Annotated in this window: 213 protein-coding genes, 2 pseudogenes and 1 riboswitch (1 of these 216 cut by a window edge); of the genes and pseudogenes, 104 read left to right on the forward strand and 111 right to left on the reverse strand. The window is 51.4% G+C overall.

What is annotated here, in order from left to right:
* Positions 1–471: 471 nt before the first annotated feature.
* From trpS to rpe, 3 genes are read right to left on the reverse strand one after another with little or no spacing between them, the layout of a single operon-like run.
* The gene (gene trpS / locus ACFOE0_RS11780) at positions 472–1,473 is read right to left on the reverse strand and encodes a tryptophan--tRNA ligase (RefSeq protein WP_248937022.1); all 1,002 of its coding nucleotides are present in this window, start codon (positions 1,471–1,473) and stop codon (positions 472–474) included.
* A 5-nt stretch (positions 1,474–1,478) separates the two neighbouring features.
* Positions 1,479–2,174, reverse strand: a complete 696-nt coding sequence (locus ACFOE0_RS11785; protein WP_248937021.1) for a phosphoglycolate phosphatase — start codon at positions 2,172–2,174, stop codon at positions 1,479–1,481.
* Positions 2,171–2,848: a ribulose-phosphate 3-epimerase gene (gene rpe, locus ACFOE0_RS11790; protein ID WP_248937020.1), complete on the reverse strand. Its 678-nt coding sequence runs from the start codon at positions 2,846–2,848 to the stop codon at positions 2,171–2,173. The genes ACFOE0_RS11785 and rpe overlap by 4 nt, the downstream gene beginning before the upstream one ends.
* Before the next feature lie 223 nt (positions 2,849–3,071).
* Between rpe and ACFOE0_RS11795 the strand changes: the two genes are divergently transcribed.
* Positions 3,072–3,413, forward strand: coding sequence for a hypothetical protein (locus tag ACFOE0_RS11795; protein ID WP_248937019.1), 342 nt, complete (start codon positions 3,072–3,074; stop codon positions 3,411–3,413).
* On the forward strand, positions 3,414–3,605 hold the full coding sequence (locus tag ACFOE0_RS11800) for a DUF2970 domain-containing protein (RefSeq protein ID WP_248937018.1): 192 nt from the start codon (positions 3,414–3,416) through the stop codon (positions 3,603–3,605). It abuts the gene before it with no gap.
* 21 nt (positions 3,606–3,626) lie between these two features.
* Here ACFOE0_RS11800 and ACFOE0_RS11805 read toward each other — a convergent pair whose 3' ends face one another.
* The 9 genes from ACFOE0_RS11805 to ACFOE0_RS11845 form a co-directional block, all read right to left on the reverse strand.
* Positions 3,627–4,469, reverse strand: coding sequence for a Dam family site-specific DNA-(adenine-N6)-methyltransferase (locus ACFOE0_RS11805; RefSeq protein WP_248937017.1), 843 nt, complete (start codon positions 4,467–4,469; stop codon positions 3,627–3,629).
* A 70-nt stretch (positions 4,470–4,539) separates the two neighbouring features.
* Entirely contained in the window at positions 4,540–5,970 is a 1,431-nt protein-coding gene (locus ACFOE0_RS11810; protein ID WP_248937016.1) for an AAA family ATPase, read from the reverse strand.
* A 12-nt stretch (positions 5,971–5,982) separates the two neighbouring features.
* A complete protein-coding gene (aroB, locus tag ACFOE0_RS11815) occupies positions 5,983–7,062 on the reverse strand; it encodes a 3-dehydroquinate synthase (protein ID WP_248937015.1) in 1,080 nt (359 codons plus the stop codon).
* Between the two features lie 9 nt (positions 7,063–7,071).
* The gene (gene aroK, locus ACFOE0_RS11820) at positions 7,072–7,587 is read right to left on the reverse strand and encodes a shikimate kinase AroK (RefSeq protein WP_115136347.1); all 516 of its coding nucleotides are present in this window, start codon (positions 7,585–7,587) and stop codon (positions 7,072–7,074) included.
* 240 nt (positions 7,588–7,827) lie between these two features.
* A complete protein-coding gene (locus tag ACFOE0_RS11825; RefSeq protein ID WP_248937014.1) occupies positions 7,828–9,867 on the reverse strand; it encodes a type IV pilus secretin PilQ in 2,040 nt (679 codons plus the stop codon).
* 22 nt (positions 9,868–9,889) lie between these two features.
* Positions 9,890–10,405: a pilus assembly protein PilP gene (locus tag ACFOE0_RS11830; protein WP_248937013.1), complete on the reverse strand. Its 516-nt coding sequence runs from the start codon at positions 10,403–10,405 to the stop codon at positions 9,890–9,892.
* Positions 10,405–11,025, reverse strand: coding sequence for a type IV pilus inner membrane component PilO (pilO, locus tag ACFOE0_RS11835; protein ID WP_248937012.1), 621 nt, complete (start codon positions 11,023–11,025; stop codon positions 10,405–10,407). Before pilO ends, ACFOE0_RS11830 begins: the two co-directional genes overlap by 1 nt.
* Entirely contained in the window at positions 11,022–11,609 is a 588-nt protein-coding gene (locus tag ACFOE0_RS11840; protein ID WP_248937011.1) for a PilN domain-containing protein, read from the reverse strand. Before ACFOE0_RS11840 ends, pilO begins: the two co-directional genes overlap by 4 nt.
* Positions 11,597–12,676 carry a pilus assembly protein PilM gene (locus ACFOE0_RS11845; RefSeq protein ID WP_248937010.1) on the reverse strand — a complete coding sequence of 360 codons (1,080 nt, stop codon included), beginning with the start codon at positions 12,674–12,676 and terminating at the stop codon, positions 11,597–11,599. The genes ACFOE0_RS11840 and ACFOE0_RS11845 overlap by 13 nt, the downstream gene beginning before the upstream one ends.
* A gap of 297 nt (positions 12,677–12,973) precedes the next feature.
* Here ACFOE0_RS11845 and ACFOE0_RS11850 point away from each other — a divergent pair, with 297 nt between their 5' ends.
* The 8 genes from ACFOE0_RS11850 (at position 12,974) to ACFOE0_RS11885 (ending at position 22,979) form a co-directional block, all read left to right on the forward strand.
* The gene (locus tag ACFOE0_RS11850; protein ID WP_248937009.1) at positions 12,974–15,541 is read left to right on the forward strand and encodes a penicillin-binding protein 1A; all 2,568 of its coding nucleotides are present in this window, start codon (positions 12,974–12,976) and stop codon (positions 15,539–15,541) included.
* 80 nt (positions 15,542–15,621) lie between these two features.
* A complete protein-coding gene (locus tag ACFOE0_RS11855) occupies positions 15,622–16,551 on the forward strand; it encodes a calcium/sodium antiporter (RefSeq protein WP_248937040.1) in 930 nt (309 codons plus the stop codon).
* 426 nt (positions 16,552–16,977) lie between these two features.
* Positions 16,978–17,643 carry a tetratricopeptide repeat protein gene (locus ACFOE0_RS11860; RefSeq protein ID WP_248937008.1) on the forward strand — a complete coding sequence of 222 codons (666 nt, stop codon included), beginning with the start codon at positions 16,978–16,980 and terminating at the stop codon, positions 17,641–17,643.
* Between the two features lie 78 nt (positions 17,644–17,721).
* Positions 17,722–18,801, forward strand: a complete 1,080-nt coding sequence (locus ACFOE0_RS11865; protein WP_248937007.1) for a sensor histidine kinase — start codon at positions 17,722–17,724, stop codon at positions 18,799–18,801.
* Complete coding sequence (locus tag ACFOE0_RS11870) at positions 18,798–19,388, forward strand: response regulator transcription factor (RefSeq protein ID WP_248937006.1); 591 nt, start codon at positions 18,798–18,800, stop codon at positions 19,386–19,388. Before ACFOE0_RS11865 ends, ACFOE0_RS11870 begins: the two co-directional genes overlap by 4 nt.
* A gap of 77 nt (positions 19,389–19,465) precedes the next feature.
* Complete coding sequence (gene recG / locus ACFOE0_RS11875) at positions 19,466–21,541, forward strand: ATP-dependent DNA helicase RecG (protein WP_248937005.1); 2,076 nt, start codon at positions 19,466–19,468, stop codon at positions 21,539–21,541.
* Positions 21,542–21,655: 114 nt separating this feature from the next.
* Positions 21,656–22,528 carry a DUF3014 domain-containing protein gene (locus ACFOE0_RS11880; protein ID WP_248937004.1) on the forward strand — a complete coding sequence of 291 codons (873 nt, stop codon included), beginning with the start codon at positions 21,656–21,658 and terminating at the stop codon, positions 22,526–22,528.
* 136 nt (positions 22,529–22,664) lie between these two features.
* Positions 22,665–22,979, forward strand: a complete 315-nt coding sequence (locus ACFOE0_RS11885; RefSeq protein ID WP_248937003.1) for a rhodanese-like domain-containing protein — start codon at positions 22,665–22,667, stop codon at positions 22,977–22,979.
* Between the two features lie 136 nt (positions 22,980–23,115).
* Here the strand turns inward: ACFOE0_RS11885 and ACFOE0_RS11890 are convergent, their stop codons facing one another.
* The 5 genes from ACFOE0_RS11890 to ACFOE0_RS11910 form a co-directional block, all read right to left on the reverse strand.
* Positions 23,116–23,319, reverse strand: coding sequence for a hypothetical protein (locus ACFOE0_RS11890; RefSeq protein WP_248937002.1), 204 nt, complete (start codon positions 23,317–23,319; stop codon positions 23,116–23,118).
* Positions 23,320–23,437: 118 nt separating this feature from the next.
* Positions 23,438–23,881, reverse strand: coding sequence for a YiiD C-terminal domain-containing protein (locus tag ACFOE0_RS11895; protein WP_248937001.1), 444 nt, complete (start codon positions 23,879–23,881; stop codon positions 23,438–23,440).
* A 15-nt stretch (positions 23,882–23,896) separates the two neighbouring features.
* Positions 23,897–24,334 carry a D-aminoacyl-tRNA deacylase gene (gene dtd / locus ACFOE0_RS11900; RefSeq protein ID WP_248937000.1) on the reverse strand — a complete coding sequence of 146 codons (438 nt, stop codon included), beginning with the start codon at positions 24,332–24,334 and terminating at the stop codon, positions 23,897–23,899.
* A 56-nt stretch (positions 24,335–24,390) separates the two neighbouring features.
* Complete coding sequence (locus ACFOE0_RS11905; RefSeq protein WP_248936999.1) at positions 24,391–25,308, reverse strand: alpha/beta fold hydrolase; 918 nt, start codon at positions 25,306–25,308, stop codon at positions 24,391–24,393.
* Complete coding sequence (locus tag ACFOE0_RS11910; protein WP_115136363.1) at positions 25,298–26,182, reverse strand: virulence factor BrkB family protein; 885 nt, start codon at positions 26,180–26,182, stop codon at positions 25,298–25,300. Before ACFOE0_RS11910 ends, ACFOE0_RS11905 begins: the two co-directional genes overlap by 11 nt.
* A gap of 89 nt (positions 26,183–26,271) precedes the next feature.
* Here ACFOE0_RS11910 and ACFOE0_RS11915 point away from each other — a divergent pair, with 89 nt between their 5' ends.
* The 3 genes from ACFOE0_RS11915 to ACFOE0_RS11925 all read left to right on the forward strand — a co-directional run bounded on the left by ACFOE0_RS11915 (position 26,272) and on the right by ACFOE0_RS11925 (position 28,576).
* A complete protein-coding gene (locus ACFOE0_RS11915) occupies positions 26,272–26,496 on the forward strand; it encodes a hypothetical protein (protein WP_115136364.1) in 225 nt (74 codons plus the stop codon).
* Between the two features lie 4 nt (positions 26,497–26,500).
* Complete coding sequence (locus ACFOE0_RS11920) at positions 26,501–27,151, forward strand: DUF2959 domain-containing protein (protein ID WP_248936998.1); 651 nt, start codon at positions 26,501–26,503, stop codon at positions 27,149–27,151.
* 207 nt (positions 27,152–27,358) lie between these two features.
* A complete protein-coding gene (locus tag ACFOE0_RS11925) occupies positions 27,359–28,576 on the forward strand; it encodes a 4Fe-4S binding protein (RefSeq protein ID WP_248936997.1) in 1,218 nt (405 codons plus the stop codon).
* 104 nt (positions 28,577–28,680) lie between these two features.
* Here ACFOE0_RS11925 and typA read toward each other — a convergent pair whose 3' ends face one another.
* Positions 28,681–30,492 carry a translational GTPase TypA gene (typA, locus tag ACFOE0_RS11930; RefSeq protein WP_248936996.1) on the reverse strand — a complete coding sequence of 604 codons (1,812 nt, stop codon included), beginning with the start codon at positions 30,490–30,492 and terminating at the stop codon, positions 28,681–28,683.
* 561 nt (positions 30,493–31,053) lie between these two features.
* Here typA and glnA point away from each other — a divergent pair.
* Positions 31,054–32,463 (forward strand): glutamate--ammonia ligase, encoded by a 1,410-nt coding sequence (gene glnA / locus ACFOE0_RS11935; protein WP_248936995.1) that lies wholly within the window; start codon positions 31,054–31,056, stop codon positions 32,461–32,463.
* A 72-nt stretch (positions 32,464–32,535) separates the two neighbouring features.
* On the opposite strand, the gene ACFOE0_RS11940 is transcribed toward glnA, so the two are convergent.
* Complete coding sequence (locus ACFOE0_RS11940) at positions 32,536–33,342, reverse strand: hypothetical protein (protein WP_248936994.1); 807 nt, start codon at positions 33,340–33,342, stop codon at positions 32,536–32,538.
* 452 nt (positions 33,343–33,794) lie between these two features.
* On the opposite strand from ACFOE0_RS11940, the gene ACFOE0_RS11945 reads away from it, so the two are divergent.
* The gene (locus ACFOE0_RS11945) at positions 33,795–34,085 is read left to right on the forward strand and encodes a hypothetical protein (protein WP_248936993.1); all 291 of its coding nucleotides are present in this window, start codon (positions 33,795–33,797) and stop codon (positions 34,083–34,085) included.
* Positions 34,086–34,367: 282 nt separating this feature from the next.
* Positions 34,368–36,482, forward strand: coding sequence for a 5-histidylcysteine sulfoxide synthase (gene ovoA / locus ACFOE0_RS11950; RefSeq protein ID WP_248936992.1), 2,115 nt, complete (start codon positions 34,368–34,370; stop codon positions 36,480–36,482).
* Positions 36,483–36,562: 80 nt separating this feature from the next.
* On the opposite strand, the gene ACFOE0_RS11955 is transcribed toward ovoA, so the two are convergent.
* Positions 36,563–38,113 (reverse strand): AbgT family transporter, encoded by a 1,551-nt coding sequence (locus ACFOE0_RS11955; protein ID WP_248936991.1) that lies wholly within the window; start codon positions 38,111–38,113, stop codon positions 36,563–36,565.
* A gap of 272 nt (positions 38,114–38,385) precedes the next feature.
* Between ACFOE0_RS11955 and ACFOE0_RS11960 the strand changes: the two genes are divergently transcribed.
* The 3 genes from ACFOE0_RS11960 (at position 38,386) to glnG (ending at position 41,706) form a co-directional block, all read left to right on the forward strand.
* The gene (locus ACFOE0_RS11960; RefSeq protein WP_248936990.1) at positions 38,386–38,910 is read left to right on the forward strand and encodes a DUF4124 domain-containing protein; all 525 of its coding nucleotides are present in this window, start codon (positions 38,386–38,388) and stop codon (positions 38,908–38,910) included.
* A gap of 298 nt (positions 38,911–39,208) precedes the next feature.
* On the forward strand, positions 39,209–40,297 hold the full coding sequence (gene glnL / locus ACFOE0_RS11965) for a nitrogen regulation protein NR(II) (protein ID WP_380712161.1): 1,089 nt from the start codon (positions 39,209–39,211) through the stop codon (positions 40,295–40,297).
* The gene (gene glnG, locus ACFOE0_RS11970) at positions 40,294–41,706 is read left to right on the forward strand and encodes a nitrogen regulation protein NR(I) (RefSeq protein ID WP_248936988.1); all 1,413 of its coding nucleotides are present in this window, start codon (positions 40,294–40,296) and stop codon (positions 41,704–41,706) included. Before glnL ends, glnG begins: the two co-directional genes overlap by 4 nt.
* A 52-nt stretch (positions 41,707–41,758) precedes the next feature.
* Here glnG and fieF read toward each other — a convergent pair whose 3' ends face one another.
* Together fieF and ACFOE0_RS11980 are read right to left on the reverse strand one after the other, a co-directional pair.
* Positions 41,759–42,628, reverse strand: a complete 870-nt coding sequence (fieF, locus tag ACFOE0_RS11975; protein ID WP_248936987.1) for a cation efflux pump FieF — start codon at positions 42,626–42,628, stop codon at positions 41,759–41,761.
* 55 nt (positions 42,629–42,683) lie between these two features.
* Entirely contained in the window at positions 42,684–43,160 is a 477-nt protein-coding gene (locus ACFOE0_RS11980; RefSeq protein WP_248936986.1) for a Spy/CpxP family protein refolding chaperone, read from the reverse strand.
* Between the two features lie 179 nt (positions 43,161–43,339).
* Between ACFOE0_RS11980 and ACFOE0_RS11985 the strand changes: the two genes are divergently transcribed.
* Entirely contained in the window at positions 43,340–44,026 is a 687-nt protein-coding gene (locus tag ACFOE0_RS11985) for a response regulator (RefSeq protein WP_115136379.1), read from the forward strand.
* A 10-nt stretch (positions 44,027–44,036) separates the two neighbouring features.
* Positions 44,037–45,404, forward strand: a complete 1,368-nt coding sequence (locus tag ACFOE0_RS11990) for an ATP-binding protein (protein WP_248936985.1) — start codon at positions 44,037–44,039, stop codon at positions 45,402–45,404.
* On the opposite strand, the gene ACFOE0_RS11995 is transcribed toward ACFOE0_RS11990, so the two are convergent.
* Entirely contained in the window at positions 45,401–46,030 is a 630-nt protein-coding gene (locus tag ACFOE0_RS11995; RefSeq protein WP_248936984.1) for a TetR/AcrR family transcriptional regulator, read from the reverse strand. The genes ACFOE0_RS11990 and ACFOE0_RS11995 overlap by 4 nt on opposite strands.
* 105 nt (positions 46,031–46,135) lie before the next feature.
* On the opposite strand from ACFOE0_RS11995, the gene ACFOE0_RS12000 reads away from it, so the two are divergent.
* The gene (locus tag ACFOE0_RS12000; RefSeq protein WP_248936983.1) at positions 46,136–46,984 is read left to right on the forward strand and encodes a LysR family transcriptional regulator; all 849 of its coding nucleotides are present in this window, start codon (positions 46,136–46,138) and stop codon (positions 46,982–46,984) included.
* An 84-nt stretch (positions 46,985–47,068) separates the two neighbouring features.
* Here the strand turns inward: ACFOE0_RS12000 and ACFOE0_RS12005 are convergent, their stop codons facing one another.
* The 3 genes from ACFOE0_RS12005 to ACFOE0_RS12015 all read right to left on the reverse strand — a co-directional run bounded on the left by ACFOE0_RS12005 (position 47,069) and on the right by ACFOE0_RS12015 (position 50,468).
* Positions 47,069–47,422, reverse strand: coding sequence for a cytochrome c3 family protein (locus tag ACFOE0_RS12005; protein WP_115136383.1), 354 nt, complete (start codon positions 47,420–47,422; stop codon positions 47,069–47,071).
* Between the two features lie 4 nt (positions 47,423–47,426).
* Entirely contained in the window at positions 47,427–48,932 is a 1,506-nt protein-coding gene (locus tag ACFOE0_RS12010) for a flavocytochrome c (protein WP_248936982.1), read from the reverse strand.
* 555 nt (positions 48,933–49,487) lie between these two features.
* Entirely contained in the window at positions 49,488–50,468 is a 981-nt protein-coding gene (locus tag ACFOE0_RS12015; protein WP_248936981.1) for an MDR family oxidoreductase, read from the reverse strand.
* Positions 50,469–50,686: 218 nt separating this feature from the next.
* On the opposite strand from ACFOE0_RS12015, the gene trmL reads away from it, so the two are divergent.
* Entirely contained in the window at positions 50,687–51,151 is a 465-nt protein-coding gene (gene trmL, locus ACFOE0_RS12020) for a tRNA (uridine(34)/cytosine(34)/5-carboxymethylaminomethyluridine(34)-2'-O)-methyltransferase TrmL (protein ID WP_248936980.1), read from the forward strand.
* Here trmL and ACFOE0_RS12025 read toward each other — a convergent pair.
* The 7 genes from ACFOE0_RS12025 to ACFOE0_RS12055 form a co-directional block, all read right to left on the reverse strand.
* Positions 51,146–51,598, reverse strand: a complete 453-nt coding sequence (locus ACFOE0_RS12025) for a hypothetical protein (RefSeq protein WP_248936979.1) — start codon at positions 51,596–51,598, stop codon at positions 51,146–51,148. The two genes, trmL and ACFOE0_RS12025, sit on opposite strands and share 6 nt — an antisense overlap.
* A gap of 28 nt (positions 51,599–51,626) precedes the next feature.
* On the reverse strand, positions 51,627–52,199 hold the full coding sequence (locus ACFOE0_RS12030; protein ID WP_248936978.1) for a hypothetical protein: 573 nt from the start codon (positions 52,197–52,199) through the stop codon (positions 51,627–51,629).
* 457 nt (positions 52,200–52,656) lie between these two features.
* Complete coding sequence (locus ACFOE0_RS12035) at positions 52,657–54,081, reverse strand: M16 family metallopeptidase (protein WP_380712048.1); 1,425 nt, start codon at positions 54,079–54,081, stop codon at positions 52,657–52,659.
* Positions 54,082–54,083: 2 nt separating this feature from the next.
* The gene (locus ACFOE0_RS12040; RefSeq protein ID WP_248936976.1) at positions 54,084–55,409 is read right to left on the reverse strand and encodes a M16 family metallopeptidase; all 1,326 of its coding nucleotides are present in this window, start codon (positions 55,407–55,409) and stop codon (positions 54,084–54,086) included.
* 182 nt (positions 55,410–55,591) lie between these two features.
* Positions 55,592–56,251, reverse strand: coding sequence for a class I SAM-dependent methyltransferase (locus ACFOE0_RS12045; protein WP_248937039.1), 660 nt, complete (start codon positions 56,249–56,251; stop codon positions 55,592–55,594).
* Positions 56,252–56,272: 21 nt separating this feature from the next.
* On the reverse strand, positions 56,273–56,596 hold the full coding sequence (locus ACFOE0_RS12050) for a hypothetical protein (RefSeq protein WP_380712050.1): 324 nt from the start codon (positions 56,594–56,596) through the stop codon (positions 56,273–56,275).
* On the reverse strand, positions 56,547–58,187 hold the full coding sequence (locus ACFOE0_RS12055) for an EAL domain-containing protein (protein WP_248936974.1): 1,641 nt from the start codon (positions 58,185–58,187) through the stop codon (positions 56,547–56,549). Before ACFOE0_RS12055 ends, ACFOE0_RS12050 begins: the two co-directional genes overlap by 50 nt.
* 358 nt (positions 58,188–58,545) lie before the next feature.
* Here ACFOE0_RS12055 and ACFOE0_RS12060 point away from each other — a divergent pair, with 358 nt between their 5' ends.
* Entirely contained in the window at positions 58,546–60,651 is a 2,106-nt protein-coding gene (locus tag ACFOE0_RS12060) for a putative bifunctional diguanylate cyclase/phosphodiesterase (protein ID WP_248936973.1), read from the forward strand.
* Between the two features lie 5 nt (positions 60,652–60,656).
* Here the strand turns inward: ACFOE0_RS12060 and ACFOE0_RS12065 are convergent, their stop codons facing one another.
* Complete coding sequence (locus tag ACFOE0_RS12065) at positions 60,657–61,271, reverse strand: tRNA-uridine aminocarboxypropyltransferase (protein ID WP_248936972.1); 615 nt, start codon at positions 61,269–61,271, stop codon at positions 60,657–60,659.
* A gap of 169 nt (positions 61,272–61,440) precedes the next feature.
* On the opposite strand from ACFOE0_RS12065, the gene ACFOE0_RS12070 reads away from it, so the two are divergent.
* Positions 61,441–62,253 carry a putative porin gene (locus ACFOE0_RS12070; protein ID WP_248936971.1) on the forward strand — a complete coding sequence of 271 codons (813 nt, stop codon included), beginning with the start codon at positions 61,441–61,443 and terminating at the stop codon, positions 62,251–62,253.
* A 59-nt stretch (positions 62,254–62,312) separates the two neighbouring features.
* Here ACFOE0_RS12070 and ACFOE0_RS12075 read toward each other — a convergent pair whose 3' ends face one another.
* Complete coding sequence (locus ACFOE0_RS12075) at positions 62,313–63,515, reverse strand: multidrug effflux MFS transporter (protein ID WP_248936970.1); 1,203 nt, start codon at positions 63,513–63,515, stop codon at positions 62,313–62,315.
* A 108-nt stretch (positions 63,516–63,623) separates the two neighbouring features.
* Here ACFOE0_RS12075 and ACFOE0_RS12080 point away from each other — a divergent pair, with 108 nt between their 5' ends.
* Complete coding sequence (locus ACFOE0_RS12080) at positions 63,624–64,616, forward strand: LysR substrate-binding domain-containing protein (protein ID WP_115136394.1); 993 nt, start codon at positions 63,624–63,626, stop codon at positions 64,614–64,616.
* Here ACFOE0_RS12080 and ACFOE0_RS12085 read toward each other — a convergent pair.
* On the reverse strand, positions 64,588–65,556 hold the full coding sequence (locus ACFOE0_RS12085; RefSeq protein ID WP_248936969.1) for a LysR family transcriptional regulator: 969 nt from the start codon (positions 65,554–65,556) through the stop codon (positions 64,588–64,590). The genes ACFOE0_RS12080 and ACFOE0_RS12085 overlap by 29 nt on opposite strands.
* 334 nt (positions 65,557–65,890) lie before the next feature.
* Between ACFOE0_RS12085 and ACFOE0_RS12090 the strand changes: the two genes are divergently transcribed.
* From ACFOE0_RS12090 to ACFOE0_RS12110, 5 genes are all read left to right on the forward strand, one after another.
* On the forward strand, positions 65,891–66,379 hold the full coding sequence (locus ACFOE0_RS12090) for a DUF2726 domain-containing protein (protein WP_248936968.1): 489 nt from the start codon (positions 65,891–65,893) through the stop codon (positions 66,377–66,379).
* A gap of 23 nt (positions 66,380–66,402) precedes the next feature.
* Complete coding sequence (locus ACFOE0_RS12095) at positions 66,403–66,861, forward strand: cytochrome c3 family protein (protein ID WP_248936967.1); 459 nt, start codon at positions 66,403–66,405, stop codon at positions 66,859–66,861.
* A 3-nt stretch (positions 66,862–66,864) separates the two neighbouring features.
* The gene (locus ACFOE0_RS12100; RefSeq protein WP_283106503.1) at positions 66,865–67,542 is read left to right on the forward strand and encodes a 4Fe-4S dicluster domain-containing protein; all 678 of its coding nucleotides are present in this window, start codon (positions 66,865–66,867) and stop codon (positions 67,540–67,542) included.
* On the forward strand, positions 67,539–68,480 hold the full coding sequence (gene nrfD / locus ACFOE0_RS12105) for a cytochrome c nitrite reductase subunit NrfD (RefSeq protein ID WP_115136399.1): 942 nt from the start codon (positions 67,539–67,541) through the stop codon (positions 68,478–68,480). Before ACFOE0_RS12100 ends, nrfD begins: the two co-directional genes overlap by 4 nt.
* Before the next feature lie 163 nt (positions 68,481–68,643).
* Positions 68,644–68,952, forward strand: a complete 309-nt coding sequence (locus ACFOE0_RS12110; protein WP_248936966.1) for a hypothetical protein — start codon at positions 68,644–68,646, stop codon at positions 68,950–68,952.
* 68 nt (positions 68,953–69,020) lie between these two features.
* Here the strand turns inward: ACFOE0_RS12110 and ACFOE0_RS12115 are convergent, their stop codons facing one another.
* Complete coding sequence (locus ACFOE0_RS12115) at positions 69,021–70,424, reverse strand: DUF4145 domain-containing protein (protein WP_248936965.1); 1,404 nt, start codon at positions 70,422–70,424, stop codon at positions 69,021–69,023.
* 11 nt (positions 70,425–70,435) lie between these two features.
* Entirely contained in the window at positions 70,436–71,146 is a 711-nt protein-coding gene (locus ACFOE0_RS12120; RefSeq protein ID WP_248936964.1) for a hypothetical protein, read from the reverse strand.
* 237 nt (positions 71,147–71,383) lie between these two features.
* Here ACFOE0_RS12120 and ACFOE0_RS12125 point away from each other — a divergent pair, with 237 nt between their 5' ends.
* Together ACFOE0_RS12125 and ACFOE0_RS12130 are read left to right on the forward strand one after the other, a co-directional pair.
* Positions 71,384–71,917 carry a DUF2780 domain-containing protein gene (locus tag ACFOE0_RS12125; protein WP_248936963.1) on the forward strand — a complete coding sequence of 178 codons (534 nt, stop codon included), beginning with the start codon at positions 71,384–71,386 and terminating at the stop codon, positions 71,915–71,917.
* A 179-nt stretch (positions 71,918–72,096) separates the two neighbouring features.
* Positions 72,097–72,546, forward strand: a complete 450-nt coding sequence (locus ACFOE0_RS12130) for a tellurite resistance TerB family protein (RefSeq protein WP_248936962.1) — start codon at positions 72,097–72,099, stop codon at positions 72,544–72,546.
* Between the two features lie 54 nt (positions 72,547–72,600).
* Here the strand turns inward: ACFOE0_RS12130 and ACFOE0_RS12135 are convergent, their stop codons facing one another.
* Together ACFOE0_RS12135 and yjeH are read right to left on the reverse strand one after the other, a co-directional pair.
* The gene (locus ACFOE0_RS12135) at positions 72,601–73,428 is read right to left on the reverse strand and encodes an HDOD domain-containing protein (protein ID WP_248936961.1); all 828 of its coding nucleotides are present in this window, start codon (positions 73,426–73,428) and stop codon (positions 72,601–72,603) included.
* A gap of 91 nt (positions 73,429–73,519) precedes the next feature.
* Complete coding sequence (gene yjeH, locus ACFOE0_RS12140) at positions 73,520–74,764, reverse strand: L-methionine/branched-chain amino acid transporter (protein ID WP_248936960.1); 1,245 nt, start codon at positions 74,762–74,764, stop codon at positions 73,520–73,522.
* Between the two features lie 300 nt (positions 74,765–75,064).
* On the opposite strand from yjeH, the gene ACFOE0_RS12145 reads away from it, so the two are divergent.
* From ACFOE0_RS12145 to ACFOE0_RS12160, 4 genes are all read left to right on the forward strand, one after another.
* Positions 75,065–75,475, forward strand: coding sequence for an ExbD/TolR family protein (locus tag ACFOE0_RS12145; RefSeq protein WP_115136407.1), 411 nt, complete (start codon positions 75,065–75,067; stop codon positions 75,473–75,475).
* A 63-nt stretch (positions 75,476–75,538) separates the two neighbouring features.
* A complete protein-coding gene (locus tag ACFOE0_RS12150) occupies positions 75,539–75,970 on the forward strand; it encodes an Lrp/AsnC family transcriptional regulator (protein WP_115136408.1) in 432 nt (143 codons plus the stop codon).
* A 1-nt stretch (position 75,971) separates the two neighbouring features.
* A complete protein-coding gene (locus ACFOE0_RS12155) occupies positions 75,972–76,475 on the forward strand; it encodes an SMI1/KNR4 family protein (protein ID WP_248936959.1) in 504 nt (167 codons plus the stop codon).
* 183 nt (positions 76,476–76,658) lie between these two features.
* Positions 76,659–77,069 (forward strand): ExbD/TolR family protein, encoded by a 411-nt coding sequence (locus ACFOE0_RS12160; protein WP_248936958.1) that lies wholly within the window; start codon positions 76,659–76,661, stop codon positions 77,067–77,069.
* Positions 77,070–77,148: 79 nt separating this feature from the next.
* Here the strand turns inward: ACFOE0_RS12160 and ACFOE0_RS12165 are convergent, their stop codons facing one another.
* The 4 genes from ACFOE0_RS12165 to ACFOE0_RS12180 all read right to left on the reverse strand — a co-directional run bounded on the left by ACFOE0_RS12165 (position 77,149) and on the right by ACFOE0_RS12180 (position 80,375).
* Positions 77,149–77,772, reverse strand: a complete 624-nt coding sequence (locus ACFOE0_RS12165; RefSeq protein WP_248936957.1) for a helix-turn-helix transcriptional regulator — start codon at positions 77,770–77,772, stop codon at positions 77,149–77,151.
* 33 nt (positions 77,773–77,805) lie between these two features.
* Complete coding sequence (locus tag ACFOE0_RS12170; protein WP_248936956.1) at positions 77,806–78,744, reverse strand: ornithine cyclodeaminase family protein; 939 nt, start codon at positions 78,742–78,744, stop codon at positions 77,806–77,808.
* Positions 78,741–79,706, reverse strand: coding sequence for a threonine/serine dehydratase (locus tag ACFOE0_RS12175; protein WP_248936955.1), 966 nt, complete (start codon positions 79,704–79,706; stop codon positions 78,741–78,743). The genes ACFOE0_RS12170 and ACFOE0_RS12175 overlap by 4 nt, the downstream gene beginning before the upstream one ends.
* 273 nt (positions 79,707–79,979) lie before the next feature.
* Positions 79,980–80,375 carry a MerR family transcriptional regulator gene (locus ACFOE0_RS12180; RefSeq protein WP_248936954.1) on the reverse strand — a complete coding sequence of 132 codons (396 nt, stop codon included), beginning with the start codon at positions 80,373–80,375 and terminating at the stop codon, positions 79,980–79,982.
* A 78-nt stretch (positions 80,376–80,453) separates the two neighbouring features.
* Between ACFOE0_RS12180 and ACFOE0_RS12185 the strand changes: the two genes are divergently transcribed.
* The gene (locus ACFOE0_RS12185) at positions 80,454–82,562 is read left to right on the forward strand and encodes a TonB-dependent receptor plug domain-containing protein (protein WP_248936953.1); all 2,109 of its coding nucleotides are present in this window, start codon (positions 80,454–80,456) and stop codon (positions 82,560–82,562) included.
* A gap of 83 nt (positions 82,563–82,645) precedes the next feature.
* Here ACFOE0_RS12185 and ACFOE0_RS12190 read toward each other — a convergent pair whose 3' ends face one another.
* Entirely contained in the window at positions 82,646–83,080 is a 435-nt protein-coding gene (locus ACFOE0_RS12190; protein WP_248936952.1) for a carboxymuconolactone decarboxylase family protein, read from the reverse strand.
* Between the two features lie 138 nt (positions 83,081–83,218).
* Between ACFOE0_RS12190 and ACFOE0_RS12195 the strand changes: the two genes are divergently transcribed.
* Positions 83,219–84,118, forward strand: a complete 900-nt coding sequence (locus ACFOE0_RS12195; RefSeq protein ID WP_248936951.1) for a LysR family transcriptional regulator — start codon at positions 83,219–83,221, stop codon at positions 84,116–84,118.
* Between the two features lie 11 nt (positions 84,119–84,129).
* Here ACFOE0_RS12195 and ACFOE0_RS12200 read toward each other — a convergent pair whose 3' ends face one another.
* The 3 genes from ACFOE0_RS12200 to ACFOE0_RS12210 all read right to left on the reverse strand — a co-directional run bounded on the left by ACFOE0_RS12200 (position 84,130) and on the right by ACFOE0_RS12210 (position 86,757).
* Positions 84,130–85,416 (reverse strand): RNA polymerase sigma factor, encoded by a 1,287-nt coding sequence (locus tag ACFOE0_RS12200; RefSeq protein ID WP_248936950.1) that lies wholly within the window; start codon positions 85,414–85,416, stop codon positions 84,130–84,132.
* Positions 85,417–85,419: 3 nt separating this feature from the next.
* Positions 85,420–85,767, reverse strand: a complete 348-nt coding sequence (locus tag ACFOE0_RS12205; protein ID WP_115136418.1) for a YciI family protein — start codon at positions 85,765–85,767, stop codon at positions 85,420–85,422.
* Positions 85,768–86,112: 345 nt separating this feature from the next.
* The gene (locus tag ACFOE0_RS12210) at positions 86,113–86,757 is read right to left on the reverse strand and encodes a helix-turn-helix domain-containing protein (RefSeq protein WP_248936949.1); all 645 of its coding nucleotides are present in this window, start codon (positions 86,755–86,757) and stop codon (positions 86,113–86,115) included.
* A 255-nt stretch (positions 86,758–87,012) separates the two neighbouring features.
* Here ACFOE0_RS12210 and ACFOE0_RS12215 point away from each other — a divergent pair, with 255 nt between their 5' ends.
* Positions 87,013–87,513 carry a hypothetical protein gene (locus ACFOE0_RS12215; RefSeq protein ID WP_248936948.1) on the forward strand — a complete coding sequence of 167 codons (501 nt, stop codon included), beginning with the start codon at positions 87,013–87,015 and terminating at the stop codon, positions 87,511–87,513.
* A gap of 374 nt (positions 87,514–87,887) precedes the next feature.
* Here ACFOE0_RS12215 and ACFOE0_RS12220 read toward each other — a convergent pair whose 3' ends face one another.
* Entirely contained in the window at positions 87,888–88,619 is a 732-nt protein-coding gene (locus ACFOE0_RS12220) for a hypothetical protein (RefSeq protein WP_248936947.1), read from the reverse strand.
* Positions 88,620–89,077: 458 nt separating this feature from the next.
* Here ACFOE0_RS12220 and ACFOE0_RS12225 point away from each other — a divergent pair, with 458 nt between their 5' ends.
* A complete protein-coding gene (locus ACFOE0_RS12225) occupies positions 89,078–91,285 on the forward strand; it encodes an AAA family ATPase (RefSeq protein ID WP_248936946.1) in 2,208 nt (735 codons plus the stop codon).
* Between the two features lie 456 nt (positions 91,286–91,741).
* Here ACFOE0_RS12225 and ACFOE0_RS12230 read toward each other — a convergent pair whose 3' ends face one another.
* The 19 genes from ACFOE0_RS12230 to thiC all read right to left on the reverse strand — a co-directional run bounded on the left by ACFOE0_RS12230 (position 91,742) and on the right by thiC (position 113,863).
* Complete coding sequence (locus ACFOE0_RS12230; RefSeq protein ID WP_248936945.1) at positions 91,742–92,323, reverse strand: YjgB family protein; 582 nt, start codon at positions 92,321–92,323, stop codon at positions 91,742–91,744.
* Between the two features lie 198 nt (positions 92,324–92,521).
* On the reverse strand, positions 92,522–92,881 hold the full coding sequence (locus tag ACFOE0_RS12235; protein ID WP_248936944.1) for a DsrE/DsrF/TusD sulfur relay family protein: 360 nt from the start codon (positions 92,879–92,881) through the stop codon (positions 92,522–92,524).
* 135 nt (positions 92,882–93,016) lie between these two features.
* On the reverse strand, positions 93,017–93,379 hold the full coding sequence (locus ACFOE0_RS12240) for a hypothetical protein (protein ID WP_248936943.1): 363 nt from the start codon (positions 93,377–93,379) through the stop codon (positions 93,017–93,019).
* 320 nt (positions 93,380–93,699) lie between these two features.
* Positions 93,700–94,722, reverse strand: a complete 1,023-nt coding sequence (locus ACFOE0_RS12245; protein WP_248936942.1) for a hypothetical protein — start codon at positions 94,720–94,722, stop codon at positions 93,700–93,702.
* 481 nt (positions 94,723–95,203) lie between these two features.
* On the reverse strand, positions 95,204–95,665 hold the full coding sequence (locus ACFOE0_RS12250) for a hypothetical protein (RefSeq protein WP_248936941.1): 462 nt from the start codon (positions 95,663–95,665) through the stop codon (positions 95,204–95,206).
* 40 nt (positions 95,666–95,705) lie between these two features.
* Positions 95,706–96,386: a TorD/DmsD family molecular chaperone gene (locus ACFOE0_RS12255; protein ID WP_248936940.1), complete on the reverse strand. Its 681-nt coding sequence runs from the start codon at positions 96,384–96,386 to the stop codon at positions 95,706–95,708.
* 305 nt (positions 96,387–96,691) lie between these two features.
* Positions 96,692–97,441: a 4Fe-4S dicluster domain-containing protein gene (locus tag ACFOE0_RS12260; RefSeq protein WP_248936939.1), complete on the reverse strand. Its 750-nt coding sequence runs from the start codon at positions 97,439–97,441 to the stop codon at positions 96,692–96,694.
* A 3-nt stretch (positions 97,442–97,444) separates the two neighbouring features.
* Positions 97,445–100,000 (reverse strand): DMSO/selenate family reductase complex A subunit, encoded by a 2,556-nt coding sequence (locus ACFOE0_RS12265; RefSeq protein ID WP_248936938.1) that lies wholly within the window; start codon positions 99,998–100,000, stop codon positions 97,445–97,447.
* Between the two features lie 672 nt (positions 100,001–100,672).
* The gene (locus ACFOE0_RS12270; RefSeq protein ID WP_248936937.1) at positions 100,673–101,347 is read right to left on the reverse strand and encodes a TorD/DmsD family molecular chaperone; all 675 of its coding nucleotides are present in this window, start codon (positions 101,345–101,347) and stop codon (positions 100,673–100,675) included.
* 161 nt (positions 101,348–101,508) lie between these two features.
* Positions 101,509–102,177, reverse strand: a complete 669-nt coding sequence (locus tag ACFOE0_RS12275; RefSeq protein WP_115136434.1) for a 4Fe-4S dicluster domain-containing protein — start codon at positions 102,175–102,177, stop codon at positions 101,509–101,511.
* A 14-nt stretch (positions 102,178–102,191) separates the two neighbouring features.
* Positions 102,192–104,705: a DMSO/selenate family reductase complex A subunit gene (locus ACFOE0_RS12280; RefSeq protein ID WP_248936936.1), complete on the reverse strand. Its 2,514-nt coding sequence runs from the start codon at positions 104,703–104,705 to the stop codon at positions 102,192–102,194.
* 11 nt (positions 104,706–104,716) lie between these two features.
* A complete protein-coding gene (locus ACFOE0_RS12285) occupies positions 104,717–106,726 on the reverse strand; it encodes an MtrB/PioB family decaheme-associated outer membrane protein (RefSeq protein ID WP_248936935.1) in 2,010 nt (669 codons plus the stop codon).
* A 15-nt stretch (positions 106,727–106,741) separates the two neighbouring features.
* Positions 106,742–107,650 (reverse strand): DmsE family decaheme c-type cytochrome, encoded by a 909-nt coding sequence (locus tag ACFOE0_RS12290; RefSeq protein ID WP_283106520.1) that lies wholly within the window; start codon positions 107,648–107,650, stop codon positions 106,742–106,744.
* Positions 107,651–108,222: 572 nt separating this feature from the next.
* Entirely contained in the window at positions 108,223–109,359 is a 1,137-nt protein-coding gene (gene thiH / locus ACFOE0_RS12295) for a 2-iminoacetate synthase ThiH (RefSeq protein WP_248936933.1), read from the reverse strand.
* Positions 109,356–110,141: a thiazole synthase gene (locus tag ACFOE0_RS12300; protein WP_248936932.1), complete on the reverse strand. Its 786-nt coding sequence runs from the start codon at positions 110,139–110,141 to the stop codon at positions 109,356–109,358. Before ACFOE0_RS12300 ends, thiH begins: the two co-directional genes overlap by 4 nt.
* A gap of 2 nt (positions 110,142–110,143) precedes the next feature.
* On the reverse strand, positions 110,144–110,344 hold the full coding sequence (thiS, locus tag ACFOE0_RS12305; RefSeq protein WP_248936931.1) for a sulfur carrier protein ThiS: 201 nt from the start codon (positions 110,342–110,344) through the stop codon (positions 110,144–110,146).
* Positions 110,325–111,191, reverse strand: coding sequence for a HesA/MoeB/ThiF family protein (locus ACFOE0_RS12310; RefSeq protein WP_248936930.1), 867 nt, complete (start codon positions 111,189–111,191; stop codon positions 110,325–110,327). The genes thiS and ACFOE0_RS12310 overlap by 20 nt, the downstream gene beginning before the upstream one ends.
* A complete protein-coding gene (gene thiE / locus ACFOE0_RS12315) occupies positions 111,184–111,876 on the reverse strand; it encodes a thiamine phosphate synthase (RefSeq protein ID WP_248936929.1) in 693 nt (230 codons plus the stop codon). The genes ACFOE0_RS12310 and thiE overlap by 8 nt, the downstream gene beginning before the upstream one ends.
* Position 111,877: 1 nt before the next feature.
* Positions 111,878–113,863 carry a phosphomethylpyrimidine synthase ThiC gene (gene thiC, locus ACFOE0_RS12320; RefSeq protein WP_248936928.1) on the reverse strand — a complete coding sequence of 662 codons (1,986 nt, stop codon included), beginning with the start codon at positions 113,861–113,863 and terminating at the stop codon, positions 111,878–111,880.
* A gap of 163 nt (positions 113,864–114,026) precedes the next feature.
* Positions 114,027–114,148, reverse strand: a riboswitch (TPP riboswitch).
* A gap of 247 nt (positions 114,149–114,395) precedes the next feature.
* Between thiC and ACFOE0_RS12325 the strand changes: the two genes are divergently transcribed.
* A complete protein-coding gene (locus ACFOE0_RS12325) occupies positions 114,396–116,384 on the forward strand; it encodes a hypothetical protein (protein ID WP_248936927.1) in 1,989 nt (662 codons plus the stop codon).
* Between the two features lie 103 nt (positions 116,385–116,487).
* On the opposite strand, the gene ACFOE0_RS12330 is transcribed toward ACFOE0_RS12325, so the two are convergent.
* Together ACFOE0_RS12330 and ACFOE0_RS12335 are read right to left on the reverse strand one after the other, a co-directional pair.
* Positions 116,488–117,219: a LysR family transcriptional regulator substrate-binding protein gene (locus tag ACFOE0_RS12330; protein WP_248936926.1), complete on the reverse strand. Its 732-nt coding sequence runs from the start codon at positions 117,217–117,219 to the stop codon at positions 116,488–116,490.
* Positions 117,220–117,267: 48 nt separating this feature from the next.
* A pseudogene (locus ACFOE0_RS12335) lies at positions 117,268–117,447 on the reverse strand (helix-turn-helix domain-containing protein); the annotation flags it as partial.
* 542 nt (positions 117,448–117,989) lie between these two features.
* Between ACFOE0_RS12335 and menD the strand changes: the two are divergent.
* The 3 genes from menD to menE are packed head-to-tail and all read left to right on the forward strand — an operon-like array spanning position 117,990 to position 123,117.
* Complete coding sequence (gene menD / locus ACFOE0_RS12340; protein ID WP_248936925.1) at positions 117,990–119,702, forward strand: 2-succinyl-5-enolpyruvyl-6-hydroxy-3-cyclohexene-1-carboxylic-acid synthase; 1,713 nt, start codon at positions 117,990–117,992, stop codon at positions 119,700–119,702.
* On the forward strand, positions 119,699–121,642 hold the full coding sequence (gene menC, locus ACFOE0_RS12345; RefSeq protein ID WP_248936924.1) for an o-succinylbenzoate synthase: 1,944 nt from the start codon (positions 119,699–119,701) through the stop codon (positions 121,640–121,642). Before menD ends, menC begins: the two co-directional genes overlap by 4 nt.
* Positions 121,642–123,117, forward strand: a complete 1,476-nt coding sequence (gene menE, locus ACFOE0_RS12350) for an o-succinylbenzoate--CoA ligase (protein ID WP_248936923.1) — start codon at positions 121,642–121,644, stop codon at positions 123,115–123,117. Before menC ends, menE begins: the two co-directional genes overlap by 1 nt.
* A 104-nt stretch (positions 123,118–123,221) precedes the next feature.
* Here the strand turns inward: menE and rpoH are convergent, their stop codons facing one another.
* The 4 genes from rpoH to ftsY all read right to left on the reverse strand — a co-directional run bounded on the left by rpoH (position 123,222) and on the right by ftsY (position 128,189).
* A complete protein-coding gene (gene rpoH, locus ACFOE0_RS12355; RefSeq protein ID WP_248936922.1) occupies positions 123,222–124,091 on the reverse strand; it encodes an RNA polymerase sigma factor RpoH in 870 nt (289 codons plus the stop codon).
* A 229-nt stretch (positions 124,092–124,320) separates the two neighbouring features.
* Positions 124,321–125,283 (reverse strand): permease-like cell division protein FtsX, encoded by a 963-nt coding sequence (gene ftsX, locus ACFOE0_RS12360; RefSeq protein ID WP_248936921.1) that lies wholly within the window; start codon positions 125,281–125,283, stop codon positions 124,321–124,323.
* A gap of 10 nt (positions 125,284–125,293) precedes the next feature.
* Positions 125,294–125,980: a cell division ATP-binding protein FtsE gene (gene ftsE, locus ACFOE0_RS12365; protein ID WP_115136444.1), complete on the reverse strand. Its 687-nt coding sequence runs from the start codon at positions 125,978–125,980 to the stop codon at positions 125,294–125,296.
* Between the two features lie 7 nt (positions 125,981–125,987).
* Complete coding sequence (ftsY, locus tag ACFOE0_RS12370; RefSeq protein WP_248936920.1) at positions 125,988–128,189, reverse strand: signal recognition particle-docking protein FtsY; 2,202 nt, start codon at positions 128,187–128,189, stop codon at positions 125,988–125,990.
* Positions 128,190–128,442: 253 nt separating this feature from the next.
* Between ftsY and rsmD the strand changes: the two genes are divergently transcribed.
* Positions 128,443–129,066, forward strand: a complete 624-nt coding sequence (gene rsmD / locus ACFOE0_RS12375) for a 16S rRNA (guanine(966)-N(2))-methyltransferase RsmD (protein ID WP_248936919.1) — start codon at positions 128,443–128,445, stop codon at positions 129,064–129,066.
* 9 nt (positions 129,067–129,075) lie between these two features.
* Positions 129,076–129,363 carry a DUF1145 domain-containing protein gene (locus ACFOE0_RS12380; RefSeq protein WP_248936918.1) on the forward strand — a complete coding sequence of 96 codons (288 nt, stop codon included), beginning with the start codon at positions 129,076–129,078 and terminating at the stop codon, positions 129,361–129,363.
* Between the two features lie 208 nt (positions 129,364–129,571).
* Here ACFOE0_RS12380 and ACFOE0_RS12385 read toward each other — a convergent pair whose 3' ends face one another.
* Positions 129,572–130,135: a NapC/NirT family cytochrome c gene (locus ACFOE0_RS12385; RefSeq protein WP_115136447.1), complete on the reverse strand. Its 564-nt coding sequence runs from the start codon at positions 130,133–130,135 to the stop codon at positions 129,572–129,574.
* 426 nt (positions 130,136–130,561) lie between these two features.
* On the opposite strand from ACFOE0_RS12385, the gene ACFOE0_RS12390 reads away from it, so the two are divergent.
* From ACFOE0_RS12390 to ACFOE0_RS12420, 7 genes are all read left to right on the forward strand, one after another.
* Positions 130,562–130,981, forward strand: a complete 420-nt coding sequence (locus ACFOE0_RS12390; protein WP_248936917.1) for a DUF2057 family protein — start codon at positions 130,562–130,564, stop codon at positions 130,979–130,981.
* Positions 130,982–131,571: 590 nt separating this feature from the next.
* Positions 131,572–131,997: a DUF2057 family protein gene (locus tag ACFOE0_RS12395; protein WP_248936916.1), complete on the forward strand. Its 426-nt coding sequence runs from the start codon at positions 131,572–131,574 to the stop codon at positions 131,995–131,997.
* Positions 131,998–132,072: 75 nt separating this feature from the next.
* Positions 132,073–132,474 (forward strand): hypothetical protein, encoded by a 402-nt coding sequence (locus ACFOE0_RS12400; protein ID WP_248936915.1) that lies wholly within the window; start codon positions 132,073–132,075, stop codon positions 132,472–132,474.
* 165 nt (positions 132,475–132,639) lie between these two features.
* Positions 132,640–133,056, forward strand: coding sequence for a heavy metal-binding domain-containing protein (locus ACFOE0_RS12405; protein ID WP_248936914.1), 417 nt, complete (start codon positions 132,640–132,642; stop codon positions 133,054–133,056).
* 26 nt (positions 133,057–133,082) lie between these two features.
* Positions 133,083–134,723, forward strand: coding sequence for an efflux RND transporter periplasmic adaptor subunit (locus ACFOE0_RS12410; RefSeq protein WP_248936913.1), 1,641 nt, complete (start codon positions 133,083–133,085; stop codon positions 134,721–134,723).
* Between the two features lie 15 nt (positions 134,724–134,738).
* A complete protein-coding gene (locus tag ACFOE0_RS12415) occupies positions 134,739–137,876 on the forward strand; it encodes an efflux RND transporter permease subunit (RefSeq protein WP_248936912.1) in 3,138 nt (1,045 codons plus the stop codon).
* A gap of 272 nt (positions 137,877–138,148) precedes the next feature.
* A complete protein-coding gene (locus ACFOE0_RS12420; RefSeq protein ID WP_248936911.1) occupies positions 138,149–139,144 on the forward strand; it encodes a ribonuclease T2 family protein in 996 nt (331 codons plus the stop codon).
* Here ACFOE0_RS12420 and ACFOE0_RS12425 read toward each other — a convergent pair.
* Positions 139,141–139,917, reverse strand: a complete 777-nt coding sequence (locus tag ACFOE0_RS12425; protein WP_248936910.1) for a VOC family protein — start codon at positions 139,915–139,917, stop codon at positions 139,141–139,143. The two genes, ACFOE0_RS12420 and ACFOE0_RS12425, sit on opposite strands and share 4 nt — an antisense overlap.
* Before the next feature lie 198 nt (positions 139,918–140,115).
* Between ACFOE0_RS12425 and ACFOE0_RS12430 the strand changes: the two genes are divergently transcribed.
* On the forward strand, positions 140,116–140,538 hold the full coding sequence (locus tag ACFOE0_RS12430; RefSeq protein ID WP_248936909.1) for a globin family protein: 423 nt from the start codon (positions 140,116–140,118) through the stop codon (positions 140,536–140,538).
* Between the two features lie 42 nt (positions 140,539–140,580).
* Here ACFOE0_RS12430 and adiA read toward each other — a convergent pair whose 3' ends face one another.
* The gene (gene adiA, locus ACFOE0_RS12435) at positions 140,581–142,872 is read right to left on the reverse strand and encodes an arginine decarboxylase (protein ID WP_248936908.1); all 2,292 of its coding nucleotides are present in this window, start codon (positions 142,870–142,872) and stop codon (positions 140,581–140,583) included.
* 726 nt (positions 142,873–143,598) lie between these two features.
* Here adiA and potE point away from each other — a divergent pair.
* Positions 143,599–144,918 carry a putrescine-ornithine antiporter gene (potE, locus tag ACFOE0_RS12440; protein WP_248936907.1) on the forward strand — a complete coding sequence of 440 codons (1,320 nt, stop codon included), beginning with the start codon at positions 143,599–143,601 and terminating at the stop codon, positions 144,916–144,918.
* 55 nt (positions 144,919–144,973) lie between these two features.
* Here the strand turns inward: potE and mtr are convergent, their stop codons facing one another.
* Complete coding sequence (mtr, locus tag ACFOE0_RS12445) at positions 144,974–146,221, reverse strand: tryptophan permease (RefSeq protein WP_248936906.1); 1,248 nt, start codon at positions 146,219–146,221, stop codon at positions 144,974–144,976.
* A 94-nt stretch (positions 146,222–146,315) separates the two neighbouring features.
* Positions 146,316–148,733, reverse strand: a complete 2,418-nt coding sequence (gene plsB, locus ACFOE0_RS12450; RefSeq protein ID WP_248936905.1) for a glycerol-3-phosphate 1-O-acyltransferase PlsB — start codon at positions 148,731–148,733, stop codon at positions 146,316–146,318.
* A 157-nt stretch (positions 148,734–148,890) separates the two neighbouring features.
* Between plsB and lexA the strand changes: the two genes are divergently transcribed.
* From lexA to ACFOE0_RS12480, 6 genes and pseudogenes are all read left to right on the forward strand, one after another.
* Positions 148,891–149,511 (forward strand): transcriptional repressor LexA, encoded by a 621-nt coding sequence (gene lexA / locus ACFOE0_RS12455; RefSeq protein WP_115136461.1) that lies wholly within the window; start codon positions 148,891–148,893, stop codon positions 149,509–149,511.
* The gene (locus tag ACFOE0_RS12460; protein WP_248936904.1) at positions 149,508–150,005 is read left to right on the forward strand and encodes a cell division inhibitor SulA; all 498 of its coding nucleotides are present in this window, start codon (positions 149,508–149,510) and stop codon (positions 150,003–150,005) included. Before lexA ends, ACFOE0_RS12460 begins: the two co-directional genes overlap by 4 nt.
* 376 nt (positions 150,006–150,381) lie before the next feature.
* Positions 150,382–151,488 (forward strand): annotated as a pseudogene (coxB, locus tag ACFOE0_RS12465) (cytochrome c oxidase subunit II); the annotation flags it as partial.
* 27 nt (positions 151,489–151,515) lie between these two features.
* Positions 151,516–153,126: a cytochrome c oxidase subunit I gene (ctaD, locus tag ACFOE0_RS12470; protein WP_248936903.1), complete on the forward strand. Its 1,611-nt coding sequence runs from the start codon at positions 151,516–151,518 to the stop codon at positions 153,124–153,126.
* Between the two features lie 2 nt (positions 153,127–153,128).
* Positions 153,129–153,776, forward strand: a complete 648-nt coding sequence (locus ACFOE0_RS12475; protein ID WP_248936902.1) for a cytochrome c oxidase assembly protein — start codon at positions 153,129–153,131, stop codon at positions 153,774–153,776.
* Entirely contained in the window at positions 153,773–154,648 is an 876-nt protein-coding gene (locus tag ACFOE0_RS12480) for a cytochrome c oxidase subunit 3 (protein WP_248936901.1), read from the forward strand. Before ACFOE0_RS12475 ends, ACFOE0_RS12480 begins: the two co-directional genes overlap by 4 nt.
* Before the next feature lie 2 nt (positions 154,649–154,650).
* Here the strand turns inward: ACFOE0_RS12480 and ACFOE0_RS12485 are convergent, their stop codons facing one another.
* Complete coding sequence (locus ACFOE0_RS12485; protein ID WP_248936900.1) at positions 154,651–154,869, reverse strand: DUF2909 family protein; 219 nt, start codon at positions 154,867–154,869, stop codon at positions 154,651–154,653.
* Positions 154,870–154,893: 24 nt separating this feature from the next.
* On the opposite strand from ACFOE0_RS12485, the gene ACFOE0_RS12490 reads away from it, so the two are divergent.
* The 12 genes from ACFOE0_RS12490 to ACFOE0_RS12545 all read left to right on the forward strand — a co-directional run bounded on the left by ACFOE0_RS12490 (position 154,894) and on the right by ACFOE0_RS12545 (position 166,759).
* Entirely contained in the window at positions 154,894–155,607 is a 714-nt protein-coding gene (locus tag ACFOE0_RS12490; RefSeq protein ID WP_248936899.1) for an SURF1 family protein, read from the forward strand.
* A 37-nt stretch (positions 155,608–155,644) separates the two neighbouring features.
* Entirely contained in the window at positions 155,645–156,181 is a 537-nt protein-coding gene (locus ACFOE0_RS12495) for a hypothetical protein (RefSeq protein ID WP_248936898.1), read from the forward strand.
* Positions 156,181–157,164, forward strand: coding sequence for a COX15/CtaA family protein (locus ACFOE0_RS12500; protein WP_248936897.1), 984 nt, complete (start codon positions 156,181–156,183; stop codon positions 157,162–157,164). Before ACFOE0_RS12495 ends, ACFOE0_RS12500 begins: the two co-directional genes overlap by 1 nt.
* A gap of 13 nt (positions 157,165–157,177) precedes the next feature.
* Positions 157,178–158,101 carry a heme o synthase gene (gene cyoE, locus ACFOE0_RS12505; RefSeq protein WP_248936896.1) on the forward strand — a complete coding sequence of 308 codons (924 nt, stop codon included), beginning with the start codon at positions 157,178–157,180 and terminating at the stop codon, positions 158,099–158,101.
* Between the two features lie 2 nt (positions 158,102–158,103).
* A complete protein-coding gene (locus tag ACFOE0_RS12510; protein ID WP_248936895.1) occupies positions 158,104–158,730 on the forward strand; it encodes an SCO family protein in 627 nt (208 codons plus the stop codon).
* A 213-nt stretch (positions 158,731–158,943) separates the two neighbouring features.
* Positions 158,944–159,225, forward strand: coding sequence for an STAS domain-containing protein (locus tag ACFOE0_RS12515; protein WP_248936894.1), 282 nt, complete (start codon positions 158,944–158,946; stop codon positions 159,223–159,225).
* Positions 159,226–159,239: 14 nt separating this feature from the next.
* The gene (locus ACFOE0_RS12520) at positions 159,240–159,602 is read left to right on the forward strand and encodes a response regulator (RefSeq protein WP_248936893.1); all 363 of its coding nucleotides are present in this window, start codon (positions 159,240–159,242) and stop codon (positions 159,600–159,602) included.
* A 27-nt stretch (positions 159,603–159,629) separates the two neighbouring features.
* Positions 159,630–161,648 carry a chemotaxis protein CheA gene (locus tag ACFOE0_RS12525; protein ID WP_248936892.1) on the forward strand — a complete coding sequence of 673 codons (2,019 nt, stop codon included), beginning with the start codon at positions 159,630–159,632 and terminating at the stop codon, positions 161,646–161,648.
* A gap of 11 nt (positions 161,649–161,659) precedes the next feature.
* Entirely contained in the window at positions 161,660–162,214 is a 555-nt protein-coding gene (locus tag ACFOE0_RS12530; protein WP_248936891.1) for a chemotaxis protein CheW, read from the forward strand.
* A 23-nt stretch (positions 162,215–162,237) separates the two neighbouring features.
* Complete coding sequence (locus ACFOE0_RS12535; RefSeq protein WP_248936890.1) at positions 162,238–164,871, forward strand: methyl-accepting chemotaxis protein; 2,634 nt, start codon at positions 162,238–162,240, stop codon at positions 164,869–164,871.
* Positions 164,872–164,912: 41 nt separating this feature from the next.
* Positions 164,913–165,698: a CheR family methyltransferase gene (locus tag ACFOE0_RS12540; RefSeq protein ID WP_248936889.1), complete on the forward strand. Its 786-nt coding sequence runs from the start codon at positions 164,913–164,915 to the stop codon at positions 165,696–165,698.
* 35 nt (positions 165,699–165,733) lie between these two features.
* On the forward strand, positions 165,734–166,759 hold the full coding sequence (locus tag ACFOE0_RS12545) for a protein-glutamate methylesterase/protein-glutamine glutaminase (protein WP_248936888.1): 1,026 nt from the start codon (positions 165,734–165,736) through the stop codon (positions 166,757–166,759).
* 3 nt (positions 166,760–166,762) lie between these two features.
* Here ACFOE0_RS12545 and ACFOE0_RS12550 read toward each other — a convergent pair whose 3' ends face one another.
* Positions 166,763–167,815, reverse strand: coding sequence for a polysaccharide deacetylase family protein (locus ACFOE0_RS12550; protein WP_248936887.1), 1,053 nt, complete (start codon positions 167,813–167,815; stop codon positions 166,763–166,765).
* 36 nt (positions 167,816–167,851) lie between these two features.
* Between ACFOE0_RS12550 and ACFOE0_RS12555 the strand changes: the two genes are divergently transcribed.
* Entirely contained in the window at positions 167,852–169,189 is a 1,338-nt protein-coding gene (locus ACFOE0_RS12555; protein WP_380712164.1) for an MATE family efflux transporter, read from the forward strand.
* Positions 169,190–169,242: 53 nt separating this feature from the next.
* Here the strand turns inward: ACFOE0_RS12555 and nfuA are convergent, their stop codons facing one another.
* Positions 169,243–169,821, reverse strand: coding sequence for a Fe-S biogenesis protein NfuA (nfuA, locus tag ACFOE0_RS12560; protein ID WP_248936885.1), 579 nt, complete (start codon positions 169,819–169,821; stop codon positions 169,243–169,245).
* A 218-nt stretch (positions 169,822–170,039) separates the two neighbouring features.
* Here nfuA and ACFOE0_RS12565 point away from each other — a divergent pair, with 218 nt between their 5' ends.
* Complete coding sequence (locus ACFOE0_RS12565; protein ID WP_248936884.1) at positions 170,040–172,565, forward strand: M14 family zinc carboxypeptidase; 2,526 nt, start codon at positions 170,040–170,042, stop codon at positions 172,563–172,565.
* Between the two features lies 1 nt (position 172,566).
* On the opposite strand, the gene ACFOE0_RS12570 is transcribed toward ACFOE0_RS12565, so the two are convergent.
* On the reverse strand, positions 172,567–173,298 hold the full coding sequence (locus ACFOE0_RS12570; RefSeq protein WP_346347866.1) for a ComF family protein: 732 nt from the start codon (positions 173,296–173,298) through the stop codon (positions 172,567–172,569).
* Positions 173,299–173,324: 26 nt separating this feature from the next.
* Between ACFOE0_RS12570 and bioH the strand changes: the two genes are divergently transcribed.
* A complete protein-coding gene (gene bioH, locus ACFOE0_RS12575) occupies positions 173,325–174,095 on the forward strand; it encodes a pimeloyl-ACP methyl ester esterase BioH (protein WP_248936882.1) in 771 nt (256 codons plus the stop codon).
* A gap of 65 nt (positions 174,096–174,160) precedes the next feature.
* Positions 174,161–174,667: a hypothetical protein gene (locus ACFOE0_RS12580; protein WP_248936881.1), complete on the forward strand. Its 507-nt coding sequence runs from the start codon at positions 174,161–174,163 to the stop codon at positions 174,665–174,667.
* 129 nt (positions 174,668–174,796) lie between these two features.
* Here ACFOE0_RS12580 and ACFOE0_RS12585 read toward each other — a convergent pair whose 3' ends face one another.
* Positions 174,797–177,142, reverse strand: coding sequence for a Tex family protein (locus ACFOE0_RS12585; protein ID WP_248937037.1), 2,346 nt, complete (start codon positions 177,140–177,142; stop codon positions 174,797–174,799).
* Between the two features lie 102 nt (positions 177,143–177,244).
* Entirely contained in the window at positions 177,245–177,736 is a 492-nt protein-coding gene (greB, locus tag ACFOE0_RS12590) for a transcription elongation factor GreB (RefSeq protein WP_115136486.1), read from the reverse strand.
* Positions 177,737–177,927: 191 nt separating this feature from the next.
* Here greB and ACFOE0_RS12595 point away from each other — a divergent pair, with 191 nt between their 5' ends.
* On the forward strand, positions 177,928–179,202 hold the full coding sequence (locus ACFOE0_RS12595) for a Xaa-Pro dipeptidase (RefSeq protein WP_380712084.1): 1,275 nt from the start codon (positions 177,928–177,930) through the stop codon (positions 179,200–179,202).
* A 65-nt stretch (positions 179,203–179,267) separates the two neighbouring features.
* Here the strand turns inward: ACFOE0_RS12595 and ACFOE0_RS12600 are convergent, their stop codons facing one another.
* Positions 179,268–181,070 (reverse strand): aryl-sulfate sulfotransferase, encoded by a 1,803-nt coding sequence (locus ACFOE0_RS12600; protein ID WP_248936880.1) that lies wholly within the window; start codon positions 181,068–181,070, stop codon positions 179,268–179,270.
* A 323-nt stretch (positions 181,071–181,393) separates the two neighbouring features.
* On the opposite strand from ACFOE0_RS12600, the gene ACFOE0_RS12605 reads away from it, so the two are divergent.
* From ACFOE0_RS12605 to envZ, 4 genes are all read left to right on the forward strand, one after another.
* Positions 181,394–182,410, forward strand: coding sequence for an HlyD family secretion protein (locus ACFOE0_RS12605; RefSeq protein ID WP_248936879.1), 1,017 nt, complete (start codon positions 181,394–181,396; stop codon positions 182,408–182,410).
* A complete protein-coding gene (locus tag ACFOE0_RS12610; RefSeq protein WP_248936878.1) occupies positions 182,407–183,930 on the forward strand; it encodes an MDR family MFS transporter in 1,524 nt (507 codons plus the stop codon). The genes ACFOE0_RS12605 and ACFOE0_RS12610 overlap by 4 nt, the downstream gene beginning before the upstream one ends.
* Positions 183,931–184,184: 254 nt before the next feature.
* Positions 184,185–184,910, forward strand: coding sequence for an osmolarity response regulator transcription factor OmpR (ompR, locus tag ACFOE0_RS12615; RefSeq protein WP_248936877.1), 726 nt, complete (start codon positions 184,185–184,187; stop codon positions 184,908–184,910).
* Positions 184,907–186,235 (forward strand): two-component system sensor histidine kinase EnvZ, encoded by a 1,329-nt coding sequence (envZ, locus tag ACFOE0_RS12620; protein WP_248936876.1) that lies wholly within the window; start codon positions 184,907–184,909, stop codon positions 186,233–186,235. Before ompR ends, envZ begins: the two co-directional genes overlap by 4 nt.
* Before the next feature lie 56 nt (positions 186,236–186,291).
* Here the strand turns inward: envZ and ACFOE0_RS12625 are convergent, their stop codons facing one another.
* Together ACFOE0_RS12625 and ACFOE0_RS12630 are read right to left on the reverse strand one after the other, a co-directional pair.
* Complete coding sequence (locus ACFOE0_RS12625; protein ID WP_248936875.1) at positions 186,292–186,765, reverse strand: peroxiredoxin; 474 nt, start codon at positions 186,763–186,765, stop codon at positions 186,292–186,294.
* A 133-nt stretch (positions 186,766–186,898) separates the two neighbouring features.
* Entirely contained in the window at positions 186,899–187,657 is a 759-nt protein-coding gene (locus ACFOE0_RS12630) for a class I SAM-dependent methyltransferase (protein WP_380712167.1), read from the reverse strand.
* A 154-nt stretch (positions 187,658–187,811) separates the two neighbouring features.
* Between ACFOE0_RS12630 and ACFOE0_RS12635 the strand changes: the two genes are divergently transcribed.
* Positions 187,812–188,654 (forward strand): 23S rRNA (adenine(2030)-N(6))-methyltransferase RlmJ, encoded by an 843-nt coding sequence (locus ACFOE0_RS12635; RefSeq protein ID WP_248936874.1) that lies wholly within the window; start codon positions 187,812–187,814, stop codon positions 188,652–188,654.
* 566 nt (positions 188,655–189,220) lie between these two features.
* Here the strand turns inward: ACFOE0_RS12635 and ACFOE0_RS12640 are convergent.
* Entirely contained in the window at positions 189,221–189,886 is a 666-nt protein-coding gene (locus tag ACFOE0_RS12640) for a lytic transglycosylase domain-containing protein (RefSeq protein WP_248936873.1), read from the reverse strand.
* A gap of 554 nt (positions 189,887–190,440) precedes the next feature.
* Here ACFOE0_RS12640 and ACFOE0_RS12645 point away from each other — a divergent pair.
* From ACFOE0_RS12645 to ACFOE0_RS12655, 3 genes are all read left to right on the forward strand, one after another.
* A complete protein-coding gene (locus tag ACFOE0_RS12645) occupies positions 190,441–192,054 on the forward strand; it encodes an AbgT family transporter (protein WP_248936872.1) in 1,614 nt (537 codons plus the stop codon).
* A gap of 138 nt (positions 192,055–192,192) precedes the next feature.
* Positions 192,193–192,750 carry a phosphodiesterase gene (gene yfcE, locus ACFOE0_RS12650; protein ID WP_248936871.1) on the forward strand — a complete coding sequence of 186 codons (558 nt, stop codon included), beginning with the start codon at positions 192,193–192,195 and terminating at the stop codon, positions 192,748–192,750.
* Positions 192,751–192,861: 111 nt separating this feature from the next.
* Entirely contained in the window at positions 192,862–193,485 is a 624-nt protein-coding gene (locus tag ACFOE0_RS12655; protein ID WP_248936870.1) for a MarC family protein, read from the forward strand.
* A gap of 155 nt (positions 193,486–193,640) precedes the next feature.
* On the opposite strand, the gene ACFOE0_RS12660 is transcribed toward ACFOE0_RS12655, so the two are convergent.
* The 6 genes from ACFOE0_RS12660 to ACFOE0_RS12685 form a co-directional block, all read right to left on the reverse strand.
* The gene (locus ACFOE0_RS12660; RefSeq protein ID WP_248936869.1) at positions 193,641–194,084 is read right to left on the reverse strand and encodes an immunity 22 family protein; all 444 of its coding nucleotides are present in this window, start codon (positions 194,082–194,084) and stop codon (positions 193,641–193,643) included.
* Positions 194,085–194,099: 15 nt separating this feature from the next.
* Entirely contained in the window at positions 194,100–194,555 is a 456-nt protein-coding gene (locus ACFOE0_RS12665; protein WP_380712092.1) for a hypothetical protein, read from the reverse strand.
* Between the two features lie 91 nt (positions 194,556–194,646).
* Positions 194,647–194,925, reverse strand: coding sequence for a hypothetical protein (locus tag ACFOE0_RS12670; RefSeq protein ID WP_248936867.1), 279 nt, complete (start codon positions 194,923–194,925; stop codon positions 194,647–194,649).
* A 76-nt stretch (positions 194,926–195,001) separates the two neighbouring features.
* Positions 195,002–195,304 carry a hypothetical protein gene (locus tag ACFOE0_RS12675; protein ID WP_162807139.1) on the reverse strand — a complete coding sequence of 101 codons (303 nt, stop codon included), beginning with the start codon at positions 195,302–195,304 and terminating at the stop codon, positions 195,002–195,004.
* Between the two features lie 521 nt (positions 195,305–195,825).
* Complete coding sequence (locus tag ACFOE0_RS12680) at positions 195,826–198,960, reverse strand: efflux RND transporter permease subunit (protein ID WP_248936866.1); 3,135 nt, start codon at positions 198,958–198,960, stop codon at positions 195,826–195,828.
* Between the two features lie 14 nt (positions 198,961–198,974).
* Positions 198,975–200,126, reverse strand: a complete 1,152-nt coding sequence (locus ACFOE0_RS12685; protein ID WP_248936865.1) for an efflux RND transporter periplasmic adaptor subunit — start codon at positions 200,124–200,126, stop codon at positions 198,975–198,977.
* 434 nt (positions 200,127–200,560) lie between these two features.
* Between ACFOE0_RS12685 and ACFOE0_RS12690 the strand changes: the two genes are divergently transcribed.
* The gene (locus tag ACFOE0_RS12690) at positions 200,561–201,301 is read left to right on the forward strand and encodes a TorF family putative porin (protein WP_248936864.1); all 741 of its coding nucleotides are present in this window, start codon (positions 200,561–200,563) and stop codon (positions 201,299–201,301) included.
* 107 nt (positions 201,302–201,408) lie between these two features.
* Here the strand turns inward: ACFOE0_RS12690 and ACFOE0_RS12695 are convergent, their stop codons facing one another.
* Positions 201,409–202,089: a DNA-3-methyladenine glycosylase I gene (locus ACFOE0_RS12695; protein ID WP_248936863.1), complete on the reverse strand. Its 681-nt coding sequence runs from the start codon at positions 202,087–202,089 to the stop codon at positions 201,409–201,411.
* A 156-nt stretch (positions 202,090–202,245) separates the two neighbouring features.
* Here ACFOE0_RS12695 and ACFOE0_RS12700 point away from each other — a divergent pair, with 156 nt between their 5' ends.
* The gene (locus ACFOE0_RS12700; RefSeq protein ID WP_248936862.1) at positions 202,246–203,163 is read left to right on the forward strand and encodes a LysR family transcriptional regulator; all 918 of its coding nucleotides are present in this window, start codon (positions 202,246–202,248) and stop codon (positions 203,161–203,163) included.
* A gap of 35 nt (positions 203,164–203,198) precedes the next feature.
* Positions 203,199–203,846 (forward strand): glutathione S-transferase family protein, encoded by a 648-nt coding sequence (locus ACFOE0_RS12705; protein WP_248936861.1) that lies wholly within the window; start codon positions 203,199–203,201, stop codon positions 203,844–203,846.
* Here ACFOE0_RS12705 and ACFOE0_RS12710 read toward each other — a convergent pair.
* The 3 genes from ACFOE0_RS12710 to prlC form a co-directional block, all read right to left on the reverse strand.
* A complete protein-coding gene (locus ACFOE0_RS12710; RefSeq protein ID WP_248936860.1) occupies positions 203,843–204,391 on the reverse strand; it encodes a thioesterase family protein in 549 nt (182 codons plus the stop codon). The two genes, ACFOE0_RS12705 and ACFOE0_RS12710, sit on opposite strands and share 4 nt — an antisense overlap.
* A gap of 104 nt (positions 204,392–204,495) precedes the next feature.
* Complete coding sequence (locus ACFOE0_RS12715) at positions 204,496–206,049, reverse strand: FG-GAP repeat domain-containing protein (protein ID WP_248936859.1); 1,554 nt, start codon at positions 206,047–206,049, stop codon at positions 204,496–204,498.
* Positions 206,050–206,201: 152 nt separating this feature from the next.
* Positions 206,202–208,241, reverse strand: a complete 2,040-nt coding sequence (gene prlC, locus ACFOE0_RS12720) for an oligopeptidase A (RefSeq protein ID WP_248936858.1) — start codon at positions 208,239–208,241, stop codon at positions 206,202–206,204.
* A gap of 147 nt (positions 208,242–208,388) precedes the next feature.
* Between prlC and ACFOE0_RS12725 the strand changes: the two genes are divergently transcribed.
* The 4 genes from ACFOE0_RS12725 to gorA all read left to right on the forward strand — a co-directional run bounded on the left by ACFOE0_RS12725 (position 208,389) and on the right by gorA (position 211,614).
* Positions 208,389–208,868, forward strand: coding sequence for a hypothetical protein (locus tag ACFOE0_RS12725; protein WP_248936857.1), 480 nt, complete (start codon positions 208,389–208,391; stop codon positions 208,866–208,868).
* Positions 208,869–208,948: 80 nt separating this feature from the next.
* Entirely contained in the window at positions 208,949–209,674 is a 726-nt protein-coding gene (locus ACFOE0_RS12730; protein WP_248936856.1) for a hypothetical protein, read from the forward strand.
* On the forward strand, positions 209,674–210,126 hold the full coding sequence (locus tag ACFOE0_RS12735; RefSeq protein ID WP_248936855.1) for a hypothetical protein: 453 nt from the start codon (positions 209,674–209,676) through the stop codon (positions 210,124–210,126). The genes ACFOE0_RS12730 and ACFOE0_RS12735 overlap by 1 nt, the downstream gene beginning before the upstream one ends.
* Positions 210,127–210,258: 132 nt before the next feature.
* Positions 210,259–211,614: a glutathione-disulfide reductase gene (gorA, locus tag ACFOE0_RS12740; RefSeq protein WP_248936854.1), complete on the forward strand. Its 1,356-nt coding sequence runs from the start codon at positions 210,259–210,261 to the stop codon at positions 211,612–211,614.
* Between the two features lie 107 nt (positions 211,615–211,721).
* Here gorA and ACFOE0_RS12745 read toward each other — a convergent pair whose 3' ends face one another.
* From ACFOE0_RS12745 to ACFOE0_RS12755, 3 genes are all read right to left on the reverse strand, one after another.
* The gene (locus ACFOE0_RS12745; RefSeq protein ID WP_248936853.1) at positions 211,722–212,990 is read right to left on the reverse strand and encodes a NupC/NupG family nucleoside CNT transporter; all 1,269 of its coding nucleotides are present in this window, start codon (positions 212,988–212,990) and stop codon (positions 211,722–211,724) included.
* Positions 212,991–213,126: 136 nt separating this feature from the next.
* Entirely contained in the window at positions 213,127–213,900 is a 774-nt protein-coding gene (locus ACFOE0_RS12750; protein WP_248936852.1) for a 5'-methylthioadenosine/S-adenosylhomocysteine nucleosidase, read from the reverse strand.
* 401 nt (positions 213,901–214,301) lie between these two features.
* A complete protein-coding gene (locus ACFOE0_RS12755; protein WP_248936851.1) occupies positions 214,302–214,904 on the reverse strand; it encodes a hypothetical protein in 603 nt (200 codons plus the stop codon).
* A gap of 341 nt (positions 214,905–215,245) precedes the next feature.
* Between ACFOE0_RS12755 and ACFOE0_RS12760 the strand changes: the two genes are divergently transcribed.
* Together ACFOE0_RS12760 and ACFOE0_RS12765 are read left to right on the forward strand one after the other, a co-directional pair.
* Positions 215,246–215,434 carry a hypothetical protein gene (locus ACFOE0_RS12760; protein WP_248936850.1) on the forward strand — a complete coding sequence of 63 codons (189 nt, stop codon included), beginning with the start codon at positions 215,246–215,248 and terminating at the stop codon, positions 215,432–215,434.
* 145 nt (positions 215,435–215,579) lie between these two features.
* Complete coding sequence (locus ACFOE0_RS12765; protein WP_248936849.1) at positions 215,580–215,870, forward strand: hypothetical protein; 291 nt, start codon at positions 215,580–215,582, stop codon at positions 215,868–215,870.
* A 28-nt stretch (positions 215,871–215,898) separates the two neighbouring features.
* Here the strand turns inward: ACFOE0_RS12765 and ACFOE0_RS12770 are convergent, their stop codons facing one another.
* Entirely contained in the window at positions 215,899–217,014 is a 1,116-nt protein-coding gene (locus ACFOE0_RS12770) for a hypothetical protein (protein ID WP_248936848.1), read from the reverse strand.
* 398 nt (positions 217,015–217,412) lie between these two features.
* Here ACFOE0_RS12770 and ACFOE0_RS12775 point away from each other — a divergent pair, with 398 nt between their 5' ends.
* From ACFOE0_RS12775 to pstB, 4 genes are all read left to right on the forward strand, one after another.
* Positions 217,413–218,234 carry a phosphate ABC transporter substrate-binding protein gene (locus tag ACFOE0_RS12775; protein ID WP_240317028.1) on the forward strand — a complete coding sequence of 274 codons (822 nt, stop codon included), beginning with the start codon at positions 217,413–217,415 and terminating at the stop codon, positions 218,232–218,234.
* Positions 218,235–218,351: 117 nt separating this feature from the next.
* The gene (gene pstC / locus ACFOE0_RS12780) at positions 218,352–219,272 is read left to right on the forward strand and encodes a phosphate ABC transporter permease subunit PstC (protein WP_248936847.1); all 921 of its coding nucleotides are present in this window, start codon (positions 218,352–218,354) and stop codon (positions 219,270–219,272) included.
* 13 nt (positions 219,273–219,285) lie between these two features.
* Entirely contained in the window at positions 219,286–220,146 is an 861-nt protein-coding gene (gene pstA, locus ACFOE0_RS12785; protein ID WP_248936846.1) for a phosphate ABC transporter permease PstA, read from the forward strand.
* A 16-nt stretch (positions 220,147–220,162) separates the two neighbouring features.
* Positions 220,163–220,918 carry a phosphate ABC transporter ATP-binding protein PstB gene (gene pstB / locus ACFOE0_RS12790; protein ID WP_248937034.1) on the forward strand — a complete coding sequence of 252 codons (756 nt, stop codon included), beginning with the start codon at positions 220,163–220,165 and terminating at the stop codon, positions 220,916–220,918.
* An 82-nt stretch (positions 220,919–221,000) separates the two neighbouring features.
* Here the strand turns inward: pstB and ACFOE0_RS12795 are convergent, their stop codons facing one another.
* A complete protein-coding gene (locus ACFOE0_RS12795; RefSeq protein WP_248936845.1) occupies positions 221,001–221,444 on the reverse strand; it encodes a hypothetical protein in 444 nt (147 codons plus the stop codon).
* A gap of 230 nt (positions 221,445–221,674) precedes the next feature.
* On the opposite strand from ACFOE0_RS12795, the gene ACFOE0_RS12800 reads away from it, so the two are divergent.
* Positions 221,675–222,184: a type II secretion system protein gene (locus ACFOE0_RS12800; RefSeq protein WP_283106501.1), complete on the forward strand. Its 510-nt coding sequence runs from the start codon at positions 221,675–221,677 to the stop codon at positions 222,182–222,184.
* 28 nt (positions 222,185–222,212) lie between these two features.
* On the opposite strand, the gene ACFOE0_RS12805 is transcribed toward ACFOE0_RS12800, so the two are convergent.
* The 6 genes from ACFOE0_RS12805 to ACFOE0_RS12830 all read right to left on the reverse strand — a co-directional run bounded on the left by ACFOE0_RS12805 (position 222,213) and on the right by ACFOE0_RS12830 (position 227,063).
* A complete protein-coding gene (locus ACFOE0_RS12805) occupies positions 222,213–223,382 on the reverse strand; it encodes an HD-GYP domain-containing protein (RefSeq protein ID WP_248936844.1) in 1,170 nt (389 codons plus the stop codon).
* A gap of 190 nt (positions 223,383–223,572) precedes the next feature.
* Positions 223,573–223,779, reverse strand: a complete 207-nt coding sequence (locus ACFOE0_RS12810; protein WP_248936843.1) for a hypothetical protein — start codon at positions 223,777–223,779, stop codon at positions 223,573–223,575.
* A 1-nt stretch (position 223,780) separates the two neighbouring features.
* Positions 223,781–224,533, reverse strand: a complete 753-nt coding sequence (locus ACFOE0_RS12815) for a DNA-binding protein (protein ID WP_248936842.1) — start codon at positions 224,531–224,533, stop codon at positions 223,781–223,783.
* 7 nt (positions 224,534–224,540) lie between these two features.
* Positions 224,541–225,083 carry a core component of ECF transporter gene (locus ACFOE0_RS12820; RefSeq protein ID WP_248936841.1) on the reverse strand — a complete coding sequence of 181 codons (543 nt, stop codon included), beginning with the start codon at positions 225,081–225,083 and terminating at the stop codon, positions 224,541–224,543.
* Positions 225,080–225,733: an energy-coupling factor transporter transmembrane component T gene (locus ACFOE0_RS12825; protein WP_248936840.1), complete on the reverse strand. Its 654-nt coding sequence runs from the start codon at positions 225,731–225,733 to the stop codon at positions 225,080–225,082. Before ACFOE0_RS12825 ends, ACFOE0_RS12820 begins: the two co-directional genes overlap by 4 nt.
* The gene (locus tag ACFOE0_RS12830; protein WP_248936839.1) at positions 225,717–227,063 is read right to left on the reverse strand and encodes an ATP-binding cassette domain-containing protein; all 1,347 of its coding nucleotides are present in this window, start codon (positions 227,061–227,063) and stop codon (positions 225,717–225,719) included. Before ACFOE0_RS12830 ends, ACFOE0_RS12825 begins: the two co-directional genes overlap by 17 nt.
* 406 nt (positions 227,064–227,469) lie before the next feature.
* Here ACFOE0_RS12830 and ACFOE0_RS12835 point away from each other — a divergent pair, with 406 nt between their 5' ends.
* The 3 genes from ACFOE0_RS12835 (at position 227,470) to ACFOE0_RS12845 (ending at position 230,238) form a co-directional block, all read left to right on the forward strand.
* The gene (locus ACFOE0_RS12835; RefSeq protein ID WP_380712104.1) at positions 227,470–228,855 is read left to right on the forward strand and encodes an isochorismate synthase; all 1,386 of its coding nucleotides are present in this window, start codon (positions 227,470–227,472) and stop codon (positions 228,853–228,855) included.
* A gap of 260 nt (positions 228,856–229,115) precedes the next feature.
* Positions 229,116–229,775 carry a 7-cyano-7-deazaguanine/7-aminomethyl-7-deazaguanine transporter gene (locus ACFOE0_RS12840; RefSeq protein WP_248937032.1) on the forward strand — a complete coding sequence of 220 codons (660 nt, stop codon included), beginning with the start codon at positions 229,116–229,118 and terminating at the stop codon, positions 229,773–229,775.
* A 7-nt stretch (positions 229,776–229,782) separates the two neighbouring features.
* Entirely contained in the window at positions 229,783–230,238 is a 456-nt protein-coding gene (locus ACFOE0_RS12845; protein ID WP_248936838.1) for a GNAT family N-acetyltransferase, read from the forward strand.
* Between the two features lie 363 nt (positions 230,239–230,601).
* Here the strand turns inward: ACFOE0_RS12845 and ACFOE0_RS12850 are convergent, their stop codons facing one another.
* Positions 230,602–230,686: the end of a sensor histidine kinase gene (locus ACFOE0_RS12850; RefSeq protein WP_380712106.1), read on the reverse strand. The gene runs 2,072 nt beyond the window's last position; only the last 85 of its 2,157 coding nucleotides appear in the window; the start codon falls outside the window, past its right edge — the gene reads right to left on this strand; it ends in the stop codon at positions 230,602–230,604.

Consider the following 230,686-nt stretch of genomic DNA (forward strand, 5'->3'; position numbering starts at 1 on the left):
CCAGAGGCCGTTTTCAACACTGCTTTTCCATCTCTTCGGCCCTTGCCGACCTGACCTGCAATCAGCCCCGTTTGTCGCTGTGTGCCGTGTCAGTGAGGGCGCATTATAGGGAGCAAATTCGTTTGCGCAAGCGCTTTTTCGCAGAAAAATACACTTTTTAGCAAATACTTACTTACCCCCTAACTGGGCACATCATGCCCACCTGTTTTCCACCAAATTATCCACAATTGGTGTTTTTGGCTGCCGCTGTCCCATCGACAACCCAGCCAAGCCGTCACATCAAATTCGGTTTCAACAGGCCGGACGAATAAAGATAGCGTAGTTTTCGAACAGGTAAAGCTTACTATGGGGAATATCTGCCAAATGAAAACGACGTTTGCTGACAGACATCATTTAATCACTTGAGAGTTGGGATAAAATTCAGGCAAAAAAATACCAGCCTGGGCTGGTATTTTTTCATTCTAATTATGACTAGATGATCAGACCAATCTTCTCATATACATCTTTAACTGTTTTCTCAGCACGAGCCTGAGCCTTCTCCGCACCATCACGCATTACCTGATTAAGGAATGCCTGATCAGCACGATACTGGCGGTAACGCTCCTGCAATGGTTCCAGCATAGCAACTACAGCTTCGCCAGTTGCAACCTTAAGTGGACCGTACATAGCCTGATCTGCATATTCAGCTTCAATATCAGCAATAGTACGACCGGTAACACCAGACAGAATGCTCATCAGATTAGCGATACCAGGCTTGTTTTCGATGTCGTAGCGGATAACCGGAGGGTTATCACCATCAGTCATAGCCTTCTTAAACTTCTTCAGTACTGCTTTTGGATCTTCCAACAGACCAACTACATTGTTGCGGTTGTCATCGGACTTGGACATCTTCTTGGTTGGATCCTGCAGTGACATTACCCGCGCACCCTCTTTTGGAATAAAAGGCTCAGGGATAGTGAAAGTGTCACCATAGATGTTATTGAAGCGGGTCGCGATGTCCCGGGTCAGTTCCAGGTGTTGCTTCTGATCCTGACCAACCGGAATTTCGTTTGCCTGATACAGCAGGATATCCGCGGCCATCAACACAGGATAACCAAACAGGCCTACGTTAATGTTGTTGGCATGCTTCTGAGACTTATCTTTGAATTGAGTCATACGATTCAACTCGCCCATTTGCGCATAGCAGTTCAATGCCCAGCCCAGCTGAGTGTGCTGAGGTACATGGGACTGAATGAATACAGTGCTTTTTTGTGGGTCAACACCACAAGCCAGGTAAAGAGCCAGAGTATCCAGACAGGCTTCACGAAGTTTGACAGGATCCTGCCTGACAGTAATTGCGTGCAAATCTACAACACAATAGAGGCAGTCATGGCTGTCCTGCATGGCAACCCACTGACGCAGTGCACCCAGGTAGTTACCAATGGTCAATTCACCGGACGGCTGGGCGCCGCTAAGTACTATGGGTTTAGTCATCGCTGTTAATGCTCCAATACTGCCTGGCGAGATTCTAGTATCGCCAAAATTTCAGAAAAATCGTTACATACGGCATCAGGGCCGCAGAGCCCAATATCTTCACCGTAGTTATAGCCATAGGTCAAGCCAATAGAGGCAGCACCAGCTGCTTTAGCCGCCAAAATATCATTTCGGGAATCACCAACCATCAGAAGTTGGTTAGCAGTAATGCCAAATTCACTTATCACTTTCTGGAGCGGCAGGGGACTGGGCTTCATTTCCGCCAACGAGTCCCCTCCCAAAACCAGACTGAAATAGCTATCCAATCCAAAAGCCTGCAGCAAAGGAACAGTAAAGCGGTAGGGTTTATTGGTGACCAAAGCTATTGGATACCCTTGCGCTTTCAACACATCCAAAACCGCTACCACATCTGGATATAATCGACTGTGCTTTTCAAGGTGGTCTTGATAATGCTGCATAAACCCGGGCATCGCATTATCCAGGTATTCATCGGACACATCAGTGTCCATAGACCAACTCAGCGCACGTTTCATCAAGATGCGTGCACCATTGCCAACCCAGCTTCTCACTTGCTGTTCACTGCATAAAGGAAGGGTCAGTTCCTTCAGCGTTGCCTGGGTTGCCGCAGCCAGATCCGGCACACTGTCGATCAGAGTGCCATCAAGGTCGAAAGCTATCGCTTTGATATCAGAGGGGTTCATTTTGCGTCTACTTTGGCAAGCTCAGCCCGCATATCATCAATAACAGCTTTATAGTCAGGCTGGTTGAAGATAGCACTACCTGCCACAAACATATCTGCACCCGCAGCTGCGATTTCGCCAATGTTGTCAGTCTTGACGCCACCGTCCACTTCCAGACGGATGTCGAATCCGCTGGCATCAATGCGGGCTCGTACTTCACGCAGCTTATCCAGCGTAGAAGGGATAAATGATTGACCACCAAAGCCAGGGTTTACAGACATCAACAAGATCACGTCCAGCTTATCCATCACATAATCCAGATAATGCAATGGTGTTGCCGGGTTAAATACCAGGCCAGCTTTACAACCATGGCTTTTGATAAGCTGAAGTGTACGATCAAGATGCTCTGATGCTTCCGGATGGAAGGTAATAATAGAAGCACCGGCTTTTGCAAAGTCCGGAATAATTCGGTCCACCGGCTTTACCATCAGATGAACATCAATATCCGCAGTAATACCGTAATCCCTGAGCGCCTTACATACCATTGGGCCAATAGTCAGATTAGGCACATAGTGGTTATCCATTACATCAAAGTGGACAACATCAGCACCGGCATCCAGCACGGCTTGAACATCATCTCCCAAACGGGCGAAATCAGCAGACAAAATAGAGGGAGCAATCAGGTAAGGGCGCATTAAGATCTCACAAACTTATAGGTGGGTTATTATTCGGCCATTTTACTACCCGAACCACCGACATCTCCACCCCCCAAGGGAAATTCATAGCACTAACACGCTGTTTCCGAAGGCTGAACAAGACTCAATATCACGATGTTTAAAAAACAGGCAGCCGCTGATATACTCAAATATTAACTGTGCTTCATCATGATGTAGAAGTGATTCGATCAGGAAGGTCAAAATGGCGGAACTAGAGAATACAGGGCGTAAGCGTTTGCTTAAATCTGTGCTGGCAACAGCCACCCCGGCTTTGCTGTTTCTTGCCGTAAGTGTTTCTGACTCATCGGTTTCATCCGAGGAACTTCAGGCTTGTGTTTGCGACAGCAAAGCCAGCTACAGCAACAATCTTCCAGCAAGTCACCCAAAAAATCGTTGTGCAACCGAGCGTCAGGATGTCAGCTGGTTTGGTTGGCTTACCGGGAAAAATGGTACCAGCCAGTTCCACTTTGTTGACCTGTTTGAACTTCTGTACAAAAAGCACAACAAACCTGCGCCACCACAGCGTGGTCTGATGGACGAGTAAGTGCAAAGGTTCTGGCAGATTTTCTCAAGCACCCTGGCAGCCTTTTTTGGAGTTCAAAAAGAGGCAAACCGCCAACGGGACTTTCAGGATACCTCCCCGCTTCCCTATATTTTTATGGGGATTATTCTTGCCGCTGGATTAGTGCTTTTGCTGGTTCTGATAGTGCAACAAGTACTGCCACAGTCATCCTAACGCCCAGGCATTTCAGACGTCTCAGCTCAAAGCCTCGGTGTGGTAAGTCTCATCGTACAGAGCCATCAGCTCATCAACTTTAACCCGTCCACTACCTTTCTGGCTGATATTCCGCTGTACCTTGATGGTTTCGAAGCGGGCACCATGATAAAGCTCCCGGGTCAGGGGGATATCATGATTACTGATAAGTACCGGGATCCCTTTTTCCAGTGCTATATGACGGGAATAACGGGCCAGCAATGCCTGGTCGTCAAGAGAAAAACCGGCACCGACATAAGTTGTAAAGCTCGCAGTAGTAGATAAGGGCGCATATGGCGGATCGCAATAGATGACATCGCCACTGGACGCCATCTCAAAAGCCTGCTCGTAACTGATGCAAAGAAACTCCGCTTTTTGCGCTTTTTCGGCGAAAGCCAGAATCTCTTTCTCCGGGAAATAAGGCTTCTTGTATGATCCAAAGGGTACGTTGAATTCACCTTTACGGTTATAACGACAAAGGCCATTAAAACCATGGCGATTCAGGTACAGGAAATACACCGAGCGCTTAAATGGATCTCTGGAGGCGTTAAACTTCTTACGTACATCATAGTAGGCCTCTTTATCGTTCATCTTGTCGACAAACATGGCCTTAGCAGCCTTGATGTACTCTTCAGGGCGATGCTTCACTATATTGTACAGCTCAATCAGATCGCGGTTGATATCACACAGCAAATAGCTGTCGTAATTGGTGTTCAGGAATACAGATCCTGCGCCAACAAAAGGTTCGATCAGACGTTTGCCTTGCGGCAGGTGACGGTTCAGGGCATCAACCAATTTAAATTTACCGCCAGCCCACTTAAGGAAGGCCCTGTTTTTTATGCTCATTTAATCTGATCAACGCCCAAAACAAAAAGAGTTGAAGATTGTACTCTGTTTGCCATCAAAATTCACGGACTCAGGGCTGATAGACACTGTACCCCTTCATACCTGACCATTTTCGCACCCAGGGAGCTGCCAAACCGTATTGAGTCATTAACGCCTTAGCCTTTGCATCTGCTTCACTTCTGGTCTCAAACTCGCCAATGACCACCAAAAACCAATCCCCATCTTTCAGCACAATCAGTTCTGTCTCATTAGATAAGTTTTCCATGACATCCTGTAATGAGTCAGCCTGCTTTACGCTGACCAGCTGCACACCAAAACCTGCCTCTGGCATCTTATTACCAGCTGCTCCATCGGCCTCATCAGAAGTATCCGAAACAGGGGATACAGCGGCGGTAACCTCAGGGTCAGTTTTCGACGACGCCAGCTCCCTTTGGCTTGTTATCTCTTTAGCCTCAGATGGGGAGACCTCCTGCGCAGTCTGTGCCTGCTGCTTAGCTCCACCTTGCTGCTTGAACGTATTGCCGGTATCAGCCATTAAATCAGCAGACTCAGTGGGAAGCTTCGCATCCTGATTGCCTGACCCTGTTGTTGGCCCGGATTCTTCCTGAGACAAAAGCTCTCCCGGAGACTGCTTTTGTGAAACCAGCCGGGACCAAACATCTGAATGCCTGCCAGCAAGAGCATCAAGACTATTATTGCTCAGCGTAAAATATTGGGTCTCCATAGGCTCCTCCACCTCTAGCGGGGGCCTGGCCATCCACCAAATCACGCCTGCGGCTGACGCCATCAACATAAAAATTAATATCCAGAGCCAATATCGAACGCCAGATTGCTCTTCTGCAGGGCTGAGTGCCCGCTCCAACAAGGCAACAACCTCTTCGGGACTACCGGATTGCCGGGCCAATTTCTCAGCAATGATAGACACCGGCAAAAAAGCATATTCTCCGCTTCGGCTGAGCAGCAATTGAAACAGGACTTCCCGCTCGGTAATAGGTAATGAGCCTATCTGAACATTGAGCATCATACCTTGCTGCTCTGCGCTCATCTGACTGGCCAGCTCCCTTAGAAACTCTGGAGTAGCAGTAAAAGTCAAAGATATGGGTTTACCGCCACATTCCAACTGACTCAACACCAGGCACTCAGCCCATAGTGTCAAAGGCAGTAGATGAGCATCGTCAATAATAATATGGAGAGGTTGATTCAGATCTTTCTTCAGCCGAAACAGGGTCTCAGCCAGAGGGTGCTCATCATCAAAGATCGGTGATGATGTTAGCTGAATAAGGATTTTACGGCGTATTTCTGCACAATCAGCGTGTGCCGGACAGGTTACCAAGGCTGAGTTATAGCCCTCAAGCTCATCAGCCAACGCAGTAATGAGTGTAGTTTTCCCAGCCCCTGCAGTACCAACAACTACCTGAAGTTGCCTGGTATAACTGGCATTCAAATGAAGACGTTGTAACAGGGCTTCCTGAGATGGAAGCAAAGCAAACGCAGCCGACAAAGAGAACCTTCCCTATCCGTGGCGGCGTATCACCTCTTCCAGCAGGGCATCGTCATTGTGTTTGACGACCTCTGAGCTGCCAATATCAGTTGGCAACACCAGACGTAATTGCCCGGCCAGTACTTTTTTGTCACGCCGCATATGTTTGATAAAACTGTTAAAGTCCATGGAAGCCGGAGCTTTGACAGGCAAGTCAAATGCTGCGATTAAGGCTTTAATACGACAGAGTTTTGACTCTTCCAGCATATCCATGGCCACAGCAGTTTCTGCTGCAAGAACCATTCCAGCAGCAACCGCTTCGCCGTGCAGCCATTCGCCATAACCCATTTCAGCTTCAATAGCATGACCAAAGGTGTGACCGAGATTCAACAGTGCTCTGACACCACGCTCAGTTTCATCCTCAGCCACCACTTCAGCTTTAATCTCGCAACAGCGCTTAATGGTATAAACCAAAGCCTGGGCTTCCAGCGCCTTTAGCGCTTCAACATGTTGCTCAAGATAATCAAATAACTCAGCGTCCCAGATAATGCCGTACTTAATCACTTCAGCCATGCCGGCAGCAAATTCCCGGGGGGGTAAAGTGTTCAGGCAATCTGTATCTATCACCACTTGTTTAGGCTGATAGAAAGCGCCGATCATATTCTTACCAAGAGGATGATTCACCGCGGTTTTACCACCGACTGAGGAGTCCACCTGAGAAAGCAATGTCGTAGGTACCTGTATAAAGTCAACACCACGCTGGTAACAAGCAGCAGCAAAGCCGGTCATATCACCGATAACGCCACCGCCAAGGGCGATGAGTACGCAATCACGAGCCAGGTTATGCTCAAGAGCAACAGTATAAATTTTGTCCAGCCATTCGAGTGTTTTGAACTGCTCGCCATCAGGTAATTGAACAACCTGAGTACGGGCAATATCACTGATACAGGACAGAAGGGAATCTAGATAGAGGGGAGCGACCGTTTCATTGGTCACAATGAGAACATCTTTATTATGCAGGAGGCGGGACCAGGTCCCGCTCACTGTCATCAAATTCTGGCCGATAAAAATGGGATAACTGCGTTCACCTAAATCAACCTGAATTTGCTGCATTTTCCTGCCTTAGAAGCCGAGTTGCTCGATAATCTGATTTGCGACAACTTTTGCACTCTGATCGTCAGTCTTAACGATCAGGTCTGCAATTTCCTCATATAGAGGATTGCGAGCTTCAGCCAGATTTTCAAGTACTTCACGAGGATCATCCACCTGCAGCAGTGGACGACGCTTGTCACGCTGAGTGCGTGCAACTTGTTTGTCGATAGTGGTTTCAAGATAAACAACAATGCCTCTGGCAGAGAGGAAATTGCGGATATCTTTACTCTGCACGGAACCGCCACCGGTCGCCAGTACAATGCCCTGCATTTCAGTCAGGTCAGCGATGACCTGAGCTTCACGACGACGAAATCCTTCTTCGCCCTCGACATCGAATACCCAGCCGATATCAGCACCGGTACGGTGTTCAATTTCCTGATCTGAGTCGTGGAACTGTAGATGGAGCATCTGTGCCAGATGACGGCCAATGGTACTTTTACCAGCGCCCATAGGGCCAACCAAAAAGATATTACGTTTTTCAGCCATTTCTTATACGTCTGAATCTATGAAAATGTGCCTATGCCAGCTCAGGGAGCGAACCAGCCAATGATTTGTTACCTTGCTCTAAAGAGACTTGACCGTGGATTATCTCAGCTTAGCGCTGGAAAAGGCAAGCAAAGCTCAGGATTTATCCTTGGATTGGTGAGTTAGCTGACAGTTTTCAGCTGTTCACCGTGCAGTAGAAACCCGGCATGATAGCCGGGTTTCTCTCGTTCCGGGACAGGTTTAGATAGCTTCAGTAACAATTTTTGGCGTTACGAAAATAAGCAATTCCTGCCTTTCGTTCTGATCCGTGGAATTTCTGAACATTAGCCCAAGATACGGAATGTCACCCAGCAGGGGCACCTTGCTCACACGGCTAATCAGACTTTGTTGGTAGATGCCGCCCAACACAATGGTCTCCCCATTATCCACCAACACCTGGGTGCCAATACGCTGAGTATCAATTGCCACTGCTGGTCCGGTTGGTGTATCTACCGTAGTACCCTGCGAATCCTGAGTGATTTCCAGATCCAGAATCACCCGGTTATCCGGAGTAATCTGTGGAGTCACCCGCAACGACAATACCGCCTTTTTAAAGGTTACAGACGTCGCACCACTGGATGTGGACTGCACATAAGGGATCTCAACACCCTGTTCAATATAGGCTGATTTCTGGTTGGACGTGGTGATACGCGGGCTGGCAATAATCTCACCCTTGTTTTCCTGCTCAAGAGCACTCAGCTCCAAATCCAATACAGTACCATCAGACAACTTGGCCACGTGGAAAGCGATACTGCTTGGGTTGCTCACCGCGGCAGGCAGGTTAACGTTCAGCCTGTCATCAATGGATGGGATAACGCCACTGGCAATATCGCCTGCACCTTCCAGGGAGCCGGACGTGCCCTTGTTACCCTGCTGATCCGTAATGCCCCAGCGGATACCAATATCTTCAGATACGTCGTCTTTCACCGTCACCATGCGCGATTCAATTAACACCTGACGAATCGGTACATCCAATACTTCTACCAGGCGGCTGATACTTTGCAGACTATCAGCAGTATCCTTAACCAACAGGGTATTGGTACGCTCGTCCACGGCTACTGAACCTCTTGAGGAAAGCAGACTGGAGTCAGCACCTTTCAGCAGTTCGGCAATATCATTGGCCTTGGCATAATTAATCTGCAGGAATTCGGAATAGAGAGGAGCCAACTCCTTCACTTCCTGCTTGTTCTTCAATTGCTGGCTTTCACGAATGGCGATCTCCTCCGCAGGTGCCACCATCAGGATATTGCCTTCAATACGCTTATCCAGACCTTTGGTTTGCAGGATCAAGTCCAGCGCCTGGTCCCAGGGCACATCATCCAGTCTCAGGGTGATATCTCCTTCAACCGTGTCACTGGTCACCAAGTTGAAGTTGTTATAGTCAGCGATAATCTGCAAAACGGTGCGGACAGGGATGCTCTGGAAGTTTAACGACAGTGCTTTACCGTCATACTTTTTCTCTTCCTTGGCAGCCACCTTGGACTGCTTAACCTTGTCGATATCCAGAACAAACACACTGCCCTGCTGTTGGTGCTGGTACTCATAGGCACCGGAAACATCAACCAGAATACGGGTAGTCAGATCATCTCGGAAGGTTTCAAAACTGGTTACCGGAGTCGCGAAATCCTGCACATCCATCACGTACAGCAGATCATTTGGAATGGAGGTGTTAAAGAACTTAAGCTCCAGCTTGGCACCGATCTGCTCAACATCCACAGCGACTGAGGCGTTGTCCATTTTCACCATTAACTTGCCGCCGCCTTCGGTATTACGGCGAAAATCAATGTTATCTACACCATTGATAAAGGAGGTATCTTTGTCATTGCCTGCTGAAACGGCATCGTTAATCGTCAGGCGGTAGACTTTGCCATCGACACTCGCCTGATATGGCTTAATCTTCTCCAGGTTCACTGTGACCTGCAGATCTTCACCCAGTTGGTCAGTCACCAAGTTGGTAACGTCATACTTCTCAATCGGGATGTCGCGCTTTTGCAGCGCCGTAGTGGCATCAGAAAACTGGAGCAGAAGTTGATTGGAATCCAGCAAAACTTCCGGCTTCTCAATCTCCTCGCTGAACACAAATTCAAACTCAACCTGATGGTCAACCACAGAGTTATACTTAACGTCCACCAATTGATTGGCGGCCATAGCTCCGGGAAGTCCTCCAATCACCAGCAAGCAGCCCATCAGGCACTTGCCAGTCACGCTTTGAACCAATTTGTTCAAGGTAGAAAATTCCATGATACCCTCGTCCTTCCCAGGATTATTCGCCGCTCAGTTCCATATTGCTGGCTCTCTCTGTCCAGCAACCGGAACCATCCGGGACCAATTCAGTTATTGCAATATTTCTTTCTGTCACTGACGCAATCTGTCCATGATACAAGCCCAGGAAATCCCCACGGCCAAGACGGTAAACATTACCATCACTGCTTTGTACCAAGGCCCAAACTACGTCGCCTTCGGTCAATGTTCCACGCATTCTCAGGTTATCCAGCGCATAGGTTTCCAGTCGACTCTTACGACGCTGCAGATCTGGCTGCAGACAGTCTTTACTGGTGTCGATAACCTCTTCTGTCAGCTCTCGGGATGGCGGAACAAAAGGGCTGCGCAACAATTCACTCTGATAGCTGAAATGCTCAAACTTGGGCGTTTCCTTTAAAGGCGGAATATAAGCCACATGCTGAGCCTTGGTCGTAGTCACAAACAGCTCCAAATCACTGCGGTCACCACTACAGCCACTGACCATTAAAACCAAAAAAGCCGAGGCAAGATAACGCATTACTTACCTCCCTTCTTTTTCTTCTTAGGAGGCAATTCTGCCCCTTCTTTAAATCTGTAAGTTCTCGCCTGAATGTCCATCTTCAGCAAACCATCACCCAGTTTGGTAATGGTGAAATCATGCAAGCTGACGATGCGCGGCAATCTTGCGACGCCAGCCACCATATTGCCCAACTGGTGATAATCGCCAACAACCGACATATTGATTGGAAACTCCTGATAAAACTCCCGATCGATCTCAGTTTCCCAATTCAGGCTGTTCATTTTCAAACCGGCATCGGTCGCAACAAAGGTCAGATCATCCAACAGGCCCGGCATTTCATTCTGAGAAGGCAGCATTTTCAGCAGTTCAGCAAACTGCACTTCCATTTCAGCCAACTGTTCACGGTACAGTTTCAAATTAGCTGCGAGCTGATATTTGGTTTTAAAGTCGGTTCTGAGCTGTTGTTCGGTTTTCTCTTCACGGGACAATCTGTCCAACGCGTCAGACATAAAAAAGTAGTAACCGCCCAGTAGCACACAGAGCGCCAGAAATGCCGCAAACACAGATTTAACCTGAGTAGGCCAACCACCTATGTTTTCAAAGTCGATATCATTAAAATCGCTGAGATCTATCTTCATTTGCTGGTTCCCTCGTTTGATCCAGCAAGCTCTTTTAGCTGTTGCTCATTAATCACAGATATATTGAGATTAAACCGTTGCAGCTGTCTCATTGCTTCTGCCTGAGAGACAATAGACTGCATATTGGGTTCGCGCAGCCAGGGGGAGGTTTCCACCTTACGCATCATGTTGGCCACGTTATTATTGGACTCACTACGACCGTCAATCCACAGCATGCTGCCCTTTTTCTCAATACTGTTTAAATAGATTCCTGGCGGCACGATACGAACCACTTCATCCAGCACATGGGTAGGCAGGTTTCTGGCTTGCTGCAGATCCAGAATAATCTCAGTACGACGTTCGATATCTTTTTTGCGTTCGCGTATTTCACGGATCTCAGCGATCTGCTTTTCCAGCAAGCTGATCTCACTTTTCAGATATTGGTTACGGCCCCGCTGCTCATCTGTCATCAGGTCAATAACCGTCAAAGATAAATAAACCAGTAAACTGCTCACCAAAAACACCAGCACAAGAATGCCAATATATTCGCGCTGTTGTTTCTCCCTGGCTTCTTCACGCCAGGGAAGCAGGTTTATGTTCGCCATTGACCGTAACTCCTCAGCGCCAGGCCACAGGCCACCATATATTTACTGATATCCTGTGACAGATTGTTCATAACTACTTCATCAGCGTGCAAACAACCCTGGAATGGATTGGCAACCATGGTGAGGGTTCCCAGCTCATTGGTCAGCAAGTTGGCCATCCCTTCAAGCAGCGAAGTTCCACCACAAAGGACGATATAGTCAACCTTATCCTGATCACTTGAAGTGCAATAAATCTGCAGAGTTCGTTTGATTTGCTGAACCAGCTGAGTCTGGAATGGAGCCAGCACCTCAAACATATAATTGCGGGGCAAGTCGCCTGATACTTTGGCCTTTTCAGCCTGTTCATAAGACATGCCATAGAAAGAAAGTATCGATTGGGTAAACTGCTCACCACCAAAAGCCTGCTCCCTTACGAATACGGTTTCACCATTATCCACCACAGCAAATGTGGTGATGTTGGCACCGATATCAACCAGAGCAATAACCTTATTCTCAGCACCTTCCGGCAGCTGTCCATATATTAACTGGGCAGATCGTCCCAGCGCATAACCCTCAACATCGACCACTTTGGCTTCGAGGGTAATCGCATCCAAAGCATCGACTCTGGCATCAATAATTTCTGTGCGGCAGGCACTGAGCAAAACATCAACTTTGGAGGGGTCGGTACTGTTTACTCGCTGGGTTTCGAAATCGATGCTGACTTCGTCGAGGGAATAAGGAATAAGATTGTCTGCTTCAATCTCAATTTGAGCTTCCATCTCAGCTTCACTTAAAGAAGCATCCATATAGATCACTTTAGTGATAACGGCACTGCCGGAAACCGCAACAGAAGCGAACTTGACGCCTCGGGGTAACTGCTTGGAAATTTGACGCAAGCTTTCAACCACAGCATCAGAGTCCCTGATATCGTGATCATTGACTGCGCCCTTTTTTACCGGGACGCTGGCAAACCCCTCAATTTTATATCCATCTGCTGTCTGCCCGAGCAACATAGCCTTAACATCGTGCGAACCGATATCAATTCCGACCATTTGCGGAGCCTGACGCTTCCATAGCTTAGCGAACATAGTCCTTTGCCATATCTGTTATTTTTAGTTACCCAGCTTTGCTAGCGTAGCACATTTATCATAGGTTATAACCATTTGTCCCAAATGTTACCAGCTTTACTTAACGATGAAGGCTGCAAAATTATTCCTACACGGGCAAAAACAATCATCACCTTCTTATTTACCTTAATTTTGCCAGTAAGCCTCTACTTTATATAGATAAATCGTTAATAAGCTGCAACTTGGGCTATTTTGCTTCACCCATACACAGGTGGTCGATATAATTACTGGCTTTAAAATTCGCAACGGGATAATTCAGTGAAGTGGATAAAACGTGCCTTAATTGCTTTTTTTAGCCTGGCCATATTAGGTATCGGGGCAATTTTGGCTGCATATCTGTATGTAAAACCGGATTTGCCAGATGTCGCTACACTGAAGACAGTAAAACTGCAAACACCTCTGCGTGTTTTCAGTCAGGACGGTCTGTTAATTTCCCAATTTGGTGAAAAGCGCCGTATCCCGGTATCTCTTGATGAGGTACCCAAGCCGCTTATTCAGGCAATTCTTGCCACAGAAGACGCCAGATTCTACGAACACCATGGTATCGACCCCATAGGCATTATGCGGGCCGCCTTTGTTTTGGCGACAACAGGCCAGAAACGTCAGGGGGCAAGTACCATTACCATGCAGGTTGCCAGAAACTTCTTCCTTACCCGTGACAAAACCTATATCCGTAAGATCAAAGAGATCTTTATTGCTATCCATATAGAGCAGTTGCTGTCCAAGGATGAAATTCTTGAGCTGTACATCAACCGCATCTATCTCGGTCAGCGGGCGTATGGCTTTGGCGCCGCCGCTCAGGTGTATTACGGCAAGACCCTGAAAGAGCTGACGCTGGCACAGCAGGCTATGCTTGCCGGTTTGCCAAAAGCGCCCTCATCTATGAACCCTATCTCCTCTCCAACGCGTGGGGAAAACCGCCGTAATGTGGTATTGGGACGTATGCAGGAAGTGGGCTTTATCACCCAAGCTGAATATCAGGAAGCAGTAAATGCTCCTGTTACCGCCCGTTACCATGGCGCCGAAATCGACCTTTATGCACCTTATATCTCTGAGATGGTGCGTGACTATATGGTGCAGAAGTATGGTGAAGAGGAAGCCTATACCGGCGGTTACGATGTCTACACCACTATAGATTCAAAGCTGCAGCAAATGGCACAAAAAGCATTGAGAAACAATGTTTACGCCTATGATGAACGCCATGGCTACCGTGGCCCGGCTGCAGTGCTATGGACAGATAGCAAACCCGCTGATGAACAGATTCAGGCTGAACTTGGCAAAGTTGCTTCTATCAATGAGCTTGAACCTGCAGCGGTCGTTAACCTTGAAGAGCAAACGGCTCAGGTACTGATGGCAAATGGCGAGCTTCACACCCTGAATTGGGATGGACTCAAGTGGGCCCGCAGCTATATCAATGACAAAAAACAGGGGCCTTTGCCTAAAACCGCAGCGCAAATCCTGAAAGTGGGTGAGCGGGTCTGGGTTCGCAATAATGGCAAAGAGTGGCAGCTTGCTCAGGTTCCCGAGGTATCCAGTGCCGTGGTATCTCTGAACCCGGACGATGGTGCTATCCGCACCCTGGTGGGTGGCTTCAGTTTCACCCAAAGTCAGTACAACCGTGTCACTCAGGCCAAACGTCAGCTGGGCTCCAATATTAAGCCTTTTATCTATGCCGCTGCGCTGGAGAAAGACTACACATTGGCGACCCTGATCAACAACGCGCCAATCAACGAGCCGGATATCAGTCAGGGGATCGCCTGGAGACCAAAGAACTCACCAAACGTCTACGGTGGCCCAACTCGTCTGCGTATGGGATTGGCGCAATCCATCAACGTAATGTCAGTTCGCGCCATGCGTCATGTGGGGCTGGATAACACTATCCGTAAGCTGGTTGACTTTGGGTTTGACCCGGCTGATTTGCCCCGCAACGAATCCATCGCCCTGGGTTCAGCTTCTGTTACACCGATGCAGGTAGTTGCTGCTTTCGGTGTATTCGCCAATGGTGGCTACCTGGTTGAACCTTACTATATTGAGCGGATCCAGAATGCAGAGGGCGATGTGATTGAGAAAGCCAATCCGACACTGGCATGCAAACCGGTAGAGAAAACCGATGAAACGTCTATTTTGGCGGATGCAGCCAAAGACGCTGGAGAGACTGTGATTGCAGCGACTCACGAGACGGAACTTCAGCAGCTTGAGCAGGACTCTACGCCTCTGTCACCCTGTGAAGTGCCAGAGAATCGCCACGCCAGGCAAGTCGTTTCAGAGCAGGATGCCTTCCTGATAACCGATACTCTCAAGAGTGTTATCTGGGGTGGTGGTAACTGGAGCAAAGGCACAGGTTGGAATGGTACAGCCTGGCGCGCCGCGCGAGTGGTTAAACGCCATGATATCGCGGGTAAGACAGGTACTACCAACGAATCCCGCGATACCTGGTTCAGTGGCTTCTCACCGGATCTGGTCACCACTGTTTGGGTAGGCTTCGACGACCATGGCCGCGAACTTGGCCGTACCACCTGGCGTGAGAATGGTCCAAAAGACCAAATCTCAGGTGCAGAATCGGGCGCTAAAACTGCGGGCCCAGGCTGGAATGAGTTTATGCGTGATGCATTGGCCGGTACCCCGGAAAAACCCGGAATGCCACCAGAGGGCATCATCTCGGTGAGAATCGACAGGGATACAGGCAAACTGACCCATAAGACAGATTACACCACCAGATTTGAGTACTTCGTTGATGGTACTCAGCCCAAAGAGTACGCCACTGAGGCGCAGCCCAATAATGAGCTGTTTGACGATACCCCGGTATCAGACGACCTGTTTCAATAACAGATCTCCAAACAGCAGCCCCGACCAAGTGTCGGGGCTGCTGTCTTATACCCAATCCAATTGAGTGAACTCCAATCATGATGATGACAATACTTGCGATAGTCGGCGGATTTCTGATCCTGACGTTCGGTGCCGAAGCTCTGGTTCGCGGAGCCAGCGCAGTAGCCCTGCGCCTGGGCATCGCCCCTCTGGTTATCGGCCTTACCATAGTCGCTTTCGGTACCAGCGCCCCTGAGCTGGCGGTAAGCCTTAAGTCTGCACTGGCAGGCAATTCCGGCATTGCCCTTGGCAATGTCATTGGCTCCAACATTGCCAACATTGGCCTTATCCTGGCGCTGACTGCGCTTATCCGCCCAATCAAGGTTCAGTCACAAATGGTCAAGCGCGACATCCCTCTGATGATCGCAGCCAGCGTGCTGTTCTGGTTTATGCTGTTTGACGGTGAACTGGGCTTTGTTGATGGTCTGATTTTGGTGATTGCTCTTATCAGCTATCTGGTATTCAGCTATATCAGTTCCAAAAACAGCAATGAAGAGATCGACGTAGATACCACACCTCAAAACCCTCTGCTTTCTACTGTGCTCATTGTGGTGGGCATCTGCATGTTGGTTGGCGGTGGTATTCTGTTTGTTGACGGTGCGGTCGATTTGGCAAAAGCCTTCGGCGTCAGTGAAGTGGTTATCGGTCTGACAATTGTGGCTATCGGCACCAGTATGCCTGAGCTGGTCACCTCTGTGGTTGCTGCACTTAAAGGTGAAAGTGATATCGCTATCGGCAACGTAGTTGGCTCTAACCTGTTCAACATTCTCGCCATTTTGGGGATTACCAGCCTGATCCAACCCGTATCTTCAGCCGGGCTACAAAACTTCGACTTTGCGGTCATGTTGGCTCTGGCTGTAGTACTCCTGCCATTTGCCTGGACAGGCCTGCGCATCGGTCGCCGTGAGGGTGGTGTTTTGCTGGCGGCCTACCTCGCCTATATCAGCTACCTTGTTATCAACGCAGCTTAAGCTTAAGGAAGGTGCGAACAAGTCCTCGCGGCACTCTGGCTTATGAGCAGAAACGAGTTCGAGGTAATCAGATAAAGGAATGCTGGTTGCCTTTCAAAGCTGAATGCCAAAGAAATCGTGATTGCTCGAAAGCCCCGGAGGGCGAGGCTGACAGCCCTATCTGCTTTGTTGCAGCTCTCGATAAGGACTAGGGCCATTAACTTCAAACTGCGCCGCGCATCTAGAGGCTGTCAGCACTCGCAGAGCACGCACGGGACTTATTCGCACCTTCCTTAATATCAAACGGGCGCAGCTGCGCCCGTTTGCATTTCTATACCTGCGGCACAGGTGACATTTGTCATCTGCTATTCATGACCTTTGTCCCTGCTCTTTCTTTCAGGTAATTCAGATACTGTCCCTGTCAAATCAACCGGCAAGGAGAGTTCCATGAAATCACTGACATTTATCACAGCAATCAGCCTGTTCAGCCCACTGGGCTTCGCAACCACTATTGAGTCTGTTGATGCAGCAGCCAACCAGATGGATGTATCGGCGCTGGAGCAATTGAGCCAGCAAGCTTCGGGCTACACCAAAGCCTACGCTGATTATCGACTGGCCATCAGCGCCAACCTGAAAGCGGATTCAGACAAAGCCAACGCCGCATTGGAGCAAGCTGTAGAGATACTGAAACCTGCTGATGATGCTGAGTCCAAAGCTCTGTTAGCGGCGGTATACGGCATGCAAATCGGCATGAATCCACTCAAAGGCATGACCCTTGGCCCTAAAGCCGGCGCCACTTTGGATGATGCCTCAGACATCGAACCAGGCAACCCAAGAGTATTGCTGGTCAGAGCCATCAGCGCCTATAACACCCCGGCTATTTTTGGTGGCGGCCCTGGTAATGCCATTGAGTTCAGCAATCAGGCAATCGCGTCTTATCAACAGCCCTGCATCGACATCTGCTGGGGACATGCAGAGGCCTATACCTGGCGTGGTCTGGCCAAGCAGCAGCTGGGCGATCAACAGGGAGCACTCAATGATTGGCAGCAGGCGTTGGAAACCAACCCTGACTATGGCTGGGCAAAATTTCTGCTTAGTCAGGCTGCAAGATAGTAGTATTGATACTAAACGGGGGCGTAAGTCCCCATTATCACGTAAGAAATCCCCGAAACCTGGCAACCGGAATTGAAAATGACAAATTCAGATCCCCTGCTAAAACTCGAATACCGTCTTGGCTGGGTCTACCTGGTTAATCTGGTGTTCTACTTTATTCCCTTGTTCACCAATGATTATCCCTGGTGGCAGATTGCCATTGTGCTAATGGCAGTACCGCCTTTTCTCTGGTGCTATTTTCACGCCTATCGCACGGTTCAACATCAGGCCTGGAAGCCCATTGTCGGTATCATAACAATTGCCAGCCTGATGATGCCGCTGAACTCGGGCTCACTGTCCATGTATGTATTCGCCGGTTTCTTTATCGGCTTTTTCTACACACGCACCATCTGGTTTTTCTCTGTCCTCGGCATCTGCGTGTTAATGGCAGCGCTGGCGCAACTTAGCGGCTATCCGGTATTTTATTTTATGACATGGGGAGTTGGTCTGGTGACTGCTATCAGCCTGTTTGGTATGGCTGAGCAGAAACGTCAGCGAGCCCGCTTTGCCCTTAGGCAGAGCGAACAGGAGATATCCATGTTGGCGACTATGGTGGAACGGGAACGGATCGCCCGGGATCTTCACGATCTTATGGGTCACAACCTGTCTTCCATCGCGTTGAAAGCGGAACTCGCCCAACGCCTGCTTGATGCCGGCAAACAGGATGACTGCCGCCAACAGCTGGTCGAGCTGCAACAGATATCCAGAGAAAGCCTGACGCAAATCCGCCACACTGTGGCTGATTACAAGCACAAGGGACTGACCCACCACCTGACGGATTTGGCCCAAACGCTGAGAGACAAAGGATTACAGGTCATCATTGAGGGAGACCTGCCTCAATTGGCCCCCCAGGCCGAAAAAGAGCTGATTATGGTACTGACCGAGCTGACCAATAATATTTTGCGCCACAGTCAGGCCAGCAGTTGTACTTTCGAGTTCTCATTTGATGGCACCAATTGGCTGATCCAGGTGTCAGACAATGGGCACTGTGAGCAGATAGAGGAAGGCAACGGTCTGGCAGGTATTCGTGAGCGCCTCAGCTCACTTGGTGGCAAGCTAAACTATCAAGTTCAACAGGGATGTCAGTTTATGGTGCAGATACCGGGAGAGCCAGGATGAAGATATTGTTGGCAGAAGATCAAGCTATGGTCAGGGGGGCTCTGTGCGCCCTGCTGTCGTTGTCAGGGGAGTTTGAGATTGATCAGGCCGAAGATGGCAGCCAGGCCAAAGCTATGCTCGAAGCCAACGACTATCAACTGCTGCTGACAGATATCGAGATGCCTGGTCTGACAGGGATAGAGCTCGCGGAACAGCTGAAAGGCGGCGACATCAAGATTGTTGTCCTGACGACCTTTGGCCGCGCTGGCTATATTAAGCGCGCTTTGGAAGCCGGTGTGTCGGGCTTTCTGTTAAAAGACGCTCCTTCTGATGAGCTGGTCAAAGCGATCAATCAGGTGATGGCAGGACGTAAAGTGATCGACCCTGAGTTGGCATTGCTGGCTGTGGGAGAGCAGGATCCGCTATCCGATAAGGAGCGCAGGGCGCTCAGGCTTGCCGGGGAAGGCAAAACCACTGCGGAGATTGCCGCGACTCTGTTTATTGCTGAAGGCACCGCCCGTAACTATCTGTCTGAAGCTATCAGCAAGCTTAATGCGGTCAACCGTGTCGACGCTGCCCGCATAGCCCGTCACAAAGGTTGGTTATAAGCCAGGAATGCACCATTGCCTTGGCGCGCGTCTCTGATAGTATATGTATAAATTCACAGTAATTGAGTGCTAACGCCTTGCAGCGGCTGGATCTTATCCCTATCACAGAACTCAAAGGTGTCGCTGCCAAAATGGCCGAGCGATTGGCCAAACTCGGTATCACCTCTGTTCAGGATGTGCTGTTTCACCTGCCGATGCGCTACGAAGACCGCACTCGAATTTACCCCATCGCAGAGCTGATGCCGGGCACCTATGCCACGGTCGAAGCAGAAATTCTGTCCACTCAAATTATCAATGGCCGCAAGCGCATGCTCACCTGTAATGTGCGTGATAGCTCGGGCCCAATGACACTCAGGTTTTTCAATTTCTCTATGGCGCAACGCAATGGCATGCAAAACGGCATGACCATAAGAGCCTATGGTGAAATCCGGGCCGGTAAACACCAACTTGAGATTATCCACCCCGAATACAAATTGATTCAGGCGGGCGACGCACCTGTACTGAACGACACCCTGACCCCGGTTTACCCCACTACAGAAGGCATTAAGCAGGCTGGCTGGATAAAACTGACAGATCAGGCGCTGGCAATGCTGACCGTGGATAACCTTCAGGAACTATTGCCACCCGCACTGCAACCCGGTGGTATTTCCCTGGCCGATGCCGTCCGTCTGCTTCACAGGCCTCCAGTCAGCATTTCCCAGTTTGACCTTGAGCAGGGACAACACCCGGCTCAACAACGCCTGGTGCAAGAGGAGTTGCTGGCTCACAACCTGTCCATGCTTAAACTCAGACAGCGCAGCAACCAGGACAAAGCTGTGCCGCTGCGTGCGACCGGACAACTGCTAAACCCCTTCCTGGCAGAGCTGCCGTTTAAGCCGACCAATGCCCAGCAAAGGGTGGTGAAAGATATTACTGCTGACATAGAGAAACCTCACCCCATGATGCGTCTGGTGCAGGGAGATGTGGGTTCAGGTAAAACACTGGTCGCAGCCATGGCTGCCCTGCAGGCGATAGAAAGTGGCTATCAGGTCGCCATGATGGCACCCACTGAATTGCTGGCAGAACAGCACGCCGCCAATTTCAACAGCTGGTTTGAACCTCTGGGCATCAAGGTAGGTTGGCTTGCAGGTAAATTGAAAGGCAAGGCACGTGCCCAGGCTCTGGAAGAGATCGCCTCCGGCGAAGCTGCCATGGTAGTCGGCACACACGCAATTTTTCAGGAGCAGGTTAGCTTCAATAAACTGGCCCTGATCATTATCGATGAGCAGCACAGGTTCGGTGTTCATCAGCGCCTTGGCCTGAGGGAGAAAGGGGCCAGTCAGGGGTTCCAGCCTCATCAGCTGATCATGACGGCAACCCCCATCCCCAGAACCCTGGCAATGACAGCCTATGCTGACCTCGACACCTCAGTGATCGATGAGCTACCTCCAGGCCGTACACCTGTTACCACAGTGGCCATTTCAGACCTTCGCCGTCAGGAGGTGATCGAAAGAGTACGTCAGGCAGCTTTGAATGATAACCGTCAGGCCTACTGGGTATGCACCCTGATTGAAGAGTCCGAGGTGCTGGAATGCCAGGCCGCCGAGGATACCGCCGAAGAGCTGAAGCAGGCGCTGCCGGAACTCAAGGTTGGACTCGTCCACGGCCGTATGAAAGCCGCTGAAAAACAGTCTGTCATGGATGAATTTAAATCTGGAAAATTGAACCTTTTGGTCGCTACCACTGTCATTGAAGTAGGGGTTGATGTTCCCAATGCCAGTTTGATGATTATCGAAAACCCGGAACGTCTGGGTCTGGCGCAACTGCATCAGCTCAGAGGGCGGGTAGGTCGAGGCGCGGTAGCCAGTCACTGTGTACTATTATACAAACCACCTCTGTCTCAAACGGCCACCAAACGACTGGGAGTCTTGCGACAGAGTAATGATGGCTTTGTGATTGCCCAGCAGGATTTGGAGATCCGCGGTCCGGGTGAAGTACTGGGAACCAAGCAGACAGGAATCGCCGATATGAAGATCGCCGATTTGGTTCGGGATCAATCGCTGATTCCACATGTCCAGAAGCTGGCGCGGCATGTGATGGAGCAGGCTCCCGACAATGTCGACGCCATTATTTACCGCTGGCTGGGGGACAGAGAACAGTTTGTACAAGCCTGATCCGACTCATATTCAAGGGCAGCTATTTTTGGCACAATGAAACACCGCAGTTTGCGTGTTGTCAGTTTAATTTAGGTATTGGCGACCTGCCGGTACGACAGCTAAGGAAGTAACATGCAAGTCAATGAAGAAGACAGATTGGTGTCTCAGGAAAAGTCTTCTGGCACCAATGGTATTGCTATCGCCGCTATTATTCTTGTGCTAATCGCCTCAGGCGGCGCCTATTTCTATTTCAGCAAAGACTCTACTCCGGAACCTGAACTGCCGACGGAGCAGGTTATATTGCCTGAGCCATCTCCGGCAGAGCCGTTGCCGGTGACCGAACCTGTCGTTGAACCTGAGCCAGAGCCGGTTGTTGAAACGCCATCACAACCCACTGTGGTTCCAGAGCCTGAGATCGACCCGCTGCCAACCCTGAATGACAGTGATACTTATATTCAGGAAAAAACCGTGAAGCTTGCAGATGGCATGGATATCAGCCGACTGCTGGTCACCCAGGACATGGCGCGCCAGTTTGTAGTATTTGTGGACAACCTGGCTCAGGGTGAGCTGGCCCGTAAAGTCAGTCCATTGAAAGGGCCGACGCAAACATTCACTGTTACTGATATCACGGACAAAACCTATCTGAATCCGGATAGCTACCACAGGTATGATGTCTATGCAGATTTCCTGTCCAGCCTGAATGAAGAGCAACTGGCGACAACCTATGAGAAGCTCTTGCCACTGCTGGATGAAGCCTTCGCGGAACTGGGTTATCAGGACCTGTCATTCAACGAAAGAGTGGAAGAGGCGATCGACGAAATGCTGGCTGCACCAGTTATCGAAGACCCGATTGAACTGAGCACCATCAGCGTGAACTATCAGTTTGTTGATCCTGAGCTGGAGGCTCTGCCTGCGGCCCAAAAACTGATGATCCGCATGGGACCCGATAACAGTCGTAAGGTTAAAGCTGTGCTGAAAAAGCTGAAGCAGCAATTGGCTGAGTAACAGCCAGGAATTTGAGAAAAGGGGAGCGCAAGCTCCCCTTTTTCGTTGCCGACTTGCACGCCACAACCCATTAGAATAATCTAATGAATGATATTTACAGATCCACACAGGGATCTCCCACACGAAGGAGCGTACTATGCAAACCATGCCACCCGTTGAAGTCGAATTGGCCTCCAAGGTTCAATGCAGAGAATGGGTCAGTCAGAAATGTCAGATCCTGGATGTCAGGGGTGAAGCGGAATTCGCCTCAGACCATTACCCCGGGGCACTCAATATCCCCCTGGACAGGCTGGCAGACTGGGCCAGCCAACAGAACTGTGACGCACCTTTGGTGCTCTACTGTGGCAAAGGTATTCGCGCCCAAATGGGAATCAACCAACTTAAAGGTCTGGGCTTTACTCAGCTGGCCAATGGAGGCTCCCTGGCACAGCTAAAGGAAACTCTGGGCTGATAGCCCAAGAAAAAACGCCGCCCGGTTTTCCGGACGGCGTGTAGAGCCAAAGTTCAAAATTAATATAACACTAACTATGAACAGGGTTGATGATGGTTTTTACGGCTCTGAAACAGGTTTGGCTGCTGACCCAGTATCAACACCCCATGAGTGCTTCCAGTTCAATAGCAGCCTGTTTCATGCCTGCCCTGGCCAGTTCACCACCCACATAAAGCACTTTGGCATAACCGCATCCACTGCCGTTACGCCTGCCAATGCCGATACTCACGCCATTGTTAGCTCTTATTCCATCGATTGGCATCTCCAGTACAGGCAGCACTGAAGTGAGCCCAGGTTCCATCTGCAACAGAGTACAGAAACGGTTAAAGAAAGCTTTGGAATAGTCTTGGAATTCAGATATCTGCTATAGAGCAAACAATCCGCGAGAATGTTAACAGAAACATCTGCGCAACAACAAGCTAGCCGCAGGGAATACTGAAGAAGGTACCCTCAAATATCGCGCATTCACGACCATCGCTCCACAGTGTTACCCTCAGGGTCTGTTTGAGTTTGGTACCAAGCGCAAGACAGTCAGGCTCAATAGCTGAATAGGTTACACAGGCGACAGGCTCTTTGGTTACAGGAGCCAGATAGCGTATATCTGCTGAGCCAAGCACAATATCTCCCTGAACACCGGCAAGCTCCTGCGCCAACCAGACAGCTCCCCATCCTGTCAGAGTGCAGAGAGTATAGATACTGCCTGCAAACATGGTCTGGTGCAGATTAAGATTGGACGGCAAGGCTGCAGCTACCTTTAACTCCCCATCATCAGCCGACAGGGGAACAATTTCCATAAATCGGCTGACAGGAATGGTGTTGTGCCAGGTTTGCTGAAGTCGCTGAAGCAAAGGTTGAACATCCATATTCGTCACCCACTGTCAGACCTGAAGATTGAACGTCACGGGACCGTCGTTCAGCAGCTCGACCTTCATATCAGCAGCAAAACGTCCGGTTTCAGTGCGCATGCCCTGAGCACGGCAGTACTCAACAAATGCCAGGTAAAGCTCTTTGGCCTTATCCGGAGTACCGGCACCGGAAAAACTTGGGCGCAGCCCCCGGCTGGTATCCGCTGCCAGCGTAAACTGAGACACCACCAATAAGCTGCCACCGGCCTGGCTGACATTCAGGTTCATCTTGCCGTTTTCGTCACTGAACACCCTGTACTTCATCACCTTGTTAGCAAGCCTCTGCATTTTTTCAAGGTCATCCTGCTGCTCCACACCAAGCAGAACCAGCAAGCCCTTATCTATGGCTCCGGTAATTTCACTGTCCACGGTTACACTGGCGCGGGACACCCGCTGAATTAAGGCTATCACTCAAACTTCCTGAACAAAGAGAAAGGCAAATCATACTGATCTGTCAGGCTGCAAGTCTACTCTTGATAGAGGGTCGCCACTGCACGGTGCACAGCCCTGAACATGCGCGGGTCAGCCAAAGAGTGATGTGCTGCCGGTACGACTTCCAGACTGAGACAATCCGGCCCGGGCTCCAATGCCCGGCGCAACATGGTTGTTGGGCAAACCCAGTCATTTTCGCCCTGTAATATCCAACACGGCACCCTGAGTTCAGCCAACATCTGCTGCCATCGCTCGGCACCATCAAAATAATCATTCATGGCATAGTGCAACTGAATAGCCGCCATCGCCTGAGCTCTACCGGTAGACTCCCAGTGAACCCGGCTACCCGGCATCGCCAATTCAGACTCCCAGCCAACCCAGCGTTGCAATGCCGCATCCCGTATAGATTCATCGGCGCTTTGTAACTCTGCAGCAAAGTTGACAAGCAGCTCCCTTAACCTCGGCTGCAACCTGTTGGAAAATCTGTGGTAAGCATCGGGAAATAACAGTGCCGCACCTGACTCACCATAGAGCCAATTGACTCCGGCGGCCGATGGGATAAACAGCCCCCAGAAAAGGCCTTTTGTCACGCGCTCAGGGTAAAGCGCGGCATACAAGAGTCCGAGCGTCGCCCCAAATGAGCCACCGGCCAGATGCCAAGTGTCAAAGCCACAATGGTGCCTGACAGCTTCAATATCCTGTAATAGATGGGAAAAGTCATTATGGTCGATGGACGCCCAGGGCCTGGACAAACCTGCACCACGCTGGTCCATCATAATCACCTGCCACTTTTGTTCACCCCACAGGGCAAGATCTCCGGGCAGGCAACCGGTACCTGGGCCGCCATGCAAACATAAAACCGGCTTGCCCTCTGGGTGGCCATACCTGGCCAAATGCAATGAGTGGCCGTCACTGACAGATAACCACTCCTTGCTGAAAGGCTTATTCTGCATCCTGCTGAGACGGCTCCCTGCTCTGGCTCAATTGATGTTCAAATTCGGGTATTGCGGCTGTGATAACGGCTCCCAACAACACCACTATCCATGATAGATACACCCACACAAACAAAATCGGGATAGTTGCCAGAGCCCCATAGATGGCCTCATAACTTGGGAACTGAGTCAGGTAAAGGGCAAAGCCACGTTTGGTCAATTCAAACAAGAGAGCAGCAATAATAGCGCCCAGCAGGGCGTGCCAGAACCTGACCTGAATATTGGGCACTACGGTATAGAGCAACATAAACGCCGCAATGGAGAACAACAAAGGCAAACGCTCCACCACCAAAGACACCAGTCCTGACAGATTGGCGTCATGGAATATCTGCAGCGATACCACATACGAAGTCGCCACCAGGCTGGCCCCCATCAACACAGGCCCCAGGGTAAGCACCATCCAGTACATGGAGAAAGACACCACCATACGGCGCTTCTCCCTGACCCGCCAGATCTTGTTCAACGCCTGGTCGATGGCCGATATCAACATGATGGCGACTACCATCAAGGCCGCAATACCCACAGCGGTGCCCTTTGAAGCGTTGCCGACAAACTGGTTGATATATTGCTGAACCGTGTCGCCGGCCGCAGGCAGGAAGTTATTGTAGACAAAGCCCTCAATTTCACTGCGTATCCCTTTGAATACAGGAAAAGCAGACAGCATGGACATGGTAACGGCGACCATAGGGACCAGAGACAACAGAGTGACATAGGCCAGATGACCCGCTCTGATATTAATTTGGTCCTCGGCCAGACGCTTTTTCAGATGCAGAATAAACTGCCAGCAGGTCATGGCCACACCTTTGAGGTAATGGATATCTATCTTGTTTTTCACGACTTTGTCTTGATTCGTTAGCTTCAGGGGGGATATCTTCGTACCATACAACCCACAACAGCTTGTTTACAAGTGTGAGGACACTATCCATGTCACAACAAGGATCTGCCGGTAACGTCATTGCGGCAATCGCCAGCTTTTTTATCCCCGGTCTGGGACAGTTGGTTCAGGGAAGAATTCTACCAGCACTGCTATTCTGTGCATTCGCCTTTGGCGGTTACGCGCTGTGGTGGCTGATATTGCCTGCCATTATTGGCGGTATCGCCCACCTGTGGAGCATTATCGATGCCGCCCGTTATAAACCTCAGGACTGAAACAATGAAAAAACCAGTGTCAATGATGTTTTTGTCAGCAGCCCTGCTGCTTTCCGGGTGCCAGAGCGCCTACTACAGCGCCATGGAGAAAGTGGGTTACCACAAGCGTGACATCATGGTTGACCGCGTTGAAGCGGCCAAGGAATCCCAGGAGGAAGCCAAGGAGCAATTCAACTCGGCGTTGGAAGAGATGCAGGCTCTGCTTAACCATGATGGAGGCGATCTGCAGACCGCCTATGAGAAGGCCACGGATGAGTATGAATCTGCCCGGGCTGCCGCAGATGATGTCACCGACCGTATCAACAAAGTCGAAGACGTAGCTGAAGCACTGTTTGATGAGTGGCAGGACGAAATTGGCCAAATCAGCAAAGCCAGCCTGCGCCGTGCCAGCGAAGGGAAACTCAGGGATACCCGTCGCAACTATGAGCAGCTTGTCCGAACCATGCGCCGTTCAGAAGCACGCATGGAGCCAGTGCTGACCGCCATGAAGGACAATATGCTTTATCTGAAGCACAACCTGAATGCTCAGGCCATTGGCGCAATTAAAGGTGAGTTTGCCAGCCTGCAGACAGATATTTCAGGTCTGATTAAAGAGATGAATCGCTCTATCGACGAGTCCAATAAGTTTATCTCCACTTTGGACTCTGGCTCCTGACAAATCACAGCAGGGCCATCCAGGATGGCCCTGCTGCGGTTAAACTCAAATCTGTGCCGCAAAAATAAGCACTACCTCTACTTTGATCTAATTTCACGCAGAATTCCTTTCCAAAACAAGATCCTCACCACAAATCCCCCAATGGGAAAAAACCTTCAGCGGTTTTCAGCGTCACAATGGCATTATCCGCTTTTCATCTGTTCTGCCATGACACTGATAGAATCTTTCACCCTGATGCTGGCACTGGTTTATATCGCCAGTCAGTTGTTCTGGGGAGGCCATCAATACGGCGCTTTAGTCGCCACAGGCACCCTGGTTGCTGCCGTTGCGGTATCCATGAGTCCGATGCTTTTGCTTGGCCTGCTGCTGGCTTCCCTGAGCCTGATGGCACTCAAGTTTGCCAAGCCTGAACTCTTCGTCAGTGAAATTCGCATCAACCCCCTCAGATACTGGTTACAGCACCTGCTGTCACTCTCAATACTGCTGACTGCTATTCACTACACGGTTTACCATCTTCTGCTGGCGAACTATGGAGAGACCGGCGTCATGCTGAGGCCAAATGTGCTGGACGCATTCCTGCCGATTGCCGGTGGCATAGAACTCAGGGCTATCACTCAATTTGGTTACTTCGATACCCAGCACCCTGCCGCGGTGGTGATGCTGGCCGCAGTACTCCTGACCGGCCTGCTGTGCAAGCGCGCATTTTGCGGTTGGGCCTGTCCTCTGGGATTGGCCGGCGAGTATCTGTATAAACTCAGAACCCGTTTGCTCCCCGGCGAATACAACCCACCGGCATGGCTGGACTGGCCTTTGAGAATGATCAAATACCTGCTGCTGGCCTTTTTGCTGTACGTGGTTATCGGTATGCCGGCACAAATGCTGCCCCATTATCTGGGCGGGGAGTACCACAAAGTCGCTGATCTTAAGATGGCCACTTTCTTCACTTCTCCCGGCACAATTACCCTGATCTGTTTCGCCGTGATTCTGCTGTTGGCAGCCTGGCGCAAGCAGGCCTTCTGTCGTTATCTGTGCCCCTATGGTGCTGCGCTGGGTTTACTGAGCCTGGCCAGCCCATTGAAGATCCGCCGCAACCCGCAAGAGTGTGTCAAGATCGCCAAGGGCACTCCCTGCAGCAAGTGTACCCGTGCCTGCCCCGCAGGAATCAAAGTCGATGAGTTGACCACGGTACACAGTGATGAGTGCCAGGCATGTCTGCGCTGTGTGGCGGCCTGCCCTCGTAAAGAAGCGCTGGCGCTGGGCCTGCCCAACGGCAAAAGACTGTCCCACAGAGGCCTGGCCATTACCCTGTTGATCATACTCTTTGCCCTGCCCATGCTGGCATACCTGCTGGGTTACTGGGAGAGCCAGACTCCTGAAGCCATGCGTCTGTATCTGATGCAGCATCTGGACAAGATAGGTATCTGATTCCAAGCATTAAACATCGGAAAAAAAGACATAAAAAAACCCGCTGCATCAGCGGGTTTTTTATTGGCAGCTCAATCACTGCCAGACACTATCTTCCGGGAAGATTAAGCGCGGGAAGCACGCTTACGGTCGTTTTCAGTCAGGTGACGCTTACGAACACGAATGCTCTTAGGCGTTACTTCTACCAGTTCGTCATCATCGATGAATTCCAGAGCCTGCTCCAGAGTCATCAGAATTGGTGGAGTCAGTACCTGAGCTTCGTCGGTACCGGAAGCACGCATGTTGGTCAACTGCTTACCTTTCAGACAGTTTACAGTCAGGTCGTTTGAACGGCTGTGGATACCGATTACCTGGCCTTCGTATACTTCAGTCGCGTGACCAATCATCAGACGACCACGATCCTGCAGACCGTACAGTGCGAAGGTCAGTGCCTTACCGGTTGCGTTGGAGATCAGTACACCGTTGGTACGCTGACCAATGTCACCGCCCTTGAATGGACCGTAGTGGTCGAAGCTGTGATACATCAGACCGGTACCGGAAGTCGCAGTCATGAACTCAGTCTGGAAGCCGATCAAACCACGGCTTGGGATGATGAAGTCGATACGTACACGACCTTTACCATCCAGCTGCATGTCTTTCATGTCAGCTTTACGGGTACCCAGACGCTCAATCACACCACCCTGGTGCTCTTCTTCAACGTCAACAGTCAGAGTTTCGTATGGCTCGCACTTCTCGCCATCGATATCCTTGATGATTACTTCTGGACGGGATACTGCCAGCTCATAACCTTCACGACGCATGTTTTCGATCAGGATAGACAGGTGCAGTTCACCACGACCGGATACACGGAAACGATCAGGGCTTTCTGTTTCTTCAACGCGCAGTGCTACGTTGTGAACCAGTTCCTGCTCCAGACGCTCCAGAATATTACGTGAAGTCACGTACTTACCTTCTTTACCAGCGAACGGAGAAGTGTTCACCTGGAAGGTCATGGTCATGGTTGGCTCATCAACAGTCAGTGGAGGCAGAGCTTCTACAGCGCCAACAGCACAGATGGTGTCAGAGATCTTCAGCTCACCCAGACCAGTAATAGCCACGATGTCACCGGCTTGCGCCATATCAACTTCGTGACGATCCAGACCCATGTAGCCCAGTACCTGGCCAACTTTACCGTTACGGGTCTTGCCGTCAGCACCAACAACAGTCACCTGCTGGTTGGTCTTCACGCTACCACGCTTGATACGGCCAACACCGATAACACCCACGTAAGAGTTGTAGTCCAGCTGAGAGATCTGCATCTGGAAACCGCCATCAGCATCAGCATCTGGTGGAGATACCTGATCTACGATGGTCTGGAACAGTGGAGTCATATCTTCACTTTGCTCATCTGGATCCAGAGAAGCAAAACCGTTCAGTGCAGAAGCGTAAACGATTGGGAAGTCCAGCTGCTCATCGGTAGCACCCAGGTTGTCGAACAGATCGAATACCTGATCGATTACCCAGTCAGGACGTGCGCCTGGACGGTCGATTTTGTTGATAACAACGATAGGCTTCAGACCCTGAGCAAAGGCTTTCTGGGTTACGAAGCGAGTCTGTGGCATTGGACCGTCCTGGGCATCAACCAGCAGCAGTACAGAGTCAACCATAGACAGAACGCGCTCTACTTCACCACCGAAGTCAGCGTGTCCAGGAGTATCTACGATGTTGATACGGTAGTCGTTCCACTTGATGGCGGTGTTTTTGGCCAGAATCGTGATACCACGTTCTTTTTCCAGATCGTTGGAGTCCATCACCCGCTCAGTCGCTTCGCCACGGGTTGCCAGGGTACCTGACTGAGCCAGCAGCTTGTCAACCAGGGTAGTCTTACCATGGTCAACGTGCGCGATAATCGCGATGTTTCTTAATTTTTCCAGCACGGATAAACCTCTATACCATCATTAAATTGGAATTTGCCTGGGACACGCCCTATGCGCATCAGGACAAAAGAGCTTGCGGATGCCGCCACAATTGGGCCACAACCGTAAAAAGTGGGCTATTCTACTCCACCAGCGCATTGTCGCACAGGATTATTTTTTGCACATTTCAATTGTGCGTTTATTAACCGACTTTCATTCTTGTTGCCAGACACAAGGCTCCTGCCCAGAAAGACTGATTTAGAGCGAACAGATAATGCCGACTCAAACCCGCCTGGCTTGCACTGCTACCAGCCTGGCTTGAGGTAACCGCACCAGATTGGTTCAGCCCTGATTGGATGCACCACAAAGATCCACAACATGCACTATACTGGTGCAACATGGAGATTTATTGGTGCATCATAAATCACATAAAACTTTAATATCAATGAGTTATATTTTTGGCACAAGTCTGGCAATATGGTTGGCAAGATTGAGATAAGCCAGCATAGATAAGCTGGTGCCCTACACAGCATACTAATTTGATTTGAAGGTACCCTACCTTTATTCCAGCGGAGGCTTAGCATGTCATACGAAGCAGTTTTACAACAACTGGCTGAAAACGAAGTAAAATTTGTAGACCTACGTTTTACCGATACCAAAGGTAAAGAGCAGCACGTTTCTATTCCTACCCATCAGGTAGACGCTGACTTCTTTGAAGAAGGTAAAATGTTTGACGGCTCCTCCATTCAGGGTTGGAAAGGCATCAACGAATCAGACATGGTACTGATGCCAGACCCAAGCACTTTCCTGCTGGACCCATTTACTGAAGAAACCACTGCGCTGATCCGTTGTGACATCCTTGAGCCAGGTACTATGCAGGGCTACAACCGTGACCCTCGCTCTATCGCCAAGGCTGCAGAAGAGTTTATGCGCAGTACCGGCATTGCAGACACTGTACTGATCGGTCCTGAGCCAGAGTTCTTCCTGTTCGACGACGTACGTTTCGGTACCGATATGAGCGGTACTTTCGTGAAGATTGATGCCCGCGAAGCCGCATGGAACTCAGGCACCTCTTATGAAGATGGCAACACAGGTCACCGTCCTATGGTTAAAGGCGGTTACTTCCCGGTTGCTCCGGTTGATTCTTCTCAGGACCTGCGCTCTGCCATGTGTCTGGTACTGGAAGAGATGGGCCAGGTTGTTGAAGCTCATCACCACGAAGTAGCCACTGCCGGTCAGAACGAAATCGCGACTCGCTTTAACACTCTGACCAAGAAGGCTGATGAAATTCAGATCCTGAAGTATGTGGTGCATAACATGGCACACGCTTACGGTAAGACAGCTACCTTTATGCCTAAGCCAATCGTTGGCGACAACGGCAGCGGTATGCACGTTCACCAGTCTCTGGCCAAAGATGGCGTTAACCTGTTTGCCGGTGACAAGTACGGCGGCCTGTCTGAAACTGCTCTGTACTACATTGGCGGTATCATCAAGCACGCCCGTGCCCTGAACGCTTTCACCAACCCAAGCACCAACTCTTACAAGCGTCTGGTACCGCACTTCGAAGCACCTGTTATGCTGGCTTACTCTGCCCGTAACCGCAGCGCTTCAATCCGTATCCCGGTTGTACCAAGCGCCAAGGCTCGTCGTATCGAGACTCGCTTCCCAGACCCAACTGCCAACCCATACCTGGGCTTTGCGGCTCTGCTGATGGCTGGTCTGGACGGTATTCAGAACAAGATCCATCCGGGCGAAGCTATGGACAAGGATCTGTATGACCTGCCAGCAGAAGAAGCAGCTGAGATCCCAACTGTTGCTGAATCTCTGGAAGTGGCACTGGCTGCACTGGATGCAGACCGTGAGTTCCTGACCAAGGGTGGCGTATTCAGCGATGACTTCATCGATTCTTACATCGCCCTGAAGACTGCTGAAGCCGAGCGTGTGAGCCGTACTACTCACCCACTGGAATTCGAAATGTACTACAGCCTGTAATTCCCGGCTGCAGTGATACACAAAACCCCGCCCTGGCGGGGTTTTTCATTTGTATACTTGAGCCCACCAACCTCAACTGCCACGACGGGCTTTGGAATAAAGTTTATCCGGCGCCACTGAATCCCCATGCAGCTCAACGGATCTGTTCAGATCTGTCACCTGCACCTTAATGGGATCGCCCTTGCGTGAAAAAGTCAACTCCAGAGTACTTTTGGAACCAAAGTTCTCCAGCTGCAATCTGAGGTCATCCCGGTTAAATACCCGAATACCCGCCACATGAGTCAGCACATCGCCATACTCCAGCCCCAGAGATTTAAGCTCTGAGCTTTTAGCTCCGGCAAAGTAAAGCATATTGGGCAAGCCTGCGGCGTGCAGACCGGAAAGATACTCCTGCTCATTCAGGGTCTCTTTGGCTTCCTGCCAAAGTTCTCTTCTGGCTTCGCTCAACTGACGCCCCATGGCCCAACCTTCACTCAACGCCTGCTTTTGCAGAGCGACATCGGCCTGCTGAATCCGTGAGATAAAGGCATCCGGTGCCACTCTGGATACAGGTTCTTCAATTTGTACGTCAGAATGAGTCGGACTTTGCCTGACTTGCATACCAGCCGTATTTGTATCGGCCCTTTGCCTGCCCGGCAGTTGCCTGTAGGTTTCCATATGTCCGGCAATATCTCCGTTGAGCCCGGCTTTGACCATCTTCATCAAGAGCTCATTCTCAAGTTGCTGCATCGCCACTTCACTTCTCAGCCGCTTAAGCTCATCAGTATCCACAGCCATATCTACGGGCTGAGGAACAACCTCATCACTCCCCATCATCCAGGCCGCACCATAACCAATGGCCACTCCGGCCAGACCGCTGAGAATTACCTGTCGAACCATACTTCAAGCCCCTTTTCCCTGGCTTACTGGTTCATTCAAATTAGCAGCTTTCCCGGTATGACAAAAGCCAGAAAGCACGCAAGACTTTGTTTTTATTATTCATAATATTCTAACATTGCGATTTTGGAATGGTTTGGGCCCCTGGGCAGGATCCATTCGAAACAGAACCGGAATAACAGGTAGCAAGCCCCTCATCACAGGCGTTCCCGCAGATTACGGCAAGTTAAAGCCCTTCTTGCTTAATTAGCTTTAACCAATATTATCAATAACTTAAACACAATCAAGATACATTTTATTACATCTTTAGCAAACGCCTTTCCTGCCTGAATATCAACCGATTGGGCAAGCGAAATTTGCTGCGTAAAACAAAAAACACCTTGAACAGCAACATTCTGTTTACGTAGACTTTAAGTGTGACGCAGATCACGACTACAAACTAACAGGAGTTTTGTATGTACAAGAAATTACTTAATAAATCAGCATTAGCCAGCCTTGCCCTTCTGTCTTCAGGTGCTGTCATGGCCCAGGGCGCTGACACTGTGATTTGCAATGATTGTAATGCCGGCAAGATCGATCAGCTCATCAGCCAACAAGCAGACAAGCAGGTTTATGTTGTTGACTTCGTTAACGCCACAGCCAAGAAATTTGAAGATGGTAAGTCAGTAAAGCTGTCGGTTTCCGAGCTGAACTCACTGAACCACAAGTTTGATTACCGCAAAACGACTCTCCGCGCGGTAAATTAAGTCAGAATACGGAGAGAAAGCCGCCTTGCTCCCGCACTTTCTCTCCTGCTGCCTTACTTTTCTCTTCTGCATTTAACCTTTCTACCTTTTCCCCACTGGTAATCAAATCCCGTCCCTGCGATGTTTATCTGAGATTAGCCGTTAAAAAATCTCAGAAATTTTTAGGGTGCTAACGCGGTCAACTGCGTAGTACCTCCAAGTAACATCAAAGTGTCATCCAAATCCGACATACATTGACCAAGGTTTGCAATCGGACTTTTATCATCAGTAAAAGGAGCTGCCATGCTGGACTATTCCCCCCTCAACCACACACTTTGGCTTGATGGTCAGGACGAACAACAGACCAGAAGGGAACTGCAAGCGCGCTTTAACCATACCTGGCAGCAGTACGAGTCACTGTTTTCAGTGCTTAATTCAGACGAGGCTTTCTATCTGAAAGCTGAGCCCCTGAGACATCCGCTGATTTTCTACTTTGGCCACACAGCCACTTTCTTCGTCAATAAGCTCAAACTCGGCAAATATTTTGAACGAAGAATAAACCCCGAATTTGAGTCGATGTTTGCCATAGGTGTGGATGAGATGTCCTGGGATGATCTGGACGAAAACCACTACAAATGGCCCAGTGTCCAAGCTGTTAAAGAGTACAGAGATCAAGTTAAGTTTGAGATAAACCAATGGCTTGAATCCATGCCATTGAATCTGCCCATTACTCAGGACTCCCCTGTCTGGGTGATTCTTATGGGCATAGAGCATGAAAGGATCCACCTGGAAACCTCCTCGGTGATCATTCGTCAATTGCCACTTAAGTACCTCAAATCAAGCTCAGCCTGGCCCGCATGCAAAGACGCAGGAGAAGCTCCCGCAAATAAACTGCTCAGTGTCAGTGGGCGCACAGTACTACTGGGAAAAAATACAGAAGACAAAACCTATGGCTGGGATAATGAGTTTGGTCAACGCCAGATAAAGGTGCAGGACTTTAAGGCCTCACAATATCTGGTGTCCAACGGCGAATTTCTGCAGTTTGTTAACCAGGGAGGCTACCAAACGCCAAGATACTGGGACAGTGAAGGTCAGGCCTGGTTGGAATACACCCGGGCAGAGTTCCCCAGATTCTGGATACGAAAGCAAGACGGGATATGGCAACGGAACCTGACGGAAGAGATGCCTTTGCCCCTCAACTGGCCGGTTGAAGTCAACCAACTGGAGGCCAAGGCCTTCTGCAACTGGAAAGCAGAACAGCTGCAGGCGCCGGTACGCCTGCCCAGCGAAGCTGAGTGGCACCTGTTGCGTCAACAAATACCGGGTGAAGCATATGATTGGCAGGATCCCATCGCCAATATTGCCCTCAGTCACTTTGCCTCTTCCTGCCCGGTGAACCGGTTTGAACAACAGGGTTTTTACGACCTGGTCGGTAATGTCTGGCAATGGACAGAAACGGCTATTGATGGCTTTGAAGGTTTTGAAGTTCACCCTCTGTATGATGACTTCTCTACACCTACATTCGACGGTAAACACAATCTGATAAAGGGTGGCAGCTGGATCTCCACAGGGAATGAAGCTATCAGCTCCTGCCGTTACGCCTTCCGTCGACACTTTTACCAGCATGCAGGTTTCAGGTATGTGGAGTCTGCTCAAAGTCCCGATGCGGGCCTTTGCCTTAATCCCTATGAGACAGATGAGCTGGTGTCCCAGTATCTGGAATTCCATTACGGCAAAGAGTACTTTAATGTCCCCAACTTCTGTGTCGCAGGAGTTGCTACCGCGCTGGAGCAGATCCAACTTAAGCAATCCGCCAGAGCGCTGGATATAGGTTGCTCGGTGGGCAGGGCCAGCTTTGAACTGGCGCACCATTTTGACCATGTGGATGCTATAGATTTCTCGGCCCGGTTTATCTCCCAGGCCTATGACCTGGTTGAGCAAGGCGAGAAGCGTTACACCATACCCACAGAGGGAGAACTGGTGGAGTTCAAGTCCGTCAGTCTCAGACAGCTGGAATATGAAGATATCGCGGCCAAAATTGACTTTGTGCAGGGGGATGCCTGTAACCTTAAGCCCAGATTCACTGGTTATGACCTTGTGTATGCCGCTAACCTGATCGACAGGCTTAACGATCCCAGACGTTTTCTTGAAAGCATTACCGGGCGTATCAACAGCGGCGGCTATCTGGTTATTGCCTCACCATACACCTGGCTGGCCGACTATACCCCCAAAGATAAATGGCTGGGGGGCATCAAGGTGAATGGTGAGAACTTTACCACGCTGGAAGGACTGACTGAGGCGCTTATCGGCCAGTTTGAACTGGTTGCCGTGCGGGAAGTGCCCTTTGTCATCCGCGAAACCCGCCGCAAATACCAGCATACTCTGTCGGAAATGAGTATCTGGCGAAAACGCAGCTAACGGTTTATTGGCCGTAGAAACAAGAACACCCGCATTCGCGGGCGTTTCTTTTTCAGTGTAGCAGCCAATTTTCAGTTTGCTTACAAACCGTAGCTGTAACTTGCCTGCAGACCCAGTGGAATACCCAGCCCCCAGTATGCCAACAGGAACAGCGTCCAACCGATCAGGAAGGCAATGGAGTATGGCAACATCATGGCGATCAGGGTACCAATACCTGTGTTTTTCACATACTTCTGACAGTACACCACCACCAGCGGGAAGTAAGGCATCAGAGGGGTAATGATGTTGGAGCTGGAGTCACCTACACGGTAGGCCGCCTGAGTCAGATCCGGAGAGATATTCAGCTGCATCAGCATAGGTACAAAGATAGGACCCAGCAGTGCCCATTTGGCGGAACTTGAACCCACGAACAGGTTTACAAAAGCGGTCAGCAGGATAATTCCGACAATAGTAATGCCGGACGGCAGCGCCATCGCCTTCAATACTTCCGCACCTTCAATCGCCAGCAGTGCCCCCAGGTTCGATTTACCAAAGGCAGCAATAAACAGGGCACAGAAGAAAGCCATCACTATGTAGTAAGCCATGCTGCCCATAGACTTGCTCATGGCATCGATCATGTCTTTAGTGGCTTTAAAAGTACCTACAGTAAAGCCGTAAACCGCACCCGGGATCCAGAACAGCAGGAAAATCAAAGGCACGATGGACTGCATCAGTGGCGCTTTAAAATCAGTCAGGTCACCGTTGGCGGCACGCATTGGAGAATCTGCAGGAGCACTGGCCAGATACAGCAACACCAAACCGGCAATCATAACGCCAGAGGCCAGTAGGAAGCTGCGTTTCTCTTTGGCGGTCACTTCATCAAATGATGGCAAGGAGCTGGTATCACCATCCACCTGAGTATTCTGCAGGCGTGGCTCAATAATCTTGTCAGTGATATACCAACCCAAGAGCACGATAAACAAGCTGGATGCAGAGGTAAAGAACCAGTTATTCAGCGGGTTTACTGCGATTTCAGGGTCGATAATCTGTGCTGCACTTTGGGTAAAGCTCTGCAGCAATGGGTCCAGACCTGAGGGGACAAAGTTGGCACCAAAACCACCACTCACACCGGCAAAGGCTGCGGCAATACCCGCCAGAGGATGACGTCCCATGGCATAGAAGATCACGCCCGCCAGTGGGATAACCAGTACATATCCTGCATCGGTCGCCGTATGGCTGACAATAGCAATCAGAATGATGGAAGGAGTCAGCAGTTTGGCCGGCGTCACTTTCAACATCAGCTTCAAACCTGTGTTGATAAAGCCTGAGTGCTCGGCCACGCCCACACCTAACATGGCAACCAGTACCACGCCCAAAGGCGCAAAACCGGTAAAAGTGGTGACCATGGATGACAGGAAGTTGGCAAAAGCATCCCCTGTCATCAGGTTATGTACCACCAGAGCCTCACCTGTACGGGGATCTATGGTATCGAACTGGAACTGGGAAAAAACAGCCGACAATACCCAGATTATCAGCATGGCCCCCAGAAAAATAACCGCCGGATCGGGCAACTTATTGCCCACAGTCTCAATACTGTTCAATATTCGGGTTACAGCTCCCTTCGACTGTCCCGAATCCACTTGCTGCTGCATCACAGTCTCCTGCTATTTTGTTATATGTATACTCTTTCCGCCTGTGTCTGCCCCCTGTCGCCACAGGCAAAAAGTCTCAGAGTGTGCGGTAAGATAGAGGTAAATGAGTGCTGACTCAAGTCAGGCAGGCTTGCAATTTGAAGCCAATGTTCCAGCCCGCCCCCACTGTAGCGCAATTTTGCACTTAAACCGCAATTATCCTATTGCCGGGCGGTGATTTTTTCCACAAAAGCCATTAATCTTGAACAGTAAGGCAATCACTGGACTGACATATGAAATATCCACTCCTGATCCTCCTGCTGCTCAGCACTCATGTTGGCGCTGCGGTGTATAAGTGGGTTGATGAACACGGAAACGTTCACTATTCCGATACCCCGGTTGAAGGTGCTCAGCAGATTGAGCTGAAAGACAATACCCATAATACAGTGGTGTTGCCCAAGCCGATCCGCATCTCAGAACCGACAGAAGCTGAGGCTGTTCAATACCAACTGCAGATCAGTACTCCGGAGCCGGAAGCAACGGTGCGCAACAATAATGGTGACTTCAGCGTCAGCGCCATGATGACCCCTGAAGCGCCAAATGGCAGCCGCTTTCAACTGATGCTGGATGGTAAAGAGTGGGGAAGTCCCCGGGCTCGTCCGGTATTCCAGCTCAGAGGCATAGACAGAGGCGAACACACCATTGCGGTAAAAGCCCTTAACGCCCAGGGACAAACACTGACAGAAACTGAGCCCAGAGTCATCTTCCTGCACCGCGCAACCTATAAAGCCCCCAGACCTCAGCCAAGGTCCAACTGAGACCGGCATTTATCCCGTGCCTTCAGGGCGCGGAACTGTTCCTCCCCCAAATAAAAATCAACGGCCGCTGTCAAAGCGGCCGTTGATTTGCATTGAGTTGTACTATCCCGCGTAAAACCAGTTAAGTTCACGGGGTAAAACTCGAAGCCAGGGAAGGATACTGAATTAAGTCTTTATATTTCATTGCATTACATAATTCAGCAAGCGGTTCTTCAAAGACCGGATTACTTGCAGACTGCACCAATGTGGTGCACCATTGTGGTGCATGCAATCAATCAGTGGATAATGGATGACAAATATCTCTCCGACAATCTTGCTTAATCATATGGTTACCGCTGTTCTGGTGATAGATCAGCAACTGATGACCCATTATGCCAATACGGCCGCTGAACAGCTGTTTGGGCTCGGCACCCACCGGCTGACTCAGGCCCCTCTGATTGAGATGTGTGAACAATTGGGTGTCAGCACTGACAGACTCGAAGAAGCTGTCGTACAAGCTCAGGGACTTACCATCAATACCGCCAGCCTGATCAGCCTGGATGGGCGCCACCACACGGTCGATATCACCCTTATCCCACTTGAACAAAGCCCTCTGCCCGGAGTGCAGGGTCCCTTTGGGCTACTGGAACTCAGACAGGTTGACCAACAGCGCCGCATTCATCAGCAGCTGAGTCAGGATGCGCAACAGCAGGCAGCTCAGTTCCTGGTTCGTAACCTTGCCCATGAGATCAAGAATCCACTGGGTGGCCTGCGAGGTGCAGCCCAGCTGCTCTCCAGAGAGCTGCAGGAAGCGCATCTGAAAGAGTTCACCAGCATGATCATCGAGCAGGCTGACCGGCTGCGTACTCTGGTGGACAGGTTGCTGGGTCCACAAAAACCTACGCCTCATAGCTTGCAGAATATCCACCAGGTATCGGAGAAAGTACTGCAACTGGCGAGAGTCACCTGCCCTGACAATATCGAGCTGAAGCGGGACTATGATCCGTCAATCCCGGATATGCACATGGACGCCGACCAGCTGCAACAGGCTTTGCTCAACATAGTGCAAAACGCCATGCAGGCGCTGGCAGAGAAAGGTGGTGAGATCTGCATTCGCAGCCGTACCCAGCATCAGGTCACCATAGGCCCAATACGTCATCGACTGGTGCTGGAACTGTCGGTTATCGACAATGGTCCGGGTATTCCCCCCCACCTGATGGATACCCTGTTCTATCCCATGGTCACCGGCCGTGACACAGGCTCAGGCCTGGGTCTGTCCATTGCCCATAATATTGCCCGGCTGCACGGTGGTCGTATCGATTGCGAGTCCAACCCGGGCCATACCGAATTTACCTTGTTGCTGCCACTTGGCGGCCAGTCTTATGCCAAAACAGAGGAGAGCTTATGAGCGAGCAGGTTTGGATACTCGATGATGACAGCTCTATTCGCTGGGTACTGGAGCGGGCGCTGCAGGGCGCCAAAATAACCAGTGCCAGCTTTGCCGCGGCCGAGTCTCTGTGGCAGGCACTGGAGACATCAAAGCCCAGGGTGATTGTCTCGGATATCCGTATGCCGGGCACCGACGGTCTGACGTTGTTGGAACGGCTACAACTTCACTATCCTGAGATCCCTGTGATCATCATGACAGCCCACTCAGATCTCGACAGTGCAGTAAGCGCCTATCAGGCCGGGGCCTTTGAATATCTGCCCAAGCCCTTTGACATCGATGAAGCCATCGCACTGGTCGAACGCGCCCTCAGTCATGTCAAAGAACAGGTACAAAGCCAGCCTGTCGAACCTGAAGTGAAGACGCCTGAAATTATCGGTGAAGCTCCGGCTATGCAGGAGGTGTTTCGTGCCATTGGTCGCCTGTCCCGTTCCTCCATCAGCGTGCTGATTAATGGCCAGTCTGGTACAGGTAAAGAACTGGTCGCCGGGGCACTGCACAAGCACAGTCCACGTAAAGAGAAGCCCTTTATCGCCCTTAATATGGCAGCGATCCCAAAGGATCTGATTGAGTCAGAGCTGTTCGGCCATGAGAAAGGCGCCTTTACCGGCGCAGCGTCTGTGCGTCAGGGGCGCTTTGAGCAGGCCAATGGCGGCACCCTGTTTCTGGATGAGATTGGCGATATGCCATTGGATGTACAGACCCGACTGTTAAGGGTACTGGCCGATGGGCAGTTTTATCGTGTGGGTGGACACTCTCCCGTCCAGGTTGATGTCCGGATTATCGCGGCCACCCACCAGAACCTGGAGCAAAGAGTAGCTGATGGTCAATTCCGGGAAGATCTGTTTCATCGTCTCAATGTGATTCGGGTACACCTGCCTCCCCTGTCACAGCGTCGGGAAGATATTCCACAACTGGCCACCCACTTTCTGGCGTCTGCCGCCCGGGAGATGGGAGTCGAAGGTAAATCACTGGCGAAGGAAACCGCAGTCAAGCTGCAGCAGCTGGACTGGCCCGGCAACGTAAGGCAACTGGAGAACACCTGTCGCTGGCTGACAGTGATGGCGTCGGGACAGGAGATCCTGCCTCAGGATCTGCCACCTGAGCTGCTGGAAAACCCAGTAGTGGTTCACAGCAATCAGGCCACCACCACAGATTGGCAGTCAGCTCTGCGAACTTTGGTGGAGGAACGACTGCAGGCCGGTGACACTGAACTCTTGAATGAGCTGATGCCTACCTTTGAGCGCATCATGTTGGAAACTGCGCTGCAGCACACCCATGGACATAAACAGGACGCCGCCCGCTGCCTGGGTTGGGGCCGTAATACCCTCACCCGCAAACTGAAAGAACTGGCAATGGAATACGCCTGAGCCACAGCAGGATTTAGCCACGAAGCGTGTTCTTCGTGGCTTATTGTCGGGATTACACCGGGTCCTGATGCACCAGCACTTCCGCCTCACCCAGGGCGTTGCGGATACGCTTTTCCGTGGCATCAGCTATCTCGTGCGCTTCGTGCAGGGTCAATTGCCCATCCAGCTCCAGATGCAATTGTACAAACATGGTCTTGCCCGACTGGCGGGTACGCAGGTCATGGAAACCTTTCACTCTGGCATCCTGAATCACCAAAGCTGCTATCTCCTCACGGGTTTCGGCATCCAGCTCTCTGTCCAGCAATGATTGGGCACTGTCATAGGCCAACTCAGCAGCCTGATAACCGATATAAACGGCGATAAGCAGGGCGAACAGACCATCGGCCCACAACCAGCCAAAACTGGCCAGCACCAGTGCCAGCAGTACACCGGCATTGAGGAAAAGATCGGATTTGTAGTGCAGGGAGTCAGCGGCAACTACGGTACTGCCGGTCGCCTCCAGCGCCTTCTTTTGCAACATCACCAACGCCAGCGTCAGTGCAATCGCGATAATGGAAACCACAATCCCCACACTGGCATGCTCCAGCGGCTGGGGCTCTCCCAAACGCTCAATACCATGGATAAGCAGGAGTACGGCTGAACCCAGGATAAACACTGACTGCGCCAGAGAAGCGAGAGGCTCAGCCTTACCATGACCATATCTATGGTCTTTGTCAGCAGGGACAATAGCATAGCGAATGGCAATCAGGTTAACGATTGAGGCCAGCGCATCGGCAAAGGAATCGGTCAGAGAAGCCAGCATACTGGCCGAGTCTGAGTACAACCAGGCAAACAGCTTGATGGCGATCAGGGTCAGGGCTGTCGCCACAGAGGCGCGGCTGGCCAGCCTGACCCAATAATCGTATTGGGAAGTTTCAGTCATAACGTCAATAATGCACTGAGTCGGGAAGAGTTATTGACGCTATTTTAACTCAGAATCAATTGCCTTTGGCTCGACTGGCACACTTTTCCATACGTTTCTGCAGTTTTTGCTGCTGCTCAGATGTCAGCAAGTTGTAGATCTTGTTCTGGGTCTCCAGACGCATCAACATGCCTTGCTGGTGTTTTTCCTGCTTCTGGGCAATCAGCTCTTCGGCCTGGGCCTTGTCAAACTCAGCAGAGGTGATCAGGGTTTTCATCTGCTGGCGGAAAGCCTTACCTTCTTCAGAGTTGCGCTTGGCTCTGACTTCCTCTTTTTGAGCCTTTACCATAGCCTTGATCTGATCTTTCTGTTCAGAGGTCAGATCCAGTCCACGGAACATACCATGTCCCATCAGGTCGCAGCGCTTCATCTTATGACCGCCTTTTTGATGATGACCTTCACCACCATGATGACCGGCCATTGCCGGAGCAGACATTAAAGCAACGCCAGTGACTGTCGCCAGTACGATAGATTTCAGATTGAATGCTTTCATAAGTTCACCTCGGGTTTTTCAGGAGTTCGAAGCCAGTCTAAACACCCGAGAGTCAATGAGGGTTATAGGAAGGTAAATGAGTGTAAATCGATGTGACCTTTACCTTGACTTACAAAGTCTGACTTCCATTGACTGTAAAAATTGTATACTGCATCAAAGAGTAAGTGACGAGGAAACAAATGAACCGGATTCTGCTAATCGATGACGATTTTGGGCTGTCGGAACTTCTGGGACAATTGCTTGAGCTGGAAGGATTCAAACTCACCATAGCGCATGATGGCCAGGCTGGTCTGGACCTGGCGCTGAGCTGCGATTTTGATCTTATTCTACTGGATGTCATGCTGCCTAAACTCAACGGCTTTGAAGTACTCAAAGCGCTGCGTCTGCACAAGCAAACTCCCGTAATGATGCTCACCGCCAAGGGCGATGAGATCGACCGGGTAGTGGGACTTGAAATCGGGGCCGATGACTACCTGCCAAAACCCTTCAACGACAGAGAGTTGGTCGCACGGGTACGGGCCATTATCCGTCGCTCTGGCCTGAGCGTGCAGGAGTTGCAAAACCCTCACGGTCAGATGCTGGGTGACCTGCTGCTGGATCAGTCCCGTCAGGAAGCCTACTGCAACGACAAACTGCTGATGCTGACTGCCACCGAATTTGGCTTGCTCTACTCCCTGGCCAATAACGCCGGTGAGTTGATGACCAAAGAGGTACTCAGTGAAGAGGTACTGGGGAAAAAGTTAATGCCCTTTGACCGCTCTCTGGATATGCATCTGTCCAATCTGCGCAAAAAGTTACCTCCCCGTGACGATGGACGCCCCAGGGTGAAAACCATTCGTGGCAAAGGCTATATCTGGATCCCTTGAGTTAAGGTCAATGAAACTGTCTTTCACCCCCAACAAGATCTTTATCAAGCTGCTGCTGGGCTTCTGGCTGTGCAGCTCGATGATTATTGCCATAGTGGTGCTGCTGCCCATGTTGCAGCAAAACCATGACAGAGCCCCCCTGCCTGCCAAGCTGGAAAAATTGCTGGCGGGTGCGGCAGGTTGGTTGCAGCAGGAAGCGATTCGGCAACCCGGGGACTTTCTGCACCGCTGGAGTGGCAGGCGTCAGGGGGAAAGCCGTCCCATACGTTTTTATCTGATGAATGAGGATGGCCAGTTTATCAATGGTAAGCGCAGCTCACGTATGATGCGCCACTTCGTATTGATGGCCGAAGATGCCGGGCATCCCATCAGCCATCAGTTCAAAAAAGATCTGGTATTTGGCCCCTATCAATTTGAGATTCAGGGCAAGCAATACAGCCTTATCGGCAAGGTACCGGCACACCATCCTCGCCCCTGGTTCCTGTTTCTGGCCAATAATAAAATGGCCACTCTGATCCTGGCGATCGCGCTGTCCGGTATTATTTGTGCCCTGTTGGCATGGCATTTGGGCAAACCTTTAAGACAACTCAAATCCAGTGCTGAGTCTTTGGCTCAGGGGGATCTGGATTGCCGGGTCGATAAACGCACCGCCCGCCGTCAGGATGAGGTGGGGCAACTGGCTCAGGCCTTTAACGCCATGGCCGACGCCATCCAGACCACAATGAACAGTCAGCAAAGGCTAATCAGCGACGTCTCCCATGAACTGCGTACACCACTGACCCGATTGCAATTATCACTGGCCCTGGCCCGTAAAAAAGGGCTGGAGGGGACTGAAGTCGACAGAATTGGCTATGAGGCAGAACAGCTCGAACTGCTGATCAGTGAACTGCTTGAGCTGTCACGGGTAAAGACCAGCCAATCAGACAATATGAAGTACCTGGAGTTATCAGAAACCCTCAGTCAGGTGCTGGATGATGCCGAGTTTGAAGCCGAGCAGCAGCTTAAGTTGCTCTATATTGATATCCCTGAAAACCTGAGTCTGCAGCACGATCCCCGCAGCCTTTCCCGGGCAGTGGAGAACCTGCTGAGAAATGCGATTCGTTACGCCACGTCAAGAGTCAGCCTGACTGCCTTGCAGTCCGGAAATCAGCTTGAAATCGTGATTGAGGATGATGGTCCGGGGATCAAGGCTGAGGAATTGGAAGCGATATTCAGGCCTTTCTATCGACCCGACAGCGCCAGAGAGAGAGAAAGCGGAGGCTGGGGCCTGGGTCTGGCTATCACCCATGCCGCCATACAGGCTCACAAGGGCAGAGTCACTGCCGAAAATGTTTCACCACACGGGCTCAGAGTCAGGTTGCAACTGCCGATGACTTAGTCTGACAGCTGCAACAATGCACTTAACTCACTGTCTTCTGGAACTTTTCGGTCCGATTGCCCCAGCAGCTGGATAAGGGCGTAACAAAACTGTCGGTACACGGCCACATTGTTGTGCGCCAACCCGGCATCATCTGAATTGATCAGATTGCCGCGAATAAAGTCGGTCACCAGTTGGGTTCGGTCATAACCATCCAGTTCGCCAATGGCTCGGATCATCTCCCGGTTCCAGGCAACATAGTCCTGAAATTGCTGATTGAACATCTGCACAAATGGCGCAGACGCCTGTGCCAACAGCGCTTCATTTGGCATCACACGCACGATGGTAAACCATTGAAACTCAAGGTTAGCTTTTAGTTTTCTGCAGTGGTGGATCAGGAAGCAAAGTAAAGGGTCTGCAATTTCAGCCCGGTCGACTTCGCAGGCTTTAAGCCATTTGCCATAGGTATCGGCAGCCACAGCCACCACCAGATCTGCCTCTGATGGAAAATGATTATAGACAGTACCTCTGGATATCTGACTGGCAGCCACAAGGTGGGAGCGACATAAATCAAACACTTTATGTCCCTGTAGATATCGCTGAGCAACATCGATTAAATAACGTTCTCTTTGTTCCCAACTACTCATATGTGATCAAGCTCAAGTCGAATTAATTTTCGCTCAGGCTCTATCTCTTTCACTGTCCATGCATTTAGGCGATAATTATATCACGTCTAAATTCACTGTTAACTTATGGACAAGATCGCTCTTCTGAGATTTTTTAAAACTGTCACAGATTTAAAGAATATTGATAAGGCTGTAGAGTTATTATCAATATCGAAACATGATGTGGTCGACAGTTTAAAAAAACTGGAATCAAACCTGGGCCACAAGTTATTCGACAATTGTGAAAACAACGAACTGACTTTAACGGCGAAAGGCAATACCCTGCGCAACCTGGCAATCGCTTTGCTGGATTCAGCGCCGTTATCAGACACAGATCGCCGCACAACCATTCGTCTGGGCATGCCAACGGACTATGTCAGCCGTTACCTCGACTCGCTGCTGATGGAGTTTATCCGGGAGTTCACCCAGATAAACCTGAGTATAGATACAGACGTCAGTGGTAACCTGCTTAAGCGCCTGCATCAGGGTGCGTTTGATATGGTGATCGCGACTCACTGGCAAGAGCCTGCCGAGGCTTGCAAACTGTTTGACCGCCGCTTCCTCTGGGTTGCTTCGGCATCAGGCCGGGCACACTTGAACTCGTCGTTGCCCATTGCCCTGTATCCGGAAAACTGCCCTATTCGCGCTCAGGTATTTGCCAATCATAAGCTCGATAAGCCGCCGTTAAACATTGTACTGACAACACCGTCACCACAGGCTTTGTGTGAAGCCGTTGAGAATGATATCGCTGTCGCTCCAATCGCAGAGTTTCGTATCAGTGACAAAATGCAGGTGCTGCCAGCTGCAGAGTTCGGCTTGCCGGAACTGCCCCTGTTTAATGAGTCAATTTACCTGTCAGACAACAATGACTCGGAGCAGCTGCAGCAGTTGAAAAAGATCATCAAGGCCAGCACTGAAAATTTCGGTGGTAAGTAATTAAATAATAAGCCCTGCTAATGCAGGGCTTATTATTTGAAAGCAAGAAAAAGCCGCCATAAATGGCGGCCGTTGAGGCATTAATCAGCCTTTGAACTTTTCATATTTGAAGGTGTGACAGTCGAGACACAGAGGCTGATAGGTCTCAGGCTTCTGGTGTTCAGAGTGACACTCGATACAGGGTAACTCTTTACCATAGTGCAGGTTATTATGTGGATTCTGCCACTCTTCATCACCACCGCGCTTGGTGGCGTCAGCCAGGTCATCCACATCATGACACTGCAGACAGGATTGATCAGAAGGGAAAGATTTCAGGCCCTGATCGTGACAATCCTTACACTTGAATCCATCGTGCCAAGGTTTGATATCTTTGGCATATGCCCCTGTGCTGGCGCTGAGAACGATTGCCGCCAATGCGAAATATTTAACCAGTTTCATTTGCTTATCCTTTCATCACGTTACGGCCAGCGGTCATACCCATCACCATGCATTCAGGGATGGAACAGGAACCCAAACGGGACACACCATGGACACCTCCGGTCACTTCACCGGCAGCATACAAGCCCTTGATGTGCTCACCTGACATGCTGTCCAGCACCTCAGCATTCACGTTGACCTGTACGCCGCCCTGACAGTAGTGAGCTTTAGGCCACAGGCGCACAACCGTGTATGGCGCCTTGATGTACTTGTCTTTGGCCATATCCATGATCTTGCCGAACTGAGGATCTTTGCCCGCCTTCACATAACCGTTGTACTCGGTAATCTGCTCTTCCAGTGCCGTCAGCGGCACATTGAAACGCTCGGCAATCTGTTCCAGAGAGTCGAACTTCCAGCCCACGTTGTACTTGAGAACTTTCTTACAGTTAGGGTGCTGACTGGCGTGCTCATAGCTGGTGATCATGATTGGAGGCAGTGGATTGCCATCCTGGTCACGACATCCCAGTTCAGCGTCCGCGCGAGTCTTGCGGTCAGCAATCTCGTTCATAAAACGCTTGCCAGTGGCACAGTGAATGGCCACTGAGTGAGGGAAGTTATAGATGGAGTAGTTGGACACGTAACCGAAACCACCTTCATCAGGTGACGCCCATGGTCCGGATTGAATATGGGCCAGGTGCACGGGAACAGCACCCAGTTTGAACATGGCCAGCATGCCTTCACCGGTTGAACCTTCCACGTTGGTACAGCCCACTTCGTGGTTCAGGGTCGGGTCCTGAGCCATACGCAGCTTGATATTCTGAGCAAAGCCGCCGGTTGCCATAATGACGCCGCGATTAGCCTTAACATTGATCACCTTGCCGGAGTCTTCCCGACCGAAGTAATAGCCTTCACGGATCTTCACACCGACAACCTGGTTGTTGGCATTCAGGATAAAACCTTCAAACTTGGCACGGTTTTGAGTTACAGCGCCCTCTTTACGGGCCATTTTCAACAACGGCTGAGTGATACCCGCACCACAGCTCACACTGGTTTGATAGGTGCGGGCAACAGAGTGACCACCCAGTTGTTGCAGGTATGGATGATATTCGGCACCGGCTTCAATGGTCAGCTGCAGCGCTTCGGCAGCATTGGAAGCGACATGACGCAACAGAGCTTCATCAGCAATACCACGGCCAGCAGTCAATTGATCCTGAACCATGGTTTCAATGGAATCGTTAACTCCTTCTCTGGCCTGCATAGGAGTATTTGGTGCAGCGAACAGACCGCCGTTAATGGCAGAGTTACCGCCAAACATAGACAGTTTTTCAAAGATAACGACATCTTTGGCACCATTGCGCTTGGCTTCAATAGCCGCTGACAATCCAGCAAAACCAGAGCCGATAATCACCACATCGTAGCTTTTATCGAAAGCCACATCTTTGTCGCATACTGTGGCTGAAAACGCAGCGGGTGCAGTTCCCATGGTAATGGCGCCAATACCTGCCATTTTCAGAAAATTACGTCTTTCCATATCATACCTTCATCAATTGAAGCCTCTGGACAGCCATCATTCATACTGCATATTCAGCCTGATGAATTATTGCTGCCACCGATGCCATCTCAGGTTATTCACCTGAGCCCCATCCATTTATGCTGAAACAACTCAGCTTATATTTGTCGACACAGTTGAAGCAGGGGGTATGTCAGTCAGACTTTCAATATTCCCCGGGCAATGCACTATTTGATGACGAAGTGAATAGCGCCTGGCCACTGACAATATAGAGGTCGTTAATTATCAGGCTTCAATCTTGTGTCTGAAAAGATAGTAATCTTGGAATGGCTTCCAATCTGAGAATAAAGCGTAAATACAAGGTGATGAGATTTAATTATTCAAAAATATAAGAACAACATCATGAATCATTAAAACTTGTCTATCGGGCAGGAAAATGGAATGGATTCCAATTTGTCATAATTGGCAATAAAAAATAAAGAAGTGATTCATCAATTAGCGCGACATATATAAGCCCATGCTAACCATGAATATAAAAAAGCGGGCCATAGCCCGCTCTTTCAACATATTCCAGAATTACAGCTTAACCAGTACCCGCCCGGTTACCTGACCACGGATAATCTTGTTGGCGTACTCTTCCACCTGCTCAAGGCTGATGGCATTGCAGGCGTGGGCAAAGAAGCTTTCAGGCAGGATTTCAAGAATGCGCTCCCAGGCTGCCTGACGCTTGGCAAATGGGCAATAAACTGAATCGATACCCTGCAGGCGCACACCGCGCAGAATAAACGGCATCACAGTTGTTGGCAGAGCAAAGCCACCGGCCAGACCGCAAATCGCAGCAACAGAGTCATACTTCATTTGCGACAGCGCGGTTGCCAGGACCTTATTACCCACGGTATCGACCAAACCAGCCCACAGCTGTCTCTCCAATGGACGGGCATCACGATCCAGCTCACTGCGATCCAGCACACTTGAGGCTCCCAGCGCTTTAAGCAGCTCACTGTTCTCTTCCACACGACCAGAACTGGCAACCACTTCATATCCCAGCTTGGCCAATAGAGTCACGGCAACGCTGCCTACACCACCACTGGCACCGGTAACCAATACAGGGCCGGACTCTGGCTTAACGCCACCATCCACCAACGCCTGTACACACAGCATGGCCGTCAAACCTGCAGTACCAATCTGCATCGCTTTGGTTTCATCACAGTTGGCAGGCATAGGTACCAGCCAGTCAGCTTTGAAACGGGCCTTTTCAGCCATACCACCCCAGTGGCCTTCGCCTACGCCCCAACCGGTCAGAATCACTTTGTCGCCAGCCTGATATCTCTCGTCAGTAGACTCAATAACGGTGCCAGCGCAGTCAATACCAGGAACCATAGGGAATTGAGTCACTACCGGTGCCTTACCTGTTACCGCCAGACCATCTTTGTAGTTAATGGAAGAGCAGGCAACATCAACCAACACCTCACCTTGAGGCAGGTCGTCAATTGAAATCTCGGTCAGCTGGGCAATGGTTTTCTTGTCTTCTTGGTTGAGCAGGAGGGCTTTGACCATAATCTGAGTCTCTCGGGTTAGGTGCTGAGCGCACTGAAAGAAGTCTGATACTCGGCAATGGCTGCTTGAGTATTAGCGATAGCTACAATAAAACAAAGATACTACAGTCGGAATCAGTTCCAAGCTGTGACAGGCACATAATTTTACGGCCTGGAACCACCCGGCGCAGGGCTGGTGATATAATCTCCTCAACTTACAGCTGTTTAAACGTTCAGACTATGTTTCACATCGCATTATACGAACCAGAGATCGCCCCAAATACCGGCAACATTATGAGACTGTGCGCCAACAACGGTTGTCAGCTTCACCTGATTGAACCCATGGGCTTTGATCTTGAGGAGAAAAAACTGCGACGGGCCGGACTGGATTACCGGGATATGGCCAATGTCACCCGACACGCAAACTTCGAAGCCTTTCTGACCGCTATGATTGGCAAGCGCATTATGGCCTGTACCACCAAGGGCAGCAGACCCCATTCAGAACTGACTTATCAGGAAGGTGATGTCTTACTGTTTGGCCCTGAGTCCCGTGGGTTACCCATGAATATCATCAACAGTATTCCCGCTGATCAGAGATTGCGGATCCCTATGCTGCCTGACAGCCGCAGCCTGAATCTGTCCAATGCCGTGGCAATTATCAGCTATGAAGCGCTGCGCCAACTCAACTATCCGGGCGCGTTATAAGACGGGTTGTAACTCAATCCCCCGCAGGACCTGGTAATCGGCATAGTCATCATCCAGAAACTGTACCTGTTGCAACCAGCGCCACCCCGAATCCTGAGCATCAAAGACCAGTCTGACCATGGCTGGTCTTTCTGTTACCTGACCCTGCCCCAGCAAGGAAAAGCCCTTGCCCTGACGGTACAGACTGAACTCGCGAACGACAGGCTCTCCCACGCCATTATCCATAATCAGTCGGATATGTGAGCCAACATCACTGAACCACCAGGATTCACTCTTGTCCCCCGCGACAGTGACGGATAAAAACAGCTGCCTGTTATCCTCACTACATACCCCCTGCATTTGCACCTGTCCGGGCGCCTGGCCGGCATCAGCAGAAGAGCCCTGCCAGTGACCTGACAGGGCTTTACACATAGAAAACAGTGGGATTTTTTCTGCGGTGGCTGGCATAGCAACCACAACCAAAAGAAGAAGTGCCTTAGAAGAGTTCGATATCATCCTCTTGTTCCAGATGCTCATCCCGGTAAAGCGCCAGCGCTTCACTCAGGGGGGTTCCCTGGATAACAAGATCAAACATTTTCTTTTCACATTCAAGAGAGTAATTCATCTTTATCTCTTTCTGGATCGCCTTCCAGGACTGAGGCTTGATACGACGTACTTCGTCGCTCAGGATATCCTCAGCCAGTTCCAGACCAGTTACAACGTGCTCAAGGCGCTGAGACAAGCGATCGTAGAATTGGAAAGCAATCACCCCCTCGTTAATTTTTGACTCGAGCACATTACCATGCTGCATAATCTCCTCCGGTGTATCCGGAGAATCCCTCAGGTGTTTATTTACCTCACGCAGATGCCCTGCCATCTCAGTAAAGAGAAGCCCCAGGCCTGTGACATTGTGGTCTCCATCCGTTAATGTCAGCTCTATCTGCGCCATCGACAGCAGCAACAACTTCACTGTCTCGTGTATATGGATCCAATCCACTGTATGAGGGTCAGCACCTTCGATGTGCCCTGCAGTATCCAGGTTACCCTGTCCCAAATCCAAATCTGCCATTATCCGTTCCCTGTCTGCACTTAAATCCTGACTTCAATCAGAGTTCCATCAGGATCATCGGAATTCGATACACATTAAGTGTAGAACACTTGCGACAATGTCACGGGTAAGTGGAAAAAAACCTTGTAAAAAGTCGGAATAGGCAAAAATAAAGGGAGCCTGCGGCTCCCTTTATAATACCAATTTCATTTAATAGTTGATCTGTTTCAGCGGGAGTTCAATGCGCTTGAGACAAGGCGAGTCGGCGAAGTCATAGTGGTTCTATGTCAAGGCGACTCAACACAGTATCAAGTGCATTGAAACCCGCACTGTGTGAGCGTGTCAGGCATCCTGCTCCTGTGTTGCATTGCTCTTAAAGGGCGCCACCCTTAGTCAATCAATGCGCCTTGAATCAGAATCCCTGACACGCTCTGAATTGATCAGACTATTAATGAAGTTGGTATAACTGCCGTATCAGCTATCGGGCAAAGCCCGGCGCAGTCATCTCAACCTGCCGGACGTCACCATGTCTGGCCGCAACGGGAGCGATCTCCGCCGCATTGCCAATCAGGACAAACTGCAGATTCTCTCTGGGGAAGTGCTTCTCAATCAGTCGTTTGGCATCATCCAGAGTTAAGCCATTCACGCTGGCTTCAAAGTCATTGATAAAGCTTTCATCAAACCCATACAGATACATGTCTGCCATCAAGCCCGCCAGTTGACCACTGGTTTCATACCTGGGCGGAAACTGACCTTTTACATAGGCTTTGGCAGAATCCAGCGTGGCCTGATCTATACCTTGCTGCCAGAGTCTGTCGTATGTCTTCAATGCCAAATCTATGGTTTCTGCGGTCGTGCCAGTCTGAGTGAAAGTGCTGATAAAGAACAGCCCATCATCACGGTATGGCGTAAACCGGGACCCCGCACCATAGGTCAGGCCTGAATTGACCCTTAGCTCATCATTGAGCCAGGAGGTAAAACGTCCTCCCAGAATAGTATTGATAACCTGCAGACCGACAAAGTCAGGGTCATCACGGCTAATCCCTTTTCCACCAATCACAAATGTGGTTTCTATGGCATCCGGCTTGTCCACCAGCAGCACTTTGGCTTTGGTCGGTGCAGGCGCAGGATTCAGTTCCACCTGGGTTGCCATGGAAGTGGTATCCCAATCACCAAACAGCTGTTGCAGATAGGCTTTCATGGACGCCAGTTCAAAGTCCCCGGCAACCGTAATGGCGGTATTGGCCGGCTGATAAAAGTTCTGATGAAAAGCTTTCACCTGCTTATTGGAGATACCGGCCAGTGATTGACTGTCGCCAGACGTCGGGTTGCCATAGGGGTGCTCGCCAAAAAGCTGGGCAGCAAAATAGTTGCCAATTACAGCTCTGGGGCTCTCCTTTGCTCGGGTCAGCGAAGCCACTTCCCGCTGCAACAGTTTATCGAACTCGACAGAGTCAAAACTGGGCTCGAGCAATACGGCTTTGATCAGTGGCAACATCACCCTGGCGTCCCGGGCCATAAAGTCTGCACTGATGTAACTCCCCTCTTTGCCTGCATTGGCATTCAGGCTGGCGCCCAGGCTATCCACCAACAGCTCGGTATCCGCCTTTGACTTGAGACTGTTACCCAACAGCAGACTTTTAGCGGTCAGCGATGCCAAACCTGAGCTTGTGTCCTGAACACTGCCTGCACGTACCACGGCATTGACGGTAATCAAAGGGACTTCATGCTGTGGCATCAACATCAGTGTCAGGCCATTTTTCAACTGCAGCTGCTCATAGGCAGGCATCTGGAAGCCGGATTGGGATGGCTCTGGCTGAGTCTTTGCTGACTGAGTCGCGCTGCAGGCGGTTAAGGACAGCGCCAGGGCAACCGATGCCGACATTACGGCTTGTTTCATCATCCTCATTGATCTTGCTCCTCCTCAGCAGCCAGAACACCAACTGTACGGTTGGCACGGGTAAAGTAGCTTTGTGCCACTCGCTGAATATCCTCCGGTGTCACTTTGGCATAGGCATCCGGTGCGTTAAACAGCTTGTCATAACTACCAAAATACAGCTCATAGGTACCTATGGTATTGGCTTTGCCGTTAATGGTTTCCATGGTGCGGTAAAAGTCCATCAACCTCAGGTTCTTCACCTTATCCAGTTCGTCCTGGGTCACACCATCCTTTGCTACTGCTGCAACCTGAGCCAGCATCGCCTGTTCCAGCTTATCGGCACTCACTCCGGGCGCAGCAACACCGAGAAAATAAAACAGGTTGGGGTCAAACGTCTTGGGCATATAGGTATCTGCGCCAAGTGCCAACTGTTCGTTCACCAGTCCCTGATACAGACGTGAGCTTTTACCCTCGCCCAAAATGGCAGCCAATAGATCCAGCGCATAGTAATCAGGATCTGAAGTCGCTGGCACATGGTAAGCCAGCATCACATTTGGGGTACTGACAGACGCCTTTTTAACAAACACCCGACGCTCGCCCTTCTGCTCGGGCTCGACAGTCTTCACTTCTCTGGGGGGCTGCTGAGCAGGAATTGGGGCAAAATACTCGGTCGCCAGCTGTTTCACTTCATCCAGCTTCACATCACCGGCAATCACCACCACAGCGTTGTTGGGCGCGTAATAAGTCTTGTGATACTGCTGCAGATCTTCCAGCGTCCAGGCGGCGATATCGGACTCATGACCGATAACAGACCAGGAGTAAGGGTGAGCACGGAAAGCGGCACCTTTCACCTCTTCCTGTATCACTCGCCAGTTGGAATTTTCCAATCCGGTCAGGCGCTCCGAGGCCACTACACCACGTTCGCTTTCCACCATCTCTGCATTGATATCCAGATCGGCAATTCTGTCTGCCTCGAGATCAAAAATGGTTTCCAGGGCTCCCGCCGGGAACCAATTGGTATAAACAGTGATATTTTCCGTGGTGTAAGCGTTGTTGGCACCACCAGCGGCTTCCATGGTGCGGTCAAACATCTTGGGACCATACTTTTCGGACCCATTGAACATCATATGTTCGAAGAAATGAGAAATGCCGGTAATGCCGGGGACTTCGTTTCTGGAACCCACTTTCCAGAACAGGTACATATTGGCATTGGGAATAGAATCATCCTCCAACACCATAATTTTCATGCCATTATCCAGGGTAAAGCTGGCAATATCCTCAGCTGTGGTCGCCCTGGATTCCCCCATGCCGATGGCCGCAGCCAGAGACAGGCCAATCCATAAAGGTTTCATCGTCAGTCCTTGTGTATTTGCCATAAGGCATCAATTCCAATGCACCATAAAAAGCCAAGGCGCATTGTTAATCAAGGAGAAAATTTAACCGCTTACCGATTTTTTTGTAATCAATGGTGACAGTGAAGGTAGAGCGGACAGGGCCCCCCTAAGTGGCACCATCAGACAGCAAAGCCTGAGTATCAGGGTTTGTGCAGCAATACCACGTCAGCAGCAACCAGGTCACAGTGCCAACCCTGTCGCCTGGCGAGCCAATGGAATGTTTCGTCGGAATAGAAACAGATATGGGTAAGATCGTTTTTGTAATGCCAGCGACTGAAGGCATCGGCATCCAGTACCCGCTTGGTCATGACTGCCAGCGTGCCACCCGGCTTAAGCAAGGTATCCAGCTTGTCGATTATGGCTGCCGCATCAGCAATATGCTCTATCACCTCTGTCATGGTGATAAAGTCATACCTGCGTTCAAGCACTTGAGTATCCGGATGATAATAGAGATCGTAATTGGCCATCAGTGCGCCATCACCGGCGGCCAACTGGCTTAGCACCGCGCCCTCACCACAGCCAAAATCCAGCCCCTGTAGAGCGGACAGATCCGGACCATGACCTTGCTGCAAACTGCTTTTCAGTGGATCCCAGGTGCGCCGTAAGAATGTCTTGTAACCCTCATCAGCCACTGAATTGTCATGCTTGTCGTATTCAGCTTTTTCCGCTTCCGCGCTCAAATGCTGGCTCGGGGGCACACTCACCAAAGCGCACACATTACAGCGGAAATAGTGACGGCGCTTATCCTGACAAAAATGAGAGAGCTGTTTACTGTGGCACAGCGGACAGTAATAGGAGATAGAAGACACTGGGTTCACTGATTATTGATCTGACTTGTCCTCTATTTTACGGTCTTTCGCCGCGGCATCGCGAGCCTGTTGCAGATATTTCTGCTCCCGGGAAGCTCTGGCATCAGCCGCCTGTTGAGCCTTTTCTTTTTGAGCCTGTTCCCAGTCACCTGACTGCTGGCGCTTCAGTACTTTCTGTTCTCTGTCGCGGGTGTCAGCGGCCGCCTTACGCGCCTTTTCCAACTGCTGCGCTTCCCACTCAAGGGGACGCGCAGTCTCAGGTGACATTTTCAATTTTGGCTTACGGTCAGCGGCCCACCCTGGACTCACTGTCATCAGGCTCAAAATAACTATCATCAATCCCTTGCGCATCTCTTTCCCTCCCATGGATACCATCAAAAATCCGGCAGCTGCCGCCACTGCACCTTTGCTGCCAGAATGACACAAAGTCTTTCGCCGACAAAGGCCCGGAGAACAGATATCCCTGCTGGAAGCGTACGCCTTTCGCCAGCAGTGCATCGGATTGCTCCTGAGTCTCCACCCCTTCGGCGATAATCTCCAAATCCAGCGCCTGCCCCATCTGCAGGTACGCATCCAACACCTGACTACGGTTGCCGGGCAGCAGCAGAGTATCGACAAATAACTTATCTATTTTCATGACGTCGATATGCAGCTCCTGCAAATAGGAAGCGCCCCCATAACCTGTACCGGCATCATCCAGCTCAATGCAAATGCCGAGCTTACGTAACCTGTCGATGGATGCCTGCGCCCGTTTAAGCTGAGTTAAAGGCAGTCGTTCAGTAATCTCAAGCGCTATCTGGCTGCAGGGATAACCCTCTTTTGCCCAGCGCTCCATATCGTCTGCCAGCACATCCGTTTCCAGGTGCCTCGGCACCAGGTTCACGCTGCAGCGAAAGTTTCTAGCCTGTGACAGAATAGACGTTAAATCGCGCGGGATCTGCTGCAGCATGCTGCGGGTCACCTGGGTAATCAATTCGCTTTGTTCCAGCTCATTAATAAAGCGACCGGGCTGCTCAACAGTCCCATCATCCTTTACCCAACGGATCAGGGCTTCCGCCCCGACAATTTCCATGGTGGAAACATCAACAACCGGCTGATAAAACGCCACCAACTCCTGCTTGCGTACCGCCTGATAGAGGCGATATCCCATACTCAGACGCGCTTTGCCCACCAGGCGAATTAAGTAACCACAAAGCCAGAACAGCAATACATAGATAGGCAAAAACAGCAGTGCCAACTCCAGCGCCCTGTCATAGACCCGCTTCCCGGCAATCGCCGAGGTCAGGTGCACCGGATACCTGTCGCTCTCAGTCTTGACGTTTTCAATCGCCCGGCCTTTGTAATCTCCTATGGTCAGCACCGAGTCACCGTTATTCAGCTTCACTTCAACCCGGCGGCAATTGCGCTTGTCATCCTCAAAGAAGGTGAACTTCTCCGGCTTGATCATCCGTACTGAGCTGATCTTTTCATCACCCAGATATCCGACAAACAGGTTATATCGCTCTTCCCCTTCTCTCTGGTATTTTGCCATAGCAAGCAATACCCGCTCTTCGTTGTTTGCCAGCAGGGGCTTGATTTTAAGTCCAGCTTCGACATTGAACTCAACTGAGCCAAACATTGAGCAGTAATGCCAGGCTTCACCTTCGAGCCTGCGAACCAGAAACAAACCGCTGTTGAGATGATCATAGAAAAAATCTCTCAGCAAAATCTGTCCGTCCATATCACACTTCTGATACGGCAAATGGTCGAGCTCTTTCACGCTGCTGACAGCCTCATCCAGCCTGTGCTCTATGTACTGCATCGCAGATTTGGCATCTGCCCTTACTTCTTTAAGGATTTGGTAATAAGCGAATCCAAACAGAGACAGCAAAGACAGGGAAAATGCCAGAATCATGGCAAAGGTGGATTTAATACGGGCGACAGACAAGTGAAGTACCAGAGTAAAACAGAAACAACTGCGGGAGCGCCTTTATACAGCTGATAAACAAAAATCTCAAAGGTGCTGATTAAAAGCGCGATCAAGATAGGCGAACAACCAAAAACACAGAACAATAAGTACGTCTTCAATCTAAAAAACAGAGGTTTTAGCGACTCTTACCCAAAGCATGGTTCAGGAAGCAGTTAAAACCAGGGATAGATATCTTAACCTCTGAAAAAATAACAAAAAATTAGGAAGCAACATTGAGTCTGGCAGTAAAAGCGTTTACCTTTTACCCAGTTCTCAAGGAAGCTATCCAGAAATGCATCATCTTTGATGCAATAACATATTGATGGAAAAGTAATTAATGTCTCAATGGTCCCAACAACTGCACTCCCTTTGCGCCGAAAGTCTGGCCATTGAGCAACAGCTGGCGAGCATTCGCGCCGTTCCTGAGAAACAACCTTTTGCGCTGCTCGATGGCGACAGTTTTATCGGTGCCAATCAGGCTTGTCTGGATTTCTTCCAGCTAAGCTGGCATCAGCTGAGTCGTCACTCACTGTCCACTCTTTCCCCCGGACGTCAGCACTCAGGAGTGTCCAGTAAAGACGCCGCCCGGGATGCCATCTATCGGGCCATGGACGGTGATAAAGTGCATATGGAATGGCTGCTCCAGGATGGCGACAATGAAAAGCCCACCCGACTGACCTTATGGCCCTGCATTCTCAAGCAGCATCCTGTGATCCTGCTGGTTATCACCCCGATAGAGCGCAGGCGTCAACAAAGGGATCCCATTGAGCATGGTTTCAAACAGCTGCCGCCGGATGTCCTGTCCAGCGTGCTGGAGCACAGTGAGGAGGCCATTTATATCACAGGCGAAGACAACCGCATTCTGGCAGCCAATATGGCGATGTCCCGTACCTGTGGTTACAGCTGCGAGCAACTGATTGGCCAACAGCCAGGCTTCCTCAATGCCGACAGCTATACCTCAGATTCTGAACAGGAGTTTCAACAAGCCCTGGCTGCCAGGGGAAGTTGGCAGGGAGAGTTACAGAAAAAACGTGCCGATGGCTCGATTTACCCGGTTCAACTGTCAACCAGCCGGATAGACTCTCTGGATGGTCGTATTTACCTGATCACCCGCTTCAGCGATATCAGCGCCCGTAAACAGCAGCAACAAAGGCTGACTGAGCAGGCAATGTCCGATGCCCTGACCGGCCTGCCCAACCGCTATCAACTGACCAAGCTGCTGAACCAGGCGCTGGAAAGACACAGGCAGGACCCTTCCAAGTTTGGCGCCTTGATGTTTATGGATCTAAATGGTTTTAAGAACATTAATGACAGTTTCGGCCATGGCGTTGGCGATCGGGTACTGCAGCTTGTTGCTGCCCGTCTGGAGGCTCACTGTATTGGGGAGGCTGAGATAGCACGCCTTGGGGGCGATGAATTTACCCTGCTTTTGGAAGACTGCCGTGATCAGCAGCAGGTGGAAACGGTTGCCCGGGAAGTACTGGGGCTGTTTGATGTCCCCTTTGAGTTGGAAGGACAGAAATTCTTTCTCGGCACCAGTATAGGCATCGCCCTGTTTCCAGAGCACAGCGACCAGGCCGCGCAGCTGATCTCACTGGCCGATACCGCCATGTACAGTGCCAAGAAGCACAGATCCCATATTCAGTTTTACAGCGCTGATATGCAGCAGGAAGCGGAGCGTAAGATTAAGTTTATCAACAACCTGCGCCATGCCATGGGCCTGCGCCAGTTCTCCCTGGCTTATCAGGGAATTGTGGATCTGGACACGGGCCATGTTATCGCGGCAGAAGCCCTGTTGCGCTGGCAAAAAGATGAACACACTTTACTGGATGCCCGGGATTTTCTGCCTCAATTGGAAGAGACAGGCATGATAGTCAAGGTGGGACAATGGGTACTGGAGCAAGCTTGCCGACAGGCCGCCAAATGGCGAGAGACATCAGGCAAGCCGCTGAATATCTCAGTCAATATATCGCCACTGCAATTGGAACACCCTGATTTTGTGGACATGGTCAGTCATGCTTTGGCCAAGGCGAGTCTGCCCGCTGAATCACTGATTCTGGAGATCACCGAATCCACTCTGTTGCGACAGCCTTTGCAGGCCAAAGGCGTACTGGTTCAACTGAGGGAGATGGGCGTTCATATCGCCATTGACGACTTTGGCACTGGATTATCATCACTGAGTAGATTGGGCAGCTTGCCTATCGATAGCCTGAAAATCGATGCAGAGTTTGCCCAACAACTGGGTGATCCCCAGGGGCAGAAACTGTTTGCTGCCGTGGTACAACTCGCCCGGGCGTTGGACATCATCTATATCGCCGAAGGGGTCGAAAGCCATGAGCAACAAAGCCTGCTGCAGACAATGGGAGGAGGCTACGGACAGGGTTATCTGTTTGGCGAACCCATGGATGCCGGAGCATTCAGCAACCGCTTCCTTCACTCCTGATATTTTCAATCATGGTAACGTTGCCTGACCGCTTCAGGCATAGCAGCCAACTGACGCTCCACCATGGCATCAAAGGCCCGGAATAAAGGCTGAACTTCCAGCCCGGGCTCAAGTTCCGCCAGGGCATAGGCCGTCGCCTCCAAGGTCGATAAACTGTCAGGCCGTTTTGCCTTGCGAATACGGTAACGTCCCTGATAATTCTCACCCAGATGCACAGCCTGCAGCTCAGCTAACCAGGGGTTAAGCTTGTAGATCTTCAGCGCTTTACGCCAGGTACCATCAATCACCACCAGATTCACAGGGTTAACAGAACTAGCCTTACTGTCAGCCACAGCGGCGAGCTCAATGCTGGCATCGGCCGGGTACAGCACCAGAGTATTCTCCCTGTCCTGCAATAATCGATCTCTGACTGCACTGAAGTCCTGCTCTCTCTCCCCCACGACCAACTCGCAATCAGTCAAAACCCGGCTCAACAACCTGACACTGTTCTTGGCATGGGCTACTTCGCTGGGATGCTGCAAAACCACCACCCGGGTGTCACTCTGTATCGGCGATATGGCGTGGCACAGGCAGGCATTCAGTGGGTAATCACAGTGGGGACAATGGGGGCGTTTTAACATAGACAGAAGCATTACTCCAATAGCATAAAACAAGGCCATACATACCAAACAATAGCCTTTATTCCTATTCAGTTTTCCCTGGCGCAGGGCTAGCATGCGAGGTGTCTTCAGCGTGCTAATTTAGCTGAAACTCAGAAATCAATGGATTTAATCAGTGAAAGGACTCGATATGAAACAATCTTATCCGTTTATTGTCGGCTTTGCTCTCCTGACAGCAACTTCCCCCCTCCATGCACAGGATTTCCAACATCAGGCCAGCTTGGGTTACTCATATGTTGATTATAACGATGGCAGTGATGACTCCGGCAATATCAACTACAGCTACTTCTTCGATAAAGTCAGAACTGACTCACCCTATGCCCTCAATGCTTTTCTGGCGCAATCCTCTCGTGTCGATGCGTCCTTTGCAACTTCCGGCAGTGAATATAATTTCGCAGCCATTGGTGGCACTTGGGTCAGCGACACTAAATTGTTTGTCAGAGGCAACTACGGCGGAGATATAGATCATTTCTCAGACAATGGAACGCTCGCCCTTGCGATTGGTTACTACCTGAATGCCAACACCGAAATTGCACTAACGTATACACATGCAGAATTTAACCAAAACTACGATTCAGAAACTGACGCATGGGGTATTGAAGCGAGAAGCTGGTTTGAACTGCCAACTACCCTGGGAATCGACGCAGGAATAAAATACCAAAATGCAGATTCAAAAAGCCGCTTTGGCAGTGTTGAATATTCGACTGAAACCAACTCAGCATCGGCCTTCGCCGACTGGTACCTGACTAAATCTCTGTCTCTGGGACTCAACGCCACATACATAGACCCTGAACATGCAGGTTCAGATACCTTTTACGCAGCATCCCTTGATTATTGGCTGCCTTTAGGCAATACCTTCTCACTACAAACAGGCGCCTATACTGAATTAAATTCAGATGTAGATGCCTGGGGAATCAACGTGGCAGTGACCGCCAGGTTCTAAACCGCTGCTGAATAAACAAAAAGGCCTGCAAATGCAGGCCTTTCTTTTACTTGTGGGTTTTACTGGGCAACCGGCTCTCTGTGCCAACGGGCAAATCGCTCAAGTCGCATTACGGTCAGCAACAAGGCACTCAGCAGAGTCATCATACCGCCCACAGCGACCGGGGCAGGCAAACCGGTTTGCTGCAGCAGCGCAGTCAGCAAAGCAGCACCACTCATCTGGAAAAAGCCCAACATGGCCGCGGCAGTACCTGCTCGGTCGCCAAAAGGAGCCAGCGCCATGGACGTCGCCGGTCCCAGCAGCAAGGCAAAACCGATACACAACAGAATCATAGGCAACATATAAGCCATGGCGCCCGCCATTCCTGCCACTACGCCCAGTCGGTACAGTACCAACTCAGCCAATCCCGCCACCAGGATCAGGGCCAGCGCCAGAATCACTGTGGGTCGGTTGCCTAATCTGCGGATCACGATTGGCGCACCGAAACAGGCGGCGATATTAAATGCAGCATTAAGGGCAAACAGACCACTGAATGTCAGCTCATCAATACCCAATTCACCAATCAACCACATAGGTGAATAGGACACATAGCTGAGAATGGCCCCCATGCCTGCCATGCAAGTAATGGCATAAAACATAAAGTGACTGTTACTGAGTACCGGCTTATAGCGTCCCCAGCGATACAAAGGGGAGCTGGTGTCTGTGGACGCCGGGCGGGTTTCAGCAAACTTGAATGACACAATAAACAGCATCAGCAAACCGTATCCGGCCATAAACAGGAAGTTGGACCGCCAGCCAAACTGCAGCGCCAGCAAGCCACCCAGAGTAGGAGCCAGCGCAGGGATCACGCAAATCGCACCGTTCAGGTAGCTGTAAATACGGGCACTTTCGTTGGTGTTGTAGCAATCCCGTACCGCGCTGAAAACCACAATGGATGCACTGCAGGCGGCCAATCCCTGTAGTACCCGGGCCAGCTGCAGCAAAGAGAACTCGAGGGCAAACACAGCCAACAGACTGGATAAGATGTAGAAACACAAACCACCCAGCACCACAGGGCGACGGCCAAACTTATCCGCAATAGGCCCAATCACTATCTGGCCTATACCCATGGCCGCAAGAAACAGCACCAGAGTGGACTGCACATCACTGTCAGACACATTAAACTCCGCCGCCATTGCCGGCATGGAAGGCAGATAAATATCAATTGCCAGAGGGCTGAGCAGCACAATTGACATTAAAAGTGGTAACAATCCGGGTCTCATCGGGTTCTCGTAACGATTAGTTTATTGGAATAGGGGTATTTTAGTTGCGACAAGGTATGAACAGAAATGATATATATTCCTAAATAAAAATTCCTCAGAGGAATATCTGTGAAACTGGACAACCTTGCCAGAGTCGATCTCAACCTGTTGGTGGTACTTCAGGTTCTGTTGGAAGAGCAAAGCGTCACCCGGGCTGCCCGGCGTTTACACCTGACCCAATCCGCTCTGAGCAAAAATCTCACCCGCTTGCGTGAGATGCTTGGCGACCCCCTGTTTCAACGTACGGCCCGTGGACTTAAGCCTACGGCCCACGCGTTACAGATTGCCGAACGCCTGCCCGGTACGCTGGAAAAGCTATACGAACTGACTCAGCCCCCCGGATTTGTACCTGCCTCCAGCGAGCGCCAGTTCTCACTGGCCATGGTAGAAAGCACCTATGAGACATTGGTTCCTCAGTTTATTGGCCCTCTACTGAAGGCCGCGCCCAATATCCGCCTTAACAGCTATGTGTGGACCGAAAACTCCATGCAGGATCTGGTATTGGGACAACTGGACTTTGCCATTGCCGGACGGGATTTGCACCCACACTCCCGCTTTAAAGTGGAGAACCTGGCGGAAGGGATAGAGCACGAAACCCTGTTTACCGACAAACAGGTGTGTTTGGTCAGAGAGGGGCACCCGGCACTACAGGCACAGGCGGCCGGATACTGGGATCTGGATTATTATCTGAGCCAGTCCCATGTGCAGGTAAGGTGTGAAGGTAATGAGTGGTGGGCACTGGATTATCACCTGGCCAAGTCCAACCAGAGACGCCACCTGAGTGCTACTGTGCCGGATTTCTATGGCGCTGTGAGTATTTGTGCCCACAGCGATCTGGTATTTACCCTGCCCTCCAGCTTTGCCCGCCATGCCTGCAAGCTATACCCGCTGGTGCTGTTGCCCCTGCCCATAGACTTTATTCCATTAGCCTATGTGCTGCTGTGGCATAGCCGTAATAACAGTGACCCAGGCCATCAATGGCTGAAACAAACCATCCTGGCCAAGGTGGACCAGGTGGTGAACAGCGATTTGGTCAGTTCAGATTTGCCTGAATCAGACTGATAACTCTATCCACCAGCCAGTCCAGATTGGCATCGCGGATACCCTTTTGTCTCACCAGAAACAGGGTTGAACAGGGGAACTTATCCAGCAATCTGCGGGTTTCCCGGTGAGCCAACTGGCAGGAGTGCAGCGTAGGTATTTCTGAAAACTTGTCGTAAAGCGAACTGTAAGAGGTCAGTGCCAGCGCATCACTGTTAAGCAAATAATCAATCAGGGAAGCGACATTACGTATGGTTATCTCAGTATGCAGAGGGATCCCTTCCCCCAGACAGAACCGCTGGAATGCGCTGGCTCTCTCTTCAGGCTTACCAAACTCAGTGTAAACAAAGGGATATTCGGCAATGCGTTCAAAGCTGATATCTGAGTCCAGAATGCTGTGCCCTTCCCGGGACAACACATACAGGTTTTCCATCGACTTGATGGGAATCACGTCCAGCTTGTCGCTGTAGGCCTGCAACTGCTCCAGGGAATAGTGGCAGGATACCGCAAAGCTAAGGTTGCCGTTCAGTACCTCATTGATGGAGTTACCGTTCCAAAGCTCCAGGGAGATGCCTATGGGGTGTTCTTTGTCATGCACCAGATTGATCAGCGAACGCATCATGGTGCAGCTGATCGCGTCGGGAATGGCGATAGGGTAATCCTGCCTGGACTTGATGATATTGGGATCCAGTCGATTGAAAGCCTTGGCAGTATCAATAATATTACGGGCGATTGGGTAAAGCTGATCGGCAAACTCATTGGGATGCATACCATACCTTTGCCGAACAAACAGCTCATTACCAAAGGTATCTCTAAGCTGTTTTAAGCAACGACTAATTTTAGGCGCTGGAATTCTTAACGCTTTAGATGTCATGGTTGCCGACTTATTTTCATAAAGTAAAACTAAGATACTCAAACTGAGTAAATCAATTTTCTCAATATCAATTTCTTTACCGAGCATTTTTCTATTCCTTGAACCTCTCTCCCCTTTTCTGAATTTTAATCAACAATCCAACCAAAGCAACAGATATCGAAAAATATTGAGCACCACAACAACTTACTAATAAAGCCTTTATCACTATACACTTAGCGCAAGTATTCTCAGTTCTGCAATTCTGGTTTTAGACTTATATATTCCACAAATAACTCCATAGTATTCCGTAAATCTTGAGCCGCACATTGTCATAAATAACAATATATTGGGGATCATGATTTTGAGATAAAGAATACTGACAATATTTAATTTCTGATATTTATATTTACGAGTGACTCGTACCAGGATGGAGGAAATTATTATGAGCACATCAGTAATAGCCAGCTATGCATTTATGTATTTCGTACTTTTTTTGATTGTGCCATTTGTCACTATATCATTTGTATTAACCTGCATTAAGTTCTTTAAAAAGGACATGAGTATCAGTGATGGCCAAATCAATATTATAAATAAGCCTCAGTTCTGTAATAAGCAGGTACTGAACTACATCCACGACCTGAACGGTGTATCCAGCGGCAAATATGACGTGTTGTACGGCCTGAAGATGGACGATCTGGTGGAAGTACAGGATAACGATGACCTAAAGTCAGTGCTGCATAACTGTACCATTGATTATGTAGTCATCGACCATGACTCATCTGAAATTAAACTTGTGATTACCGATGAGCAGGATCTGGAAAGAAGCTCATTCCTGCAGAATGTATTTACCAAGTTCAATATTAATCACATTCAGATACGCAAGGACTCTCCCTGTGATTTAACTGCAATCCGCACAGCTTTAGCTGCCTGACCGACTCCGCAGAGGGACCAAAGATGTCTAGATTACCTTTGTTAGTCGCCTTGGTCAGCCTGCTTTCCTGGCTGCCGGTTCAGGCAAAAGAGTCCAGCTCTGCGGCAATGTCAGAGATCCACAAAAGCCCCTGCATGAAGTGCCACAAACGCAACGGCACCATGCAGGGAATACATGGGAACTCAGACCTCACTGTCAGTTGCGTAGATTGTCATGGTGAAAAGCAGGGACACCCAAGAAAAGCGTCAGATCTTGTGGTGTTCAATGCTGCCACCCCCGCCGAAACTCAGGTTAAGCCCTGTATTGAGTGCCACGACTCACAAGCTCTTGGAACCCTGGAGTGGACCCACAATGTGCACTCCAACAAGGTTAGTTGCAGTCAGTGTCACCAATTGCACCCGGCGGACGACCCCATGATGAGCGTAACCCAGGCAGACAGAGCCGCGATGTGTCAGCAGTGTCACCAAAGCAAACAGGATTGAGTCATGGACAAGAGCAAACGATTCTTTTTAAAAGGGGCGGGTGCATTACTGGCAGGAATGAGTGCCTATCAGGCAACCAGAGCCAGTGAACACAGTAGCCCGGCGTCTCAGCGTAAATATGCCCTGTTGCACGACGAGAACAGATGTATCGGCTGCGACGCCTGTACCCAGGCATGTCGTGAAGTAAACCAGGTACCGGAAGGGGTCAGCAGACTGGATATCGTCCGTACCGGCCCCCACGGAGAGTACCCCAACCAGACTTACCACTTTGAGCGCCAAAGCTGCCAGCACTGTGAAAACGCACCCTGCGTTAACGTGTGCCCAACCGGCGCCGCTTACAAAGATCCACAAACAGGCATTATCAAGGTTGATGAGTGGAAATGTGTAGGCTGCCTTTACTGCATCGCCGCCTGCCCATACAAGGTGCGCTTTATTCACCCCGTGACCAGGGCTGCAGACAAGTGTGACTTCTGTGAGCAAACCCGATTGTCAAAAGGGGAACTGCCCGCCTGCGTCACCTCTTGCCCAACCCAGGCACTGGTGTTTGGGGACCTGCTGGATACCCAGTCCGGTGTTTACCAACTGGTTCGTACCCAGCCGGTATCAAGAGATAAAGAGTCACTGGGAACCTCTCCCAAACTCTTCAAGATACGTGCAGCCAAAGGGGAGGTAATCCTATGAACCCGTTCCACTTTGACGGACTGGTGTGGCACTGGCCCATTGCTATCTACCTGTTCCTGGCCGGTATGTCAGCCGGGGCTATCTTCTTCGCCATCCTGCTCAGATACTTTTGTCTGGGGCAGGATGCCTGGAAATCCAACTTTGTCAGAGCCGCCTGTTTAATCGCACCTCTGGCTATCTGGGCAGGCCTGGGCATTCTGGTGATAGACCTGACCAAACCCTTCGACTTCTGGAAAATCCTGGTGTTCTACAACCCGCTGTCAGTCATGTCTCTCGGGGTGATGGTACTCATGGTGTTCCAGGTCTTTATGTTTGCCTGGTTGGCACTGCTGTTTGCCCGTCCACTGACAAGGTTAACGGCATCCCGCATGCCCTTTATCGGCAAATTTCTGGCCTGGCTTAAACCCCATGAAGCCAGCATTACAGGTCTGACGATGATTCTGTCACTGTCTCTGGGTGCCTATACCGGCTTCCTGTTGTCGGCACTGCCGGGCTATCCGCTGCTCAATAATCCTGTGTTGCCTGTACTCTTCCTCATGTCAGGTCTCTCTTCAGGTGCCGCAGGTGCATTGCTGCTGGGAGTATTGATGAAAGGACGTCCTGACAGCAAAGAGGTGAAGTTTATTCACAAGATAGAGATCCCGCTGATCCTGATTGAACTGCTGGTGATCTTTACCTTCTTCGCCGGTCTGGTACTCAGTGGTGGTGCCAAGCTTGAAGCGGCCGGCAACGCGCTGGGTCAGGGATTCTGGGGGTGGATATTCTGGGGTGGCATCATAGGTTTGGGTCTGTCACTGCCATTGGCGATGAACCTGTTTATGACCGCCTCGGCTCAACGTCGATTCAGCTATGTGGCGTTTACCGCCAGTATGAGCCTGCTGGGCGTATTGCTGCTGCGTAACTTCATTCTTTACACAGGCCAGATGACCATGCTGTAAAACTGCACCTGTTATTCCACAGCCGCTGCCGATTTATGGATAGCGGCTTTTTTCGTTTAAATGTTTCAGCCTGTACGTTTGGTTACAGAAATAAACTATTCTTCACTCGATCTGGGAAATCACCCGGTGCAAACTGACCCTGAATACAAGAAAGAGGTTAACTATGTACCGACTGCAAATGACTCAATTGACTGGTGTGCAACGACTGCTGGCCGTATTGGTTGCCGGAGCGGCACTGTTTGTAGCCATTATCGCCCTGCCTGTCCTGCTGGCGATTGGCGCAATTGCCCTGCTGGCACTGATGATTACCGGCCGACTGGCGATTTCAAGAATGAAACGCCGCTTTGAGCAACAGGAGCATACCGCGCAGTGGGAAACCTCCCAGGACTATGTCCGTACCGGCTTTATGGACAAAGACAGCTTTAAGCCCAAGCCTCACGTAGGTCAGACCTATGAGAATGGTCAGTACTGATCCCAACCGATAAGCCAACCGAATAAACGACAAAGGCCTGAGTCATCACTCAGGCCTTTGTTTTTGCATCAAGCCAACAGCTCTCTGGCTCTTTGCAACGCTTTAATCTCTGCTTTATCTGAGGTCAGTGGCAGCACCTTATCAATTTGCTGCTGCAGCGATGTCCGCAGCGGCGCAACAATTTCTGCCTCCTGCTCATTGGCTCTGTCTTTGGCCAGTGCCAACAAGGCTGCCGCTCCTACCACATCAATTCTACCCAGTACGCCATCCGCCAGAGCCGTACTCAGCTCAAGCATGGCCGGTACACTGTGGCCGTAGCGAATCACCTGGCGCAGATAGTCCTCAGCCCTGGACAGGTCACTGCCAAAGGCACTGTCATCATTCAACATGTGACGGGCGCGCTCCAGCATGGCATCAAGATGGCCGTGTTCAGCGGCCTCGGCAAACCAGTATTCGCTGGACTCCAAATCCTGCTGACAACCCTCGCCGTTGGCCAGCATCAATGCCAGATGGTACTGGGCATTGGCGAATCCTTCCCGGGCAGCCTTACAGATCCAGTAATGGGCTTTGGACAAATCACCACGCTGATACCAGAGCACCCCAAGGTTGGACATCGCCTCGTTGTTGCCTGTCTCTGCCGCTTGCTGCAACAAAGACTCCGCCCTGGCATCATCCTGGCCATGACAATCACTACCCACCAGATAGAAGTAACCCAGCAGTGCCTGAGCCGCTTCAACACCCTGCTCTGCCGCCTCAGCTATGGACTGCTCACCGGCGCAGGGATCCGGCGCCGAAGTATAACCATGAAGCAGCGCCACACCATGTTCAAACAGGGCTTCGGGCACAGTGTCTGCGGCCAGTGAGAACCAGTGGGCGGCCTTGGCAAAACTCTTGTCTGAGAACTTCAGCGGCACCACATCAGCGCTGTCGGCCAGCGCCTGTTCCTGCTCCAGCTCCATCAGGGCACGGGATTTAAGTGACATGCCAAGCAGATACTGGGCCCTGGGGTCATCCTCCATCACAGCGCGGTAGCAAAGCTCCCTGGCAGACAGAGTCGAAGTGGCATCGAACTCATACTCAGGAGCGGGCTTGCGATGCCATTTATAGTGCAGGTGTTCCAACAGTGACAGGCAATCCCGTATCCCTTTAGCGGCCAGGGTTTGCAGCTGTTCACGGGTCAGGTGGTACTTTTCCGGGTGGGCACCACGGTTACCATGGCCCCGCAGTTTGTGCAGGGCTCTGGCTGTGGGTACGTCGATCAGGCGGGACTGATTCAGTTGCTCGATTCTGTCGTAAAGATTGGGGCTGTCGAAACTGACCTTGTCCCCGGCCAACCGCTCTGCCAGCTTATGGGCAAAGGTACGTATATGCAGCAGCGCCTGGGTCGGTACATCGCCGACATAACCTTTGGCTTCTTCATAATCCGGGGCCAGCTCCGGCACCAAACTTCGGACAAAATCAGCATCCTTCATGTCCGCTCTCCTTACTCACCGGCGTGTTGCGCGCGGGTCACCATATACAAGCGGAACAAAGCGATATTCACAAACAGGCCGACAAAGGCCAGCAGGGTATCCATAATCAACTGAGGCACCAGACCAGCCTGCGCCACTACCGCACTCAGAGTGCCACCCACCAGCGACAGTGGGATATACATCATCAGCACCAGCATGGTTTTCATGGCAATCGGGCCACTGAAGGTAAAGCTGCTCTTAATCGCGCCCAGTGGTGTCAGCTTTTCAGTCACCACCATAAAGTTCACATAAGCCAGACGGGCGAACAGGTACACACTGATAGGCAAGCCGATAATCCATAAACCACCAAAAGCGGCCCCCAGCATCACAGGCGCAATAATCGCCATACCTGAGAACACCCCCGCCAGCAGCAGAGTCGGCACAAACTGCAGGCTGCCGAACAACACCTGGTTGTTGGTAGGTTCATGACCCTGAGAGCGCCAGTCCAGAAACGCGGTCAGCGCGGCGATCAGCCAGGAGAAGATCAGCAACAGAACCATCAGGGTAACCATATGCATACTGCTGAATTCCGGATTGTTTTGATCCAGCGCCAGCATTTGCTTCCCCAGCCATAACTGCAGACCCACCTGCAGCAGCAACAGCGGGCCGGTCAAAATGGCCAGCTGACGCAGATGATTACGGAAAAAGTACAGGGCTTCACTGAAAATGGCAGACAACGACATGGCCTTCCCAAAGAGTTAATAGAAAATCAAACAATAATGGCGCTAAGAATACCCAAATCCCCCCAAGTTTGGAAAGCCGATGTCTGGCTTATAAGGTAACAAGGGGTTTTAGTTTCGCAGCGAGATTAGCATCTGTAGCCTGAAGCGCGCCTTAAGATACAACCAGAAAACTATGCAACAGATTTGTAAATCAGGCTATTATGGTGCTCATTTTGAATCGAGACAGAGGCAGTCACTATGAAATCTCCCCTGACCTGCAGTATTTTGCTGCTCAGCGCACTTACCCTTCCTGCTCATGCAGGTTGGTTTGATGACCTGTTCGGTGGCGGTGAAGAACAAAAAACGGAGCAGACTCAACCCGCAACTCAAGCGCTGGCAGATAACCCACTGGTCAGCGAAGCCATGAGCCAGCTTGGCCTGAATCAGAAGCAGGCTGAAGGTGGTCTGGGGACTTTGCTGAATGTCGCCAAATCTTCCCTCGACAGCGGCCAGTTCTCAGAGCTGACCAAGGATATTCCAGGCGCAGATCTGCTGATGGCCGCTGCACCATTGCTGGAACAGAACGAAGGCATGTCTGGCTTGCTGTCCAAGGCTGGCGATCTGGGACAATCCCTGCAGGGCGGCGCTATGGTGTATGACGCCTTTGAAAAGCTGGGCATCTCCAAAGATCTGGCCATGCCTATGGTTAACCTGCTGAAGCAATATCTGCAGCAGAATTCAGGCAACGAAGCCGTTGACCTGCTGAGTCAGGGTCTGAACAGCTTCCTGTAACTCCAGGCTGATCAAACACCTTTCAAAGGGGCGCTTATCGCCCCTTTGTTGTTTCTGCGACAACCTTCTTCCAAATTAAACTGCTTTCATCTCAGGGGGCTGACCGATATCCATATGCTGTCACCGGCATTAAGATTTGCTAGGCTTTAAGAAAGCTTTCTCTGATATAAGTGGTGGATATGATTGCCAAGCTGAAACAGTTTCTGAACGCCCATATGCACGCAGAGACACCCGAGGAAAAGCAACGAAACCTGGATCTGGCCGCCGCCAGCATGCTGCTGGAAGTTGTCTATGCCGATGAGGTGTTATCTCCCGAAGAGGAGCAATTGCTGCCCAAAGTGATGCAGGAAACCCTGGGGCTGAGCCAGGAAGACAGCCGGGATCTGTTGATGACAGCCAAGACCCGACAGAAAGAAGCCACCTCTCTCTATGAGTTCACCAATGAGGTGAATGACGCCTTCACGCTGGATCAGAAGCAAAACCTGGTACTGGCGATGTGGCAACTTGCCTATGCTGATGGTCAGCTGTGCCAGTATGAAGACCAGATTATCCGCCGCATGTCAGATCTGCTCTATCTCAAACATTCCGAGTTAATACAGCTGAGAAACCGCGCCATGGAGATGCGCTAACCCCATAAACGAACGAAGCCGGCAATTGCCGGCTTCTTTGTGTCTGTGCCTGAATCAGGCCAGCATCTTGCCCATTTCATAGCCCTGGCCACGGATCTCCTCCAGGGTACCGGCAAGCTCAGACATCTGCAGTCGTAAACCAGCATCGGCAGCCTTCTGTGACATCCAGCAGGACTTATCTGTGTCACACACCTCGTCCCAACCGGCAATTAAGGCTTCGGATGTGTGCAGCAAGCCCGCGAGTGAAGAGTAAGGACGGGAACGCTTGGGCTCGTACTGGAATCGAATCCCATCCACCAGCTGCAACGGGAACTTCCAGTTCTCTGCCAACAGCGCCCCCAACTGCGCCGAATCGTATCCCAGAACTCTCTCTTCGGCCTGGGGCTTTTCCATTCCCCGGGCAATCTCATCTTTAATTTCCAGCACCTTGTCCGGTGCTACTACGGCAATCAGCATATCGCCAATACTGTGCAAAATCGCGCAGGTAAAGGCAGCATCCGGCTCGACACTATCGACGTTCTTGGCCATGGCCTGACAATGGACCGCCACCTCGAAGGTATGCCCCCAGAACTCGCCAATATCAAAGCCCTCGATCTCCGGCATGGCACCCACCACCGCAGAGGCGATAACCAGGGTCCTGAGCTTTTGCATCCCCAAACGGATAACCGCCTCATCCAGACTCGCCACCTCCCGGCTGCGGCCGAAGTAAGCCGAGTTGGCCATCCTCAAAACACGGGCGGTAACCAGTTGGTCTTGCGACACTTTCTCGGCAATTCCCTTAATAGTGGCGGACTCATCATTAACTGCATCCAAGAGCTCACTAATCGCTTTGGGGAGACGTGGCAAGTCATCAATTCTTTCAAGCAGTGCCGCAGATCCCATAATTCTTTCTCCTTTTTATCCTCTATAAAAAATATAGACGAGGAGATAACGACCTGCTGTTTTTAAGTCAGGGAAAACAGACGGGATCGGGTCAGATCGACGCGATATTGGTCTTGCTCCGCCCCCTCAGGTGCAGCGCCAGGGCTACGCCAATAGTGATCATCACGCCATACATCATGTCCCCGGCCAGACTCCAGGCCATCAGCAAACAAAAGCCCAGCGCCAACACCACAGGCGTCAAATATCCCCGGGGTAACAGCCTCACGGCGGCGATCATCGCCGACATATAGATGATCACAAACACACCATTAACCCACACCACCAAAAATTCGAGATCGATATGCCACCAATGCACAGCCGCAGTCACCAACGCAGACAGGGACAGCAATATTGCCATCGCCAGCGCGGGGACCTGATGTCGATTCCTGCGCTTGAGCACGGCAGGCAACACGCCCTGCTCACTGAAGCTGGCAATCAGCCTTGAGGTTCCGGCACAGTAAACATTGACGGTGGCCAGGCTGCTGGCCAACCCGAGTATGCAGATAATCCACTGACCAAAGCCTCCCAGCAGACTTTGCAAAATTCCCACCATCGCCAGGGATTCGTCATTGGGGTAGGCCAGAACCAGCCAGGTACAGGCCAGATACAGCCCCCCCACCAGCACAGTGCCACCTATCATGGCCAGCTTCATATCCTCTCTGGGGGATTTAAACTCTGCCGCCAGATGGGTCATGGCTTCCAACCCCAGGAAACTCCAGAAAGCGATCGCCAGCGCTGCCATCACACCACCGCCGCCAAAGTCGGCAAGCCCGGAAGGCGTCATTTGAGTTTGTGACTCCATGGCGCCGGACACCACCAACATAAACAGCACCACGGCCACCATCGCCAACGTCAGGGCCATCTGAAACCTTGCCGATAACTGCAACCCAGGCCAGTTAAGAGCGAACAAAAGCACAATAGCAGCCAGTTGAATGTATAAAGGGGAGTTGCCCTCAAAGGCATGCAGGGCATGGATAAACTCATACCCCATCAACAGGGCGGCGGGCATTCCAAGCGGGACAACCAGCAAAAAGATCAGCCCTATGGTGCGCCCTGCTGTTGCACCAAAAGCCTGCTCCACAAAATAGGCAGGCCCACCGGCGTGGGGGTAACGTCCTGCCAGCGCCGCAAACACAATGGCAACCGGAATGATCGCCAGTGTCAGCAGCAGCCAGGCTGTCAGCGCCTGTTCCCCCGCCGCGGCAGCGGTCAACTGGGGCAGAATAAACACCCCGGTACCCAGTAATGTTGTCGCCAACAGGCTGGCCCCCTGCCAGCGTCCAATCGTTGCGCTCATCTCTCCCCCACGCGTTACAAACTGGTAACAGTATACGGAGTTAGCCAAAGGCAAACTGCCGGAATTTCCCCCACTTTGACGGAAACAAAGCTATACAGGCGCTGCTTTGTCGGACTCGGCCAACCCGAATTTTCTGACGCAGTTCAAATTTCACGCAAAAGCCTGCTGAAACCAGCAAAAAAACTGTGGTGCGATTTTGCACAACAGACCTAGTATCCAGTTGGTTGCATTGCATTTTTATCCAACAACATAAAGCACCAAACAGGTGCACTAACAACCAGGGGCCACCTTGGAGGAAACATGAAACGTAAAAAACACGCCCACGAGCATGAAGAAGCAGAAATCGACATGACACCCATGCTCGATATTGTATTTATCATGCTGATCTTCTTTATCGTGACCACCTCCTTTGTTAAACCAACAGGGATTGAATACAACACCCCGGAGAACAACACGCCTACCAACTCCAAAAAGAGTGACAATATCCTGATCACTGTGGAGAACAGTGGCCTGATTAGAATCGGCGATCGCCTGGTGGATGTGGAAAGGGTTACACCCAACGTTCAACAAAGACTGGCTGAAGCGCCCGAAGCGGCAGTTCTTATTCAGGCAGAAAAAGAGGCCCGTCATGGCCTGGTGGTTAAGGTGATGGATCAGGTTAAAACGGCTGGTGTCGAAAAGATTTCGGTAACGGAGAAAGACAAAAAATAGCGTTCTGAAAAAACGCTCAAGCTCTGATTGCATCCCTGACAGAGCTGCCGCTAGGATAGCCGGATGGATAAATTCGATCAGGCAATTATCGCCGCTCTCAAGCAGGACGCCCGCCAAAGCATGTCGGCACTGGCGCAACAGGTTAACCTCAGCCGCAGCGCAGTGACCGACAGGCTAAAAAAGCTGGAACAATCCGGGGTGATTCGCGGCTATCAGGTGCTGCTGAGTGAATCTCAGAAAACCGGTGTCGCCGCCTACTTTGAAGTTCACCATCGCAGTCGCCGCTGCAAAGATCTGGTCACCCTGTTCAATCAATTCCCCGAAATCATTACCTGTCACGGTATCAGTGGCGAAATGGACTTTCTGGTGCACCTTAAAGCTGACTCAATGCAGCGCCTGCACGAGATCCGCGAACAGATTGATGCCCATGACGATGTCACCCGGATCCGCACTCATATCGTCATGAGTGAATGGATAAATGGTCGATGTGGCTGATATGAGCCCACTTAGCCAACTCATCCAGCCACCAACAAAGCCAACCGGGCTTGCTGAACGCTGGCAACACACAGAACTCAAGCTGACCACAGCCTTGCCTGCGGACTTTCGGCAGCTGATACAAACCTATGGTTCCGGCACGCTGGGAGACTTTCTGTGGATATGGAATCCGTTTACGCCAGAGTTTATTGAAGAGCAGCAAAGATTCCTGCAGGCAGAGGCATCGCTTCGACAAGCTTTGCCAGCGCAAGCTGCTTATTCACTGTTTCCGAACTCACCCGGCTTTCTCCCCTGCGCCAGTGATGACAACGGCAACTACTATGGCTGGCTCACAGAGGGTCAACCGGACACCTGGCCAACTATGACCTGTGAAGTGCGAGGTTCAGGCTTTCAGCTGCACAGACTCAGCTTCAGTGATTACCTTGTAGCCCTGTTCAAAGGTGATATTCCTGCCCTGGCCAGCGACTGGCCGAAGGCAGAACACAGAGTGTTCGAGCCCGGTTGATACTTTAAGACCAGCCACAGTTCCCACCTGCCTTTGCTTAAAATTTGACCTGAATCAACAAAGCCTTAAATAGACCTCAAAACGACCTGACTAACACCCTATCCCTGTGCCTAACATGGTGTTGGGTATTCTGCAGTTGCTCATTTGGTATCTAATCTAAAACCAAGACCATTGGAGAAAACCATGGCACGCAAAAAGTACGCTTCAGAAACCGAAGAAGCCAAAGTCGATATGACACCACTGCTGGATATCGTCTTTATCATGCTGATCTTCTTTATTGTCACCACCTCTTTCGTCAAACCCATGGGTGTTGAATACAGCGTCCCCGAGTCAAATACCCCAAACAACTCTCAAAAGAGTGACAATATCCTGATCTCCATAGAGAAAAGTGGGCTTATAAAAATTGGCGACCGTCTGGTGGACATTGAGCGGGTCACCGCCAACATCCAACAAATACGGGCAGAAGCACCGGAGGCATCAGTGCTGATACTGGCAGAGACTGAAGCCCGCCACGGTTTGGTGGTGAAGGTAATGGACTATGTGAAGATAGCAGGCGTTCAAAAAGTCTCAGTGGCTGAGAAGAAAAAGGGCTGAAGCCATACTCACAGGATCTCACAGCATACTCTGCTGTGAGGTTCCTCCCTGGACGCGCAAATGGCGTGCCCAGCTGACCTTAAAGTGTCTTATCCCGGCTTTGCCTCAGATAATTAAACACTGTCGTGCGGGCCAGCCCCAGCACTCCCGCAACATATCGAGTCATATTCTTGCCCTTGAACGCCCCGGTTTCATCAAGGCTGATCACCAGCTCCCGTTTCTGATCCCGGGTAAGGTTGTGCAGGGCGAGCTGACGCTCTGCCAGCCAGTTACTGATAAACTGATTGACCCGTTCCTGCCAATCATCCCTGAACAGCTTTTCAGGCTGGGCGTCATGGGTATGTTGCTTCAAAAACAGATCCAGAATATCCCGCGCATGTTGAAAACTCGACAAGTCAACATTGATGCACAACAAGGCCCGTGCAGAACCCGAATCGTCCCTCAACACCACACTGATAGAGCGGATTGATTTGCCGTCCGGGCTGACCTTTTCATAGGGGCCGAGCACAGTCTCGTCGGAACCAAAGCTGATACCGTCCAGCCCGGAGTCCACACCCGGCCTGCGGTGAGAAGCATTGCCTGCGATATAGAGAACCTGATTTTCATTCAAATCGTGTAATACCACCTCGGCATACCCGGGCATCAGCAAACTGACTGCATCGGCAATCCCCTGATAACGCTGTAACAGTGTGAAATGATCCATCTTTACCCTTTTACAGAGAGCCTTTCCAAAGCTCTACCCTAAATCCTGTCGCTTCAAATATTCCCGATAAACCAGAGACGCGACAATAATGTCCTGCACCGCGACACCGGTGAAGTCTGCAATGCTAATCCCATCATCGCCACATTCTCCACTGGCCAGGAACTCACCGAACTCCCTGACTTCCTCCGCCTGAGCCTTTGCCAGGTATTGAAACTCTCCATGCTCCAGCGACTGACTCATGCTGTCGGCAAGCAACAGCTTTGCTGACTGTACAACAGTTTCACTTAACTCACGCTTTCCCGGTGAGTCGGCTCCCACAGCATTAATATGCACATTGGGCTTTAACCAATCCAGCGCCACTATCGGTTCCTCACTGGGGGTCGCTGTCACGATCAGATCTGACTGTCGGCACAAAGCCTCAGCGGAGCAATGCCTGACGACCTGAATACCCTCAGCCGCCAGCTTGCTCGCCAGAGTTTCAACCCGGTCGGGACTGCGGGAATATATCTGCACCTGCGTTAAGCCGAGCGCACGACAATGATACAGCGCCTGATAATAGCCCTGAGTCCCGGCACCAATAACCCCAAGCACTTTGGCATCAGGCGCGACCTCCTTCGCCAACATGGCAGCGGCTGCCGCGGTTCTCAGTTCGGTCAGCAAGCCTCTGTCTTCCAGCAATGCCACCATTTGTCCGGTGGCGGCATCCATGATCATTATGCAGCCATAGCTGGATGGTAACCCACGCAAATGGTTGTCATAACAGCCGGAAGCCAGCTTGATAACAACCCACTCCCCAAGTTCCGCCCGGCCAAACTTAAGGTGCAGCTCCCCGGCGGGCAGTTTAAGGTAGCCAACTGGAGCTATGTCATAAAAGCCAAGGGAGAAGTCGATAAACCCTTGTTTGAGCGCTGCCATTAACGCCTGTGGTGCCGGTGTAGAAGCGGTTATGTCTGAGTAAGGTACAAGCCTCATTGTTTGCTGACCTCCTCAGCGGCAGCAAATGTCTCGTCGGTTATATTGCCGCCACACAACAACACCACCACGTTTTTACCCTTGAGCCTGGGCGCATCTTTAATCACGGCAGCCAACGACGCGGCCGCAGAGCCTTCGACATGCATGCCATGTTGCCGCCACACACTCATCATGGCCCTGGCAATTTCAATTTCCGATACGGTTTGACACTCATCGATAAGATTCTGGCACAGAGGCAAAGTGATGCTGTCACTGTCCAGTCCCCCGGCAGTGCCATCAGACAGTGTTGGCTGCTCATCAACCTCAATCACCTTTCCGGCTTTCATGCAGGTCAGCATCACAGGCGAGTTCTCCGCCCAAACCCCTGTCATCTCAACCTCTGGCTTAAGGTGTTTGATATTGGCAGCAATACCAGAGATCAAACCGCCGCCGCCGACACTGACGTAGATGCAATCCACCCCAGGTAATTGCTCTGCAATCTCGCAGCCCAGGGTGCCCTGGCCGCTAATCACATCAAGATCATTGTAAGGACTGATATAGACCATAGAGCCACTGTCAGACACAGATCGCGCCGTTTGCTCTGCCACTTCTGTTCCGCCTGCAACCCGGATAAGCCTGGCTCCCCTGGCCTCAATTTTCTCAGCCTTCACCTCACTGACACTGTCAGGTACATAGATGGTGACCGGCACCCCCATGGCCTTGGCGGCAGCGGCCGTCCCAATACCATGATTCCCCGAACTGGCCGTCACCACTTCAGCGTCTGGATCCCGCGCCACCAGCCTGGTGATAGCACTGGTCGCCCCGCGGATTTTAAAGCTCCCTGTGTTTTGCAGGTTCTCGCACTTGAAGTACAGGTTGCAGCCCAGCTGCTCAGATAAGAGTTTGCTATGCAGCAAAGGCGTTTGTACTACTCCGGACTCAAGGTAAAAGCCCTCGCTAATCAAGCTTTGAGTTCTGCTCACTATCTCTGTTATGTCATCAGTCAACACCATGCACCTCAACTTGAACTTAAATGTCAAAATGAACTTAAAAGTACAAATCAAACTATAGTGTATTTTTCAAACAATCCAGAGGATGGATCCGGACACATCTGAGCAATGCCGCATTAGCTAATGAAATAAAAAGAAAAGTTGTGGTGGATAGATTTTTTCGATTGATAGCCTGATGGCCTTTGTGTGGGTGGCAGCCCGGAAAGCTGCCAGCGGGGTATCAAATAACTTGAGTGACGATAAGTATCAGCAGCATTCAGCCTGCTTAAGGCGCTGCAGAATACTGCAGTCCTCAATTTTGTGGTGCTCGCAGGAGATCAATGCCGTAAGTGACGCCTCCAGTTTGGCCAGCTCCCTTTGGGTTTGCTGAATCTTTGCCAGCTGCTCAGCGATAATATCATCCACCACAGAGCAGCAACCCTGTGGCTGCTTTTGCACTTCCACCAGCTTGCGAATATCACTCAGGGCAATATTCAACGAGCGACATCTGCGGATAAAAATCAACGTATCCACATCCTGCTGAACATAGTAGCGATAACCATTGGCACTTCTTTTGGCCTCAGGCAACAAACCTTCCTGCTCGTAATAGCGAATCGTTTTTGTAGGGACCTGGGTAACTGCTGCCAGTTCGCTAATTTTCATCTTGACCTTCCAGTGGCTGTAAGCTTTAGCCTGCATCCTATCATTTACCCATTATTCAACACTATAGGTCACATCAAGATGGCTAAATTCTCTCCCGCAACCCTGCTGTTACTGTCTTTGGGCAGTGTTTCAGTTGCCGCCGACGCACTCGCCCATGACCACTCAAACAAGGCGCATGCAAGCTCAGAGCACCAGGCCCACACAGATAAAGATAAACATGGTCATGACGATGAGCACGGCCACAAGGATGAACATGGCCATGGCGATGAGCACGGCCATCAGGATGAACATGGACACGGCGACGAGCATGGGCATGACCATGACATGGAGCGCATTGTGGTGCACTCCACCCGCTTTGGCCGGATTGTTGATGACCAACCCATGAGGGTTGAAGCCATTGTGCGTGAGGAGATCGAAGAGAAGGCCGCCATGCGTCCCGGCAACATCTCCATGCTGCTGGCTGAAACCGGTGGCGTAAGAGTACAAACCACATCACCTGCTCTGGGCAGCGCCAATGTGCGCCTGCAGGGCTTATATGGTCGCTATACCCAGCTGCTGGCCGACGGTCTGCCGCTTTATGGTAACCAGGCTTCATCCCTTGGGCTGTTGCAGATCCCGCCAACCGATCTTGGCCAGGTGGAAGTGATTAAGGGTTCCGCCTCATCGCTCTATGGCGGTTCAGCACTGGGCGGCGTCATTAACCTGATCTCCCGTAAACCCGGAGATGAAGCTGCTGGTGAAGTGCTGCTCAACGCCACCACAGAGAACGGCCAGGATATTACGGCCTACGCTGAAACCCCGATTACTGACAACCTCAAAGGATCTGTCACTGCCGGTGCACACTATCAGAGCATGGAAGATCTGGACGCCGATGGCTGGGCCGATCTGCCTGAATATGAGCGCTATACACTGCGCCCGAGAATGTTCTACGAAGGTGATGCAGGCGACACCCTGTATGTGACCGCAGGCTTTATGACCGAGAACCGTCAGGGCGGTACACTGGAAGGCAATACCGTTGCTGACGGCAACCCCTTCGTACAAATTCAGGATTCAGAGCGGGTCGATGGCGGTCTGGTTTACACCCGCCCGATTGGAGAAACCCTGACTTTCAATACCCGCGCCTCTGCCATGGTGCAGGACCACTTCCACGCCTATGGCGTCGATCAGGACAACGACAAACACAGCAACTACCTGCTGGAAACCAGCCTGTCAGGTTACCTGGATAACCTGGACTGGGTGCTGGGTGCGGCCTACCAGTCAGAGCACTACGAGTCAGACAACTATTCAAGCTTTGACTACACCTATGAGGTGCCCGGTGCGTTTGCCGTCGTCGACTACCATGTCACTGATGACCTGATTGCCTCGGTCAGCAGCCGCTTTGACGATCACAGCGAATATGGCACACAGGTCAGCCCAAGACTGTCCATGCTCTATCGCGCCGATGAGTTCACGGTTCGTGGCTCCTGGGGTCAGGGCTACTATGCACCAACGCCATTTGTAGAAGAGATTGAAGCTGCCGGTCTGTCCCGACTGGAACCTCTGGGTGACCTGAAGGAAGAAACCGCAGAAACCGCGTCGCTGGACTTCACCTACCGTCTGGGTGATCTGGAAACCAACCTGACTCTGTTTGGCTCAGATATCCACAATGCCACCCAGCTGGAAGCATTCTCCTCCACCGACAATGGCCCACTGGATCGTGTACGTCTGGTTAATGCCCAGGGCGAAAGTCAGATCCGTGGCTCTGAAGTGCTGCTCAGATACTATCTTGGTGATGTGAAGCTGACCGCCAGCTACCTGTATCTGGATGCCACCGAGCAGGTGGACAGCACAGGTCAGCGTCAGCAAATGGCCCTCACCCCAGAGCATTCCGCCGGCTTTGTCGCCATGTGGGAACAGCACGGTAACTTCCGCGCCGGTTTTGAAGCTTATTACACAGGAACTCAACGCCTGAATGACAACCCATACATGGACAAATCCGAGCCATACTGGCACCTGGGTTTGATGGGTGAAATCACCACAGGCCGTTTCAGCTGGTTTATCAATCTGGAGAACCTGCTGAATATCAAACAAAGCGACACCCACCCGTTGCTGCTGCCTGAGAGAGCCCCTTCCGGTCAGTGGACTACGGATATGTGGTCCCGCAACGATGGCTTTATTGCCAACGCCGGAGTAAGAATCAAGTTCTAAGACCGAACCTGTATTTCAACCAGAAAAATGCCCCGCCAGTCGGGGCATTTTTATAGGCTTATCGCCGTTTATCGCCAGCGGAATTAATGCACCATCCTGGTAGACAGGGCGATACGATTCCAACCGTTAATCGTGACCGTCTGCATAATCACTTCAGCCACGCTCTGCTCGCCCAAATGCTGCAGTACAGCCTGGTAAACGGCGTCACTGACACCAGCAACAGAGATCAAGGTCACCTCATCCACCAAAGCCAGAACAGCCCGTTCGGTATCGGTAAACAAAGGTGACTCCTGCCACGCGGCCAAGGCGAACAGCCTTTGCGCATCTTCCCCATGCTTTAATGCTTCTTTGGTGTGCATTTCAATACAATAGGCACACTTGTTAATCACAGAAGCTCTCAGCTTTATCAGGTCCTTCATTGAGTCAGTCAGCTTGCAGGATGACAGATATTTCTCCAGTCCCATCATAGCGTTAATAGCCTCACCCTGAACTTCAGCAATATTGATACGTTTACTCATTTGCACTTTCCTCATCTTGAAAAAGTCCGACAGTCCGTCGGTTGATGAGGGCATTGTGAACCTCTCCAGATTAGGTGAGAATACCAGGCATAAGCGCAATACCTTTGCATAAAACGCAAAGATAAAAGAGAGGTTAACATGCTGGAGCTGATCCGTATTTTGCTGCAGGTACTCGCCAGTGGCAGCTTTTCCAAAGCCGGGGCGGTACTTAATATGGCACCCTCCTCTGTTGCCCGCAGCATAGACAACCTTGAAGCCCAACTGGGTGTCAGCCTGCTGCACCGCAGTACCCGGCATTTGGCACTCACCGAAGAGGGTGAGCACTTTGTTGAGCACGCCAAAGGCTTGATTGATGACGCTGACAACCTGGTCGCATCACTGAAAAGCAGCAATGCCGAGCCTTCCGGTACCCTGAGAATATCCGTATTTGAAAGCTTTGGCGCTCTGGTGATCAGCCCTATGCTGGCTGAGTTTCTCACGCGCTTCCCCAAGGCGGCGATCGAAATAGATCTGGATAATCGCATGGTAGATCTCAACCGGGAAAAGGTGGATCTGGCTATTCGCATCGGCAAGCCTGCCGACAGCAACCTTAAAGCCCGAAGATTGATGGCCAATGAAACCCTGCTGTGCGCCTCCCCCGGTTATCTGGATAAGTTTGGCCGCCCCGAAACGCCGGAAGATATCCAACACCACAACTGCCTGCTGCTGAGTCACGACAGGCAAAGGAACTACTGGCATTTTCGTAAGGGCAAACAACACCACAAGCTGGCGGTTACCGGTAACCTGGCTTCCAAAGGTGGCACGCCACTGATGGCCGCAGCCGAAACCGGCGCAGGTATACTGCTGCTGTCCAGCTGGATGACAGCCGAGCAGGTTAGATTGGGCAAGCTGGAGATCTGTTTGCCGGACTGGCAGGCATCCCAATATGAAGATGGCAGCGGCGAAATCTATGCAGTCTACAAGGGCGGTAAATATCCCAACCCACTGCTGCGGGCCTTTATCGATTTCCTGGTGGAGAAGATCCAGGGCCAGCTCTGATAACTTGTCACCTACAACAGGGAATCACGCCGGGCAGTAAGAAACGCCCGCTCGCTTTCTACCTGGGTCAGCGCCAGCGCCTGGTTATAGGCTTTAATTGCCTCCCCCCTCAGCGAGGGAGACCTGGTAACATCGCTGTGGTGTAGTCGCCTTAGCAAGTCAGCTCTGGCGGCATGAAAAGGCTGATAGCCAGCCAGTGAATGCGTCAGGGAAGCAAGGGCATCAAGACCGGCTTGCGGCCCCTCAACCCAGGAGATTGCCAGTGCCAGATTCAGCCTGATCACATCATTGGCCTGGCAGCTCAACAGTAATCGGTACAGAACACAGATCTGTTGCCAGTCAGTGGACTCAAAATCTGTCGCCTCACCATGTAACGCCGCTATCGCCGCCTGCAACTGAAATGGCCCCGGTTTCTTCAGCGCCAGTACCTGTTCAAGACGATTGGAACTGTCAGCAATCACCTGGCGATCCCACTGGCTTCTGTCCTGCTCAGCCAGTGGAATATAGATGCCATCGTCCGATTGTCGGCTGTGCCTGCGAGCATGGGTCAGCGCCATCAGACAGTTCAGACCAAGCACTTCAGCTTCATTGGGGCACAGCTGCCCCATAAGCTCACCCAGGAAGATTGCCTCTTCGCATAAATCCAAACGAAGCTGCTGCTCCCCACTGCTGCAGGCATATCCCTCATTGAAGATCAGGTAAATCACCTGCAGCACAGAGGCCAGACGTGCGGGCCAGTCTTCCGGCCCCGGCAGGCCATAACGGATACCGGATTGCCTGAATTTGCGCCTGGCTCGGCTGAGTCTCTGCCCCAGAGTGGCGGACTTATCCAGAAAGGCTCTGGCAATCTCTTCCGTCGACAGGCCAGCGATCAATTTCAATGTCAGCGCGACCCGGGATTTCTCTTCAAGAGCAGGGTGACAGCAGATAAAGATCAGCTTCAAACGCTGGTCCGGCAGCCTGTCCAAACCGGTCACAGAGGTAAGGTCTGCGTCAGTGACGTCAGTCTCTGCCATATAAGACAACTGAGCCGAAATGCCCTGAAAATGTTGCTCCCGCCGCAGCACATCGATCGCTTTGCGTCTGGCCACCTGCAGCAGCCAGGCGGCGGGTTTCGCCGGAACCTGTTGTTGCCATGTCAGCAGAGCCTGGGCTTTGGCGTCCTGCAACGCCTCTTCGCACAGCCCCAGGTTGCCAAACTGCGCCATCATGGTTGCCAGCATTCGGCCCCGGTCGGCCCGGATAAGATGCTCCAGCAAGCCGACAACAGAGCCGTTACTGGACGGGTTTTCCGTCACTGATTAATACTCAGCAACCGGCCGCACTTCGACAGTTCCGTAACGGGCGGAGGGGATTTTGGCCGCCAATCTCAATGCTTCATCCAGATCTTTGCACTCCAGCAGATAGAAGCCGCCCAGCTGCTCCTTGGTCTCGGCAAAAGGCCCATCCACCAACTCAGTCTGGCCATTGCGAACCCGAATGGAAGTCGCAGTATCATTCCCCTGCAAGCCTTCACCGGCAACAAAAGCACCACAGGCAGTGTACTCCTCACTCAGCTGCATATACTCCTCCAGCAGGCTGTCAAACTCAGGGGTGCCGTAGACGGGCTCAGCCTCAGGGGCTGCATAGATCAGTGCCACAAATTTCATAGTGTTCTCCATTAGCTGTTTATCTTTGATAGCACAGCCACAGGCAAATGAATAACCGGGCTGTACCTCTAAGACGAATGGCACCTGGGGATTTCGACATGGGGATAAAAATATTTTGTGATTGGCTAACAGTAAGAACGAGCGTCAGCTGCACTAACCATGAGTCAGGCGACAACAGAAGCCTGCCGTCACCTGTTATGGAGGTTCGATTCAGAGCAAACATGCTCAATAAAAGAGTTATATAGATTGAGGCTTGGTTGGCAGATGAAAGTTGGCGACCCGCTTTTTCTCCAACACAAACCCCAACAAACCAGCCATAAACAACATCACACCAATAATCTGCAACTAGGCGTTGACCGGTCTGGGTATCTCTTGTTGATGCTCCAGCTCATAAGTTCGTTTGCCACCCTCTACATTTTCTGTGAATCCCTGGCCACGATAGTCAGGAGTCACCAAGGTTTTAATATCTCCCCGCTGATAGATCTCCTGCTCCTTTTGATCAAGCAAGGCTCTGATATCCTCCCCTTCTTTAGCAACAACCAGGCGACGCCAGATATCAAACATACCGTCAGGTTCATCCAGGTTCTCAACTCCCTTGGAAACATACACATAGTAGTTTTCAGTAAACAGCAGCCTGCTGTAGCCCGCATAAAAGCTGCCAACAGCAAGCACCAACAGCAAACTGCTGAATATCAACAGCAACTTACGCTGTTGATTCAGCTTTCCGCTTCTTTGCTTAAGCAGTATTTCCACATCTGAAATCTGCTTCAGTCGCTCCATGTCATCGGCGAGTTCACCCGATGCAATCAGAGCGGGGACATCCTGCCCCAACGCTGACATAAGATTTCTGAACATATCGTTTGATGGCAGCGATTTGTCATTTTCCAGTTTGGACAGGTAAGACTGTTCTATGCCGACGCGCTCAGCCAGCTCTGGCTGACTAAGTCCCAAACCTTGCCTGAGTTGCTTTATCTTCTCTCCTAAGGTCATCCTGACTCCTTATTGAATTGCCTGATTTAATTGAACATCACGGCAAAGTCTTGGGTATTCATTTCAGAATAAGAAGATGAATATTCACGGATACTTAAGAATATTTACAGCTTGAACGGAAAAATGGAAATTAGCCGCGCTCCCGACTCACCGTCGTCCGTCCAAAACAGCAGAAAGATAATTCCCCCTAAAGTAGGGCAATAATCCCTGCCGCTCAGAGATATGCTGGAGATACTCGGTTCAGGGGAGCAAACTATGAAACCCGCCACCACCTTTTACTGTCTTACCGCAGCCTGTGCAGTCCTGCTCGGCAGTCTGTCCAGCCAGGCGGCAGACACCAGCGATCTGGCCTACAGCGAACAGATCCACAGTGATAAACGCATGAAGTGTTTGTACGGCTACTTTGCCGAGAAGACCGGCGACCATGAGTCAGCCGTCGCCATATTGCAGGACTGCATAGACAGGTGGAACGATGTGTACTCCATGCTGCTGTTAGCGCAAATCCATGACCTTGGCGTCTATCTGCCTGCCAACCCGCAAAAGTCCACCGCTCTGATGCGCCGCGGCGCCCTGCTGCAGGATGAAGCGGGCTACGCCTCCCTCGCCCGCTATCACTATGGCAAAGCGCTCTACACAGGTTATGGCACTGAAGTTGATAAACCTGCGGGGATTAAATACCTCAGACTTGCCGCCAATGAGGGGGTCACAGAGGCCTGCCAGTTTTTGGCCTCAGTTGGCGAAGCCTGCAGCCATTGATTGGCCAAGCTTCGCTTGGCAGAACGTCGTGGAGCAAATACATCCCTGTATAACGGCCAGTTCGCCCTCCATGGCTCTCGCTCATGAGCTTGTCGCATTCGCGGCACTCGCCGCCCCACACCCGACCAAGAGGGGCTCAACAGCAAAGAGTAGTCGGTAGCTCCTCTGCTTATCTTCCGCATATTCTGTAAGGGTTAGGAAGGCAAATACTGAGTTAGTCTGCTGCTGTTGAGATTGGCGATACGGTGCAAAAAACCGATTCGTCTTGCTCGTTACAGCGCATCTGATAAGTGCTTTGAATGGGGCGGTATGATGAGGCTGGGCAAGTTGTCACAGTTTGATTGGTGCTAAACGAGAACACCCCGGTTCCATGCCTACCTCGCCACCTTCATAAACCAGGTAAGCTCCACGTCATCATCAAGGTTCTTTACGCTGGTGCGAACCAAATAGTGGTTCTTTTCATGCTCAAGCACCTGATAATCCAGGATTTCAAAGCGTTGAGCTAAAGCAAAAGACAGGAAGTCATAGGCATTTGAAAACTGAAACGCATCCAACGCGGTTAAACCTCTATGCTCTTTCCAGATATTCTCTATACCCAGATACACCTTTCCCCCGTGGACAAAGACTTTATCAAGGCTATTTTGTCTTTCATGGCAAATAGCTGCCATGAGGTGTCCTGTGAGGCTCTGTTCGTTCAGAGCGAGAATTTCCTCTGTTACCTCCAAACATATCTGCCAATTCTCAGAGTACAGACTTTTAAAGGCTTTCTCCCCAAGCCAGACATCCATTACCACTCCGTATGGCATGGATGCATCCAGCAACGACTGAATACTGTCATAGCGGGACTTCAACTGTTCGGCGTTCCCCCAAACCACAGTGACCGGGGGTCTGAACGAGGTCAAATCGACATTGCTGAGCTTACCCATGGCCTCAGACAGATCTTCCTCGCCGACATCAGCCTCCACCGCCGAGCTCTCAAACAGCTTCTCGATCGCCGCATCCGAGTGCTGCCGCGACTTCATAGCCGTAAGCTCTGCCGTGTTGTTGGCACAAGCTGACAAAAACAGAACCACCAAAGTGATGAAGCCAAGCCTTCCAGTATCCATACATTCCATCTGCAGTACGCAATGGTTACCAACCTACCGCTCGCAAGCTGAGTAAGTCCAGCCAAACGGCAGTCGCCCCCTCAGGAACTCGCTGTACCGCTGCTACATTCGACTGACAACAAACGAGGGAGAACGCCGCTTTCAACATCATCACCCACAGCATCTCTGTGCTTATTCCCTTACAAAATTAGTGGATATAAACAAAAAAGCGAACGCGAAAGAGTAACCGCTCAGAAATGTCCTGACCAGCCAACATTTTCAACTAAAACAATTAGATGTGAGACATCACTTACAGACGTCGCCAACTCACGCTGATAGATTAACCGCACAAATTGTATACATCGCTTGCCGGATTAAAACCTTCGCAATAACGAGCCCGGTTGTCATGTCATCGTTCAGAAAAATAACCCAACCCACAGCAAATATGGGTACTCATGATATTTCTCTAAGGAGAGGAGATGATCAACGAAATCCAAATCAATCCACCGATAGCAACCTATCAGGTACGCTCAAAACTTAATGAACTTAGCCTAATAAACTATATTTTTGGCGCAAATGGGACTGGAAAAACAACTATCAGCCGCGTGATTGCGGGAGAGCAAGGATACGAGCACTGTCTCCTCGTGTGGCAAAATGGTCAAGAACTTGAACGCATGGTGTACAACCGGGATTTTGTTGAGCGTAATTTTACTCAAGATGGTCCTCTCCAAGGCGTATTTACCTTGGGTGAGAACCAGGTCGAGGCCGAACGTGAAATTGCTCGTTTGTTGCCCGAGATTGATAAAATAAATGCACAAATATCAAGCCTGATGGTTCAAATTGATGGGGAAGATGGTCAATCAGGTAAACAAAAAGAACTTTCAGATTTAGAGCCTGTATTAAAGAGTAAATGCTGGAAGCAAAAAGAACTGCATGACGCTTATTTTAAAGAGATATATGCAGATGCGAGTGTTCGGGGTAACAAAGACCGATTTAAAGCAAAAGTATTGGCAGAGCAGGCATCTAATACCGCAGATATTCTGTCACTCGATGAACTAAAACAAAAAGCTCAAACCATCTTCTCAAGTAATCTTGAGAGTGTCCTGCCCCTCAAGACTCTTTCTGCAACTGACCTTGTGAATGTTGAAACAAATGCATTACTACAAAAAGTGATTGTCGGTAATCAGGATGTTGATATTGCGGCACTAATTAGTCGCCTTGGTAATAGCGACTGGGTGAAAAAAGGGCGCCAGTATCACCAGCAAGAACCAGAACTCTGCCCTTTTTGCCAACAATCGACTGACAGACAATTTGCAGAAGATCTAACGAACTTTTTTAGCGAAGCCTATGATAACGACATTCAATCGTTAAAGCAGATACAAGCAAACTACAAGGATGCAAGCGATAACCTGTTGGCTGCTATACAGCACAGTGTTGAAACTCGTAACCCATTTTTGAAGCATGACCTGTTTAACTCAGAAGCTCAGCTCCTTATAGAAAGATTGAAAAGAAACCAGTCCATATTGAGTACAAAGATTGATCAACCTAGCAGAAAGGTTGAACTGGAATCTATCGAACCATTGGTCACACAGTTGCAGTCTTTGTTGGATGAGACTAACAAAGCAACTCGTGAGCATAATCAGCTGGTAGCAAATATAACTACTGAAAAACATACCTTGACCACTCAAGTCTGGCGCTATGTATTGAATGAGCTAACCGATGATTTACAGCAGTATCAACAAAACAAAGATCGTCTTGAAAAAACAATTGATGGTATGAAAAAAGGTTTACTAGCAAAAAGAAGTCAACTTCATGAACTGCAAGAACAAATAAAGAAACTTGAAAAACAAACAACATCCATACAGCCAACCATTATTGCAATTAATGATTTGTTGCAAAAGTTTGGCTTTACTTCCTTTTCAATTGGAGAGGCAGATCAAGGCCGTCACTATCGAATAATTCGGGCAAATGGTGAGGATGCCAGTCGCTCACTGAGCGAAGGTGAGAAGACCTTTATCACATTTCTGTATTTCTACTACCTAATCAAAGGTGCTCAATCCCCTTCAGGTATTACAGCTAATCGGATCGTTGTACTTGATGATCCTATATCATCTCTGGACAGCGATATTCTTTACATCGTAAGCAGTCTGATTAAAGGCGTCATGGAAGAAGTAAGATCAAAAGTCTCTCAAATAAAACAGATGTTTATACTTACCCATAATGTCTACTTCCATAAGGAAATTAGTTACAACAGAAAAAGGCCTGATGATAGTGCTCTTCAAGAAGAAAGTTTCTGGTTAGTAAAGAAGCTAGAACAAGGCTCCTTTATTGAACGCTGTCGAACTAATCCGATTCGTTCTGCCTATGAATTACTTTGGGAAGACGTTAAGGCAGAAAACATTTCGAGTGTTAGCCTTCAAAATACACTGCGTAGAATACTTGAGAACTATTTCACCATGTGGGGCGGAATGGGCAAAGACGAAATTTGTTCACTCTTCGATGGACGAGATAAGTTAATTTGTCAGTCTCTATTTTCCTGGGTCAATGACGGTTCTCACTCAATTCATGACGATCTTTATATTAATCATGGAGAGCAGACTAATGAAGCATACCTCAGGGTCTTCCGAGGTGTATTTGAAAAAGCTAGTCAGGCAGGTCATTACAACATGATGATGGGAGTTTCATAGACACATTGGGCATCCATTATTTTCATGCCTTACTCAAACAAGACACCAATCCCCATCGGAGACGCTGAAGGACGTTGGGCTAAATCTCGGACACGAGACATGGATGTCGAGTGAGGAAGGGCTGAGCAGGGATGCGAATCACCTTCGGTCGGGATTTTGACCATAAGGTCGAAGGGCTGTCGGTTCCGTCTGGGTTCGCAGGGGGTTGGAAAGGGGGGGATGTCGAAACTATCCCCTTCCCCGGGTGTGGGCTTGGGTGAGTATCGCGGAGCGATTAGCTCACGAGCGAGAGGTAAGGATACCGAACTTTGTACATGGATGCACTTGCCCACGACGTTAGGTCGCATCAGCGGCCATGTCCCGCAGGGACAAACCTACCCCTGTGGCTGAAAGCCATATCAACCAAAGCGATTCAGTGTAGTAGTTGATATATGGACATATTATTTATCTATATACCTAATAGTCGGACTTTTTATAAACATTAGTTTCAATCAGTTTTTTATCTTTGCCGAAAAGAAATGTGATCTTCGCGCCTTGTGGTGCATTATAAAGATATACAAAGCGACCATCTGGGTTATAGTCCTCGTAGCCCGGCTTTCCCATACATGACAAAACATCATCTGAAGTTGCTACCCCAATGGGGAATCCAGTAACATTATTAGGGCACTGAGTTTTATCCAGATTTTTATCCATTTGAATTACTTCAAAACTTGCAGAATCTAAACCCGTTTCTTTAAATGTCAGTAAAAACTGAACATCTCTATCGGGCTGTTTAACGATCCACATTTCACGCCATGAGCGAGAACCAATGTCACCTACAGGCTGCTGAATAATAAACTTCAATAATTCAGAACTATTGATCGGTTGTCCCGTTAACTCGCGCAAGCCAACAGTCACATCTAGAATCAGTTTCTCATTGGCTAAAGAACCTTCTTTCGAAATCGTAGGCTTTATTTGGGATATAGGCTTAAGTTCTTCGGTAGATTTACACCCCGTCAGCAGTACAACAGCAATTGATAACACACTCAATAATTTCATACACAGTTCCTTTGTTTAACCTTTGACAAGGTAACGTTATCCCCTGCCGATTGGCTTACCTACCCAAAAAAACTACATAAAGGGTAATAAGAAAACAACAATAAGGTGCAGATAACTCCCGTTCGAACTGCGCCAGTGCTGACTGGCATCCTGATGCACGGCGTAGTTTGAAGTCAATGACCTGGTAACGACCGCTCTTCAAACATGAATAACCTTGTCACTTCCCAGCGTAAACTGACTCAGCTCCACCAGGGTGCTGATTTGGGCACCTTCAATCAAACGACTCTCATCCACACCACGCATCTGGCAGCAGGTTTTACACAGATGTACTTCAACACCCTGCGCCATCAGGATCTCCAACATCTGACCAATGTGATAGCTCAAATCCGGGGTGTTTTGACCGCTTAATGCCGCCACGACTGCATCAGACATTAAGAACAACCGTTGCCTAATCGGGCTATCAGCATGCTCCTGCAACGCCAGCGCAATACGCAGCGCGTTATAGGTTTTCTCACTGCCATAGGGACTATCGTGAAGCACAGTCAAAATCGTCGTCATGATCCTTTCTCGAATGAAGCCAAATGAGTCGCCAAGATTACTCCCACAACACGCATTTCACCAGTGCCATCGCTGGCTTCAGAAGGCGTCCAACCGACTTCCCGCTTCTCCCGCTGTATGCACTAAACGTGTTTACTACCTCTTCCTGATTTCCTCTACCGCCTTCTTTTGAGCAGCTTTATATCTTCGAATGTTTTCATTCACATCATCCGTTACTTCAAAATCCACTTTAGTGGGCAAGGGAATATCATTCTGGAAATTGTCTAGCTTTCGGTACCTCATGAAAACGAAGCGAAATACCGACAACCCAATGCCTATCAAAATTACATAGATACTGAATTCCCGTTCTTCGGAACCAGTGACTTCCACACCGTTGACATAGGTTGATATATCTTCCGGAAACAACAGGGTGAAAAAGCCCACGAAGACAATTGCTGGCCCTAAAAACAGCAGGGTAGTTCGATTCCCGTTATATACACGAGCGAATAGACTCAACATTCGGCATCAGCGCCCAAGAACGATTCAAAGATAGGTTGAAGCTAACAGCTCAGGGTTAGAAAGTTAAATACGGCAACTCAGAACGAGAGGAATACACCAGTCCCCGTACGAAGTTGCCGGAGGGTGCTGCTGAAAATGTCGTGGCGAAGCATGGGCGAGTATCGCGCAGCAATAAACTCACGAGCGGGATGTAGATAGCCTAACAGGAAAATCGAGGTGGGCGGGATGGGGCTCCGAGTTTAAAACAGAACTGCGCTTTGGTTAAATCCTGGGCGAAATTAACTTCCGCCCAAGTGTTTAGAGTGTCCTATATTGTTTTGTTAATTTAACCTAATAATATTATCTACTTCTAAAATTGCTTCTGAACTATCTGTCGACACAACGTTATTACTGCCAATAAGTCTATACCAATCTCTTCCTTGATTCGTTTTTATTAAATTTCTTGACAAAACCTCCGGTGAGGTTGAAAGCTCAGTTTCATATCTTAAAATATCAAATATTTCTCTTATATTAACATTATAGGCTTGTTTTAATACTTCACCATTATTTTTGAGCCAAAGATGTCTGCTCAACATTTCGTTGTCCTCAGCATTAATTACTACACCTATTCTAGCTTCAAACTCGTCTTTATCTTTTCCGTCTTCAAGGTATGTTAAGATTTCTTTTTTTAGTTTAACCGAGTCATTAGTTGGCGTGCTTCCAAATGCTTTTATAGGTTTAGACTGAATGTATATTCTATTAGCATATACAAGTTCAGCAGAATCACCATTTTTTATCCAAGCTTCACAATCTATGACATTCAATAGCCTAAGCTTAGATGATGTATAATAAAACTTTGGAGTTAGAAAAAAAGTAATAGCATTGCTATCACCATTCTTTATTAAACTTGTACTTTTAGCACCTTCAAAAATAGATACTCCAATATTTTTACCTTCATGGCTATTAAAGTTTTTTGACGATCTTTCGAATAAATACTTTAAGTTATCTTTAGAAATAAATTCTTTTATTTCTTGTTCTTCGCTATTTTCATAAACACTTGCAACCATGTTGAATAAATTCATACCAGGAATTACTGCATGCCTTGCATCAAGTTCTGATTTTGTGTAATTGATATAAAAATTGGCTTTATAAAAATTATTAATATCAATTGTTTTTGCTTGTTTATTGTTTGTAGATACACAACCGCTAATTAATATCACTGTGATGATTATTAGTATGTTCTTCATGTTATCCCTCCCATCCAAAAGAACACAATGCCATAGAGTGACAACATATCCAACACTTAAACTAAATCGCAATGATTTTTCAGCACATTTAACCACACCTTTAAATGCTAAGGTCATGCGGGTCACATCAATCGTTGAACCTCAATACTCTTAAGACCTTCAACCTCGCCTAAAAATATAGAGCATCTCTAACTGTTACTTTGTAATTGCTGAATACACCAATCCCCGTCCGACGCTGCCGAGGGTGTTACTGAAAATGTCGTGGCGAGGCATGGATGCCGAAGCAGCGATAGTCGAATCAGGGACGAGCGTTTATCGCGACAGACAATTTTCAGCATAAGACCGAGGAGTTGTCAGCGGCGGTTGGGGCGGCAAGGGAGATCCAAGAGGGAATTGCTGTTGATCCCCTCTTGGTCGGGTGTGGGGCGAAGCTCCACGACTCTAAACCGGGTGTGGGCTGGAAGCCCACGACATTCGGTCGCGTCAGCGGCCTTGTTCCGCAGGAACAAACCTGTATCAGTGACTGCAAGTCACAAACATCAAATCAGCGATTCAGGCAGTCGCACTCTGCCCTACCACCTTTGCGAAGCCAGAAACATCAAACCATGTTTCGACTCGCACTTCGTCTCTGAATATACAAACCTTCCAACTGCTCACTGAACTTAATCATCTGCTCACGCTGCAGCACAGCGGCATCATCCAGCGACTCTATGGCCGTATCCACAGCGATACGTTTGGCCAGTGCCAGAATCAACTGCTCAGCCTGACTCAGACCACCGGATTGCACCTCTTTGATAAACAACAGGCGGAAGCAGTCATGGAATACAGAGATCAGAGTGTTGTTACTGAGGACGAATTTATCCGAATTTTCCGGGTCTTTAGCAAACCGGACGTCATCGGCCTGATAACTCATGCCGGCAATCAGATTGCAGACAGTGGTCAGTGAGGTGGCACCGCCAAACAGCTGCGCCACTTCCGGTTTTTGTGCCAGCACCAGCGCCAGCTGATGGGCAAACTCAGCCTTACTCCACTGTTCGCCCAGGGCGTTAATCACACTCATACATTACTTCCTCAAACTAAACCGCTGCGCTCTTGCTGGTTCAGTGCATTGTGTCGCTTTTGTGGCTGATCAACTCTGCTTCCAGTTGTGATTGCAGGCTCTGCAGATAGTTCAGGGTCAGAGGTGCCAGTGCACGGTAAAAGTCTGTTTTGGCATTGGCGGCCAGCAGCTCGATACATTTGGGCGCAAATGGCATCAGGTATTCCCGCAGTAGTCGAGCCATCCAGGCGGTACTGAAGGCGACATCGTCATAAGCTTCCATCACTGCCGGGATCGCGCCTTCTTCAGTTGCCAGCGCATTGGCCAGCACAGCCAACATCAAACCCAGATGATCCATCGGCTCGTTACGGGTCGAGTCCAGCTCCAGCCCTGAGTCTTTGTAGAAGGCCACCAGCGCCTGAGTGCTGACATCGTTAAGCAGACCAGTCTCACACAGGTAGACACTACCCCAGGGTGGACACAGCGGCACACCCGGGCCAACAAACAGACGGGTGTAATCCATCTGCAGGGCTTCGATAGCCTGCTCATCATGTAGGTTTGCGCTGGCAGCATCCATCAGCTCACAGGCCTGCATCACTTCTGGCGAACTGTCGCCCAGTGGCCACTGCTCGGCGAAAGGAATTTCAGCCACCATTTCCAGCAACTCTTCGCCCGGCGGCTCGAACCACAAATTGTGAAGGATCTGAGCCATGGCTTGCAGTTCAACGCGATCGATATTCATTAATTCTCTTCTCTGTAAGAGGGCTTGCCTAATCGCCCGTGTATCCATCAGGTATGGTGCGAACCTGAAACAAAAGAAGGTGCATTATGCACCTTCTCTGGATAAAACGAATACGAACTGTATGCGCTTTTTGTATTTAAGTCGCGTCCTCAGGGGGAATTCAATGCTGTTGAGACAAGGCCATTAACCGCTCCTGCGTGAATGGCATTCACCACTTCCATGTGGCTTGCGAGTCGACGAACGTCATAGTGGGCCTATGACGAGTCGACTCAACACAGTATCAAGTGCAGTGAAACCCTCTGAAATTACACTTCAGCTGGGTTGAGGATGCTACCTTCAACCAGGTTCAGCTTAGGCTCGCTGCCTACTGGCCATGGCTCACCGTAGCAGATACCAATGCTTTCTTTCACAGGACGACCGTGACGGTTGGCCTTGATGATCAGGTTCGGCTTGGTGATCTCAGGTGATGGCAGCGGTGCGATATGACCGTCGCCTTTACCATATTTGGCCTGCAGCTTATCCATGGTGTCGAAGTCCAGAGCACGCAGTGGGCAGGACTCAACACAGATAGGCTGACGACCCACGGCCAGACGCTCGAAACAACCGTCACACTTGGTCATTACCTTGCGCTCAGGGTCCAGCTGCGGCGCGTCGTATGGACAGGCACAGGCACAGCTTTCACAGCCGATACACAGTTCCTGGTTTACGTGCACCAGACCATCTTCTTTACGCTTGTGCATGGCGCCGGTTGGGCAGTACTTCACACAGGCCGGCTCATTACAGTGGTTACAGCCGATAGACATGTAGTAAGCAAATACGTCCTGCTCGAAAGTACCGTCTTCGTTGGTCTTCCACTCACCGCCGCCGTACTCGTATACGCGACGCCACAGCACACCTTTCATGGCAGAGATGCCTTTAGCACCTTCATCTTTGCCACCTTCACCCTGGCCGCGCTGAGAGCCGACCATGCGGTCTTTACAGGCTACGTGGCAGGTCTTACAACCGGTACATTTGGTGGTGTCGAGGTAAAAACCATATTGAACTTCAGGTTTCATGGATTATGCCTCCTTCTTAGCGGCAATCTGTACACGATTGGTGTGTTGTGGGTTACCTTTCACAATCGGTGTCGGGTGGTACTTGGTCAGCACGTTGATAGCACCGTTCACATCCACAGGACGACCTTTGTGGTCTTTGTCTTCACCCGGCTTGTACCAGCGACCTTCACCCATGGCAACCACGCCCGGTGCGATACGTGGCGTGATACGAACCGGCAACTCGGTCATACCGCGGTCGTTCCACACGCGAACGGTTTCGCCTGAGGTCAGCTTGCGGGCAGCCGCATCCATTGGGTTAATCCATACCGCATCTTCAACCGCTTCACGCAGCCATGGCACGTTGTCGTAGCTTGAGTGCACACGACCCTTGGTGTGGTAACCAATCAGCTGCAGCGGGTATTCCACGGCAGTTTCTTTATCTTCATAGCCATCCCAGGTCACCACGTACTGTGGCAGCGGGGTGATCTTGTAGCGATCGGCCAGCTGCTCAGCGCTGAAACGCTGACGCTCTTCGGCGGTCCAGTAGTCCTGCAGCTGCCAGTTGGCGCGCTTGTCAGCCATGGCCAGTGAGTAGATCTCAATCTTGCCGGACGGGGTCTTCACGCCGTAGGCGTCTGGTTTACCTTCGACCCAGTCTTTCAGCACGATAAAGCTTTCCGGCATGTACTTACGGAACACGCCCTGCTTGGTGGCCTCATCATAGGTGGCTGGCAGACCGATATCCGGGTTGTTGGCACGGGTCTGGGCGTACAGCTCGTTGTTCCAGTCGGCGACTGTCTTGCCTTCGGTGTAGTCATCGCAGTTCATGGCTTTGGCCAGACCTGAGCAGATGTCGTACATGTTTTTGGCTTCGCCCAGTGGCTTAACGCCTGTGCTCATCATGGTCATGTAACCCATTTGACCAGACGCATAGGAGTCGCCTGCCAGGTCATCAGACTCAAGCCAGGTTGCCGCAGGCAGAATGTAGTCGGCGTAACGGGCGGATGGGGTCATCCAGCAGTCACACACTACGATCAGCTCACACTTGCTGGTGTCAGACAAAATGGCAGTGGTGCCGTTGATGTCTGAGTGCTGGTTAACGATGGCGTTACCAGACACGTTGATGATCGCCTTGATGTTGGAATCCAGCTTGTCTGCGCCCTTGAGGTTATGGGTGTAAGGCGTGAACTCCTTACCGCGCTCAATCGCTTCAGAGAAGGTGAATACCGGAATGGTGGCCTTAACTGCGTTGTCACCGATATCGATACCGGCTACGCCCAGACCATAGTTCATTGGCATGCCGCCGGTGTTCACACCCGGCTGACCCAGCTTACCGGTCAGGATAGACAGCATGTACAGGGCACGTACCGCCTGGTCACCGTTGGCGTGACGACTGACACCAGCACCGATGCTGATGTAAGGCGCTTTGGCGTTCATGATGGCGTTAGCCAGTTCACGGATCTGCGCCGCCGTGATACCACAGCGAGCCGCAGCCCACTCAGGGGTGCGCTCCAGGCCTGTGTAGGTACCCAGGATGTAATCTTTGTAGTTCTCTTTTGGATCGATAAGCGCCGCGTAACGCTGCTGCTCGGCATCATCAGATGCTGCCCACTCCGCCTTGAAGCTTTCCAGCGAGGCAAAGTCATAACCCAGACAGTGCTTGTCCAGGAAGGCTTTGGAGTTGGCATCAATCCAGCCAGAGGTGATCATCTCGTGAGCCACCGCTTCAGCCAGGGCCGCGTCGGTACCCGGACGGATTGGCATCCACTTGTGCTCTTTACCCAGCATGGAGTCGGTGTAACGGGTATCAACCATGTACACCTTGATATGGCCTGGGTGGTTTTTCAGTGCCTGCACGAAGTCATAGCCTTCGCCGCTGCCGCTCATACGCATTTCGTTCGGGTTGAAGGCAACACCGATAAACAGGTCAGCGTTGGCGATTTCAGCCAGACGGGAGCCGTAGTAAGCGTGGCCGGCATCACCGAAGGTGGCTTCGGCAGCTGAGTACAGCTGTGCCCAGGAGTAGTCCCAGTGGTGATCCAGGTAACCGCCGGTTTTGTTCAGCAGACGCTGCCAAACCTGATAACCGGCAAAGCCGTAGTAAGCGCCACTGCGGTAGTGGAAATAGGTAGACGCAGGGCCATGCTCAGCACGGATCTGGCTCAGCTTCTCACCCACTTCTTTGTATGCCTGCTCCCAGCTGATGGCCACGAACTGGTCAACTTCACCGGTACGGGTGGCACCGATGCGCTTCATTGGGGTACGCAGACGGTCCGGAGCATAGGTACGCTGGCGCAGAGAACGGCCACGGGTACAGCAACGGATCTGATGGTTGTCGCCGTACTGATCTGAGGTCTCATGATCAGTTTCGATGCGGGTGATCACCCCATCACGGCTGAATACTTTGATTGGACAGTTAGAGCCACAGTTCACCAGACAGGCGGACCAGTTCTGCACTTCTTCACCTGTAGGCTGCACTGGCTTGGTGAACACCTTCTCTTTGGCGCTTGGGGTACAGGCACTCACAGTGGCAGCACAGCCCATGGCTGCACTCATTTTCAAGAAACTTCTGCGTTCCAATTTACTTATCCTCTTAGGACGACATCTTCGAAGGGGCCCGGCGGTGCAAACTCTGATGCTGCGCTCACTGTGCCAGCCCTGGGGAGAGGTATTTGTCTTCAGCAAGCTTCCGCAGTGCTCCTGCCTGTCCCGAGCCTCGCTTCAGGGAGACGGCAGAAACAGAAAATGCAGTGGACAAATTTGATGGCGAGTCATTGGCACACCCCGACAATTTCAGGTGCACACCATGCTCATTCCCTGGCCTTTCTCTCTTGTTGTTGTGCCATGTCTTTGATGGCTAATAATCCAACATGGGTATTCTAAAAGAGGGATTTGCCGAAACTGGATTTGTTATATTTCGTGAGTGAAATATTGAGGGGAATCACACATAACACGTTGATTTGCGGATGAGATCACACAAATTATGTGACCTGAGCCAAACCGGACAACAATTGCAAACCAATGAATTATTTGGCTTTTTAACTGACGCTCAAATTTAGCGCGGCGCCAGGTTAAATAACTGAGATCCAAATGTAACAAACAACGTGAAAAACCGGCCTCACTGAATGTGATCCGGTTCATAAAATTCATTAACATCTGCGTTAAACCACATCAGGTTAAACGCAAATCGTTATCAGATACGTGTATTTGGGGCATCAGCGGCGATAAAACCGGCTTGCCCCATCATCGCTTTCAGCGAAACAGTCGGGCGCTGACAGGCACCACGTTAAAGTCGTTGGCCAGCTGCTTGAGGAAGTCCTCTGCCAGCAGTGCCACACCAAAGTAAAACTCAGTCTGGGCGTGCTCTGCCGCCAGCTCCAGACAACGACCAGACCATGGCAACAGATGCTTGCCCAGCAGCAGTTGTACAAACTGCTTCAGCTCTTCGTTGGTACGTTCCTGCTCAAGACGACCCAGAGTCGAATCCAGTACCGCGAAAAAGAATCCAATATGATCCACTGGCTGGCGGTTGGCCATCTGCAACTCAACACCATGAACCTTGTAGTAGTCCATCAAGGCCACTGTGCTGCGGTCATTCAGCAGTTGCTCTTCGCCCAGATACACAGAGCCTTGAGGGATCGCCTTGGGTTCACCCGGGCCAAAGAACAGCTGACCATAGTCCAGCTGCAGCTCGGTCAACTGGCTGTCATCCCACTGCTGCAGGAAGTGGCTCAGCGCCTCACGTCCCACACGGTTGCCATCACGCCCCTGGCCTTCACTCGCAAAAGTGGGCCAGCTTGCTGCCACATCGTTGCCGATAAAGTCATGGATCATCTCTGCCTCAGGGTAATGACTGAGCAGATGGTAAAGAATGCGGGCGATGCCCTGATACTCTTCAAACGGCAGGTTGGTAAAAGGTGTTTTCATTTATCGTTCAACTAAATCACTTGAGCCAGGCTGGCTATCCCAAAAACGTCTGCCACAAATGGTTTTGGGATAGCAAACAGTTAGTAAGAGACGCGGCCTTGCCAGCCAAACGTCTCTTATACCTGTCATCCCCCGCGACTGCAGGGGACGACATCACAGAATTACACTTCTGATGGATTCAGCACCTTACCTGAGCGACCACCATTGATGTTGGCCTTGATGATCAGGTTAGGTGAGGTGATACCTTCGCTTGGCAGTGGCGCGATATGGGCGTCGCCTTTGCCATACTTCTCTTCCAGTACTTCCATCTTGTCGAAGTCCAGTGCGCGCAGCGGGCAGGATTCAACACATACAGGCTTGCGACCCTGGGCCAGACGCTCGTAGCAACCGTCACACTTGGTCATTACTTTGCGCTCACGGTCGATCTGAGGCGCATCGTAAGGGCAGGCGCGGGCACAGCTTTCACAGCCGATACACAGATCTTCAGCCACATGTACCAGACCATCTTCACGGCGCTTGTGCATAGCGCCGGTAGGACAGGCCTTAACACACACTGGCTCAGAGCAGTGGTTACAACCTACAGACATGTAGTAAGCGAATACGTCGTTCTGGAACACCTTGGTGCTTGGGTTCATAGAGCAGCTGCCGCCGCCATACTCGTACACACGACGCCAGGTTACGCCCTGCAGGCTTGGTACGCCGCCATTTTCAGGGTTGTGGTTACCACGGATAAGATCTGCCTGACGGTCCTTACAGGAAACGTGACAAGCCTTACAGCCGGTGCACTTGGTGGTATCAACGTAGAAACCGTATTGAGTTGGTTGAGTCATTTACAAGTGCTCCCTTAAGCTTTGCGGATCTGAACACGGATAGTCAGCTGTGGGTTACCTTTGGCAACCGGGCTTGGCTGGTAACGGGTCAGGGTGTTTACTGCACCACCGATATCCAGCGGACGACCACTGTCATCGGTACGACCTTTGGTATCAGCCAGATACCAGGCGCCCTGGCCCAGAGCCACAACGTTTGGTGCCACACGTGGGGTAATCTTCACAGGCACTTCAATGGCACCACGGGCGTTATACACAACAACCTTGTCACCAGAGCTCACGCCATAGGCATCGGCATCAAACTGGTTCATCCACAGTGCATCTTCAACCGCTTCACGCAGCCATGGCACGTTGTGATAGCTGGAGTGAGTACGGCCCTTGGTGTGGTAAGTGGCCAGCTGCAGCGGATAGTCAGTTGCAGTGTCAGTATCTTCGTAGCTGTCCCAGGTCACTGTGTACTGAGGAATGGCTGTGATGGTGTCACCTTTAACGCCGGTCACATCTTCCTGAGTCCAGTTGGCAGCGCGCCATGCCAGCTCGGCAGAGTAGATCTCAATCTTGCCGGAAGGCGTGTTCAGTGCTTTGCCGTCCTTCACGAAGCTTTGCAGGGCGACGTGGTTCAGCTTCATATCCTTGCGGAATACACCAATCTGCTGGGCTTCTTTGTAAGTCGCAGGGAATGCTGGTACTACACCGCTGTTACGGCTGTTGGTACGAGTCTGCTCATACAGATGTTCCAGCCAGTCAGCTTCGGTCTTGCCTTCGGTGAACTGAGCGCCAACGCCCATCTTGTCAGCGATCATGGCGGCAGCTTCGTACATGGACTTGCAGTCCCACATAGGGTCAACTGCGGCAGACATGGCAGTCAGGTAACCCAGAGAACCGGCAGCGTAAGAGTTGTCTACCAGATCGTTGGACTCCAGCCAGCTGGTGTCAGGCAGGATGATGTCAGCGAACTTGGCACCCGGAGTCATCCAGCAGTCACAGGACACAACAAACAAGTCCTGAGCATCACGCAGAATTTGAGCCGTGTTGTTAATCTCGGCGTGCTGGTTCAGCAGTGAGCTGTCAGAGGCAGAGAAGATAAAGTGGATGTTGGTACCCAGCTTGTCATCCAGGCCTTCAGTGCCACGGATACCATGGGTACGGGCAGTGAACTCTTTGCCGTTCACAACCGCTTCAGTCCAGGTAAAGAAAGAGATAGTTTCTTTAACCGGGTTGGTGCCCGCAGGGATACCAGCACGGTACATACCTGTCATGTATGGCAGTTCACCGTTGGATACACCACGGTTACCCAGTTTGCCGGTCAGCACAGACAGCATGTACAGGGCGCGCATGCTCTGCTCCCCGTTGGCCTGACGGTTAACACCTGCACCCACCACTATGTATGGACGCTGAGCGTTCATCAGATCCTTGGCGATAGCGCGGATCTGAGCGGCAGAGATACCAGTGATCTTTTCAGCCCACTCAGGGGTGCGTGGCTCAGAGTAGATACCCAGACCCAGAATGTAGTCGCGGTAGTTCTCTTCGCTGTTCATGTGCTTGGCGTATTCCACCTTGGTGGCGTCGCCGCTGGCTTCAAACTCAGCTTTCTGTGCGTCGATGGAGGCCGCATCATAGCCCACAGTGTGCTTGCTGATGAAATCCAGAGAGTGGGTATCAACCCAACCGGATTTAATCATCTCGTAAGCCACAGCTTCAGCAAATGCTGCATCGGTACCCGGACGGATTGGCAGCCACTGACCTTCTTTACCCAGCATGGAGTCGGTGTAACGTGGATCGATCATCACGATCTTCAGATCCGGGTTACGTTCCAGTGCTTTAACGAAGTCATAGCCTTCGCCTGAACCGGACTGACGGATTTCGTTAGGGTTGTAAGCCACACCCAGGAAGAAGTCGCTGTCTTCGATAGTTACGGTGGAAGAACCACTGGTACTGCCGGTACCGAAGGTGTGCTTGGCCGCTTCCATCTGCTGTGCCCAGGAGTAGTTACCGTAAGCATTCAGGCAGCCACCTACCAGGTTGAACAGGCGGTTGAAGTTGGCGTTGGAGGCAAAACCGTAGTAAGCACCTGAGCCGTAAGAACGGAATACTGCCTGGTTACCATACTGGCTGATAACGCGCTGCAGGTTGTCAGCGATAGTCTGTGTTGCTTCATCCCAGCTGATAGGTACAAATTTACCTTCACCACGCTCACCCACACGCTTCATTGGCGTCTTCAGACGATCCGGCGCATAGGTACGCTGACGCAGAGAACGACCACGGGCACAGGCGCGAACCTGATGCAGGCCGTACACGTCTTCCACTTCGTGGTCGGTTTCAACACGGGTGATCACGCCATCACGGCTGAATACCTTGATTGGGCAGTTAGAGCCACAGTTCACCAGACAGGAAGACCAGTTCACCTTCTCTTCGCCAACCGGAGGCTGTGGAGGTACCACGTCTGCGTCCTTCGAGCTGGAGTTACAGCCGGAGACGGTGGCGGCCGCGCTCAGAGCAGCACTCATTTTCAAGAAACTTCTGCGTTCCATTATCTTTATCCTCAAAGAATGTAGCTGAAGGACAACATCAGCTGATGGGCGTTGTAGTTATGGTTACCCAAGCCCAGAGTCGTTAAACCGGTAATTGCATCCACGCCAACTTCGCTGGCGTCGGTGTCATAGAAGCGTTCGTACTGGTAAGCCAGCTTCAACTGCATGGACTCGCTCAGGGCGTATTCGCCATAGAGCTCAACACTGTGGTTAAAGCTGTAGTAGTCGCCGTAGCTGGTGCTGCCAGTCAGGTTGGCGTCGACCAGGGTTTCACCATTGGAGTTGGCAAACAGGTAGTCGGCACCGACAGTCAGGCGGTCATCCAGCAGGCCACTGTAGGCCACACCTGCACCCAGGTTGATAAAGCTGTCGTTGATATCCGCGTACCAGATATTGGCCTGATCTCCCGCCTGCTCAGAGTCGATCCACTGCTGACCGGCAAAGCCGTAGGCAGTCAGTTTGTCGCTCAGGAACAGATTCAGGTTCAGGTCATAGCCGTAGTCACGGGACTCATGAAGACCAAGAACGGTATCGTCACCCTTTCTCTCATCAAAAGAATCAATGGCGTAGTGCACCGTCAGATCCAGCGACATCCAGTTGGCCGGGGTGTATTGAGTACCCAGTTCCAGCTCGGTGCGATTGCGGTCAGCCAGGTTGAACTTGCGCAGCAGGCTTTGCTCTTCGCTGGAGGTCAGCTCACTGGCTTCATAGGCGCTGCCACCACGGATACCGTGACTGGCCTTGATTTCGAAGCTGACAGTGTCGAACTTGCGAATATCCAGCTCGGCCCAAAGCGTGTTATCGCGGGTCTGCTCACGCTCGCCATAGCTGCGTTCAACCTGCTTGTAGTCGTAACCGGCCTGCAGGCGGTAGCCCTGAGCCAGACGGTAGGCGGTGTTCAGCTTGACGGTCTGACGCTCGATATCCAGCACAGTGTTCTGCTTGAACGAGTTGCTCAGCGGGTCATAGCTCAGACGTGGCTGCATAAACTCATACACAGATGAGTCGTTGTCACGCTTTGAGTAATCCACACTGCCGCCAACACGCAGGCGCGGGGTCAGCATTGAGGTGGCTGCCAGCTTGGCATCCAGAGTATCGACCTGACCGTCCCAGTTTTGCAGTGGGTTACCGGCAACCTGGATCAGGTTATCGTCCTGGATCATACGACCCGCCACCACACGGCCATTGAGCACAGTGGCATCCAGACGGTACTGACCGGCTACCGCCAGTTGGTGCGCCTGGTTGTCTGGCGTGGCTGCGTATACGTCATAAGCGTATGGCAGGCTCATGTGGTTGATATTGTTCTTGTACTGGCTGCCGTGATAGCTGATATCCGTCATCCAACTGTCACCGCTCAGCACTACACCGGCACTCAGCTTGTCAGTGCTTTCATCCACTGGCTGGGCAAAGTTGATTGGGCGAGGGCTCATCAGACTGGCGCTCTTGCTGCCTGTCTTGTCTTCGCGGTCGTAACGGACATAGGTGTTCAGATCTTCATTGATCTGATACTCAAAGCCGAGTCCGCCCTGCTGACGCTCCAGCTTGAGGTCAACAAAACGCACTGACTCACTTGGGGTCAGCATGCCGCCGTGATGCCACAGCTGAGTTTGAGCCTCATCCTGCCAGGTGGTGATGTTGCGGTAGTCCAGCTCAACCTTGTACTCGCCAATCTTGCCACTGCGGGCAGAAACAAAGCCGTTGTCCATCCCCAACTGATGAGCCTGCAACTGACTGCGGTAGCCCTCAGCGTTCAGGTAACTGACATTGGCATCAACACCGGCAACTACACCTTCATCATTGGTGCCAAAGGCGTTACCGGCATGGCTGTCGCTGCTGTCTACATAGCCCAGGCTGGCGGTCACGCTGCCGGTATGGACTGCAGGGATTTTGCACTGCTTGCACTGGTAAGCAGCCTGCTTCACCTTGGCGGTGTTGGCATGCTGAATACCAAAGTCGGCAGCAGTCACGGCACCGGTCGCAGACAGCAGTGCCAGGGTCAACAGATTCAAAGAAAATCGCATCTCTCGCACTCCTTGTTAGCGGCCAAACAGGCTGCCGCCCGGATGGTTGGAACCGTGGATCTGGTTGTGACAGTTCAGACAGCTCTTGCCACCACCGAAGGAGCTCATGCCATCCTGTGGTACAACGCGGGCACCGTGGCCATCGTCGGCGTGACACTGCTGACACAGCTGTGGCACACGCTTATCCAGCAGGTCTTCATTTACACTGCCGTGGGCGTTGTGACAGTTGGCGCAGTTTTCCACTACCGGAGCATGCTCAAACAGGAATGGACCGCGCTTGTCGGTATGACACTCGTAACAGGTGTCGTTCAGGCTTGGCTTCACCAAGGCGCTTTCGGTCATGCTGCCGTGGGGGTTGTGACAGTCAGTACAGGTCATCTGATCCCACTTCAGCGGGTGAGATGAGCGCTTGTGCATATCCGCTTTTTCCTGGGTGTGACAGCTTACGCAGGTGTCATTCACCTTGAGTGGATCCAGCGTAGGATCTTCAGCAGCGTGGATCTGGTGACAGTCAGCACAGGCAATCTCTTCCAGATTGTGGGTGCTGTTGTGCCATGCCATCTGTTGTGGGTCGTTGTGACAGCCCAGACACACACTGTTCTGGCTTTGGGCTGGCAATTTAGTGTCACTGCCAAAGGTGATCATCGGCTCTTTGCCGCCGCGGTTATGCTTGCCCATTGGGCCGTGGCAGGATTCACACTGCAGCTGTGCCATAGGCGATGCACTGCTGTTGGTCGCGCCATGCACGCCCTTAAACAGGTCCATCACCTTTTCGTTGCGCTTGTGGCACATCAGGCAGGAATCTGCCCCTTTAGGAGAGTATTTGCCTTCGGCAAACTTCTGAGACAGCTGTTGCTCCAGCTCTTCCCCGGTCAATTTATCCCAGGGAGCAGCAGAAACTGAAAACGCCATGGACAATCCCATGGCGAACAGTGCGCTCAGACTTATCTTTAAGCCCCGCTTTACACGCTCAATCATTCTCTGGCCTTTCACTTCTTGTTATTAATTCACGAATCGGAATTTGGGGCTGGCTACCCCGGTAGAGGTATTTTAAAAGACAGAAATATAGAAACTGGGTTTGTTATTTTTCAGAAGGGGAAAAATGCGACATCGCATACACAAAAATAATATTCGTGATTAAACACTCACTGGACGACCATAAAAAGCACTACAAATGCTTTTTATAACCATATGTTTAGTAATGTTTTTATGTTTTACGCCTGAACAGCTCAAGCCAAGATTGTTAATGCCTGTGAACAGGTTTGTGAACGGAACGGGGAAATCGCGAAATATTAAAATATGACCAAGGTCAAAAATAAGTGTCATACCTCCATTGGGATAAATAAAAAATTATCCCAAAAGAGTTAATGAAAATAGTTCTCAAATGCAGTGAGAGCAGGAGCTGCAGTTAAAACAGTGTCGACTAAATCACAATATCAGCCGACACTGAACTAACAAAAAAGGGAGAGTGCAACGCAATAATAGTGGTTACATTCTTAGCCTCCGGAATAGCGCCTGTCCCAGTCTTTCCACACCACGTCAAAACCCGCCTGTTTTACTGTCTTTGCTACCTCGGCCACACTGCGCTCATCACTGATGCTGAACTGTTCTAATGCGGGTTCAGGATTGGCGTAACCGCCGGGCTGAGTACTGGAGGCGGCTGACAGAGCAGTTACCCCTAAAGGCAGCAAATTATCCCTCAGCCAGGGGGATTCCCGGGTCGACAAAGACAGCTCCACACTGGGGTTAAATAAGCGGTAGGCACAAATCAGCTGTACCAGATGCTTGTCCTCCATAATGGACTTTATCTCTGTATTACCTGCGCAGGGACGCAGACGGGGAAAAGAGATGGAGTAACGACTCTGCCAATAGTGGCGCTCCAGATACTCAAGGTGAGCAGCGACATACAGGCTGTCGGTGCGCCAGTCCTCCAAACCTATCAAGGCTCCCAAACCTATTTTGTCGATACCGGCCCGCGCCAGCCTGTCCGGGGTTTGCAGCCGATAGCCAAAGTCAGCCTTTTTCCCCCTCAGGTGATGCCTGGCATAAGTCACAGGATGATAAGTTTCCTGATACACCATTACCGCATCCAGCCCCAGGGCTTTGAGTTCGGCATAGTCATGGCTTTGCAGCGGCTGCACCTCCATCGCCAGATAACTGAAATAGCGCTTAACCAAAGGCAATACCTGACGGAAATAGTCCATGCCCACCTTGGTTTCATGCTCGCCGGTGACCAGTAATATGGAGTCGAATCCCATGGTTTTAATGGCCCGGCACTCTGCCTCTACCTCATCCAGAGTCAGAGTTTTGCGCTTGATGCGGTTATCCATGGAGAAGCCACAGTAGCTGCAGACATTGGCGCAAAGGTTGGACAGGTATAAAGGCAGATACATGCCCAGGGTGTGGCCGAAGCGCTGCCGGGTAAGGGCAGCACTTTGCTGCGCCATCTGCTCCAGGTAAGGCTCTGCCGCAGGCGAGATCAGCGCTTTGAAGTCTTCCAGCGTGCGCTTGCCCGACTGCAGGGCACGCTCAACATCCGTCGCCCTTTTGGCATAGATACTTAAGCGCTGTGCATCCCAGTTGAGCCCGGCAAATGTACTGACAAACCCCTCAGCAATGTCATGCTCATTCACAGGGCAGGCTCTCCAACAGACAGAAAGCCGGTAAGCGGACTGGATGCCACCGCCTGGGTGTGCTCAGGTGCCAGTCCTGACTCGAAGGCTATACGTCCGGCTTCCACAGCCAATTTAAAGGCACTGGCCATAGCAGTGGGATTGGCAGCCGTGGCGATAGCGGTATTCACCAGCACGGCATCGGCCCCCAACTCCATCGCTTCTGCGGCATGGGACGGCGCACCAATACCTGCATCCACCACCACAGGCACCCGCGCCTGATCGATAATAATCTGCAGAAACTCTCTGGAAGCCAGTCCTTTATTGCTGCCAATAGGTGAACCCAGTGGCATCACTGCGGCGCAGCCCACCTCCTCTAAACGCTTACAGAGCACAGGGTCGGCATGACAGTAGGGCAGCACCACAAAGCCCTCCTGCACCAGCTGCTGTGCTGCTTTAAGGGTTTCGATGGGATCCGGCATCAGGTATTTGGGATCCGGGTGGATCTCCAGTTTGAGCCAGTGGGTCCCTAAAGCCTCCCGCGCCAGCCGGGCAGCAAATATAGCTTCTTCAGCACTCCTGGCGCCTGAGGTATTGGGCAGCAGATTGACCCCGGCAGCCAACAGAGGCGAGAGAATATCGTCGTGCTTGTTTTGGGACTCCAGTTCCAGCCGCTTCAGCGCCATGGTCACCAGCTCTGAACCTGACGCCTTCAGCGCTGCTGCCATCTGGCGACTTCCGGCAAACTTACCTGTGCCGGTAAACAGCCGGGAATGAAAGGTTTTATCGGCAATGGTTAACATGGTCAGCCTCCTGCAATTACCTGAAATACGGCGAGATCATCTCCCGGACTGAGCCGGGTATGGGGCCACTCACTTTTGGGCAGCACCATGCCATTAATGGCCAGTGCATAGCCCTGGGGAGTCAGTTCGAGCGCATCAAACACTGCGGTGACATCACTGCCCACAGGCAGCTCAATCTGTCGGTCATTTACCTGTATCAACATATTCGCTTCTCCTCTGTGAGCTTCCCCTGTTCTCTCGACTGCGACTCCCCTGATATCCACAAACAGGACAATCAGCATCTCTGGCAACCGCCAGCGTCTGCCACTCCAGTGTCAGGCCGTTGAAACGTCTCAAGTAAGACATTCCACTGTCCGCATCCAATCCCAATATCAGCTTGATCGCCTGCAGCGCCTGCAAGGTGCCAAGGGTGTTAACCACAGGCCCCATAATCCCCAGAGTGCGACAACTGCCAATCGGTATTGCATCGTCCGGGCTGAGATTGGAATCAAAGGGGAACAGGCATTGATAGCAGGCCGCATCAGACCGCCGGAAATCAAAGGTCATCAGTTGTCCCTGCCAGCCGGTAGCTGCTCCGCTGACAAGCGGCTTTTGCCCCTCTGCACATTTTTGATTGACCTGATATCGGGTGCTCAGGTTATCCGAGCAATCCAACACCAGATCCACGCTCGCCACCTGCTCAGCAAGCAGTTCGCCCCGCAACGCCAGAGGCAAAACCTGTAACTGAATATGAGGGTTAAGACGCGTTAACCTGGCCGCTGTGGCCTTGGCTTTATTGATACCGACGTCGCCACTTTCAAATGCCAGCTGCCGTTGCAGATTGGACAGCTCCACAGCGTCCGGATCGGCAATATGTATCTGGCCGACGCCAGCGGCAGCAAGGCTCAATAAGGCTGCACTGCCCAGCCCTCCGGCACCGACCACCAGCACCCTGGCCCGTTTAAGTTGTAACTGCCCTTCTTCACCCAATTCCGGCAGCATTAACTGGCGGCTGTAACGCAAAAACTCGGCGGCGCTCAGCTCCTCTGTCGCGCTTGTCTCATCAATCACAAACTACCTCCTTGCGGCGTGCCAACAGGGTGTTAAAGCGTGCCAGATCGTCTGTCAGATCCCGTGACTCCGTCACCGCCCTGACCACAGCGACTGCATCAACACAGGTTTGCCAGACATCGGCGGCGCGGCCGAGATCGATACCGCCAATGGCAACTGTGGGTATCCCACCCGCGACCGTTTGCACATGCTGCTTCAGGGTTGCCAGTCCCTGTGGTGGCGTGCTCATCTGCTTGGTGGGAGTGGGAAAGATATGACCTATAGCCAGATAGCTGGGACGCATCCTGATAGCTGTAATCAACTCATCGGCGGTCCGGGTTGATACCCCAAGACGCATACCCGCGGTCGCGATCCCGCTCAGATCTGCTTTGGGCATATCTGTCTGCCCCAGATGCACACCATAGGCGCCGTGCTTCAATGCCAATTGCCAGTAATCATTGATAAACACACAGGCATTGTGCTCCCGCCCCAGCGCGATCGCCCGGCAGATCTCTCTCTCCAGTTCGCAGGGATCGCCCTGCTTTATTCTCAGCTGCACAGTGCGTATGCCCATGGGCAGCAACCGGGCAATCCAGTCAGCGCTGTCTACCACAGGATAGAGATGGGCCAGACCTGCTGGCTCACCACAATTGCTGTCACCGGCCTCAAAGCTGTGCCGGGCAAATTCAATATTGGCCTGAGTCATATCAGGCCTCCGCTTTGGGTCGGTACAGCTCAGCACCTGAGTCTCTAAACTCTTTGGCTTTGTCGGCCATGCCCTGCTCTGCTATCCCGTGTTGGACAAGCTGTGCCTGAGCCATGGAGGCGGCAGCCTGCTCAGCACTTATCATGGTGACTGCGTCACCCGCCAGGGTTTGCAGCGATGGGTTTTCGGCGGCGTACTGACGTACCTCCTGACTGATCTTCATGGAGCAGAACTTGGGGCCGCACATGGAGCAGAAGTGAGCCACCTTACCCGACTCTTGAGGCAGGGTTTCATCATGGAAACTGCGGGCGGTATCGGGATCCAGCGACAGGTTGAATTGGTCTTCCCAGCGGAACTCAAATCTGGCCTTGGACAGCGCATTGTCCCTGATCTGCGCGCCGGGATGCCCCTTGGCCAGATCCGCAGCGTGGGCCGCCAGCTTATAGGTGATAAGGCCGGTTTTAACGTCCTCCTTGTTAGGCAGACCCAGATGCTCTTTGGGGGTCACATAGCAGAGCATGGCGCAGCCATACCAGCCGATCATCGCCGCCCCAATGCCAGACGTTATGTGGTCGTAACCCGGAGCAATATCTGTGGTCAGCGGGCCAAGAGTATAGAAAGGCGCTTCATCACAATGCTTAAGCTGCTCTTCCATGTTCTCTTTGATTAGATGCATAGGCACATGACCCGGCCCCTCAATCATCACCTGCACATCGTATTCCCAGGCGATTTTGGTCAGTTCACCCAAAGTTCTGAGCTCGGCAAACTGAGCTTCATCATTGGCATCGGCAATAGAGCCGGGGCGCAGGCCGTCCCCCAGCGACAAGGAGACATCGAAGCGGGCACAGATTTCACAGATCTCACGGAAGTGGGTATAGAGGAAGTTCTCTTTATGGTGGGCCAGACACCACTTGGCAATGATGGAGCCGCCGCGGGAAACAATGCCCGTCATGCGTTTAGCCGTCAGTGGCACAAATCTCAGCAGCAGTCCGGCATGAATGGTGAAGTAATCTACTCCCTGCTCAGCCTGCTCAATCAGGGTATCGCGCATCACCTCCCAGGTGAGATCTTCGGCAACCCCATTCACCTTCTCCAGCGCCTGATACATGGGCACTGTGCCTATGGGCACCGGGCTGTTTCTCAAAATCCATTCCCGGGTCTCGTGGATATTGCGACCGGTGGACAGATCCATCACGGTATCGCCGCCCCAACGGGTGGACCAGAGCATCTTCTCCACCTCCTCCTCAATGGAAGAGGTCACAGATGAATTTCCTATATTGGCATTCACCTTCACCAGAAAATTGCGGCCGATAATCATGGGTTCAGATTCAGGATGGTTGATGTTGGCGGGAATGATAGCCCTGCCCCCGGCCACCTCTTTACGGACAAACTCCGGGGTGATCTGCTCCGGCAGATTGGCACCAAAACCCTGACCTTGATGCTGATGATTCAGGCTGTCATCTTTAAAACGCTGAGCCGCCCGCCCCATATTCTCCCGGATGGCGATGTACTCCATCTCAGGCGTAATCACGCCCTGACGGGCATAGTGAAGTTGAGTGACACACTTGCCCGGCTGACCACTGCGAATGGCAGGCAAGGCTGGGAACCTGAGTTCGTCCAGGGTGTCATCCGCCAGTCGTGATTTGGCAAACTCAGAACTGACGCCCTCAGTCAGCTCAGTGTCATGACGCTCTTCAATCCAGGATTGCCTGACTTTAGGTGCTCCGCGATAGATATCGATTTGATGGTCAGGATCTGTGTAGCAACCCGAGGTGTCATACACGCGAATACTGTCATTGGGCTCAAACACAGGCTTGTCTTTATCACCCCCCACCAGGCTGGGCGCCAATGTGATTTCCCGCATGCCCACGTTAAGGTCGGGTCGTGAGCCCTGCACATACAGCTTGTTTGAGTTGGGAAAAGGTTGGGTCGACAGGGTGTCGAGGTAAGTTTTGGCTTCGAGCCGGGTTTGTTTTCTGGTCGACATAGCATCACTCCAATTTTATGGGAATTAATGCTTGTCGGATGGCGTTGATGGCAGGTGATTACTGACTGGCGTTTCAATCGCTGTTGAAATGAAACCTCAATAAAACAGCAGTTGCTAATATTGATGCACCATATCCAATACCAAACTGCAGATATGACACGGCCTGTCAGCCACACTTGTTCCCTTCGCAGGTATTAGCCTGATCAGGTTCAACGGATCCCACTTACGTGGTCTCAGCCCTATGCCTGTTGATAAGACAGTTAGCGGGCACTCCGACAAGTAGTAAAGACACAGCTTTCAAGCCTATGTCTCAGGGCACTCAGTATATTTACCGGCTGAAATTTAACAAGTGATGATATTTCAATTAACACCTTCGCCTGAGAATTGTTCGATTATTCCTGCCCTCTGTGCTCAATTCATTGCTCAGGTCACAGACAGAAGTAAAAAAAACGCTAAATTAGCGCCCCCGATCATGTGTGATATTGATGGAACACAATTGAAAACCACAACAACCTATTTAAATAACAATAAGATGAGAAACATTTTCAGGCTCGGTCTGGTGGCTTCTCTGACCCTGACTGGCGCTGCATTCGCAGATGACGATTACCGCAGAGTAATGGAAACCACAGATGACTTTGTTGCGGAACGTGTTTCCATAGCACCTGTGGATGAGATCTTTTTCGGTCGCGCCAACCCCAACAACCAGTTTGAACCCTACGCCGGACTGACAGAAGCCGATGCAGAGCACACCGACGAGCCTGCGGCTGCGCGTCGTAATGCTTCTTACGCCTGGGGCGTGGCTCAGGTGGGTGAAGAGATCTGGTTCGGCAGCCTGAACAACGGCTGGTGTGGCTGGATGATGAAACACCTGAAGTTGCCTATGCTGGTCACCGCGTTCGACTCTGAAGTGCAGGCCTGTAACCTGGTGGATATCGACCGCCCGGGTCAGCTGTATATCTATGATGTCAGCAGCCAGCAAACCAGTGTGATCAACCCCAATGAGATCCAGAACGCGCCGGGCCAGAACTATGCAGACGATATCGCCAAAGGCCCGACCAAGCATCTGGGCAATGGTGTATTTGAAGGCGAAGCCAGCAAGATCTATGGTTTCCGCTCTGCCGGTGCCCACAATGGCGTAGTGTTCTTTATTGGTCATGCCAACCTGGACAGCCAGAGCGCCACTGAATCTGCCGAGGGTTTCCTGCGGGTATTCGCCTTCGACAGTCAGACCCGCACCTATTTGGGTAAAGCTGACTTCCCATACGACTCTTCCCGTCGCATGACAGTGCTGACTCACCCCGATGGCAGCAGCGCCCTGTATACCTTTATGGGTCCGGATACCTCTCTGGGTCAGGCGGGCACTTCAGGCACAGTGGGCCTGCGCTGGGTCGGCACTAAAGACGCGCCATTTGCCGGTGGCGATACCCATGGCTTTGACGTGGTCACCCCTGACAGCTTCCAGTATGAAGGTCTGCCGGGAGAGTTTGTGACAACTCAGGATGAAAAAGGTAAAGAGCGACTGGTGGTCAGTACCTGGGCACACCCCAAGGCGGCCAAAGATCCAGCCTATCAGGGTGGTAACCTGTTGGCGTCCAACCCTATGCCAGTAGCCGGTTTCAGTAAAGCTGAGCCTATGCAGTTCACCACTATCTTCAAGACCGAAGATTTCGATGCTGACCCTGTGATTGCCAAGACCTATGAGATGGGTGCCATGACAATGTTTGATGGCTACCTGTACTTCGGCACCATGCATGTGGGTCACTCAGGTGGTTATGACAAACTGAAAGCGGCATACCCTGAGCAGTTCCCTGCGGTGCAGGATGGTGAATACAGCGCTGTGGAAGAGGAGTTGGCTATCAAGAGCTGGCGTGCGTCGTCTATCTTCCGTATGAAGATGAACCGCTTCTACAAACCTCACAAGTTCAAGCCTGAGCTGCTGTACGGTGATAAAAAACAGTGGGCTTTCAACGGTAGTAAATGGCGTAAACAGCCAAACCGTATGGGTCTGGAACCCAAGTATGGACCTGCAGGTTGGGGCGAAGTGCTGAACGTTTATGCCTGGACTGCCGTGGTGCACGACGAGCAGCTTTACATTGGTGGCTTCGATCTAGGCAGTGGTATGCGCGATTACTATGACAATATCGAAGCGATTCAGAGTAAAGCCGCCAGGCTGCCACGACTGGCACCGGATCAGTTCTGTCTTGCCGGTACCTGTTTCCCTGTCGATATGATGGGTGGCAACAGCTGGCAGGATCAGGCTTACAACAATCCAATGGGCTATGTGTACCGCTGGGCACAACAGGTTCGTGGCAACAGCAACCAGTCCGGCGCCGACCTGATTGTGTTTGAAGAGTCAGACGAAGCTGCCGAGCGCATCACTGCAGATGGTTTTGCCAACCCTGACAATAACGGTATCCGTAACGCCGCAGTGGTAAATGGTGAGCTTTATTTCGGGACTTCAAGCTTCTCAAACCTGGGCAATAATTCCGGTTTTGAGTATTACAAAGTCACCGAGAAATAATAACTGTTATTAATCTCATCGAGATATTTGAGTTATTTCACGAATAAAGTTCAGGGCGACATTAAGTCGCCCTGATTTTTTTAGTAATTAACTAATTTAGTTATCACTTTGCAGAAACCTGTTCCATGATATAGCTCTTCAAAGCAGAAATAAGCAGAGGTGGAATTTTCTCTCTGCGATCCTGACGACAGATAAAGCCATACTTGGGAGCTGGCACTTCTAAATGCAATTTAGCAAACTCTTCTGCAGGCAGTGCCATAGACCTCATACCCGGGAAGCGGGTAATAAACTCAGAGGCACAGGCGGTACCCAACAGGGACACTCCTTCAGACAGGGTCAGACTTTCCAACAAGGTCGCCAGGCTGGCAGTACGCTGCGCCACACTCAACGGCAGACCATGCTTGCTGCAGAACACCTCAAAGGGATCAGTTTCATCGTTAAAGCCAGGCATCTGGGTAATCACATAAGGGTGCTGAGCCAGGTTTTCCAACAGCAACTCCTGCTGCCACAGCGGATGAGATTCAGCGGCAACCACATACACGATACTGCCATTACAGACTGGCTCTGCAGTGATCATTGAGACCCCCTGCTTGCTGCAGTCCGCAGTACGGGTGCACTCTCTGTGGGTCAAGGCAATACAGACATTGCCCTTGACCACATCTTCACAAATCCCTCTGCGGGTTGGCTTCAGTGAAAAAGACAGGCCGGGATAGATTAGCTTGAGAGTCTTATCCAGATAGTCAGGCAGGCCCACAGAGAAAGTCGGAGGTACGGCGATAACACATTCGCTGACATCCACATCCCGGCTGTTTTGCTGGATCAGCTCTTCAGTCAAAGAGACAACCTGGCTGATCACAGGGTAAAGCTGATGCGCCCGGGCTGTAGGAACAAAGCCGGTTTTTTTACGAATAAATAAAGTATCCGCGTATAAATCTCGTAAACCGGATAAATAGCGGCTTACTTTTGATTGCGAAATATCATACATTTCGGCAACGAGTCGGGCGCTGCCAGTTTCATATATCGATTTAAAGACAAAGAATGCCCTGATTTCCTGATCCAACATCTCAACTACCAAGCGTCTTATAGTTATATATTTTAGGCGCTAATATAGCTCTGAATCTCAATTTATAAAATTAAAATGTTGTGAAACAAAAGCAGCCTCTTAAAAATTTAATTATAGGATTCTGAAATAAAAGTCAGCGTTCACAAATTGAGCGATGACTGATTTATTTTTTCTCTCCAATGGCTATTATGCCGCCAATTCCAACACCTGAAGCTTGCCCTCTAAGCACACAGGCTTCGCCTGTCTGTGATGACCCCCTGGTTTAACTACCGGGTACAGATATGCGCCCCTGACCACGACTGTTCTCAGGAGTTGGCAGCCATGATGGATATGGAACACTGTGAAAAACTGACTAACTGACCAAAACGTCAGTCACTGCTGAAACGATTTCCCTGCAAGGTTCGTACGCTTCATCACGTACGGGCCTTTTTTCTTTTTCGCTGTAGGCAAAAACTCCCAAGTTTAAGTTAGAATCTCAAGCAACTCTTTTTACTGTCATTACGCCCCGGCGCAAGGCAGTTCGATAGATATGGTACAGACCTATGCAAACCCATCAAATCGCCGAGCTCAATCTGCTTTGGGGCGCCTTGATACTGGAAGAACTGGCCCGTCTGGGTGTTAAGCATGTATGCATGGCACCGGGTTCACGTTCGACCCCACTGACACTGGCAGCCGCCAGACAGCAAAAGCTCAAACAACATCTGCATTTCGATGAGCGCGGTCTGGGTTTTCTGGCGCTGGGGCTGGCCAAGGCAAGTCGTTCGCCGGTTGCCATTATCACCACTTCAGGTACCGCGGTAGCTAACCTGTATCCAGCTATCGTTGAGGCCTGGTTGACCCATGTGCCCTTGATTGTTCTGTCTGGAGACCGTCCACCTGAGCTGCTCGACTGCGGCGCCAATCAGGCCATTGTGCAACCCGCGATTTTCGCCGGTTATGCCAAACAGATGAATCTGCCGACGCCGGATATCGCCATCGCGCCACAGGCCTTACTGAGCGCCATTGATGATGCCGTCAGCAACCAGTTTCAGCCGCTACATATCAACTGTATGTATCGCGAACCTCTGTATCCCAATGAAACTCACACTGACACCTTTGCCGACTATCTCGCGCCGCTGAATGACTGGCAGCAAGATGACCAGCCATGGTGCCGGGTTGCGACCTGTCAGCCCTCCAGCCTGCCAACTGACGCTCAACTACAGGAGTTTGTCAGGGGTAAAGGGGTGATAGTGGCGGGCACTTTGTCACCCGAACAGGATCCCGCAGAGCTGCTGGCCCTGAGCCAAAAACTGGGCTGGCCACTGCTGACCGATGCCCAGTGCCAGTTGCGCCAGCATCCCCAGGCGATAGGGCATATAGACCAACTGCTGCAGGAGCCCAATGCCAGAGCTTTATTGGATGAAGCCGATAGAGTATTGGTGGTTGGTGGGCGTTTACTGTCAAAGCGCTTGATCAGCTATCTGGCCAAGCATAAGTGGAGTGCTTACTGGCAACTGCTGTTCCGTCAGGAGCGGCTGGACCCAAGCCACAACAGTAAGCAGCTTTTTACCGCCCCGCTGGCGCAGTTTGCGGGCCTTCAGTGGCCTGAATCCAGCCACCGGCAGTGGGCTAATGCACTGAGCCAACATAATCAAGCTCTGGAGCAACTGCTGCAGCAACAGATAGATTTGGGTGAATTTGGCGAAGCCCAGGTGATTAGAACCATAGCCAGAGCCCCGGCCCATCAGCTGTTTATCGGTAACAGTTTGCCGGTCAGAATGTTTGATATGTTTGCCCCCCAGGGTGAAGGCGACACCAGTGTGACTTACACCAACCGGGGCGCGTCTGGTATTGACGGTCTGTTGGCAACGGCCTGCGGCGTAGCAGCCCATGAGGATCAGCCAACCACTTTGGTGATTGGTGACCTGAGCCAGCTCCATGATCTGAACTCCATGGCGATTGCCCGCACCGCAAGCGGGCCATTTGTATTGGTTATTCTCAATAATGATGGCGGCAATATCTTTAACCTGCTGCCGGTTCCCAATGAGGCGCTGCGCAGCCAGTACTATCGTCTCAGCCATGGCCTGAGTTTTGAGGGGGCCGCCACTATGTTTGGTCTGCCTTACCACAGGCCCACTGATGCCGATGAGTTTAAACAGACCTACCTGCAAGCGTTGCAACACAAGGGCACCACAGTGATTGAAGTCGTTGTCAGCTCAAATCAGGCCAGCGACCAGATCGCGGCTATCGGTCAACTGGTGAGACAGGGCCTGTGAGCGCAGAACTGGCAGCAACCGGGTCAGAACTGGCGCTGAGTCGACATGGCGATCCTTCGCTGCCGGCTCTGATGTTGCTTCATGGCTTTCTGGGCAATGCCGATGACTGGCAGCCCTTGCTGCCTTTGCTGACACCTGAGTTCCACTGCCTGTGTGTTGATCTTCCCGGTCATGGCAGCAGCGAGCAATTCAGGCTGCCGACGCCGGGTTTCGATACCTGTGCCGACCTGATAATCAGCACGCTGGACAGCCACGGCATTGATGAGTTTTCTCTGCTGGGTTATTCCCTTGGCGGCCGGGTGGCGCTGCATTTGGCCAACCGCCTGAATCAAACTTCTCCCACCCGACTCAAAGCTCTGATGCTGGAGTCCTGTCATCCGGGGTTGCTGACTCAGCAGGAGAAAGATGCCAGGGCCATCAATGATAATGCCTGGGCTGAGCGATTTGAGAGTACTGAACTGGAAGAGGTACTGCAGGACTGGTATCAACAACCTGTGTTTGCCGACCTCACTGACAGCCAGAGGCAGGCACTTGTAGCCAAACGTCGCCATGCAAACCCTCAGGCTCTGGTCAATTGCTACCGGGCCACCTCTTTGGCGCTGCAACAGGATATGTGGCAGTTGCCCACCAGGCTTGGTTGTCCGGTTTGGTTTTTTGCCGGAGAGAGAGACACTAAATTCTCCGCCCTCGCCGATAGCTGGGCCAGCCAAAGCAGGCTATGCAAACTAAACATCAGGGACGCTGGCCACAATGTTCATATTGAGCAGCCCGCGCTGCTCGCCGATGCCATCATGGAGCAGATAAGAATGACAATGGATGCCACCCATGGCGCACAGCATGAAGTTCAACCTCAGCAATCGGGGCATGAACCAACAGAAACGCAGCGGATCAGCAAAGTCTCGCTATACCGTTATCAAATTCCTTTGCAGCCCTGCTTGCCCGTAGGCGCGGCCCGCATAGACAACAGACAGGGCTTGCTGCTGAGCATCAGCAATCAGCTGGGCGAGACCTTCCACAGTGAGATCGCGCCCCTGTCAGGCGTGGATGTTGACGCAAATCCCCTGACCGGCTTCAGCCGCGAGTCTCTGCAGCAGGTAACTGACTATCTGCAAAGTAAACTGACTTCCTTGCCGGGACAGAGTTATCAACAACTGCTGCAACTGGCAGATGAGAGCCCATTTCCCAGTGCCGCCCTGGGCCTTAGCCTGCTGGAAGCCAAGCTGACGGCGCAACTGCCGGAGGTGAGGATCCCACAGGTGGAGATACCTCTGGTCTACTTCGATAAAGAAGCGGCCAGTCAGGATATTCAAGCCGTTGGTGCTGAGGTCAAAGCCAGAGTATCAGCTCTGCCGCCACAGCTGCACAGCGTTAAAGTGAAGGTGGGACAACTGCCGACGGCACAGGAGATTGAGCTGATTCATCAAATCCTGGCCGCCAACCCCAGACTCAAACTGCGTCTGGATGCCAATCGGGCATTCAGTCTGGAGCAGGCGATAGATTTTTGCGCCTGTTTGCCACAGGATGCCATCGAGTATATTGAAGAGCCTTGCGCCGATCCGGCGGACAATCCCGCAGTTTATCAGGCCACAGGCGTACTTTACGCACTGGACGAAACCCTGAACGATCCGGACTATGAATTCGCCGCCACAGAGGGACTGACTGCGCTGGTGCTCAAACCCATGCTAATCGGCAGCCTCTATCGCCTGAGTGAGTTGATACTCACGGCCGACTCCCATGGGGTGCGCTGTATTCTGAGCAGCGCGTTGGAAAGCTCACAGGGAATCGCCGATATTGCTCGGATTGCCGCCTGGCTGACGCCACAGGAATCTCCAGGAGTCGACACTCTGTGTGCCTTTACCCAGGGCTTGATTGAGCCTCTGGCAGATAAGCCCACACTGCTACAGGCTGATCTGACGCTGCTACAGGAGTGGAACGCCTGATGGCCAGCACTGTGCCCACCATTTTGCCCAACAAGGTGTCGCCACTGCATCTGGCGGCCCTGACAGCCCCTGACTCACTGGCGATTAAATCTGGTGAGCGGGAGCTGAGTTATCAGCAACTGAGTGAGCATGTACTTGCGCTGGGACAACAGCTGACCGAGAAGGGTTTAACAACTGGCGACAAACTTGGGGTTATTTGTAGTAACAGGCCAGAAGCGCTGATGCTCTATTGGGCGTGTATCGATCTGGGCTTGCTGTTCTGCCCCATCTCGCCAAAATTTCCTCAGACCCAGATATTGGCTTTGCTGCAGCAGTACGATATTCGCCATCTGTGGAGTGATGACTGCAAGTTTCTGAACAACACAGAAAGTAAACACTCACTCTTACCAGAACCACTGACTGACTTAAATTTCAGTGCAAAAAGTGAACTAACACGTGCTGAGACTATTCCCCAAATAGATCCGGATACCCGGGCCAATATCATCTTCACTTCAGGCTCCAGCGGTACGCCGAAGGCCGCCGTCCACTGCCTGAGTCAGCACATCGTCAGTGCTAAGGGTTCGGCCTCGCTGATCTCGCTCAACAGCGGCGACAGATGGCTGGCCTCATTACCCCTGTTTCATATAGGTGGACTGGCGATATTCAATCGTTGCGCGCTGGCCACAGCCTGCGTGGTGTTTGCCACCGAGGGCCAATCTCTACCCCAGCAATTGATAACCAACAAGGTCACTCATGTGTCCCTGGTGTCGACTCAATTGCAGCGCCTGCTACAGCAACACAGCGACAGTCTGCAGTACTGCAAAACCCTGCTGCTGGGTGGCGGCGCCATTCCCCAGCCTTTGCTCGACAAGCTGGCCGATATGGGGATCCCGGCATTCACCAGTTATGGCATGACAGAGATGGCTTCCCAGATAACCACTGGTAAAGCGCTGGGAGATGGCAGCAGTGGAAAGTTGCTGCCAGGCCGGGAGCTGGAGATCCGCAACGGCGAGATTTGGGTTAAAGGCGATACCCTGTTCTGCGGCTACTTAACCACAAACAAACAAGGCGAAGCTGCTGAACAGCTCCAGTTGGCAATCGACCAAGATGGCTGGTTCTGCACCCGGGACAGAGGCTATTGGGACAACAAGGGTAATCTGCATATCACAGGGCGCAGCGACAATATGTTCGTGTGCGGCGGCGAGAATCTGCAGCCCGAAGAGGTAGAAGCTGTACTGAAACGCTTCCCCGGTGTAGAGGATGCCCTGGTGTTCCCGGTGGCTGATAAGGAGTTTGGCTGCTTGCCTGTGGCTGTTATCAAGGGAGAGTTGCCGGAACAGCATAAGCTGGATGAGTTTGTGGCTGAGCAGATTGCCAGATTTAAACGCCCCAGATCCTGCTTCCCCTGGCCTGAGCAAGAGCAGCCAACCGGACTCAAGATCAACCGCAAACAGGTTATTGCGGAGGTCAGGGCTCAATTTAATCTGGCTGAATAGCTCCAACTCTACTTCAGTCGTAACTTGTATATACAGGTAATACAGCAGCAGACGCCAGAAACAACAAAGCCCGCATCAGCGGGCTTTGTTTTGAATAGAGATTATCAGAAAGATTCCAGACACAGCTGCTGTTTCAGCTTGTTCATGGCGTTCTTCTCCAGCTGACGAATTCGCTCAGCTGACACCTGATATTTATCTGCCAGTTCCTGCAATGTGGCCTTGTTTTCGTCCAGCCAACGGGTCTGCAGAATATACTGACTGCGCTCATCCAGTGTCTTGATAGCAGACAACAGACGAGTCTGAGAGTCGTTTTCCCAGTTGTCGTTCTCGACCTGGGCTGCGATATCAGAAGAGTGGTCTTCCAGATACAGTGCCGGGGCGAAGTCATTGGAATCATCGTCATTGTCACTGGCCAGATCAAACGCGGGATCCTGAGCCGACATACGGGATTCCATCTCGGTGACGTCCTGTTTGGACACGCCGAGATTTTCTGCCACCATGGACACTTCATCGTCGGTAAACCAGCCCAGGCGCTTCTTGGCTTTACGCAGGTTGAAGAACAACTTGCGCTGCGCTTTGGTGGTCGCGACTTTAACAATACGCCAGTTTTTCAGCACGTATTCGTGGATTTCAGCTTTAATCCAGTGCACGGCAAATGACACCAGACGCACACCCACTTCAGGGTCGAAACGCTTTACCGCCTTCATCAGGCCGATATTACCTTCCTGAATCAAATCCGCCTGTGGCAGTCCATAACCTGAGTAACCTTTGGCTACATGCACAACGAATCTCAGGTGGGACATAATCAACATCTTTGCCGCCTGCAGGTCACCTGTTTCCTGCAAACGCTTGGCGAAACGATACTCTTCCTCGGCATCGAGAACAGGAATACTGTTTACCGATTGGATATAAGCATCGAGACTGGCGCTCCCCTGAGGAACCATCAGTGCCATTGATTGCGTTTGTTCAGTCATTCACGCTCCTGTAAAAAAATCGTTGTTTTAGGCTAAGTTAGACCAGCCCAAGCTCGCTAGAGCCTGCCAATTGATGCTTTTTGCAACAATTCATGCAGCTGAACTATCGTTGAATTAGTGGCCGCTGTCAACTTCACCGGCACCACATCTGCCCTGTGTAAACCAAAGTTCATCCGCATCTTCCGCTGTCAGCACACCAGCTGACAAGACAGCATTTGGTAAGCAGTTGTTACTGGGGCTCAATCGCTCTTAAATGCTGGCGAACCGAAATATATGAGCCCAGCCATCCCAGGAAGGATGCAACCCCAACCAACTGCAGTAACTCATTAAACGACAGCGCCTGCATGGACATCTGACTGCCATACAGCCCCAGGAGTTCCGCAAGCGCACCGTCCAGATACCAGACCAGCAGGTTGATAATAATCCAGGCCAGCACACCGCCAATCACACCGTACCAGATACCGGTATAAAGGAAGGGACGCTGAATAAAGCCCTCAGTGGCCCCCACCAGTTTCATGACTTCAATTTCGGTACGACGGTTCATAATCGCCAGTCGTATGGTGTTACCAATAATCAGCACTACGGCCAATATCAGCAGAGCAGCCACAGCTGAGACAGTACGCTCCAATAAACTCACTACCGCCTGCAAACGTTCCAGCCACTCGATATCCAGTCGGCCAAAGCTGACTTCAGGCTGTTGCTGCAGTTTTTGCAGCAGTTCCCTTGCCCCTTCAGGGCTGGAGTATCGGTTGGTCGGGGTAACCATCACTACTGCTGGCAGTGGATTACGATCCAGATAAGAGAGAGCATCACCAAAGCCGGACAGGGTCTGAAACTCTTCCAGCGCCTGATCCCGGCTGATGTAACTGACATCAGCGACTTCCGGGAACACCTTGATGCGGGTGATCAGACTTTGAATCGCCTGTTCGCTGCGTCCCTCATCAATAAACAGGGAAATTTGCGCGGCGCTTTCCCAGCTGCGGGTAATGGATTCGGCATTCTTCACCAGTACCTGCAGGGCGGCCGGTAAGCTGAGGCTCACTCCCAATACGGCCATGGTCATAATGGACGAGACAGGGTTGCGCCAAAGCTCTCCCATACTCGCCATCGCCTGCTGGATATGACGGATAAAGAACATCACGATTCTGCCGGTAAATGGCAGCTTACTGCGATTGAGTTGCGGCTGGCTCATCCCTGTATCCTCAATATCCCGGTCCAGCCGGCTCCAGTTCATTGGCACCCAACATACGACCCTGCTTGAGTGTCAGAGTTCGGTACTTCATCCGGGCAATCAGCCCCAGATCGTGGGTGGCGATAAGCACACTGGTACCCGCATCGTTGAAGGTTTCAAACAAACGCAGAATATCCATGGAGAGCTTGGGATCCAGGTTGCCTGTTGGCTCATCCGCCAACAGCAAGGGAGGCTTATTCACAATCGCGCGGGCGATACCCACACGCTGCTGCTCACCGCCGGACAGCATGACAGGCGAGTGCTTGTCTTTACCATACAGGCCAACCATATCCAGCGCACCATCGACCCGCTTGCGGATCTCCCCCAGAGAAAAGCCTTCGATAACCAATGGCAAAGCCACGTTGTCAAATACGCTCTTGTCCATCAACAGATGGTGGTTCTGGAAGATCATGCCGATATGACGGCGCAGATAGGGCACCTGATTGCGGCTGATGTCGGCAATATTGTGGCCATTAATCCAAACTTTGCCGGCACTTGGCCGCTCAATCACAGTCATGAGTTTGAGCAGGGTACTCTTACCGGCCCCTGAGTGACCGGTTAAAAATGCCATTTCTCCCTGCTTGAGGTGAAAACTGACATCTGTCAGCGCTTTCTGCCCACCCGGGTAGACCTTGCTTACCTGCTCAAAGCGAATCATGGCTTTGTTACTGTTCCTTGTCGTGGCTGAATAGCGCGTCGATAAAGTCTTTGGCGTTGAACTGACGCAGATCATCAATCTGCTCGCCCACACCGATATAACGAATAGGAATACCAAACTTATCGGCAATCGCAAAGATCACCCCGCCTTTGGCCGTACCATCCAGCTTGGTGATACTGATACCTGTCACGCCAACCGCTTCCTGGAACAGCTGTGCCTGACTAATGGCGTTCTGGCCTGTGCTGGCGTCCAGAGTCAGCATCACTTCGTGTGGTGCATCCGGATCCAGCTTCTTCATTACCCTGACCACCTTCTTCAGCTCTTCCATCAGATGGCTCTTGTTCTGAAGACGACCGGCGGTATCTGCAATCAAAACATCAACGTTACGGGCTTTTGCAGCTTGCAGCGCGTCAAACAGTACTGAGGCACTGTCTGCACCTGTGTGCTGGGCAATCACAGGGATATCATTACGCTGACCCCAAACCTGCAGCTGCTCAACTGCAGCGGCACGGAAGGTGTCACCGGCAGCCAACATGACAGACTTGCCTTCACGCTGATATTGCTTGGCCAGTTTGCCAATGGTGGTGGTCTTACCCACACCATTTACCCCCACCATAAGGATCACAAACGGGCCATTGGCATTTTCCGGCACCAAAGGCACATCTACAGGCTCGATAGTGTCATGCATCTCTTTACGCAGCAGCTCGTAAAGGGCTTCTGCATCTTTTAACTGTTTGCGGCTGGCATGGTCAGTCAGGTTATTGATCAGCTTGGTGGTAGTTTCCACGCCCACATCGGCGATCAACAGTTGCTCTTCCAGCTCCTCAAACAGATCATCATCGATCTTCTTGCCACGGAACAGGCTGGCGAAGCCACTGCCGATGTTCTCGCTGGTGCGCATCAGGCCACGTTTCAAGCGAGCAAAGAAGCCCTCTTTAACCGGCTTTTCCTGCGGTTCTGGCTGAACTTCGGCCTGCTCCGCTTGCTGGCGGGCCGCTTCCTCTTCAGCCTGGCGTTGAGCTTCTGCTTCAGCCTCTACACGCGCAGCTTCTTCGGCCTGACGCTGAGCTTCTGCTTCAGCCTCTAAACGCGCAGCTTCTTCTGCCTGACGCTGGGCTTCTGCTTCAGCCTGCAAACGCGCCGCTTCTTCTGCCTGACGCTGAGCTTCTGCCTCTAAACGTGCCGCTTCTTCGGCCTGACGCTGGGCTTCCGCTTCAGCCGCCAAACGTGCAGCTTCTTCTGCCTGACGCTGAGCTTCTGCTTCAGCCTCTAAACGTGCCGCTTCTTCTGCCTGACGCTGAGCTTCTGCTTCAGCCTCAATACGTGCCGCTTCTTCTGCCTGACGCTGAGCTTCCGCTTCAGCCTGCAAACGTGCCGCTTCTTCGGCCTGACGCTGGGCTTCCGCTTCAGCCTGCAAACGCGCAGCTTCTTCTGCCTGACGCTGAGCTTCTGCTTCAGCCTCTAAACGTGCCGCTTCTTCGGCTTGACGTTGGGCTTCTGCCTCAGCTTGCAAACGTGCAGCTTCTTCTGCCTGGCGGCGAGCTTCTGCTTCTGCCATTTCACGAGCCTGAGCTTCAATGCGCTCCTGCTCGATACGTGCAGCTTCGGCAGCTAACGCCTGCTGGCGTTCAGCTTCAATACGAGCCTGCTCTTCAGCCTCCAAACGTGCCTGCTCAGCCGCTATTTCCGCTTGCAGTCTGGCGGCTTCTTCAGCCTTCAAGGCTTCTGCTTCAGCTGCCAAACGTGCAGCTTCTTCAGCCTGACGCTGGGCTTCTGCTTCAGCCACCAAACGAGCAGCTTCTTCTGCCTGACACTGGGCTTCCGCTTCAGCCTGCAAACGTGCTGCTTCTTCGGCCTGACGTTGGGCTTCTGCCTCAGCTTGCAAACGTGCAGCTTCTTCTGCCTGACGTTGGGCTTCTGCTTCAGCCTCTATACGTGCCGCTTCTTCGGCCTGGCGCTGAGCTTCTGCTTCAGCCGCCAAACGTGCCTCTTCTTCTGCCTGACGCTGAGCTTCGGCTTCAGCCGCCAGACGTGCCTCTTCTTCGGCCTGGCGCTGGGCTTCTGCCTCAGCTTCCTGGCGCGCAGCCTCTTCCTCAGCCTTCAGACGGGCAGCTTCCTCAGCAGCCTGCTGTGCAGCAAGCTCCGCAGCTTTGTCTTCTTCTTTTGATTTATCTCTGCGGAACCAGGAAAAAAAACCTTTCTTTGCCATGTGTGCTACCAATACTCAAGGAGTTGTAATTCAGTGATTGCGCTGCCTAACGCAGAAACGGCTCAAGTTGCCATTCTCCGGATTAAACAGCCAAACCAAGGGCCACAGGGACTCCCCCGCCGCCCTCAGTTCATGTAAAATAGCGCCCCTTAAACCAGCTGCAGACCCGTTTTTGTCGAGGTCAAATTGCCGGCTGGGCAGGAGGCTGCATAGTCTACCACTTTCTTTCTTCAGGCAAAATCACGGGGGCATGATGGCCAGAAATCGACCAGGCAGTGGCCAGGTAAGAATCATTGCAGGACAGTGGCGTTCCCGCCGTTTGCCGATCCAGGATCTTGAGGGCTTACGCCCGACAACAGACAGAGTCAGAGAGACGCTGTTTAACTGGCTGAGTGGCGAACTGTCTGGTGCCCGTGTGCTGGACTGCTTTGGTGGCAGTGGCGCATTGGCGATGGAAGCTTTGTCTCGTTATGCTGCCTATGCCAGAGTTTTTGAGCTGCAAAAAAGTGCCGTGGTGCAACTGCAAAGCAACCTGAAAACCCTGAAATGTGAACATGCCGATGTAGTTGCCGGTGACAGCCTGAACCTGCTGGCACAGGGGCCAAAGGGACAGACTGCACGTCAGGACCCAGCTTCAGGCCAGGGTTTCGATATCATCTTTATCGACCCTCCGTTCAGAAAAGGGCTGGCAGAGAACAGCATTAAAGCACTGGCGGCTCACAACTGGCTGAAACCTGATGCCCTTATCTATGTGGAAACCGAATCAGAGTTACAGGCCTTACCTATCCCAGCTGATTGGCACCAGCTGAAAGAGAAAACCGCAGGCCAGGTGTGCTATCGCCTGTATCGCTTCGAACCCGAATCAACACAAGAATAAGAGACACAGATGAAATACGTGATGCTACTGGGAAAATGTATGACAGGCTTTGCCTGGGCAGTGATGGTGTACAACCTGTTTATGCCATTTGAAGGCAACACAGGCCTGGCGCTGAATATCCTGCTGCTGGTCACCGCCTTTATGCACGGCATTCAGGTAATCATGTTTTACGGCATGTTCAGCCAATATATGGCACTGACCAAAAAAGACTTTCTGAAGGTGTTCGGTTTCGGGGTTTTCGCCCTGCTGGAGTATCGCCAAAAACTGATGCAAAAGCTGCAACAGCAAAACGCCTGATCTCTGAATATGGATAGTGCCTGCAGTGCAGTGGGCACTTTTATCCTTTCTCTATCCTGCTTGTATCCTATTTTTATCCCTCACTTATCCTTTCCTTATCCTGCTTTTTAGGAGCCGTTCGGCGCTGTGATTGTCGTGTTCGGTAAAACAAAAACCCCCGCCGAATGGCAGGGGTTTTTCGTATCAGGTGTTTACCCTAAGGTCCAAATTAGTTCTTTGGATATGGGTGAGCCACGCCTTTGTGACAGTCGATACAGGTCTTTCTGTCTTCAGGAGCTTTCTTGAAGTTCATGGCGTGCATTCTTACAGCCATCTTCTTCATTTCTGGAGAAGGATCTTCATAGATACGGTTGTGACAGTTCTGACAGGTAGAAGAGTCGATAGAACGCAGGTAGTTGCGGGCCAGCTCAGCCTGCTCTTTGCGGTTTTCTTCCAACCATTCCTGAGTTTCAAAACCATCAATAGTCAGGTAACCGATGATGTCTTTGGACACAACGATTTTCTTAACCAGGTAGTTGAATGGCTCCTGCGCAATGTGACACTGCTGACACTGAACCACGATACCTGCACTGTTAGCGCCGTGTGGAGATTCCAACACTTCATCTTTCAGTGAGTGACCAGCGTGACAAGTCATACAGAAAGCATCTGTACTGGTTGCATGCAGGGTCTGTTGAGTAGCAAAAAAGCCAACTGCGCCGACAACGATACCAACGATCAGCAGGGCCAGTACTGAGTATTTTGCGCTGGGCTTTAAAAGTGCACGCCAGTTCATCACTCTTCTCCGATTTTTTCAGTAATTAGAAAACTATAGAATTCTTTTTTTTAATAGTATGCGTTTTACATTTTCAGAAAATTGACTCCAGGCCAATAAACGAAAATTTATACAAACTTAGTGTAAAAATGAGATCTGGATCCTGCTGTTGTCATTGCAATGACATTCACAAGCATGCGCTCTAATTTAAACATCAGGAATTTATAATGATCTCAATGCGATAATTTTATCATCAGCAATCTGGACGATATTCCACAACCTTGGTGATCCAGCTCACATTTCATTATTTGCAGTAAAAAGTTTTCTCATCTCTGAAACGACAACCTGCTCCCTCTGGTCTTGTTTTACAAGTCGATGGCCAATAAAGCGATCGGCTGAAATCAAGCTATCAACCACTTTGGTAGTAATTTCAAAGGAGAACAGACCATGAAAGCATCACAACTGCTCTTGCCCACCTTATTGACACTTATCTCGCTTCAGGTGAACGCGGGAAGTCTGAGCGTAGGCGATAATCTGACTATCGAGTCAGTCAATGGGAAACTGGTAAATGCGCAGCAAATTCAACTGGATGAAGGTATTCATATGGTTGCCCTCAGGTTCAGTGACTTCTATGTCATCAATGCAGAAGATTCAAGTTGGGTACGATCCGACCCCTTGTTTACCAGAGTAAAAGTGAAAGCTGGCGAACAACTCGAACTCAACACCTCTCCATTATTTTCGGAAGAGGATGCCAGAGCGTTTCTGCAGGCGCCGCAAGTTAACGTTCAATCGAACAAAAGGCCTGATGGACAGCAGGTATTGATGAGCCAGGTGCAGCTTATCACCCAACTGTTTCAGGAAAAGTAATGGATAACGTGCACAAAGTGTTCGAACGGGAGTATTTGCATGAGTCAAATGAAACTTTTTCCATTCGGCGTTTGTCACATAAAGTAACTCCGGCATAATCCCAACTTTGCGATGAAACTGAGAATCGGAAAACTGGCAATATTGATAGCACTCCTGTGGCAACTTCTGGTCGCCTCAGTGTTTGCCATGCCCGCTTCGATGCTGGAGCAGATTCATCATGCCAACTCAGGTTCACATCACACTGAACTGACAGGTTCACAAACCGCGGAAGAAGACGAATGCTGTCTGCCATCCGCAACTGAACATTGCGGTCACCATTGCGTAACTCTATGGCTAAATCCAGACAAACCATTAGTTCCTTCTGAGTCTTCCGGAAATGGCAGAATACTCCAGCCTCATCAGCTCGCGATGACCGGATTACCTGCGGATATTAACCGCCCTCCAATTAAAAGTTAGTTCACTGCACTCTTGGTGCAGATCACTGTTTAGACACAATTAACTAACTATGATTCAACAGCAGATCGAAAATGGCAGGGCTATTTGCCCCTTCTTTTACGCCGTTCGATTGCAACTTTTATTGGAGAATAATAATGAAATCAACTATCCGTTTTTTTACTGCAATCACTATGTCACTGGCCACACTGGGCGCTCACGCGGCAACCCTCACCGTTGGCGATAACCTGATGATCGAATCCGTCAATGGTAAGGTCGTTGAAAATCAGCCTGCCACCCTGGGTGAAGGCACCCATCTGGTAGAGCTGAGATTCAGTGACCGTTACTACACCAATGCCGGTTCATCCGGAACCTGGGTGCAATCTGCTCCGCTTTTTACCCAGGTTACAGTTACCCAGAATGAGGTTTTGCAACTGGCAACGCCTGAACTCAAAACCGAGGCTGACGCGAGACAATATGTTAAGCAGCCGCGCGTATTGGTTAGCTCAGACACGGGTCGCAATGAGCAGTTGCAACTCAATACTCAGGCGCAGTTGATGACTCAATTGTTGACCCGTTCGTAATCTTAACTGTGAACAAGATCAACACCCTATGTTGATCTTGTGGTAGACTCAGATCGTCCATTGTCCGGAATGATTATGATTAACAGATTCAAATCACCACTGCTGTCACTACTGACCGTGCTTGCCCTTCTGGTGCAAGGCATGGCTTTTGGTGCTCAGACGATGGACTTGAATCAACAGATCGGTCATCAGGCCATGATGATGGACGACATGCATTGTGCCCCCCACAGCACTATGGATATGTCGGCGATGGACTGTTGCTCGACAGACACCCAGGCCAGCAGCAACTCCTGTTGTGAAGGTCAGGGAAGCTGTAGCGGCGACTGTATCCACTGCTTAAGCATTTCAGTGACCGGCACTCTGCTCAGCGACAGCTATTGGCCCGAGGCTCTGCCTCACGGCATATTGCTGAGCGCATATATACCTCACTTCCACTCCATATCTTTACCAATGGCACTTCGGCCTCCAATCGCCTGAAGCTGCTATACCCTGCCTGCTGTTTAAGGCCGGGGAGCGAAACCGGTACACCACCGGACATTTCAATACTGGTAATTAATTCAAGCCGTTTTCTCTGGCGGGTTAGCTGCACATGCGCTGCCACCATATGAAGTACACGGCCATCGACTCGATGGAGTGATAATAATGAAGACCCTGATCAACCTGGTTTTAACCACTTTTATTCTGTTCTCTGCCGCGCCTTCCATGGCGATGGACCATCATGCTGCTCATCAGGGCTATGAGTGTCCTATGCACCCTGAAGTGACCGGTGAGAAAGGCGACTCCTGCCCCAAGTGTGGTATGGACCTGGAGCCGGCAGCCAAGGAAGCAACCCACCACTGTCCTATGTGCCCCGGTGTTGAAGGCCATGCCGGTGACAGCTGCCACAAGTGCGGTATGGACCTGGAGCCAAAGGCAGCCTACGCCTGCCCTATGCACCCTGAAGTAACCGGAGAAAAAGGCGACTCCTGCCCTAAGTGTGGCATGGACCTGGAAGCGACTGCTAAAGGCCATGGCCATGGTCATGGTCATGGTCATATGAAGCACCACAAGCATCATTAATCCCGGGTGGAAGTGAGGTATCAATTATGAAAACCATCAAACCTGCAATAACCGCACGCAGCAAACATTCGGGTAAGGCCAGTGCCTGCCTGTTGGGACTGTCTTTGGCTTTCTCTCCTGTATATGCGGTGGCTGCCCAGCAGCATGAACACAATCATCAAGCCGAAGCCAGGGCTGAAGCTGCCCATTACTACTGTCCCATGCATCCGCAGGAAACCAGTGACCAGCCGGGTCGCTGCTCTATCTGTAAGATGTTTCTGGTAAAAGACGAGGCGGATTCCGGTGCAGATACAGCCAAAGCTGCCGACCATTACTACTGTCCCATGCACCCGGAAGAGACCAGCCACGAGCCGGGCCGCTGCTCTATATGCAAGATGTTCCTGGTAAAGGATGAAGAGCAGGAGGAGGAGACACATTCGGCTGCAGAGCACGCTGGCCATGACCATGCTGCTCACCAGCATCAGAGCACGACTCCTGCCGCCGACAAGGTATTCAATACCCCTCAGCCAGAGCCTCTGATCAAAGGCGGCGCTGCGCATCAGGGAGAGGGCAAAATCAAATATGTGTGCCCTATGCATCCGCAAATCGTCAGTGATGAACCAGCATCATGCCCTATCTGCGGCATGGATCTGGAGCCAGTGACCATGGCCGCAGATGCCCAGGAGATAAAGATCAATGTTTCCGGCGGTATGCAGCAGGCGTTGGCCCTGCGCACAGAGCCGGTTAAGCGCGGCACCATGTGGAAATATGTTCGCACAGTTGGTCAGGTGGATTATGACGAAAGCCAGATCGAACATGTGCACGCGAGAGTCACCGGCTGGATAGAGAAGCTGCAGGTCAGCGCCGCCGGTGAAGAAGTGAAAAAGGGCCAGTTACTGTATGAACTCTACTCTCCAGAGTTGGTGAATGCTCAGGATGACTACCTGCTGGCAATGGAGACGCTTACTCAGTCAAAGAACAGTAAGAACTATCAGGAGTTGGTGCGCAAAGCCGGCCTGCGGCTGGAACTGCTGGGCATGAGCAAAGCCCAGATAGAACGACTGGCCAAATCCGGCAAGAGCCAGTATCGCGTGCCCTTCTACGCCCAATCCAACGGCGTGGTGAAGAAGCTTAATGTTCGCGACGGCATGTATATACAACCTCAGACAGAGATCCTCTCCATGGTGGATCTATCCAAGGTATGGGTCATTGCCGATGTGTTTGAAAACGAACAAAGCTGGCTGGAAATAGGCCAGGAAGCTGAAGTCTCGGTTCCCGCCATGGGACTGCAGGATATCAAGGGCAGAGTTGATTACATCTATCCCGAACTGGACCCTGTGACCCGCAGCCTGAGAGTCCGTATCGTACTGGACAACCCCGGTGCTGATCTGCGCCCCAAGACACTGGCGAAAATCGCCCTGTTTGGTGGTGCCAAACGCAAAGCTTTGACCATCCCACAGGAAGCCCTGATCCAAACGGGTAAAGAAAACCGGGTGATCGTCAAACAGTCCGACAACAGCTTTGTCGCCCGTAAGGTCGATGTGGGCATGCAAAGCAAGGGCAAGGCAGAAATCCTCAAAGGTCTTGAAGAGGGAGAGCAGGTGGTGACATCCGGTCAGTTCCTGCTGGACTCTGAAGCCAGCCTCAAAGGCAGTCTGATGCGTTTGAGCTCAGGCCACCAGCACTAACGGGCGGAACTCATTATGTTGAAACGTATTATTGAAGCATCACTGCAGCAGCGCTTTATGGTGCTGATTCTGGCAGTGATGATCGCCGCCTGGGGTCTGCTGGAACTGCGTAAAACACCACTGGATGCCCTGCCGGACCTGTCTGATGTGCAGGTGATTATCAAAACCAGCTATCCGGGTCAGGCACCACAACTGGTGGAAGAGCAGGTCACCTACCCTCTGTCCACTGCCATGCTGGCAGTGCCGGGAGCGAAAACCGTCAGGGGCTACTCCTTCTTCGGTGACTCCTATGTGTATGTCATTTTTGAAGATGGCACTGATATCTACTGGGCCCGCTCACGGGTGCTTGAATATCTGAGCCAGGTCGCCAGCCGTTTACCCGACGGAGTTCAGCCAGCACTGGGACCGGATGCTTCCGGGGTGGGCTGGGTATACCAATACGCCCTGGTGGACCGCAGCGGCAAACTGGATTTGTCACAGCTCAAGAGTCTGCAAGACTGGTACCTCAAACTGGAACTTCAGAGTGTTGCCGGAGTATCCGAAGTGGCTACCGTAGGCGGCATGGAACTGACCTACCAGATAGTGCTGGATCCGGACAAACTGGCGCTGTACAAGCTGGATATCGCCTCGGTTAAAAATGCCATCAGCAAGGCTAACAGTGAAGCCGGTGGCTCTGTGGTTGAGATGGCCGAAGCCGAATATATGGTACGGGCAAAGGGCTATCGTCAGACTCTGGCCGACTTTGACCATATCCCTCTGGGTGTGACCAGTCCTTCCGGGACGCCACTCATGCTGAAAGATATCGCCACAGTGCGCAAAGGTCCTGCTGCCCGCCGCGGCATCGCCGAACTTGATGGTGTGGGTGAAGTTGTCGGTGGCATTGTAGTGATGCGATATGGCGAAAATGCCCTGAGCACAATCGACGCCGTAAAGGCCAAGCTGGAAGAGCTTAAGTCAGGTCTGCCTGAAGGGGTGGAGATAGTCACTACCTATGACAGATCCCAGCTGATCCTGGACTCGGTCGATAACCTGTTTAATAAGGTTGTTGAAGAGATGCTGGTTGTGGGTCTGGTGTGCCTGCTGTTCCTGCTCCATGCCCGCTCGACCCTGGTGGCTGTAGTGACCCTGCCGTTGTCGATTCTGATCGCCTTTATTGTGATGAATCATATGGGGGTCAATGCCAACATCATGAGCCTGGGTGGTATCGCCATTGCCATCGGTGCCGTCGTGGATGGCGCCATCGTGATGATCGAGAACCTGCACAAACACCTTGAGCACTTTAAAGAGCAGCACGGACGTGAGCCTGACACCAAAGAGCACTGGAAGATAGTCTCTGAAGCGTCGGTGGAAGTGGGGCCTGCGCTGTTTTTCTCGCTGCTGATTATTACCCTGAGTTTTATTCCCGTGTTTACCCTGGAAGCTCAGGAAGGACGCCTGTTCACGCCGCTGGCCTATACCAAGACCTTTGCCATGGCCGCTGCGGCAGTGCTGTCTATTACTCTGGTTCCGGTACTCATGGGCTACTTTATCCGGGGCAAGATACCGTCGGAGCAAAGCAACCCTATCAGCCGGGTACTGATCGCCCTGTACAAACCCGTACTGAAGCTGGTTCTGCGCTTTCCCAAATTTACCGTAGTGCTGGCACTGGTCGCTTTGTTCAGTGCCTGGTACCCCTACTCCCAGATGGGCAGAGAGTTTATGCCCGAGCTGGAAGAGGGTGACCTGCTCTACATGCCAACGACACTCCCGGGGATCAGCGCGGGCAAAGCGGCTGAAATTCTGCAACAGACAGATCGCCTGATTAAAACCGTGCCAGAGGTTGAACGTGTGTTCGGTAAAGTCGGTCGGGCAGAAACCGCAACCGACCCGGCACCACTGACCATGCTGGAAACCACTATTATGCTCAAGCCAAGGGATGAGTGGCGGGAAGGCATGACACTGGAAGGGATCATCGACCAGTTGCAGGCAACAGTGAAAGTGCCCGGTATGACCAACGCCTGGGTGCAGCCGATCAAAACCCGGATCGATATGCTTTCAACCGGTATTAAAACTCCTGTTGGCATTAAGATCACAGGTGCAGACGTGGAAGAGTTACAACGTATTGGCGCTGAAGTAGAGGCGATTCTGGCACCTCTGCCTGGCACGCAATCAGCCTATGCTGAAAGGGTTGGCGGTGGCCGTTACATTGATGTGACTCCCAAACTGGAGGTGGCTTCCCGATATGGCATGAGTCTGGCGGATATTCAGGATGTGGTGCGCCACGCCGTGGGCGGCATGAAGATAGGTGAGTCGATTCAGGGGGCTGAGCGTTACCCGATCAACCTGCGTTACCCAAGAGAGCTCAGGGATAATCTGGAGAAGCTCAGAGAGTTGCCTGTCATTACCAAAACCGGCCACTACCTGCCGCTGGCCAATCTGGCAGACCTGCAGATCACCGACGGCGCCCCCATGCTCAAAAGCGAGAACGGTCGACTCATCTCCTGGGTGTTTGTGGATATCAAAGGCATGTCTGTGGGTGAGTACATAGATCAGGCCAAAACTGCCCTGAATAGTCAGCTGCAGCTGCCTCCCAGATACAGCTACAGCTTTGCCGGTCAGTATGAGTATATGCAGCGGGTAGAAGCCAAGCTAAAGACAGTGGTACCCATGATGCTGGCGGTGATATTTATGCTGCTGATGATGACCTTTGGCTCAGCCGCCCAAGCCAGCGTTATCATGCTGAGTCTGCCTTTTGCGCTTGTGGGCTCAACCTGGCTGCTGTATCTGCTGGACTATAACCTGTCGGTCGCTGTCGCTGTGGGTATGATAGCCCTCGCTGGAGTCGCCGCGGAGTTTGGTGTGGTGATGTTGGTCTACCTCAACAACGCGATTAAGCAGCACAAGGCTGAGGGCAGATTCAATACCAAAGCCGATCTCAAGGATGCCCTGATTGAAGGTGCAGTGATGCGGATCCGCCCCAAGGCGATGACAGTTGCCACCATCTTCTTCGGCCTGCTGCCCATTATGTGGGGCTCAGGCAGCGGTAATGAGGTAATGCAAAAGATTGCGGCTCCTATGGTTGGCGGCATGGTGACGGCGCCGATATTGTCACTGTTTGTGCTACCGGCCCTTTATCTGCTGATATACGGCAGAAAGCTGAGTAACAGTCAGTAACAGCAAGGCCACCCAACACGGGTGGCCTTTTATTTAGGTTCAACCTAAAGACTGATTTGGCTTGTGGCACGTCAATAAAGCGAGCTTTTGAAATATAAATGAAACATAGCGCATCCATACTGGCTCCATCTCGCAAGCATACTTGATAGTCCACTTATCAATTTGTCGCTGAACTCCACTCCAGGGTTCGGCTTTTTTTTGCCTGCACTAAACTCAAATATCCGACTGATATCTTTTGTTATAATTCGCCAACTCTTCCCTATCCCAAGTCAATGATGAGACGTTTATTTACCGCATTGCTGCTGTGTTGCAGCTTGCCTGTTCTGGCCGCCCCGGCAACCGGCGAGTTTATCGCAGACAAAGCCTGCCCTCTGTATCAGTCAAAGAACAAGAAAACCAACCCGGGCAACCAGATGACAGCACCGGGTCAACGCTTGGAGATCAGAGAATACCTGGGCCAGGCTCAGGCGCCCGAGTGGGTTAGAGTAAACACCAGTGCCAGCAGCTCACCGGCGCGTTGGTTGTCGACCAGCTGCGGGCAACTAAAGGGGTTCACCCCAAAAGGGCAAAATGCAAAGGCTAGCAAAAGCCACAGTGGCGGCAGTTGCAACGCCCCGGATCAACATGACAGTTTTGTGCTGGCATTGAGTTGGCAGCCGGCATACTGCGCCATGGGCGGCAAAAGTAAGAGAGAGTGCAGAGCCCTGTCGCTCAATCCACTGGCAGACGCTCACAGTGAGTTCACCCTGCATGGTCTGTGGCCCAATAAAGCATCATGCGGTACCAAATATGGCTATTGTGGACAAGTCAGTCGTAAACCAAAGTCCTTTTGTGATTACCCCAGGTTGAAGATGTCTGCAGATGTCAGGGATGCACTGGAAGAGGTGATGCCAAGTGCCGAATATGGCACCTGTCTGCAGCGCCATGAGTTCTGGAAACACGGCACCTGTATGACCGACAGTGCCGACGAGTACTTTGCCGTATCTGTCACCCTGATCAATCAATTGAATCAGTCTGAGTTTGTTCAGCAATTTATCGACAGGAATATTGGCAGCAAGGTAACCCGCAGCGCCTGGCAACAGGCATTCGATAGCAGTTTTGGTCAGGGAGCACACCGTAAACTCAAGCTGCAATGCCGCAGCGGCATCCTGACGGAAGTTCAAGTGCAACTGCCAGTGTCACTGGATGCGCCTTTGCCGCAACTGCTTAAGCAGGCAGCTAATGCACAGCGCGGCTCCTGCCCAAGCACCTTCAGAATTGGCGATTAAACTGGGTCACTCAGGGTAATAACCGAGAACACCGCGCCTTGAGGGTCAGTGATCACAGCGAAGCGGCCAACACCGTCAATCTCTGTGGGAGGAACGCAAATCTCGCCGCCAAGTTCCTGAGCTTTGGCGGCAACCTGGTCACAATCTTCAACCCTGAAATACAGCATCCAGTGACTGGGAATATCTCCCCACTCCTCAGTCATAGGCATCACCCCACCAAAGGCGATATTGCCCTGCTCCAGTTCAGTGTAGGGCATGCCTTCCATATCCAACCGGCGTGATTGCCAGCCTAAAGCTTTTTGGTAAAAGGCCAGCGCTTCAGCATCCTGTCGGCAGGCAAGCTCGACCCAACACAGGGTATTGAGCTCGCCAAACTGGGCTGCACCATGATGATTTCCCGCCTCCCAAAGGCAGAAGGATGCACCTTCAAGATCTGAAATCATCGCCATACGGCCCGCCTCGCCCACCTGATGTGGCCCGGTCCGGATGATGGCACCACCCTCCTGCAGGGTATTGAGCACGGCATCCAGATCGTCCACCGCAAAGTAGAGGTTCCAACCGGGCACAATAAAATGCATCTCTTCGGTGACCTCATACATGGCCCCCAGTGTCTGTCCATTGAAGCTGTACATGGTATAAGCTCCCTCAGGCAGAGGAATATCCGCCAACTCCCAGCCGAGCAAAGACTCATAAAAGCGCCTCGCGGCGACCGCATCACTGGCTGCCAGCTCTGTCCAGCACGGCAACCCCTGAAGATATTGATTGATATTCATGTCAGCACTCCCTGTTGGCAATATGGCTTGGTGGGACAGCCCCATCAAAACGAACATTTTTTATTCAACTTAAGCTAACTTAGCGGTGTTACGTCATTTTTTCCAGATTGAACTACCAATGATGACAGATAGTTACAGGAAGAATCAAAGGATTTGAACTAGGCTGAAAGTTGGACTGTCATTACTTGAGGAAGCCCCGTGAGCGTAACAGCACATCAAATCCGCCTGGTGCAGGAGTCTTTTATGAAGGCGGCTCCCCATGCCGACAAATTAGCGGAGCATTTTTACAAAACCCTGTTTGAAGTAGCACCGGGTGTACGACCTCTGTTCGGCTCAGATTTAAGATCCCAGCAACGCAAACTAATTGTGATGCTCAAAGCCGCTGTAGAGGGGTTAAATGATCTGGACGCTCTGGTTCCTGTATTGAATGACTTGGCTCAACGGCATGTGAAATATGGCGCCAAACCAGAACACTTTACCCCTGTGGGCAATGCGCTGATATTCAGCCTCAAGTGTCAGCTTGGCGAAAAAGAGTTTAATTCTGAGGTAAAAGAAGCCTGGATCGCGGTAATCAGACTGGTGGCCAGTACCATGAAGCAAGCAATGAGACCCGCAGCATAGGCGGGTCTCATTTCGGCTGGGCAACGCCCTTGCGATAAGGGATTATTGCTTCACACACATGACGTGGTAAACGCCATCCTCCACTTCGGTCCCCTCGGTTTCATGCTCGAATCCGGGGAACTCCTTATCCCAAATTTCCAGACTCTTGAGATAGCCAATCTGAGGGCTGGAGTCATCACCGAAGTTCTCACCAGACATCAACATGGGAATACCCGGTGGATAGGGGATAACCGCGTTGGCCGCCACTCTGCCCGCCAGTTTATGGCTGGGCACCATCTCAACGTTATCTTCAACAATGGCCTGGAACGCTGAGCGGGGAGAAATATCGGCATGTGGCAGCGTGGAATAAGCCGCATTCAGCTTCTCTGATGGATTGTGGGTTCTCAGATAATTGAACATCTTGTCACCCAGGTCCTTCAGCCCCATACCGCCATAGGTCTCAGGATTGCCATTAACCAGGCCAGGCAATACATCCTCCAGCGCTGTATTGGCATCATAGTGCTTCTTGAACGACAGCAGGGTATTTACCAGGGTCGCCCACTTACCCTTGGTGATCCCCATGGAGAACAGGAACATTACCTGGAAGTCTGTGGTACGGGTAGGAATAATGCCAAAACGCCCCAAATATTGGGTAACCAGCGCGGCGGGCACACCGGTCGACAGCAAATTGCCATCATCCCCCATACCGGGAGCCAGAATACTCACCTTGATGGGATCCAGCATACACCAATCAGCCGGCATATCTTTAAAGCCGTGCCACGCATCACCAGGGTGCATCTTCCAGCAATCCTGATCAGTCACCAATAACTCTGGTGGCGCCTCTTCAAACGGGTAGGTCTTTCCAGTGGCGGGATCTGTTACCGTTTCTGCATTCCAGGGCTTGAAGAACCAGTCTTTATCATCCTGATACTCCTTGTGCAGGCGTCCCATCGCCTGACGGAAATCCACCGCCTCACGAATCACCTCTGTGGTCAGCGACAGACCACGGTTACCATCCATTTGCGACACAGCAATATCATTTGAAGCTGCAATAGCGTAGAGCGGAGAGGTGGTAGCGTGCATCATGTAGGCTTGGTTGAATCGCTGAAAATCAATGGCATCTTTACCATGACGTATATGCAGTAAAGAGGCCTGAGAGAGCGCGTTCAACAGTTTATGAGTTGAGTGGGTAGCAAAAATAGTTGGGCCATCGTAATCAGGATCCGGCTCACCACGCATCGCATAGTGATCTTCATACACAGGGTTGAATCTGGCATAACCATACCAGGCTTCATCGAAGTGAATACGGTTACTGCTTTCAGACAGGATCTCCTGTGCCCGCTTGGCGTTGTAACAAAGGCCGTCGTAGGTACAGTTGGTCAGCACAGCATAAGGCGCGACCTTGCCCGCCTCACTTTTGGTCATCTCGTTGGCTTTGGCCGTGGCTTCCAGCGCAGCTTTGGTCATCTGTTCAGGGTAGATGGGACCAATGATGCCGTAACGGTTACGGGTGGGTACCATATAAACTGGCAAAGCCCCGGAGAGCATTAAGCCCTGCTCGATGGACTTGTGGCAGTTTCTGTCACAGATGGCCAGGGTGTTTTCCTTCATACAGATCTGCATGATGGTTCGGTTGGAGCCTGAAGTCCCGGTCACCAGGGAATAGGAGGAATCAGCCCCAAATACCTTGGCCGCATAACGTTCACTGTCACCAAAAGCGCCGGTGTGGTCCAACATAGAGCCCAGATTACCCCGCTCAATCCCCATATCGGTACGGAACAGACCTTCACCGTAATAGCTGTAAAAACGCTGCCCCGCCGGTGTCTTGGTAAAACCAACACCACCCTGGTGACCTGGCGCAGCCCAGGAGTACTCATGCACATCGTCATACTTCATAAAAGCAGACATCAGCGGCGGCAACTGGCGCTCACGGTATCTCTGCATCGCCGCCATAGCACGGCCGGCAATAAAATCAGGGGTGTCTTCCAGAATCCACGCAAATTCATCGACATTGGCCATCAGCTCGCGACTGACCGTCAGGGTGATCTTTTTACGTTCCGCCAACAGAAACACAGGCACATTCTGCTGACGTTGATTAAGTTTCTGAATTAGAGAAAAGAAGTGTTCATTTTCATCCTGTTGCGAGCCACTCATTGACGAGGTCAACATTAAGCAGTCAATGGCGATATTGGCATTCAGGATGGAATAGCAGTCGTCATAGGAACTGGCAACTGAGACCTTGGCACCGGCTTCAGACAGCTCCTCTATCAGGCGGCTGATCGCGTTACCCACAACCCCCTGCTTGGTTACCTCTTCCAGGATCAGGACAGTATATTTTTTCCCGTAACTTCTCATTGGCCATACTCCAGCATAATTCACTTAGATTAATCGGATATAACCCCGCCTACAGATATAAGCGAAGAGCAATTCACATTGGTTATTCAGGGTTAATGAACAGCAATAAAGACATTATTGTGAGGTTTCTGTATTGGAGAACTGAGAGTAAGTCATTAACTTAGAAGATCTGCAGCCACTTTGACAAATATAATTATTTATTTAGATTACATACAGATAGCCACAAAAACAAAACTTTACCCCGTAAATTCATACACTTAAAATGCGAACAACATCCAAACACCATACTAAACACCTAAGCCATTAATTTTAATACGCCTTTATACTTACACTCCGTACAAGTTAAAAAACATTTGTATTCTTTAAGGTATTTTTTCTACACTGCTGTACTTACAAAATAATTCTATTCTCTCTCCTGTGTAACTCTAGAGTCATTTATTGTTGCGACAATTGCTCATAAATAACGATTAAAACTAGATAGTTATAAATATCAGAAAGGCGGTGCCGTAAGTCAGTTGCGGGAAGCACTGTTTGAAGTGCCTTTAGCGAGCTGGCTGCCCCGAACTTTCACTCTTATATTTGGCAATGCAGTCGTTTGACGTTGCCGGGCTTATGGAACGATCTGGATCTACGGAAGGCGCTGCTCGTCCAGGCAGATCTGTGGCTATCTGTCCCGCCATGATGCTTTGATGCGCGCCTTCCCAAATAACCTGGGAGTAAAAACGAATGGCATCTGAATCCAATAAAATGGGCTTGGTTGGCCTGACCACAATTGTCACGGTCAATATGATGGGGTCCGGGATTATTATGTTACCCGCCAGCCTTGCTCAAACCGGTGCGATATCACTCTTGAGTTGGCTGGTAACCGCAGTGGGCGCCATGTGTATCGCCTATGCCTTTGCCAAATGCGGTATGTATTGCACCAAGGATGGCGGTATGTCGGCGTACTCGGCCGAGGCTCATGGCAAGTCCTCCTTCTTTATTGCGTCATACACCTACTATGTCTGTCTGGTAATCAGTGCCGTGGCCATTGCGGTTTCGGCGGCAGGTTATCTTGAAGAGTTTATCCCCTGGCTAAAAGAGAAGCCCATCAACACCTTTGTTGGTGTGGTTGTGATTTTGATTGTGACCATGATAGCCAACTTCAAGGGCCCCAAAATTACCGGCCAGATCTCTGCATTTACCGTATGGGGCATCATTATCCCCGTGGTGGGCCTGTCGGTCATTGGTTGGTTCTGGTTCGACCCTCAGCTGTTTAAATCAGCCTGGAATCCCCATGAGATGACCACCATGGATGCCATCTCTTCCGGTATCGCGCTGACACTGTGGGCCTTCCTGGGGATTGAGTCTGCGGGAGCCAACTCGGGAACGGTAGAAAACCCCCAAAAGAATGTCCCCCTTGCCTGTATGCTGGCAACCAGCTTCACCGCGATTGTTTATATCACCTCCACTGCAGTGATTCAGGGTATTGTCCCCAATGCAGAGCTGGCCAAATCAGATGCGCCATTCGGTTTGGTTTATACCTATATGTTCAGCAAGGAAGTGGGTCTGGTGATCACCGCGCTGGCCGTAATCGCCTGTATTGGTTCCCTGTTGGGCTGGCAGTTCACCAATGCCCAGGTTTCCAGGGCTGCCGCCGACATTAAGCTGTTCCCCAAGATCTTTGGTGAAGTCAGCAAGGACAATGCGCCTATCAAGGGCATGATGATTATGCTGGCGTTGGAGCTGGTGCTTGCGGTCATGACCATATCTCCGACTCTGGTCAAACAGTTCAACGTACTGGTGAACCTGGCTGTGTTTATTAATATGGTACCCTATATCCTGTCGCTTACCGGTCTGGAAGTTATCCTGCGAACCAATAATGCCAGCAGTAAGGAGTACAAGATTGGCTCCATCGTCGGCACACTGGCCGTGGTTTACAGTATTTATGGCGTGTATGCCTGTGGCGAGGAAGCCGTGTTTTACGGCGTGATAGTGACCCTGTTTGGCTATATCTTCTATGGCTTTATCGCCGCCAGAGATGCGGTGCCTGCCAGCAAAGCCTGATGGTCATAAGATATTAAAAAGGCCCCAGCGGGGCCTTTTTTGTATCTGATTGGTATTAACCATACACAGGCAGCAGATCCGCCATCGCCAGCAGATGACATACTCCGGTCACCAAGCCAAAGGCAATAACCAGAATAATCAAAGGAGTGCCGCCGGGAACTTTAAAGCCCTGATAGTCCGGATACATCTGGCGGGTTTTGTAGGCCATCAAGGCTGGCACAATCACGGCCCAGATACAGGCAGCCAATGCAGCGAAGCCGATGGCAACCAGGAAGCCATTTGGGAACAACACGCCCATCAAGGTTGGCGGAACAAAAGTTACCAATGCGGTCTTGGCGCGGCCACTCAATGAGTCATCAAATCCAAACAGATCCGCCAGATAATCGAACAGTCCCAGAGTCACACCGAGAAACGATGAAGCCACTGCCAGGTTGGCGAATAATGTCAACATAGTGCCGAGCCAATCAGATGCCATAACCTGTTGCAAGGCACCAACCAGCACTCCCATATTCCCGCCCTGGGAAATAATATCCACAAAGCCGGTTCGACTGATATTCCCCATGGTCGCAATCAACCAGCACACATAGATAATCAGTCCAAGGAAGGTGCCTATAAAGATGGCTCTGATAATGGTGGTCGGCGCCTTGCCATAGTATTTCACCAGGCTTGGCACATTGCCGTGATAACCAAAACTCGCCAGACCAAACGGTAACGCCGCCAGAATATAGGGTGCGTAGGACTGCTCACCATTGGGGCTGAACAACCTGGATGGTTCCACTTCCAGCAACAGGTTACCAATTGCCAGGAAGAAGGTGATGATCATCCCACCGAGCATTATGGTGGTAATGCGATCAACCGCCTTGGTGCTGATCAGTACTATCCCTGCAAGAATTCCGGCAAACGCCAGGCCCGCGACGCTTTGCGGCAAACTGATATCCAATCCCTGCAGGCTGTGATTTACCACAGAGGAGCCGCCACTGATATACGCGTAGGTCAGGATGTAGAGTACAAACGCGATAGAAAGACCGCTGACAATTCGCCAGAAACGTCCAAGAGTTTCCCGGGTCAAAGTATCGAAACTGGCACCGGGCTCGAAGTGCAGATTGGCTTCCAACAGCAGGAGTCCAGACATCAGCATAATAAACCAGATGCCCAGCAACACCATGAGTCCATAGCTGAACCACATCCCTGCGCTCACCACCGGCAGTGAAAACATACCCGCGCCAACAGTGGTCCCCGCGACAATCATCGCCCCACCCAGCAGTGATTTGCCCCCAGGGGCTGCATTCATGTGATTCGCCATATTCTTTCCATTATTAATTGTAATCAGCGATAAAAAACGCCTGCGTTGGCAGGCGTTGGTATATAAGCAAGATACGCTTTTTATTGGCCGGGAATCAATGCTCGGCCGCAACTGCGTCGACTATGGTCTGGCGTACCGAAGAACGCAAGAGCCTGTTAGCATGACTGCGAACCCGGTCAATTTGCTCAGGCTCAGCCTTGCCAGCTAGGTATCCAAGGTCTTTCAAACGAACACTCAAGGTGCCGTAGAGTTTCTTGTCGTAGAACTCCGGCGCAGTAACACCGTGCAATGCACCCAGGCGCTTCGCCAACAGGTGGCTGTCAGCTTCCAGCTCGGAACGTTCTATGTTCGGACGCGCCGCCAGCAGGTTAAAGATGATGGCATAACGCTGCATGGTCTCACTGATCAGCCCGCTGAGCAGGAACAGCATATGACTCTTGTCCTGATTGACGGTATAGGTGTCTTCGCCTGAGATCAGTTGCTCTTCATGGAACTGGGCCAACAGCTGGTCTACATAGCCGGGCAGATCCTCGATGCCCATGAAGAGTTCAGCTTCCAGTAAAGGATAAAACTCCCGGGCCACCTGATGCACCAGCTCACGGGAGCAATGCTCATAGCGGGTCAGGCAGTTGGCTATCAGGGCCGGAACAATCAAAAGGTGAATAATGTTGTTGCGGTAATAGGTCATGGATAGGGTCTGTACCGGATCAAGACGGATAATAGTGCCCAGCGCGTCCGCTTCCTGTACCAGCTTGTTCAACTCAAGTCCCTGGTCAACCAAAGACGCGCCATCCCCCTCTACCACCGACATATAGCTGGTGTAAGGAACTTCTTTCAGCAGCTTCAGATAGAGATCCAACTGTTTCTCAAGCTGGCTTCTTTCCAGCGCGTTCTGCTCGGCAGCCAGCAGCACTGCACTGTTGAGAGTCACAGCACTGGCCGCTGCAGCATCATTGATATTGGTCATCACACGATTGGCCAACTGATTCACCACTGGGGTCAGCCAGCTTGGCTTGCTTTCCGGGTCTTTGCTGACCTGCTCACGCCAATCTTCTACATTTTCTGTCAGGAAACTCTGCAGCGTAATGGGCTGGCCAAAGTTGACATAACCCTGACCAAAGTTACGCAGCTTACGAATCGCTCCGAACACCTGCCAAACAGACTCTTTTTCCTTTTTCTTACCGCTTAACTCTTTGTGGTAAGTCGCTACTTCCATCACATGGTCATAGCCCAGATAGACAGGTACCAGGGTAACCGGACGCTCAATGCCTCGCAGCACACTGTTGACTGTCATCGCCAACATACCTGTTTTTGGTACAAGCAAACGGCCGGTACGCGAACGTCCACCTTCGGTGAAATACTCAACTGAATAGCCTTTGGCGAACAGCTGATCCAGGTATTCGCGGAATACAGCGGTGTAGAGTTTGTTGCCATTGAAGCTGCGACGGATAAAGAAAGCGCCGCCACGACGGAACATCGGGCCTGCAGGCCAGAAGTTCAGGTTGATACCCGCAGCAATATGCGGCGGCACCATGCCCTGGAAGTAGAGGATATATGAGAGCAGCAGGTAGTCCATATGACTGCGGTGACAGGGCACATACACGATCTCATGACCGTCGTGATGTAACTGGCGGATCTGCTCGGCGCCACGGATGTTAATCCCTTTATACAGCTTGTTCCAGAGCCAGGTAAGGGTGCGCTCTGCAATACGAACCAGAGAGTCTGAGTAGTCAGCCGCAATCTCATCCATATACTCAATGGCACGGGCCTTGGCTTCAGACTCTGAAATCTGCTTGGAACTGGCTTCTTCTGCGATGGCGCGCTGCACATTCTCTGAGTTCAACAGCGAATGGAATAGGTTCTGGCGATTAGGCAAAGCCGGTCCTGTCATCACTTTGCGCTGACGACGGAAGTGAACCCGGGCTACACGGGCCAGTTTGTGGGCGATGGAATGATCTGTGCCATGCTCATCTGCCATATAGCGCAGAGACACAGCATTGGAAAACTGAATAAAGTTGTGTCGTCCCAGGAACAGAATCATCAGGGCCTTACGAAGCCAGCTTGGATCTTCACGCTCCAGCACCGCGGCCTTCATAGTGTCGTCATCTTTGCCCGGTGTCCGTCCCCAAAACAGACTGACAGGCACCAGCTGAACATCCAACTCACTGTCCTGACGGTGCAGCTCAAGCAGTTGAGTAAAGGCCTCCAGGAAAGGCTCGTTACCGGCTCTTTGACCAAACAAGGGCTTGGCTCCTTCAAGGCAAACCACACGGGGAATCGTGCGACCTTTCAGGTGCAAAGGTTCATTGGGATTTGGTAACCCCAACTCCTGACTGATATTCAGCAACACGTTCATATCGCTGAAAGAAGCAGTCTTAAGGACATAAACCACAGGGCGCTCGGGATCCAGATTCAGATCCTCAAAAGGGTGCTGTGGCACGGTAATGGTATGGACAAGTTTGTCCTGAATCCATCTCAGGGACTTCAACCAAAAAGAGTCTTGTTTGGACATTATTTGCTGCAATCTACATCACATTGAATTGCACATAGAATATCAGACATAACAGGAGTTGTGCCACGCACAGTATCAGACAGTAGTTGAACAATACTTGCACTGTATAAAATACTGTATATACTGACAGGTACTGTATGAAAAAACAGGGACTGACATGAGACCGCTGACGCCGCGCCAAGCTGAAATCCTTGAGCTGATTAAACGCAACATTGCCGATACCGGCATGCCACCTACCCGTGCTGAAATTGCTTCAACACTGGGGTTCCGCAGCGCCAATGCTGCAGAAGAACATCTCAAGGCGCTGGCCAAGAAAGGCTATATCGAGATCATGCCAGGCACCTCCCGGGGGATCCGCCTTCCCCATGAAGAAGCCCAAAATGATGATGCCGGTCTGCCGCTAATCGGCCAGGTTGCCGCAGGTGAGCCTATCCTCGCCCAGCAACATGTCGAGAACTACTATCAGGTTGACCCAGCCATGTTCCGCCCCGCAGCAGACTTTCTACTGCGTGTTCGCGGCGACAGTATGAAAGATATTGGGATTCTCGAAGGCGATCTGCTGGCAGTACATAAAGTTCAGGACGCCCGTAACGGACAGGTTGTTGTCGCCCGTGTAGAGGATGACGTCACAGTTAAACGCTTCGAGAAAAAAGGCAATGTGGTTTATCTGCACGCTGAAAATGAAGCATACAACCCCATCAAGGTCGATTTAACCTGCCAACAGCTGACAATTGAAGGCCTGGCAGTTGGGGTGATTCGTAACGGAGATTGGCTATGAACAAGTTAATGGGAATCGCACCACGTCACCCTGGATTGTGGCAATCAAGCTCTGCCTCACAGGCCGGTCAAATACACACTCTGCAGAGTGATAATTCCGGTCTGCAGGAATTGCAGTCCTGTGCTCCTCAACTGGCTCAACTGAGTCAGCAGGGTCGCTGGGTGGTTCTGATTAACGCCCCTAAGTTTGAATATAAGCGTCTGCTGGCCCAGGCAGGTGTTCGGATGGATAGAATCCTTCTGGTGCGCACTCGCGATGAAGTCGAGACACTTTGGGCGATGGAGAGAGCACTGACAAGTGGTACGTCCAGTGCTGTAATTACCTGGTCCGCACCCCTGGATGCCAGGGATCACAGACGATTGCAGTTGGTCGCAAAAAGCGCCCGTGCAACGGGTTGGTTAATTGAGGATGTAAACACTCACTCACATGCTAGCCATGAGCCACGCATAACAAACTGCTCTCCGGCAAGCCTGAATCTGCACAGCTTCCACTGATCTTTAGTAGCAAACTTATCCTACCAAGCCCCGAGTCTGGGGCTTAACTGTTTATATTCACCCAAGAAATTTCATTTGCGCCTTGAGCTTGATCAATATTTACTCAGCAAGTAATGTAAATTTAAAGGGCAAAGTTTTCTGCCCAACTACTCTCCTCAAAAAAACTGACCGGAAGAAGTTGGTGCCAGAATAAATAGTCGGACGTACAGCGATTAGTGTGTTGTTTGCAGTCGGTGATATAAGGCAAAAAAGCCGCACCGAATACACTTGCAGTCTCGTTGCTTATTGTGGGAACCGAAGAGTTAACATAGAGCAGAGATTTACTGTGTGACTCTTCTTTGTAGTTGCGATTGCAATTATACAGAGGAGATGTCTTTTGAAGCATTGGCTGTATTTATTAGTGGGGATTTTTTCTCCCACTTTGGCGGCATCGGAATTGCCGCTCAACATGACCCAGGGGGTCACAGAAATAAGTAATCAGGTCTATGACCTGCATATGACGATTTTACTTATTTGCTGTGTCATCGGTCTGATTGTGTTTGGATTAATGTTTTACTCCATGCTCAATCACCGTAAGTCCAAAGGCGCTGTTCCGGCGCAATTTCACGAAAGCACCAAAGTTGAAATTATCTGGACGCTGATCCCATTCCTTATCCTGGTTGGTATGGCGGTTCCCGCCACCAGTACCCTGATTGCCATGGAAGACACTTCCGATGCCGATATCACTGTGATGGTGACAGGCTCGCAATGGAAGTGGCACTACAAATACTTCAACGAGGAGATTGAGTTCTTCTCTATTTTGTCGACTCCCAGAGACCAGATAGACAACAAGGCGCCCAAGGATGCCAACTATCTGCTTGAAGTCGACAAGCCGCTGGTGTTGCCCATCAATAAGAAAGTGCGCTTCCTTGTGACCTCTGAAGATGTGATTCACTCATGGTGGGTACCTGCTTTTGCGGTGAAAAAGGACGCCAACCCGGGCTTTATCAACGAAGCCTGGACCAAGATTGATAAGCCCGGTACCTACCGGGGTCAATGCGCCGAGCTTTGCGGTAAAGACCATGGCTTTATGCCAATTGTGGTAGAAGCTATGCCTGAAGCCGAATTTGACGCCTGGATTGCAGGCCAGAAGCAGGCAGCTACTGAAGCCGCAGCTCAGGCTGAAGCGTCTCTGTCACAAACTCTGACCATGGATGAACTCATGGCTCAGGGCGAACAGGTTTATATGGCTCGTTGCGCCGCCTGTCATCAACCTAATGGTGCCGGTCTTCCCGGTGTCTTCCCCGGACTGCTTAAGAGCCCGATTATTCAGGGCCCTGTCGGTGACCACCTTGACATAGTGATCAATGGTAAACCCGGCACAGCCATGCAGGCCTTTGCCAAGCAGCTGACAGCGCAGGAAATTGCCGCAGTTGTTACCTATGAGCGTAATGCCTGGGGTAATGACACCGGCGATGTAGTTCAGGCTGCTGATGTCAGCAACTTTGAAAAATAACGGGGAGACAGATAGATGAACACCACGACACAAGACACAGATGCCACGTTGGATCCGGTCTCCCATGACGATCACCATCATGATGGGCCACCAAAAGGCATAATGCGTTGGATACTCACTACCAACCATAAAGATATCGGTACGCTTTACCTCTGGTTCAGTTTCATTATGTTCCTGGTCGGCGGTGCTATGGCACTGGTGATCAGGGCTGAGCTGTTCCAGCCTGGTTTGCAGTTGGTTGACCCCAACTTCTTTAACCAGATGACCACAGTGCACGGCCTGATTATGGTATTCGGCGCAGTAATGCCGGCATTTACCGGTCTGGCCAACTGGATGATCCCCTTGATGATTGGTGCGCCCGATATGGCGCTGCCAAGGATGAATAACTGGAGCTTCTGGATCCTGCCATTCGCCTTCTTTATCCTGCTCAGTTCGCTGTTTATGGAAGGTGGCGGCCCTAACTTCGGTTGGACTTTCTATGCTCCACTTTCAACCACCTATGGCCCTGACTCCACCGCCCTGTTTGTGTTCTCAGTACACATCATGGGTATCAGCTCCATCATGGGTGCCATCAACGTCATCGTTACCATAGTCAATATGCGCGCACCGGGTATGACCTGGATGAAACTGCCGCTGTTCGTATGGACCTGGCTGATCACCGCATTCCTGTTGATTATGGTGATGCCGGTGCTGGCAGGTGTGGTCACTATGGTGTTGACAGACAAGTACTTTGCCACCAGCTTCTTTGATGCTGCCGGTGGTGGTGACCCAGTGATGTTCCAGCACATATTCTGGTTCTTCGGTCACCCTGAGGTATACATCATGATCCTGCCTTCGTTCGGGATCGTCTCCTCCATTGTGCCTGCATTCAGTCGTAAAAAGCTGTTTGGCTACTCCTCAATGGTATACGCCACCGCCAGTATTGCGATTCTCTCCTTCCTGGTTTGGGCGCACCATATGTTCACCACAGGTATGCCCCTGGCGGGAGAGCTCTTCTTTATGTACTGCACCATGCTGATTGCAGTGCCTACAGGGGTGAAAATCTTTAACTGGGTAGCCACTATGTGGCGGGGTGCTTTGACCTTCGAAACCCCAATGTTGTTCTCGCTGGCCTTTATCATCCTGTTCACCATTGGTGGATTCTCAGGTCTGATGCTGGCTATCACGCCTGCTGATTTCCAGTATCACGACACCTACTTTGTGGTCGCTCACTTCCACTATGTACTGGTATCAGGTGCAGTGTTCTCCATTATGGCGGCCGCCTACTACTGGCTGCCAAAGTGGACCGGCCATATGTATAACGACACCCTGTCCAAGTGGCACTTCTGGTGTTCGCTCATTTCGGTGAACGTGCTCTTCTTCCCTATGCACTTTGTCGGTTTGGCAGGTATGCCAAGACGTATTCCTGACTACGCACTGCAGTTCGCCGATATCAACCAGATTGTTTCTATTGGTGGCTTTGCCTTTGGTCTGTCGCAACTCCTGTTCCTGGCGGTAGTGATTAAGTGCATCAGAGGCGGTGAAGCAGCGGCAGCCAAGCCCTGGGAAGGCGCGGAAGGTCTGGAATGGGAAGTCCCAAGTCCTGCTCCTTACCATACTTTCAGCACGCCGCCCGAGGTGAAGTAATCATGAGTCAGTCAACGCAAAATCGAAAGCTGATAGGTTTGTTGCTGCTGGGTGCAGTAGGCATGTTCGGCTTTGGTTTTGCGCTGGTCCCCCTGTATGACGTTCTGTGTGATGTACTGGGGATCAATGGCAAAACCAATGAAACTGCCGTTACCTACAAGCCCATGGAGATAGACACCAGTCGTCTGGTGTCAGTGGAGTTTGTGGCCATGGTTCCGGGAAAAATGCCCTGGGAGTTCGGGCCTGAGGTCAAACGTATGCAGGTTCATCCCGGTGAGCTTATCAGAACCAAGTTTCTGGCAACCAATAATACCGGCGCCACTATGGTAGGTCAGGCTATTCCCTCAGTTTCTCCGGGAACCGGGGCAGCTTATTTCAATAAAACAGAGTGCTTCTGTTTTAACCAGCAAACCCTGATGGCCCATGCCAGTGCGGAGTTGCCTCTGATTTTTTATGTTGACCCCGACCTGCCAGAAGAAATCAACACCCTGACTCTCTCATACACCCTGTTTGATATTACTGCCCAGATGGACAGTACAGGGGGGAGTGAGCAGGTGAAACAAGATAACCAAAAGACAACCAAGCATTCTGATTTCACCGCCCGATACACCTTGGGCGGCGGGAATGCAGAGCAAGGAGTCGCTAGATGACAACCAAACATGAAGCCTACTATGTACCGGCCCAAAGCGCCTGGCCCATTGTCGGCGCGATAGGTCTGTTTTTAATTGCCTGGGGTGCAGGCACTTTTGTATCTCAGCTGGAAACGGGTGGCGGTGTAGGCGGTTACGTATTGCTGGCCGGCATCTGTGTAATCTTATTTATGCTGATTGGCTGGTTCCGAAATGTTATCGATGAGTCGATGCGAGGCCTTTACTCGGCACAGATGGACAGATCCTTCAGACAGGGGATGAGCTGGTTTATCGTTTCTGAAATTATGTTCTTTGTGGCCTTTTTCGGAGCCCTGTTCTATGCCAGACAATTCTCAGTGCCCTGGCTTGGCGGAGCCTCCAATAACGCCATGACCCATGAAATCCTCTGGCCGACTTTTGAAGCATTCTGGCCACTGATTAAGACGCCGGATGGAACAGAAACTGAAGCGATGGGCTGGCAGGGATTACCATTGATGAACACCATACTTCTGGTGATCTCTTCAGTAACACTGCATTTCGCCCACACCAGTCTGGAAAAGGGCAAGCGTGGCCTGCTCAAGTTCTGGCTGGCGATTACCATAGCCTTGGGTCTGGCCTTTCTGGTCGGTCAGGTCTACGAATACAAGTTCGCCTATCAGGATATGGGGCTGCGCTTGGATTCAGGTATCTATGGCAACACCTTCTTTCTACTTACCGGTTTCCACGGCATGCACGTGACACTGGGAGCGGTGTTCCTGATTGTGCTGCTGATGAGGGTACTCAAGGGACACTTTACCCCTGAGCACCATTTTGCATTCCAGGCAGGCAGTTGGTACTGGCACTTTGTCGATGTGGTATGGCTGTGCCTGTTTGTATTCGTTTATATCCTTTAACGCTAGTAAGGGCGCGGATTTGGAGTAACCAATCCGCTGCCCAATGCGATCAACAGCAGGATAATTATCAGAGCTGAAAACAGTACCCGGCGACCAAGAAACTGACTCATGGATTGCTGACTGTTACCTCTGAGCATAATGAAAAGTGCCCGTCCCAGGTTAAATAGGACAAAGAGTAATAAGAGCACTAACAGAATTTTAAACAGCAACACGAGATTCATTGGCAGTCCTTGCATCGAGGTAAGATGATTAGAGCGATTTTTGTACTGCTCACTTTGGGGATATTTGTGCTGATGGTCAAGCTCGGCTTCTGGCAATTGTCCAGAGCAGAAGAGAAGACCCAGTGGCAGGCACAGCTTGAGTCCAGAATGAAGGAGCGACCTCTGGGCTTCAGTGAGCTGTTGGTACTGGCTGAGAATGATGACAACCCCAGTGGTTACCGTTTTCAGCTCAGCGCCTCCGCTCTGGCCGGGCCTCTGATATTGCTCGATAACCAGGTGGTTGATGGCAGGGTTGGATATCTGGCTTATCAGTTATTCGAGGTCACCCAATCCGGCCCCAGAATTTTGGTTGAACTTGGCTTTGTACCTGCGCCGCGACAGAGATCTCAGTTGCCGCAGGTACCAAGCGTACAGGGCGAAGTCCTGTTACAGGGAAAGGTGTATCGCAAGGAGGCAAATCCGTTAAGCCACAAATTGCTGGCAGACACCCACTCCCCTTTAAGAATACAAAACCTCAACTTTGTTGAGTTGAACGAGCATTTGGGTTTTCCGGTCATGGCGCTGGCATTGCAACCGGACAATTTGGCGGGAGTATCGCTACCCAGATCCTGGCATCCCATTCCGATGCCGCCAGAAAAGCATATGGGATATGCCGTACAGTGGTTCTCCATGGCCACGGCTTTATTTTTACTGAGTGTCTTTTTTGTGCTGAGACAGAGGTACAGAAAAGCGAACTGAAAAGATGTCATTTCGCATCATAACCAGAGGAGCCAAGATGAACTCCCTATTTAAAAGCCGCTTAAGTCTGATACTGGTGCTCGTCGCCTTTATTCTGCCGGTGATACTGGCCAAGTTGGTACTGGATAATCACTGGTATCAGGGTGGAGTCACCAATAAGGGCGTGTTAATCAACGAGCCCGTCAACTACTCCACTCTGGGCATGGAAAATCCCCATAAAGGCCTGTGGCAGGTGATCTATATGCCTCCTGCAAACTGCAACACCCAGTGTCAGGATCGCCTTTATGTCATCAAACAAAGCCATACCGCACTGGGCAAATACAGGGACAGAGTCACCCCTGTTGTCATGCAGCCTCAGGCTGCAATACCACAGACAGCTCAAGACATGCCGGTCATGACACCCTCTTCAGCGATGGCGTCCCAATTGGCAGGCGGCGAGATAGTAATCGTCGACCCCATGGGTAATCTGGTGATGCGTTATGCCACGGTATCCGGCAAGGATGCACAAATCGCACAGGGCAAAGATCTGCTGGCAGATCTCAGAAAAATGCTCAAGTTGTCGAGGATTGGCTGATGACACTGAAATCTCTGCTTAAACTCACCCTGATCTTTACCCTGTTCGTCATCATCATGGGTGCCTATACCCGCCTTGAGGATGCGGGTCTGGGCTGTCCGGACTGGCCTGGTTGTTACGGTCATCTGACTGTGCCCGATGAAGCCCATGAGCTGGCTAAAGCTGACAACCTCTTCCCTGATCAGGAGGTCGAACCCTATAAAGCCTGGCTTGAGATGATCCACAGATATGTAGCCGGTACCCTGGGTCTGCTGGTGCTGTGGATTCTGATCCGTTGCCTTAGAGATCCTGAAGCTCCCAATAAACTTCCTATCTTTATCTCAGCCCTGATTATCTTTCAGGCGCTGCTGGGGATGTGGACTGTCACCATGAAGCTGATGCCCATAGTGGTGATGAGTCATTTGCTCGGCGGCTTTACGTTACTGTCACTATTGCTGTTGCTCTATTTGAGAACCAAACCCCTGAGAATCCCCGGGGGCGACAGCACAGCCCGCAAACTGGCCCCCCTGGCCATGGCCGGTTTGGTGGTAGTGGTTCTGCAGATACTGCTGGGCGGTTGGACCTCATCCAACTATGCCGCCCTTGCCTGTACCCAGCTCCCAGTATGTGAAGGTGACTGGATGGCTAATCTGCAGCTGGCCAAGGCGTTTTCCCCATTTCAGGGTGACCACCCCAGCTTTGAATATGGTGTACTGGATTATCACACCCGCATGACTATCCATGTGGTGCACAGGTTTGGAGCTGTTGTCACAGCCGGTATTTTGCTGTGGCTGGCCTTCAAGCTGTGGCGCACAGCTCAATCCGGCCGGCTTCGCAGTAGCGCGGTACTGCTGGTACTGGTGCTTGCCGTACAGATAGGACTGGGTATTTCCAATATCGTGCTTCATCTGCCTCTGGGCATCGCAGTTTCCCACAATGTTGGCGCAGCGCTCCTGCTGTTGACCATGGTTTATATCAATTACGCCCTGTGGCGCAAGGCATAACAAGGAGTTGAGTATGGCGAAATCAACACAGGTGGCGACCCCACAAACAAGCAGTGCCTCGCGTCAGCCTATGACCTTTCAGTGGCGAGCCTACTATGAAATGACAAAACCCAAGGTGGTGGCGCTGATGCTACTCACTGTATTGGTGGGTATGTGTCTGGCGGTGCCGGGCAGTGTTCCGCTGCAGCCAATGATCTTCGGTTTGATTGGCATCGCCATGATGTCGGGTGCCGCTGCAGCACTGAACCATTTGATTGACAGACGTATTGACGGGCAAATGGCCCGCACCTATAACCGCCCCCTGCCCAAAGGTAAAGTCAGCGCTGGGCATGCTCTAACCTTTGCCTTACTGCTGGCAGTATTGGGCTTTGTCATTCTGTATACCCTGGTGAATGCCATTACCGCCTGGCTCACCTTCGCCAGCCTTATTGGCTATGCCATTGTGTATACGGCTTATCTGAAGCGAGCGACTCCTCAGAACATAGTGATTGGTGGTCTTGCAGGCGCTATGCCTCCCCTGCTTGGCTGGACCGCAGTGACAGGTGAATTCCATGGTCACAGCTTGCTGCTGGTCATTATTATATTCACCTGGACCCCCCCCCATTTCTGGGCTCTGGCTATTCACCGCAAAGCCGATTATGCCAAAGTGGACGTGCCTATGTTGCCTGTTACCCATGGCACAGAGTTCACCAAGACTTGCATTTTGCTGTACACCTTCCTGCTGGCTATCGCCTGTTTGTTGCCCGTGCTGGTAGGCATGTCCGGGCCTCTGTATCTGGTCAGCTCCACCCTTCTCAGCTGCGCCTTTATCTATAAAGCCTGGCAGTTGAAGTATGCAGATGAGCCTGGGTTGGCGATGAATGTGTTCAAGTTCTCTATCTATCACCTGATGCTGCTGTTCCTGGCCCTGCTGGCCGATCACTATCTGTGGAGCTGAGCATGATGAAGCGACCCTTTATCATTGTCGCTGCGGTGCTGCTGATGACCCTGGGAGTGTTGGCCGCTTCCCAGTGGCGTCAACATCAGTCACCGCCGGAATTAAAAACCAGCTATCTGTTCCCGGAGGCGAGAGCCCTGGCGCCCTTCGAACTAAAGGATCAGTATGGCAATCCATTTAACAACGACAGCCTTAATGGAAAATGGAGCCTGATTTTTATTGGCTTTACTTCCTGCCCGGATATCTGCCCCACCACCATGGGAAAATTGGCAGCAGCCTATGCAGATCTCAATGAGGAAGCTCCGTTGCGTGTGGTGTTTATTTCCGTAGATCCCGAGCGTGATACTCAGGATAAACTTGCCAGTTATATGGAATTTTTTAACCCAGAGTTTGTTGCAGCTACCGCTCCTCATACCGAACTGTTTCCCCTCACCCGCCAACTTGGGATGATCTATGCCATGGTCGGCGAGGGCGAAGACTACACGGTCGACCACAGTGCATCCATGGTATTACTCAACCCCAAAGGGGAGAAGGTCGCAGTGGTCAAGCCCCGTAGCGATGGCAAATCCCTGCCTCAAATCCGGCTTCAGGAAATGGTCTCGGACATTCAGACGATCCAATCTCTCTAAGCCCGGCGGATCCCGATACTCATGTCGGGATCCGCTTGCTCAATACTTCCTGCCGCAAAATCTGCGACCTTAGTTGTACCCTCTACCGACCCATTCCTTTAATCCTTAGCTCCCCAAGCTAAAAAAATTTTTTCCATGGCAGGCAATACTCTGAATTGACGACTATCTTTTGTTGATAGAGGGAGACGTTGGCTCAAGTTCAGGGGATGACTAATGCCAGATTACACAGAGACTTTCGACACAGAGCTCACCATCAGATCCGTACAGGATGTGTATACCAAATTGCATGAACATCTGGCTCAGGGAGACGCCCTGACATTGGATGCAGGCAAGCTGATTCAGGTTGATACAGCAGGAGCACAACTACTGCACTTGTTAGCCAAACTTGATGAAAGCGACTCTCACCGACTCACCTGGCAAAACGGTACAGCTGAGTTGCAGGCACAACTTCAAAGCTTGGGAATTGAAATCCCTGCGCTATTTTCCGACATCTGAAAGGAACACAGCATATGAAGAAAATACTTGCAGTTGATGATTCAGCATCAATGCGTCAAATGGTGGGCTTCACGCTTAAGACAGCAGGTTTCGATGTCACTGAGGCCTGTAATGGCGATGAGGCTCTCAAGGTGGCACAGCAGGGGCAATACGATCTGGTGATATCAGACGTAAATATGCCCGTGATGGATGGCATCACACTGATTAGAAATCTGCGGGATCTGCCCGCCTACAAATTTACTCCCTTGCTGATGCTGACCACCGAATCCGGTGGTGAAAAAAAGCAGGAAGGCAGAGCTGCCGGCGCAACCGGCTGGATTGTCAAACCATTCAATCCGGACCAGTTGTTGGCAACAGTACGTAAAGTCTTGGGTTAATAACAGGATCACGGAGATCAAGGGCATATGGATATCGATCTCAGTCAGTTCAGTCAGGTTTTCTTTGAAGAAAGTATCGAAGGTCTGGCTGCGATGGAGGCAGAGCTACTGAATCTGGATGTGGATAACCCGGATGATGAAGCTATCAATACCATCTTCAGATCAGCACATTCAATTAAAGGTGGCAGTGGCACCTTTGGGTTTAACGCTGTAGCCAACTTTACTCACCTGCTGGAAACGTTGCTGGATGAAATCCGTGATGGCAGGCGCAAGATGCTGCCGGATCATGTCGATATTCTACTGCACTCAGTGGATGTACTGCGGGGTATGCTCGACGCCCTGATGGCAGAAACAGAGTATACCGATCCCAAGTTGCAGGAGCTGGAGCAAAGGTTGAATGAAGCGCTCGGCGCCGAGAACCAGGCTTCTTCAGAGACCAGTGCTGATGAAGAACCGGCTGCAGATACTCCGGCAAGCCAAATCTGGCGGATCCGCTTTATTGCTGGCGAGCACATCATGCGCTGCGGCAATGACCCTATGTTGATGTTCAATGAACTTAGAGACATAGGCTCACTCAATGTCACTCTGCTCACCAAAGAGATGCCACCCCTGGATGGTTATGACCCAGAAGCCTGCTATCTCAGCTGGGAACTTGAGCTGGAAACGGATCAGCCTCAGGAAAAGATCAAAGAAGCCTTCGAGTGGGTCGAAGATGAGTGTGAAATCAGTTACGAACAAATCACTACTGAGCCCGCTGAACAAGAGCGAACCGAGACAGAAACGCTTGCTGTAGTCCAGGCTGTCACCTCACAACCTCAGGCTAAAGGCGCTGCAAAATCCAAGAATACTGACGGCGGTTCTATCCGGGTCAGCACAGAGAAGATAGATATGCTGATCAACATGGTGGGTGAGCTGGTGATCACCCAGGCCATGCTGGGCCAGATAGGTCAGCAGGAAGAGATCTCGCAAGAATCTGTGCTCATGCTGCAACAGGGTCTGGAGCAACTGGCATCCCATACCCGGGATCTACAGGAAAGCGTTATGCAGATCCGCATGATCCCCATCAGCTTCGCCTTTAACCGCTTCCCAAGATTGGTCAGAGATACCAGTCAGCAGCTCGGCAAGAAAGTTGAACTCATTATGAAAGGTGAGGAAACCGAGCTGGATAAGACAGTGATGGAGAAGATTGTCGACCCTATGGTGCATCTGGTTCGTAACTCGCTGGATCACGGCCTGGAATCTCCGGAAGACAGAGTCGCCAAGGGTAAGCCTGAAACCGGCTCCATTACCCTCAACGCCTATCATCAGGGCGGCAATATTGTTATTGAGATTATTGACGACGGTGCGGGTCTGAATACAGAGAAAATTCTCAACAAGGCCGTTGAAAAAGGCCTGGTTGGTCCGGATGAGGATCTGTCCGATGACGCCATTCACCAGTTGATCTTCAAGCCTGGGTTCTCTACTGCAGATGCCGTCTCTGATCTCTCAGGCCGGGGAGTAGGCATGGATGTAGTTAAACGTAACATTCATGAACTCAACGGCACCATAGATCTTCGTTCCCGCAAGGATGAAGGCAGTCGCTTTACCATACGTTTACCGCTGACATTGGCGATTCTCGATGGTCAGCTGGTCCGCATTGGCGATCACGTCTATGTAGTACCACTGGTTTCTATTTACGAGTCGCTGCAGGTCTCTCAGGAAAGAATCAACCGTCTCAGCGATGAGCATGAACTCATTCGACTGCGTGATGAATATGTCCCTGTGGTCAAAGTATTTAAAGAGTTTGGCCATCACGCAGAGGCCCAGGACATCAAAGACGGTCTGGTGATGGTGGTAGATAACAGCAACGAAAAAGTCGGCCTGTTGGTCGATGAGTTGCTCGCTCAACAGCAGGTAGTCATCAAGAATCTGGAAGATAACTACACACGTATACCCGGCGTATCTGGTGCCACGATTTTGGGCAATGGCACAGTAGCTCTCATTATCGACGTTGCGGGCTTGGTCAATCTGGCAGGAATTGGCCATAGCAACGAGCATGCAGCGTAAGGAAGCTGACAATGGAAAATATTGCCACTGAAGAAAACATGGCGGTCGCGGAACATGAAGGACAGCAGTTCCTGAGTTTCATCATGGCCGAAGAGGAATATGGAGTAGACATACTCTCAGTGCAGGAGATCCGCGGATGGGAGCCGACGACGGCTATCCCCAACGCCCCTGAGCATGTCAAAGGGGTGATCAATCTGCGAGGCACCATAGTGCCCATCATAGATCTCAGGCAAAGATTCGGCATCGCCTCGCTGGAATATGGCCCAACCACAGTGGTTATCGTGGTCAAGGTTTCAGTGGAAAGTACGCAGAAAGTCATAGGCATAGTGGTGGATGCTGTATCAGATGTGTTCAGCATTAACCATGGCAGCATTCGCTCAGCGCCGGACTTTGGTCAGGAAGCGGATCTCAGGTTTATCAAGGGGCTGACCAATGTAAACGAGAAGATGGTCATCCTGCTGGATATCAACCTATTACTGGGTTCAGAGGTGCTGCCGGATGCAGCAAAGCTATCACAAATGATTGAAACACTAGATAAAGCACAGCCCACTGAGGCAATCGCGTAACAGGGTCTTAAGAGGACGGACGAATGGAAGCAAGCAAAATGACTGCAGCGTCCACTGCAGAAACTTCGACATCACTCGGGGCTGCCCCCCTCGCTGGCGCGGGTATAGCCATTAGTCTGCTGGGCCTTGTGCTCAGTTTGGCCAGTGTGCCCTCAGTCTGGGTTGCCGCTGCACAGGTTGGCGCCATTGTGGTGTTCGCACTGGCTTACGCCAAAATCAACCAGATGGATCAACAAGTCTCGCTGGCGTTTCAGGAGCTGTCACTGGCACTGGATGGCAATTCCACAGGTTTCTCCAGATTGGCCCTGCCGGGCTGGATGGCGTTAACGGCCAAATTCAAGCAGCCCAAAGCTGGCAACGATCTGTCAGAAATTACCAGCCAGGCACTGGATATCTGTCAGGCCAATGTGATGCTTGCCAGCCCTGATGGTGAAATCCTCTACCTCAACGAGTCTCTGCAAAAAGCACTGGATAATGCTGAATCAGATATTCGCAAAGAACTGCCTGAGTTCAACAGTAAGCGACTCGCAGGCGCACACATGGATATGTTCCATAAGAACCCTGCTCATCAGCGAGGTCTGATTGCCGGTCTGCGCAGTGCTCACAACAGCGAAATTACCGTGGGTGGCCGTACCTTCAACCTGATCGCCTCTCCGGTGTTCGATGATGACCATCAGCGCATTGCAACTGTTGTTGAATGGAAAGATCTGACCAAAGAAAAGGCAATGCAAGCCGAGAGCGAGCATAACCAACGGGAAACCAACCGTATTAAACAGGCGCTGGATGTATGTCAGGCTAATGTTATGGTGGCAGACGCCGACCTCAACATTATCTACCTGAATGACTCACTCGATAAGATGCTCAGCACTAACGAGGCTAAACTCAAGCAAAGCCTGGCGCACTTTAATAGCCAGACCTTGATTGGCACCAATATCGATGTATTCCACAAAAACCCCGCTCACCAGCGAGGTATGCTGGCGAATCTGACCAGCAGCTACAAGACCCGTATTGAAGTGGCTGGCCTGAAGTTCAACCTCATCGCTACACCTATCTTCGATAACGGCGTCCGTACAGGTACCGTGGTGGAATGGGCTGATGTCACGGCTCGACTGCAGCGCGAAGAAGAGGAAGCTCGGCTGTCAGCTGAAAATGCCCGCATCAAACAGGCATTGGATAACGTGACTGCCAATACCATGGTGGCAGATGCCGACTGCAACATTATCTATCTGAACAAGTCAGTGATGAACATGTTCCGCAAAGCGCAATCGGACATAGTGAAAGACCTGCCAAAATTCGACAGCAATTCACTGATAGGCACCAATATCGATATTTTCCATAAAAACCCGGCTCACCAAAGAGGCATGTTGGCAGGGTTAAGCAGTACCTTTACCAGCCAGTTGAACGTAGGTGGACGTACCTTCAAGATTATCGCCAACCCTATCATCGATGACTCTGGTGAGCGTATCGGTACTGTGGTTGAGTGGGCTGACCGCACCGCAGAAGTGGCGATTGAACATGAGATCGATGACATCATCTCTGCCGCCAATGCGGGTGACCTCAGCTGCCGTATCTCCACTGCAGATAAAGAGGGCTTCTTCCTTAACCTGTCCAATGGTCTGAACAAGCTCGTCAGTATCGCCGACGACGTCATTTCAGATGTGGTCGATATGTTTGATGGCCTGGCCAAAGGGGATTTGACCCGTCAGATCCAGGGTGAATACCAGGGTCAGTTTGGCAAGCTCAAGACAGATGCCAATGCCACTGTGTCACGTCTGACAGAAGTACTCAACGGTATTCTGGAGTCAGCCAGCACAGTAACTGCAGGGGCTGAAGAGATAGCCAAAGGTAACGCAGACCTGAGTCAGCGTACCGAAGAGCAGGCAGCATCTTTGGAACAAACCGCCTCCAGCATGGAAGAGATGACTACCACTGTGCGTCAAAGTGCCGACAATGCCAACCTGGCTGATGACCTGGCTCAGGAAGCCAGCGACAAGGCCAACCATGGCGGTAAAGTGGTCAAGCAGGCAGTCAGTGCCATGGAAGCTATCAATGAATCCAGTAAGCGCATCTCGGATATTATCGGTGTTATCGATGAAATCGCCTTCCAAACCAACCTGCTGGCACTGAATGCGGCAGTGGAAGCCGCACGAGCGGGTGAACAGGGCCGAGGCTTTGCTGTGGTCGCCGGTGAGGTTCGTAATCTGGCGCAGCGCAGTGCAGGGGCAGCTAAGGAGATTAAGGATCTTATTCGCGACAGCGTAAATAAGGTTACAGATGGTACTTCTCTGGTCAACCAATCCGGCGAAACCCTGCAGGAAATCGTCAATGCCGTATCCAAGGTCGCTGAGATGATTAATCAAATCAGTGTTGCCTCAGAGCAGCAATCCTCCGGCATCAGTGAGGTGAACAAAGCTGTGTCGCAAATGGATGAAATGACCCAGCAAAATGCCGCTCTGGTAGAAGAGGTATCGGCCGCCGGTGATGCTATGGCAGAGCAATCCCGCAATATGCGTCGCCAGTTGGGCTTCTTCAAGATGGATAAAGCTGTAGCTTCTGCTGCACCTATGATGGAGCCCAGCGCTGCACCTCTGGCTCTGGTTTCAGGTGAGCCTGCCAGTAAGCCCAATATAGGTAATGAAGAGTGGAATGAGTTCTAGGAGTAAAGACATTGGAACTGAGCGAAGAAAAGGAATTCTTAATGACGTCAGCGGACTTCCGGTTTATCCGGGAGCTCGCTTACAGGCAGACAGGGATAGTTCTGCCTGAGCGCAAGCAACATATGGTGTACTCGCGCTTGTGCCGTCGGCTTAGAGCACTCAGATTAGCAACATTTAAGGAGTACTGTCAGTACCTGTTGGATACCCCGGACGAACTGGGTCAGTTTATCAACGCACTGACAACCAATCTGACCTCATTTTTCAGAGAAAAGCACCACTTCGATTATCTGAAAAATACCCTGGTGACCTCCTGGCAGCAGCAACAAAAACGGAGGATCCGTATCTGGTCCTCCGCCTGCTCAACCGGTGAAGAGCCCTACAGTATCGCCATGTCTGTGGCGAGTCTGTTTGGCAATGCCAACTGCGATACCAAGATCCTGGCCACAGACCTGGATACCAATGTGCTGCAAAAAGCCCAGGCAGGGGTATATCCCATGGACGCTTTGGAGAATATCCCCAACGAATATCAGGAAAAATTTCTGATGCGCTCCGGCAGTCAGATAAAGATCAAGGACAAACTGCAGCAACACATTCATTTCAAACAGCTTAATTTGCTTAATGACTGGCCGATGCAAGGCAAGTTCGATGTGATTTTTTGCCGCAATGTCCTGATCTATTTCGATAACGAAACAAAAACGCAAATCATAAATAAGTTCCGGCGCTTTTTGGCAGATGATGGCGCGTTATTTATCGGTCACTCAGAGACGCTGCACCAGATCTCCGATGACTTCTCCCTGATAGGACACACTATCTACAAACCCATTTAGCAGAACTGCCGGGAACCAACAACAAGGAAAGAGATATGATCAAAGTTTTGGTAGTGGATGACTCTGCATTAGTCAGACAGCTGCTCACTCATATGTTATCTCAGGCGCCGGACATAGAGGTGGTGGGAAGCGCTGAAGACCCCTATGAGGCACGGGACAAGATCAAATCCCTCAACCCTGATGTACTGACACTGGATGTTGAGATGCCGAAAATGGATGGCATCGCCTTTCTGCGTAATCTGATGAAGCTTCGGCCCATGCCCGTCGTCATGATCTCCACCCTGACGGAAAAAGGCGCAACCATTACACTGGAAGCCCTGAGTCTGGGCGCCGTGGACTACATAGCCAAACCCAAAAATGATCTCAGTAATAAACTGGTTGAGTATCAGGATGAGTTACTGGACAAGATTCGTCTGGCTGCCCGCTGTCGTATCAGAGCCACCCCGATACTGCCAAGCCAGCCTGAGCCTCAACCCGGGCTGAAACTCAAAAACCGTCTTATCGCGATCGGAGCCTCTACCGGCGGAACAGAAGCGATTGCCCAGGTAGTGTCTCAGCTACCGGAAAATTTTCCTCCGATTGTAATAGCCCAACATATTCCTGCTGCCTTCAGCGCATCCTTTGCCAGACGGCTGGACTCAAAATCTGCCATGACGGTGCAGGAAGCCAACGGCAATGAGATGCTCAAAAATGGCAACGTCTATGTGGCCCCGGGAGACAAGCATTTGGTGGTGGTCCGCCGTGGAGCTCATCTCTACACCATGTTGCAGGACTCAGAGCCGGTCAATCGCCATAAACCTTCGGTAGAGGTGTTATTCAACTCCATTGCCGACTGTGCAGCCAAAACAACCATTGGAGTGATGCTGACAGGCATGGGTAAAGATGGTGCAGATGGCATGTTGAATATGATGAATCAAGGGGCTTATACCCTGGCGCAGGACGAGGCCAGCTCTGTGGTATGGGGTATGCCTGGCGCCTCTGTGGATGTGGGAGCCGTGCAGGAGCAGCAGCCCCTCAGCCGTATTGCATCACGTCTGCTGGAGCTGCTGAAAGTCGATTAAGACTTACTCCTTAATCCACTCACCATTATTTTTGGGTCTGACCCAGGCCTGAGAGAACCAGTAGTACCGCCCTTTAGTCTTGCTTGGGGCGGTACAATTGTATCTGGAGCGCCCTGCCGGCAGGTCCAAATCAGCCTGAATCATAAACTCATTTGCCGATAGCCAGGTCGGCTTCTTGGCCCCCTGCCCCTGCACAAAGCACATCAGCTGATGAGGGTAGATATCCGACGTATCCAGTGTCACTCTCAGCTCAGGACGCCAGCCACCCGCTTTAAGCTCAGGGTTGGTGGTATTCTGCGCCAGCACTGGCATATTCAGGCTATGCATTTTGACCTTAAGGCTGGACATATCCGCATAGGGACCGGCAACCGGGAAGCGTGGCAGAGCGGTCAGCTCTGAATATACACCGGCGGCACCAGACTGCTGACCAACGGCAATATAACCATGACGTTCCAACAGGGCCTGGATCTCCGCATTGTATTCACCATATGGATAAGCCAGCATCTTGAAGTTGTGGCCCGTCGCCTTGGCAATCGCCGCTTCGGTATCAAGAATATTCTGCTCCACCCGTGCCAGCCAATCTGCGTCAGTCTCGCCGGCTAGCTTTCTGACCAGGTGCTCATGGCCCCAACTGTGATTGGCAATATCGGCGCCTTCAGCCGCCAACTGCTGTAACTGTTGCCAGCTCATCATCTCGCCATAGCCTTTCTCTATGGGTTCTATGGCAACAAACAGGGTGTAGGGGAAGCCATACTCCTTTAGAATAGGGTGCGCTGACTCGGCAATGTTTTTGTAGCCATCGTCGAAGGTGATCACTATGGATTTTTCCGGCAGAGACTCATTCGCTCTGATTGCGGTAACCAGTTGAGTCAGAGAGATCACATTGAAGTTATTCTCGGCCAGATAGGCCATCTGCTCGCGGAACTGAGCAGGAGTCACGCTGGTGATGGCCGGCGTTTTATCAGATACATGATGATACTGGAGAATCACTGCGCCATTTACAGGCCCTGAACTCGCTTCAGGTTTGGCGCTTACACTGAAGATCAGTGAAGTCATGAGCGCAAAAAACACTCTCAACATAAATAAACCTCTATAAATATGACTAAATCAGTCCTGATGTTCGACGCCCAACGAAATCGGCGCATGCTGGCGTTAGCGCTGCCCATGATCCTCTCCAATATCACTGTCCCCCTGCTCGGGTTGGTGGATACAGCCGTAATAGGTCATCTGAGCAACGCGTATTATTTAGGCGGTGTTGCCGTCGGGTCAACGATTATCACTTTGATTTTCTGGCTGTTAGGCTTTCTGCGCATGGCCACGACCGGCCTGGTTGCCCAGGCCTGGGGCGCCAATGATACCCAAAGACAGTTCCAATTGCTCCTGCAGGGTGTCAGTCTCACTCTGCTGCTCAGCGCCCTGATACTTATTTTACAAAGACCACTGCTGGAACTAGCCCTGTCAATGACAGAAGCCAGCGCTGAAGTTATTCGTTATTGCCGAGAGTATTTCAGCATTCGTATCTGGTCCACGCCGTTCGCCCTGCTCAATCTGGTACTGCTGGGTTACCTGCTTGGCAGGCAACAGCCCAAGGCTGCCATGTGGCAGTTGATTATTGCCAACAGCGTTAACATCCTGCTGGACGTCCTGTTCGTTATTGGCCTTGGTTGGGGCGTTAAGGGCGCAGCAATGGCCTCGGTGATCGCCGACTTCTGTGCCATGTTGGTTGCACTGACCATGGTGAAACGTCAACTCAGCTTGCAGGGTGGATTTCATTTGGGGGAGCAGCTGAAACGTCTTACCCCTGCCGGTTACGGCCAACTGCTGCGACTCAATGGTGATATTTTTGTTCGCAGCCTGTGTCTGCAGGCCACATTCGCCTTTATGACATTCCACGGCGCCAGCCTGGGCGATGATACGGTTGCTGCCAACGCGGTATTGCTGAATCTGCTGTTGCTTATCTCCTACGCCCTGGATGGTATCGCTTACTATGCCGAGGCGGAAACAGGCAGAACCTGGGGCAAACGGGATATGCCGGAATTGCGCAATACGGTCGCCCTGGCGTTTCAGTGGTCAGCAGTGTCGGCGCTGGGATTCAGTCTGCTGTTTTTCCTGACCGGAGAGTACATAATTCAGCTACTGACCGGGATTGAAGCGGTTCAACACCTGGCTTTCCAATATCTGCCCTGGCTGATCGTCATGCCTGTGCTGGCCTTTGGTTCCTACCTGTTTGACGGTGTCTACATAGGCACGGCGCAGGGCAAGATAATGCGTAATAGCATGCTGTTCTGCACCCTGATGGTGTTCTTCCCGGTATGGTGGAGCCTGCAAAGCTGGGGCAATGGCGCACTGTGGGCTGCCATGTCTGCCTTTATGCTGTCCCGCAGTCTGTCCCTTGGACTGCACTATCGCCTGTCACTTTCCAGAGGTTAAAAAAATACCCCGCTCAAGGATATTGGGCGGGGTATTTATCTCACCAGTCGTTGTTACTGGTAAGAGTGGTCACCGTGCTGGTGATCTGTGATATCACGTACACCGGTCAGCTCACCGCTGAAACGCTCCAGCATCTGGGTTTCGATACCATCTTTCAGGGTGACATCAACCATGGAGCAACCGTTACAACCGCCGCCAAACTGCAGCACAGCAATACCATCTTCAGTCACTTCCACCAGCATAATATGACCGCCGTGGCTGGCCAGCTGAGGGTTGATCTCTGACTGGATCATATATTCGATACGCTCATTCAGTGGTGCATCATCAGCCACTTTACGCATCTTGGCATTTGGAGCTTTCAGGGTCAGCTGAGAACCCAGCTGATCTGTCACGAAGTCAATGGTGGCATCTTCCAGGAAAGGCGCGCTCTTCTCATCGACCATGGCGCTGAAGCCATTGAACTCGATCTCTGTATCATCATCTTCCACCGCATCAGGTGGACAGTAAGATACGCCACACTCCGCCTGAGGTGTGCCCGGGCTGATAACAAACACGCGAATATTGGTGCCTTCAGGCTGATCCGCCAATAGCTTAACGAAATGGGCCTGAGCCGCTTCGGAAATGGTAATCATGACAACCTGCTCCCTCAGGCTAAACCTGAGTATTTTGGTAAGAATTAGCCGTATGATACTCATAAGCCGACTCTGTGTGTAGCCCCAAGGCCCGGTGATTAAAGGTTTTTTTACTGTTTTTTCGACACATATTCAGCATCATTTTTTTAACACCCATGTAGCACGGGCAGCGGCAAGATGATAATTTACGTGAAAATTCAATAATAAAAATACGACTCATGTTGAAATCACTGACCCTGGCCATCGCTTTGGTTCTCAGCCCTGTTGTTTCTGCTCAGGCGCCTGACTGGTATCCCCCGCAGTCGAGTAGTAATGCCACTATCACCACACCAGCGGAGTTCCTTGGCTATCCTCTGGGTGAGTGGCATCTGCGCCATGACCAAATCAACTTCTATCTGAAGCAACTGGCAGCCCAAAGTCCAAGAGTCAGTCTGGAAGACACAGGCCTGAGCCATGAAGCCAGGCAGCAGTTAACCGCAGTGATAACCTCCCCGACCAATCAACAAAAGCTACCGCAAATACTGGCGCAGAGGGCTAAAGTCAAACAGGATCAGGCGGAAAACTCACCTCTGGTGATCTGGCTGGCTTACTCCATCCATGGAGATGAAGCCAGTGGTGCCCACGCCGCGACAGCGCTGGCCTATTACCTGAGTGCCAGTGAAGAAGCCTGGGTAAAGGAGCTGCTGGACAAAGCCGTGGTATTGGTCACCCCCACCCAAAATCCGGATGGCCTGGACAGGTTCTCAACCTGGGCAAACAACAACAGGGGTAAGGTGCCGGTAGGCGACAATCACAGTCGCGAACACACTCAGGACTGGCCAAGGGGTCGATTCAATCACTACCTGGCCGATCTCAACCGGGATTGGTTATTCCTGGCTCATCCGGAAAGCCAGGGGCGGGTTGCCCTGTTCCACAAATGGCAGCCCCACTATCTGGGAGACTTCCATGAGATGGGTCATGAACAGTCTTACTTCTTCCAGCCCGGTGTACCGGACAGAACCCATCCATTAACACCGGCAACCAACCAGGCATTGACAGATAAGCTGGCTGACTTTCACCGAGACGCTCTGGATGCCAAAGATCAGGCCTACTTCAGCCGTCAGGCATTTGATGACTTCTTTTACGGCAAAGGCTCCACCTACCCGGATATTAACGGTGCCATTGGTGTACTGTTTGAACAGGCAAGTGCACGGGGTCAGTTGCAGGACTCAGCCAACGGACCAGTGGTATTGAGTGAGGCCATTGCCAATCAGTTCGCCACGTCCCTGTCCAGCCTGAAAGGTGCCATGGCGCTGGAAGACGAGCTGAAACAGTACCAGACAGAGTTTTTTAAGGGTAAAGCCAGCGATGACAGCCGCCGCTTGAGTGGCAGTCTGCTGAGAGCCCCCAAAGACCCCGCCCGCCGGGATGCTCTGGCCAGCCTGTTTGCACAACATAAGGTGGAACACTTCTTCCTGAGCAGAGATGTTGAGGCAGATGATCTGATATTTAGCGCCGAAGACAGCCTGTTTATTCCCGCCAACCAGCCTCAACAGGCGCTGGTAGAGGCCATGTTCGACAAGCGCACTGAATTTAAAGATGCCACTTTTTACGATGTTTCCAGCTTTGACCTGCAATCAGCCTACGACCTTTTGAAAGCTGATGAGGTTAAGGTAAGCCGTAATCAGCTGACGGCAGACGCCGCGCAATCTCCTGAACAAGCCCTGCCAGACAATGCTGTCGCCTATCTGGTGGATTGGCGTCACAGCAATGCTGCGCCTATGCTGCAGCAGCTTCTAAATGCAGATATCCAGGTCAAAGTCGCCACCAGGGGCTTTAGCGTACGTGGCATCGAAGCCCTCAACTGGCCCGAAGGCAGCCTGTATATACCTGCCAAACAGGCTCATGTGAGCAAACAGCAACTCAGGGAGTTGCTGTCCCGGCAAAGCCAGGAATGGGGTGTCAAAGTCGTCCCGGCTTCCACCTTTGCGGGTGCCGGAGGAATCGATCTGGGCAGTGATGATTTCCGGGTCATCAAGCCGGTCAAACCTCTGCTGATCGCTGGCAGAGGCACCAGCACCACAGAAACCGGTCAGCTGTGGAACTTCCTGGACAGCAGACTGGGTATCGCCACCCCGTTAATTGATGCCTCACGCCTGAGCAGAGTCGATCTTGGCAACTACAGTCACCTGATTTTTGCCAGCGGCAGCTTCAGCACTCTGGACGCAGAATTGGCAAGGGATATCGCCAGCTTTGTTGAACGTGGTGGCACTGTGATTGCCCAGAAAAGCGCTCTTAACTGGCTCAGCAAAAACCGACTTATGAGTACTGAACTGATCTCTTCCAAGGAGTTTGCTCAGGCCTTCGACACTAAGGGGCTGACTTTTGCGGACAGGGATTCACTCAACGCCCGCAAAGCAATAGGCGGTGCCATTGTCGAACTGACCCTGGATGCGGGTCACCCGTTAAATTACGGTATGACAGACGACAAATTGCCCGTCATGAAAAACCGTGCCATAGGCTTCAAATCTGTGGATAAGCCCTTTGTTGTCGCCGCCGAGTATAGTGAACAGGTGCTGAAGAGTGGTTATATGGCACCTGAATATCAGCAGAAGCTGGCCTCCACTCCCGCGATATTGGTTGAAACCAAGGGTAAAGGTGAGATTGTCGCATTGGCGGATAACCTCATGTTCCGCAATACCTGGCTGGGAACAGAAAGAGTGTATGCCAACGCCCTCTACTTTGTGCCAGTCTCGGTGAGGTAATTCAGTCCAACAGGCCCGGCGCTTCAGCCCGGGCCAGACACCAGACCTGCATATCCGGTGCCTGCACACGTATCTGTGCGGCAATCTCAGAAACGGTGGTGCCCGTAGTCACCACATCGTCGATTATCGCGACCCGTGGATAAGGCAGAGCCTGTTGCAGTTCAAAGGCCTGTTTCAGGTTTTGTCTGCGTGCTTTGCCATCCAGCCCGGCCTGCGCCAGAGTATGCTGGGTACGAACCAGACAATCATCCACCAGTGGAATACCCAAAATCACTGACAGTCGGTTGGCGATCATCCAGGCCTGGTTGAAGCCGCGCTCTCTCAGCCTGCCGGGGTGCAAGGGTACCGGCAACAAAGCCTGAGGACGGGACACCAACCCCAACGCCTCCAACTCTTCGAATCGCTCCACCAGTGCCTGGCACAGAGACTCCAGCGCCGCCATCTGCCCCTGATATTTAATCCCACTGATAACAGGCCCCAATCCCTGGTGGTAACTGGCGGGTGCCACTACAGGCAAAGGCCGGGACTGCTGACAGGAGCCACAGTACTTGAGTTGCAACGTCATGCCGCGACCGCACCCCAGACAAACCGGCTGCTGATATAAGCTGGCACCCAGGCACGCACTGCACAACCCAGTCTGTCCTCTTGCCACACCTTGATGACAGAGCAAACACCGGTTGGGTAAACTAGCCCCAAGCAAGTTAACTATTTGACTGAAAACCTGTCTTATCACTTTGTATACCTAAGGCCTGACAAACTGTGACTCAACTTCATATCGATATTCGCGGACAGGGTCCGGAACTGATCCTGCTCCATGGCTGGGGGGTAAACAGCGCCGCTTTTGCGCCCCTGTATGAGCATCTGTCTGAGTATAGGGTCTACTATGTGGATTTGCCGGGCTTTGGCCACAGCCAGCAGGGAGACAACAGTCTGCAGGGTTGGGCCAAACAGCTGGCTGAGCAGTTACCTGATGGTGCTATCTGGGCCGGTTGGTCTCTGGGAGGCCTGGTTGCCAGCAGAGTTGCGCTGGATTATCCCGACAAGGTCAAAGGACTCATCACTATCGCCTCCTCTCCCTGCTTTATGGCCCGGGAAGATGAAGGCTGGTTTGGTATTCCTCCTCAGGTGTTGACGCAATTCAGCGACCAACTGGGTAAAGACCTGCCCAAAACCATTGAAAGGTTTCTGGCAATACAGGCCATGGGCAGCGTGACCGCCAAAGAGGATATCAAGCGCATACGTGAACTGGTACTTGCCCGCCCCCTGCCGACACCCGATGCACTGGCAGCCGGGTTACAGATGCTGGAGCAGCAGGACCTCAGAACTGAAGTTGCAGGGCTGACTCTCCCCTGGCTGAGAGTGTGGGGGCGTCTGGACGGTCTGGTGCCCAGGCGGGTAATCCCGGCGATGCCTGCGACACCACAGAGCCAGGATGCCATTATCACCAAAGCATCCCACGCGCCGTTTATCTCTCATACCCATGAGTTTGTAGAGCTTGTTGGCAACTGGCTGCAACAGCACACAGGCTGAAAGGCCTTTAACCTCGCGGCACAATTGACTATTATTTAAACAGAGAGTTTAAATCAGGGTTAACTATGCAGCTGGTGTCCAACTATCCCAATGTGCCTGTAGCCACAACCAATGTGGCTACTGACAGCGCGCGGGTGGATAACCAGCAACGCCCGCCGTTACTGCCCCCACAGCAGTTGGGTAAAACCTATCAGGAACGCGGGCTGGAACAACGCCAGGAAAGGGCGACAGAGCAACAGCAGGAGCGCCTGGACCGAATCCAACAAAGACAGTCGGGTCAACAACAGCAGCAAACCAGAGAGCAGCAACAGGGAACCGAGAAGCAGTTACCCCGCACTGAGCAGGCAGCCCTGGCTAAGTTGGCCACCAAAGGCGGTGGACTCAACAGACGGGATATACGGGACAGGACTCAAACCGCTGAGACCACGGGTAAGCAGATGCAAGGTGACTCCAGCCATCCCTTCCCCAACGAGGCTCCCAGGTTCTATCGGCAGATAGGCACCATCATCAAGGACACTTATCAGTCCACCAGCACTCCAAGAGATCTGCCCAGGCTGGAACTTCAGGCCTGATTCATTCACTGGCAAAGCACTGAAACCAACTCGATACAAATAAAAATCCCCCACGCCGTATAGGCTGTGAGGGATTGATATCTCTTTCGGCCCCCAGCTTGTATATACAAGCCAGAGTTCAAGGCAGATTTACTTCTTCAGCTTGGCAAATGCATCAGCGAAAGCATTACCCATGGCAGCATTAATGGGTTGATTGGACTGCTGACGGCCACCCTGTTTGGGCTTGTTGCCACCTTTGTGCTGTCCCTTGTTACCACCATGGTTATGGCCTTTGTATTGCGGTTTGCTGCCAGCAGGCTGAGGTTTTTCATCCAGACGCATGGACAAACCGATACGACGGCGCTCTACATCCACTTCCATCACCTTCACCTTCACCACATCACCCGCTTTCACCACGGTATGAGGATCAGACACGAACTTGTCGGTCAGAGAGGAGATATGCACCAAACCATCCTGATGCACGCCGATATCCACGAAGGCACCGAAGTTGGTCACGTTAGTCACCACGCCTTCCAGGATCATCTCAACCTTCAGGTCTTTCAGCTCTTCAACACCATCTTTGAACTTCGCGGTTTTAAACTCACCTCGGGGATCGCGACCCGGTTTGTCCAGCTCGGCCAGAATATCTGTCACGGTTGGCAGACCAAAAGCTTCTGTCGTGAAGTCAGCGGCATTCAGGGTGCGCAGCAGTTCTGTGTTGCCGATCAGAGCTTCAACCGGCACGCCTTTGGCAGCGGCAATCCCCTCTACCAGAGTGTAGGCTTCCGGGTGAACCGCTGATCTATCCAATGGATTGCTGCCTTCGCTGATACGCAGGAAGCCTGCGGCCTGCTCATAGGCTTTGGGGCCAAGACGGGACACCTTCAACAGCTCTTTACGGGTATTGAAGCGGCCATTGGCGTCGCGGTAATCCACCACGTTCTTGGCCAGCGTCTTGTTCAAACCGGCAACCTGAGCCAGCAGTGGTGCAGACGCCATATTCACATCCACACCAACACGGTTTACACAGTCTTCTACCACAGCTTCCAGTGATGAGGACAGCTGGCTCTGACTGACATCGTGCTGGTACTGGCCCACACCGATGGACTTGGGTTCAATCTTCACCAACTCTGCCAGTGGGTCCTGCAAGCGACGGGCAATAGATACCGCGCCACGCAGGCTGACATCCAGATCCGGAAATTCAGCGGCAGCCAACTCGGAAGCGGAATAAACAGATGCACCGGCTTCGGACACCATTACCTTATTGATATTGGGTGCAGTGTCTTTGACATAGGCCAGCAGCTCGGCGGCCAGCTTATCGGTTTCACGGGATGCTGTGCCATTGCCCACAGCCACCAACTCAACCTTGTGCATTTTTGCCAGATTAGCCAGGGTGCGAACTGATTTTTCCCATTGGTTCTGCGGTGCATGGGGGAAGATGGTGGTATGAGCCACCAGCTTGCCTGTGGTATCGACCACAGCCACTTTCACACCGGTACGCAGACCGGGATCCAAACCCATGGTCGCCTTGGCACCGGCAGGCGGCGCCATCAGCAGGTCACCCAGGTTACGGGCAAAGACCTTAATGGCTTCATCTTCTGCGTGTTCACGCATGCGGGCAACAAACTCGGTTTCCATCTGCAGAGCGATCTTGATGCGCCAGGTGGCGGTCACCACGGCCCGCAGCCATTGATCGGTTTCACCTGAACCCAGGTTCAGTTTCAGATGGTCGATAATGATCTGCTCGCATACGCTGCCGCTGGCTTCAGAGCCCGGGTCAGCATCCAGCGACAGACTCAGGATGCCTTCATTGCGACCACGCAACATGGCCAGCGCACGGTGGGAAGGCACCTTGGTAATGGCTTCGTTGTGCTCAAAATAATCGCGGAACTTGGCACCTTCTTTCTCTTTGCCAGCCATCACCTTGCTCACCAGCTCAGCCTGGCTTTGCAACTGCTCACGTACCTTGCGGATCAGCTCGGCGTCCTCGGCGAAACGCTCCATCAAAATATAACGGGCACCATCCAATACAGCCTTGGTATCAGCAAACCCTGCTTCAGCATTGATAAACTCGGCAGCTTTAGCTTCAGGAGACAAGCTGCGATCTGCCAACAGTATATCGGCCAGAGGCTCAATACCCGCTTCGACTGCAATTTGGCCTTTGGTACGGCGCTTGGGCTTGTATGGCAGGTAAAGATCTTCAAGGCGGGTCTTGGAATCGGCGCTGTTCAGAGCCTCGGTCAGCTCTGGCGTCAACTTGCCCTGAGCCTGAATGCTGGACAGGATAACCTGTCTGCGGTCATTCAGCTCACGCAGGTAGCCCAAACGGCTGAACAGGTTACGCAACTGAGTGTCATCCAGACCTCCGGTCACTTCCTTACGGTAACGGGCAATAAAAGGCACGGTCGAGCCTTCATCCAGCAGGCCAATAGTGGCATTTACCTGCTGCTCACGAACATTGAGTTCCTGAGCAATAATCCGGGCAATATTTTGCATAGTCTTGGTTTCGATATTCAGTATGGCTTTGAGGCTGCCAGTCAAGATATCACAGCGATGGAGCAGGGGTTAACCCTGGCTGGATTTCTGAACTCAACAACATTATTCGGTTTCTTCAAAAGGCTTGTAGCGAATGGCATTGACGTACCACTCTTTTGGACCTGAAGGGGTCTGGACTGTCACTTCATCGTCGACCTGTTTGCCAATCAGGGCTCGGGCCATAGGCGAATCTATGGTGATATAGCCCAGCTTGGTATCCAGCTCATCTTTGCCGACAATACGATAGCGCACCACATCACCCTCTTCGTTTTCCAGCTCGAACCAGGCACCGAAGAAAATCTTGCCCTCTTGCTGAGGGTCGTAGTCGACGATTTTCAGCTCTTCCAATCGCTTCACCAGATAACGCACCCGGCTGTCGATTTGGCGCAGCAGGCGTTTGTTATAGGTGTAATCAGCGTTTTCGGAACGATCACCCTGAGCGGCAGCTTCCTGCACTTTTTTGGTGATCTCAGGACGATACTCTTTCCAAAGGTACTTAAGTTCCCGGTCCAACTCTTGCCAGCCGGCGCGGGTGATCAGATGGGCTTTCTTCATAGGGTGTGCGTGTTGCCAACAAGCATTTGCAATAATTTCTCAGTTTGTATCACTTAAGCCCTTGTTCCTCAAGCCGTGCGGACACTATGCCACCGCTCTGACCGACATATTCCGCAACACTGCTCAGATTGTGTTCTGTCGTCAGTAAGTTATGCTGCACAAAAATTTAACAATGTTGAGAGACTGCGCTGATGACTACCCTGAATCGATTGCTGGCCACAGGCCTGATGCTGCTTGCGCCACACACCATAGCCCAGACCACCTACCTGACCGCTGATGCCATGCTGGATGTGGAAAATGGCAAACTGATCAGTAAACCCGCCATCATCATTGAAGATGGCCGCATCACCGCAGTCGGTAAACAGGGGGAGCTGAAACAACCAGCCGATGTGGACAGTGTGCTCCATCTGTATCAGGAAACTCTGGTACCGGGCCTGATGGACATGCATGTACACCTGAGTGGCGATGCCGACGATAACTTTCTCGCCTCCCGCAACTACTCCATCCCCCGACAGACCGTGATTGCAGCCAAAAATGCCCGTAAGACACTGGAAGCAGGGTTCACCACAGTGCGAAACCTGGGGGCTTCCGGTTACAGTGTGATTGGCGTGATGGAAGGCATTAATAACGGTGATATTCCAGGCCCGAGGATCTGGGCAGCCGGGCATTCAATCTCTGTCACCGGAGGGCACTGTGACGATAACTTCAGTGCACCGGAGAAGAAGGCAAAGTCAGGTGGTGTTGCCGATGGCCCCTGGTCGGTGCGGGAAAAGGTTCGGGAGAACATCAAATACGGTGCCAACACCATTAAAATCTGCGCCACCGGCGGCGTGTTCTCCAAGGGCACCAAAGTGGGCATTCAGCAATACACCTTTGAAGAGCTGAAAGCCGCGGCTGACGAGGCTCATATGCGCGGCCTGGTGATAGCGGCACACGCCCATGGTACCAGTGGTATTAAGGATGCCATCCGCGCCGGTATCGATAGTATTGAGCACTGCAGTTTTATGGATGATGAGGCTATCAAGCTGGCAGTAAAACACGGCACTTACCTTTCCTGCGATATCTACAACACCGAATACACCCTGGCCTTTGGTGAGGCCAATGGTGTACCCGAAGAGAATATCAATAAGGAAAAGCAGGTTTCCAAAGCCCAGCGGGAAAGCTTCCGTAAAGCGGTGAAAGCCGGTGCCAATATGGTATTTGGCTCAGATGCTGCCATCTATCCCCACGGGGATAATGGCAAGCAGTTCTCCCGTATGGTGACCTTTGGCATGACGCCATTGCAGGCAATTCAGGCCGCCACTATCAATAGCGCTGCACTGATGAAGCAAACCGATGTGGGCCAGATAAAGCCTGGCTATCTGGCGGATATTATCGCCGTAAAAGGCAACCCGCTTGAGAACATCAGCCTGCTGGAAAACGTCAGCTTTGTGATGAAGGATGGCAAGGTCTACAAGCAGCGATAGTCCTTTTTCAGACAACAAAAAACCGGCCTTTAAAGCCGGTTTTTTTAGTGTGTATTCCCTGGGAATTATTTCAGCATTTCAGCGGGACGGATCACCTGGGCGCGATAGCCGGTGGCAAACAGGTCATGGCTGTCGATATCGATACGCACTGCCGGCTCTTTCTCACCGTATCTGTGCTCAACCAGAATCGAGTGTACTTTACCTGTGGTGTCATCCAACTTCATATTGCCGTAACCACCGCCCAGACCAAACAAGCCCGCTGAGGCGAAGTAGCTCATCATGCTGTTTTTATCAGCCTGGTACTTCACAATCGAAGTCACCGGAGAGTAGCCGTCATAGCCCAGCTCTTCCTTGCCATATTCCCACACCTGCTGAACTGTCATCTTGTCTTCGTCAATCTTGTACTCCACTGCCCGGCTGTACTTGCCGGTAGGGAACATAGGCTGGGCCAGATGACGGCCATCACCATTGTCGAATACAGTCCAGGTGCCCTTCTCATCCACCTTGTAACCTGTGTGCGGCGTGTAGGAGAAATCGAAATCAGTGCCACTGCAGAAACCACGTACAGTGCAGGTCAGGGGGTTGCCTTTGGCATCAACCGGTGTCAGCAGCTTTTCTGCCAGTTTACCTTCCCAGCCCATATAGGGGCTCAGGATCCACTTAACCTCTTTATCGCGACCAATCTTGATCACAGCGGACTGGTGACGAGAGGTCACAATAATGCTGTCATCCACAGGGTCATAATCCACGGCGTTAACGTGAGCCCAGTTACGGCCGGTTTGTACGCCATGAATATCGCCATAAGGCGCCTTTCTCAGTTCCTCTTCGGTAGCCACTTTGCCCGCCTGCTTAAGGTCGATATTCAGGCAAACGGCACCTGCGTCCAGCGACAGCAGTGCCGCATCACGCATAGGGTCCAGAATCTCATTCAGGTCCCAGTAATCCACCAACTTACCGTTGGCGTCCACCTCGACAATGTGGTCGCGAACCGTATTGACCACCATGCCGTCGGCGCGGGTGTAATCTTTGGCAGCGACCCGCAGCAGGAAGTTACCGTTCTCCACCTGAATCCCTTCATGGGAGGCATCGATAAAGTTACCCGGCAGGGAATGGGAAGCGATCATGCGTCCCATCAGGGTCATATGTTTCCAGCTTTGTCCCTGAACCCACACCATGTTGCCGTCATCGGTAATATTCATACCCATGGCATAACCGGCATCATCATAGTTTTTGGCGTTATGGGTGGTGTAGGGATTCATATACCAGCGAATGTCACCGGCAGTATCGATAATAAAGAAACCTGGCTTACCATCCCATGAGAAGGCTCCGGGGGCTGCCGGGTTGTTGTGCATCAAAGGGGATGCCTTGCCGTCAGCATTGGTCCAGTTCAAAAAGTAGAGACGATCCTTAAACTCAGGGTCTACATGTTTTACCGTTACCTTGGGTGCCTTGGCCCACTGAGACTCAGAAAAACCCATGTCCACATCCGGCGTCATCATCCGGTATTCATGGGATTTACGCTCGCCCTTCTCAGACCAGCTCACGGTAAAGGTGTTGAGGTAATCAGGGTACAAACCGAACACGGGTACGCCGCCTTCATCCATCACCCGGATATCAGACACCTTATAACTGATCGGCACGCCAGCTTCGCCTTTGGCATGTACTGTGACTTCAACATCTTTAATCTTGTGTCCACCCAGAGTGACCAGTGCGGTCAGAGGAGCATTCTCATAAGGGTTGTGGATCAGATATCCCAAAGGTGCATCGTCTGCAGGCATGGGTTTCATGCCGGTCAGCGCAGCCAGAGAATGACCGGAAAAAGACAGGGCCAGGGTTAGAAGGCCAAGACGACAAAGCGGTTTGAACATGGATAACCTGCTACTCAGAATCAAATTCGGCGGCAGTATACCCTCGCTCCACTGAGCCCCCCAGCATCCTGATCACCAAATGTGAATCAGCACAGGAAACCGACAATCACCATGGTGCAAATGGTCAAATTGCTCAACAAAGATGAACTTTTTCAGTTCAGCCCGGTCACCCTGCCCCAGCAGTCCACTTAAAACCTCTGGTAAATCAGCAAAAAACTCCATGAACAAAATTTAAGCTGCCCTTAACCCCGTGACTATGGGCATTCTGCTACTTTTTTAACTTTCCCGCCTTTTACTTCCTACTCAATACTCAGGGGTATCAAATGACCCAAGCCGGTTCCAAAATCGCCCGTAATTTACTGGTTCTGGCCCTGCTGGCCGCTCTGCTCGCCACCGCCGGATATTTCTACATTAAGCATCAGGAGCAGTATCCCAGCACAGAAGATGCCTATATACATGCCAATGTCCTGTATGTAGCGCCACAGATCAGTGGCGAGGTTATCCGGGTCAATGTTGAGAACTATCAGCACGTCAACGCAGGAGACCTGTTGGTGGAGATCAATCCGGCGCCCTATCAGGCAGCCTATGAGCAAGCCAAGGCAGCCTATGAGGTTGCAACTCAGGAGAACAAGGCAACAGACGATGCCATTCTGGCCGCCAGTGCCAACGTCAACAGCACTGTGGCCCAACTGACCGACGTGCAGCAAAACTACCGCCGCACCATGGATCTTGTCAGCAAAGGCCTGCTGCCACAGCAACAGGGTGACGATATCAAGGCTCAGCTGGCCGCCGCTCAAACTGCAGTGGAAGCCGCACGCGCCAAGATGTCTCAACTGATCACCCAGCAGGGTGCCAAAGGCGATGAAGCCCCTCAGGTCAAACAGGCCGCGGCGGCGTTATCAAAAGCGACACTGGATCTTTCCTACACCCATATCAGCGCGCCACACAGCGGTAATCTGGGCAAGGTCAGCGTTCGTCCCGGCAGCGTAGTCGCGCCGGGTACCGCCATGATGCCATTGGTGGAAGACAACACTTTCTGGGTCGAAGCCAACTATAAAGAGAGTGCTGTGGGCAAGCTCAAACCCGGTATGAAAGCGGACATAGTGTTGGATATGTATCCCGACGTAACCTATGAAGGTCAGGTGATTGCTATCTCCCCTGCCAGCGGTTCCTCTTTCTCTCTGCTGCCTCCGGAAAATGCCACAGGTAACTGGGTCAAAGTGCCACAACGTTTCCCTGTCAGCATCAGTATTCAACCCCTGGCCGGGGAACCGGCATTACGGGTTGGTGCCAGTGCCGAAGTGACAGTTGATACCCTGACTGGAACCAGCAGCAAATGAACCAGAATGCTCCGGTGGAGGGCACTGCCAGACTGCTGATCGTATTGGCTGTAATGCTTTCAGCCATCATGGTGTTGCTGGATATGACCATTGCCAACGTTGCCCTGCCACATATGATGGGCGCGCTGGGAGTGACCTCAGAGCAGATAACCTGGGTACTGACCTCTTACTCCATGGCAGAAGCGATATTTATTCCTCTGGCCAGTTATCTGTCTCTGAAGTTTGGTATTCGTAACCTGCTGCTGGTGTCTGTGGCGGGCTTTATTACCACTTCAGCACTCTGTGGTCAGGCAGACACACTGACGGAAATGGTCACTTTCAGAGTGATGCAAGGGGCATTTGGTGCATCTGTTATTCCACTGTCCCAGTCGATTATGGTGCAGATCTTCCCACCGCAGGAGCGGGGGAAAGCAATGGCACTGTTCAGCGTCGGTGTACTGCTGGGACCAATTCTTGGTCCTACCGTGGGCGGCATAATTACCGAATATATGGACTGGCGCTGGATCTTCTACGTCAACCTGCCAGTAGGCATTCTTTGTCTGGCTCTGCTTTACTTCTTCGTCAAACTGGATGGCAAAGGTCAAACCTCAGTCGACTGGCCTTTGGTTATCGGCATGGCCATAGGTATCGGCTTGCTGCAGATGGTGCTGGACAGGGGTAATGAGTCCGGCTGGTTCAGCGACAATCTGATCCTTTTCTCAGCCATCATCTCAGCCATCGCCATTATCTTCTTTGTGACCCGCTCCTTTATGACCAAGGGGGATATTGCCCCCATGTGGTTGCTGAAGGACAGAAACCTGGCTGTCTCCTGTCTTATCATGGCGTGCTTCTCCATGGGCATGTTTGGTATTACCCAGTTGCAACCCATGATGATGGAGCAACTGCTGGATTACCCGGTTGAAACTACCGGCTTCCTGATGGCGCCAAGGGGGCTTACCTCAGCCATAGTGCTGCTGATTATGTCGCGCTTTATGGACAGACTGGATGCCAGAATGCTGATTCTGGTCGGTTTATCGCTCAATGCCGCAGGCACCTGGTTTATGACCCAGTACTCACTCAATGTGGATATTTTCTGGATGGTGCTGCCCAGTATTATTCAGGGCGCGGGAATGGGTCTGGTGTTTGCACCACTGAGCCAGCTTGCCTACGCCACCCTGAGCAAAGATGACACAGTTGGCGGCGCAGTGGTGTTTAACCTGTGTCGAACCATTGGTGGCTCATTCGGTATTTCCATCGTCAATACCTATTTCAGCCGCAGTGAACAGGCCAATTGGCACAATCTGGGGGCCACCCTGAGCCCTGATAACCCACTGCTTCAACAGGCTGCCGCGATAAAGGACACCACAATTACCGATCCCGGATTTATTGCCTGGCTCAGTCAAATGCTGCATCAGCAATCCACCATGCTGGCATTTGTTTATACCTTTGGTTTTATCTTTATCTCTTACCTGGTGTTGATGCCTTTGCTGGCACTGTTCAAGCCCAGACCCAAGCCCGAACCCAAGCCTGAGCTCAGTTAACCGATATCCACGGGGAAGCTGCGCTCTCCCCGTGGAAAGATTGTGCCCATGACTTCTATCAAGACTTGGTTACAATTTTTCCCGCTCACGACCACCAGCTAAAACCCATTAAAATCAATACAGTAACTTACTGACTTAGCGCTAGAGCCATAGCTTTTCGTCTACTGCCCCCCTGTCCCCTGTATTGCCGTTGCCAATAAAGCTATATTACTGAGATATTAGAGACTTAAGCTCAGCAAGTAACGGACATGCCCATGGGACAAGAAACCTCAAAAATTCTGGTTGTAGATGATGATATGCGCCTGCGCTCTTTGCTTGAACGCTACCTGGTTGAACAGGGGTATCAGGTTCGGGCTGCCGGCAACGCTGAGCAGATGGATCGCCTGCTGGAAAGGGAAAACTTTCACCTGCTGGTGCTGGACCTGATGCTGCCCGGTGAAGATGGCCTGTCTATCTGCCGCCGCCTGCGCCAACAGGGAAACCAGCTTCCCATCGTTATGCTGACCGCCAAAGGGGACGAGGTTGACCGTATTATCGGCCTTGAACTGGGTGCCGATGATTACCTGCCCAAGCCATTTAACCCAAGAGAGTTGCTGGCAAGAATCAAAGCGGTAATGCGTCGTCAGATCCAGGAAGTACCAGGCGCTCCATCGCAGCAGGAAGAGATGATCACCTTTGGCGATTTCAGCCTGAACCTGGCCACCCGCGAGATGTCCCGTGGTGATGAGGCAATCGCCCTGACCAGTGGTGAATTTGCGGTACTTAAGGTACTGGTGTCGCACCCTCGTGAACCTCTGTCCCGTGACAAACTGATGAATCTTGCCCGTGGCCGTGACTACTCTGCGCTGGAGCGTTCCATCGATGTGCAGGTATCCCGCTTGCGCCGACTGATAGAAAACGATCCCGCCAGCCCAAGATATATTCAAACCGTATGGGGTCTGGGCTATGTCTTCGTACCGGATGGCAGCGCACGCAAATGATGGGAAAGTGGTGGCGGCAGTTTCTGCCGCGCAGCGCCTTCAGTCAGATTTTCCTGTTGATCGCCTGCCTGCTGTTGATCAACCAGATAGTCTCCTATGTGACTGTCGCCTTTTACTTTATTAAGCCTACCTATCAGCAGATCAATCAGCTGATCGCCCACCAGGTTAACTTCCTCTTTTATGATGGCGTCACCATAGACAGAGATAACCTGACCGTGGTTGATGCCCTTAATAACAAGATCCGCCAGGATGATATGAAGGTGTTCAACCTGCAGCAGGCCCAAAGAGCCGGGGTGGAGCGGGCAACCTACTACAGCACCCTGTCAGCACAGATGTCTGAGTATCTGGGTGGCAACGCCGAGGTGAGAGTCGATCAGGGTAAGCACTTTTATATCTGGATTAAGCCCCCACAGGAGCCATCAGTCTGGATCCGGGTGACTCTGACCAGCTTCAACGAATATGAACTCTCGCCGCTGACACTCTACCTGGTGGTGATTGGCGCGCTCAGTGTACTGGGTGGCTGGCTGTTCGCCCGCCAACAGAACCGTCCGCTCAAGTCACTGGAGAAAGCCGCGATCTCAGTATCCAGTGGCAATTTCCCGCCGCCCTTACCATTGCAAGGGTCAACGGAAATCATCGAGGTGACCAATGCCTTTAACCAGATGTCCCACAGCATGCATCAACTGGAACAGGACAGAGCCCTGCTGATGGCGGGTATTTCCCATGACCTCCGTACGCCGTTGACCCGTATTCGGCTGGCGTCGGAAATGATGGTTAAAGAAGATGAATATCTGAAGGATGGCATTATCAATGATATCGAAGATATGGATGCCATTATCGACCAGTTTATTGCCTATATCCGCCGGGATCAGAAACCCAACCTGCAGCCGGATCAGGTCAATCGAATCATTCAGGAAGTGGCGCAAGCAGAGTCGGCCCGCTGTGACAATATTGACCTGGAACTGGCCGATTGTCCGGAAGTGCCTATGGCTCCCATCGCCATTAAACGCGTGGTCAGTAACCTGGTAGAAAACGCGCTGAGATACGGCAATGGCTGGGTTCGCATGAGTACTCAACACCTGCCGGACAGAGTTGGCTTTTGTGTTGAGGACGACGGCCCGGGCATAGACCCTTCCCAAATCGAAAATCTGTTCCAGCCATTCACCCGTGGCGATACCGCCCGGGGCAGCCTGGGCTCAGGCCTGGGACTGGCGATTATCAAGCGGATTGTGGACATCCACAAAGGTAAGGTTGTGCTGACCAACCGTCCCGAAGGCGGCCTGCGCGCACAGGTTTGGCTGATGAAGAAGCCAAGGGTTGATTGAGTTGAACCCATAAAAAACGCCCCGCAATCAGCGGGGCGTTTTTGTCAGAAGCTGTTTTAAAGTTGCGCCAGCACGTATTCAGCCTTGCTCACTTCAAAGCTCTTGGCCTGCTCTATGTTGAGCTTCTCAACCACACCGTCACGGACGATCATGGCATAGCGAACCGAACGCACACCACCGAAGCTGCCAGTGTCCATTTCCAGACCCAGAGCCCGGGTAAAGCTGGCATCACCATCGGCCAACATGCGCAGCTCACTGGCATTGTGCACCTTACCCCAGGCGCGCATCACAAAGGCATCGTTTACCGCCAAACAGACGATCATATCCACGCCCCTGGCTTTAAGCTCATCTGCCAGCACCACGTATCCGGGCAGGTGAGCCTCGGAGCAGGTTGGGGTAAAGGCGCCCGGTACCGCAAACAGTACAACAGTCTTACCGGCAAACAGTTCGCTGGTATTCAGATTTTGCATCCCCGCTTCCGTTAACTCAGTGAGTACGGCATCAGGTAACTTATCACCTTGAGCAATCATGGCAGAACTCCTTTGGTTGGTTACCAAAACAGCATAGCCGGAAAACCACGGAACAAACACAGTAGATCAGTAAGGACTTAACCAGAGACAGACCACCACTTTTGGCGCAGGCAACAAAGCCTATAAACCTGTGTCAGGACTTCATTGCGGCTTTGACATAAACATCGAAGCGGTTTTTCTTGGTGGCGATAACTGCGCTTGGCTTAACCCCATCCAGATCTTCGGCATAGTCAGGGCGTTTAACTACAACTCGCATACCCGCCAGCGTCAGAGCCGGTGCCAACAGGCCATCGGCATCCAGGTCAGCGCCTACCAATGACTGGAATACCCGCATCTCTTTTTTCACCAGCGCGGACTTTTCGCGGTGGGGATACATAGGGTCCAGATACACGACATCCGGTGCCAGTCCCAGCTCAGGCAACGCCTCCAGGCTGGATGCATGCACCATGGACAGGCGCTGTTGCAGCCAATCGCCAATCTCGCTGTCTTCATAACCTCGACGCAAGCCATCTTCCAGCAGGGCTGCTACCACAGGGTGACGCTCAACCATGGTGACCTTGCAACCCAGGCTGGCCAGCACAAACGCATCACGACCAAGGCCGGCAGTGCCATCAACCACGCTTGGGTTTTCACCCTGCTTCAGACCTACCGCCTTGGCAATCGCCTGGCCACGTCCACCGCCAAACTTACGCCTGTGAGCGACGGCGCCGGAAACAAAATCGACAAAGATGCCGCCAAGCTTAGGTTCATCCCGCTTTTTCAGGGTCAGGCAATCGTTCTCAAACACCAACTCAAACAGCGCCTCGTTATCAAAGGTCAGCTGCTGACGGGCGCAGATATCTGCAATACGGGTATCGGATGAATCGAAGAAAATGCTCTGGGTCACGGGAATGCATCAATGGGAATTATCTGCCGCTATTATGCCATCTCCTGTACTCACTTGCTCAAGTCTTACATGACAACCGGCATTGAAATGTCAGCCCAAAGCCTTTGCTGTGGGATTCGGGTATACTCTGGCCAATTTAGACTTCCCGGAACCAACCACAATGCTGAGTTACCGCCACGGCTTCCATGCTGGCAACTATGCCGACGTTCTCAAGCACACCATGTTGCTGCAAGCGATTAAGTCCCTGCAAAAGAAGAACAAACCATACGTCTACATCGACACCCATGCCGGTGCCGGTGGTTACAGTCTGCAGGATGATTTTGCTCAGAAGACCGGAGAGTACCTGGATGGCATAGCTAAAATCTGGGGCCAGACAGATCTGCCCGAACCACTGGCTGACTATGTAGATGCGGTAAAAGCATTCAACACTGAATCGGACGATCTGGATTACTATCCTGGCTCACCGGCATTTGTGGATATGACACTGCGGGAAAAAGACCGCATGGTACTGCATGAACTGCACGGTACCGACTACCCAACTCTGGCTCAGGGCTTCGCCGGTGACCGTCAGGTTAAAGTGCTGAACAAGGATGGTCTGGCGGGTTTGATTGCCGCAGTTCCACCTATTGAACGTCGTGGCCTGATCCTCATCGACCCCAGCTATGAGATTAAATCTGACTATCTGGATGTGGCCGATACTGTGATTGACGCCTACAAGCGTTTTGCCACTGGTATATACATGATCTGGTATCCGGTAGTTGACCGTGACCGTACTGAGGCTATGTTTGACCGCCTGAAAGCCAGCGGCATTCGCCGCCAGCTGCGTATCGAACAGGGCATTCGCCCTGACACTAACGAAAAGGGGATGACTGCTGCCGGTCTGTGGATAGTCAACCCGCCATGGCAGCTGGATGAGCAAGCCAAATCCACTCTGGATTATCTGGATGCCAAGCTGAACCAGGGTGGCGGTTTTACCCGGGTTGAATGGGAAGTGGGCGAGTAAAAACGTTATCCAAGATCAACAGCGGCCTGCCACGAAGGGCACGAAGAAATGCTGAAGAACGGCAAAAGCATATCTGTTAGCAGCTCTTCCCTTCGTGTTCTCTGTGCAGCGAACGCAGTGAGCGCTTCGTGGTTGACAGCAGTTAACAGCGAAAAGCAGTGACCCACGAAGGACGTGAAGAAATGCCGAAGAACGGCAAAAGCATATCTGTTAGCAGCTCTTCCCTTCGTGTTCTTTGTGCAGCGAACGCAGTGAGCGCTTCGTGGTTAATAGCATTTATAAACTAAAAGCAGTGAGCCACGAAGGACGCGAAGAAATGCCGAAGAACGGCAAAAGCATACCTGTTACCAACCTCATACCTTCGTGTTCTCTGTGCAGCGAACGAAGTGAGCGCTTCGTGGTTAATAGAAGTTAAAAACGAAAAGCAGTGAGCCACGAAGGGCACGAAGAAATGCTGAAGAACAGCAAAAGCATATCTGTTAGCAGCTCTTCCCTTCGTGTTCTCTGTGCAGCGAACGCAGTGAGCGCTTCGTGGTTAGTCGCTTTTAGCTTTCCCCTATAACCCGCTATATCTCATTACGGTATCGTTTTAGCAGTATCTTGACCCGCTCCACATAGGCGCGGGTTTCTGCGAACGGCGGAATGCCCTGATACTTCTCCACATTAGAGGGTCCTGCATTGTAGGCGGCCAGCGCAAAGTCCAGGTCGCCATTAAAGCGGGTCAGCATTTTAGACAGGTAGGCACTGCCGCCCTGGATATTGGCATCGGCTTCAAAGGCGTTGCTGACACCCAGTTCTTTGGCTGTGGGTGGCATGAGTTGCATCAAACCCATGGCGCCACGACGGGACAGCGCCAGAGGATTAAAGTTGGACTCTGCATGGATAACGGCACGAATAAGCGCCTTGTCGAGCTTATGGGTGTTGGAAGCCTGTTCAATGGCATGACTGAATCTGTGGGTTTCCAGTGCCAGACTGCGCCAATCTACTTTAGAGTCAGGCTGGCAGGCAAAACAGTCAAACAGCAGGATCTCAAACTGGCCGTCCCCTGGAGGCTGATCACTGAACACTACGCTGCCATCTGCCTTATAGTGTCGATAAACCTTTAATTTATCTTGATTTCCGGTGATACCCTGCTCAGAAAAACGGGCAACAATGACCGGCTTCTCCGCCGTTGATGCCACGGCTCCCTGGCATACCAGCAGTGTCAGTATCCATAGACAAGGCGCTTTCAATCATCCCTCCAGTTAAGCTGTGATTTTTTAACCACCCAGACAAGAGTCTCGCGGTTAAACAGGCATAATCCCTTGTTGACAAAGCAGTTTTACAGCAACTCTCCAGCCATTACCGCTAAGAGTGCCAAATCCTGTCCGAGCTGCTGCAAAATCGGTCAACGCCTGCAAATATCCACTTAATATTCAGCAGGTAACATCAAAACCCAAATGGTAATTATTGAGCAGTATGACACTGACGCAGTTAAAAAACCGCTAATTTTCAGCAAAATAATTATATAAAATTCAAGCCTGATACAAATTTGCAGTTAAATAACTAAAAATTTTAACTTTATACCTTTAACCCATAGTGTCCTGTGAGTATTATGGTTCGCCGGGACAGGGTAGCCCTCAGCCAAAAAAGCACAATAATCCGCAGCTGATGGTTTGGTCAGCCCCCTCTTAAGTCAGGCTTAACACGACAAGTTTAGCCTTTCAGCCACGGGCACAGAGCAGAAAATGCCGCGCCCGGACTCACTTGTCCCGTGAAAATAATTATTAGAAGTCAAGGAATCAGCATGAGTTTACCCTCCAACCAGGGCAGTGCCGCACCGGCCTCTTCGCCCACAGACCTCAGCAAAAAAGGCTGGTTTATCAAGTTCCTCAACATAGTTGAGCGCCTGGGTAACCTGTTACCCCATCCCATTACCTTGTTCGCCATGTTCTGTCTGGCCGTCATCCTGATTTCAGGTGTAGCAGGTTATTTCGAGCTTTCCGTTGTCGACCCTCGCCCAGAAGGCGCTGCCGGTCGCAGTCCTGACGGTCTAATCCATGTGATCAGCCTGATGAATGGCGAAGGTCTACGAATGATAGTCTCCAACCTGGTGACCAACTTCACCGGCTTTACCCCACTGGGCACAGTGCTGGTGGCACTGTTGGGTGTGGGTATTGCCGATCGCTCCGGCATGTTGTCAGCGGCAATGCGCCTGCTGGTCATCGGTGCTTCCAAACGTCTGGTCACTGTAGTTGTCGTATTTGCGGGTATTGTTTCCAACACGGCTTCTGAGCTGGGTTATGTGGTACTTATCCCCATGGCGGCCATGATATTCCACTCGCTGGGACGTCACCCGCTGGCCGGTCTGGCGGCAGCATTTGCCGGTGTATCCGGTGGCTATAGTGCCAACCTGCTGCTGGGTACCGTTGACCCACTGCTGTCGGGTATCACCGAAGCTGCTGCCCAGATGATCGACCCTGATTACATCGTTGGCCCTGAAGTGAACTGGTACTTTATGTTCGCCTCTACCTTCCTGGTATCTATCATGGGTGCCGTGGTCACTGAGAAGATTGTTGAGCCCAACCTGGGCAAATACAACCCGGAAGACGCCGCCATCGACCTGTCTGCCCAGCAGATGGAAACTGTTACCCCTGAAGAAAAACGCGCCCTCAAGCTGGCAGGTCTGGCTGCACTGGCTGTGACCCTGGTCATTGCCGCTCTGGTTGTTCCAGAAGATGCGCCTTTGCGTAACCAGACTACCGGTGATGTATCCGGCTCGCCTTTCCTGAAGGGCATTGTGGCCTTCATCTTTATTGGCTTCGCCATTCCCGGACTGGTATACGGCAAGGTAATTGGTGTATTCAAAAAAGACAAAGACATCATCGATGCCATGTCTGAAAACATGAGCTCAATGGGCATGTATATCGTGCTGGTGTTCTTTGCTTCTCAGTTTGTTGCCTTCTTCAAATGGACCAATCTGGGCGCAGTAATGGCAGTAGCCGGTGCCGATGCCCTGAGCGCTATCGGTCTGACCGGTCCACTGGTATTCGTCCTGTTTATCGCCATGTGTGGCATCATCAACCTGTCGCTGGGCAGCGCTTCAGCTCAGTGGGCAGTGACGGCACCTATCTTCGTGCCAATGCTGATGCTGATTGGCTACGCCCCGGAAACCATTCAGGCGGCTTACCGTATCGGTGACTCTGTCACTAACCTGATCACCCCAATGATGAGTTACTTTGGTCTTATTCTGGCGGTGGCCTGTCGATATAAGAAGGATTTGGGGATAGGCACGCTGATCGCCACCATGCTGCCATACACCCTGGTGTTCTTTGTTGGCTGGGTAAGCTTCTTCTTTATCTGGGTGTTTGCACTCGGCTTGCCTGTCGGCCCTGGCGCAGCGACTTACTACACGCCTTAAAACCCGATTAATCAGATAGTTATTAATCAAATAAAAAACGCCCTCCCATGAGGGCGTTTTTAATGCGCTTCAACAGGCTTGCAATGCCCAATGCCGGCGCTATATTGAGCGCCTAAATCTCCATTCCGGCCCCTTGTTATGACCCTGTTTTTTGCCTCCGATCTTCACGGCTCCCTGACCGCCACCGAAACCATGCTTGAGAAGTTTGAGCAATCCGGTGCCCGATATCTGGTCCTGCTGGGCGATATTCTTAACCATGGCCCACGCAATGCGATTCCTGAAGGTTATGCCCCGGCTGAGTTGGCCGAACGCCTGAACCAATATGCCGACCGTATTATCGCGGTGCGCGGTAACTGTGACAGTGAAGTGGACCAGATGCTGCTGGAGTTTCCCCTGACCGCCACTTACCAAAACCTGCTGCTGCCGCAGATGCGCCTGTTCCTCAGCCACGGTCATATCTATGGCCCGGACAAGCTGCCTAAACTGCTGCAGGGCGATGGCTTTGTATATGGTCACACCCATATTCCGGTAGCCGAATACAAAGAGGGGGTTCTGCACTTCAACCCCGGCTCCACCACAATTCCACGCAATGGTGGCCGTGCTTCCTATGGCCTGTTCAGCGAGACCGAGTGTCAGGTACGGGATCTGCACACAGATGAAGTGATCGTCAGCTGCAGCCTGCGCCAAACACTGTAATTTGAGATCGAGAAGCCCGGTGAAAGCCGGGCTTTTTGTTGGGGTATGATTCAAGTCGGGTACAGTCAGCTTTTGTTATGCTGTTAGCAGCACATCACCAAGGAGGAAGCTTTGCTCAGCATTCTTATCACTCAGTTCGTTGTTCTGTGGGCCGTGATCGATCCGGTCGGCTCAGTCCCTGTTTACCTGTCGCAAACCCAACATCTGTCAGCCAAACAAAGACGCCTGGTGGCACTGAAAGCCGTCGGTATTGCCACAGGTGTGTTGCTGTTCTTTCTGATTGCCGGACAATTGTTACTGGAAGCCATGCAGATCCCTTTGCCTGCATTTCAGGCCGCCGGTGGACTGGTGTTATTACTGTTCGCCCTGACCATGATCTTTGGCGAAAGCAAACCTGAGCAGGAAACCAAACTGAGTGAAGAGGTCAGCCATTCAGACCTGGCAGATCTTGCTGTGTACCCACTGGCCATCCCCTCCATCGCCTCCCCCGGCGCCATGATGGCCATCGTCATGCTCACCGACAACTCCCGCTATGCCGTGATGGATCAGGCAATTACCGCAGGCATCATGATCGTAGTCATGGTCATCACCCTGCTGCTGTTGCTGGGTGCCACCAAAATCCAGAAGGTAATCGGCAACGTCGGCGCCGCCATCATCAGCCGCGTCATGGGGTTAATTCTGGCCGCCGTGGCAGTCAGCAATCTACTACAAGGCATCAGGGATTTTTATCTGTAGCTAAGACAAACTGTGCAGCCGAGTAGAGGTCTCTACTTGGCTGACTTAGGAGCAGGGGTTGAATCTGAGATTGGTACAAGCAGCAATGTCCTCGACCGCCTCCAAACAGCTGACCATTTTGACTATCGAGAGCATGCCTGATGATGACCTTCAGTCTACTGGAACTGAGGCTCGTACTTACTTTCCGCTCGGGAGTCGTATTCAAAAAAGCCGAGAAAAGCCATATAGGGATCGTCGTTGATTCCTGTCACCGATGTGGAATATGACCAATCATAAAGACATCGAACCCATGATACTGAATCCAGCCCTCTCTTCCTCGCCATTGAAACTGCATGATCCACGAACGACTTTGAAAAAGAACACTCACCTAGAATTCGATCTAAAGAGTCACTTCCTTTTGCTACGCCATTGTCCTCTATTTGATCATGGTCGTAGTATCCAAAACCGAAATTCTCGCACCACTGGCTAAGAGGAGTATCCTCGTGTTCCTCCCCGTACCTCTCTTCAAAATAGTCTTCAGGAATCTCATCCAGAGTAACTTTGCTTACCCAAATGGAAACGTATCCTTTTTTCTCGAAGTTTGGACCACCGTATCTCATTCAATTCTCTTTAGGCTATAACGCCCAGATATTGTTTTGGTTGTGTATAAATATATGGACATTATCACTACGGTCTTGTGCGACGCCAACCTTACCCCACTGATAAGAAGTGTAAGTGTCCTGTCCCTTACCCAGTTTTGATTGCAACCAATCAAGATGCATTTGCTTACGTTCAGGTGTGCTTGAGTAGAAATCAGCGGCTTCTTTGTAGCTTTTAGTTAAGTCCGTCAGGTGAATAAATACACTAACCAGTTTGTCACGCTCAAATCTTAAGTTTACTTTGGTCTCAAGACTATCTGTGGCCTCAATGAATGATGAAAACGTACAGGGGACTTTTTCTCGTATCACTTGTACGGTCATCTCCTGACCTGTCATGAATGATTCAGGGAGCTCGGCCAACTTCGTGCTCGGCTTAATCTGATAACCGTCCACATTTACCGTTCCTGTCATTTTATCGATCGTTATCATCATTCCACTCATCTAACGCCCGCAGCTGCGGACGATTTGTCACTATGAAGAAGCGAAAAAGTGTTCCGGCAGCCTGTGCTGATTGTTAGTTAAACTACGATAAAGCATCAAAGACAATCACTGTATAATACTCATGGGATACGCCCAGAGTGTAGCCACCAAATTCAACTTGGGAGTCCTCAGACTTTTCTACCCAAAGTCTATCTGCGCTCAATATTTCACATAGACCGTCAGGATCCCGAACTCCAATGAGGTTTACATTAACAATCTCATCAGAAGCAATAAAAGAAAAAGAAACTAGGAATGAATCACCCTCACGCCTTACGTAAAACTCGTTAACGGACACCCCTTTATATATTTTTCCTAGCTCCATATGCTAATACTCTTTGACTAATAACATTTGTGGCAGACGCATCAGTAGCAAATTCCTTGGAGGCAATTGTTATGAGTTAAGTTGCGGGGAAGCACTTACTGCACTCAAGCCAAATAATGCCGAAATCGCCGACAATTTCGAAACCCTTATCAATACGATTAATAGCTTCTAGCTCACCCAGTGAAACAGTATTTCCGTCGTGATCATAGATTATATTCAGAGATATATGAGAGAAGTCTACTCTCATCTTTGTACCATCATCATTGGCAAAACGGATATTTCTGATTTCTCTATTTTCACCAATTAGTCTAACTGTAAATTCACTACGATCTTGAGGTGCCGATATAGAAATCACATCTAAGCCGATTAACTCTTCCATTACTTCAGACTCATAGCATTTTAATAACGCGGCTGCCCGTTTTCCCATCCTGTCCGGGCGGAACAGCAACTGAATTCAACCAATAAAATCATAAATTTAAAAACCGAAAGATAGCAGGCTCGTCGAAGTAAATTTGGGGTAACTCTGAGCTTGAGGAATACACCGGTCCCCGTCCGACGCTGCCGAAGGTGATTGAGAAAATGGTGTAGCAAGGCATAGATGCCGAAGCAGCGACATCGAATCATGGACGAGCGTTTGTCGCGTTAGCCTATTTTCGAAATGAGCCTCAGGAGTTTTCAGCGTTGGTTGGGGCGTCCTTGGGGTTGTTAGGGGTATTGGACGAGCAATACCCCTAACCCGGGTGTGGGTAGGAGACCCACGACTTCGGCCAAGCGCAGCTTGGCAAACTAAATCCCCCCTGCGCCAGCAGCCCACCAGGGCACTCTTTCGTTGCCAAAACGAAAACAAAAAACCCGGCATAAAAGCCGGGTTTTCATCAATCAACAACTTGTATAGACAAGTTATTCCGCCTTACCTGCCTTCTTGGCATCGCGCTCACGCTTGCTGAAGATACGCTCAACAATCACGAAGAACAGCGGCACGAAGAAGATACCCAGGAAGGTGGAGCTGAGCATACCGCCCACAACACCGGTACCAATGGCGTTCTGTGCACCAGAACCTACACCTGTACTGATGGCCAGAGGCACAACACCCAGACCGAATGCCAGCGAGGTCATCAGAATTGGACGCAGACGTACACGCACCGCGTGCAGGGTTGCATCCACCAGGGTAGCACCCTTCTCGTAGTATTCCTTGGCGAATTCCACAATCAGAATGGCGTTCTTGGTCGCCAGACCCACTGTGGTCAACAGACCCACCTGGAAGAACACGTCGTTGTTCAGGCCACGACCATAGGTCGCCAAAAGGGCACCGATAATACCCAGCGGGATTACCAGGATGACCGAGAATGGTACGGACCAGCTTTCATACAGAGCCGCCAGAACCAGGAACACGACCAGTACGGACAAGGCATACAACATAGGGGCCTGGTTACCGGACAGACGCTCTTCATAAGACAGGCCGTTCCATTCGATGCCGAAGCCAGGAGGCAACTGCTTAGCCAGACGCTCCATGGTTTCCATGGCGTCACCGGTACTGTAGCCAGGGGCTGTCGCACCCTGAATGTTCACCGCAGGCAGACCACCGAAACGCTCCAGACGAGGTGCACCAAATTCCCAGCTGCCGGTGGCAAATGCAGAGAATGGCACCATCTCACCCTTGGTGTTGCGAACATACCACTTATCCAGATCTTCAGGCTGCATACGGTACTGGTCTTCACCCTGTACGAATACCTTCTTCACCCGGCCGCGGTCGATATAGTCGTTCACATAGCTGCCACCCCAGGCGGTTGCCAGCACTGAGTTCACATCATTGATGCTCAGACTCAGGGCGCGCAGTTTGGCGTGGTCGATATGCAATTGATACTGAGGCGCATCTTCCTGACCGTTTGGACGAACACCCACAAGGTTCTTGTCCTGAGCGGCCATACCCAGCAGCTGGTTACGGGCTGCAATCAATGCGTCATGGCCCTGACCGTTCTTGTCCTGCAGGAACAGGTCGAAACCATTGGCTGTACCCAACTCCAATACCGCTGGCGGCACGAAGGCGAATACAAAGGCTTCCTTGATGGACATAAAGTAGCCCATGGCACGGCCCGCAATCGCCTCTACGCTCTGGCTTGGCTCAGTGCGCTCATCCCATGGCTTCAGACCGATAAAGGCGATACCCATGTTCTGACCCATACCCGCGAAGCTGAAGCCGGATACTGCGAATACAGACTGTACGTTCTCTTTCTCAGACTCCAGCAAGTAGTTGGTGACTTTATCCATCACCTTCTGGGTGCTTTCCTGGGTCGAGTTGGCTGGCAGGATTACCTGAGTAAAGATAACGCCCTGATCTTCGTCTGGCAGGAAGGCGGTAGGCAGGCGCATAAACACCCAACCGGTTGCCACAACCAGCGCCAGATAGATAACGAATACACGGCCGGTACGCTTGATAATGGCACCAACACTGGACTCATAACGATTGGTCCAACGGTCGAACCAACGGTTAAATGCACCGAAGAAGCCTTTATCCGTCAGCGCGTGACCTTTGGTCACAGGCTTCAGCATGGTGGCACACAGTGCCGGAGTCAGGATCACCGCCACCAGCACAGACAGCGCCATGGCCGATACGATGGTGATAGAGAACTGACGGTAGATCACACCGGTAGAACCGGACATGAAGGCCATAGGAACGAATACCGCAGACAATGTCAGACCGATACCCACCAGGGCGCCGGTGATCTGATCCATCGACTTACGAGTGGCTTCCAACGGGCTGCAGCCCTCTTCCGCCATAATACGTTCCACGTTCTCCACCACCACGATGGCATCGTCCACCAGCAGACCAATGGCCAATACCATGGCGAACATGGTCAGGGTGTTAATGGAGAAGCCGGTAGCAGCCAGAATACCGAAGGTACCCAGCAATACCACAGGTACTGCAATCATAGGGATCAGAGTAGCGCGGAAGTTCTGCAGGAACAGGTACATGATCAGGAATACCAGTACCACGGCTTCCAGCAGGGTGTGCACTACGCCTTCAATGGATTTGCCTACGAATGGGGTGGTATCAAACGGCACCACTACATTCAGCCCCTGCGGGAAGAAAGGCTTCATCTCATCGATCTTGGCCATGACCGCTTCAGCCGTTTCCAGTGCGTTGGCACCGGTTGCCAGCTGAATTGCCATACCGGCAGCCTGGCGACCATTGTAGAAGGAGGTCACCATGTAGTTTTCAGCGCCTACTTCAACCTTGGCAACATCACCCAGGAATACCTTGGCACCCGACACATCAGACTTCAGCACGATCTGCTGGAACTCTTCAGGAGTCTGCAGACGGCTTTGGGCCGAGATAGTGGCGTTAAGCTCCTGGCCCTTCACAGAAGGGGTACCACCCAGCTGACCGGCAGATACCTGAGCGTTCTGCTCACGAATCGCCATGATCACATCATTGGTGGTCAGGTTGTACTGGTTGAGTTTTAGCGGGTCCAGCCATATACGCATGGCGTACTGGGCACCGAACAGCTGAATATCACCCACACCGGCAACCCGGCTCATAGGGTCCTGAATGTTGGCAGCCACATAGTCGGAAATATCCGCCTTATCCATGGAGCCATCTTCAGACACAAAGCCCAGCACCATCAGGAAGCCGGCACTGGTCTTGGCCACGCTGACACCCTGGGCCTGAACTTCCTGAGGCAGCAAAGGCATCGCCAGCTGCAGCTTGTTCTGCACCTGTACCTGAGCAATATCAGGATCCGCTTCCGCGTTGAAGGTCAGGGTAATTTCCGCGTTACCGAAACTGTCACTGGTAGATTTGATATAGCGCAGATGGTCCAGACCCGTCATACGCTGTTCAATCACCTGGGTAACCGTGTCTTCTACCGTTTTGGCAGACGCACCCGGATAGTTAGCCGTAATCGCCACCGTCGGCGGCGCAATGCTGGGATACTGGGACACGGGCAGGCCTTTAATGGCCATCACCCCCGCCAGCATAATAATAATGGCGATCACCCAGGCAAAAATTGGGCGATCAATAAAATATCGAGCCATAAAACTGCCTTAAATTATTCTGCTTCTGCCTGAGCCTTGGTCACCAGCGCTGGTGCAACCGGAGCACCCGGACGGATCTTCTGCAGACCAGCCACAATCACCTGGTCGCCTGGCTGCAAGCCTTTGGTTACCAACCACTGGTTGTTGATCACTTCAGCAGTTTCAACCATACGTGGCTCGGCCTTGTTCTCTGCATTCACTACCATGGCAACACCCTGCCCCTTAGGGTTACGGGTAATGGCCTTTTGAGGAACCAGAATGGCGTTGGGATCAGTACCTACGTTCAGTACTGTGCGAACAAACATACCCGGCAGCAGCAGGCCATCAGGGTTAGGGAACTCAGCACGCAGGCCAACAGCACCTGTGTCTTCGTTTACTGTCACTTCAGCAAACTGCAGCTTGCCCTTGTGCTTGTACTCAGTGCCATCTTCCAGGATCAGGGTCACGCTGGTGTTGTCCGGCTGTACCAGAGAACCATTGGCAATACGCTGCTTCAGACGCAGCATTTCGGTACTGGACTGGACGATATCTACATTGATTGGATCCAGCTGGGAGATCATCGCCAGTGCCTGCGCCTGACCGGCACCAACCAGGGCACCAGGCGTCACGTTGGATTTGCCGATACGGCCAGAGATAGGAGCCTGAACCTTGGTATATTCCAGGTTGATCTCAGCAGTGTTGATAGCGGCTTTCGCCATGGCAACACTGGCCTGAGCTTCCAGATAGGCGGCTTCAGCCTGATCAAAGTCCTGTTGACTCACAGATTTGCTCTTCACCAACTCTTTGAATCGGGAAGCTGTGGCCTTGGTAGATGCCAAAGCAGCTTCGGCACGCTTGAGTTCAGCTTTAGCTGAAACCAAAGCGGCTTCATAAGGTGCAGCATCAATCTGGTACAGAGACTGACCTTCCTGCACTTCGCCACCTTCAACAAAGGTGCGGGCTTCAACAATACCGTTTACCTGTGGACGAACCTCAGCTTCCATATAGGCGCGGCTGCGTCCGGGCAATTCAAGAGTGATCGCCTGCGGCGCTGCCGCCACTTTGATCACATCCACAGGCACACTTTGAGGGCCTTTCGGCGCCTGTGCCTGCTGTTCCTGTGAATCGCACCCTACGATCCACAGCGCCGCAGCAATAACTGTGGCAATTGTAAGCATTTGCCGCATCTGAACTCCTGAGTTTTAAGCACCAATACTCCCGCCTGAGTCCAAGCAAGAGTATGAAAATTTGATATGGATAAAAATTAGCGAGCATTTATCTCATACCCATAAGGTATCAACAAGCGGATATAAGGATGAAAAGTGTAAACGAATGAAAATATTAAATTATTTCAACAGCACTTGTTAAAACATTGTTGTGACAGGCTTTGGCGGGCATGGTGAATTAAAACAGCGTTTATTTTACAACACCTTGTCAAAAGCAAAGGGCTGGGAACATTCAGTTAAAACATCTCATTTAACCTCAAGTCGACTCAGCACAAAACGCGACTTAACAGTTTGGCAACAGAAGATCTCACTTGCCACAAACACCCTTTCGGGGAATGGAGAAAGCCAGCGTTCCCATCTATCTTTTCAGTAGTGGATATAAGGAGAGTAAAGGAATGGATTGCAAATGGATGCTGGCGGCCCTGATCACCGCACTGCCCTGTACTGTATTGGCGGCAGAAACCGATGAAAACAGGGTGGCAGGTGGCACAGTCGGGGGCAAACTTACCTTCGCGACAGATTATGTATTCCGGGGTGAGTCGGAAACCCTGGACAGCGAAGTGCCAGTGGTTCAGGGCACGCTGGGCTGGACCCATGATAACGGCTGGTACCTGGGCGCATTTGCATCCAACATCAAATTTCAGGATCCCAATCTGGAGATAGTTACCGCACCCTATATTGGCAAGTTCGGTGAAATAGGGAACTCCGGCTTCAATTACGACATTATGTTGTTCGCTTATCTGTACCCGGGGGCTTCATATTCCAATTACACTGAGCTATGGCTCAGGGTCAGTCGCGCGTTCGATGACCTCAACCTGCAATTGGAAGTGACTCCCACTCTGGATGACTGGTTCGGGGTCGAAGGCTGGAAAGGGGTCAACTATGCCCTGCACCCCAGCTATCAAATCAGTGGCTGGACAGTATCTGGATCTGTGGGCTATCAGGATTTGTACGACTCAGATGATGCGGCTGAGGGCTGGGCGCACTGGAACCTGGGGGTCAACAAGCGCTTTATCGGCCTGGATTTCGACCTGAGATACCATGGCAGTACAGTGGATGAAGACCATAAGGTGTATGGCACTCAGACCATTATTTTTGATGACCGATTGGTGTTTGGCGTCAGCAAGAGTTTCTGAGCTCACAATCAGATAAACACGAAGCCGCTTCGCTTTGAAAGAACACGAAGAATAGCCTTGAACCAGCTCATGCTTTTCTTCGTGTCAGATGCTTTCAGGCTTTTCTCTCAAAGAAAGTTATCACCAACCCCACAGGCCAGAATGCGACTTATCTCAGCCAATGAACGCCCGGATTCCTGCTGCCACTGATTAAATGCAGCCTGGATCTGCACCATGCCCTTTTTGGATGTGGCGCTGGCATCCAGCAACTTATGTCCTTTGAAGTAAGACTCCACATCGCCGGTCAGCAAAAAGGTGTCCTTGCCAATGGTGCGCAGAAAATAGGGCCCGGTATTGCCACCCAGGCGGGTTCCCCGCTTTTTCAACTCAGCCCACAGGCCAATAATATTGTCTTCTGGCCAGTCTGCGATAAAGCGGGCAAAGCTTCCGTGTTTATCGGCCAACTCCTGCACCATCAGAGCGTTGTCGTAGATGGCCTGAGTTTTTTTAGCGTGGCGGATAAGGTTTGGGTCAGATGCCCTTTGGGACAACTGCTCCGGAGACATCATCAATACCTTGAACGGCACAAAGCCAAAGAAAGCCTCTTCATAGGCAGGCCATTTGTTGTCAACCACCCGCCAGACAAAACCGCTTTTCATCACCTGCATGCTCATGGCAGACAGCAGCCTGTCATCTCCCAGCGTCGCGATCTCCTCATGACTGCGCCCGGATGGTAACAGGGCTTCCAATGCTGCCTTGCCGCCTTTGCGCTCTGCCGCTCTTTGATAAATCTGCTTGAATGACTCCATTCAGGCCCCCGAAGTGTCTTTGATTGTCGCTTGTTATATCAAGTCCCTGCGTCACTGGCTAATCAGTTTGTTCGATAGACAAAAACTGGATTGGAATTAGATAATTCTCGATTATTCAGCTAGTTTGTTAATCAGGAATAACAAATAAGGGCAGATATGGACGCTTCTCAACTCTATCGAATGCTGGTGTTTGCCACAGTGGTGGAACAGGGTTCCTTTACCCGGGCAGCCGACAAACTCGGCGTCAGCCGCTCCATGGTCAGCCAGCATCTTAAAAAGCTGGAAACCCGACTGGATAACAAACTGCTGGAGCGTACCACCCGCAAAGTCAGCCTGACTGATGCTGGCCGCCAGTTTTATCAATATTGCGCCGAGCTGCTACAGCTCGCCGAACAGGCAGAAAATGCCGCCCTGCCCAGCAGCGCCGAGCTTCAGGGCAGTCTGAAAGTGTGCGTTCCCCACGCACTGGGGCAAAGCCATCTGCTGCCCCGCCTAGGCGAGTTCGCCCGCCAGTACCCCAAGCTCAAAATTAACCTGCAGCTTGAAGATATGCGTCTGAACCTTGAAGAACACCATATCGACCTGGCTATCTATGCCGGTCAGGCCCGGGGGGCCACCAGCTCGGGACTGGATCAACAATGGCAACACCTCAAACTGTCGGAGTATCGTGAGATTCTGGTAGCTTCACCTGAATACATTGCAGGACACGGTCGCCCGATTCATCCCGACAATCTTGAGCAACATCATTGGATCTGCAGTGGCCATCATCTGATGCCCCGCCCTATGGTACTGGCCAACAGTGACAACGAAGAGTTCCGTATCCGGATTACCCCGGCTCAGGTGTGCAATCAGGCGGTGGGCATACTGCAAATGGTCATGCAGGGTATGGGCATGGCGCCCATCGCTGAGTCATTGGTTAAGGGCGAACTGGCAGCTGGCAGACTGGAGCGGTTATTACCTGACTACCATTTAAATCAGGGGGGTGTATTTCTGACCCACAGATTTGAAGAGGGCATGCCACCAAAAGTCAGGGCATTTGCAGAGTTTCTCAGCCAAAAGGTGTACAGCTGCTAGAGTTAATGTAAGACCATAACTCAGGAGTTGTACCTTTGGAGCTGTATTACTTCCCGCTGGGGCGTTTTTCCCAGAAGGTACTGATAGCCCTGTATGAAAAGCAGGTGAACTTTAATCCCAGAGTCACAGATTTACGGGTACCGGAAGTTCACCGCTTGTATCTCAAACTCTATCCCCACGGCAAATTGCCACTGCTGCGAACAGACACAGGCAATGTACTACCCGAATCGAGCATCATCATCGACTTTCTGGATAATAAGTTTGATTCAGGGACCTGCCTGTTACCGGTTAATCACTCCCGTGAACTGGAGGTCAGATTGTTTGACCGGCTGATCGACAATGACCTGAACCATGCTCTGGACAAACTGGACGGCTCAATTGGCGAGCAGGAAACACTGACAGTTGTAAGACTGCAAAAGCAGCTTACCGAGTTTTTGCAGGAGCTGGATAAGCAATTGGCCGATCGTCATTGGCTATGCGGTGACAGCTTTACTCTAGCAGATTGCGCACTCTTGCCCTGCCTGCGTCATCCCTGGGTAAGCCATCAACTCAGAGAGCTGAGCCACCTGAGTCGTTATCGGGATCAGGGAGACCTCAGGGGTTCATGGAGACTGGTACTGGACGAGCTGGAACTGTTCGAGGCCAATGAGCCTTCACAACAGGACTGTAGTTACCTGACTTAAGCCGCAGACTTAACCGGCAAATTACACTGCTTCTTTAACTCCAGAAATTGCTTCCACTTCACCACCTCAGGTGGCATCTGGGGAGTATCGCCCTTGTAACCAGCAGCTTCAATCAACTGCTCAATGGCGACCTGCTTACCTTTGCAAACAAACAGGCCACGAACATGTACTATGCAATGCAAACCACGCTCAGATACAAACCTCTGTTCGATATAGAAATACTTTTCATCCCAGGCAACCACTTTGCTTTCTACATCAAAGGTCTGCAGGGGTTTGATATCCTTGATATAGGTAAATTCGGAGGCGTTGACGATTGGCATCCAGCCTCGCTTGAGGAAGGATTTAAGCAAGCCCATTTCCGCCAACATATAGGTGCGGGCCAGATCCATAAAAGAGGGGTAGCGGGAATTGGTGAGGTGCATATTGATATCACAGTCGGTTGGCAGCGCCCGGTAACGGATCACACTGGTGTCCAGAAACCCAATACGACGACAATGACGCACCCGCCACACAAACAACCAAAACATCCTGAATATCAGATTCATCTTTCCCTACTTCCTGTTCGACCTCTGTAATCCGCCTTGCGGATTGATGCCAAAAGGCTAGCAGAGGTCATACCAGATGGAAAGAGTGAAGTGAGTCACACTCCTCAGACTTTGGGCGTCGCAATTAACACCACGAAGCTGGATTGCTTGTCATCACTGGCCTCACGGCTGTAATTGAACACAATATCTTCCCGGCCATCGCCATTAATATCATCCGTTACTACGTAATCTCCAGAGTCCGGTAAAGGTAACTTCACCTCTTTGCTGCGACTGCTGAACATGGTCGTACCGGCAACCCCGGGGAAAATCTGCAAACTGTCTTCATCGGCAGATAGCATGAGTTCCTTGTAGCCATCGCCATTGACGTCGGCCAGCAAAATTACCGGCTCTCCCGTCTGACCGGATGACAGGGAAAAACTCAACTCAACGGTTTCTTCAAAGCCGGGACGTTTACTGAATCTATCCTTGTTATCCAGGCGGAACAGATAAACATCCACATCAATGCTGCCCGCCAGCAGGGCGCTGATAATCTGTGACACACCAATATCAAAACCGGCCACCAGCACCTCGAGTCGCTCGTCACCATCCAGATCCTCAAATTCGAATCCGGTCAGTGTGCCCTCACCACTGATCACTGTATCGGCTTCTCTGGCGAAGCTCAGCTTGCCCTCTTTGTTACGTCGGCCGTAATAGATCTCATAGTCATTGACTCTGTCCAACACCCCTGAACTTTTGGCGTAGCGAACCACCATGTCACTGATGCCATCAGCATTGACATCGTCAATATGCTCAACGAAGCGATAGACCATATTGCTTTGATCCGGGTCCTCTCCCCAGGCATCCCGGTGAAACCACCACTCAAGGCCATTAATCGGCTGACTGACAGGCAGATAATCAGGTAGTTCAGTAAAGCTGCCATCCGGGCGTTGCCAGAACACCTCCATATCGCCCTCACCCACCTTGAGCAGATCTTTCAAACCATCAAAGTCGGCATCGACCGGATACAGGCGCGCCTGCATATATCGGGCGCCATTGCTGTAGAGCAGCATATCGGGTGTCACAGGCAAAGTTTGCGTCACCAGGCCTTTCCGCCCACCGACATTACTCAGTACAGTCACCCCATTCAGCCCCTGAACCACCAGTTCCGGCCAGGGATTTTTATCCAGTTGATGTACCAGCCCTCCCCGGGTCAGAAAAGGAACGCGAGACTTCAGAGACAGAGAATCGACCTCAGCTACAGGTTCAAACAGCTTGTCCTCAGCTGGGATCCCCAAAAAGTGCTCAGGCCTGAACTGATAAAGGGTATCGTTGGACAGAAAAAATACCTGGCCCTGTCGATCATTGTCAGGCTCGTGGATATCGAATCGATAAAAGTTGGGAGGAATCTTTACCTTGCCGAGCAAACTGTAGGTACCCGGAGCATTTGGGTCCCGCTGAAAAAACAGCGCCAACCATTTTTGCTGCAGCTCATCAACCCCAAGCACCATCAACTCTTTGCCAGGATTGTTTAGCAATTCAACCGGTACCACTTTATGAGTCAGCTTAAAGGGCACCTTAAGTGTTTGCTCATAGAAATCGATACCGTCATCGGCATGGGACATTGCCGATATCAGTAGTAGCAGGCTAACAACAAGCGGCAGCAAGGGCATGAACGACATCCTGTATCCGTTATATTTCAGGCCTTCAATCTACCCAGCAATGATTAAAAAAGAAACACAGGTTGACGCTTTGTAACAATTAACCGGGAATTGCCACCGGGACAAGACACAAAAAAAGCGGCCTGAGCCGCTTTTTGTTTCATTCCAGAGAGTTAGGCTGCAATACCTGAGTGACGCAGCAAAGCATCAATCTGCGGCTCGCGGCCACGGAAGCGTTTAAACAGCTCCATTGGCTCCTCACTGCCGCCCATCTCGAGGATATTATGCAGGAAGTCGGCGCCGGTTTGAGGGTTAAAGATCCCCTCCTCTTCAAAGCGGGAGAAGGCATCGGCCGACAGCACTTCAGCCCATTTATAGCTGTAGTAACCTGCAGCATAACCACCGGCGAAGATATGGCTGAAACCATGTTGGAAGCGGTTGAAGTCAACCGCCTTAACCACAGCAACCTGCTCACGTACCTGGTTCAGGGTCTCCTGAATGCGGGCTCCCAACTCTGGCTTGTATTCCAGGTGAATACGGAAATCGAACAGGGAGAACTCCAACTGACGCAGCATCATCATGCCGGACTGGAAGTTCTTGGCCGCCAGCATCTTATCCAGCATCTCTTTAGGCAGAGGCTCACCAGACTCATAGTGACCAGAGATTTCGGCCAGAGCTTCTTCAGACCAGCACCAGTTCTCCATAAACTGACTTGGCAGCTCAACCGCATCCCAGGGCACACCGTTGATACCGGACACACCGGCCACGTCGATACGGGTCAGCATATGGTGAATACCATGGCCAAACTCATGGAACAGAGTCGTCACTTCATCATGGGTAAACAACGCAGGCTTGCCATCAACCGGCCCGTTAAAGTTACAGGTGAGGTAAGCCACTGGCTGCTGCAAACCTGTGGTAGTGGTGCGACGAACACGACACTCATCCATCCAGGCACCGCCACGCTTACCACTGCGGGCGTACAGGTCCAGATAGAAGCTGCCACGCTGCTCACCCTTATCGTCATAGATATGGAAGAAGCGCACATCTTTGTGCCAGCGATCGAACTCTTTTTGCTCTTCTATCTTCAACCCGAACAAGCGGGAAACAGTGTAGAACATGCCGGACAGGACACGCTCTTCCGGGAAGTATGGACGCAGAGCTTCCTGAGATATTTGATACTTGTGCTGCTGCAGCTGCTCGCCGTAATAGCCCACATCCCAGGGTGACAACTCATCGACACCAAATTCAGATTTGGCAAAGGCTTTCAATTCCGCCAGCTCAGCTTCGCCCTGCTTTTTGGAGCGCAGTGCCAGCTCGTTCAGAAATGCCATCACCTGAGCCGGAGATTCGGCCATTTTGGTAGCCAGTGACTTATCCGCATAGCTGTCGAAGCCCAGCAGATTGGCCAGCTCGTGGCGCAGTGCCAGGATCTCATTCATCACCTCTGAGTTGTCGAACTCACCGGCATTAGGACCAACATCAGACGCACGGGTCACGTAGGCGGTATACATCTCCTGACGCAGTGCACGGTTTTCGCTGTAGCTCATTACCGGCAGATAAGACGGGAAGTCCAGAGTGAACAGCCAACCCTCTTTTTCTTTAGCCTGTGCCATGGCTTTGGCTGCCGCCCTGGCGGAATCCGGCAAACCGGCCAGCTCAGCTTCGTCTGTGATCAATTTTTCCCAGGCGTGGGTCGCATCCAACACATGGTTGGAGAAGGTGCTGGTCAACTCGGACATACGCTTGGCAATTTCGCCATAACGCACTTTCTGTTCATCTTCCAAACCAATACCGGACAGCTCGAAGTCACGCAGACTGTGCTCCAGATAAGTTTGCTGCGGCTTGGTCAAAGTCGCGAATTCATCGGACTCAGCCAACTCTTTGTAAGCCTGATACAGGCCCTGATGCTGGCCCACCCAGGTGCCGTATTCAGACAACAGCGGCAAGCACGCATCGTGAGCGGCGCGCCACTCCTCAGTGCTGAGCACAGAGTTCATATGGGAAACCGGAGACCAAATGCGATTCAGTTCATCATCGACCTCATCCAGCTGTGCCACCAGGTTATCCCAGGTATAACCCTGTCCACGGGCAGTCACCTCTTCCACTTTATCGCGGCAGCGTTTGATTGCTGTTTCCACAGCTTCCTGAATATGTTCCGGTTTAATCTGGGAAAAAACCGGCAGCTCGGTACTGCTCAGCAAAGGATTGGTCATATGATTCCCTCAAAAAAATGACAACTTCTCTGCAAGTATAGATAAGGGTTGATTAAGCGTTATTCAAGGTGGCTTATGTCGATTGCATCAATGGATTTTCAGCATTGGAGGTGTACACTCGGAAAAAAACCTCTGAGCATGGACGCAATGAAGCTTTATCTAACATCTTTCCTGTTCGCTACATTGGTACTCCCTCTGCAGGCCAAGCCTGTAGCACCCTCCAATACAATAAAAGATGCCAATGGCAACCCAATCCTTTGGGGAGATAAACCGGAGGGCGCTTTTGATGCCGATGGAAATCCAATACAGATACGTTCTGATGGCGCCAGCATCATTAATATTTCGCCGCAAAAGCAGACTGCCAAACCCATAAACACAGGCCTGTCACCTTCAAACAGAAAGTATGTCAGCGTTGGCAAGCCTGCAGTCAGCCGTCGTCCATTTGTTGCCAATGACCCTTCATGCCGCTGGCTCGACCAAAGAATGACCCAGCTTGAGAGTGCGCCCTTCCAGAAATATGGTCACCACAAAAAGGAGTTGCAGACACGGGAATGGGAGTGGAGATGCCTCAAGTGCTACTCTGATGGCCCTGGGCGAAGCGATCTGGACAGATGCAGAGGCAAGTAATCCTATCTCACGCCAGGTGGCGGCCTCAAAAGCTGAGAACTACACTCAAAGCACTGTTTTTATTCAATCATGGATGACATATGCAGCGCTTTGCCCCTCTCGCCGCACTCATAGCATCAACCACTGGCTCAATCTCAGCAGCACAGGCTGTCCCCACAGACTATGAAATCATTACCGCCTGGGACAGCAACTATGTGCAACAGGGCCGGGACACACTTGATGACACAGGCCGTTTCTGGGCCTTGCTCAGTGCCAACTGGCAGTCAGTTACTCTGTATAGCGAGCTTGTCCGCGGTGACAGCCAGGATTATTCAGAAGCCAAATTCGGAGTCGAATATGGCTTCGACACGCCTGATAATATTGAGCTGTCAGCCGGATACCACAGAATAGAGTTCTACGGCCTGGAGCGGGCCCACGACAATGAGGTGTTCGCCGACCTGGCCTACACAGGCTGGGATTGGTTAACTCCTTCGGCCAACTATACCTATGCTACCGAAAACTCGGGTTATTTCATTGAGCTTGCTGTGGCCCATGAGTGGCAGCTCAGCGAACAATGGGTACTGGTTCCCTATCTACTGCAAGGATTTGATTATGGCTATGTGACCGAGGAGCATGACGGCAATAATCACACCCAGATAGGTATTGAGGCCAGCTGGCAATGGAGTGACAAACTGAGTGCGACCTTGCACCTGCATCATGCCTTTATCGGCACAGATATCCGGCGTGAGTATGGCGGCGCCGATCTGGTACCGGACGGCAGCGATATCACCTGGGGAGGGGTGCTTCTTACCTGGGTGATTGACTGATGAAACTGCACTTGAGTATCGCCGGGTTACTGCTCGCCCTGGTGAGCTTTCACTCGTGGAGTAAAGATCCTCTGCCTTTGGACACTGTGCTGGATGAGCATGGCAACCCCATAGCCATTCCAAAACAGCAAAGCGCGCTTGAGATGCCAGCCCCTGCAACACCAAGTCCCGAAGCCCCCCGCAATAAATCCAACGAAAAGCAGGTCTCTGACAAAGCGAAGAAACCCAGAAAGCTGAGCCGGAAACAGCAACTGGCCAATCGTACCAGTGTTGCCAATGACCCATTTTGTCGCTGGCTTGACCAACGCCTCAAACAGTTGGAAAAAGCCGGCACGCAAAAATATGGACACCATGCGCAGGAGCGCAAGGTCAGAATGCAGGAGTGGCAGTGTCTGAAATGTGGTGCTGAGGGCCCGGCTACAGGTGATCACCATAAGTGTCAGGCACGCTAAAGTTTCTCTATTGCGGCGCCTTAACATTTAAGGCTGTCCCTGCGTCACAGTTTTTGGCAGTATTCGGCACAACAACAAGAAAATTGCGGCACCGAAATCTGGACAGTGGCCGTGACTGAAATGGAGACCGAAATGGCACAACACTTTGATTATATCTGCCTCGGCGCAGGCAGCGGCGGTATCGCATCAGCCAACCGGGCGGCCATGCGTGGCGCCAAAGTATTGCTGATTGAAGCCAAGCAACTGGGTGGTACCTGTGTAAATGTAGGCTGTGTCCCCAAGAAAGTGATGTGGTACGGCGCTCAGGTGGCAGAAGCCATGAACCTGTACGCCAAAGATTATGGTTTCGATGTCACCATCAATAAATTTGACTGGCAGACACTGGTCAACAGCCGCTGTGCCTATATCGATCGTATCCATGGAGCCTATGAACGTGGCCTGGGAAGCAATAAGGTTACTGTGGTTAACGGTTACGGCCGCTTTGTGGACAACAACACCATCGAGGTCAATGGCGAGCATTACACTGCCGACCATATCCTGATCGCTACCGGCGGTCGTCCAAGTATCCCCAATATTCCCGGTGCCGAATACGGTATCGACTCAGACCGCTTCTTTGAGCTGACTGAGCAGCCAAAGCGTATGGCTGTGGTTGGCGCAGGCTATATCGCGGTGGAAATTGCCGGTGTAATGCACGCTCTGGGTACTGAGACTCATCTGTTTGTGCGTAAGCACGCGCCACTGCGCAGCTTCGATCCTATGCTGGTTGAAGCATTGACCGGCTTTATGGAGAAAGAAGGTCCAAACCTGCACACCTTCAGCACGCCAAAAGAGGTGGTGAAGAACGCCGATGGCAGCCTGACTCTGACACTGGAAAATGGCGAGAGCTATGAAGTGGACTGCCTGATCTGGGCAATTGGCCGTGAGCCAGCCACAGATAAGATCGGCCTGGAAAATACCGATGTGACCGTTGACGAACGTGGCTTTGTGTTTGTCGACGCCCAGCAAAATACCTCTGCCGAAGGCATCTATTGTGTGGGTGACATTATGGCTGGCGGTATCGAGCTGACTCCTGTCGCAGTAAAAGCCGGTCGACTCCTGTCCGAGCGCTTGTTCAACAATATGCACGACGCCGCTATGGACTATGTCAATGTGCCAACCGTGGTATTCAGCCACCCGCCAATCGGCACCATGGGTCTGACCGAACCTCAGGCTGTTGAACAGTACGGCGAAGACAATGTGAAGGTTTACACCTCTACTTTTGCGTCCATGTATACCGCCGTCACTGCCCACCGTCAGGAGTGTAAGTTCAAGCTGGTGTGTGCCGGTGAGGATGAAACAGTGGTCGGTATCCATGGTATTGGTTTTGCCATGGATGAGATCCTGCAGGGCTTTGGTGTCGCCATGAAGATGGGTGCCACCAAGAAGGACTTCGATGCCGTTGTGGCTATTCACCCAACCGGGGCGGAAGAGTTTGTAACCATGCGGTAATTGGCGCGCTCATGCGCTTAAGCATAGCTAAAAGAAGCCGCCCTTAAACAAAAAAGCCGCGACTCATTCGAGTGGCGGCTTTTTAATACCGATAATCTACCTGAGTCTTATGCCAGCGTCATAAACAGACCGGCAATGGTGGCTGCCATCAGGTTGGACAGGATACCTGCCGCCAGCGCTTTCAGACCCAGAGTCGCGATTTCAGAGCGACGCTCAGGTACCAGGCCGCCGATACCGGCGATGGCGATAGCGACAGTACCGAAGTTGGCGAAACCACACAGGGCGAAGGACAGAATCACCTGAGTACGCTCAGACATGGGCTGACCAGTGGCTTCGACAATCGCCTCTCCGGACAGGTAAGGAGCCAGGTTGATATAGGCGAAGAATTCGTTGATGACGATCTTCTGACCGATAAATGAGCCTGCCAGCATAGCTTCATCCCAGCTGACCCCCATCAACCATGCGATTGGAGCGAACAGATAGCCCAGAATCATCTGCATACTCAGGCTTTCAATGCCAAACCAGCTACCAATACCGCCCAGCATACCGTTCATCAAGGCAACCAGGCTGACGAAGGAGAACAGCATAGCGCCAACCGCCAATGCCAGTGACAAGCCACTCATGGTACCGGCTGTCGCTGCATCGATAACGTTCTTTGGCTTATCCTCTTCAACCACTTCCAGCTCTTCGTCAGACACGGTTTCAGTCTGAGGGATCAGCAACTTGGCAAACAGCAATCCGCCCGGAGCCGCCATAAAGGAAGCCGCCAGCAGATATTCCATCTTGATACCCAGCTGGGCATAACCGGCCAGCATGGTACCTGCGATGGACGCCAGGCCACCACACATCACGGCGAACAGCTCGGCGCGGGTCATCTTTGGCATATAAGGTTTGATCAGCAGTGGCGCTTCGGTTACGCCCACAAAGATATTGGCACTGGCAGACATGGATTCCGCCTTACTGGTTTTCAGCAGCTTTTGCAGTGCGCCACCAACCCAGTTCACCACCAGCTGCATTATGCCCAAGTGGTAAAGCACGGCAGATACAGCAGAGAAAAACACAATAATTGGCAGTACCTTGAAGGCGATAACGAAACCACCTGGCCCAAACAGCTCATACATCTTATCGCTGACCAGGCCACCGAACATAAAGGACATACCTTCATTGCTGTAACCAATCACAGTGGATACGGCACCGGCCATGGAGTAAATCACCGACTGACCGAAGGACGAGTACATCACAAAGGCACCCAAAGTCAGCTGCAGCAGGAAAGCGACACCCACAGTGCGGTAATTAATGGCTTTACGGTTTTCAGAAGCGAAATAGGCAATCGCGAGCAGGGTTACAATACCCAGAATACTAACTAAGATTTGCATTTTATATATCTGTCGTTAATAAAAGAGACGAGTTAAACCCCGGACTCTGAAATTAATACTGAGTCCGACATTATATTTATTGGAACAGTTGTTTTTAATTAATTTGAATGAGGATATTTATATACCCTGAAATTAATTACTGAGCCTTGATTAATTCATCAATAACATTCAACACAAAGTGCTGACAATCAATTGCAGTTTGTGGCTCAAAGTCCTGACCATGTTGGTCTGTGTTGGACAACACCCGAATACTGACGAACGGGATCTTGTATGCTTCAGCTACCATTGCTGCTGCGGAGGTTTCCATCTCTTCAATGGCTGTATTAAAGTTCTCATGGAACCAGTTAATGCGGTCAACCTCGCGGTTCCACTCATCACCGGTACCAATCACACCTTCCACTACCTGCCCCTTGTCATAGCGTGATGCCAAAGACATGGTCAGCTTAACCAGCTCAGGGTCAGCTTTGAAATGGTTGTGTTTAACCACTTCGCCGTTTTCACGCAGGTACATGGTCATATCAAAGTTCTGCCATTGGGTCGGGTGCATACCCTGACCTTTTTCAGTGAACTCAGTCTTATAGGAACCCATGTTAAAGCTGCTGGTGCCCACAACAATATCACCTCGGAACAGCTTGGGGTCGTGACCACCGGCAGTCCCCTGGTTGATAACAAACTTTGGCTTGTAATGCTCAATACCTAAAGTGGTTGAAGCTGCAGCGTTGGCCAGACCGATTTCGGTGCGGGAAACCACTACTGGATAGCCCTTGATTTGACCTTCCCAGAAAGTCCATGACCCAAACGTTTTGACTCTTACGTCAGACAGGGCTTCAACAAGAGTTTCAATTTCTACGTCCATCGCACCCTGAACAAGAATAGGATTCAGTGAGGCAGTTTGATCATGATTTTGCATATGGATTAATTCAAAGCTGAAAGTGCGCGAATATTAACAACAGTCAATCTTTGGAACAATGAAACAAAGCGTAAGCGCAATGTTATAAATATTCTGATTATTCTTTTTGGATATTTGAATAAAATTGGTAGGCAAAAACGTTAGACATTGTTTCTCAACGACTTTAGTTTTCACTTATTTAAACGGTCAGAAGAAGTAAATTTACAACGAGTTTATTCCGGAACACTGTATTCAGGATACCGTGCTATTGGGAGGACACCAATGTACAGGCTTTAAGCAATTTACATGGTCACTGATAACCTTTCAGCTCAGACCGCGCTATATCAAGACACTACTCCTATGGATATGAGTTCTATGGAGATGAGTTCTATGGAGATGAGTTCTATGGATATCAGCTCATTTCAGAGACTCTGGCCCTTGATTACGCTCAGGTCCGGACGTACAACCTGAATTTCCCAGCTGCGCTTTACCGCCGTCAAAGCTTCAACATACTCAAATGATAACTCCCAATGCACCCGATATTGCGCAAACCAACGCCGACTGGTCGGGGTTTTATCTGTCGGGATAGTGAACTCAAACTCCAACCAGGTGCTTTCCCGCTGGCAATAAGCATTGACCTCGATATCCTGCTGCCACAGGGTTTGGTAACTGGCAATCTTGTTGTCGTTCTCTCGCCGCAGGCAGCTTAATTGAACTCTGCTGACCCGGTTAAACTCAGGCTTGTCGATCTCGACTCTGGCTTTTATCGCCAGGCCAAGTTCACATCTGTCTGTCGGCAGCACCAGCACACTCTTACCCAGCCTGCGATACTTGTTGTCATGGTACTTACCGATAATCAGCAGTAGGAGACCCATTGCCAGAAAGGGCGAGGAGAGCAGAAACAGGCCGATACTCCAGTTATCTGTCAGTTGGATTAGCAGAGCAGCAAAACACAGGACGCCAGCGGCTATGTACAACCCTTTGGCAGTTGTACGCTCTTTGCTGTAAATCCGCTGCTGAGACATCACCTTTCCCTGGCTGTTTTCTTTCACAAAGCAGGCATTGTGCGATTAACAGTCAAATATATCAACACCTTACAAATGACATTCACTTTAATCGCCCAGGTTTTATTTACGCCGTTTAATCTGAAACATGACGCTATTACTGAATAAAACGAGCACTCACAGCTCAATATTACAAACTGGAGTTCGCTATTGTTTTTAAGAGAAGGTTTTTGTTAGGTTGAAAATACTCTACGCAACACGGCATTGGTGTTTTATTTATTTTGCTGTGGCTTGTTTATTTCTGCACTGAGTTATCTGTAATAACCGAATAGCTGTATCGGACATGTTTTTTAGGAAAAACTATGAATATCAAGAATAAAAAGCAGCATTTCATCACAGGTTCAGTTGGATTGGCCACGGTTGCAATCCTGCACATGGCCATCACTGCCATGACAGGCTCTGCAAATATCTTTATGTGGTTTCCCCTGTATACGACATTTTTGACCTTTATGCTGATTGGCGCACCGACCCGCAAAGGTAGTTGGCAATAACCTTAGCTGGATGATGAAAGCAGGACAGTTAGATAATCAGGGGGAAGCGTTGGACAACTCATCAGAAAAATTTTTACCACTCTGGGTCTGGCTTGTAGCCTTGATTCAAGTGGCGCTGGTCCTCTTCTTTTCTGCTGGAACCGCCATGAGTCCGGCCGATTTCATTCCGGGCGCAACTGAGCTGGACTATGTGACGCAACTTTATATCACCCGTAATATCGCCATGGCACTGGGCATAGTGCTGGCTCTGGCACTCAAGTCACGCCGTGCATTACTGCTCATTCTGGCGGTAAGGCTGATCACGGATATCTCAGACGTGATAAGTGTTTATTCACTCAATGTGGAAGCCATTAAATCCAGCGTCCCTATGGTCGTTGTCCTGCTGATCATACCGGCAGCTCTGGCCGTGACCTATCTATGGCGACACAGAGACTGAGGCAGCAGTCAACCTGCGGCCTCACTGTTTAAGGTTGGGTTTGAGCAGGTAAGAACTCACGGCCCAATGCCGGCGAAATACAGGGCAAGACCTGATATTGGTATCCTATTTCGCTGTCAGTGTCATAATTCTGCTGGTCGGTGATCAGCAGAATCTCATAGTCATTCAGCTCTACTACTTTGGTACCCGGTGGATGTTGGCAACGGGACTTACCGTCCGCCTCGTAATCAAACACAAACCAGGCCAGTAACTGTTTTTGTCTCAGGTAAAATTGATCGGCCCGGGATACCATGACTTCCAGCTCCTCTTTACCTTCAGCAATTTTATCCAGCGCGACCTGCAGTTCCTCTGCAGACAGTTCCTGCTGTTTAAGCTGCTCCTCTTGCTCAATCGCCTCGGTTAACTCAGTCGTAAACTGAGCATAATAGTCAGCATCGACTCCCTCATTACCGGCAATACCTGTCATATGGCCAAACAACCACAACTGGATAAACAACACCCAACTCCACGCATAACGTACCAGTGCGGTGGTAAATACATACCTGTAATGAGGCGGATGCCACAGGCCGTGCATCCCAAACAGCTTAAGTAGCAGTAGCAGGAACAGATAGAAAGGCATCAACAATTGCCAAAACAGCAAGGCCACCAGCGAGGTGATAAAAAACCACACTGGCATATTCAGCAGCAGGGCAAAATTATGACTGTAGGGCAAAGCCCCAGCGCTGACCCCTGTCACCTCATTCACCAGCCCGGATGCACTACCCAGGGCAAAATTGGCAACCACAGCATAAAACAGCAGGATTAAGGCTCGCCCCTGCAGGCTGTCCCAAACCTTAAGAAACTTAGGCCAGAACTCAACGGTAATACCCGCCAGCGCCAGCAGTCCCAGGAATTGAAAACTATAGCTTTCAACATCGCCACTGGTCATATACAAAATCACCACCGCCCCTACGGAAGCAACCAGGTAGCAGTGCTGAGAAAAGGTCAGTGAGTTCCACAGTGACTTCAGGCCACTGGTGGCACTGGCTTTGCCTCCTTCGGCGGAGGTTTTAAGCTGGCCAAAGGTGACCAACAACCAATTTTTTATCCTGACCAACAGGGCCTTAATCTTGTTGATAAATTCCATTGGAATTAAAACGGACATCCATATTCATTTAGGTGACACAAGCTTAACCTGTTTCCGCCTTCAAGCTCAAAAAAACGCCAAACAGTTCACAGTTTTGTATTTCAGTCCAGTCAGATATGTCCGCTGAAACCCAGTCAATTGTCACCTCAGGGGCATGATCCAACCAAATGAGTGTGAGTGATTACACACCTGAGCGGCCCCGCAGAAATCAAGCTTAGAAATGACGGACTCAAGCTGACCTATGGCCATGATTCGCCGAAAGATGACAGTACTTTTAATTTCCGATGACAGAGGGATGAAGATTGTCATCTGGCTGTCATATTCGAGCAATCTGACTGTCACATAACTGCCCTAAATTTGCCGCTGCCTGGTACATCAACCATCACAGGCCAAATTCAATAAACGAGGGTAGTAACTTGAAAACCAAGATGTTTGCTTTGCTGGCTCTAACCAGCGCCATGACCGCAGGTACCGCTGTAGCAAGCGAGACTATTTCTGTATCCGGTTCCACCTCTGTCACCGAAGTGATGGAAGTTCTGGCTGAGACCTATCAGCAGAGCAACAAGAACACCTTTATTGAAGTTCAGGGCACAGGCTCTTCTGCCGGTGTGAAAGCCGCCAAAAATGGCACCAGTATGCTGGGTATGGCTTCCCGCTCGCTGAAAGACTCTGAAAAAGAACCTGAATTGAAAGAGACCACTATCGCCCGTGACGGCATTGCAGTGGTAGTAAACGGCAAAAACCCGGTGGCAGACCTGACCAAAGATCAAATTGCAGCTATCTACCGCGGCGAGATCACCAACTGGTCTCAGGTAGGTGGCGAGAGTAAGCCTGTGGTTGTAGTGACCCGGGATACCGCTTCCGGTACCCGTGGCGCCTTCGAAGACATTATGAAGCTGAAGCGTAAAGTGAACGGCATCTCTGTATCTGCCATCTCTCAGCGCGCTCAGGTAGGTAATGGTAACGGCGTGGTAAAAACCATTGTCGCCAACAACCCATTCGCCATCGGCTATATCTCTCTGGGCTCAGTAGACAACTCAGTGAAAGCGCTGAAAGTAGACGGTAAAGCTGCTTCTGTTGCTGCAGTTCAGTCCGGTGACTATCAGGTTGCCCGTCCATTCCTGGTACTGCACAAAGATGCCAACACGTCAGATGCGGCACGCAAGTTCCTGGACTGGGTAGTCTCTGCAGAAGGCCAGAAAGTGGTAGCAGACAAAGGTTATATCTCAGTTCTGTAATCACTGAATCCAATAAAACCAAAATCACGATTGACGCGCTGTACCGGGCCGGCGTAACAACCGGCCCAATGACCATAGCCGCCAGAACGTACTGAGCGACTATCGGGAGAAGATGTAATGCAATCAGCATCCATAGACACCACTGTTGTGCCAGCAACTGGCACTATCCTTCCCCAAAGCGGCCGCCGCCGTGACTGGAAGGAGCAGTTTTTCAAAATCCTGTTTCTGCTTGCAGCAATCATAGGCGTCCTGTCTCTGGCAGTGATCGCTTACTTTATTTTTCAGGAGAGCCTGCCCGCCTTCGCCGAAGCAGGTGTAACGGGCATAGTGACGGGCACAGAGTGGTTACCACCTGCCCTGTACGGCATCCTGCCCATGATTGTCGCCTCACTGGCGTCCACCATAGGTGCAGTGGCTATCGGTGTTCCTGTCGCCCTGCTCACCGCAATTTTTATCGCCGAAGTCGCCCCCAGGTGGCTGGCCAACATTATCCGTCCTGCGGTTGAGCTGCTGGCAGGTATCCCTTCTGTGGTTTATGGCTTCTTCGGCCTGATCATTATCGTTCCCATGATCCAGGAATGGTTCAATGTGCCCGCAGGTAACACTGTGCTGGCGGGAATGCTGGTGCTGGCGGTGATGATTCTGCCCACTGTAATTGCGGTATCAGAAACCTCGCTGCGTGCGGTTCCCAAGACCTACAAAGAGGGCTCGCTGGCACTGGGTGCTTCGCCCATGTTTACCATTTTCAAACTGCTGGTACCGGCTGCGCGCTCAGGCATTCTTACCGGCGTGATTCTGGGTATTGCCCGCGCGCTGGGTGAAACCATGGCGATCATCATGGTAATGGGTAATGCCCCTGCTATGCCTGGCAGCATTCTGGAGCCAGCCCGTACCCTGACTGCCAACATTGCCCTGGAGATGTCCTATGCCTCCGGCGTGCACGCCAGCGCCCTGTATGCCACAGGCATAGTTCTGCTGGTATTTATCATGATGCTCAACGGTACTTTGCTGTACCTGAACCGCGAAAAGGCCAAGTAAGAGGCACACTTCTATGTCATACACTCTGACCCGCGCCCGTAAAATCCAGGACACAGCTGCCAAAGCCCTGATCTGGCTTGGCGCCAGCCTGACCGTTGGCTTCCTGCTGTGGATCCTTTGGTACATCCTCAGCAATGGCCTGGCTCATGTGAACTGGGAATTTATCAGCTCTGACTACACCAGTATTGGTGAAGCCTCAGGTATCTGGCCCATGATTGTCTCCACCATCTACATGGTGCTGGCATCCATAGGCGTTGCTGCACCGATAGGCATTATGACCGCCATCTACCTGACCGAATATGCCAAACCCGGTAGTAAGTTGGTTAAGGTCATACGTTTCTGTACCGAGTCTCTGGCGGGTATTCCTTCCATTATTTTCGGTCTGTTCGGTCTGACCTTCTTTGTTGGCGTATTGGGACTGGGCTTCTCGGTACTGTCCGGCGCACTGACCCTGAGTATTCTGATCCTGCCTGTGATTATCCGCACCACGGAAGAAGCCCTGATGGCTGTACCACAGAGCTACCGTGAAGGCTCCTATGGCCTGGGCGCACCCAAGATTTACACCATTACCCGATTGATCCTGCCAAGCGCCATGCCGGGCATAGTGACCTCAATCGTACTGAGCATTGGCCGCATTATCGGCGAGTCCGCCCCGGTATTTTTGACCGCAGGTATGGTGGCACGTATTCCGGAGAGCCTGATGGATTCAGGCCGTACCCTGACGGTACACCTCTACAAATTAACCCAGGAACTGTACACGATTCATGAGTGGAATCAGGCCTATGCAACGGCCACTGTACTTATCGTGGTGGTCTTGGTCATCAATACCATTACCAAGCTGATCGCCAGCCGCTTCAACAAGGCAACTTACTGATCCTGAGAACCAGATGATGAACAAAATTAGTATTAAAGACCTGAACCTGTATTACGGCAATGGCGCCAACCACGCACTGCACGGCATCAACCTGGATATTCCTGCCCGTCAGGTGACTGCACTTATCGGTCCCTCAGGTTGTGGCAAATCCACCCTGCTGCGCTGCCTGAACCGTATGAACGACCTGATTGAAGGCGTAAAAATTGATGGTCTGGTGACCCTGGATGAGCAGGATATCTACCAGAATGTGGATGTGGCCTCGCTGCGTATCAAGGTAGGCATGGTGTTCCAGAAGGCCAACCCTTTCCCCATGTCTATCTATGACAATATCGCCTACGGTCTGCGTGCCCAGGGCGTGACTGACAAGAAAACCCTGAACGAGGTGGTGGAGCGCTCACTGCGCAGTGCAGCCCTGTGGGATGAAGTAAAAGATCGCCTCAAGTCACCGGCCTTTGGCCTGTCCGGTGGTCAGCAGCAGCGCTTGTGTATTGCCCGCACCATCGCTATGGAGCCGGACGTGATCCTGATGGATGAGCCGACTTCGGCACTGGACCCTATCGCCACCAAAAAGATTGAAGATCTGATCCAGACCCTGAAGCAGAAATACACCATAGTTATCGTGACCCACTCTATGCAGCAGGCCCGTCGTATCTCTGACCGCACCGCCTTCTTCCTGATGGGGGATCTGGTGGAGCACAACAACACAGACATTCTGTTCAGCACCCCGGCAGATGACCGCACCCGTGGTTATGTAAATGGTGACTTTGGTTAACCAGGTCAGGCGCGATCAGCGCTAAATCAACTACCCCATGCGTCGAACAGGGACGTTTGCGCAACCTGATACTATTACCCATCTAGGCTGGCATCATCTGGTGCCAGTTTTGTTTCAGGCCAAAGGCATACAACAAACCTATTATCAGGCAGATGACCGAGCTCACCATCCAGAAGGTATTTGAGTTGGCCGCCAGTGCCGGATGCTCCATCAGCCAGGGCAGAACCAGACCCGCAAGGGCCCTGAGTAAAAACACACCCGCGATACCAATCAGGATTAGACGTCTCAGTGGTAAGGCAGGAATCACGCCCGCACCCGACCAGGCATAAGCGCCCCAAATCGCCAGCACCAAAGCAATGCCGGCGGTCATGATCGCTGGGTAAGCCTCTCCCGCTTCCGCCATTTTCGCCATCCCTTCACCGGCACCGAAAAAACGATACCAATCCGGGCCACCGATAATGATGGCGATATGCGCCAGCGAGGCGACAAAAGTTGCGATACCAGCCCAGAACAACAAGTTTTTCATTTCCACTCACCCATCCCCAGTTTAGCCCTGTCTGTTTTTTCATCCATAGTGGCCCGAGTCAAGTGGTAACTCACACCAAGAAACTAGTAATAAAGTCGTAGTTACGTGCGATTCTGAGTCGATCCCCGCAATAACTCAAATTTACATCGATTTTCGCTGTAAATTTGTAGGGTTACAAAGTGTCATCTAAGCTTTAGTTTGAGTCTGAGCAGCAGGAGTTGCCCCTGAAAATGCCTGAAAGTCACCAATACAAAGCAAAACAACCCGGCTTTACCCTGATAGAGCTGGTTGTGGTGATTATTATCCTCGGCATTCTGGCGGTCACGGCAGCTCCCAAGTTTATTAATCTGCAAAAAGACGCCAAAGTCAGCGCACTTGAGGGAGCCAAAGGAGCCTTCGACAGCACCAATAAGTTGGTTTACAGCAAAGCGCTGCTTCAGGGGCAGGAAAGTGTCGATGCCTCAACAGCCAATATCGACCTGGACAATAACGGGACGGCCGATGTCATCGGCTATTACGGCCTGATTAAGTTTGTTATCTCAGCCAGAGAGTATTCCAGTCTGGGCAATGAAATTACCATTTCCAAACACTATGGCGGCTCGGGACCCGGCTTGCCATGGTTTATCATCTATTTTGCCGACAACAAACCATCTGCATCCTATGACTGTCATATTGAGGTCTACTACCCCACGGCTCCCGGTGGCACTGTCACCTACCAGCTAAAGGATGATGATTGCTGACGCAAACCTCCACTTTCAGGGCTGTGACTCAGTAAAAGGGGGTTGGGTCTATTTCGAGAGTGCAGGGTGACACACCACGGTTGATGTTCAGCTCTGTTCGACCGACATCCACATACTTCACATCTACAAACTTCTTGTGTTTCATTGAATAAAAGCATTTCACAACCGGGTGCAGCGCATCACGCCCCTCAAGATCCCAGACGATACCCAAACGACCATCGGACAGCTCCACCAAAGAGCCGACAGGATAAACGCCGATACAGCGGATAAATTGATAGACCAGCTTCTGATCAAGGTGGAAGGGGGTGAGTTTAAGCAGAATTTTGCACGCCTCTGCCGGGCTCATGGCTTCCTTATAACAACGGTTGGCAGTGAGTGCATCATAGATATCACAGATGCAGCTCATGCGCCCATGAAGCGGGATCTCATCCCCTTTCAGACCTTTGGGATAGCCTTTACCATCCAGCTTTTCATGGTGCATAAAGCTGACATCTTTACTGATTTGCGAAAGGCCGGTAAGGCCATCGAGCAGGGTGATGGCATGCACCTGATGCATCTTCATCTCCTCAAACTCTTCCGGCGTCAGTTTGCCGGGTTTGTTGAGAATATCGTTGTCGACCCGGGTCTTACCCACATCATGCAGGATCCCACCAATCGACAGATCTCTGAGCATCTCTTTATCCAGATTAAGATAGCGGCCGAAGGTCACCAGCAGGAAGGAAACATTGACTGAGTGTTCAAGCAGATAAGCATCTTTGTTGCGCAGGGCCGAGACACATTTCAATGCATCCGAGTCCTGCATGACCGACTCAATCATCTTGTCGGCCAGCTCTGCGAAAGGCTCAGCATCCACCTCTTTACCATCAAAGACTTCACTGAGGACTTTACGAATAAGGTTTTTGGCTTCACCCAGTAACTTTTTCGCCTTCTGTTGCCTGAGATCGCGATTCCCGGCTTTAACTTCTTTTTGCTCTGCAGGCGCCTCTTTCTCTTCCGTAGCCAGGGCACGGCTGGGATCAATCCATACATAGTCGATACCGCTTTTTTTCAGCTTCTGTATCGCCTCTTCTGATTTAATCAGACCGGCTGCAGCCACTTTCAACTTGCCACTGTCTTCCAGTTGAGCGACAAACATACCCACCTTAAGCTCAGTTACAGGTAGTTTTACCAGGGTTGAAGACAGCGCGGTCTCAGCCATTCATTCACTCCAGATTCCATATCTGACATTGATGCTGACGGCTGCTTTTCTATCTATCTGATTAATAGATATTTCAATCAAATACTGCCGTCAGGGTTTCATACGATAGGGCTAGTCCCCTATGACTCAAATACTCATAAAGTATAGACGCCTGCAGCAGTTTGACCGGATTTCCCTCCGCTATTTTTCGTTAAGGACGATGGCAGCTTATCTTGTGCTGCAGCCATCTGCGGTACTGGCAGTTGAAGCAGGAAATCTGAATGTCATCCACCCACTCATCTTCATCATCAGGCTCAAAGAAGGTACAAACAGCCGCCGCCTGCCGGGCAGCGCCGGACTCCTGCGCCGAGAAGAGTGAAAGCTTGAGTCCACCATCAATTTCAAACCAGTTATTCATATCAATATGCCTTGAGTTGAGAGCGACTGGCGTTCCGCCATACACCGGATTCCTGAGCCACCAACAAGGCGAATTTACCCTGATGCACTACGGCTTTTACCTTGCCACACAGCTGCACCGATTCAGTTGCCGCCAAAGATTCACCACTGGTATTCACTACCAGATCCAGGCCACTTTGAGACAGAATGTCCTCTACAGTCAGGGTGACACTGATCTCTTCGGTTTGACCCAGCTTTATCTGTCCCTTAACCCGGCCATCACGCCCCTCCAGCCTGAGCCCCAAACCAGCCAGCGCCCCGATAACACCCTGCCCGGTTCCACCGTGTTCAGTCAGGGAAATACCCAGCGCCTGTGCCAGAACGTAGGCCTGACCCTTGGTTTTAACCTCCTGCTTGGCTTGTCGCCCAAAGGCAATCAGGTCATTGCCGCCCCGAAAATTCGCCAGATTTAAAATCCCAAGCCCGGGATCCGCTGCCGGGGCTGAAACACTAATCAGATGCTCTGCGGCCAGGCGCTGAATATCATCAACACTCGCGGGCCCTGAGTAGGCAAAACACATGGCAGAGTTATGGGAGGTATAGGGAATATCCGGGTGCACATATAACTGATGACGGCTGACCAAACCGGCCTTCCCTTGAAAGCGTGCAACCAGCAGTTCACCTATTTCACCCGCTATCTCGCCTGTTCCCTTGGTGCCGATATCGTCAGTATCATCAATGCAGATAAGGTACTGGTTTTCCAGAGTTTGATTCATTGTTGTTTTACTCTTTGATATTCATCTTCAACAGGTCATGGGCCTGTAATCGTTTCGCCAACGCAAAGGCCAGTGCGGCACCCAGCAGCCCGAAACCTGTCCCCTGTGCCACACTGATAGCAAATTTGATCAGCGTTACTTCTATCGCCATCCCAGCAAGCATATTGGTCAACCAGACCTTACCGGCCCAGGCTATCGCAGCGCTGACTACCAACACGCAAAAGCGCCACTTCAAAGGCCAGGCCATCACCAATAACAGCGCCACATCCATAGCCAGTGCAGGCAAAGCAAACTTAAGCAGAATCATGGGGCCACCTTTACCCACACCCAGCGCCATAGCCACCAGTCCGGCCAGCGTGCCGCACAGGGTGATGCTGCCCAGACGTCCCACCACGCCGTAGCAGGTGAGGTACATAAAGCTCATCAGCAACATGGTGTGGCCTGAGATACCCAGCTTAAGCCGCAACATACCTTTGAGTGCCACCAGCAGTGTGGCGCAAAGCCCAATAAACAATGCGTCCTGCAGACTGAATTCAAATCGTTTTGTCATAAATCCTCTGGCGCTTGCCAATGTGTAGGTTTGGGGTGGGTGCCGAAGTGTCGGCTTTTGGCAGCCAGCGCCTGTTGGCGCGACAACTTCATCAGTTCAATTAACAGCGGGAACAAAAGGCAGGGACCAAGCTCCAACCAGTTTTTGGGATTACGCAGTGCCCGTTTGGTAATAGGCGCCCCCCGCAGACATTGCAGGCGGTAGATCTCCATCGCTTCCCGTTGAATATGGGGCAGTAAGCTCAGGGTAGCCGCCAGCACAAAAGCCCACTTGGAAGGCAATACCCGCGCCAGAGAGCTTCCAAGTTGTTCAGGGGCAAACCGGGCAGACAGCCACCACCCCGGGATAAGCGCCAGCAGCAGCCGGAATACCACCAGAGCCGCCTGGGGCAAGCTCTGCCAGCCATACAGCAAAAGGTAGAAAAGAGATGTCATCAGCAGCTGCAGGGCGAACACCACCAGAATGCCTTTGAGGCTTCCCAAACGGCTGCCCTGTATCAGCATCGGCAGATTAGCCAGCGCCAATAAAGGAAGAGCGGTATCCGACAGCAGGAAAGCACACGCACTCATCACAGTAACTAACATGATCGCTGTGCCACACCACTGTCCCGGTTGGCGTTCCACCACTGAAATCTTACGTCTGGCCCACATGTTCAACCTCCAGGCGCTGATTACGAATATGCCAGTTTTGAGTTTGTGCCAGCGCCATCGGCCTGTGAGTGGCGATAATCAAAGTACATCCCCTGGCCCTGAGCTGCTGCAGCAGGTTCACCACCAACTGACTGTAACCACTGTCCAGGCCCGCAAAGGGGTCATCCAGCAGGAAAACCTTGGGCTCAAGACATACCAGAGAGGCCAGTGCAATCAGATGCTGCTGACCATAGGAGAGCCTGTGGGGGGAGTGCTGAGCCAGCCCGGCTATCTGCAAGCTGTTCATTACCCGGGTCGCTCTCTCTTGCGGCAGCCCATAACGTTTCAGGCTGTAACTCAGCTCTGCCTCTACCGTCATCTCAAACAGCTGTCGGTTTGGCCTTTGCATCAGGTAACAGAGGTTATAGCCAAAGGTTCCGAGTTCAGGGGTCTTGCCCATAACAGAGACTGGCAGCCCGGCGGCATCGCCACAGCCGGCCAGCATGGACAGCAACGAGGACTTGCCACAACCATTGGTGCCACACAGGAGCACCAATTCGCCTGCGTTAACCTCAAGAGCAGGGGACTCGAACAAAGCCTCTCCCTGAGAGTGTTGCAGGCTAAATCCGGGAGATGTCAGACGTACCTCAGCATTGGGGCTTTGAAAAAAAACTGTAGAGGGTATAAAGCAGGGCTGAGGCTCAGCCTGTGGAGCTATCTCTGAGGCTGTGAGCCTCCCGCCTTTCAGCGCCCAGTAATGGTCGATCAAACCTGCAAAGGCATCAGCGTGGTGCTCGACCAGTAACAGCGCCATCCCCTCGGCCTTGAGTTTCATCAGCAGCGCGGTGAGGGACCTTACTCCCTCATCATCCAGCTGTGCCCATGGCTCATCCAGCATCAAAATCCCGGGCTCACTGACAAGCTGGGCTGCGATCATCAGGCGATATTTCTGTCCCAGCGACAAAGTAGCGACCTGAGTGCTGAAGGGCAGGTCCAGTCCCACTCTTTGCAAAGCCCGTCGAACTTTCACCGGCATTTGCGATGGTTCGATGCCAAGATTTTCCAGTGAAAACGCCACTTCAGCGCCTATGGTGCGGCGCAAGAGTTGAGTATGGGGATCCTGTAATACCAGAGCGCGGGTCACACCGGGTTGAAGGCTAATCCGGCCCCGACACAAAACACCGCCCAGCCCCGCGGCTAACAGCAACAGAGTAGACTTACCGGCGCCTGTGGCTCCGCTGATGCAATGGCACTCGCCGGCGTGCAGCGACAGGCTGATACCGGAAAGCAGTGCCGGCTCACCGTCTTTATGGGCACAGTCAATGCTGTCCAGTGAAAGCAGAGGCGTCATTGGGCTGGGTTAGTAGGGTACAAACCCGGCATTGTCGGCATCTCCCTCCCTGTTGAGCAAGCATTGGCCGCCCAAACAACAAGCCAGATCGAATTTATCCCGGTTGGATCCCTAGTGAGCAGGTTGGAAAAGACAAATGTTCCAACTGGTTAACAGCAAACGACAAAATGTCCAATCCCCCTTACCCGGATAGTGGGATAACTCCCCCTGTAGCAGGGATACATATCACAGCCTCGGGGCCTGATAGTTGACACCTGCCCAAGCCGCCCCTTAACTTTGCCCTTTGGAAGGTCTGTCCGGGGCAAGCGCAAAGACAAGGCACTAAAGATGCCAATGCCTTACACTATCTTCCCACCTGAATTTCCACTGCACCTGAGGTGCAAAGTCACTGTTTTCGGAGTGTGATTTGCCAGCCAAGTCCCTGTCATTCGCCGTTGAGAAACTGCTGCAACAAGTGTCCGACCTGTCGGCTTCCCCTTGCCCTGAGGCTGAAACAAGCCAGACTAAGGACAAGGTGATCCAGCTGAAAGTTGAAGTGGATACGGCAATCCCGCTTATCGCCTGGTTGGCTTCTCAACAGCAGTATCCCAGAGTCTATTGGCAGGGGCGCGACAAGAAGCAGGAAGTGGCAGCAGTAGGCTGCGCCAAGGACTTTCTGTTTCAGGACAGTATTAATGATGAGCGACTGGCTGAGATTTACCAGAGCCAGAAAGCACTATCGACAGATCCCTCTATCCGTTATTACGGCGGCGTGGCCTTCGACCGCTCCATAGAGAGCTGGCCTGAATTCGGCCGGGCCCGCTTTATTCTGCCCAGAATTGAGTTGCGTCGCAGTGGCGAGTTGTTCTGCCTGATGCTGAACCTGAATTTTGCCGACAATGATGTAGCCACTGAGCTGCAACAGGCGACAGATGCCTTGAAGCAACTGATGCCTCCAAGACCTTTGGTTCCGCCATACAAGGTGGGACTTATGGCCAGGCATGACAAGCCAGCCTATCCGCGCTGGGAAGAGCTGGTGCGCCAGGTTACCGACCCTGAGTTCAACCAGACAGTGCCCAAGGTGGTGCTGTCCCGGGTGTCCCAGCTTGAAGTCAATGAAGTGATAGATCCCTGGATGGTGTTGGCTTGCTGGCAGGGACGTAACCAGAACAGTTTCCAGTTTGGCTTTCAGTTCAGCCCTGACAGAGCCTTTATCTCCTGCTCACCCGAGCGCCTGTTTCAGCGCCTGGACAGAGAGTTGCATACGGAGGCGCTGGCGGGCACCACGGTTCGCGGCCTGAACCAGGATGAAGATGAGATGTTGGCCAACCAGCTGCTGGATGACAGTAAAAACAGTCATGAGAACCAGTTGGTGCGTGAACATATCGTCGATGTATTGGGGCCATTAAGCGAAAAAGTGGATGCAGATGATGCCCCCAAGATTTTCAAGCTGACCCATATTCAGCACCTGCACCGAGATATTCGCGCCCAGTTGAACCCCGGCGTCAATGACTTCCAGCTCTTGTTGGCGCTGCACCCCACTCCGGCTGTGGGCGGCTTGCCAAGACAGGAAGCCATGCACTTTATCCGGGGACAGGAAGGGTATCTGCGGGGCTGGTATGCCGGAGCCTGTGGTTATCTGAACAAGTATGAAAGCGAGTTTTCCGTGGCGATTCGCAGCGCATTGCTGGAGCCGGGACGCATCAACCTCTATGCCGGTGCCGGGATAGTGGCGGGCTCAGACCCCAGAGCAGAATGGCAGGAGCTGGAAAACAAACTGGCCACGATTATCTCAATTCTGATAGATTTCTAACCTCCCGATTCAAAGCCAGAGTGTATTGCTCACTCTGGCAACCCAGCCCCCTATTACCCATCCGCTGTAGTGAGCCGCTTCAAAATTAATCAACTGGTCGGGCCAATACTATTGCAATCCCCCACCTTGTCCCTATAATGTGCCGCCCGGTCAGCGGTGAAATTCTGCACAATGACCGGCAAAGTCCTGTTCGGGTCCATGATCCGGAAGGCAGTAAGTCGCGGGTTCCCTCACCCCGCTCCAATGAAAAAGGTATGACAATGCTAATGCTCACTGATCAGCAGCACCAACGTGCTGTACTCCTGCTTGCCGGGTTCCACATTCTGATTATTTGCGCCAGTAACTATCTGGTTCAATTACCGTTTCAGATCTTCGGCTTTCACACTACCTGGGGTGCTTTCAGCTTCCCGTTTGTGTATCTGGCGACCGATCTGACCGTCCGTATTTTCGGACAGGAAGCCGCTCACAAGATTATTTTCCAGGCCATGTTCCCGGCTTTGGTCGTCTCCTACGTGATAGGAGCCCTGTTCCATAACGGTCAATTCCAGGGCGCAGCAGCACTGGCTGAATTTAACAGCTTTGTGTTCAGAATCGCCTTAGCCAGCTTTGCGGCATATTTGATGGGTCAGCTGATGGATATCACGGTATTTGCCCGAATCCGTCGTGAATGTGCCTGGTGGGTAGCCCCGGCAGCATCGACCCTGGTAGGTAACCTGATCGACACTCTGGTGTTTTTCAGCGTCGCCTTCTACGCCTCAAGCGATGCCTTTATGGCAGCCAATTGGCCGGAAATTGCAGCCGTGGACTATGGTTTCAAACTGATGGTGAGCCTGGGACTCTTCCTGCCAGCCTATGGTGTGTTACTCAAGGTGTTGCAGGACAGAATTCTTCAGCAATCTCCGACACAGCAATTGAACTGAGGTAACCATGTACGCCAGCCATATTGAACATATTGAACTTTGCAGCGACGAACATCTGAACACTCTGACAGGCCTGATTGAAGCCCTGCCGGAATTTGATAGCCGTCATGATCTGGATGCCCTGGTATCCCGACTGCAGGGTCAGCCACATTTAGCCTTGCTGAGCTTCGTAGAGGGCGAACTGGCAGGTTTTAAGCTGGGCTATGCGCTGGACGATACAACCTTCTACAGCTGGTTGGGCGGAGTATTACCTGAGTTCCGTAATCTGGGATTAGCCAAGTCTATGCTGGTTGCTCAGGAGAGTTGGGCCAAAACCAAGGGCTACCAGTGCATGGAAGTAAAGACCATGAACTGCTATGCGCCCATGTTGACCATGCTGGTCAGTAACGGTTATCAGGTTACCGCGCTGGCGGCCAATGATGATATCAAGCTCAACAAGATGACTCTGAGAAAGAGCCTCTAACCTCAGATCTCCTCTACAGGTGGATTGAGACAACAGCAAAAGCCAGGCATAGCCTGGCTTTTTTGTTTCACCTCACCAGAGGCTCAATAAATTGATTTATAAGCACTTATTAAATAAGTTCAAAATAAACACAATTACCGCTTGCAAACAATAATGAGAATGATTATTGTTTATTTGCGTTCCGGAGCTATTCCCTGCAAGGTTTGGTTCCTCTCATTCTTCATTGTTTGAAGAAAGCACGACAATGCTCACTCACTCGTTCGCCGGGAGTTTCTCCCGGCATTTTTTTGCCTGTTGAAAAGTGCATCTAAAAGAAAACCCCGGCCTGAGCCGGGGTTCCGCTATACAGAATGCATAGTCACTCTAGTTCGGCTTGTCACCGCCCTTTTCCGCGGTCACGGACGCAAACTGCAATCCATCATAAATGCCCACAGAAGACTCACGGGCA

This window comes from Shewanella submarina (assembly GCF_042646185.1).
Taxonomy (GTDB): domain Bacteria; phylum Pseudomonadota; class Gammaproteobacteria; order Enterobacterales; family Shewanellaceae; genus Shewanella; species Shewanella corallii.

Coding starts and splice junctions, on each gene's coding strand:
- ACFOE0_RS12605 (WP_248936879.1), top strand. CDS start 181,394: ATGACCCAAGCCGGTTCCAAAATCGCCCGTAATTTACTGGTTCTGGCC.
- ACFOE0_RS12145 (WP_115136407.1), top strand. CDS start 75,065: ATGAAACGTAAAAAACACGCCCACGAGCATGAAGAAGCAGAAATCGAC.
- nrfD (WP_115136399.1), top strand. CDS start 67,539: ATGAACCCGTTCCACTTTGACGGACTGGTGTGGCACTGGCCCATTGCT.
- ACFOE0_RS12300 (WP_248936932.1), bottom strand. CDS start 110,141: ATGTTAACCATTGCCGATAAAACCTTTCATTCCCGGCTGTTTACCGGC.
- ACFOE0_RS12000 (WP_248936983.1), top strand. CDS start 46,136: ATGGACAAGATCGCTCTTCTGAGATTTTTTAAAACTGTCACAGATTTA.
- nfuA (WP_248936885.1), bottom strand. CDS start 169,821: ATGATTACCATTTCCGAAGCGGCTCAGGCCCATTTCGTTAAGCTATTG.
- ACFOE0_RS12255 (WP_248936940.1), bottom strand. CDS start 96,386: ATGAATATCGATCGCGTTGAACTGCAAGCCATGGCTCAGATCCTTCAC.
- ACFOE0_RS12230 (WP_248936945.1), bottom strand. CDS start 92,323: ATGAAATTATTGAGTGTGTTATCAATTGCTGTTGTACTGCTGACGGGG.
- ACFOE0_RS12025 (WP_248936979.1), bottom strand. CDS start 51,598: ATGCCAGCCACCGCAGAAAAAATCCCACTGTTTTCTATGTGTAAAGCC.
- ACFOE0_RS12485 (WP_248936900.1), bottom strand. CDS start 154,869: ATGAATCTCGTGTTGCTGTTTAAAATTCTGTTAGTGCTCTTATTACTC.
- ACFOE0_RS11985 (WP_115136379.1), top strand. CDS start 43,340: ATGAACCGGATTCTGCTAATCGATGACGATTTTGGGCTGTCGGAACTT.
- ACFOE0_RS12540 (WP_248936889.1), top strand. CDS start 164,913: ATGACGTCAGCGGACTTCCGGTTTATCCGGGAGCTCGCTTACAGGCAG.
- ACFOE0_RS12250 (WP_248936941.1), bottom strand. CDS start 95,665: ATGAGTGTGATTAACGCCCTGGGCGAACAGTGGAGTAAGGCTGAGTTT.
- ACFOE0_RS12215 (WP_248936948.1), top strand. CDS start 87,013: ATGAAACCCGCCACCACCTTTTACTGTCTTACCGCAGCCTGTGCAGTC.
- ACFOE0_RS12225 (WP_248936946.1), top strand. CDS start 89,078: ATGATCAACGAAATCCAAATCAATCCACCGATAGCAACCTATCAGGTA.
- menE (WP_248936923.1), top strand. CDS start 121,642: ATGGCCAGCACTGTGCCCACCATTTTGCCCAACAAGGTGTCGCCACTG.
- lexA (WP_115136461.1), top strand. CDS start 148,891: ATGAGACCGCTGACGCCGCGCCAAGCTGAAATCCTTGAGCTGATTAAA.
- ACFOE0_RS12510 (WP_248936895.1), top strand. CDS start 158,104: ATGATGAAGCGACCCTTTATCATTGTCGCTGCGGTGCTGCTGATGACC.
- ACFOE0_RS12680 (WP_248936866.1), bottom strand. CDS start 198,960: ATGGCTCGATATTTTATTGATCGCCCAATTTTTGCCTGGGTGATCGCC.
- ACFOE0_RS11945 (WP_248936993.1), top strand. CDS start 33,795: ATGTACAAGAAATTACTTAATAAATCAGCATTAGCCAGCCTTGCCCTT.
- ACFOE0_RS11865 (WP_248937007.1), top strand. CDS start 17,722: ATGACAAATTCAGATCCCCTGCTAAAACTCGAATACCGTCTTGGCTGG.
- plsB (WP_248936905.1), bottom strand. CDS start 148,733: ATGTCCAAACAAGACTCTTTTTGGTTGAAGTCCCTGAGATGGATTCAG.
- ACFOE0_RS12085 (WP_248936969.1), bottom strand. CDS start 65,556: ATGCTCGGTAAAGAAATTGATATTGAGAAAATTGATTTACTCAGTTTG.
- ACFOE0_RS12600 (WP_248936880.1), bottom strand. CDS start 181,070: ATGTTCAAACCGCTTTGTCGTCTTGGCCTTCTAACCCTGGCCCTGTCT.
- ACFOE0_RS11825 (WP_248937014.1), bottom strand. CDS start 9,867: ATGGAATTTTCTACCTTGAACAAATTGGTTCAAAGCGTGACTGGCAAG.
- ACFOE0_RS12805 (WP_248936844.1), bottom strand. CDS start 223,382: ATGGCTGAGACCGCGCTGTCTTCAACCCTGGTAAAACTACCTGTAACT.
- ftsY (WP_248936920.1), bottom strand. CDS start 128,189: ATGGCAAAGAAAGGTTTTTTTTCCTGGTTCCGCAGAGATAAATCAAAA.
- ACFOE0_RS12565 (WP_248936884.1), top strand. CDS start 170,040: ATGTTGAAATCACTGACCCTGGCCATCGCTTTGGTTCTCAGCCCTGTT.
- ACFOE0_RS12810 (WP_248936843.1), bottom strand. CDS start 223,779: ATGAATAACTGGTTTGAAATTGATGGTGGACTCAAGCTTTCACTCTTC.
- ACFOE0_RS12275 (WP_115136434.1), bottom strand. CDS start 102,177: ATGACTCAACCAACTCAATACGGTTTCTACGTTGATACCACCAAGTGC.
- gorA (WP_248936854.1), top strand. CDS start 210,259: ATGGCACAACACTTTGATTATATCTGCCTCGGCGCAGGCAGCGGCGGT.
- glnA (WP_248936995.1), top strand. CDS start 31,054: ATGTCATACGAAGCAGTTTTACAACAACTGGCTGAAAACGAAGTAAAA.
- envZ (WP_248936876.1), top strand. CDS start 184,907: ATGATGGGAAAGTGGTGGCGGCAGTTTCTGCCGCGCAGCGCCTTCAGT.
- ACFOE0_RS12475 (WP_248936902.1), top strand. CDS start 153,129: ATGAGTCAGTCAACGCAAAATCGAAAGCTGATAGGTTTGTTGCTGCTG.
- ACFOE0_RS12095 (WP_248936967.1), top strand. CDS start 66,403: ATGTCTAGATTACCTTTGTTAGTCGCCTTGGTCAGCCTGCTTTCCTGG.
- ACFOE0_RS12050 (WP_380712050.1), bottom strand. CDS start 56,596: ATGATAGTTATTTTGAGCCTGATGACAGTGAGTCCAGGGTGGGCCGCT.
- ACFOE0_RS12685 (WP_248936865.1), bottom strand. CDS start 200,126: ATGCGGCAAATGCTTACAATTGCCACAGTTATTGCTGCGGCGCTGTGG.
- ACFOE0_RS12595 (WP_380712084.1), top strand. CDS start 177,928: ATGACTACCCTGAATCGATTGCTGGCCACAGGCCTGATGCTGCTTGCG.
- ACFOE0_RS12825 (WP_248936840.1), bottom strand. CDS start 225,733: ATGTGGGCCAGACGTAAGATTTCAGTGGTGGAACGCCAACCGGGACAG.
- ACFOE0_RS11805 (WP_248937017.1), bottom strand. CDS start 4,469: ATGAGCATAAAAAACAGGGCCTTCCTTAAGTGGGCTGGCGGTAAATTT.
- ACFOE0_RS12400 (WP_248936915.1), top strand. CDS start 132,073: ATGATTAACAGATTCAAATCACCACTGCTGTCACTACTGACCGTGCTT.
- ACFOE0_RS12190 (WP_248936952.1), bottom strand. CDS start 83,080: ATGAGTAAACGTATCAATATTGCTGAAGTTCAGGGTGAGGCTATTAAC.
- ACFOE0_RS11880 (WP_248937004.1), top strand. CDS start 21,656: ATGCAAGTCAATGAAGAAGACAGATTGGTGTCTCAGGAAAAGTCTTCT.
- ACFOE0_RS12070 (WP_248936971.1), top strand. CDS start 61,441: ATGAAACAATCTTATCCGTTTATTGTCGGCTTTGCTCTCCTGACAGCA.
- ACFOE0_RS11905 (WP_248936999.1), bottom strand. CDS start 25,308: ATGCAGAATAAGCCTTTCAGCAAGGAGTGGTTATCTGTCAGTGACGGC.
- ACFOE0_RS11860 (WP_248937008.1), top strand. CDS start 16,978: ATGAAATCACTGACATTTATCACAGCAATCAGCCTGTTCAGCCCACTG.
- ACFOE0_RS12120 (WP_248936964.1), bottom strand. CDS start 71,146: ATGTCGTTGTCTGCCATTTTCAGTGAAGCCCTGTACTTTTTCCGTAAT.
- aroK (WP_115136347.1), bottom strand. CDS start 7,587: ATGGCTGAAAAACGTAATATCTTTTTGGTTGGCCCTATGGGCGCTGGT.
- ACFOE0_RS12830 (WP_248936839.1), bottom strand. CDS start 227,063: ATGACGCCTCTGCTTTCACTGGACAGCATTGACTGTGCCCATAAAGAC.
- ACFOE0_RS12170 (WP_248936956.1), bottom strand. CDS start 78,744: ATGAGGCTTGTACCTTACTCAGACATAACCGCTTCTACACCGGCACCA.
- ACFOE0_RS12015 (WP_248936981.1), bottom strand. CDS start 50,468: ATGGTCAAAGCCCTCCTGCTCAACCAAGAAGACAAGAAAACCATTGCC.
- ACFOE0_RS12125 (WP_248936963.1), top strand. CDS start 71,384: ATGAAATCTCCCCTGACCTGCAGTATTTTGCTGCTCAGCGCACTTACC.
- ftsX (WP_248936921.1), bottom strand. CDS start 125,283: ATGAGCCAGCCGCAACTCAATCGCAGTAAGCTGCCATTTACCGGCAGA.
- ACFOE0_RS12165 (WP_248936957.1), bottom strand. CDS start 77,772: ATGGATCATTTCACACTGTTACAGCGTTATCAGGGGATTGCCGATGCA.
- ctaD (WP_248936903.1), top strand. CDS start 151,516: ATGAACACCACGACACAAGACACAGATGCCACGTTGGATCCGGTCTCC.
- thiE (WP_248936929.1), bottom strand. CDS start 111,876: ATGACTCAGGCCAATATTGAATTTGCCCGGCACAGCTTTGAGGCCGGT.
- ACFOE0_RS12585 (WP_248937037.1), bottom strand. CDS start 177,142: ATGCAAAATATTGCCCGGATTATTGCTCAGGAACTCAATGTTCGTGAG.
- ACFOE0_RS12150 (WP_115136408.1), top strand. CDS start 75,539: ATGGATAAATTCGATCAGGCAATTATCGCCGCTCTCAAGCAGGACGCC.
- ACFOE0_RS11870 (WP_248937006.1), top strand. CDS start 18,798: ATGAAGATATTGTTGGCAGAAGATCAAGCTATGGTCAGGGGGGCTCTG.
- ACFOE0_RS12210 (WP_248936949.1), bottom strand. CDS start 86,757: ATGACCTTAGGAGAGAAGATAAAGCAACTCAGGCAAGGTTTGGGACTT.
- ACFOE0_RS12240 (WP_248936943.1), bottom strand. CDS start 93,379: ATGTTGAGTCTATTCGCTCGTGTATATAACGGGAATCGAACTACCCTG.
- ACFOE0_RS12220 (WP_248936947.1), bottom strand. CDS start 88,619: ATGGATACTGGAAGGCTTGGCTTCATCACTTTGGTGGTTCTGTTTTTG.
- ACFOE0_RS12535 (WP_248936890.1), top strand. CDS start 162,238: ATGGAAGCAAGCAAAATGACTGCAGCGTCCACTGCAGAAACTTCGACA.
- ACFOE0_RS12515 (WP_248936894.1), top strand. CDS start 158,944: ATGCCAGATTACACAGAGACTTTCGACACAGAGCTCACCATCAGATCC.
- ACFOE0_RS12065 (WP_248936972.1), bottom strand. CDS start 61,271: ATGTTAAAACGCCCCCATTGTCCCCACTGTGATTACCCACTGAATGCC.
- ACFOE0_RS12730 (WP_248936856.1), top strand. CDS start 208,949: ATGCAGCGCTTTGCCCCTCTCGCCGCACTCATAGCATCAACCACTGGC.
- ACFOE0_RS12410 (WP_248936913.1), top strand. CDS start 133,083: ATGAAAACCATCAAACCTGCAATAACCGCACGCAGCAAACATTCGGGT.
- ACFOE0_RS12610 (WP_248936878.1), top strand. CDS start 182,407: ATGAACCAGAATGCTCCGGTGGAGGGCACTGCCAGACTGCTGATCGTA.
- ACFOE0_RS12385 (WP_115136447.1), bottom strand. CDS start 130,135: ATGAACTGGCGTGCACTTTTAAAGCCCAGCGCAAAATACTCAGTACTG.
- ACFOE0_RS11960 (WP_248936990.1), top strand. CDS start 38,386: ATGAAATATCCACTCCTGATCCTCCTGCTGCTCAGCACTCATGTTGGC.
- ACFOE0_RS12735 (WP_248936855.1), top strand. CDS start 209,674: ATGAAACTGCACTTGAGTATCGCCGGGTTACTGCTCGCCCTGGTGAGC.
- mtr (WP_248936906.1), bottom strand. CDS start 146,221: ATGGCGAATCACATGAATGCAGCCCCTGGGGGCAAATCACTGCTGGGT.
- pstC (WP_248936847.1), top strand. CDS start 218,352: ATGCAATCAGCATCCATAGACACCACTGTTGTGCCAGCAACTGGCACT.
- ACFOE0_RS12415 (WP_248936912.1), top strand. CDS start 134,739: ATGTTGAAACGTATTATTGAAGCATCACTGCAGCAGCGCTTTATGGTG.
- ACFOE0_RS12665 (WP_380712092.1), bottom strand. CDS start 194,555: ATGATGATAACGATCGATAAAATGACAGGAACGGTAAATGTGGACGGT.
- ACFOE0_RS12110 (WP_248936966.1), top strand. CDS start 68,644: ATGTACCGACTGCAAATGACTCAATTGACTGGTGTGCAACGACTGCTG.
- ACFOE0_RS11955 (WP_248936991.1), bottom strand. CDS start 38,113: ATGCAGCAGCAAGTGGATTCGGGACAGTCGAAGGGAGCTGTAACCCGA.
- ACFOE0_RS12195 (WP_248936951.1), top strand. CDS start 83,219: ATGCTGGAGCTGATCCGTATTTTGCTGCAGGTACTCGCCAGTGGCAGC.
- ACFOE0_RS12460 (WP_248936904.1), top strand. CDS start 149,508: ATGAACAAGTTAATGGGAATCGCACCACGTCACCCTGGATTGTGGCAA.
- ACFOE0_RS12700 (WP_248936862.1), top strand. CDS start 202,246: ATGGACGCTTCTCAACTCTATCGAATGCTGGTGTTTGCCACAGTGGTG.
- ACFOE0_RS12845 (WP_248936838.1), top strand. CDS start 229,783: ATGTACGCCAGCCATATTGAACATATTGAACTTTGCAGCGACGAACAT.
- ACFOE0_RS12395 (WP_248936916.1), top strand. CDS start 131,572: ATGAAATCAACTATCCGTTTTTTTACTGCAATCACTATGTCACTGGCC.
- cyoE (WP_248936896.1), top strand. CDS start 157,178: ATGGCGAAATCAACACAGGTGGCGACCCCACAAACAAGCAGTGCCTCG.
- ACFOE0_RS11895 (WP_248937001.1), bottom strand. CDS start 23,881: ATGGATGTTCAACCTTTGCTTCAGCGACTTCAGCAAACCTGGCACAAC.
- ACFOE0_RS12010 (WP_248936982.1), bottom strand. CDS start 48,932: ATGGAAAGACGTAATTTTCTGAAAATGGCAGGTATTGGCGCCATTACC.
- ACFOE0_RS11885 (WP_248937003.1), top strand. CDS start 22,665: ATGCAAACCATGCCACCCGTTGAAGTCGAATTGGCCTCCAAGGTTCAA.
- ACFOE0_RS12550 (WP_248936887.1), bottom strand. CDS start 167,815: ATGACTTCACTGATCTTCAGTGTAAGCGCCAAACCTGAAGCGAGTTCA.
- ACFOE0_RS12545 (WP_248936888.1), top strand. CDS start 165,734: ATGATCAAAGTTTTGGTAGTGGATGACTCTGCATTAGTCAGACAGCTG.
- ACFOE0_RS12405 (WP_248936914.1), top strand. CDS start 132,640: ATGAAGACCCTGATCAACCTGGTTTTAACCACTTTTATTCTGTTCTCT.
- pstA (WP_248936846.1), top strand. CDS start 219,286: ATGTCATACACTCTGACCCGCGCCCGTAAAATCCAGGACACAGCTGCC.
- aroB (WP_248937015.1), bottom strand. CDS start 7,062: ATGCAGCAAATTCAGGTTGATTTAGGTGAACGCAGTTATCCCATTTTT.
- ACFOE0_RS12160 (WP_248936958.1), top strand. CDS start 76,659: ATGGCACGCAAAAAGTACGCTTCAGAAACCGAAGAAGCCAAAGTCGAT.
- prlC (WP_248936858.1), bottom strand. CDS start 208,241: ATGACCAATCCTTTGCTGAGCAGTACCGAGCTGCCGGTTTTTTCCCAG.
- ACFOE0_RS12290 (WP_283106520.1), bottom strand. CDS start 107,650: ATGGGATTGTCCATGGCGTTTTCAGTTTCTGCTGCTCCCTGGGATAAA.
- ACFOE0_RS11795 (WP_248937019.1), top strand. CDS start 3,072: ATGGCGGAACTAGAGAATACAGGGCGTAAGCGTTTGCTTAAATCTGTG.
- ACFOE0_RS12030 (WP_248936978.1), bottom strand. CDS start 52,199: ATGGCAGATTTGGATTTGGGACAGGGTAACCTGGATACTGCAGGGCAC.
- greB (WP_115136486.1), bottom strand. CDS start 177,736: ATGAAGAAAGCCCATCTGATCACCCGCGCCGGCTGGCAAGAGTTGGAC.
- ACFOE0_RS12390 (WP_248936917.1), top strand. CDS start 130,562: ATGAAAGCATCACAACTGCTCTTGCCCACCTTATTGACACTTATCTCG.
- ACFOE0_RS12765 (WP_248936849.1), top strand. CDS start 215,580: ATGAGTCCGGCCGATTTCATTCCGGGCGCAACTGAGCTGGACTATGTG.
- ACFOE0_RS12725 (WP_248936857.1), top strand. CDS start 208,389: ATGAAGCTTTATCTAACATCTTTCCTGTTCGCTACATTGGTACTCCCT.
- ACFOE0_RS12155 (WP_248936959.1), top strand. CDS start 75,972: ATGAGCCCACTTAGCCAACTCATCCAGCCACCAACAAAGCCAACCGGG.
- ACFOE0_RS12715 (WP_248936859.1), bottom strand. CDS start 206,049: ATGTCGTTCATGCCCTTGCTGCCGCTTGTTGTTAGCCTGCTACTACTG.
- ACFOE0_RS12235 (WP_248936944.1), bottom strand. CDS start 92,881: ATGACGACGATTTTGACTGTGCTTCACGATAGTCCCTATGGCAGTGAG.
- ACFOE0_RS12645 (WP_248936872.1), top strand. CDS start 190,441: ATGAGTTTACCCTCCAACCAGGGCAGTGCCGCACCGGCCTCTTCGCCC.
- ACFOE0_RS12530 (WP_248936891.1), top strand. CDS start 161,660: ATGGAAAATATTGCCACTGAAGAAAACATGGCGGTCGCGGAACATGAA.
- ACFOE0_RS12420 (WP_248936911.1), top strand. CDS start 138,149: ATGATGAGACGTTTATTTACCGCATTGCTGCTGTGTTGCAGCTTGCCT.
- ACFOE0_RS12500 (WP_248936897.1), top strand. CDS start 156,181: ATGACACTGAAATCTCTGCTTAAACTCACCCTGATCTTTACCCTGTTC.
- ACFOE0_RS11845 (WP_248937010.1), bottom strand. CDS start 12,676: ATGTTCGCTAAGCTATGGAAGCGTCAGGCTCCGCAAATGGTCGGAATT.
- ACFOE0_RS11920 (WP_248936998.1), top strand. CDS start 26,501: ATGAAAAAACCAGTGTCAATGATGTTTTTGTCAGCAGCCCTGCTGCTT.
- ACFOE0_RS12795 (WP_248936845.1), bottom strand. CDS start 221,444: ATGAAAAACTTGTTGTTCTGGGCTGGTATCGCAACTTTTGTCGCCTCG.
- menD (WP_248936925.1), top strand. CDS start 117,990: ATGCAAACCCATCAAATCGCCGAGCTCAATCTGCTTTGGGGCGCCTTG.
- ACFOE0_RS12100 (WP_283106503.1), top strand. CDS start 66,865: ATGGACAAGAGCAAACGATTCTTTTTAAAAGGGGCGGGTGCATTACTG.
- fieF (WP_248936987.1), bottom strand. CDS start 42,628: ATGACTGAAACTTCCCAATACGATTATTGGGTCAGGCTGGCCAGCCGC.
- pstB (WP_248937034.1), top strand. CDS start 220,163: ATGAACAAAATTAGTATTAAAGACCTGAACCTGTATTACGGCAATGGC.
- ACFOE0_RS12635 (WP_248936874.1), top strand. CDS start 187,812: ATGCTGAGTTACCGCCACGGCTTCCATGCTGGCAACTATGCCGACGTT.
- trmL (WP_248936980.1), top strand. CDS start 50,687: ATGTTTCACATCGCATTATACGAACCAGAGATCGCCCCAAATACCGGC.
- ACFOE0_RS12205 (WP_115136418.1), bottom strand. CDS start 85,767: ATGAAATTTGTGGCACTGATCTATGCAGCCCCTGAGGCTGAGCCCGTC.
- ACFOE0_RS12380 (WP_248936918.1), top strand. CDS start 129,076: ATGAAATACGTGATGCTACTGGGAAAATGTATGACAGGCTTTGCCTGG.
- ACFOE0_RS12130 (WP_248936962.1), top strand. CDS start 72,097: ATGATTGCCAAGCTGAAACAGTTTCTGAACGCCCATATGCACGCAGAG.
- ACFOE0_RS12490 (WP_248936899.1), top strand. CDS start 154,894: ATGATTAGAGCGATTTTTGTACTGCTCACTTTGGGGATATTTGTGCTG.
- ACFOE0_RS11940 (WP_248936994.1), bottom strand. CDS start 33,342: ATGGTTCGACAGGTAATTCTCAGCGGTCTGGCCGGAGTGGCCATTGGT.
- ACFOE0_RS12040 (WP_248936976.1), bottom strand. CDS start 55,409: ATGAAACCTTTATGGATTGGCCTGTCTCTGGCTGCGGCCATCGGCATG.
- ACFOE0_RS12180 (WP_248936954.1), bottom strand. CDS start 80,375: ATGAAAATTAGCGAACTGGCAGCAGTTACCCAGGTCCCTACAAAAACG.
- ACFOE0_RS12625 (WP_248936875.1), bottom strand. CDS start 186,765: ATGATTGCTCAAGGTGATAAGTTACCTGATGCCGTACTCACTGAGTTA.
- ACFOE0_RS12260 (WP_248936939.1), bottom strand. CDS start 97,441: ATGAAACCTGAAGTTCAATATGGTTTTTACCTCGACACCACCAAATGT.
- ACFOE0_RS11890 (WP_248937002.1), bottom strand. CDS start 23,319: ATGGAACCTGGGCTCACTTCAGTGCTGCCTGTACTGGAGATGCCAATC.
- ACFOE0_RS11990 (WP_248936985.1), top strand. CDS start 44,037: ATGAAACTGTCTTTCACCCCCAACAAGATCTTTATCAAGCTGCTGCTG.
- ACFOE0_RS12580 (WP_248936881.1), top strand. CDS start 174,161: ATGCAGCTGGTGTCCAACTATCCCAATGTGCCTGTAGCCACAACCAAT.
- ACFOE0_RS12755 (WP_248936851.1), bottom strand. CDS start 214,904: ATGTCTCAGCAGCGGATTTACAGCAAAGAGCGTACAACTGCCAAAGGG.
- ompR (WP_248936877.1), top strand. CDS start 184,185: ATGGGACAAGAAACCTCAAAAATTCTGGTTGTAGATGATGATATGCGC.
- ACFOE0_RS12525 (WP_248936892.1), top strand. CDS start 159,630: ATGGATATCGATCTCAGTCAGTTCAGTCAGGTTTTCTTTGAAGAAAGT.
- ACFOE0_RS12840 (WP_248937032.1), top strand. CDS start 229,116: ATGCTAATGCTCACTGATCAGCAGCACCAACGTGCTGTACTCCTGCTT.
- ACFOE0_RS12760 (WP_248936850.1), top strand. CDS start 215,246: ATGAATATCAAGAATAAAAAGCAGCATTTCATCACAGGTTCAGTTGGA.
- ACFOE0_RS12075 (WP_248936970.1), bottom strand. CDS start 63,515: ATGAGACCCGGATTGTTACCACTTTTAATGTCAATTGTGCTGCTCAGC.
- ACFOE0_RS12285 (WP_248936935.1), bottom strand. CDS start 106,726: ATGCGATTTTCTTTGAATCTGTTGACCCTGGCACTGCTGTCTGCGACC.
- ACFOE0_RS12135 (WP_248936961.1), bottom strand. CDS start 73,428: ATGGGATCTGCGGCACTGCTTGAAAGAATTGATGACTTGCCACGTCTC.
- ACFOE0_RS11915 (WP_115136364.1), top strand. CDS start 26,272: ATGTCACAACAAGGATCTGCCGGTAACGTCATTGCGGCAATCGCCAGC.
- ACFOE0_RS11830 (WP_248937013.1), bottom strand. CDS start 10,405: ATGCGTTATCTTGCCTCGGCTTTTTTGGTTTTAATGGTCAGTGGCTGT.
- ACFOE0_RS12690 (WP_248936864.1), top strand. CDS start 200,561: ATGGATTGCAAATGGATGCTGGCGGCCCTGATCACCGCACTGCCCTGT.
- ACFOE0_RS12495 (WP_248936898.1), top strand. CDS start 155,645: ATGAACTCCCTATTTAAAAGCCGCTTAAGTCTGATACTGGTGCTCGTC.
- potE (WP_248936907.1), top strand. CDS start 143,599: ATGGCATCTGAATCCAATAAAATGGGCTTGGTTGGCCTGACCACAATT.
- ACFOE0_RS12800 (WP_283106501.1), top strand. CDS start 221,675: ATGCCTGAAAGTCACCAATACAAAGCAAAACAACCCGGCTTTACCCTG.
- ACFOE0_RS12745 (WP_248936853.1), bottom strand. CDS start 212,990: ATGCAAATCTTAGTTAGTATTCTGGGTATTGTAACCCTGCTCGCGATT.
- ACFOE0_RS11925 (WP_248936997.1), top strand. CDS start 27,359: ATGACACTGATAGAATCTTTCACCCTGATGCTGGCACTGGTTTATATC.
- adiA (WP_248936908.1), bottom strand. CDS start 142,872: ATGAGAAGTTACGGGAAAAAATATACTGTCCTGATCCTGGAAGAGGTA.
- ACFOE0_RS11785 (WP_248937021.1), bottom strand. CDS start 2,174: ATGAACCCCTCTGATATCAAAGCGATAGCTTTCGACCTTGATGGCACT.
- trpS (WP_248937022.1), bottom strand. CDS start 1,473: ATGACTAAACCCATAGTACTTAGCGGCGCCCAGCCGTCCGGTGAATTG.
- ACFOE0_RS12425 (WP_248936910.1), bottom strand. CDS start 139,917: ATGAATATCAATCAATATCTTCAGGGGTTGCCGTGCTGGACAGAGCTG.
- ACFOE0_RS12005 (WP_115136383.1), bottom strand. CDS start 47,422: ATGAAACTGGTTAAATATTTCGCATTGGCGGCAATCGTTCTCAGCGCC.
- ACFOE0_RS12245 (WP_248936942.1), bottom strand. CDS start 94,722: ATGACCTTAGCATTTAAAGGTGTGGTTAAATGTGCTGAAAAATCATTG.
- glnG (WP_248936988.1), top strand. CDS start 40,294: ATGAGCGAGCAGGTTTGGATACTCGATGATGACAGCTCTATTCGCTGG.
- ACFOE0_RS12270 (WP_248936937.1), bottom strand. CDS start 101,347: ATGAAAACACCTTTTACCAACCTGCCGTTTGAAGAGTATCAGGGCATC.
- ACFOE0_RS12695 (WP_248936863.1), bottom strand. CDS start 202,089: ATGGAGTCATTCAAGCAGATTTATCAAAGAGCGGCAGAGCGCAAAGGC.
- rpoH (WP_248936922.1), bottom strand. CDS start 124,091: ATGACTGAACAAACGCAATCAATGGCACTGATGGTTCCTCAGGGGAGC.
- ACFOE0_RS12325 (WP_248936927.1), top strand. CDS start 114,396: ATGAGAAACATTTTCAGGCTCGGTCTGGTGGCTTCTCTGACCCTGACT.
- ftsE (WP_115136444.1), bottom strand. CDS start 125,980: ATGATTCGCTTTGAGCAGGTAAGCAAGGTCTACCCGGGTGGGCAGAAA.
- rpe (WP_248937020.1), bottom strand. CDS start 2,848: ATGCGCCCTTACCTGATTGCTCCCTCTATTTTGTCTGCTGATTTCGCC.
- thiC (WP_248936928.1), bottom strand. CDS start 113,863: ATGTCGACCAGAAAACAAACCCGGCTCGAAGCCAAAACTTACCTCGAC.
- ACFOE0_RS12480 (WP_248936901.1), top strand. CDS start 153,773: ATGACAACCAAACATGAAGCCTACTATGTACCGGCCCAAAGCGCCTGG.
- rsmD (WP_248936919.1), top strand. CDS start 128,443: ATGGCCAGAAATCGACCAGGCAGTGGCCAGGTAAGAATCATTGCAGGA.
- ovoA (WP_248936992.1), top strand. CDS start 34,368: ATGCTGGACTATTCCCCCCTCAACCACACACTTTGGCTTGATGGTCAG.
- ACFOE0_RS11995 (WP_248936984.1), bottom strand. CDS start 46,030: ATGAGTAGTTGGGAACAAAGAGAACGTTATTTAATCGATGTTGCTCAG.
- ACFOE0_RS12115 (WP_248936965.1), bottom strand. CDS start 70,424: ATGAAGGATGCTGATTTTGTCCGAAGTTTGGTGCCGGAGCTGGCCCCG.
- ACFOE0_RS12670 (WP_248936867.1), bottom strand. CDS start 194,925: ATGGAGCTAGGAAAAATATATAAAGGGGTGTCCGTTAACGAGTTTTAC.
- pilO (WP_248937012.1), bottom strand. CDS start 11,025: ATGAAGATAGATCTCAGCGATTTTAATGATATCGACTTTGAAAACATA.
- ACFOE0_RS12675 (WP_162807139.1), bottom strand. CDS start 195,304: ATGGAAGAGTTAATCGGCTTAGATGTGATTTCTATATCGGCACCTCAA.
- ACFOE0_RS12710 (WP_248936860.1), bottom strand. CDS start 204,391: ATGAATCTGATATTCAGGATGTTTTGGTTGTTTGTGTGGCGGGTGCGT.
- yjeH (WP_248936960.1), bottom strand. CDS start 74,764: ATGAGCGCAACGATTGGACGCTGGCAGGGGGCCAGCCTGTTGGCGACA.
- ACFOE0_RS12520 (WP_248936893.1), top strand. CDS start 159,240: ATGAAGAAAATACTTGCAGTTGATGATTCAGCATCAATGCGTCAAATG.
- ACFOE0_RS12770 (WP_248936848.1), bottom strand. CDS start 217,014: ATGTCCGTTTTAATTCCAATGGAATTTATCAACAAGATTAAGGCCCTG.
- yfcE (WP_248936871.1), top strand. CDS start 192,193: ATGACCCTGTTTTTTGCCTCCGATCTTCACGGCTCCCTGACCGCCACC.
- ACFOE0_RS11855 (WP_248937040.1), top strand. CDS start 15,622: ATGATGACAATACTTGCGATAGTCGGCGGATTTCTGATCCTGACGTTC.
- ACFOE0_RS12750 (WP_248936852.1), bottom strand. CDS start 213,900: ATGCAAAATCATGATCAAACTGCCTCACTGAATCCTATTCTTGTTCAG.
- ACFOE0_RS11840 (WP_248937011.1), bottom strand. CDS start 11,609: ATGGCGAACATAAACCTGCTTCCCTGGCGTGAAGAAGCCAGGGAGAAA.
- ACFOE0_RS12280 (WP_248936936.1), bottom strand. CDS start 104,705: ATGGAACGCAGAAGTTTCTTGAAAATGAGTGCTGCTCTGAGCGCGGCC.
- ACFOE0_RS12090 (WP_248936968.1), top strand. CDS start 65,891: ATGAGCACATCAGTAATAGCCAGCTATGCATTTATGTATTTCGTACTT.
- ACFOE0_RS12820 (WP_248936841.1), bottom strand. CDS start 225,083: ATGACAAAACGATTTGAATTCAGTCTGCAGGACGCATTGTTTATTGGG.
- ACFOE0_RS12660 (WP_248936869.1), bottom strand. CDS start 194,084: ATGAGATACGGTGGTCCAAACTTCGAGAAAAAAGGATACGTTTCCATT.
- ACFOE0_RS12185 (WP_248936953.1), top strand. CDS start 80,454: ATGGCTAAATTCTCTCCCGCAACCCTGCTGTTACTGTCTTTGGGCAGT.
- ACFOE0_RS12815 (WP_248936842.1), bottom strand. CDS start 224,533: ATGAATCAAACTCTGGAAAACCAGTACCTTATCTGCATTGATGATACT.
- ACFOE0_RS12060 (WP_248936973.1), top strand. CDS start 58,546: ATGTCTCAATGGTCCCAACAACTGCACTCCCTTTGCGCCGAAAGTCTG.
- thiS (WP_248936931.1), bottom strand. CDS start 110,344: ATGTTGATACAGGTAAATGACCGACAGATTGAGCTGCCTGTGGGCAGT.
- ACFOE0_RS12035 (WP_380712048.1), bottom strand. CDS start 54,081: ATGATGAAACAAGCCGTAATGTCGGCATCGGTTGCCCTGGCGCTGTCC.
- ACFOE0_RS11980 (WP_248936986.1), bottom strand. CDS start 43,160: ATGAAAGCATTCAATCTGAAATCTATCGTACTGGCGACAGTCACTGGC.